This is a genomic window from Ruegeria sp. G12, assembly GCF_056533565.1.
The window spans coordinates 390,762-618,000 of sequence record NZ_JBQFOO010000001.1; the positions used below are offsets into that span (position 1 = coordinate 390,762).

Annotated in this window: 204 protein-coding genes, 1 tRNA gene and 8 pseudogenes (2 of these 213 only partly in view); 114 read left to right on the plus strand and 99 right to left on the minus strand. The window is 57.3% G+C overall.

The genetic code is table 11. The features are described 5' to 3' along the window. Positions 1-311, minus strand: the beginning of a protein-coding gene (locus tag ACR0JN_RS01945; protein WP_480883818.1) for an NUDIX hydrolase. Its footprint begins 391 nt before the window's first position; the window shows 311 of its 702 coding nt (coding positions 1-311); its start codon is at positions 309-311; its stop codon lies off the left edge, out of view. Between the two features lie 8 nt (positions 312-319). Continuing rightward, positions 320-718 carry a DUF983 domain-containing protein gene (locus tag ACR0JN_RS01950; protein ID WP_480883820.1) on the minus strand — a complete coding sequence of 133 codons (399 nt, stop codon included), beginning with the start codon at positions 716-718 and terminating at the stop codon, positions 320-322. Between the two features lie 223 nt (positions 719-941). On the opposite strand from ACR0JN_RS01950, the gene ACR0JN_RS01955 reads away from it, so the two are divergent. The 4 genes from ACR0JN_RS01955 to ACR0JN_RS01970 are packed head-to-tail and all read left to right on the plus strand — an operon-like array spanning position 942 to position 2,837. Beyond that, entirely contained in the window at positions 942-1,409 is a 468-nt protein-coding gene (locus ACR0JN_RS01955; protein WP_480818504.1) for an EF-hand domain-containing protein, read from the plus strand. 6 nt (positions 1,410-1,415) lie between these two features. Then, a complete protein-coding gene (locus tag ACR0JN_RS01960) occupies positions 1,416-2,030 on the plus strand; it encodes an RNA polymerase sigma factor (protein ID WP_480818503.1) in 615 nt (204 codons plus the stop codon). Beyond that, complete coding sequence (locus tag ACR0JN_RS01965; RefSeq protein ID WP_480818502.1) at positions 2,023-2,367, plus strand: hypothetical protein; 345 nt, start codon at positions 2,023-2,025, stop codon at positions 2,365-2,367. The genes ACR0JN_RS01960 and ACR0JN_RS01965 overlap by 8 nt, the downstream gene beginning before the upstream one ends. Beyond that, complete coding sequence (locus tag ACR0JN_RS01970; RefSeq protein ID WP_480883821.1) at positions 2,364-2,837, plus strand: periplasmic heavy metal sensor; 474 nt, start codon at positions 2,364-2,366, stop codon at positions 2,835-2,837. The genes ACR0JN_RS01965 and ACR0JN_RS01970 overlap by 4 nt, the downstream gene beginning before the upstream one ends. 5 nt (positions 2,838-2,842) lie before the next feature. On the opposite strand, the gene ACR0JN_RS01975 is transcribed toward ACR0JN_RS01970, so the two are convergent. Then, positions 2,843-4,243 (minus strand): diguanylate cyclase, encoded by a 1,401-nt coding sequence (locus ACR0JN_RS01975; RefSeq protein WP_480883823.1) that lies wholly within the window; start codon positions 4,241-4,243, stop codon positions 2,843-2,845. A gap of 89 nt (positions 4,244-4,332) precedes the next feature. Here ACR0JN_RS01975 and ACR0JN_RS01980 point away from each other — a divergent pair, with 89 nt between their 5' ends. The 5 genes from ACR0JN_RS01980 to ACR0JN_RS02000 all read left to right on the plus strand — a co-directional run bounded on the left by ACR0JN_RS01980 (position 4,333) and on the right by ACR0JN_RS02000 (position 8,678). Next, on the plus strand, positions 4,333-4,617 hold the full coding sequence (locus ACR0JN_RS01980) for a DUF3572 domain-containing protein (protein ID WP_480883825.1): 285 nt from the start codon (positions 4,333-4,335) through the stop codon (positions 4,615-4,617). 25 nt (positions 4,618-4,642) lie between these two features. Continuing rightward, positions 4,643-5,335 carry an HAD family hydrolase gene (locus ACR0JN_RS01985; RefSeq protein WP_480883827.1) on the plus strand — a complete coding sequence of 231 codons (693 nt, stop codon included), beginning with the start codon at positions 4,643-4,645 and terminating at the stop codon, positions 5,333-5,335. 120 nt (positions 5,336-5,455) lie between these two features. Further along, positions 5,456-7,015, plus strand: a complete 1,560-nt coding sequence (locus ACR0JN_RS01990) for a trimethylamine methyltransferase family protein (protein WP_480818497.1) — start codon at positions 5,456-5,458, stop codon at positions 7,013-7,015. 92 nt (positions 7,016-7,107) lie between these two features. Beyond that, positions 7,108-7,695: a heme NO-binding domain-containing protein gene (locus tag ACR0JN_RS01995; protein WP_480883829.1), complete on the plus strand. Its 588-nt coding sequence runs from the start codon at positions 7,108-7,110 to the stop codon at positions 7,693-7,695. Next, on the plus strand, positions 7,692-8,678 hold the full coding sequence (locus ACR0JN_RS02000; protein ID WP_480883831.1) for a GGDEF domain-containing protein: 987 nt from the start codon (positions 7,692-7,694) through the stop codon (positions 8,676-8,678). Before ACR0JN_RS01995 ends, ACR0JN_RS02000 begins: the two co-directional genes overlap by 4 nt. A 43-nt stretch (positions 8,679-8,721) precedes the next feature. Here the strand turns inward: ACR0JN_RS02000 and ACR0JN_RS02005 are convergent, their stop codons facing one another. The 8 genes from ACR0JN_RS02005 to ACR0JN_RS02040 form a co-directional block, all read right to left on the minus strand. After that, positions 8,722-9,429, minus strand: coding sequence for a CbiX/SirB N-terminal domain-containing protein (locus tag ACR0JN_RS02005; protein WP_480883833.1), 708 nt, complete (start codon positions 9,427-9,429; stop codon positions 8,722-8,724). Positions 9,430-9,491: 62 nt separating this feature from the next. Beyond that, positions 9,492-10,424, minus strand: a complete 933-nt coding sequence (locus ACR0JN_RS02010; protein ID WP_480883835.1) for an AEC family transporter — start codon at positions 10,422-10,424, stop codon at positions 9,492-9,494. Between the two features lie 54 nt (positions 10,425-10,478). Beyond that, on the minus strand, positions 10,479-11,276 hold the full coding sequence (locus ACR0JN_RS02015) for an MBL fold metallo-hydrolase (protein WP_480883837.1): 798 nt from the start codon (positions 11,274-11,276) through the stop codon (positions 10,479-10,481). Beyond that, positions 11,273-12,079, minus strand: a complete 807-nt coding sequence (locus ACR0JN_RS02020) for a TatD family hydrolase (protein WP_480883839.1) — start codon at positions 12,077-12,079, stop codon at positions 11,273-11,275. The genes ACR0JN_RS02015 and ACR0JN_RS02020 overlap by 4 nt, the downstream gene beginning before the upstream one ends. Continuing rightward, complete coding sequence (locus tag ACR0JN_RS02025; RefSeq protein WP_480883841.1) at positions 12,076-13,197, minus strand: DNA polymerase III subunit delta'; 1,122 nt, start codon at positions 13,195-13,197, stop codon at positions 12,076-12,078. Before ACR0JN_RS02025 ends, ACR0JN_RS02020 begins: the two co-directional genes overlap by 4 nt. Before the next feature lie 3 nt (positions 13,198-13,200). After that, positions 13,201-13,827: a dTMP kinase gene (tmk, locus tag ACR0JN_RS02030; RefSeq protein WP_480883843.1), complete on the minus strand. Its 627-nt coding sequence runs from the start codon at positions 13,825-13,827 to the stop codon at positions 13,201-13,203. Further along, positions 13,824-14,984, minus strand: coding sequence for a D-alanyl-D-alanine carboxypeptidase family protein (locus tag ACR0JN_RS02035; RefSeq protein WP_480883845.1), 1,161 nt, complete (start codon positions 14,982-14,984; stop codon positions 13,824-13,826). Before ACR0JN_RS02035 ends, tmk begins: the two co-directional genes overlap by 4 nt. A 16-nt stretch (positions 14,985-15,000) precedes the next feature. After that, complete coding sequence (locus tag ACR0JN_RS02040) at positions 15,001-16,320, minus strand: SPOR domain-containing protein (RefSeq protein WP_480883846.1); 1,320 nt, start codon at positions 16,318-16,320, stop codon at positions 15,001-15,003. Positions 16,321-16,523: 203 nt separating this feature from the next. Between ACR0JN_RS02040 and ACR0JN_RS02045 the strand changes: the two genes are divergently transcribed. Next, positions 16,524-16,613, plus strand: a tRNA-Ser gene (locus ACR0JN_RS02045). A gap of 375 nt (positions 16,614-16,988) precedes the next feature. Here the strand turns inward: ACR0JN_RS02045 and ACR0JN_RS02050 are convergent. Genes ACR0JN_RS02050 through ACR0JN_RS02060 form a run of 3 tightly spaced genes read right to left on the minus strand, consistent with a single transcriptional unit; the run spans position 16,989 to position 19,308 of the window. Further along, positions 16,989-18,668 (minus strand): recombinase family protein, encoded by a 1,680-nt coding sequence (locus tag ACR0JN_RS02050; protein ID WP_480883847.1) that lies wholly within the window; start codon positions 18,666-18,668, stop codon positions 16,989-16,991. Beyond that, positions 18,665-19,081 carry a DUF2924 domain-containing protein gene (locus ACR0JN_RS02055; RefSeq protein WP_480883849.1) on the minus strand — a complete coding sequence of 139 codons (417 nt, stop codon included), beginning with the start codon at positions 19,079-19,081 and terminating at the stop codon, positions 18,665-18,667. Before ACR0JN_RS02055 ends, ACR0JN_RS02050 begins: the two co-directional genes overlap by 4 nt. Further along, a complete protein-coding gene (locus ACR0JN_RS02060) occupies positions 19,078-19,308 on the minus strand; it encodes a DUF3489 domain-containing protein (RefSeq protein WP_480883851.1) in 231 nt (76 codons plus the stop codon). The genes ACR0JN_RS02055 and ACR0JN_RS02060 overlap by 4 nt, the downstream gene beginning before the upstream one ends. Before the next feature lie 281 nt (positions 19,309-19,589). Here ACR0JN_RS02060 and ACR0JN_RS02065 point away from each other — a divergent pair, with 281 nt between their 5' ends. The 4 genes from ACR0JN_RS02065 to terL are packed head-to-tail and all read left to right on the plus strand — an operon-like array spanning position 19,590 to position 23,056. Then, the gene (locus tag ACR0JN_RS02065; RefSeq protein WP_480883853.1) at positions 19,590-21,167 is read left to right on the plus strand and encodes a site-specific DNA-methyltransferase; all 1,578 of its coding nucleotides are present in this window, start codon (positions 19,590-19,592) and stop codon (positions 21,165-21,167) included. After that, positions 21,160-21,591, plus strand: coding sequence for a DUF5681 domain-containing protein (locus tag ACR0JN_RS02070; protein ID WP_480883855.1), 432 nt, complete (start codon positions 21,160-21,162; stop codon positions 21,589-21,591). The genes ACR0JN_RS02065 and ACR0JN_RS02070 overlap by 8 nt, the downstream gene beginning before the upstream one ends. A 7-nt stretch (positions 21,592-21,598) precedes the next feature. Continuing rightward, positions 21,599-22,135: a hypothetical protein gene (locus ACR0JN_RS02075; protein WP_480883856.1), complete on the plus strand. Its 537-nt coding sequence runs from the start codon at positions 21,599-21,601 to the stop codon at positions 22,133-22,135. A gap of 18 nt (positions 22,136-22,153) precedes the next feature. Then, positions 22,154-23,056 (plus strand): phage terminase large subunit, encoded by a 903-nt coding sequence (gene terL, locus ACR0JN_RS02080; protein ID WP_480883858.1) that lies wholly within the window; start codon positions 22,154-22,156, stop codon positions 23,054-23,056. 310 nt (positions 23,057-23,366) lie between these two features. Here terL and ACR0JN_RS02085 read toward each other — a convergent pair whose 3' ends face one another. Further along, positions 23,367-24,020 carry a GntR family transcriptional regulator gene (locus ACR0JN_RS02085; RefSeq protein ID WP_480818802.1) on the minus strand — a complete coding sequence of 218 codons (654 nt, stop codon included), beginning with the start codon at positions 24,018-24,020 and terminating at the stop codon, positions 23,367-23,369. On the opposite strand from ACR0JN_RS02085, the gene ACR0JN_RS02090 reads away from it, so the two are divergent. From ACR0JN_RS02090 to ACR0JN_RS02150, 13 genes and pseudogenes are all read left to right on the plus strand, one after another. Continuing rightward, the gene (locus ACR0JN_RS02090) at positions 24,019-25,320 is read left to right on the plus strand and encodes a Gfo/Idh/MocA family protein (RefSeq protein WP_480883860.1); all 1,302 of its coding nucleotides are present in this window, start codon (positions 24,019-24,021) and stop codon (positions 25,318-25,320) included. The two genes, ACR0JN_RS02085 and ACR0JN_RS02090, sit on opposite strands and share 2 nt — an antisense overlap. 91 nt (positions 25,321-25,411) lie before the next feature. Further along, positions 25,412-26,422: a sialic acid TRAP transporter substrate-binding protein SiaP gene (locus tag ACR0JN_RS02095; protein ID WP_480883862.1), complete on the plus strand. Its 1,011-nt coding sequence runs from the start codon at positions 25,412-25,414 to the stop codon at positions 26,420-26,422. A gap of 30 nt (positions 26,423-26,452) precedes the next feature. After that, positions 26,453-27,028 (plus strand): TRAP transporter small permease, encoded by a 576-nt coding sequence (locus tag ACR0JN_RS02100; RefSeq protein WP_480883863.1) that lies wholly within the window; start codon positions 26,453-26,455, stop codon positions 27,026-27,028. Next, positions 27,025-28,320 carry a TRAP transporter large permease gene (locus ACR0JN_RS02105; protein ID WP_170328647.1) on the plus strand — a complete coding sequence of 432 codons (1,296 nt, stop codon included), beginning with the start codon at positions 27,025-27,027 and terminating at the stop codon, positions 28,318-28,320. The genes ACR0JN_RS02100 and ACR0JN_RS02105 overlap by 4 nt, the downstream gene beginning before the upstream one ends. Continuing rightward, positions 28,320-30,212, plus strand: a complete 1,893-nt coding sequence (locus ACR0JN_RS02110; RefSeq protein WP_480883865.1) for a bifunctional sugar phosphate isomerase/epimerase/4-hydroxyphenylpyruvate dioxygenase family protein — start codon at positions 28,320-28,322, stop codon at positions 30,210-30,212. The genes ACR0JN_RS02105 and ACR0JN_RS02110 overlap by 1 nt, the downstream gene beginning before the upstream one ends. Before the next feature lie 8 nt (positions 30,213-30,220). After that, positions 30,221-31,036 carry a citryl-CoA lyase gene (locus ACR0JN_RS02115; RefSeq protein WP_480884350.1) on the plus strand — a complete coding sequence of 272 codons (816 nt, stop codon included), beginning with the start codon at positions 30,221-30,223 and terminating at the stop codon, positions 31,034-31,036. Beyond that, positions 31,026-32,213, plus strand: coding sequence for a Gfo/Idh/MocA family protein (locus ACR0JN_RS02120; RefSeq protein WP_480883867.1), 1,188 nt, complete (start codon positions 31,026-31,028; stop codon positions 32,211-32,213). Before ACR0JN_RS02115 ends, ACR0JN_RS02120 begins: the two co-directional genes overlap by 11 nt. Further along, a complete protein-coding gene (locus tag ACR0JN_RS02125; RefSeq protein ID WP_480883869.1) occupies positions 32,203-32,877 on the plus strand; it encodes a hypothetical protein in 675 nt (224 codons plus the stop codon). Before ACR0JN_RS02120 ends, ACR0JN_RS02125 begins: the two co-directional genes overlap by 11 nt. Then, positions 32,870-34,060: a Gfo/Idh/MocA family protein gene (locus tag ACR0JN_RS02130; protein ID WP_480883871.1), complete on the plus strand. Its 1,191-nt coding sequence runs from the start codon at positions 32,870-32,872 to the stop codon at positions 34,058-34,060. The genes ACR0JN_RS02125 and ACR0JN_RS02130 overlap by 8 nt, the downstream gene beginning before the upstream one ends. A 154-nt stretch (positions 34,061-34,214) precedes the next feature. Continuing rightward, positions 34,215-35,129 carry a sugar phosphate isomerase/epimerase family protein gene (locus tag ACR0JN_RS02135; protein ID WP_480883872.1) on the plus strand — a complete coding sequence of 305 codons (915 nt, stop codon included), beginning with the start codon at positions 34,215-34,217 and terminating at the stop codon, positions 35,127-35,129. Further along, on the plus strand, positions 35,110-36,519 hold the full coding sequence (locus ACR0JN_RS02140) for an aldehyde dehydrogenase family protein (RefSeq protein ID WP_480883874.1): 1,410 nt from the start codon (positions 35,110-35,112) through the stop codon (positions 36,517-36,519). Before ACR0JN_RS02135 ends, ACR0JN_RS02140 begins: the two co-directional genes overlap by 20 nt. Next, positions 36,519-38,300 carry a thiamine pyrophosphate-binding protein gene (locus ACR0JN_RS02145; protein WP_480883875.1) on the plus strand — a complete coding sequence of 594 codons (1,782 nt, stop codon included), beginning with the start codon at positions 36,519-36,521 and terminating at the stop codon, positions 38,298-38,300. The genes ACR0JN_RS02140 and ACR0JN_RS02145 overlap by 1 nt, the downstream gene beginning before the upstream one ends. 632 nt (positions 38,301-38,932) lie before the next feature. Continuing rightward, positions 38,933-39,148, plus strand: a pseudogene (locus ACR0JN_RS02150) (IS6 family transposase); the annotation flags it as partial. A gap of 60 nt (positions 39,149-39,208) precedes the next feature. Here the strand turns inward: ACR0JN_RS02150 and ACR0JN_RS02155 are convergent. After that, entirely contained in the window at positions 39,209-39,787 is a 579-nt protein-coding gene (locus ACR0JN_RS02155) for a c-type cytochrome (RefSeq protein ID WP_480883877.1), read from the minus strand. After that, a complete protein-coding gene (locus ACR0JN_RS02160; RefSeq protein ID WP_480883879.1) occupies positions 39,784-41,049 on the minus strand; it encodes a PQQ-dependent sugar dehydrogenase in 1,266 nt (421 codons plus the stop codon). The genes ACR0JN_RS02155 and ACR0JN_RS02160 overlap by 4 nt, the downstream gene beginning before the upstream one ends. 286 nt (positions 41,050-41,335) lie before the next feature. On the opposite strand from ACR0JN_RS02160, the pseudogene ACR0JN_RS02165 reads away from it, so the two are divergent. The 3 genes and pseudogenes from ACR0JN_RS02165 to ACR0JN_RS02175 all read left to right on the plus strand — a co-directional run bounded on the left by ACR0JN_RS02165 (position 41,336) and on the right by ACR0JN_RS02175 (position 44,415). Beyond that, positions 41,336-42,043, plus strand: a pseudogene (locus ACR0JN_RS02165) (IS6 family transposase). A 627-nt stretch (positions 42,044-42,670) separates the two neighbouring features. Then, positions 42,671-43,657, plus strand: a complete 987-nt coding sequence (locus tag ACR0JN_RS02170) for a CmcJ/NvfI family oxidoreductase (RefSeq protein ID WP_480883881.1) — start codon at positions 42,671-42,673, stop codon at positions 43,655-43,657. Positions 43,658-43,686: 29 nt separating this feature from the next. Further along, a complete protein-coding gene (locus ACR0JN_RS02175; protein WP_480818770.1) occupies positions 43,687-44,415 on the plus strand; it encodes an SDR family NAD(P)-dependent oxidoreductase in 729 nt (242 codons plus the stop codon). A gap of 151 nt (positions 44,416-44,566) precedes the next feature. On the opposite strand, the gene ACR0JN_RS02180 is transcribed toward ACR0JN_RS02175, so the two are convergent. Then, positions 44,567-45,379, minus strand: a complete 813-nt coding sequence (locus tag ACR0JN_RS02180) for a glutathione binding-like protein (protein ID WP_480883883.1) — start codon at positions 45,377-45,379, stop codon at positions 44,567-44,569. Between the two features lie 356 nt (positions 45,380-45,735). Between ACR0JN_RS02180 and ACR0JN_RS02185 the strand changes: the two genes are divergently transcribed. Next, positions 45,736-46,503: an MEDS domain-containing protein gene (locus ACR0JN_RS02185; RefSeq protein ID WP_480883885.1), complete on the plus strand. Its 768-nt coding sequence runs from the start codon at positions 45,736-45,738 to the stop codon at positions 46,501-46,503. A 335-nt stretch (positions 46,504-46,838) separates the two neighbouring features. Here the strand turns inward: ACR0JN_RS02185 and ACR0JN_RS02190 are convergent. Beyond that, positions 46,839-47,132: pseudogene (locus tag ACR0JN_RS02190) on the minus strand (site-specific integrase); the annotation flags it as partial. 264 nt (positions 47,133-47,396) lie between these two features. Between ACR0JN_RS02190 and ACR0JN_RS02195 the strand changes: the two are divergent. Next, a complete protein-coding gene (locus ACR0JN_RS02195; protein ID WP_480883886.1) occupies positions 47,397-48,098 on the plus strand; it encodes a hypothetical protein in 702 nt (233 codons plus the stop codon). A 79-nt stretch (positions 48,099-48,177) separates the two neighbouring features. On the opposite strand, the gene ACR0JN_RS02200 is transcribed toward ACR0JN_RS02195, so the two are convergent. Both ACR0JN_RS02200 and ACR0JN_RS02205 read right to left on the minus strand, forming a co-directional pair. Then, positions 48,178-49,458 (minus strand): serine hydrolase domain-containing protein, encoded by a 1,281-nt coding sequence (locus ACR0JN_RS02200; protein WP_480883888.1) that lies wholly within the window; start codon positions 49,456-49,458, stop codon positions 48,178-48,180. Between the two features lie 584 nt (positions 49,459-50,042). Then, positions 50,043-50,624: a TetR-like C-terminal domain-containing protein gene (locus tag ACR0JN_RS02205; protein WP_480883890.1), complete on the minus strand. Its 582-nt coding sequence runs from the start codon at positions 50,622-50,624 to the stop codon at positions 50,043-50,045. A 124-nt stretch (positions 50,625-50,748) separates the two neighbouring features. On the opposite strand from ACR0JN_RS02205, the gene ACR0JN_RS02210 reads away from it, so the two are divergent. The 7 genes from ACR0JN_RS02210 to ACR0JN_RS02240 all read left to right on the plus strand — a co-directional run bounded on the left by ACR0JN_RS02210 (position 50,749) and on the right by ACR0JN_RS02240 (position 54,711). After that, entirely contained in the window at positions 50,749-51,339 is a 591-nt protein-coding gene (locus ACR0JN_RS02210; RefSeq protein WP_480883891.1) for a YceI family protein, read from the plus strand. 386 nt (positions 51,340-51,725) lie between these two features. Then, positions 51,726-51,944: a luciferase domain-containing protein gene (locus tag ACR0JN_RS02215; RefSeq protein WP_480884351.1), complete on the plus strand. Its 219-nt coding sequence runs from the start codon at positions 51,726-51,728 to the stop codon at positions 51,942-51,944. A gap of 209 nt (positions 51,945-52,153) precedes the next feature. Beyond that, complete coding sequence (locus ACR0JN_RS02220) at positions 52,154-52,489, plus strand: hypothetical protein (protein WP_480883893.1); 336 nt, start codon at positions 52,154-52,156, stop codon at positions 52,487-52,489. A 190-nt stretch (positions 52,490-52,679) separates the two neighbouring features. After that, positions 52,680-53,015 carry a DUF411 domain-containing protein gene (locus ACR0JN_RS02225; protein ID WP_480883895.1) on the plus strand — a complete coding sequence of 112 codons (336 nt, stop codon included), beginning with the start codon at positions 52,680-52,682 and terminating at the stop codon, positions 53,013-53,015. Positions 53,016-53,035: 20 nt separating this feature from the next. Next, a complete protein-coding gene (locus ACR0JN_RS02230; protein WP_480883897.1) occupies positions 53,036-53,479 on the plus strand; it encodes a c-type cytochrome in 444 nt (147 codons plus the stop codon). A 48-nt stretch (positions 53,480-53,527) separates the two neighbouring features. Next, positions 53,528-53,836: a copper resistance CopC family protein gene (locus ACR0JN_RS02235; RefSeq protein WP_170459277.1), complete on the plus strand. Its 309-nt coding sequence runs from the start codon at positions 53,528-53,530 to the stop codon at positions 53,834-53,836. After that, positions 53,833-54,711 (plus strand): copper resistance D family protein, encoded by an 879-nt coding sequence (locus ACR0JN_RS02240; RefSeq protein ID WP_480883899.1) that lies wholly within the window; start codon positions 53,833-53,835, stop codon positions 54,709-54,711. The genes ACR0JN_RS02235 and ACR0JN_RS02240 overlap by 4 nt, the downstream gene beginning before the upstream one ends. A gap of 145 nt (positions 54,712-54,856) precedes the next feature. On the opposite strand, the gene ACR0JN_RS02245 is transcribed toward ACR0JN_RS02240, so the two are convergent. Next, complete coding sequence (locus tag ACR0JN_RS02245) at positions 54,857-55,714, minus strand: LysR substrate-binding domain-containing protein (RefSeq protein ID WP_480883901.1); 858 nt, start codon at positions 55,712-55,714, stop codon at positions 54,857-54,859. 85 nt (positions 55,715-55,799) lie between these two features. Between ACR0JN_RS02245 and ACR0JN_RS02250 the strand changes: the two genes are divergently transcribed. Both ACR0JN_RS02250 and ACR0JN_RS02255 read left to right on the plus strand, forming a co-directional pair. Then, positions 55,800-56,822, plus strand: coding sequence for a permease (locus tag ACR0JN_RS02250; protein ID WP_480883902.1), 1,023 nt, complete (start codon positions 55,800-55,802; stop codon positions 56,820-56,822). Positions 56,823-57,107: 285 nt separating this feature from the next. After that, entirely contained in the window at positions 57,108-57,557 is a 450-nt protein-coding gene (locus ACR0JN_RS02255) for a MerR family transcriptional regulator (protein ID WP_480883904.1), read from the plus strand. Here ACR0JN_RS02255 and ACR0JN_RS02260 read toward each other — a convergent pair whose 3' ends face one another. Together ACR0JN_RS02260 and ACR0JN_RS02265 are read right to left on the minus strand one after the other, a co-directional pair. Next, entirely contained in the window at positions 57,558-58,235 is a 678-nt protein-coding gene (locus ACR0JN_RS02260) for a class I SAM-dependent methyltransferase (protein ID WP_480883906.1), read from the minus strand. 3 nt (positions 58,236-58,238) lie between these two features. Then, positions 58,239-59,081 (minus strand): 3-methyl-2-oxobutanoate hydroxymethyltransferase, encoded by an 843-nt coding sequence (locus ACR0JN_RS02265; RefSeq protein WP_480883907.1) that lies wholly within the window; start codon positions 59,079-59,081, stop codon positions 58,239-58,241. A gap of 675 nt (positions 59,082-59,756) precedes the next feature. On the opposite strand from ACR0JN_RS02265, the gene ACR0JN_RS02270 reads away from it, so the two are divergent. Both ACR0JN_RS02270 and ACR0JN_RS02275 read left to right on the plus strand, forming a co-directional pair. Next, entirely contained in the window at positions 59,757-60,680 is a 924-nt protein-coding gene (locus ACR0JN_RS02270) for a LysR substrate-binding domain-containing protein (protein WP_480883909.1), read from the plus strand. A gap of 93 nt (positions 60,681-60,773) precedes the next feature. Continuing rightward, complete coding sequence (locus ACR0JN_RS02275) at positions 60,774-61,481, plus strand: IS6 family transposase (RefSeq protein ID WP_480883911.1); 708 nt, start codon at positions 60,774-60,776, stop codon at positions 61,479-61,481. Positions 61,482-61,784: 303 nt separating this feature from the next. On the opposite strand, the gene ACR0JN_RS02280 is transcribed toward ACR0JN_RS02275, so the two are convergent. From ACR0JN_RS02280 to ACR0JN_RS02300, 5 genes are all read right to left on the minus strand, one after another. After that, complete coding sequence (locus ACR0JN_RS02280) at positions 61,785-62,534, minus strand: proteasome-type protease (protein ID WP_480883913.1); 750 nt, start codon at positions 62,532-62,534, stop codon at positions 61,785-61,787. Between the two features lie 11 nt (positions 62,535-62,545). Further along, on the minus strand, positions 62,546-63,343 hold the full coding sequence (locus ACR0JN_RS02285; RefSeq protein ID WP_480883915.1) for a transglutaminase family protein: 798 nt from the start codon (positions 63,341-63,343) through the stop codon (positions 62,546-62,548). Between the two features lie 3 nt (positions 63,344-63,346). Further along, positions 63,347-64,288 carry an alpha-E domain-containing protein gene (locus tag ACR0JN_RS02290; RefSeq protein ID WP_480818986.1) on the minus strand — a complete coding sequence of 314 codons (942 nt, stop codon included), beginning with the start codon at positions 64,286-64,288 and terminating at the stop codon, positions 63,347-63,349. Position 64,289: 1 nt separating this feature from the next. Beyond that, positions 64,290-65,708, minus strand: a complete 1,419-nt coding sequence (locus tag ACR0JN_RS02295; RefSeq protein ID WP_480883917.1) for a circularly permuted type 2 ATP-grasp protein — start codon at positions 65,706-65,708, stop codon at positions 64,290-64,292. A gap of 475 nt (positions 65,709-66,183) precedes the next feature. Then, a complete protein-coding gene (locus ACR0JN_RS02300; RefSeq protein WP_480883919.1) occupies positions 66,184-66,660 on the minus strand; it encodes a cupin domain-containing protein in 477 nt (158 codons plus the stop codon). An 86-nt stretch (positions 66,661-66,746) separates the two neighbouring features. Between ACR0JN_RS02300 and ACR0JN_RS02305 the strand changes: the two genes are divergently transcribed. Together ACR0JN_RS02305 and ACR0JN_RS02310 are read left to right on the plus strand one after the other, a co-directional pair. Next, positions 66,747-67,328 carry a TetR/AcrR family transcriptional regulator gene (locus ACR0JN_RS02305; protein WP_480883921.1) on the plus strand — a complete coding sequence of 194 codons (582 nt, stop codon included), beginning with the start codon at positions 66,747-66,749 and terminating at the stop codon, positions 67,326-67,328. 243 nt (positions 67,329-67,571) lie between these two features. Continuing rightward, entirely contained in the window at positions 67,572-68,393 is an 822-nt protein-coding gene (locus tag ACR0JN_RS02310) for a prephenate dehydrogenase/arogenate dehydrogenase family protein (RefSeq protein ID WP_480883923.1), read from the plus strand. Between the two features lie 300 nt (positions 68,394-68,693). Here the strand turns inward: ACR0JN_RS02310 and ACR0JN_RS02315 are convergent, their stop codons facing one another. The 4 genes from ACR0JN_RS02315 to dctP (ACR0JN_RS02330) form a co-directional block, all read right to left on the minus strand. Then, positions 68,694-70,325: a BCCT family transporter gene (locus tag ACR0JN_RS02315; RefSeq protein WP_480883925.1), complete on the minus strand. Its 1,632-nt coding sequence runs from the start codon at positions 70,323-70,325 to the stop codon at positions 68,694-68,696. 450 nt (positions 70,326-70,775) lie between these two features. Then, on the minus strand, positions 70,776-72,068 hold the full coding sequence (locus tag ACR0JN_RS02320; RefSeq protein ID WP_480883927.1) for a TRAP transporter large permease: 1,293 nt from the start codon (positions 72,066-72,068) through the stop codon (positions 70,776-70,778). Positions 72,069-72,091: 23 nt separating this feature from the next. Beyond that, positions 72,092-72,610, minus strand: a complete 519-nt coding sequence (locus ACR0JN_RS02325; RefSeq protein ID WP_480883928.1) for a TRAP transporter small permease — start codon at positions 72,608-72,610, stop codon at positions 72,092-72,094. 7 nt (positions 72,611-72,617) lie between these two features. Beyond that, positions 72,618-73,628, minus strand: coding sequence for a TRAP transporter substrate-binding protein DctP (gene dctP / locus ACR0JN_RS02330; protein WP_480818978.1), 1,011 nt, complete (start codon positions 73,626-73,628; stop codon positions 72,618-72,620). A 481-nt stretch (positions 73,629-74,109) separates the two neighbouring features. Between dctP (ACR0JN_RS02330) and ACR0JN_RS02335 the strand changes: the two are divergent. Continuing rightward, positions 74,110-74,316: pseudogene (locus ACR0JN_RS02335) on the plus strand (IS6 family transposase); the annotation flags it as partial. A 127-nt stretch (positions 74,317-74,443) separates the two neighbouring features. On the opposite strand, the gene ACR0JN_RS02340 reads toward ACR0JN_RS02335, so the two are convergent. Continuing rightward, positions 74,444-75,073, minus strand: coding sequence for a LuxR C-terminal-related transcriptional regulator (locus ACR0JN_RS02340; RefSeq protein WP_480883930.1), 630 nt, complete (start codon positions 75,071-75,073; stop codon positions 74,444-74,446). A 216-nt stretch (positions 75,074-75,289) separates the two neighbouring features. On the opposite strand from ACR0JN_RS02340, the gene ACR0JN_RS02345 reads away from it, so the two are divergent. From ACR0JN_RS02345 to ACR0JN_RS02370, 6 genes are read left to right on the plus strand one after another with little or no spacing between them, the layout of a single operon-like run. Next, positions 75,290-76,531 carry a pyridoxal-phosphate-dependent aminotransferase family protein gene (locus ACR0JN_RS02345; protein WP_480883931.1) on the plus strand — a complete coding sequence of 414 codons (1,242 nt, stop codon included), beginning with the start codon at positions 75,290-75,292 and terminating at the stop codon, positions 76,529-76,531. A 16-nt stretch (positions 76,532-76,547) separates the two neighbouring features. Beyond that, entirely contained in the window at positions 76,548-77,744 is a 1,197-nt protein-coding gene (locus tag ACR0JN_RS02350; protein WP_480818975.1) for a malate--CoA ligase subunit beta, read from the plus strand. After that, positions 77,744-78,634, plus strand: a complete 891-nt coding sequence (gene sucD, locus ACR0JN_RS02355; RefSeq protein WP_480818974.1) for a succinate--CoA ligase subunit alpha — start codon at positions 77,744-77,746, stop codon at positions 78,632-78,634. The genes ACR0JN_RS02350 and sucD overlap by 1 nt, the downstream gene beginning before the upstream one ends. Then, positions 78,634-79,605, plus strand: a complete 972-nt coding sequence (locus ACR0JN_RS02360; RefSeq protein ID WP_480818973.1) for a 2-hydroxyacid dehydrogenase — start codon at positions 78,634-78,636, stop codon at positions 79,603-79,605. The genes sucD and ACR0JN_RS02360 overlap by 1 nt, the downstream gene beginning before the upstream one ends. Before the next feature lie 27 nt (positions 79,606-79,632). Beyond that, complete coding sequence (locus ACR0JN_RS02365; protein ID WP_480883932.1) at positions 79,633-80,610, plus strand: HpcH/HpaI aldolase/citrate lyase family protein; 978 nt, start codon at positions 79,633-79,635, stop codon at positions 80,608-80,610. 59 nt (positions 80,611-80,669) lie between these two features. Continuing rightward, on the plus strand, positions 80,670-81,377 hold the full coding sequence (locus ACR0JN_RS02370) for an IS6 family transposase (protein WP_480883933.1): 708 nt from the start codon (positions 80,670-80,672) through the stop codon (positions 81,375-81,377). A gap of 95 nt (positions 81,378-81,472) precedes the next feature. Here ACR0JN_RS02370 and ACR0JN_RS02375 read toward each other — a convergent pair whose 3' ends face one another. The 5 genes from ACR0JN_RS02375 to ACR0JN_RS02395 form a co-directional block, all read right to left on the minus strand. After that, positions 81,473-82,105, minus strand: coding sequence for a tyrosine-type recombinase/integrase (locus ACR0JN_RS02375; RefSeq protein ID WP_480883934.1), 633 nt, complete (start codon positions 82,103-82,105; stop codon positions 81,473-81,475). A gap of 315 nt (positions 82,106-82,420) precedes the next feature. Then, the gene (locus ACR0JN_RS02380) at positions 82,421-83,236 is read right to left on the minus strand and encodes an outer membrane protein (RefSeq protein WP_480883935.1); all 816 of its coding nucleotides are present in this window, start codon (positions 83,234-83,236) and stop codon (positions 82,421-82,423) included. Positions 83,237-83,261: 25 nt separating this feature from the next. After that, positions 83,262-83,960 carry a hypothetical protein gene (locus tag ACR0JN_RS02385; RefSeq protein WP_480883936.1) on the minus strand — a complete coding sequence of 233 codons (699 nt, stop codon included), beginning with the start codon at positions 83,958-83,960 and terminating at the stop codon, positions 83,262-83,264. Between the two features lie 114 nt (positions 83,961-84,074). Further along, the gene (locus ACR0JN_RS02390; protein ID WP_480883937.1) at positions 84,075-85,715 is read right to left on the minus strand and encodes a sulfatase-like hydrolase/transferase; all 1,641 of its coding nucleotides are present in this window, start codon (positions 85,713-85,715) and stop codon (positions 84,075-84,077) included. Positions 85,716-85,739: 24 nt separating this feature from the next. Beyond that, positions 85,740-86,114: a hypothetical protein gene (locus tag ACR0JN_RS02395; RefSeq protein WP_480883938.1), complete on the minus strand. Its 375-nt coding sequence runs from the start codon at positions 86,112-86,114 to the stop codon at positions 85,740-85,742. On the opposite strand from ACR0JN_RS02395, the gene ACR0JN_RS02400 reads away from it, so the two are divergent. Then, positions 86,101-87,444, plus strand: a complete 1,344-nt coding sequence (locus ACR0JN_RS02400; protein ID WP_480883939.1) for a tetratricopeptide repeat protein — start codon at positions 86,101-86,103, stop codon at positions 87,442-87,444. The two genes, ACR0JN_RS02395 and ACR0JN_RS02400, sit on opposite strands and share 14 nt — an antisense overlap. On the opposite strand, the pseudogene ACR0JN_RS02405 reads toward ACR0JN_RS02400, so the two are convergent. From ACR0JN_RS02405 to ACR0JN_RS02425, 5 genes and pseudogenes are all read right to left on the minus strand, one after another. Then, a pseudogene (locus ACR0JN_RS02405) lies at positions 87,441-87,710 on the minus strand (integrase core domain-containing protein); the annotation flags it as partial. The gene ACR0JN_RS02400 and the pseudogene ACR0JN_RS02405 overlap by 4 nt on opposite strands. Before the next feature lie 152 nt (positions 87,711-87,862). Further along, a pseudogene (locus ACR0JN_RS02410) lies at positions 87,863-88,177 on the minus strand (arylsulfatase); the annotation flags it as partial. Positions 88,178-88,189: 12 nt separating this feature from the next. After that, positions 88,190-88,831, minus strand: coding sequence for a sulfatase-like hydrolase/transferase (locus tag ACR0JN_RS02415; protein ID WP_480883940.1), 642 nt, complete (start codon positions 88,829-88,831; stop codon positions 88,190-88,192). Between the two features lie 265 nt (positions 88,832-89,096). After that, entirely contained in the window at positions 89,097-90,485 is a 1,389-nt protein-coding gene (locus ACR0JN_RS02420) for an SLC5/6 family protein (protein ID WP_480883941.1), read from the minus strand. A gap of 93 nt (positions 90,486-90,578) precedes the next feature. Next, on the minus strand, positions 90,579-91,496 hold the full coding sequence (locus tag ACR0JN_RS02425) for a DMT family transporter (protein ID WP_480883942.1): 918 nt from the start codon (positions 91,494-91,496) through the stop codon (positions 90,579-90,581). A gap of 378 nt (positions 91,497-91,874) precedes the next feature. Here ACR0JN_RS02425 and ACR0JN_RS02430 point away from each other — a divergent pair, with 378 nt between their 5' ends. Further along, the gene (locus ACR0JN_RS02430; RefSeq protein WP_480883943.1) at positions 91,875-93,092 is read left to right on the plus strand and encodes an MFS transporter; all 1,218 of its coding nucleotides are present in this window, start codon (positions 91,875-91,877) and stop codon (positions 93,090-93,092) included. A 303-nt stretch (positions 93,093-93,395) separates the two neighbouring features. On the opposite strand, the pseudogene ACR0JN_RS02435 reads toward ACR0JN_RS02430, so the two are convergent. From ACR0JN_RS02435 to ACR0JN_RS02465, 7 genes and pseudogenes are all read right to left on the minus strand, one after another. Next, positions 93,396-94,367 (minus strand): annotated as a pseudogene (locus ACR0JN_RS02435) (NADH:flavin oxidoreductase); the annotation flags it as partial. Positions 94,368-94,653: 286 nt separating this feature from the next. Then, positions 94,654-96,024 carry an FAD-dependent oxidoreductase gene (locus tag ACR0JN_RS02440; protein ID WP_480883944.1) on the minus strand — a complete coding sequence of 457 codons (1,371 nt, stop codon included), beginning with the start codon at positions 96,022-96,024 and terminating at the stop codon, positions 94,654-94,656. Continuing rightward, positions 96,005-96,871, minus strand: coding sequence for an isocitrate lyase/PEP mutase family protein (locus ACR0JN_RS02445; RefSeq protein WP_480883945.1), 867 nt, complete (start codon positions 96,869-96,871; stop codon positions 96,005-96,007). The genes ACR0JN_RS02440 and ACR0JN_RS02445 overlap by 20 nt, the downstream gene beginning before the upstream one ends. Beyond that, entirely contained in the window at positions 96,868-97,488 is a 621-nt protein-coding gene (locus tag ACR0JN_RS02450; protein ID WP_480883947.1) for a cysteine hydrolase family protein, read from the minus strand. Before ACR0JN_RS02450 ends, ACR0JN_RS02445 begins: the two co-directional genes overlap by 4 nt. Further along, on the minus strand, positions 97,489-99,549 hold the full coding sequence (locus ACR0JN_RS02455) for a hydantoinase/oxoprolinase family protein (protein ID WP_480883949.1): 2,061 nt from the start codon (positions 99,547-99,549) through the stop codon (positions 97,489-97,491). It lies immediately after the preceding gene. Continuing rightward, on the minus strand, positions 99,546-101,240 hold the full coding sequence (locus ACR0JN_RS02460) for a hydantoinase B/oxoprolinase family protein (RefSeq protein WP_480883950.1): 1,695 nt from the start codon (positions 101,238-101,240) through the stop codon (positions 99,546-99,548). The genes ACR0JN_RS02455 and ACR0JN_RS02460 overlap by 4 nt, the downstream gene beginning before the upstream one ends. Continuing rightward, a complete protein-coding gene (locus ACR0JN_RS02465; protein WP_480883951.1) occupies positions 101,237-101,803 on the minus strand; it encodes a tautomerase family protein in 567 nt (188 codons plus the stop codon). Before ACR0JN_RS02465 ends, ACR0JN_RS02460 begins: the two co-directional genes overlap by 4 nt. Before the next feature lie 146 nt (positions 101,804-101,949). Here ACR0JN_RS02465 and ACR0JN_RS02470 point away from each other — a divergent pair, with 146 nt between their 5' ends. The 9 genes from ACR0JN_RS02470 to ACR0JN_RS02510 all read left to right on the plus strand — a co-directional run bounded on the left by ACR0JN_RS02470 (position 101,950) and on the right by ACR0JN_RS02510 (position 111,307). Next, positions 101,950-102,753 carry a GntR family transcriptional regulator gene (locus ACR0JN_RS02470; RefSeq protein WP_480883952.1) on the plus strand — a complete coding sequence of 268 codons (804 nt, stop codon included), beginning with the start codon at positions 101,950-101,952 and terminating at the stop codon, positions 102,751-102,753. Beyond that, a complete protein-coding gene (leuC, locus tag ACR0JN_RS02475; protein ID WP_480883953.1) occupies positions 102,750-104,156 on the plus strand; it encodes a 3-isopropylmalate dehydratase large subunit in 1,407 nt (468 codons plus the stop codon). The genes ACR0JN_RS02470 and leuC overlap by 4 nt, the downstream gene beginning before the upstream one ends. Then, positions 104,156-104,767 (plus strand): 3-isopropylmalate dehydratase small subunit, encoded by a 612-nt coding sequence (leuD, locus tag ACR0JN_RS02480; protein WP_480883954.1) that lies wholly within the window; start codon positions 104,156-104,158, stop codon positions 104,765-104,767. The genes leuC and leuD overlap by 1 nt, the downstream gene beginning before the upstream one ends. Before the next feature lie 93 nt (positions 104,768-104,860). Then, entirely contained in the window at positions 104,861-105,874 is a 1,014-nt protein-coding gene (dctP, locus tag ACR0JN_RS02485) for a TRAP transporter substrate-binding protein DctP (RefSeq protein ID WP_480883955.1), read from the plus strand. 65 nt (positions 105,875-105,939) lie between these two features. After that, on the plus strand, positions 105,940-106,437 hold the full coding sequence (locus tag ACR0JN_RS02490; RefSeq protein ID WP_480883957.1) for a TRAP transporter small permease: 498 nt from the start codon (positions 105,940-105,942) through the stop codon (positions 106,435-106,437). After that, positions 106,437-107,744 (plus strand): TRAP transporter large permease, encoded by a 1,308-nt coding sequence (locus tag ACR0JN_RS02495; RefSeq protein ID WP_170422451.1) that lies wholly within the window; start codon positions 106,437-106,439, stop codon positions 107,742-107,744. Before ACR0JN_RS02490 ends, ACR0JN_RS02495 begins: the two co-directional genes overlap by 1 nt. 97 nt (positions 107,745-107,841) lie before the next feature. Then, a complete protein-coding gene (locus ACR0JN_RS02500; RefSeq protein ID WP_480883958.1) occupies positions 107,842-108,549 on the plus strand; it encodes an IS6 family transposase in 708 nt (235 codons plus the stop codon). 225 nt (positions 108,550-108,774) lie between these two features. Further along, on the plus strand, positions 108,775-110,040 hold the full coding sequence (locus ACR0JN_RS02505; RefSeq protein WP_480883960.1) for an MFS transporter: 1,266 nt from the start codon (positions 108,775-108,777) through the stop codon (positions 110,038-110,040). Further along, positions 109,997-111,307, plus strand: coding sequence for an ArsB/NhaD family transporter (locus ACR0JN_RS02510; protein ID WP_480883961.1), 1,311 nt, complete (start codon positions 109,997-109,999; stop codon positions 111,305-111,307). The genes ACR0JN_RS02505 and ACR0JN_RS02510 overlap by 44 nt, the downstream gene beginning before the upstream one ends. Positions 111,308-111,371: 64 nt before the next feature. Here ACR0JN_RS02510 and ACR0JN_RS02515 read toward each other — a convergent pair whose 3' ends face one another. Together ACR0JN_RS02515 and ACR0JN_RS02520 are read right to left on the minus strand one after the other, a co-directional pair. After that, positions 111,372-111,929 carry a hypothetical protein gene (locus ACR0JN_RS02515; protein ID WP_480819040.1) on the minus strand — a complete coding sequence of 186 codons (558 nt, stop codon included), beginning with the start codon at positions 111,927-111,929 and terminating at the stop codon, positions 111,372-111,374. A 63-nt stretch (positions 111,930-111,992) separates the two neighbouring features. Next, positions 111,993-112,721, minus strand: a complete 729-nt coding sequence (locus tag ACR0JN_RS02520) for a GDSL-type esterase/lipase family protein (protein ID WP_480883963.1) — start codon at positions 112,719-112,721, stop codon at positions 111,993-111,995. A gap of 278 nt (positions 112,722-112,999) precedes the next feature. Here ACR0JN_RS02520 and ACR0JN_RS02525 point away from each other — a divergent pair, with 278 nt between their 5' ends. The 3 genes from ACR0JN_RS02525 (at position 113,000) to pip (ending at position 116,725) form a co-directional block, all read left to right on the plus strand. Next, positions 113,000-113,773 (plus strand): TIGR01458 family HAD-type hydrolase, encoded by a 774-nt coding sequence (locus ACR0JN_RS02525; protein ID WP_480883964.1) that lies wholly within the window; start codon positions 113,000-113,002, stop codon positions 113,771-113,773. Between the two features lie 250 nt (positions 113,774-114,023). Beyond that, positions 114,024-115,391, plus strand: coding sequence for a dipeptidase (locus tag ACR0JN_RS02530; RefSeq protein ID WP_480883965.1), 1,368 nt, complete (start codon positions 114,024-114,026; stop codon positions 115,389-115,391). 377 nt (positions 115,392-115,768) lie between these two features. Then, positions 115,769-116,725, plus strand: coding sequence for a prolyl aminopeptidase (pip, locus tag ACR0JN_RS02535; RefSeq protein WP_480883966.1), 957 nt, complete (start codon positions 115,769-115,771; stop codon positions 116,723-116,725). Positions 116,726-116,771: 46 nt separating this feature from the next. Here the strand turns inward: pip and ACR0JN_RS02540 are convergent, their stop codons facing one another. Further along, a complete protein-coding gene (locus ACR0JN_RS02540; protein WP_480883968.1) occupies positions 116,772-118,055 on the minus strand; it encodes a hypothetical protein in 1,284 nt (427 codons plus the stop codon). Positions 118,056-118,172: 117 nt separating this feature from the next. On the opposite strand from ACR0JN_RS02540, the gene ACR0JN_RS02545 reads away from it, so the two are divergent. Then, positions 118,173-118,568 carry a hypothetical protein gene (locus ACR0JN_RS02545; protein ID WP_480883970.1) on the plus strand — a complete coding sequence of 132 codons (396 nt, stop codon included), beginning with the start codon at positions 118,173-118,175 and terminating at the stop codon, positions 118,566-118,568. 388 nt (positions 118,569-118,956) lie between these two features. Here the strand turns inward: ACR0JN_RS02545 and ACR0JN_RS02550 are convergent, their stop codons facing one another. Next, the gene (locus ACR0JN_RS02550; RefSeq protein ID WP_480883972.1) at positions 118,957-120,291 is read right to left on the minus strand and encodes a tetratricopeptide repeat protein; all 1,335 of its coding nucleotides are present in this window, start codon (positions 120,289-120,291) and stop codon (positions 118,957-118,959) included. Between the two features lie 99 nt (positions 120,292-120,390). Here ACR0JN_RS02550 and ACR0JN_RS02555 point away from each other — a divergent pair, with 99 nt between their 5' ends. The 4 genes from ACR0JN_RS02555 to ACR0JN_RS02570 all read left to right on the plus strand — a co-directional run bounded on the left by ACR0JN_RS02555 (position 120,391) and on the right by ACR0JN_RS02570 (position 123,886). Further along, entirely contained in the window at positions 120,391-120,624 is a 234-nt protein-coding gene (locus tag ACR0JN_RS02555; RefSeq protein WP_480883974.1) for a hypothetical protein, read from the plus strand. 10 nt (positions 120,625-120,634) lie between these two features. Then, on the plus strand, positions 120,635-122,107 hold the full coding sequence (gene gntH, locus ACR0JN_RS02560) for a guanitoxin biosynthesis MBL fold metallo-hydrolase GntH (RefSeq protein WP_480883976.1): 1,473 nt from the start codon (positions 120,635-120,637) through the stop codon (positions 122,105-122,107). A 4-nt stretch (positions 122,108-122,111) separates the two neighbouring features. Next, positions 122,112-123,092, plus strand: coding sequence for a CobW family GTP-binding protein (locus ACR0JN_RS02565; RefSeq protein ID WP_480817515.1), 981 nt, complete (start codon positions 122,112-122,114; stop codon positions 123,090-123,092). 86 nt (positions 123,093-123,178) lie between these two features. Further along, the gene (locus ACR0JN_RS02570; RefSeq protein ID WP_480884353.1) at positions 123,179-123,886 is read left to right on the plus strand and encodes an IS6 family transposase; all 708 of its coding nucleotides are present in this window, start codon (positions 123,179-123,181) and stop codon (positions 123,884-123,886) included. A gap of 167 nt (positions 123,887-124,053) precedes the next feature. Here the strand turns inward: ACR0JN_RS02570 and ACR0JN_RS02575 are convergent, their stop codons facing one another. The 7 genes from ACR0JN_RS02575 to ACR0JN_RS02605 are packed head-to-tail and all read right to left on the minus strand — an operon-like array spanning position 124,054 to position 133,279. Then, positions 124,054-125,475: an AMP-binding protein gene (locus tag ACR0JN_RS02575; protein ID WP_480883978.1), complete on the minus strand. Its 1,422-nt coding sequence runs from the start codon at positions 125,473-125,475 to the stop codon at positions 124,054-124,056. Beyond that, positions 125,468-126,313 (minus strand): hypothetical protein, encoded by an 846-nt coding sequence (locus ACR0JN_RS02580; RefSeq protein WP_480883979.1) that lies wholly within the window; start codon positions 126,311-126,313, stop codon positions 125,468-125,470. Before ACR0JN_RS02580 ends, ACR0JN_RS02575 begins: the two co-directional genes overlap by 8 nt. Further along, positions 126,310-127,641 (minus strand): hypothetical protein, encoded by a 1,332-nt coding sequence (locus ACR0JN_RS02585; RefSeq protein WP_480883981.1) that lies wholly within the window; start codon positions 127,639-127,641, stop codon positions 126,310-126,312. The genes ACR0JN_RS02580 and ACR0JN_RS02585 overlap by 4 nt, the downstream gene beginning before the upstream one ends. Continuing rightward, a complete protein-coding gene (locus ACR0JN_RS02590) occupies positions 127,638-128,738 on the minus strand; it encodes a BtaA family protein (RefSeq protein ID WP_480883983.1) in 1,101 nt (366 codons plus the stop codon). Before ACR0JN_RS02590 ends, ACR0JN_RS02585 begins: the two co-directional genes overlap by 4 nt. After that, positions 128,731-131,187: a PEP/pyruvate-binding domain-containing protein gene (locus ACR0JN_RS02595; protein ID WP_480883985.1), complete on the minus strand. Its 2,457-nt coding sequence runs from the start codon at positions 131,185-131,187 to the stop codon at positions 128,731-128,733. Before ACR0JN_RS02595 ends, ACR0JN_RS02590 begins: the two co-directional genes overlap by 8 nt. Continuing rightward, positions 131,184-132,095 carry a UbiA family prenyltransferase gene (locus tag ACR0JN_RS02600; RefSeq protein ID WP_480883987.1) on the minus strand — a complete coding sequence of 304 codons (912 nt, stop codon included), beginning with the start codon at positions 132,093-132,095 and terminating at the stop codon, positions 131,184-131,186. Before ACR0JN_RS02600 ends, ACR0JN_RS02595 begins: the two co-directional genes overlap by 4 nt. After that, entirely contained in the window at positions 132,092-133,279 is a 1,188-nt protein-coding gene (locus ACR0JN_RS02605) for a hydroxymethylglutaryl-CoA reductase (RefSeq protein ID WP_480883989.1), read from the minus strand. The genes ACR0JN_RS02600 and ACR0JN_RS02605 overlap by 4 nt, the downstream gene beginning before the upstream one ends. 415 nt (positions 133,280-133,694) lie before the next feature. Between ACR0JN_RS02605 and ACR0JN_RS02610 the strand changes: the two genes are divergently transcribed. The 9 genes from ACR0JN_RS02610 to ACR0JN_RS02650 all read left to right on the plus strand — a co-directional run bounded on the left by ACR0JN_RS02610 (position 133,695) and on the right by ACR0JN_RS02650 (position 141,789). After that, positions 133,695-133,964, plus strand: a complete 270-nt coding sequence (locus tag ACR0JN_RS02610) for a DDE-type integrase/transposase/recombinase (RefSeq protein WP_480883991.1) — start codon at positions 133,695-133,697, stop codon at positions 133,962-133,964. A 266-nt stretch (positions 133,965-134,230) separates the two neighbouring features. Further along, entirely contained in the window at positions 134,231-135,970 is a 1,740-nt protein-coding gene (locus ACR0JN_RS02615; RefSeq protein WP_480883993.1) for an ABC transporter substrate-binding protein, read from the plus strand. 81 nt (positions 135,971-136,051) lie between these two features. Next, entirely contained in the window at positions 136,052-137,101 is a 1,050-nt protein-coding gene (locus ACR0JN_RS02620) for an ABC transporter ATP-binding protein (protein WP_480883995.1), read from the plus strand. Position 137,102: 1 nt separating this feature from the next. Next, positions 137,103-138,179, plus strand: a complete 1,077-nt coding sequence (locus ACR0JN_RS02625; RefSeq protein WP_480883997.1) for an ABC transporter ATP-binding protein — start codon at positions 137,103-137,105, stop codon at positions 138,177-138,179. Continuing rightward, the gene (locus tag ACR0JN_RS02630) at positions 138,176-139,039 is read left to right on the plus strand and encodes a carbohydrate ABC transporter permease (RefSeq protein ID WP_480817504.1); all 864 of its coding nucleotides are present in this window, start codon (positions 138,176-138,178) and stop codon (positions 139,037-139,039) included. Before ACR0JN_RS02625 ends, ACR0JN_RS02630 begins: the two co-directional genes overlap by 4 nt. Further along, positions 139,036-139,833 (plus strand): carbohydrate ABC transporter permease, encoded by a 798-nt coding sequence (locus tag ACR0JN_RS02635; protein ID WP_480607990.1) that lies wholly within the window; start codon positions 139,036-139,038, stop codon positions 139,831-139,833. Before ACR0JN_RS02630 ends, ACR0JN_RS02635 begins: the two co-directional genes overlap by 4 nt. Positions 139,834-139,841: 8 nt before the next feature. After that, positions 139,842-140,243, plus strand: a complete 402-nt coding sequence (locus ACR0JN_RS02640; protein WP_480883998.1) for a DUF2160 domain-containing protein — start codon at positions 139,842-139,844, stop codon at positions 140,241-140,243. A 66-nt stretch (positions 140,244-140,309) separates the two neighbouring features. Further along, on the plus strand, positions 140,310-140,705 hold the full coding sequence (locus tag ACR0JN_RS02645; RefSeq protein WP_480884000.1) for a BlaI/MecI/CopY family transcriptional regulator: 396 nt from the start codon (positions 140,310-140,312) through the stop codon (positions 140,703-140,705). Further along, a complete protein-coding gene (locus tag ACR0JN_RS02650; protein ID WP_480884002.1) occupies positions 140,692-141,789 on the plus strand; it encodes a M56 family metallopeptidase in 1,098 nt (365 codons plus the stop codon). Before ACR0JN_RS02645 ends, ACR0JN_RS02650 begins: the two co-directional genes overlap by 14 nt. A 502-nt stretch (positions 141,790-142,291) precedes the next feature. Here the strand turns inward: ACR0JN_RS02650 and ACR0JN_RS02655 are convergent. Then, entirely contained in the window at positions 142,292-143,134 is an 843-nt protein-coding gene (locus tag ACR0JN_RS02655) for an SDR family NAD(P)-dependent oxidoreductase (protein ID WP_480884003.1), read from the minus strand. Between the two features lie 38 nt (positions 143,135-143,172). Continuing rightward, the gene (locus tag ACR0JN_RS02660) at positions 143,173-143,985 is read right to left on the minus strand and encodes an SDR family oxidoreductase (protein WP_480884004.1); all 813 of its coding nucleotides are present in this window, start codon (positions 143,983-143,985) and stop codon (positions 143,173-143,175) included. A 161-nt stretch (positions 143,986-144,146) separates the two neighbouring features. On the opposite strand from ACR0JN_RS02660, the gene ACR0JN_RS02665 reads away from it, so the two are divergent. After that, the gene (locus ACR0JN_RS02665) at positions 144,147-145,037 is read left to right on the plus strand and encodes an AraC family transcriptional regulator (RefSeq protein WP_480884006.1); all 891 of its coding nucleotides are present in this window, start codon (positions 144,147-144,149) and stop codon (positions 145,035-145,037) included. 263 nt (positions 145,038-145,300) lie between these two features. Beyond that, positions 145,301-145,939, plus strand: coding sequence for a DsbA family protein (locus tag ACR0JN_RS02670; protein ID WP_480884008.1), 639 nt, complete (start codon positions 145,301-145,303; stop codon positions 145,937-145,939). 536 nt (positions 145,940-146,475) lie between these two features. On the opposite strand, the gene ACR0JN_RS02675 is transcribed toward ACR0JN_RS02670, so the two are convergent. Beyond that, a complete protein-coding gene (locus ACR0JN_RS02675) occupies positions 146,476-147,711 on the minus strand; it encodes a metallophosphoesterase family protein (RefSeq protein ID WP_480884009.1) in 1,236 nt (411 codons plus the stop codon). Positions 147,712-147,835: 124 nt separating this feature from the next. Beyond that, positions 147,836-150,472, minus strand: coding sequence for an AsmA family protein (locus ACR0JN_RS02680; protein ID WP_480884011.1), 2,637 nt, complete (start codon positions 150,470-150,472; stop codon positions 147,836-147,838). A 380-nt stretch (positions 150,473-150,852) separates the two neighbouring features. On the opposite strand from ACR0JN_RS02680, the pseudogene ACR0JN_RS02685 reads away from it, so the two are divergent. Further along, positions 150,853-151,011 (plus strand): annotated as a pseudogene (locus ACR0JN_RS02685) (IS6 family transposase); the annotation flags it as partial. Between the two features lie 242 nt (positions 151,012-151,253). Here ACR0JN_RS02685 and ACR0JN_RS02690 read toward each other — a convergent pair. From ACR0JN_RS02690 to ACR0JN_RS02710, 5 genes are all read right to left on the minus strand, one after another. Continuing rightward, entirely contained in the window at positions 151,254-154,094 is a 2,841-nt protein-coding gene (locus ACR0JN_RS02690) for an autotransporter outer membrane beta-barrel domain-containing protein (protein ID WP_480884013.1), read from the minus strand. A 553-nt stretch (positions 154,095-154,647) separates the two neighbouring features. Then, a complete protein-coding gene (locus tag ACR0JN_RS02695; protein ID WP_480884014.1) occupies positions 154,648-155,496 on the minus strand; it encodes an ABC transporter six-transmembrane domain-containing protein in 849 nt (282 codons plus the stop codon). 6 nt (positions 155,497-155,502) lie between these two features. After that, positions 155,503-155,922: a DUF2141 domain-containing protein gene (locus ACR0JN_RS02700; RefSeq protein WP_480884016.1), complete on the minus strand. Its 420-nt coding sequence runs from the start codon at positions 155,920-155,922 to the stop codon at positions 155,503-155,505. Next, positions 155,919-159,047 carry an efflux RND transporter permease subunit gene (locus tag ACR0JN_RS02705; RefSeq protein ID WP_480884018.1) on the minus strand — a complete coding sequence of 1,043 codons (3,129 nt, stop codon included), beginning with the start codon at positions 159,045-159,047 and terminating at the stop codon, positions 155,919-155,921. Before ACR0JN_RS02705 ends, ACR0JN_RS02700 begins: the two co-directional genes overlap by 4 nt. Before the next feature lie 3 nt (positions 159,048-159,050). Further along, positions 159,051-160,199 carry an efflux RND transporter periplasmic adaptor subunit gene (locus tag ACR0JN_RS02710; protein WP_480884020.1) on the minus strand — a complete coding sequence of 383 codons (1,149 nt, stop codon included), beginning with the start codon at positions 160,197-160,199 and terminating at the stop codon, positions 159,051-159,053. Between the two features lie 100 nt (positions 160,200-160,299). On the opposite strand from ACR0JN_RS02710, the gene ACR0JN_RS02715 reads away from it, so the two are divergent. Together ACR0JN_RS02715 and ACR0JN_RS02720 are read left to right on the plus strand one after the other, a co-directional pair. Then, the gene (locus ACR0JN_RS02715; RefSeq protein ID WP_480884022.1) at positions 160,300-160,917 is read left to right on the plus strand and encodes a TetR/AcrR family transcriptional regulator; all 618 of its coding nucleotides are present in this window, start codon (positions 160,300-160,302) and stop codon (positions 160,915-160,917) included. A gap of 384 nt (positions 160,918-161,301) precedes the next feature. Next, entirely contained in the window at positions 161,302-161,544 is a 243-nt protein-coding gene (locus ACR0JN_RS02720; protein ID WP_480884355.1) for a glycine zipper 2TM domain-containing protein, read from the plus strand. A gap of 378 nt (positions 161,545-161,922) precedes the next feature. On the opposite strand, the gene ACR0JN_RS02725 is transcribed toward ACR0JN_RS02720, so the two are convergent. Together ACR0JN_RS02725 and ACR0JN_RS02730 are read right to left on the minus strand one after the other, a co-directional pair. Then, the gene (locus ACR0JN_RS02725) at positions 161,923-162,957 is read right to left on the minus strand and encodes a lipase family protein (RefSeq protein WP_480884024.1); all 1,035 of its coding nucleotides are present in this window, start codon (positions 162,955-162,957) and stop codon (positions 161,923-161,925) included. A gap of 773 nt (positions 162,958-163,730) precedes the next feature. Further along, a complete protein-coding gene (locus tag ACR0JN_RS02730) occupies positions 163,731-165,233 on the minus strand; it encodes an FAD-dependent oxidoreductase (protein ID WP_480884026.1) in 1,503 nt (500 codons plus the stop codon). Positions 165,234-165,452: 219 nt separating this feature from the next. On the opposite strand from ACR0JN_RS02730, the gene ACR0JN_RS02735 reads away from it, so the two are divergent. From ACR0JN_RS02735 to ACR0JN_RS02745, 3 genes are all read left to right on the plus strand, one after another. Continuing rightward, complete coding sequence (locus ACR0JN_RS02735) at positions 165,453-166,181, plus strand: alpha/beta fold hydrolase (protein WP_480884027.1); 729 nt, start codon at positions 165,453-165,455, stop codon at positions 166,179-166,181. Positions 166,182-166,435: 254 nt separating this feature from the next. Next, positions 166,436-167,581: an efflux RND transporter periplasmic adaptor subunit gene (locus ACR0JN_RS02740; protein ID WP_480884029.1), complete on the plus strand. Its 1,146-nt coding sequence runs from the start codon at positions 166,436-166,438 to the stop codon at positions 167,579-167,581. Next, positions 167,582-170,701, plus strand: a complete 3,120-nt coding sequence (locus ACR0JN_RS02745) for an efflux RND transporter permease subunit (protein ID WP_480884031.1) — start codon at positions 167,582-167,584, stop codon at positions 170,699-170,701. A gap of 436 nt (positions 170,702-171,137) precedes the next feature. On the opposite strand, the gene ACR0JN_RS02750 is transcribed toward ACR0JN_RS02745, so the two are convergent. Together ACR0JN_RS02750 and ACR0JN_RS02755 are read right to left on the minus strand one after the other, a co-directional pair. After that, entirely contained in the window at positions 171,138-172,130 is a 993-nt protein-coding gene (locus ACR0JN_RS02750) for an MBL fold metallo-hydrolase (protein ID WP_480884033.1), read from the minus strand. Positions 172,131-172,247: 117 nt separating this feature from the next. After that, on the minus strand, positions 172,248-173,207 hold the full coding sequence (locus ACR0JN_RS02755; RefSeq protein WP_480884035.1) for a LuxR C-terminal-related transcriptional regulator: 960 nt from the start codon (positions 173,205-173,207) through the stop codon (positions 172,248-172,250). A gap of 305 nt (positions 173,208-173,512) precedes the next feature. On the opposite strand from ACR0JN_RS02755, the gene ACR0JN_RS02760 reads away from it, so the two are divergent. Next, a complete protein-coding gene (locus ACR0JN_RS02760) occupies positions 173,513-175,165 on the plus strand; it encodes an adenylate/guanylate cyclase domain-containing protein (RefSeq protein ID WP_480884036.1) in 1,653 nt (550 codons plus the stop codon). A 60-nt stretch (positions 175,166-175,225) separates the two neighbouring features. Here ACR0JN_RS02760 and ACR0JN_RS02765 read toward each other — a convergent pair whose 3' ends face one another. Together ACR0JN_RS02765 and ACR0JN_RS02770 are read right to left on the minus strand one after the other, a co-directional pair. After that, positions 175,226-175,615 (minus strand): ectoine synthase, encoded by a 390-nt coding sequence (locus tag ACR0JN_RS02765; protein WP_480884038.1) that lies wholly within the window; start codon positions 175,613-175,615, stop codon positions 175,226-175,228. 17 nt (positions 175,616-175,632) lie between these two features. Continuing rightward, positions 175,633-176,382: an SDR family oxidoreductase gene (locus tag ACR0JN_RS02770; RefSeq protein WP_480817477.1), complete on the minus strand. Its 750-nt coding sequence runs from the start codon at positions 176,380-176,382 to the stop codon at positions 175,633-175,635. Between the two features lie 118 nt (positions 176,383-176,500). Between ACR0JN_RS02770 and ACR0JN_RS02775 the strand changes: the two genes are divergently transcribed. Continuing rightward, on the plus strand, positions 176,501-177,379 hold the full coding sequence (locus ACR0JN_RS02775) for a LysR substrate-binding domain-containing protein (protein WP_480884040.1): 879 nt from the start codon (positions 176,501-176,503) through the stop codon (positions 177,377-177,379). Positions 177,380-177,674: 295 nt separating this feature from the next. Here ACR0JN_RS02775 and ACR0JN_RS02780 read toward each other — a convergent pair whose 3' ends face one another. Further along, the gene (locus ACR0JN_RS02780) at positions 177,675-178,253 is read right to left on the minus strand and encodes an SH3 domain-containing protein (RefSeq protein ID WP_480884042.1); all 579 of its coding nucleotides are present in this window, start codon (positions 178,251-178,253) and stop codon (positions 177,675-177,677) included. Positions 178,254-178,499: 246 nt separating this feature from the next. On the opposite strand from ACR0JN_RS02780, the gene ACR0JN_RS02785 reads away from it, so the two are divergent. After that, positions 178,500-179,105 carry a DedA family protein gene (locus tag ACR0JN_RS02785; RefSeq protein ID WP_480884044.1) on the plus strand — a complete coding sequence of 202 codons (606 nt, stop codon included), beginning with the start codon at positions 178,500-178,502 and terminating at the stop codon, positions 179,103-179,105. Between the two features lie 203 nt (positions 179,106-179,308). Here ACR0JN_RS02785 and ACR0JN_RS02790 read toward each other — a convergent pair whose 3' ends face one another. The 5 genes from ACR0JN_RS02790 to ACR0JN_RS02810 are packed head-to-tail and all read right to left on the minus strand — an operon-like array spanning position 179,309 to position 184,105. Further along, positions 179,309-180,784 carry an aldehyde dehydrogenase gene (locus ACR0JN_RS02790; protein ID WP_480884046.1) on the minus strand — a complete coding sequence of 492 codons (1,476 nt, stop codon included), beginning with the start codon at positions 180,782-180,784 and terminating at the stop codon, positions 179,309-179,311. A 9-nt stretch (positions 180,785-180,793) separates the two neighbouring features. Next, on the minus strand, positions 180,794-181,828 hold the full coding sequence (locus ACR0JN_RS02795; RefSeq protein ID WP_480884047.1) for an LLM class flavin-dependent oxidoreductase: 1,035 nt from the start codon (positions 181,826-181,828) through the stop codon (positions 180,794-180,796). Positions 181,829-181,831: 3 nt separating this feature from the next. Continuing rightward, positions 181,832-182,749, minus strand: a complete 918-nt coding sequence (locus ACR0JN_RS02800; RefSeq protein WP_480884049.1) for a flavin reductase family protein — start codon at positions 182,747-182,749, stop codon at positions 181,832-181,834. After that, complete coding sequence (locus ACR0JN_RS02805; RefSeq protein ID WP_480884051.1) at positions 182,746-183,534, minus strand: alpha/beta fold hydrolase; 789 nt, start codon at positions 183,532-183,534, stop codon at positions 182,746-182,748. Before ACR0JN_RS02805 ends, ACR0JN_RS02800 begins: the two co-directional genes overlap by 4 nt. Next, positions 183,506-184,105, minus strand: a complete 600-nt coding sequence (locus ACR0JN_RS02810) for an amino acid synthesis family protein (protein ID WP_480884053.1) — start codon at positions 184,103-184,105, stop codon at positions 183,506-183,508. Before ACR0JN_RS02810 ends, ACR0JN_RS02805 begins: the two co-directional genes overlap by 29 nt. Before the next feature lie 107 nt (positions 184,106-184,212). Between ACR0JN_RS02810 and ACR0JN_RS02815 the strand changes: the two genes are divergently transcribed. Beyond that, the gene (locus ACR0JN_RS02815; protein ID WP_480884055.1) at positions 184,213-185,055 is read left to right on the plus strand and encodes a LysR family transcriptional regulator; all 843 of its coding nucleotides are present in this window, start codon (positions 184,213-184,215) and stop codon (positions 185,053-185,055) included. 32 nt (positions 185,056-185,087) lie between these two features. On the opposite strand, the gene ACR0JN_RS02820 is transcribed toward ACR0JN_RS02815, so the two are convergent. Next, entirely contained in the window at positions 185,088-186,272 is a 1,185-nt protein-coding gene (locus ACR0JN_RS02820) for a M24 family metallopeptidase (RefSeq protein ID WP_480884056.1), read from the minus strand. A gap of 169 nt (positions 186,273-186,441) precedes the next feature. Between ACR0JN_RS02820 and ACR0JN_RS02825 the strand changes: the two genes are divergently transcribed. The 7 genes from ACR0JN_RS02825 (at position 186,442) to ACR0JN_RS02855 (ending at position 194,666) form a co-directional block, all read left to right on the plus strand. Next, on the plus strand, positions 186,442-187,587 hold the full coding sequence (locus ACR0JN_RS02825; RefSeq protein ID WP_480884058.1) for a M24 family metallopeptidase: 1,146 nt from the start codon (positions 186,442-186,444) through the stop codon (positions 187,585-187,587). After that, positions 187,584-188,291, plus strand: coding sequence for a maleate cis-trans isomerase family protein (locus ACR0JN_RS02830; RefSeq protein WP_480884060.1), 708 nt, complete (start codon positions 187,584-187,586; stop codon positions 188,289-188,291). The genes ACR0JN_RS02825 and ACR0JN_RS02830 overlap by 4 nt, the downstream gene beginning before the upstream one ends. A gap of 136 nt (positions 188,292-188,427) precedes the next feature. Beyond that, positions 188,428-189,528, plus strand: a complete 1,101-nt coding sequence (locus ACR0JN_RS02835; protein ID WP_480884062.1) for an ABC transporter ATP-binding protein — start codon at positions 188,428-188,430, stop codon at positions 189,526-189,528. Positions 189,529-189,630: 102 nt separating this feature from the next. Then, entirely contained in the window at positions 189,631-190,722 is a 1,092-nt protein-coding gene (locus ACR0JN_RS02840; protein WP_480817463.1) for an extracellular solute-binding protein, read from the plus strand. 70 nt (positions 190,723-190,792) lie between these two features. Beyond that, positions 190,793-192,067, plus strand: a complete 1,275-nt coding sequence (locus tag ACR0JN_RS02845) for an ABC transporter permease (protein WP_480884063.1) — start codon at positions 190,793-190,795, stop codon at positions 192,065-192,067. A gap of 5 nt (positions 192,068-192,072) precedes the next feature. Beyond that, positions 192,073-193,284 carry an ABC transporter permease gene (locus ACR0JN_RS02850; RefSeq protein WP_480884065.1) on the plus strand — a complete coding sequence of 404 codons (1,212 nt, stop codon included), beginning with the start codon at positions 192,073-192,075 and terminating at the stop codon, positions 193,282-193,284. Positions 193,285-193,445: 161 nt separating this feature from the next. Next, the gene (locus ACR0JN_RS02855) at positions 193,446-194,666 is read left to right on the plus strand and encodes an aminopeptidase P family protein (protein WP_480884067.1); all 1,221 of its coding nucleotides are present in this window, start codon (positions 193,446-193,448) and stop codon (positions 194,664-194,666) included. Positions 194,667-194,699: 33 nt separating this feature from the next. Here the strand turns inward: ACR0JN_RS02855 and speB are convergent, their stop codons facing one another. Then, on the minus strand, positions 194,700-195,674 hold the full coding sequence (gene speB / locus ACR0JN_RS02860; protein WP_480884069.1) for an agmatinase: 975 nt from the start codon (positions 195,672-195,674) through the stop codon (positions 194,700-194,702). 82 nt (positions 195,675-195,756) lie between these two features. After that, on the minus strand, positions 195,757-196,233 hold the full coding sequence (locus ACR0JN_RS02865) for an Lrp/AsnC family transcriptional regulator (protein ID WP_480884071.1): 477 nt from the start codon (positions 196,231-196,233) through the stop codon (positions 195,757-195,759). A gap of 83 nt (positions 196,234-196,316) precedes the next feature. Here ACR0JN_RS02865 and ACR0JN_RS02870 point away from each other — a divergent pair, with 83 nt between their 5' ends. After that, on the plus strand, positions 196,317-197,321 hold the full coding sequence (locus tag ACR0JN_RS02870; protein WP_480884073.1) for a pyridoxal-phosphate dependent enzyme: 1,005 nt from the start codon (positions 196,317-196,319) through the stop codon (positions 197,319-197,321). A 53-nt stretch (positions 197,322-197,374) separates the two neighbouring features. Here ACR0JN_RS02870 and ACR0JN_RS02875 read toward each other — a convergent pair whose 3' ends face one another. Continuing rightward, positions 197,375-198,463, minus strand: a complete 1,089-nt coding sequence (locus ACR0JN_RS02875; protein ID WP_480884074.1) for a chymotrypsin family serine protease — start codon at positions 198,461-198,463, stop codon at positions 197,375-197,377. Positions 198,464-198,895: 432 nt separating this feature from the next. Between ACR0JN_RS02875 and ACR0JN_RS02880 the strand changes: the two genes are divergently transcribed. After that, complete coding sequence (locus tag ACR0JN_RS02880; protein ID WP_480817455.1) at positions 198,896-199,258, plus strand: hypothetical protein; 363 nt, start codon at positions 198,896-198,898, stop codon at positions 199,256-199,258. Between the two features lie 128 nt (positions 199,259-199,386). Here ACR0JN_RS02880 and ACR0JN_RS02885 read toward each other — a convergent pair whose 3' ends face one another. The 4 genes from ACR0JN_RS02885 to ACR0JN_RS02900 all read right to left on the minus strand — a co-directional run bounded on the left by ACR0JN_RS02885 (position 199,387) and on the right by ACR0JN_RS02900 (position 206,328). Continuing rightward, positions 199,387-201,123 carry a Mur ligase family protein gene (locus tag ACR0JN_RS02885; protein ID WP_480884076.1) on the minus strand — a complete coding sequence of 579 codons (1,737 nt, stop codon included), beginning with the start codon at positions 201,121-201,123 and terminating at the stop codon, positions 199,387-199,389. A 14-nt stretch (positions 201,124-201,137) separates the two neighbouring features. Next, positions 201,138-203,939, minus strand: a complete 2,802-nt coding sequence (cphA, locus tag ACR0JN_RS02890) for a cyanophycin synthetase (protein ID WP_480884078.1) — start codon at positions 203,937-203,939, stop codon at positions 201,138-201,140. 23 nt (positions 203,940-203,962) lie between these two features. Beyond that, positions 203,963-204,850 (minus strand): cyanophycinase, encoded by an 888-nt coding sequence (locus ACR0JN_RS02895; protein WP_480817452.1) that lies wholly within the window; start codon positions 204,848-204,850, stop codon positions 203,963-203,965. A 446-nt stretch (positions 204,851-205,296) separates the two neighbouring features. Further along, positions 205,297-206,328: an NADP-dependent oxidoreductase gene (locus ACR0JN_RS02900; protein WP_480884080.1), complete on the minus strand. Its 1,032-nt coding sequence runs from the start codon at positions 206,326-206,328 to the stop codon at positions 205,297-205,299. 213 nt (positions 206,329-206,541) lie between these two features. Between ACR0JN_RS02900 and ACR0JN_RS02905 the strand changes: the two genes are divergently transcribed. From ACR0JN_RS02905 to ACR0JN_RS02965, 13 genes are all read left to right on the plus strand, one after another. Then, positions 206,542-208,836, plus strand: a complete 2,295-nt coding sequence (locus ACR0JN_RS02905; protein ID WP_480884082.1) for a bifunctional salicylyl-CoA 5-hydroxylase/oxidoreductase — start codon at positions 206,542-206,544, stop codon at positions 208,834-208,836. Further along, positions 208,833-209,552, plus strand: coding sequence for an SDR family NAD(P)-dependent oxidoreductase (locus tag ACR0JN_RS02910; RefSeq protein WP_480884084.1), 720 nt, complete (start codon positions 208,833-208,835; stop codon positions 209,550-209,552). Before ACR0JN_RS02905 ends, ACR0JN_RS02910 begins: the two co-directional genes overlap by 4 nt. Then, entirely contained in the window at positions 209,549-210,016 is a 468-nt protein-coding gene (locus ACR0JN_RS02915) for a MarR family winged helix-turn-helix transcriptional regulator (RefSeq protein ID WP_480884086.1), read from the plus strand. Before ACR0JN_RS02910 ends, ACR0JN_RS02915 begins: the two co-directional genes overlap by 4 nt. Further along, positions 210,006-210,806, plus strand: coding sequence for an enoyl-CoA hydratase family protein (locus tag ACR0JN_RS02920; RefSeq protein WP_480884088.1), 801 nt, complete (start codon positions 210,006-210,008; stop codon positions 210,804-210,806). The genes ACR0JN_RS02915 and ACR0JN_RS02920 overlap by 11 nt, the downstream gene beginning before the upstream one ends. After that, positions 210,806-211,957: an acyl-CoA dehydrogenase family protein gene (locus tag ACR0JN_RS02925; protein WP_480884089.1), complete on the plus strand. Its 1,152-nt coding sequence runs from the start codon at positions 210,806-210,808 to the stop codon at positions 211,955-211,957. The genes ACR0JN_RS02920 and ACR0JN_RS02925 overlap by 1 nt, the downstream gene beginning before the upstream one ends. Continuing rightward, positions 211,957-213,585 carry an AMP-binding protein gene (locus ACR0JN_RS02930; RefSeq protein ID WP_480884090.1) on the plus strand — a complete coding sequence of 543 codons (1,629 nt, stop codon included), beginning with the start codon at positions 211,957-211,959 and terminating at the stop codon, positions 213,583-213,585. Before ACR0JN_RS02925 ends, ACR0JN_RS02930 begins: the two co-directional genes overlap by 1 nt. A gap of 64 nt (positions 213,586-213,649) precedes the next feature. Beyond that, complete coding sequence (locus tag ACR0JN_RS02935) at positions 213,650-214,780, plus strand: ABC transporter substrate-binding protein (protein ID WP_480884092.1); 1,131 nt, start codon at positions 213,650-213,652, stop codon at positions 214,778-214,780. 45 nt (positions 214,781-214,825) lie between these two features. After that, positions 214,826-215,746 carry a branched-chain amino acid ABC transporter permease gene (locus tag ACR0JN_RS02940; RefSeq protein WP_480884094.1) on the plus strand — a complete coding sequence of 307 codons (921 nt, stop codon included), beginning with the start codon at positions 214,826-214,828 and terminating at the stop codon, positions 215,744-215,746. After that, a complete protein-coding gene (locus tag ACR0JN_RS02945; RefSeq protein ID WP_480884096.1) occupies positions 215,743-216,729 on the plus strand; it encodes a branched-chain amino acid ABC transporter permease in 987 nt (328 codons plus the stop codon). Before ACR0JN_RS02940 ends, ACR0JN_RS02945 begins: the two co-directional genes overlap by 4 nt. Continuing rightward, a complete protein-coding gene (locus ACR0JN_RS02950) occupies positions 216,722-217,471 on the plus strand; it encodes an ABC transporter ATP-binding protein (protein WP_480884098.1) in 750 nt (249 codons plus the stop codon). The genes ACR0JN_RS02945 and ACR0JN_RS02950 overlap by 8 nt, the downstream gene beginning before the upstream one ends. Then, entirely contained in the window at positions 217,468-218,154 is a 687-nt protein-coding gene (locus ACR0JN_RS02955; protein WP_480884100.1) for an ABC transporter ATP-binding protein, read from the plus strand. The genes ACR0JN_RS02950 and ACR0JN_RS02955 overlap by 4 nt, the downstream gene beginning before the upstream one ends. Continuing rightward, the gene (locus tag ACR0JN_RS02960) at positions 218,154-218,561 is read left to right on the plus strand and encodes an acyl-CoA thioesterase (protein WP_480884102.1); all 408 of its coding nucleotides are present in this window, start codon (positions 218,154-218,156) and stop codon (positions 218,559-218,561) included. Before ACR0JN_RS02955 ends, ACR0JN_RS02960 begins: the two co-directional genes overlap by 1 nt. Next, on the plus strand, positions 218,558-218,953 hold the full coding sequence (locus tag ACR0JN_RS02965) for a RidA family protein (protein ID WP_480884104.1): 396 nt from the start codon (positions 218,558-218,560) through the stop codon (positions 218,951-218,953). Before ACR0JN_RS02960 ends, ACR0JN_RS02965 begins: the two co-directional genes overlap by 4 nt. 55 nt (positions 218,954-219,008) lie before the next feature. Here the strand turns inward: ACR0JN_RS02965 and ACR0JN_RS02970 are convergent, their stop codons facing one another. The 8 genes in view from ACR0JN_RS02970 to ACR0JN_RS03005 are tightly spaced (at most 40 nt apart) and all read right to left on the minus strand, a layout consistent with a single transcriptional unit that may run on beyond the window. Further along, positions 219,009-219,644 carry a glutathione S-transferase gene (locus ACR0JN_RS02970; RefSeq protein ID WP_480884106.1) on the minus strand — a complete coding sequence of 212 codons (636 nt, stop codon included), beginning with the start codon at positions 219,642-219,644 and terminating at the stop codon, positions 219,009-219,011. A 40-nt stretch (positions 219,645-219,684) separates the two neighbouring features. Further along, positions 219,685-220,587 carry an FAD:protein FMN transferase gene (locus ACR0JN_RS02975; protein ID WP_480884108.1) on the minus strand — a complete coding sequence of 301 codons (903 nt, stop codon included), beginning with the start codon at positions 220,585-220,587 and terminating at the stop codon, positions 219,685-219,687. Continuing rightward, positions 220,584-221,099 (minus strand): nitrous oxide reductase accessory protein NosL, encoded by a 516-nt coding sequence (locus ACR0JN_RS02980; RefSeq protein ID WP_480884110.1) that lies wholly within the window; start codon positions 221,097-221,099, stop codon positions 220,584-220,586. Before ACR0JN_RS02980 ends, ACR0JN_RS02975 begins: the two co-directional genes overlap by 4 nt. Then, on the minus strand, positions 221,096-221,917 hold the full coding sequence (locus tag ACR0JN_RS02985) for an ABC transporter permease (protein WP_480884112.1): 822 nt from the start codon (positions 221,915-221,917) through the stop codon (positions 221,096-221,098). The genes ACR0JN_RS02980 and ACR0JN_RS02985 overlap by 4 nt, the downstream gene beginning before the upstream one ends. After that, complete coding sequence (locus ACR0JN_RS02990) at positions 221,914-222,807, minus strand: ABC transporter ATP-binding protein (protein ID WP_480884115.1); 894 nt, start codon at positions 222,805-222,807, stop codon at positions 221,914-221,916. The genes ACR0JN_RS02985 and ACR0JN_RS02990 overlap by 4 nt, the downstream gene beginning before the upstream one ends. After that, positions 222,797-224,053 carry a nitrous oxide reductase family maturation protein NosD gene (locus ACR0JN_RS02995; RefSeq protein ID WP_480884117.1) on the minus strand — a complete coding sequence of 419 codons (1,257 nt, stop codon included), beginning with the start codon at positions 224,051-224,053 and terminating at the stop codon, positions 222,797-222,799. The genes ACR0JN_RS02990 and ACR0JN_RS02995 overlap by 11 nt, the downstream gene beginning before the upstream one ends. A 2-nt stretch (positions 224,054-224,055) precedes the next feature. Beyond that, complete coding sequence (gene nosZ / locus ACR0JN_RS03000; protein ID WP_480884119.1) at positions 224,056-225,960, minus strand: TAT-dependent nitrous-oxide reductase; 1,905 nt, start codon at positions 225,958-225,960, stop codon at positions 224,056-224,058. Between the two features lie 14 nt (positions 225,961-225,974). Then, positions 225,975-227,239 carry the 3' portion of a 4Fe-4S binding protein gene (locus ACR0JN_RS03005; RefSeq protein WP_480884357.1) on the minus strand. Its footprint extends 859 nt past the window's final position, so 1,265 of the gene's 2,124 nt are visible here — the last part of the coding sequence; its start codon lies off the right edge, out of view; its stop codon occupies positions 225,975-225,977.

Genomic DNA, 227,239 nt, shown 5'->3' on the forward strand with positions numbered 1-227,239 from the left:
CACGCACCCGGCTGACCCAGGATCAGGCCGGTTTCTTCCCAGAGCTCGCGTATAGCCGCGATGGCAAGGGCTTGTTCCAGATCAGGCGTGGATTGTTCCCCCAACCGTTCGTGACAAAGCGAGGGCAGCGGCGACGCCAGCGGCACGTCAGCGTCCTCGGGGTCAACCGCCCCGCCCGGGAACACAAATTTGTTCGGCATAAAGGCCGCTTGGGCTCCGCGCTGACCCATAAGAATCGACGGATCGGTCAGGCGATCCCGCAGAACGATCACCGTCGCTGCATCGCGGATTGCGGTCTTGTCGGTGGTCATGCCTGCGGTCACGAGGCCTTTTCGAACCCGTGCATGCGCCGGGCCCATTGATAGGCGACAACGGCCCCTTTCAGACGCGGCAGCAGGTACAGTGACAGCGCCACGCAGCCGATAGAAAAGCCGATGGCCATGGTCCAAGGATCAGGGCGCCAGTGCACATATGACACGTGCAGGGCCGGGGCCAGCAAATGCCCCACCAGCAGAATCGTCAGATAGGCCGGGCCATCATCGGCGCGGTGATGAAACAGCTCCTGCCCGCAATTCGAGCAGGCATCGTTGACCTTTAGGTAGCTGTGCAACAGCTTGCCTTCGCCGCATTTCGGGCATTTACACCGAAACCCTTTGACCAGGGCGGGCCAAGTCGGGCGCTCGGTCCCGTCCGTGGTGTCGATCGTCTGATCCGTCATAATATAACTCGTGCGTTCATCTTTGCCGGATATTGCGCCTGTTTTGGCCAATATTAAAGGGGGGTGCGTCGCTTTGCACCGCCCCAAGCAGGAAAATCCGCGTGAATGCCGACGCGGGCGTTTTCGAAAAAAATGTGCGACTGGCGACGGAAACCCGTCGCGGCCGCGTTTGAATGGATATGAGCAGCGGCAATCAGGTCGCGTCAACAAGGGAAAAACCGATATGAAAAGCTCGAAATTCATCACGGCCATTGTTCTTTCGGCGGTCGCAGTTACAGGCACATCCGTTCTGGCCGCAGGCCCGAAAGATCGAGAGCCTGTGTCGTTTCAGGAACTGGACGCCAACAATGACGGTCAGGTGACACAGGAAGAGATGCTGGCGCATCGCAACCAGCGTTACACCCAGGCCGACACCGATGGCGATGGTCAGCTGAGCGTTGAGGAAATGCAGGCGGCAGCCCAGCAAAGGGCAAATGACAAAGTCACCAAGATGTTCGAGAAACACGACGCCAACAGCGACGGATTTCTGAGCGACGATGAGTTGCCCAAACCGCGCCGGGCTGACAAGATGTTTGACCGGATGGATGCGGATAACAGTGGCGGCATCTCAGAGCAGGAATATGCCGATGCGAAGGAAAAGATGGGCCGGCACCATAAAAAGCGTGCCAAGGCGGGCTCTGACAACAACTGATGCGGGATGGAGGATCTGACCTCCCACTTGCAACAGGTTCGGGGTGCGGATTGCGCCGCGAACGGCCTCAGCGACGATGTGTTGCTGGGGCGCTTTGCCGAGGGCGACGCGCAGGCCGCGCGGATTTTGACCGACCGTCTGGGGCCGCGCAGCTACTCGGTCGCGCTGCGCATGCTGGGAAACCGGGCCGAGGCCGAGGATGTGACGCAGGACGCGATGATGCGGCTGTGGCAGATGGCACCCGATTGGGTTTCCGGGCAGGCCAAAGTGTCCACATGGCTCTATCGGGTGACATTGAACCTGTGCGTCGACCGCAAGCGCAAGAAGGTACCCGACAGATTGTCGGACATGCCCGAGCCCGAGGATGGTGCGGCCAGCGTGGTTGAGCAAATGCAGGACACGGCGCGCAAAGATGCGCTGCAGGTGGCGCTTTCGCAACTGCCTGACCGGCAACGGCAGGCGGTGATCCTGCGCCACATCGAGGAATTGCCCAACCCCGAGATTGCCGGGATCATGGGCATTTCGGTAGAAGCGGTTGAAAGCCTGACGGCGCGGGGAAAACGGGCTTTGGCGGCCATACTGGCCGGGCGTAAAGATGAACTGGGGTATGACGATGGCTGATGACAATATGGAACTGGATCAATTGTTTGCCCAGGCCAGGCAGGATCGCCCGGCGCTGCCAGACGATCTGGCCGTGCGTATCCAGACCGATGCCGAAGCGGTTCGGTTGGGGCGTCTCAGACCCGCGCGCCAACCGCGATGGACCCGCATTCTGAACAGTATCGGAGGCTGGCAGGGTATGGGCGGGCTGGTTGCTGCCAGTGCGGCGGGTATCTGGATCGGCTTTTCGGCTCCCGGTTTCCTGCCTGATCCCGCGAGCCTTGTTAGCGCGCAGGACACCTCGTATCTGGTGGCTGACCTCGGGTTCGACACCACCTTTCTGGAGAGCACGGAATGAGCGCTGATCCCAAACCGAAACGGCGTTGGATGCCGATTGTACTGGTCGTTTCCCTAGCCCTGAACCTTTTGATCGTCGGCATGGCGGCGGGAACGGCGCTGCGGCTGAAGGATGGTGATCGTGCCAAGGCCCCGCCGGGGTTTGCCTCGGCCCTTTACCGTGCTTTGCCCAAAGAGGACCGCAAGGCGATGCGTGGGGAATTGTCGGGGCTGCACAAAAAGGGCTCGAAACACCGTAAGCAAGATTTTCAAGCACTCAGTCAGGCCCTGCGCGCGGTGCCGTTCGATCCGGCTGCCGTGGAAATCCTGCTGCAGCAACAGGTGCAATCCATGGCAGATCTGCAGGCGGCGTTGCAAACCCAGTGGCTGACCCGCGTGACCGAGATGAGCGATCAGGAGCGTCAAGCCTATGCGGATCGGCTGGAGGACGTGGTGGATCGCGGCCCGCGCGGCCACAAGAAAAAGGACTGACCGGATCAGGCGGCGTTCTGCCTGATCCAGACCTGATTGCGCCCGGCCTTTTTCGCGGCATACAGCGCTTTGTCGGCGCATTTCAAAAGACGCTCGGTCGGGACCGGTTCACTTTCTGACGACAGGAAGGGAGTAGGGGACATTTTCAAGCCGATACTGATCGTGACAGCAACCGGGATCGGATCGTCAGGCAAGCAGAAAGGCCGCTCGCAGATTCGCGCGCAAACAGCCTCGGCCAGTTTCAGGGCTTTGGTGCGGGATATGTTCGGGACGACGATTACGAATTCTTCCCCTCCGATCCGGGCGACGAAACCTGTTTTGCCAAGAACGTCCTGCATGCGCTGGGCAGCCTGGCTCAGCACCTGATCTCCGCCCGCGTGACCGAAACTGTCATTGATAGCTTTGAAATGATCGAGATCGGCCAGCATGACCGCAAATCCGCGCCCGGTCTTTGCAGACTGGCGCGCGATCTGATCCAGAGCGTGCATTGCATAGCGCCGGTTGTGCAACCCGGTGAGCGGGTCGATCCACGAATCCGCGATCCCCTTTTTCAACGAAGCCCGCATGCGATCCATCCGCGCCTTGCGGGCGATCTGGTTTTCCAGCCTCAGCAGAACCTCGTGCTGGCAGAAGCCGCCCAGACAGACGGCATCTGCACCGCGATCCAAAGCCTCGGCGGCACGCGCGGCGTTGTTGTCCTGTAGCACGCCGATCAGAACCGTGTTTCGCGTGGCGCTGCGCGATCTGAGGTCGGCCAGCGTGCGCAGGCAGGACGGGTTCGAATCCAGTTCGACCACGATCGCATCCGGCACTACTCCGGACAAAACGCCCCGTAGGTCGGATTGAGAGGACCAGGTCAGGTTATGGCCCAATTGACTGCTCAGCGCCCTGAGCCATGCGGCCCCGGTGCGCGCGGTGTTGGTCAGGATGCCCACATGTGCAGGCGTAGGCGGGGCGATCAGGTCGGCGGCGGGTTCGGCAAAACCGATGGATTGCGGGCCGTCCTTGACGTGAAGTTCTTGCGTGTCCGCGCTGGCCCGCAACAGGCTGCGGATGCGCGCCAGCAGCAACGTGTCCTTGAACGGATGAACCAGCACATCGTCCAGCCCGTCGGCCAATGCACGCAGCCTTGCGCCCTTGTCGTTCTGAACCGCGATTGCCACGACCGGCACATCCGCAAGGTCCGGTTCATTCGCGATCATCTTCTTGACCTCTGCCGCTGTTCCATCGGGCAAGGTCTGAGCCGTCAGCACCAGATCGGGCCGTGTACGCCGAAGTAGGGCTGGCAGACCCTTCAGTTTTTCGCCCTGAACCACGTGATACCAGGCCGCCGTCAGCTGAACTTTCAACATGATGCGGTTTGTCGATACCCCGTCGAGGACAAGGATGGTTCCCTGCACGGACATAGTTGCTCACCATTGATTGCATGCGTGAACAAAGTGTTTATGAGTCTGGTTAACAAACCCTTTCCAAGCCTGCTGTCCGGGAAAAATTAATGTTCATCTCCGATGATTCCGCGCAAACGCTGGCCCTGAAAGCGCTGGGCTGGCTGGTGGCAAATGAGGAACTTCTACCTGTTTTTCTGGGCTCGACGGGGGTGGCCGCAAACGAGCTTCGCGACCGGGCGGCTGAACCGGAATTCATGGCCTCGGTGCTGGATTTCCTGATGCTTGACGATTCGTGGGTCATGGCGTTTTGTGACGCCAACGCGGTCGCCTATGACCAGCCTGCGCAGGCGCGGGCGGTTCTGTCGGGCGGCGCGGATGTCCACTGGACCTGATTCTTACTGCCGCAGGAGCCCGCTCATGCCCATCGAAGCGATTTTGTTCGACAAGGACGGTACGCTGTTTGACTTTGCCGACACCTGGGGCACGTTCGGGCGCACCATGCTGCTGCGCCTGTCGGGCAATGACCGGGCGCGCGCGGCCGAGTTGGGGCAGGTCATCGGGTTCGACTTCGAACGCGAGCACTATTCGCCCGACAGCGTCGTGATCGCCGGAACGGTTGAGGAAATCGCCGAGGCTCTGCTTCCGCATCTTAACGGGATGGACCGTGCTGAACTGATCGACCTGATGAACCACGAGGCCGCCGCCGCTCCGCAGGCACCCGCTGTTCCGTTGGGGCCGTTTCTGGAAGGGCTCAAGACATCGGGGATCAGGCTGGGCGTGGCGACGAATGACAGCGAACACCCCGCGCTGCAGCATCTGGAATCGGCGGGGATCAAAGAGCATTTCGATTTTATCGCCGGGTATGACAGCGGCCACGGCTTCAAGCCTGGGCCGGGCCAGTTGCTGGCCTTTGCAACCCATATCGGCGTCGACCCGGCCCGAATTGCCATGGTCGGCGACAGTCTGCACGACTTGCAGGCCGGGCGCGCCGCCGGGATGACTACGATCGGTGTGTTGACCGGCATGGCCAAGGCCGAAGCGCTGGCCCCGATGGCCGACGTTGTGCTTCCCGATATCGGGCATATTCCGGCGTGGTTGGCGAAAAACTGACCCTCCCGGACTGAAAATCGGCGAGTCAGGTTAGAAAACCGACACAACCTGTCGCAGACAGAGCGGCCTGCTGCCCCGCTTCGGGGCTTGCTTGAAATAAAGCAAAAGCAGGAGGTGAGGATGGCCGACACCACAACTCGCAAACGTCGTGGCGGCGGGCGTGCCGGGGCCGCCGCGCGCCGGGGCAGCGCCGTCATTGATCAGATGCCGTGGAATCCGCCGGTCAATATCGACCGTCCTACCGAGCCGCTGGATCAGGCGGGGATCGAGGCGATCCATGATGGTGCGATGCGCATCCTCGAAGAGATCGGCATCGAGTTCTACAATGAAGAAGCCATCGGAATCCTGCGCGAAGCCGGGTGCACCATAAACGGCGACAACGTCCGTATGGGCCGCGATTTCGTGATGGAGATGGTGGCCAAGGCACCCAGCCAGTTCTCCATCACGCCCCGAAACCCGGCCCATAAGATCGAGATCGGCGGTAAAAACCTGCTGTTCGGCAATGTCTCGTCCCCGCCGAATTATTGGGACATGGAGATCGGTACCAAAGTACCCGGCAATCGTGAGATGTGCCGGAACCTGCTGAAGCTGACGCAATACTTCAACTGCATCCACTTCGCAGGCGGCTATCCGGTCGAGCCGGTGGACCTCCATGCCAGTATCCGGCATCTGGACGTGCTCTATGACAAGCTGACCCTGACCGACAAGGTGATGCACGCCTATTCGCTGGGCAAGGAACGCGTCGAAGACGTGATGGAGATGGTCCGCATCGCAGGCGGCCTGAGCCACGAGGAATTCGAGGCAACGCCGCGCATGTACACCAACATCAACTCGACTTCGCCGCTGAAGCATGACCATCCGATGATCGACGGCTGTCTGCGTTTGGCGCGGCGCGGGCAGGCGGTGGTGGTAACGCCGTTCACGCTGGCCGGTGCCATGGCCCCCGTGACGATGGCGGGCGCTGTGGCGCAGTCCTTGGCCGAGGCCTTGTGTGCAATTGCCCTGTTCCAATACGTGCGTCCGGGTACGCCGTGCGTGATCGGGACGTTTACTTCGAACGTGGATATGAAAAGCGGCGCGCCCGCGTTCGGGACACCGGAATACATACGCTCGACTCAGATGACCGGCCAGATGGCGCGGTATTACGGCCTGCCGATGCGATCCTCGGGCGTGTGCGCCGCGAACGTGCCGGATGGGCAGTCGATTTGGGAGACGTCGAACTCGCTTTGGGCAGCGGTGCAGTCGGGGACGAATGTCGTCTACCACGCTGCAGGCTGGCTTGAGGGCGGGCTGATCGCCAGCCCCGAGAAGTTCATCATGGATTGTGAAATCCTGCAGCAAATTCAGCGGTATATGAATCCAGAACTGACAGCGACCGGTCCAGACGAAATCGCGTTGGATGCTATTCGATCGGTCGGCAACGATGGTCATTTTTTTGGCATCCAGCACACGCAGGATCGCTATACCACCGCGTTCTACCAGCCGTTCCTAAGCGATTGGAAGAATTACGAGGGATGGGATGCCGCCGGAGGTATCTGGACGGCAGAGCGCGCCCATCACATGTTCAAAGAGATCATCACCAGCTTCGAGGCCCCGCCGATGGATGCCGCCATCCGCGATGAACTGGCGGACTTCGTGGAACGGCGCAAAGCCGAAGGCGGCGCGCCTACGGATTTCTGACACGCGAAAAACTCCACCTATCCGTGTAGAGCTTGTCTATTTGTTAAGGATTGCCGGGTCAGATTGGGGGCGTAAGCAATCCGGGGTAGCTGATGCATGGTCTGATCAATCGGGCGCTACAATCATTTGTATGCGCAACCTACGGGCGCCCGTGCTGGCAGCGCGTGACCGAGGCTGCAGGTCTGGGCTTTGCCGAGTTTGAAGCCATGCTTGTCTATGAAGATGCCGTGTCGGCCTGGGTTCTGACGGCGCTGAGTGACGATCTGAACCGCCCGCAGGCAGAGATCCTCGAGGATCTTGGCACTTATCTCGTGTCGCACCCGAACACCGAAGGGCTGCGCCGCCTTCTGCGCTTTGGTGGGGTGAGCTATGTGGAGTTTCTGCACTCGCTGGATGATCTGGCGGACCGGGTGAGGTTGGCGGTCTCGGACCTTGCCTTGCCCGCATTGGAGCTGCGGGAGCTGAGCGCTGCGGAATATCAGCTGCACTGTTTTCCCGGTTTGCCGGGCTATTCCAGCGTCATGGTTGGTGTGCTTCGAGCCATGGCGGACGACTATGGCGCGCTGGTGATGCTGTCGCATGACGGGATTGAGGGCGAGGTCGAGGTGATCTCGGTCATGCTTGTCGAAAGTGCCTTTGCCGAGGGGCGTCATTTCGATCTGGGGGCGCGGAACGGATGATTAAATCGGACCAGCTTGCTGGTTTGCTGGAAACGCTCTGCCCGATGTTCGTGTTGGTTGATGAATGCGGCCATATCCAGCAGGTCGGTCCAACCCTGCAGAAACTGCGGCCCGACACCGCGCTGATCGGGCGAAACTTTCTGGATGTGTTTGAACTGATACGTCCGCGTGCGGTGACAACACTCTCCGCGCTCATGTCCATGGCTGGGGCGCGGGTGCACCTGAAGTTCCTTGATGAACCGCGCACTGCCTTGAAAGGGCTGGTCGCGCCGCTGCCTGATGGGGGCGGCGCGGTGATCAACCTGTCCTTCGGGATTTCGATACTGGATGCGGTGCGCGACTACGCGCTGACCAGCGCCGATTTCTCGGGCACTGATCTGGCGATCGAACTGCTTTATCTGGTCGAGGCGAAATCAGCAGCGATGGAGGCATCGCGATCCCTGAACCTGCGCCTGCAGGGCGCGATGCTCGCCGCGGAAGAGCAGGCCTATACCGACACTTTGACGGGGATAAAGAACCGGCGTGCCATGGACCACATGCTGGGGCATCTGATTTCGGCCAATGCGCGTTTTGCGCTGATGAATCTGGATCTGGATTTCTTCAAATCCGTAAACGACCGGTTGGGCCACGCCGCTGGTGATTTCGTTCTGCAGAACGCCGCCCGGATCATGGTCGAGGAAACGCGCGGCGACGATATGGTGGCGCGGGTCGGTGGCGATGAGTTTGTGATTTTCTTCAAGGGTTTGAACGATGAGTCTGTGCTCGCCGCGATTGCGGACCGTATCATCACACGCCTGCAGGAACCGGTTGTCGTTCAGGGTGAGACCTGCCGGATTTCCGCCAGTATCGGAATGGCGCTGTCCACCCAGTTCAAGCAGCCGGATGCTGCCGGGATGCTGAAGGCGGCGGATCAGGCCTTGTATCAGGCCAAGCGAGACGGGCGATCCCGTCATCGTCTGCATTCGACCCTGTCCAGCGCATGACATGCGTTGCGCTGCCACGGGCGAGGCGGAACGGGTGTCGCTATCAGGGGGAGGCGTCTTCGGCAAACGCCTGGCGCAGCGTTTCCGCAATCCGGATTTGGATCGGGGGTAACTCCCCCACGACAGGCATCACTTGCCCTTTGAACTGCGCCCGGTTCAGTTCCTCGGGGACATCGTCCAGAACATGGCCTCCGGCACAGGCAAAGAAGGGCAGGCAGAGGGCGTTCTCTCCTACACCGTTCGCGGCGTCAGCGATCGACGGCGGCTCCTCCACAAACCCCACGCGGATGGATTTGAGCGCAAGCAACTGGCCCAACCGGGTGGCGAATTCAGTGGCCACGGCCGAGGGGTTTCGACTGCGGCCAGACCCGTGCGCTGCGATCACCAGATCGGTCAGGGTTGCATCCCATCTCAGCCCCGCCACTGTGTCACGCACAGCATCCGCAGCCAGTCGCGGCAGTTCCGGGTCGATGCCTAGCGGGTCCAGGATGCGCAGATTGCGGTCCCCGATCCGTTTTGGCAACGCGCTGGTCACAAACCATCCTTTGGCCATGAACAGGGGGTAAACCACGGTGCCTTCAGGCAGTTTGTCCATTTGCGCCTCAAGCGCGCCGGGGGCGGCCAGGGTGGCCGAGTGCACGGAAACCGATCCGGCCAGCGCATCGACCTTGGCCGCGATGGACGCAAGCGCCGCCTCGGCCGGGGCCGGGTCCGACGGCTGGCCATGAGCGACGATAAGTGCATGCGGCATGCGCGGGTCTCCTGTCTGAGTGCGCGAATGATGCGTCGCCGGACACGAAAGTCAAACCGTGATTAACCCAGAAAGGTCAGCCAGAGCCAGACAGTCAGTATCGAAGCAGCGGTCCCGATCAGGACGGATGAGGCGGCAACACGCTTGGCCCGACCATACATGGAGGCGAAGATATAGGCGTTGAACCCCGGCGCCATCGCCGCGTTCAACACGCCCGAGCGGAAGAGGTCCTGCGGTAAGCCAACGGATTTGCCAAACAGCCAGACAAGACTGGGATGCAGCATCAGCGAGATGCCGCAAACATAGGCGATGGTGCGCAGATCGCCTTCGGGTTTGTATTTGACCAGAATGCCCCCAAGCGCAAACAGCGCCCCGGGCAGCGCCGCGCGGGTCACCAGCCCCAGCGCCTCATCCACAACGGCGGGGATGGTCAGACCGGACAGGTTGACCAGAAAACCCAGCCCGATGCCAAGGATCAGCGCGTTCTTGAACATGGCCGACAGGACCGACCGGGCCATGTGTGCGCCGCTGTGGCCCCGGTTGCGGATGATCTCCATCACCGTGATCCCGACGCCGTAGCAAAATGGCGAATGGAAGGCGATAATCGCATAGTTGCCGGTCAGGTTTTCCGGGCCATAGGCGCGTTCCGTGATCGGAAGGCCCAGCAGGACCGAGTTCGAGAACAGGCAGCAGAACCCGATCGCGACGCAATCCTCCCAATCCCGGCCAAAGATGATGCGCGCGCCGAACAGGCCAGCCGTGAAACATAAGGCCGCCGCCGAATAGAAACTGGCCAGCAGGCGCGGGTCGAAACTTGCGCTGAGGTCCAGATGCGCAATCGCCAGAAACAGAAGGCAGGGAATGGCAAAGCCCTGCGTGAACTTCATCAGCCCGTCGACATGCTCTTCCTTAAAATACCCGGACCGGGTCGCCGCATAGCCAGCACCGATCACCAGAAAAACCGGCAGGATAACGTTGATCAGGTTCTGAAGCATACCGCCCCCGCTGGCTGAGCCGTTGACGATATCCGGGGCAAGAGGGGCAGGGCCTTACAGCGCCTGATGGATCACCATGCCGTCATAGGCGGGGGTGATGTCGTCGGGGGTCTCTGCCTCGACCGTGGCATAGTCGAGGTCGATATGCATGTTGGTCAGAATGGCGCGTTGAGGGCGCAGTTTCTCGATCCAGCCCAGAGTTTTTTCCAGATGCGCGTGGGTAGGGTGCGGTGCGCGGCGCAGGGCGTCGATGATGAGGCAATCCAGCCCCTCCATCTCGGGCCAGGCGTCGTCATAAATCTCAGCGACATCAGGCAGATAGACGAGTTTTCCCAAACGGAACCCCAGTGAGTCAATCGAGCCGTGATTGACCTTGAAGGGGTGAAACGGGATCGGGCCGCCGGGGCCATACACTTCGAACGGGCCGTCGATGGATTTAAGGTCAAGGATCGGCGGATAGGGTGAGCCCTCGGGCTGGATGAACGCATATCCGAACCGCCCCAGCAGCGCATTTTGCGTATCGCCGTCGGCCCAGACCGGAACGCGCGTTTTCATGTTGAAGACGATCATGCGCAGGTCGTCGATGCCGTGCACGTGGTCTGCGTGTGAGTGGGTGTAGACGACCCCATCCAACCGCCCGGTGCCCGCATCCAGCAACTGGCTGCGCATATCCGGCGAGGTGTCGATCAGGACCGAAGTTGTGCCCTCGGGCCCGTCCCGTTCCACCAGCATCGAGCAGCGGCGGCGGATGTTCCTTGGGTTATCTGGATCGCATGCGCCCCATTGCCCGCCCAAACGGGGAACGCCGCCGGATGATCCGCAGCCCAGAATGGTGCAGCGCAATTGGGTCATGCAGCGGCCTTGTATTGGGCCGCTTTCGAGAACAGCCGCTCGAAGTTGGATTGCGTTTGGGCGGCGAAGGCGGCGTAGTCCATGCCGAACACCTCGGCCCCTTTGCGGGCGGTATGCGTGGTATAGGCGGGTTCATTGCGTTTGCCACGATAGGGTGGGGGGGCCAGATACGGTGCGTCGGTTTCGACGAGGACGCGGTCTACCGGGGCGTTGGCGAAGATGTCCCGCAGTTCCTGACTTTTGGGGAAAGCCGCGATGCCGGACATGGAAAGGTAGAAACCAAGGTCCAGGGCCGCTTCGGCCAATTCGGCTGAAGACGAAAAGCAATGCATCACGCAGGAATATGGCGCGTTGCGGTATTCCTCGGTTAGGATGCGGGCCATGTCGTCATCGGCGGCGCGAGCGTGGATGATCAGGGGCAGGCCGGTATGCTGAGCCGCTTCGATATGGATGCGCAGGGATTGCTGCTGAATGTCCTTACTTTCGGCGGTGTAGTGGTAATCCAGCCCGCTTTCGCCGATGCCGACGAATTTCGGATGCTGTGACAGGGCAACCAACTCATCCACCGTTGCCAGCGGCTCGTCAGCGGCGCTCATCGGGTGGGTGCCTGCGGCGTAGAAGACCGGGGTGTGGGCTTCGGCGATGGCGCGAACGGTGGGTTCGTTGCGCAGGCGGGTGCAGATCGTGACCATGCGGGTGACGCCCGCGTCGGCGGCGTTGGCGATGATCTGGTCCAGTTGCCCGTCGAAATCGGGGAAATCCAGATGGCAATGGCTGTCGGTGATCTGGGGGGTGTCGCTCATCTGCTCTGACCGGCGGTTTCCTGTATCTTGAACACCGTATCTAGGACCAGAGCGGCAGGGTCAAGGTTCACCGCCTGACCATGGCGCGCGCGGGCTGTGATCGTCGCCGCGACCTCGGCCCAGCGGCGGGCCTGATGGGGTGAAGCGGACAGGCGCGTTAGCGTCTCCGCCTCGTTTGGGGCTGCTTCGGGCGTTGGGGTTGCCCCCGTCACCCCGGTCAGCGCCAGTCGAGACAGGGCCACGTCGATCAGGGTCAGCAAAAGGTCGAACCGTTCCGCCGCGCCGCGCTGGGCAGCGGCTTCGGCCAAGGCCAATGCGCGTTGGCGATCCATGCGGGGAAGGGTGCCCAGAATGGCGATGAGTTCCGCGTAAATTTGCATCCCGCCCAGATTGATCAGGCGCACCGCGTCGCCCACCGATCCGGCAGAGAGGGCGGCCAAGTGGTCCGTCTGATCGGGCAGGTCGGCCCCGGTCTGGCTAAGCGCCGCCTGCATGTCCTCAGCCCCAAGCGGGGACAGGCGCAGGGTGCGGCAACGCGATCGGATCGTCGGCAGCAGCCGTGAGGGCTGGTGCGACACCAGCAACAGAGTGGTGCGCGCAGGGGGTTCTTCCAGCATTTTCAGCAGGGCGTTTGCAGCGCTGACATTCATCTCATCCGCCGCATCCACGATCACCACACGGCGACCGCCATCGGCAGAGGACAGGCCGAAGAACTTGCCCAGCTTGCGGATGTCGTCGACGACGATCTCATTCCGCAATCGGCCCTGATCGTTCACCGAGCGGGTGATCGCGGCCAGCCCCGGTTCCGCGCCCGCCAGAATGCGGTAAGAGACCGGGTGTTCGGGATCAATATCCAGCGTTTCAGGGGGCGAAGGCGCACCGAACAACCCGCTATCATCCGCCGGGGGCGTTGCCAGCAGAAACCGCGCGATCCGCCAGGCTAAGGTCGCCTTGCCAACCCCGCGCGGCCCCGTCAGCAACCAGCCGTGGTGAAGCCGATCCGAGTTGAAAGCGGCTAGAAACGCTTGCTCTGCCGCGTCCTGCCCGAACAAACGAGCGGTTTCTCGCGGGTGAGGTGCGCCGGGGGCCTGATCCGGGGTTGGGGTGTCGTCGCTCATCTTCTATCGCAGGGCTGCCATGACGATATCTGTCACATCCCGGGCGACGCTGTCCATGTCCCGGTTGCCGTCGACTACACGGAACCGGTCCGAAAACTCCTCGGCCAGCGCTAGAAAACCCGCCCGCATGTTCTTTTGCAGGGTAGGGCCAAAATCCTCGAACCGTTCTTCTGTGCCCTGCCGACCCTTGGCGCGGGACAGGCCGGTATCGGGGTCCATGTCGATCAGCAGAGTGATGTCTGGCTCGCGCCCGATCATCAGGCTGTGCAACTGGTCCACCACGCCGCGTAGGTCGCCGCGCGAAAGGCCTTGATACATGCGGGTGCTGTCGGCAAAACGGTCGCAGATCACGACCTTACCGGCGGCTAGCGCGGGTTCGATCGTGCGTTCCAGATGGTCGCGACGGGCGGCGGTGAAAAGCAGTATTTCGGTTTCCGCCGACCAGCGGTCCGGATCGCCTTCCAGTACGAGCTTGCGGATTTCCTCGGCCCCGGCTGAACCGCCCGGTTCGCGGGTCAAGACGACCTCGCGACCGGCCTCACGCAGATGCTGCGCCAGCATCCGCGCCTGAGTGGATTTTCCCGAACCGTCAATGCCTTCGAAGGTCAGAAACAACCCCGGGCTCGTCACATCGACTCCAGTGGTGTGTTGATCACGTCTTTCAGAACGATCCCGCCTACGGTCATCATCCGTACCAGAAAGCCGCCCAGGGCCACATCTTCAGCCGCCACCAGAGGACGGCGGATTTCCGGCAAACCTTCGGGTTTAATCACCAGTTCGGCCAGTTGCTGGCCCTTTGCCACGGGCGCGTTGATGGGGCCTTCGTAGACCACTTCGGCCTCGACGTTCTGCGTGCCCAGAACCGGGAACAGCACGGAAAGGTCGCCCTCGGGGACCAGACCAACAGTGCTTTTCTCACCCATCCAAAGCTTGGCTTCGGCTATCGGGGTTTTCGCGTTGGCAACTGTCCTCTCGACAAAATTTCGAAACGACCAGTTAACCACGGCCTCAGCCTCCTCTGCGCGCTGGCCGGTGCTGTCGAGGCCCGAGAGCACAAAGATCACCCGCCGGTCGCCCTGTTTGGCCGAGCCGACAAGGCCATACCCCGCCTCTTGCGTATGGCCGGTTTTCAGGCCATCCGCGCCGATATCGAGTTTCAGCAGCGGGTTCCTGTTGCGTTTGTTCGAGGGCGCGCGGCCGTCGAATTCAAACTCTTCTTCCGCGAACAACGGATAGTATTCCGGGAAATCGGTGATCAACCGGTCCGCCAGAACGGCCAGATCATGCACCGACATCATGTGGCCTGCGGCTGGCCAGCCGTTGGAATTGGCGAAGTTCGAGTTGTTCATGCCGATCTGCTCGGCGCGCTGGGTCATATAGCGGGCAAATCCGGCCTCGGTTCCATCGGGGCTGAGCGCTTCGGCAATCACCACACAGGCATCGTTGCCCGACAGCACGATGATCCCGCGCAGCAGATCTTCGACCGTCACGCGGTCCTGCGTGTTCAGGAACATGGTCGAGCCGCCATAGCTCATGGCGTGCTGCGACACTGGTAACGTTTCGCTGAGCGTCAGCCGTCCGTCCCGCAGCGCCTCGAACGCCACGTAAAGCGTCATGAGTTTGGACATCGAAGCTGGCGGCAGAGGCTGATCCGCGTCCTTGGACAGCAGCACCGTGCCGGTCGTCTGGTCCATCACATAAGCCGCACGGGCTGAGGTGTCGAACGCGTGCGCAGGCACGGCCAGCAGGGCCAGCGCTAGAACAGAGTTTCGCAATGAGGACAGCATAGGTCGCCTCCTAATTTCAGTTGGACACGGTGAAAGCGTCGGAAAAGCCCAGGTCTTTCACATCGCTCTGAATGGCCCGACGTTCGGCCCGGTTTGTGGCAGGTCCGACCAGAACGCGCCAGACGGTCTTATCCTCGGTCTTCAATTCGCGCACCTCGGCGGCCATTCCGTTTCTGCGCACCTTTTCAGCCGCGCTGTTTGCGTTCACCTCTAAGCCGAAGGTCCCGATCTGCACATAGGGCTTGGACAGCGAAGATGCCGCCGCCGGAGCAGCGGCTGCGGCCACAGGCGTCGGTTCCGATGCCTCAATTGCGGCGGCGGCGCCTTCGATCGGATCAAGCGGCGTTTCGGTGATCTCGTTCGGGTCTTTCTTCTGCCACCATTTGCGTTTCGCCGGTTTCTCGGCTGGCGCTACAACCGGCGCATCGGTCAGGGCAGGGGTTGTCGCCGCGCTGGCCACTTCGGTCGTGGCTTCGGCGGTTTCAACAGTCGCAGCGGTGGCTGCCGCAGCTGCACCAGCGGCTGCGGCAGTGGCGGGCTCTTTCTTTTGCCACCACTTGCGCTTGGCGGGCTTGTCGGCTGTTTCCGTTTCCTGAGCTTCCTGCGTTTCCTCGGCAGAGGTATCAGTGCCGGCACTTGCCGTTTCCGTGGCGTTTTCGGCAGGCTCCGCCGGAGCCTCATCAGACGCCGCGACTGCCGCTCCGGTCGCAACAGCGGCTGCCGCCACTGCAGGTTCCTTCTTCTGCCACCATTTCCGTTTTGCGGGCTGCTCGGTTTCGGTTTCGGCCACTTCGGAGGCCTCATCCGTCACGTCTTCGGCTTCAGTACTTTCGGCCACGACGTCTTCTGCCGGGGGAGGAGTTTCCTCAATAGTCTCCCGACGCAGGGCGACGACCTGAATCTTGGCTGGCGCGCCTGCCAGCATGCCAAGCTGTTCGGCAGCGGCGGATGAGACCTGCAGCGCGGGTCCGGGCAGGTTCCGTTCGCGCCGGAAAAGCGCACCGACTACAGTTTTGTCATTCGCCGCGTTCTTGATCACCACACGTTCAGGCTGATCTACATCGGGATGCGCCACCCAGATACCGCCAAGCGAGGGCCGCCCGTCCCAAAGCCCGGCTTCGGACACCTCAAACACCTCGGGCGCTTCAACATCGCGCTGTGAGGCTTTGGAGACACTGGGCAGCAACTCGGTTTTACTGCTGTCCTCTGCTGCGTCGGGGGCCTCGGTATCGCTTTGTGATAAAAGGGCTTCATCACACCCCGACAACACCGTCAGGGTGACGGCGAGAATAGCCAGTCCTCGCGGGTTTGCGCCTGTCTCAGTCGCTCGCTTCATTCGTGTCATCCCTTGCCTGAAGGGGCTGCGTTTCCCGAGCCCCGCCGCCAGTCGACTGGTTCTGCATGCCAGCCTGATACGGTCTTATTTCGGGATCATAACGCGGCTGCGGGGCCATGGAAAGACTGCCGCGCGGCCTTCGGCAAGATTTCCCGATTTCGACTTGCCTCTGTCCGAACTTGGCCTTAGACCCTGCCTTCGACGGGGAGGTGGCAGAGTGGTCGAATGCGGCGGTCTTGAAAACCGTTGGGCGTGAGAGCGTCCCCAGGGTTCGAATCCCTGTCTCCCCGCCACTCATACCTGTCTCATTTCAGTTGTGTTTTCTGACCCGGAATTGTGCCGCAATTCCCGCGAGTTGGCGCATGCGCTTTCAATCAGAGACGAAGCAGACCGTACACTAAGAGCGCAATTCAGGCCCAAGTCTCAGTGCCGCATTTTGGCGGGGTCGCTTTGGGCGAGATTTCCCTGATACCCGGCAATTTACAGGGAATTTCTGCAAAACAAGTCTGGAACCCGGGATTTCAGATGTCACAACTCTATTTTTTCCAATAGCTTAGGTTGCAAATTCCCTAAACAGTGGAACAGGGAATTTTCTCGCAGGAACAGGGAATTGTGCCGACGGATCAAGGAGCGCGAGCCTTGTATCAGGGACGCAGGACTTGGAGATGTCAGAAGCCGAACAGGCGCTCCTGTTCGGACCAGTCTAGAGGGTGAGTCACGCTGACCAGACGCTTGAGTGTGAGTTCGGGCGGCTGTGTGCCGTCGAGAATCGCGGCCTGAATCTTCGGGGAGAGTAAGGCGAGCTGGGCGCGGGTGCGGATGAAGGCGCCGGGGACGCTTTCGCGGCGTGCAATCTCCATCAGTTGAACTCCGGCTCTTAGATCGCGCGCCCAGCCATGGGCGCGGATCAACATGGACCGGAGATGGGGATCGGGTTGGGGTGCCATGTCTCCAGCGATGACTTTGGCCTCGACGCCGCGGCGGCGCAGATCGAAAGATGCGGTGACGTGGGTGAGATCCGGGTGCAGATGGTCCGCAGCAATGCCGAGTGCGCTTGCCAGAGTTTTGGGGTTCAATTCGAGGTCGATCTGTCCTCGTGCAATTTTGCCTTTGGCCAGAAGAGCAGCGCCGACCTGACCGCCTTGGTGTTGAAGCCGGGTTACTAAATCCGCAACCGAAGTCTGAACTGCCTCCGCTAATCCGGCTTCCGGCTGCGCCAAAACTCGATGCGCGGCGGCGGCGTCTTGCAGATGTCTGACGATGGCATCGATGACCGCGTTTTCCAGCGCCGGGCCTGGCAGTCGCCAGCCGGAGATATCCTTGCCGCCTGAGATCAGTCGATTGGAGACATAATAACGCAACCGTCGACCTTTGCGCGTGGTGTGGGTTGGCGTCAACCGATCACCTGTTTCGTCCTGTAGCAGACCTGTGAGCCAGGACCCGGGGTCAGTGGAGAGTTGGCGCGCGCCGGAGTGGCCGCGTGCCCGCGAGCGGTTGGAGGCCTGTCGCATTTTTTCCTGCACCCGGTCCCAAATGTCCTGATCGATGATCGCCGGATGTTGTCCGTCCCAGATCTTATCCTTGTGGCGGATTTTTCCGAGATAGACCGGGTTGCGCAGCAAGTAATAGATCTGACCGCGTGACAGCGGACAATCCCCTTTTATGCTGCCATCCGCCCGAACAGCCCGTTTTGACCGCAGGTCTTCTGCCGTCGCCCGTTCTTCTACTTTGCGCAGACAACCCAGCTCGTCATAGAGCCCAAAGAGATGCCGGACCGTTCTGGCCTCCTCCTCATTCACCACCAGCGTTCTTGCCTTCGGATCGGGGTGGCGATCATAGCCCATAGGCAGGTTACCACCCATCCAAAGCCCCTTCTTCTTCGACGCCGCGATTTTGTCGCGAATACGCTCGGCGGTGACTTCCCGTTCAAACTGAGCAAAGGACAACAGCACATTCAGGGTCAATCGACCCATGGATGAGGAGGTGTTGAAGGCCTGTGTGACGGACACAAAAGAACAATCCGCCTGTTCCAGCCGTTCGACCAGCTTGGAGAAGTCGGCGAGCGATCGGGTCAGCCGGTCAATCTTGTAGACCACGACCATGTCGATGCGCCCGGCATCAATCTCTTCAAGCAAGCGTTGCAGGGCGGGGCGTTCGAGTGTGCCGCCGGACAGTCCGCCATCATCGTAGCGCTCTGGCAATAGGGTCCAACCTTCGTGTCGCTGGCTGGCGACATAGGCCGCGCAGGCTTCATATTGCGCATCCAGTGAATTGAAGTCCTGGTCCAGTCCATCCTCTGAGGACTTGCGCGTGTAGATGGCGCATCGGATTTTGCGGCGCGGGCTCATTTGGTCGCCTTGCCGGTGAGCCCAAAGAAACGCGGCCCCGACCAGTGCGCGCCGGTAACCTCTCGGGCGATGGCGGAGAGCGAGCGATAGGACCGACCGTTCCAAGTGAAGCCGTCCCCTGTCACGTCGACAACATGGGTCACGCCATTCCACTCGCGCAAAAGGCGCCCGCCGGGTTTTAGGGCAGGGCAGGCAGGCCGGGGTTTCTTCTCAGAACCCTTTCCCAGTGTGGCTTTGACCTGTCGAGACAGCCCGCCATGACGGCGGGATTGCATCTCAAAGGCAATGAAACGGCGAAGGAAGGGTTGGCTGAGCATGGTGGGGACGGGTTGATCAAACAGTTGCTGCCAAAGCTTGACCAGATCTGATCGACCCATGGCAGCCAGATCGGCGACGTCGCTTGTCTTCGTCATGACTCGCCGTCCTTATTTGCTGTGAGGTGATACGTGGAAGATCCATGTGGCTTGTCGGATTCGCGCCGTTCGATTGTGTCGCCTTTTTTTCGCAGACCGCTGATAGCTGCTCGGACCGAATGAGGTTGCCACCCCGTTGCTTTGCAGAGCGCCTCAATGCTGGCGCCACTCGGGCGACGCAACAAAGCTTGCACCTTGTCAATTTTGGTTTGCTTTGGCTTGGACATGAACTGTCTCCTCTGATCTTGGGTCAGCGAGATGCCGAACCCTGGTACCGAGGAGCGCCCGAATGGCTCGGGCGTGGGATCAGTGATGCGTGGTTCACAGCAACAGTCCAGCTCTTTCTGGAGCAATCCCAAGAGGAGTGTGTATTGCAGGGCGTTGCTGCCGTACTACCGATTATTCGTCAACAATCTTAATTGGTTACTTTTGGTTTTAGGAGTTGCAATTGCAGAAACCCGTGCATAAATTCTAGCCAGCCCTGCAAGGGACAAGGTCCCACGGGGAGATGAATACATCTCCCAGGCAGCATTCGGCGCCGCATTCTTTGAAGCGGATAAGACCGAGAGCATTCGAAGGGGCAACGAACCGGATCGATTGGTCCGGAGAGTTGCTAGTCGTGCTCTCTCCGAATTCCCAACACGATCCTTTCTTGTCGACGCTAGCGAGCGTCAAACGAAAGGAGGCGGCTATGTCTGCCAAAAAAACACACAGCGACGCCAAGGCGTCCAACACGCCGATCTGGATGGCGGACAAAGTCGTCCAATCTCAGATCAGCCAGATCAAGCCCTACGCCAACAACAACCGCGTGCACGCGGCCAAGAATATAGACAAGCTCAAAGCATCGGTGGCCAAGTTTGGCTTTGTCACCCCGATCCTGTTGGATGGTTCGGGCACGATCATTGCGGGTCATGGCCGCTATGAAGCCGCCAAGGCCCTGGGGTTGATGTCCGTGCCGACTGTTGTCGCGGATCACTTGTCAGACGCGGAAGTGCGCGCTCTGCGTATTGCGGATAACAAGCTGGCAGAATTGTCCGACTGGAATGAGGCGGCCCTGCAGATCGAATTTGCCGAGCTGATGAATCTCAGCCTTGATGGTGAACTGGACTTTGATCTGGACATCACCGGGTTCGAAACACCGGAGATTGACATCATCATCGACGGCACGGGCGAGGCCTCGGAGACTGAAGCGGAATCTGTTGAGACGCCGAACCCTGCGGCACCCGTAATCACGGAGACGGGTGACCTCTGGGTTCTTGGAGATCATCGCATCTTCTGCGGGGATGCCCTGCAAGCCCAGAGCTACGACACCTTGTTGAAAGGCGAGAGCCCGCAGATGGTGTTCACAGATCCGCCTTATAACGTACCGGTCAATGGGCATGTCCGCAGTGGCACCGGTGGCGATCATCGCGAGTTTGCTATGGCGTCGGGTGAAATGTCTGATAGCGAATTCCGTGGCTTTCTTTCAGAGGTGATCAGTCGTTTGTTTGACTGTCTGCCGGATGGGGGCATCGCAATGATCTGCATGGACTGGCGTCACATTGAAGAACTGATTGCGTCCGGCAAGGCAGGTGGCTTTGATCTCATCAATCTCTGCGTCTGGAACAAGACCAATGGCGGGATGGGCAGCCTTTATCGGTCCAAGCACGAGCTGGTTTGCATCTTCAAGAAGCCCGGTGCACCGCATATCAACAATGTCGAGTTGGGCAAACACGGGCGCAACCGGAGCAATGTTTGGGATTATGCGGGCGTGAACAGCTTTGGGGTAGGGCGCGAAGCGGACCTTGCGGATCATCCCACGGTTAAGCCGACAGCTTTGGTGGCAGATGCCATCACGGATGTGAGTCATCGCGGCGCTGTCGTGCTGGACGCCTTTGGCGGGTCCGGCGCGACCTTGCTGGCATCTGAGAAAACCGGACGCCAGGCGCGCTTGATTGAACTCGATCCGGCCTATGTCGATGTCGCCATTCGCCGTTGGCAGGAGATGACGGGTGAGAGCGCTGTGCACGCGGTGACAGGCCAGACGTTCGATGAGTGTTCTGCTGCCAGCGACACCACCTCGAAGCAGGAGGCGGATCATGTCTGACGATACGAAGGATTACGAGGTCGGCTACGGCAAACCACCTAAAGCAACCCGGTTCAAAAAAGGCCGATCCGGCAATCCGAAAGGACGGCCGAAAGGTGCCAATGGGGTGAATGCCAGCTTGAAACGCGAATTGGAAGCCAAGATCACCGTCCGTGAAGGCAGCCGGGAAGTCCGGATTTCCAAGGCGGAGGCAATTGCCAAGCGGGTCACGGCCAGCGCATTGAAGGGCGACACGAAAATGCTGATGGCGCTGCTGAAGCTGGACACGGATCTGTTCAACGCAAGTGACATGGACGCGCAAGAAAGCGCCCGTGCGGTTGAGCCGGACAGTGTCGACTTTGATATCCTCCGGGATTTCTTTTCCAGCCAACTGGACGGTGACGGTGGTCCGGAAAATGGGGAGGCGGAAGATGACGACACCTGATCCCAAAATGGTTCTGCATGCCGCGCGCGAGGTTTGCCGGGACAATTTCTTTCCCTTCGTGTGGCGCGTGTTTGGCACGCTGCACCAGGGGACTGACCGCGGCTTTGATCCGGCCTGGCATGTGCGTGCTATGTGCCATGAGTTGGACAACGTTCGCATCGGTGAGAACAAGCGGTTGATCATCAACATTCCGCCTCGGTGCCTGAAATCGGTCACCGTGGCCGTTGCCTATGTCGCTTATCTTCTCGGTCATAACCCCAGCGCCAAGATCATTGTTGCCAGCTACGGGCTGGATCTGGCGCGCAAGCATTCCGAAGATTGTCGTCGGATCATGTCTGCGCGCTGGTACCGGGAAATGTTCCCTGAAACTGTCCTGGCTAAAAAGGGCAACACCTCAGAAGAAATCCGCACCACAAAGGGAGGCAGCCGTAAGGCTGTCTCCATCGGCAGTTCTGTGACTGGCCATGGCGCTGATTACATCATCATCGATGACCTGCTGAAAGCTGGAGATGCGGGCTCCGAAGCTGAACTGGTCAAGGCATAGGAGTTCATTGAGGGGACCTTGCTGTCGCGCTTTGACAACCCGTCCGAAGGGCGTGTGGTTATGGTGGCACAACGGTTGCACGAGATGGATCCGCCGGGTTATCTGCTGGACCGCGGTACCTATCGGCACCTGAACCTGCCTGCCATCGCCGAAGAACATGAGGTGGTTCCACTTGGGCGCGGAAGGGTCATGCGCCGCGAACCGGGTGATCTCCTGTGCCCGTCCCGTTTGGATCAGGACACGCTGGATACCAAGCGTCGTGAAATGGGCGCAGCTGTGTTCAATTGCCAGTATCAGCAGAACCCGATTGCGCCGGACGGGTCGCCGCTGCGCTGGGAGTGGTTCGGCACCTATGAGATCGTCGAAGATCGTCGCTGGTTCCAACTGGTTGTTCAAAGCTGGGATACGGGGATGTCTGCGGATCCCCGGTCCGACTTCTCGGTCTGTACGACCTGGGGGTTCCGAGAAAATGCGTGGTGCCTTCTCGACGTCTGGCGTGGGCAGGTGGACTACCCAGACCTGAAAGCCAAAGCGCTGCAGCTTGTCGGTCGCTGGGATCCGGATCGTGTTCTGATCGAAGATGCCGCTTCTGGCAAACCGCTTCTGGACGAGTTGTTTCGTGATGACCGTCGGCGCTATGAACGCATCAGACCTGACAAGGACAAGGAAACCCGGTTCCAGTCCGCGTGCGGTCCGGTCGAAGAGGGCAAGGTGTATCTGCCTGCAGACGCGCCCTGGCTGGCGGCGTTCAAACGGGAACTGCAGTCCTTTCCACGCGGTCGCAATGACGATCAGGTCGACAGCTTTGCCCACTTTCTGAACTGGTCCAAGGGATTGGGGTTCTATCGGGCGCTAGGCCATGATCATCAGATCAACATCGAACGTCGGGAGCGCCGTCACGAGCGGATCAGACGGCGGTAGAACAGAAACCAAAGTTCGAGGCCGGTAGTCGGCCTTGAACCGCCCCGGCGAACCTTGATCAGTGTGCACGAAGGGCGGAAACCGGACCTTCTCTGCATCTGCAAACCCATCCATATATCGATGAGCGAGCAGACATTCGGACTGGCTCACGCTGCCGGTCGGTAATGATCGACGATCAGGACGGAAACGGACTTGGGCAATGTGGCATATCCGCTGCATCAGCCCCTAAGAAGCAGCCATTGAACCGAACTGCAGTGAGAAGTATCGTCAGCCCAGCCTTGAAGGTGAAGCACGCAATCTGCATGCCGCCTTACATAGCCTCCAACGTGTGGGTGAGGCCGTTACGGATGTGATCTTCCAACAGTTTCTTGGCAGTGCCCGCGTCTCTGGCCAGCGCGGCATCGAACATGCCCTTGTGCTCCTTGACCGCCTCTTCGCCGCGATAGGTCAGCACGAGCATCTGATACCGCAGATACTTGTCGTAGATGATCGAGTGCAGAGACAGAAGGTTCTTGGAGTTGCAGGCCGCGATCATCGCTTGGTGAAACTCCCAATCATATCGTTTCCAGGTTTCTTTCTCGGACTCGTCGCCCGTGAGAAGCTGCTGTTCCATCAGGTGCAGTTTGTGGTGTGCGGCAACGAGGTTGCCTTCCCAATCCGTGTCGCCATTCGCAATGGACAATTCCAACGCGTGGCATTCCAACAGGACTCGCAGCTCTGAAATCTCGGTCAGGTCTTCTCGTGAAACCGGCGTGACCAGGAAACCCCGTTGCTCGGGAGCTTCGACAAATCCGTCGCTGGCGAGCCTGTTCAGCGTTTCACGAAGTGTCGAAAGGCTTGCCGAGTAGCGTTCCTTCAAGGCGTCCAGCTTCAGTTTGGAGCCGGGCTGCAGCTCCCCAAAGATGATGTCCCGCTTGATGCGCTGATAGGTGCTTGCACCTATCGTAGACGGCTGTTTCGCCATGCGTTTCACCCGATATTATCAGTTTCCTCGTTCAATTAGCATTTTTCAGAGACATCAGCAATCCAATCTGATGTATGGTAAAAATAAAAATATCATACATTATTGCGGAATCGTGAAAACCCAAATACGGTCGTGGCCAAGTTGGGCAATGCAGCCCGGTCGCAAACATCGGGTTCGGGATTTTCCAGACCCTCCGGAAGGAAGCAAAGTGTCTCAGAACTTTCGCATCGCCATTGTCGGCATTGGCCTTGTTGGACGCCGCCACGCAGACGCTATCCGAGCTTTGCGCCACGTTGATCTTGTTGCGGTAGTTGATACCAGCGTCGAAGGACGTGCGTACGCAGTTGAACACGGGGTCGCATGTTACGAGACCCTCGAGGAAATGTTTGCAAATCAGACGCCGGACGGAACTGTTCTTGCGACCCCGACCACGCTTCATGTTGATCAAGGCTTAACCTGTGTTCGACATGGCTGTCCCGTTCTTGTCGAAAAACCGATCGCCGTGGAAGCCGCCGCTGCACTGGAGCTTGTCCAAGCAGCGGAGAAGGCCAATGTACCACTGATGGTCGGACATCATCGTCGACACAATCCTCTGATCCGGTCGGCTAAGGAAGCCATTGTCGATGGGAAGATTGGAGATGTGCGCGCTGTGCATGCGAATTGCTGGTTCTATAAGCCAGACGAGTATTTTGATGCTGCGCCTTGGAGAAAGAAACCCGGTGCAGGGCCCATCTCGGTCAATCTTGTCCACGATGTGGATCTGCTGCGGTACCTGGCCGGAGAAGTCGTGACCGTTCAGGCTCAGTCGGCTTCATCGCAGCGGGGTTACGACAACGAAGATGTCGCCGGCGCGCTTTTGACGTTTGAAAGTGGGGCGATTGGGACCATAAGTGTATCCGACAGCATCGTTGCTCCATGGAGCTGGGAGATGACGTCTCAGGAATATCCAATCTATCCTTCGACCACCGAGAGTAGTTACATGATCGGTGGTTCTCATGGTTCGTTGTCTGTTCCCGATCTTCGCCTGTGGAGCTACCAGAGAGAGCAAAGGGATTGGTGGACGCCAATCTCATCAACCGCGCTGAAGAAGGGTGCGTCTGACCCTCTGGTCAATCAGCTTAGGCACTTTGTTGATGTAGCTCGGAACGAAGCAGAGCCGATTGTATCTGGATGGGAAGGTTTCAGAACGCTTCAAGTTATTGAAGCTATTCAGAATTCTTGCAGAACTGGCGAGACCGTCAGGATAAGAAACCTTCAGGAAGCACAGCAACAGAGATTACAGGTAATGAAAAATATCTGATATTTTGTAAAACATCTTGCAAAATGTCCAAAATAGGTCAAAACTCTGAATCGCAAAAAAGAAGCATCATGATGTCTCAGGGAGGAGCAAAGTGATTACCAAACTTACCCGCCGGGCTGCTGTATCAGCCCTGGTCGCAACCGGTGTTCTGTTTAGCGCAACAAGTGGTGCGCTGGCAGACGACATAGTCCAACTTCGCCTCGCAACATCAGGATCGGAGACCGACCAGCGTTCGGTCGCCATGGCCGAGGTTTTCGCGCCCATGGTTGCTGATTTCGCAAGCTACGAGCCCAGCTATAATGGAACCATCTTCGCCCAAGGCACCGAGTTGGACGCCATCAGCCGGGGCAACCTGGAGATGTCGATCACTTCGGCGCAGGAACTGGCACAGTTCTTCCCCGAGTTTTCGATCTTTACCGCAGGCTATGTCCACCAGGACGCCGCGCATCAGGTGGCTGTCTTCAACGATCCCTTGATGGATGCCTTCAAGCAAAAGGCCGAAGAAGAACTGGGCGTCAAACTGCTGTCGGTCATGTATCTGGGTCGTCGCCAGGTGAACCTGCGCCAACCCAAGGATGAACTGACCGTCAGCACTCCGGCTGATCTGGAGGGTGTGAACCTGCGGATGCCGGGCACAGATGCGTGGCAGTTCCTTGGCAAAGCGCTGGGTGCCGCGCCGACACCAATGGCGTTCTCCGAGGTCTATACTGCGCTATCGACCGGTGCTGTTGACGGGCAGGACAATCCACTACCGACCGTGGTTGACGCCAAGTTTTACGAAGTGACCAACCAGATCGTGCTGACGTCTCATCTGGTCGACCTGAACTATATCGCCATCGGCAAAGAGGTCTGGGATGGGCTGACACCAGAACAGCAGGCCAAGGTTCAGGAAGCAGCCGACGCAGCCGCTGAATCCGGTCGCCAGAAGCAGCTTCAGAAAGAAGAGGACCTTGTCAGCTTCCTGAAAGAGCAGGGCATGGAGATCTACGAACCCGATCTCGCAGCGTTCCGCGATCAGGTACAGTCTATGTATCTGGACAGCGAGTTCGCGGGCTCATGGCCCGAAGGCGTTCTGGATCAGATCAACGCTCTGGGCAACTGAGCCCAGTAAGACAAGGGAGGGAGAACCATAATGAAAGCCTTTGTGAAGGGGTTCTCCCGACTGACCGAAGCGATTGCCGGCGGGATGCTGGCGGCAATCTTCCTGATCTTCCTTCTGCAAATTCTACTGCGGTACTTCTTCACCCCCGCCGGTTGGACGCTTGAACTGATCGGCATCCTCTGGGTCTGGGTGATCTTCTTCAGCTGCGCTTTCATTGTGCGCGAGCGGGATCATGTGAAATTCGACATTATCTATCTTTCGGTGCCGATGCGTGTGCGTCAGGTTTTTGCGATGCTCGCAGCCGCCGCCATTGTCATTGGGATGCTCTACAGTTTCCTGCCGACGTGGGACTACATCGACTGGATGAAAATCCGCAAGACCGCGACGGTTCGCAATCCGTTTTCGGGCGAGAAGATACCGCTGCGCACCGTGTTTTCAATTTATGCGGTTTTTATGCTGGTCGTGGCTGCGCGGTATGCTTGGCTGTTCTTCGACGTCATGCGCAATGGCCCACCTAAAACCGAGCTGGAACTGGTCGTTGGGTACAACGTGGTTGACGATCATCCCCGTGTCGACGGTGAAGACGACGAGGAAGAAAGCAAATGAGCTTTGAACTTCTTTCCTGCCTGCTCGCGCTCTTTCTTCTGGCAGGCATCGGGACGCCTATCGGCTATTCCATCCTATTGGCCTCATTGGTTTATCTGGGCACGGCCGGATTGGACGTCGCCCTCGCGGGTGAGAAGATCCTGCAAGGCTTTTACAAAAGCACGATCTTGCTTGCCGTGCCTTTGTTCATCGTCGCCGCCAATATCATGAATGCGGGGTCGATCACCGACCGCTTGCTGAACTTCTGCGTCGCTGCCGTCGGGCGTTTCAAGGGCGGCCTCGGGCACGTAAACGTGGTAGCGTCTCTGATCTTTTCAGGTATGTCCGGCTCTGCCGTCGCGGATGCTGCAGGGATCGGCAAGATCATCATTGAGATGATGACCAAGGATGGCCGTTACAGCCGAGGCTACGCAGCCGCAATCACGGCGGCATCGGCGACGATTGGCCCGATCATTCCGCCCTCGATCCCGATGGTCCTTTATGCGCTGGTGTCGAAAGCCTCTATTGGGTCCTTGTTCCTGGCCGGTATTCTGCCGGGACTGATCATGGGCGTCGTCCTCATGGCGATGAACTACTATCTGGCCGGAAAGCGGAACTTTGCGTTGGAAGAACCTGTTCCGCTGCGCGAGTTGCCGGCTAAAACCGCCAACGCATTTCCGGCACTGCTGATGCCCGCAATCCTGCTGTACGGCATATATGGCGGCGTCACCACTCCGACCGAGGCTGCAGCCGTGGCTGCATTCTACGCCCTGCTTCTGGCAGCGTTGTTCTACCGCGCGCTGACCTTCCGTGGCCTTTATCAAGTGTTCGTCGACAGCGCGCGCTCTTCCGCAGCCGTCGGGGTGGTCATTGGTGGCGCGTTCATTCTGAACTTCATCGTCATTCAGGAACAGATCCCGCAGTCGATCTCAGCCTTACTGGAGGGTTCGGATGTCAGCCCGATTGTATTCCTGATCCTGGTTAACCTGCTGATCCTCGCGCTGGGATGCGTATTGGACGCAACAACGATCATTCTGGTGATCGTGCCCCTGTTCATTCCAACCTGCGAAGCGCTTGGGATTGATCTGGTGCATTTCGGAGTGCTGGTCGTCGTGAACTCGATGATCGGTCTGATCACGCCGCCCTACGGCATTCTACTCTTTGTGATCAACGCCGTGACGGACATTCCGCTGCGCGAAATCATCTCGGAAATCTGGGCCTTCCTCGCGGTTCTCATCTTCGCCTTGGTGATCATGATGCTGATGCCGGATCTGGTCCTGTGGTTGCCGCGTATGTTTGGATATCAGGGATAATGTGCCTCTCGGTTTCGACAACGTCGATCCCCGGTGATCTGGCCGAAAAACTGAGTGCTATCGCTGACGCGGGGTTCGGAGGTGTCGAATTACACGAACCGGATTTGACCGCTTTTGACGGGCCGCCATCGCAAGTTCGGAACATTGCATCAGATCTCGGCCTTAAGATTTGCCTGCTGCAACCCTTCCATAACCTTGAAGGCCAAGCCGACGCTGGACGGGAGCGCGCCTTTTATCGTCTGAAGCGTAAACTCGATCTGATGAATGATCTGGGCACGGACCTGCTGCTCATTGGGTCCGCTTTCGAGGTCGATACCTCTGCAACCGAAGAACAGGTCATCGCAGACCTTGGCGAGGCGACCCAGATCGCGAAAGAGATGGGGGTGCGTCTGGCCTATATGGGCTTGCCATGGTCAAATCTTATTCACTCGGATGTACAGGCGTTAGGCGTCGTTGAAGCTGTCGACAGCCCTCATCTGGGGTTGGCCTTGAATTCCTTCTTCTCGCTTGCCGACGGGTCCAAACCCGCCCGCCTTCGGGACATTCCCGGAGAGCGGCTGTTCCATGTGCAACTGTCCGACGCGCCCCGGCTCGAGATGGATATACGTCGGCTCAAACGGCACTTTGGGCTTCTTCCAGGGCTTGGGGCGCTGAACCTTGCGGGCTTCGTGCGGGTGTTGTACCGCGCTGGGTACAAAGGGCCTTGGTCTATCGCGCGCGTCAACGAAGCGGCGCCGCAACCCGGTGGCCGCACACTGGCCCGAGACAGCTATAGGTCGCTGGTGAACCTGTTGGACGAGGTGTCGCGGACCGAGCCGGGAACCGATTTCGGCATCCCGGACTTGCCTGAACGCGTCTATGCGTCTGGCTTTGAGTTTGTCGAATTTACGGCTGATGAGGTAAGCGGCGCGCAGCTGGCCGATATGCTGTCAGCCATGTGTTTTCGAATGGAACGAAAACACGTCAGCAAGTCCGTCGAATTATGGCGGCAGGGCGCGATAAACATCGTTGTGAATACCGAAAAGGAAGGTTTTGCCCATTCGGCGTTCCTGGGTCACGGCCCCTCCGTTTGTGACATGGGGTTGCGTGTCAAAGATGCGGATCAGACCGTTCAACGTGCGACCGCGTTGGGCGCACCGAATTTCTCACAGCCGGTGGGGACAGGGGAATTGGATATCCCTGCCATTCGGGGTGTTGGTGGCAACGTCGTTCATTTCATCGATGAGAAATCCGATCTGCACCGGGTGTGGGATATCGAGTTCGAGCCGGTTGCGAAAACCAAAGCGACCCAGCCTGCCGGTCTGCGCCGCATCGACCATCTGGCCCAGACGATGCGTCACGATGAGATGCAAAGCTGGCTGCTCTATTACATCTCGACTTTTGAGATGGCGAAGTCGCCTATCGTGAACGTCGCCGACCCGTCCGGCGTCGTGCAAAGTCAGGCTATCGAAAGTCCAGAAGGCGAAGTGCGCCTGAACCTGAACGGGGCCGTTGGGCGTCGAACACTGGCGGCGTCATTCCTTGAAGACGGTTTTGGTGCCGGTGTTCAGCACATCGCCTTCCAGTCGGATGATATTTTTGAAACTTCAGCCCAGTTGCTCAAGTCTGGCTTTCCCAGCCTGTCCATCCCGGAGAACTACTACGCTGATCTGCAAGCGATATTCGGATTGGATGACGATTTGGTCGCTCAACTGCACCGGGGTAACATACTCTACGATCGGGCGGCGGGTGCTGAGTATTTTCAGATATACAGCCGTCCCATCTTTAACGGCTTCTTTTTCGAAATTGTTGAACGCCGCATGGGCTATGCCGGTTACGGTGCGCGTAACGCGCCCATTCGCCTTGCTGCACAAAGCAAAACCCAAGCGGTGAAAGAGGTGCAGACGCAATGACCGGACAGATGACAAGCGATGAGCGCGCTGTTCGCCAATGGTGGCGTACCTCCATCATCGACATGAAGCCCGGACAGATCGCTTTTCGTGGCAACGCCATAGAGGGCCTGATCGGGAACGTATCTTTCCCACAGATGATCTGGCTGATGGTGCGGGGTGATCTGCCCAGCGACGCTCAAGCGCGCCTGTTCGAGGCCGCATTGGTCGCAGGCGTGGATCACGGCCCGCAAGCCCCCTCAATCGCGGCTGCGCGTATGGCCGCCACCTGCGGGGTAGGTCTCAATAACGCGATGGCGACTGCGGTGAACATGCTGGGCGACGTGCACGGCGGGGCAGGAGAGCAGTGTGCAGAGCTGTACTATGATATCGCAGTCCGTATGGATGCAGGAGCTTCGCTGAATGACGCTGTTCGGGAGGGCTTGGACAGCTGGCGCGAGACCTACGGCAAGATCGTATCGGGCTTTGGTCACAGGTTTCACAAGCCCGTCGATCCACGCGCGCCACGATTGATGCAACTTGTTCGTGATGCGGCGGCAGAAGGCACAGTTTCTGGCCGGTTTGCCGATATCGGAGAAGAGGTTCAGGCCGAACTCGGTCGTCAAAGAGGCGGTCGGCCAATTGCCATGAATATCGACGGCGCGACGGCTGTGATCTTCTGCGAGCTTGGCTTTCCTGCGCCCTTGTCGCGAGGGCTGTTCTGCCTATCCCGCTCGGTCGGAATACTTGCCCATGCGTGGGAGCAGATGGGTCAGGGCGGTCGGAACAAAGGGCCCATGCCACCGAGTTACTTACCCCTCTACGAAGACAGGAATGATGACAGGTGAGACATCGAAATCCTTCCGGGTCGGCCTTATTGGCTGTGGTCGTATCAGCGATATCTATCTAAAAACGCTATCCAAATTCTCAAACGTCGAGGTCGTGGCTTGCGCAAGCCTTGATCCTTCGGAAAGCCGCGTCAAGGCGGATCAATACGGCATCGCCAAGGCCTGCACGCCAGATGAGGTGTTTGACGATCCAACGATTGACTGTGTTCTGAATCTGACAATTCCGGCGGCCCATGCCGAAATCAGCCTGCGTGGGTTGGAGGCGGGCAAACACGTCTATTCCGAGAAGCCGCTGGTTATGAATCGCACGGATGGTAAGGCGATTCTGCACATGGCCTCTGAAAAGGGGTTACTGGTCGGTTGCGCGCCCGACACATTTCTGGGCGGTCGCTGGCAGACCGTTCGGCGCTTGATCGACGAGGGTGTCATTGGCAAACCGACAGGGGTTTTTGCCCATGTCGGTACCCACGGGACGGAGCGCCACCATCCCAACCCGGATTTCTACTATAAGGCGGGTGGTGGGCCATTGCTGGACCTTGGGCCGTACTACCTGACCGCCATGATCTGCTGCCTTGGTCCCGTTGACCGGGTCGCCGGAATGGCGCGGCGGACATTTGACCAGCGGATGATCGAAAATGGCCCGCGCAACGGAGAGTGGATGGATGTCGAGGTCGACACGCACTCCCTGAGCCTGCTGCAGTTCTCGTCCGGTGCCATCGGGTCAATGACTATGAGTTTCGACGTTTGGGACAGCGAAACGCCTCGGTTCGAGATCTACGGTGAAAACGGCACCATCAGCATCCCAGACCCTGACCCGGTACATGGTGCCAACATCTTTCAGGGGGATGTCTGGCTGAAAACGCGGGAGACCTCGCGCTGGTCTCATCAGCCCCGTCCAGCCGGTCGCGAAGGCTGGCAGGTAGTCGAAAACAAACATGGATTCAATGAAGACAGTCGCGGGCTCGGCCTTTTGGATCTGGCCCTGGCGGCGCAAGATGGACGCCAACCCCGTGCAAGTGGAGCGCTCGCCTACCACGTTTTCGAGGTCATGGACGCGATCGAACGGGCACCAAAATTTGGCGCCTATCAGACGATAGAAAGCCGTTGCACGGCTCCGGAGCCTTTGCCGGTCGATTTCCTTAACGATGAGAGGAAGGAATTGGTTCATGCCGATTGAGACACTCGACTTTGCTCAGCCATTCTTTCGCGTCCAGCACATAACTGACGAGCGCAGAATTTCTATCGAGGGTCGCGCCATCGTCCTTAACCTTGGGGGGCGAAATCTCTCTGTCGAGAATCAGACCATTGCGCCGCTTTCCTCTGTGATCGTGCAAGACTGCACGCTTAGCGGCGTGGAACGTGCAGTCATTGTCCACGATTTCGACGCCCATGCCGATGACAACGAGTTGTTCGCATGGGTGAAAGATGCATGGCAATCTGCTTTTGATGTTCGCCAAGAGGAGCGTCTGCGCGGCGTCAGCCACTATATGTCGCCGAAGGTGTTCGTGGGTAACGTTGGACTGACCATATACCATTCCGGTTCAGTCCCATTGAATGTCGGATTGCACAAGGATCATCCGTTTTGCCCGGTACCGGGGTTTCGCGAAGTGCATACGCAAATCGTAGGCTTTGGCAAAATGCAGCAATGCCGCGAGCGGGATGCCGAGACGCTCTATCTTGAAGAATTCATGGCCCCCGGCACGACGCACAAACCGATGTATGACGCTGAAGGCAACTATCCCTGGCATCAATACGAGACGATCACGCCCGGCATCTTCATGGCGGTTGAAATGCTGCCAGAAGGCGTACGGGTCCCGGAAATGGAGGTTCAGAATGGCTGAGAGACTTTTACCCGAAGACCTGAACTTTGACGGACCTTTCCCCCGGTTGTCTCGCCGTTTGCGGCTGGGCGTTGTTGGCGGAGGACGGATCTCTGTCACGCAGGCAATGGCCGCGCGGATGACCGACCGGTGGGAGGTCGCCGCAGGTGCGCTCAGTTCAGATGCCGCGCGCAGCAAGGCGCGTGGGGCCGAGTGGTTCCTGCCGGCAGACAGGTGCTATGCGTCGTTCGACGAGATGGCGCAGGCCGAGGCGGCGCGCCCGGATGGCGTGGATGCCGTGATGATCACCACCCCGAACCACGTTCATTTCGAAGCTGCCAAAGCGTTTCTTGAGGCGGGCATTGACGTGCTGTGCGACAAGCCCCTGACCAACGAAGTTGCCGAGGCCGAGGGGCTTGAGGAGATCGCCGCGCGGACGGGAAACATCTTTTCTGTCGGATATGCGATGTCATGTTTTCCAGTAGTCCGTCAGGCCAAACAAATCGTGGCGGAAGGCGGCATCGGTAAAATCAACCAAATCCACGTCGAGTTCATGCAAGACTGGATGACGCCCGATGATGTGGCTGATGCGCCCCACGTCAAATGGCGGCTGGACCCAAAGATTTCTGGTCCGACCAGCTGTGTCGGCGATATCGGCACCCATGCCGCGCATCTCGCCAGTTTTGTCTCGGACCTGCCCTTGACCAACCTACGGGCCGAATTCCATGTCTGCGGCGCGCCAAAGCCGTTGGAAGACACCGCATTCATGTTCACCCGCTACCAAAACGAGGTTCCGGGAACCCTGATAGCGACACGCCTTGCCCCCGGAAATCGAGGCGGTTTGCGCCTGCGGATATTCGGGAGCGAAGGAGGCCTCGAGTGGGACCTGGAGAATTCGGAACAGCTGAAGTTCAATCGGTTCGGTGAGCCGGATCGTATCATCAGCCGAGGTCACGGGCATGGTATCGGACCCGGTGCGGAACGACTGATCCGTACCGCGCGCGGCTTCCCCGAAGGGATTATTGAAGCCTGGGCCAATCTCTATACGGAATTTGCCATGGCCGTAGCCGCACGTCGGGATGGCGTTACCGTTCCGAATGATTGGCTTACTTATCCCGGTGTCGGTCAAGGCGCAGACGGTGTCCGATTCATTGATGCCTCTGTGCGCTCTCACCAGTCCGGAGGTGACTGGGTCACTCTCTAAGGCTCCGCCAACACGAATGTAAAACACGCCCGGGCAGTTGCCCGGGCCCTTTCATTTCCTGCTCAGTATTAGAAGTTGATATTTTAAAAAATATCAGATATTTTTTACTACGTGTGATGAATTTGAGATTCGCAGACACGTGGAGCTGTCGTTCATGGTGAAACCCGAAGAGGCTGGCGCAAGCCCCTCTCTCTATTCCTTGGCGCATCTGACGCTGATTGGCTGTACGCCGCCCGAGTTGGTCTATATCGCCGCGCGGGCCGGTTACGATGCCGTCAGCCCCCGGTTCATTCCGATGCATGTGCCCGGTGAATTCACTCAATCCCCGATCGACAAGGCACAGGTGCATGCCACCAAAACTGCTCTCACTACCACCGGCTTGAAAGTTCTTGATGTCGAGCTTGCGCGCATCACCGAAGATGTCGATCCGCGCAGTTTTGAGCCTTCTCTGGAGATCGGCGGGGAGCTCGGCGCTAAGCGCATGATCATGAGCGCATGGACCAACACCCGCGATGATCGTGACTTTCTGATCGACGTCTATTCCGAGACCTGCGAACTGGCGGCACCCTACGGGTTAACGGTGGACCTGGAGTTCCCGAGCTTTTCCCGCCTGCGCACTCTGGATGAGACGCTGGATATTGTCCGCGCCTCTGATCAACCGAATGGCGGTATTCTGGTCGATACGCTTTATCTGCACCTCAGCCGAGTGGATCTCGGGGAGCTTTTGCACGTCCCTTCGGACCTGTTTCACTTCCTGCATATCTCTGACTGCCTGCCCGGCATCGCCGATACGCGCGAGGGTATGATCCAGCTGGCCCGCGATGCGCGTCTCTATCCCGGCGAAGGTTGGATTGATTTCACCGGCATCATCGAACGGATGCCACCCGTCGACTATTCCATCGAACTGCCCAACCAAAGCCGCGTTGCCGAGTTGGGATATGAAGAACACGCGCGTCGCTGTCTCAGCCACGCCAAGCAAACATTCGGCGAGGCGCGGTCACAGCGCCGTATGCCCGATGCAGCAATTCCAAAACACCAAGAGGATTATCATGGGCAAAGAGCTCACTGAAAACGACCGACAACTCGCGGCCGATATGCTGGCACGCGCCCGCGCTGCTATGGCCGAGATCGAGGATTGGGATCAGGACAGGTTGGACCGGCTGTCTCAGGCCATTGCGTGGTATGCGGGGAATGAGAAAACCTTCACGCGTTTGGCCCAGCAGGGCGTGGACGAAAGCGGTATCGGAGATCGCGCAGGGCGTCCTGCGAAGCGATTTAAGATTCACATGGTGCTGCGTGATGTTCTACGCACGCCCTCGACGGGGGTCGTCGAAGTCGACGAAGAAAAGGGGCTCGTAAAATACGCCAAACCTGCTGGTGTGATCGCATCCTTGATTCCCATGACTAACCCTGCGATGACGCCACCGGTAACCGGCGTGTCCGCCGCGAACGCCCGGAATGCGGTCATCTTCAGCCCGCACCCGCGAACCGCCCATACCACCTTTGAGATGGTCGAAGTCATGCGCGCAGCCTGCCGTGCCGCCGGTGCCCCCGAAGACCTATTCCAGTCAATCCGCAAACCATCGATCCCGTTAACACAGCACCTCATGGAGATTTGTGACCTGACTCTGGCAACGGGTGGGAAGCCGATGGTCAAAGCGGCCTACAGTTCTGGGCGCCCGGCCTATGGCGTCGGCGCGGGCAATTCGTCCATCGTCATCGATGAGACAGCCGATCTGGACATCGCGGCGCAGAATACGCGTATTTCAAAGACGTCCGACTTTGGCTCAGGTTGTTCGGCCGATGGCAACATCATCATCCAGCGCTCGGTTTACGACGATATGGTCAAGGCGCTTGAGGCCGAAGGCGGATACCTTTGTTCGGACGAAGAAAAGGCCATGCTCGAAGCGGCCATGTGGGACGAAAAGGACAACCGCACCTTCCCGACCATTGCCTGTCCGCCGCAGCAAACGGCCAAGGTCGCCGGTTTTAGCATCCCCGAAGATCGCAAGTTTCTGATGGTTGAAAATCAGGGGCAAATCGGCCCGCAGCACAAGTTCTCCAAGGAAAAACTGACCACATTGATGGCGCTTTATCACTACGACACGTTCGATGACGCGCTGGAAACGGTCAGCCAGATCTACAACACCGGGGGTAAGGGCCATTCCTGCGGTATTTACAGCCACAATGACGATCACATCGACCGGTTGGCGCGTCTGGCTCCGGTCAGCCGCATGATGGTTCGACAGCCTCAGTCCAAGGCCAACGCGGGTGCGTGGACCAATGGCATGCCCATGACCAGCAGCCTGGGCTGCGGCATCTGGGGCGGCAACATCACCAATGAAAACGTCACCATGAAACACATGATGAACTACACCTGGGTCAGCCGTCCCATCCCCGAGGATCGCCCCTCGGAGCCGGACCTGTTCGGTGAATTCTACGGACAGGAGGTCGCGTGATGGACGGAGCAAAACTGGACGGCAAAACAGTCGCCGAACATATCGTCGACTTTCTCGAACGCCGTGACGTTAAGCATGTGTTTGGGCTTTGTGGCCATACAAACATCGCAGTTCTGGCCGCGTTGGCCGAAAGCCCGATTGATTTCGTCACGGTGCGGCACGAACAAATCGCCAGCCACGCGGCAGACGCCTACGCCCGCGTGACGGGCAAGGCCTCGGTGGTGCTGTCCCATCTCTCCCCGGGACTGACCAATTGCGCCACTGGGGTCGCCAACGCCGCATTGGACTGCATCCCGATGGTGGTGATCGCGGGCGATATTCCTACGCATTACTACGGCAAACATCCACACCAGGAAGTGAACCTGCATGCAGATGCCGCCCAATGGGAGATCTATCGACCCTTCGTAAAACGCGCCTGGCGGGTGGACCGGGCAGACCTGATGGCCGAAATTCTGGAAAAAGCGTTCCATCTCGCCGAGAATGGTCAGCCTGGCCCCGTGTTGGTCAATGTCCCCATGGACATCTTTTCCGAGGTGATCCCCTCGGACAGCTTCGACCGTATCCGCGACAACACGCGCGCGCTCAAGAAACCGTCGATTGACGACGATACAGCGCGAGAGATTGTCGAAGCGTTGGCTAAAGCCGAAAACCCTGTCGCTTATGTCGGAGGTGGAATTCTTCTGGCACAGGCCAGCGAGGAGTTGCGAGAATTTGTTGAACATATGGGCCTTCCAGTCGCGCATTCCCTGATGGGGAAAGGCGCCTTGCGAGACGACCATCCGCTGGTGCTGGGAATGACCGGGTTTTGGGGCACCGAATTGGTCAACCAGTCCTGCTTGAATGCGGACTACGTCTTTGCCGTGGGCACTCGGTTCAAAGAGGCTGATTGTTCAAGTTGGTACCCTGGCTACACGTTCAACATTCCCGGATCGAAGGTCATTCATGTTGACATCGAACCGCAGGAGATCGGTCGGAACTATCCCACCGAGATCGGCGTCGTTGCTGACGCCAAGGCCGCCTTGCGCGTCCTCAACCGGGTCGCCCGCGAGATGTATCCGGACGGCTTCAAGCGGCCCATGCTGGAGCAGAAGATCGCTGGCTTCCGGACGGAATTCAAAGCGCGCAACGCGGAAATGGCGACTTCATCGGCCTTTCCAATGATGCCCGAGCGCATTCTGGCAGATACCCGCAAGGCACTGCCCGAGGATGCTATTATCACCACGGACGTTGGGTGGAACAAGAACGGCGTCGGGCAACAGTTCGACATTTTGACGCCGGGTTCAATCCTGACCCCGGGCGGGTTCGCGACGATGGGTTTTGGCCCTCCAGGCGCGATCGGCGCGAAACTGGCAGCACCTGATCGAGTCGTACTAAGTTTGGTTGGCGATGGAGGATTCGGTCAAAATCCGTCGATGCTGGCAACAGCAGTCGAACTTGATCTGGGCATAATCTGGCTAGTCATGAATAATAACGCTTTCGGAACTATCGCAGGGCTGCAAAAGGCGCATTACGGTCTGACATACGGGACCACATTCCCTGGATCAGCCGCAGTTCCCGCAAACGGACCGGGTTATGCAGACATAGCGCGAGCCTACGGAGCGGAAGGGCACAGACTCAGCGCTGCCGACGAACTGTTGCCCGCACTGGAAGCGGCAATCGCCAGTTGCAAGCCAACCGTGCTCGATGTGCCAATGATCAACAACCCAACACCAACGACCGGACACTGGAACATCTTGGACATATACTCGCCGGACAAAGAGGTATCTCACGTCGCGACTTGACGAAACTGGGCGCGTTCAGACGCGCCCAGTTTATTGTGTCAATGCTCATCCTTGTTCGAGCAAATATCAACAGCTTCGTCGCGGCGTAGTCTTCGTTGTTTTGTGTCTGAACTTTTTTGTTGGTGAGTTACTTTCACCGAAGCACGTGAGATAATTTCAAATTGCGATAACACCGAAGTATGTGAGTTCTTAGCGTTCAAGTTTTCGCTCCCTCAGCGATGGCAGGTTCGACGGGATGAGTCGCAGCATCACCAACAGGCAGCCAAAGGTCCGCTTCTCTAATTGGGCGTTTGGGTCAAGCTCGATTTCCTTCTTTGGTCGGTATCATTGTCGCTCATCCGTGTCACGCTTCTCTTCGCAGTCTGGGTGATACTGGGTGGGGCATCACTGCACGCATGTGTCGGATTGGTTGTGGAGAACCTCACTTAGGCGATTTGGCTGGTTCGACAAAATTCCAATACCAACGGTCGCGCCTCACGTCGCAGGGTCACTTAGCGCGCGATCTGTGAGTTCGAACCAGACCAGATTTTGCGGCTGCGGCGAATGGCGGCAATGCGGGATGCCGGTGCGGCATCCGAGCGGTGCGCTGGATGTCCGCAATGGGCCGCCCGACTTTGCTAGATTTCAATAGCCTCAACAACCGCGTCGAGAACTCGCACCTGCCGTTTCGACGACGGGATCGCGCGATGCAGCGTTTCAGGCGCATGCGAAGTTCACAGAAATTCGCCGCCGTCCATTCTTCCGTCTACAACCACTTAAATCAGGAAAGATCCCTAACCAGCAGAGAATCATTCGAGCGGACACGTACCGCCGCTCTTGCTGAGTGGCGTCAACTTTGTTCCGGATAGGTTCACTGTTTTGGCAGCAAACTAAGACTAGTTCGAAGTCGTCTGACAGCACCCTCCAAATTACTTGGGCGGCTCGATCCCCAATTGTACGTTCGAATACCAGTCTGCGATCTCTCGAATCTCTTCATCCGTCAAAGATGCCGCGATCTCGGACATGATCTCATGCTGCCGATTGCCATTTCGGAACGCTTTGAGCTGCGTATCAATGTAGATATTGACCTCACCTGCAAGGTTTGGCGCATCAAGAAGTTGCGATATTCCGTCTGCCCCATGGCAAGAGACGCAGGCCAAGGGCGCGTCCTCCTCGCTCACACCGTCGGGGAGCGTAGCCACCGCGGAATGCGACGCATACCAAGCCGCGACGTCCGAGATCTGTTGCGCCGAAAGACTTGCTGTCACGATAGACATCATCTCGTGTTCGCGCTGGCCAGTCTTGAAGGCCATCAACTGAGCCTCAAGATACTCCTTCGGCTCACCACCGATATGCGGGGCGATGGGGATTTGCGAATATCCATCAACACCGTGACAAGTACGGCACATATTGGCGACTTTTCGTCCCTCGGCCGGATCATCTGCAAAAGCGGAGGTTCCCAAGGCGAGCATGAGCCCGCCAAGGGTGATTAGTTCTCCAGCCTTCATTCTGAAGGCGCGGGATTATATGCGATTCGCCAGATCGCACCCGCGAAGTCGTCGGATACCAGCATGGAGCCATCGGGCAGGAATTCGATGTCCATCGGACGGCCAAGATACTCGCCAGTATCCTCGTTCAGCCAGCCATCCGCGAAAACCTGCGCTCCGACTGCATCGCCTGTTTCGGGGTCAAGCGCGGTAAACATTACACGTGCACCAACTGGCGTCGTGCGGTTCCACGAGCCGTGCTGCGCCCAAAAGATGCCGCCGTGGTACTCTTCCGGGAAGCTGTCATCGTGATAGAAGCGCATACCAAGGTCAGCTGCGTGCGCGGTCAACTCAAGCTGAGGTTCGACGAATTCCACGCCTTCAGGTCGAGGGTAATCAGCTTCCGAGACGATCTCAACCCGAGAATTGGTCCATGGAAAGCCGAAATGCTGGCCCGCGCTGGTCTGTCGGTTCAGTTCGCCCGGCGGAATGTCATCACCCATGCCGTCGACTTGGTTGTCCGTCCACCAAAGCTCGCCTGTCGCGGGGTTGAAATCCTGGCCTACCGAGTTGCGGACCCCACGTGTATAGACTTCGCGGTCGGATCCATCGGTATTCATCCGAATAATACCGCCAATGCCGATCTCGTCATAGAGCTCAATCTTGTCTTTAGGTTGCACGTTGTGAGGTTGGCCGAGCGAAATATACAGCTTACCATCCGGGCCAATATCGCAAACGCGCGCGGTGTGGTTGAAGCTCTCTTCCTCTGGTGGGATCAGCTCTCCCTGCGGAACCACGATGCCGACGGCTGGATCTGGACCTTCGAAGAAGAATTCGGCCGCCGGAAAAACCAGGACCCGGTTGCGCTCTGCAATGAAAAGGAATCCATCCGGCGAGAAGCAGGGGCCATTTGGAATATCGAGAGCAATCGAGGGAGCAAAATCCTTTACTTCATCCGCGACGCGATCACGGTCGCGATCTACGATAGACCACATCTTGTCTTTGCGTGTTCCAGCAAAAAGAACCGTGCCCTGAGGTGCCATAGCCATTGAACGCGCGTCCGGCACGACAGCATAAAGACTGACCTCAAAACCCTCTGGTACGTTGATATTCGGCACAATCGCTTTCAGCGATTCGGCGCGTTCGCCTTCCTGATCGACGAAGGTGAACGTAGCGTCCGTTTTCTGCATGTTGGCGAGCTTGTCCATGTTGTCTTGGGCGAGCGTCGGCCCTGCAAGCATGGTCCCGAGCATTAGCCCAGAAAGAACTTTCCTGTAAGTCATTTGGTCCTCCCTTTTTCGATAGGGCGCCCGGCCTCTTGCGTGGCAGTGCGGTCCCACGAATACCAATCTACTCTTTACCTTGGGTAAGCTGTCAACTTGTTTAACTAATGCACTAATGAAAGCTGACGACGACGGAACTAAGCTGGCAACTGTATTTGCCATACGAGTTGAGCGTTCCACTTTTGCCGTGATTTGAACAGTGCATTCGCGATTGGGACGAGTGTTCTGGGGTCTTGTCAAAAGAGCTTTGCTTGAGCGGGGCAGGGGTGTTGCGTAGCTTTTTTCCATGACCAGACCTGCCTCTTTCAAGTACTTTAAAACCAGTCCCGAAATCATCCGCCTTACGGTGATGTTATACATTCGCTTCCCGCTTTCGCTTCGGAATGTCGAAGATCTGCTGCACGAGCGAGGCATCGACGTGAGCCACGAAACCGTCCGATATTGGTGGAACAGGTTTGGCCCGGTATTTGCTGCTGAGATAAGGCGGAAGCGTGTTCAGCAATTGAGAGCATACTCCAAATGGAAGTGGCACGTGGACGAGGTTTTTGTGAAGGTGAATGGCAAGCGGTATTATCTTTAGCAGGCCGTTGATCACGAAGGTGAGGTGCTGGAAGCCGTTGTCACCAAACGCCGAAACAAGGCTGCAGCACCGAAATTCCTCAAGAAATTGATGAAGCGGCACGGTTGCGCCGAAGAGATCGTCACAGATTGCTTCGCCTCTTACAAGGCTGCGCTCAGAGAAATGGGCGCGCTTGAAAAACAAAGGACGGGTAGGTGGCTCAACAACCGCGTCGAGAATTCGCACCTTCCTTTCCGACGACGCGAACGCGCGATGCAGCGTTTCAGGCGCATACGAAGTCTACAGAAATTCGCCGCCGCCCATTCCTCCGTCTACAACCACTTCAACCAGGAAAGATCGCTAGCCAGCCGAGACACCTTCAAGCTGACACGCGCCGCCGCTCTTAGCGAGTGGCGTCAAAATTGTTCCGGATAGGTTTGCGGTTTCCGCGGTAACCTGAGACTGGTTCGAATTCGTCTGACAGCACCGTCTGGACGATCCCAAGCAAGGCTGCGGCCCAGCTCACGAATGTGTGCGGTTATGCAATTCCCGAAGCCGATCACATTTTGCCGGCAAAAGACCTAATGGCTTTTCCTGTCCTGGTTGGACAGCTTGCTTTATCCGGGTCCCAAAAAAATGCTAAACTTTGCAGTCGCGGTGAAAGTCGGCAATGCGAGCTGCAACCGTAGCATCTGAGATATAGGTCGAGTGACAGCTTTGGACCGGTATCACTCCGATGACCCAAAACGTTTAAATCAGTTATGGGCAGCCTGTGTGGGCAACCCTCTTAAGCGTAGATCTAATTGGTTTCAGCGATTTTCCCTTGCACTGTCGAAATCTATGCCGGGACACCGAACTCGTCATTAATGTCGGTAGACAAGGAACTCCGCAAGAAGGTATGCCGTTTCTTAGTTTTAATATATTTTGATGTACATTGCTGTATAATTATTCCAGTTTTGCCTTTAAAGAATATCGATCTGATCGAAACACAAGCTTAAAATTCTGGCCAATAAAGCAAACGGCTGTGATGTCTTTAAGGCCGATATTTGAAAGGGAGTGCAAATGAGCCTGATTGCACAAGCTGAGCGGGTTGGAGAGTTCACTTATCTGGATGCCGCAACCCAGACGTCTTTGCTGCGCAACGGCAAAGTGTACACACGGCGCGACAACAGTGGGTCGGATGATCAATGGGTTGGCACCACCTTCGATAGGCGCGAGATACGCGTGAGCGATGCCCGTGCATTTGACGGTGTAGCGCGGCACCGACTAGACCCCAACGGTTTCGAGCTATTGCAGCGGTCTCTGGACAGTGCCGACATCGACTTTCTAGATAATCGGCAGGTGGTGCGACGCTATTACCCGCAGTGCCAGGAGATCATTCGCCAGGCTACCGGTGCCAATGTCGTGGCGGCATTCGATCACAATGTCCGTTCGGTTTCGGGTAATCGAAGCAGGCAGCGGATTGCTGGTGGACAGCAGGTACAGCCGCCGCTGCATATGGTCCACGGAGACTACACCATGACCAGCGCGCCACAGCGGCTGCGGGATTTGACCCGGCCGCCGACCGGTAATGACACCTACAGGTCCGTTTTGGCTGAGGGGATGGTGCTGCTCGACATCGATGCGGTGGAAGCGGCGATCAGCACAGGGCGCTATGCCATCATCAACTTGTGGCGGAACATCGACCACAAACCGGTCATGACCGATCCTTTAGCCCTGTGTGACGCCGCGCTGGTCAGCCCGCAGGATCTGGTGGTGTTTGAAATCCACTATGCGGACCGGGTCGGCGAAAACTACTATGCCAAATACTCGGATCAGCATCAGTGGCTCTTTTACCCCGAGATGACGCGGGATGAGGCGCTGCTGATCAAGCAATGGGACTCTGCCGGTGAACTGTCCCGCTCCAGGGGGGCAAGGGCGGACAGTTCTCAGCCTGATGGTGCCTCGACCTTCAGTTTTCACAGCGCCTTTACCGACCCGTCCGTCGAAGACGACGCCCCGGACCGGTGGAGTATCGAGGTGCGCTGCGCCGTCCTGTACGACGCATAACAGTTGATAAACACGACCTGAGGGATGCTATGCCGCCTGTCTGTGCAATCGTCGGAGCCGGAGAAGGTCTTGGCGCCTCGCTGGCGCGTAAATTCTGCAGCGAAGGGCTGGACATCGCCCTGATCTCGCGCAGTGCAGAGGGCAGCGCGCCGGCAAAGGCCGCCGCTCTGCAGGCGCGACCGGGCGCGCGGGTGCAGTATTACCGCGCTGACGCCACCGACCCCGCGACGGTCGAACAGGCCTTGTCGGACGCCGCCAGTGAACTGGGTCAGATCGACGTGCTGATTTACAACGTGCGGGACACCTTCACCGCCATCGACCCGCTGGACATGAGCTATGACGCGTTGGAAGCGGTTTTACGGCTCGAGGTCGTCGGTGCCTTTGCCGCGGCAAAAGCGGTTCTGCCCGCGATGCGGGACAGAGGCCGGGGCAGCGTGTTTTTCTCAAGCTCGACCGCCGCGTTTCGGGGGTCAGGCAAGATGCCGCTTTATGCGATCGGGAAATTCGGCTTAAGGGCGCTGTCGCAAAGCCTGACCCGCGCCTATGCGAAGGATGGTGTCCATATCGTGCATGTGCGACTGGACTGCGATCTGGATGTTCCGGTGATGCATGACCGCTATGGCGACCGCTACGATCCCGAGACACTGGCGCAGCCGGACGATGTGGCGCTCAGCTATTGGCACACATATTTGCAGCCGCGTTCGGCCTGGAGCAACGAGATTGAACTGCGCCCTTATTCGGAAACCTGGACGTTCTGAGCATCCGCGCTCATCTGTCGGGTTTGGGGCTTCCGGGGTTCCACTTTATCACGCCCACAGGTTTGCCCGCCGCACAGGCATGTCCGAATGGCGGGGCAGAGCGGAATGCCGCCGGGATCTTCGGGGCGGCATTCCAACCCGTGACAGGGGATCAGTCTGCTGATTCAACCTCGGCGATATAATCGTGCTTGTCGCCGGTGTGCACCAGACCGGTGTTGTGACCCCCATGGGCCTCGGTGCCTTTGAGAACCGCGGTACGCCGGGTGAACGTCACCTTCAGTTCACCGCCCAGAACCTGGCGGATCGTCTCATATTGCCATTCGCTGACCTGCTGTGCGGCGGGGCGTTCCGAGATTTTCTCGAACCAGTCACGCGTCTTGGGGTGCTTGGCCCAGACGGTGTCGGGAATAATTCCGCCGGCCTCGTGCGAGACGAATTCGTGGAACGCGGCCAGATCGCCATAGCTGATCTGGTCGCCGCACAGGTATTCGGTGTCCTTCAGCCAGTAGTTTTCCAGCAGGTCCATGGCCTCGTACAACAGGTGCTTCCCTTTGCGTACTTCGGCGGTGAAATCCTTGTCCGCCCCGTAGATCATCGGCGCGAAGATCGTCCAGTGGAACGCGCCCCCGCCCAGACGCAGCGTGTAGGCGTACCACTGCACGAACATGTTGATCCGCGTGCGCGCGTGGAGCGTTCCGCCGAACCAGTGATCGGCACAGTTGTATTTCTCGTTCAGATAGCGTCCGATGGCGACATTTTCCCAGACCCGAAGGTCGCCATCACACAAGATTGGCACCTGACCGGTTGGGTTGTATTCATCCCTGAACTCCTGCCGCTCGTTAATGTTGGTGGTGATGTCCACGACCTCTTCATCATGCGGGATGTCGTTTTCGATCAGGAACTGCAGAGCCGTGCGGCAGGGCTGTGACGCCGGATGGTGCAAAAGTCTGACTTTATCTGTCATCTGGTGTGTCCTCTCTGTTGAAGGTCCGGCTTTGCGGGCCCGGTTCAGCCAGGACATCGGTGCCGGACGTGTTTGCCGAACGAAGATCAGACAACTGGGCTTCCTTCGGAGTTCACTGGTGTTAAACGTTAGCGTTTACCGCGACAATGTGTCAATAAAATCTATTAAAGGACATAAAAGTACAATTAAGTATATCTGAGGTCGTTAGGTCTTGTCCGCCTTGACCCTTCGGATATAGTGGGGCCAATACGGCTGTGACCGTGCAGAAATTGCCTTAGAGTCCAACAGACTGTGGGACGTGCCCGCGCTAACCCGGTCCGGTATCGGAGCCGGGAAACCTGTCAGAAGGAGCGACTGTGAAACCGCAAACCGATCCAGGCTCTGAGCTTCTGAACATCAAGGAAGCCGCCGCCATCCTGAAGGTCAGCGAGGCATCGCTGCGCCGCTGGACCAATTCAGGTCGTTTGGTTTGTCAGCGCATCGGTATCAAGAAAGAGCGCCGTTTTCGCCGCGAGGACCTTATGGCCTTTCTGGACGGTAACGCCATGGCGGATGGCGACACCTCTCAGACTGGTCGCCCGAGCGAGGTTTTGCTGGAAGGTGTGGCCATTGAGTATGGCAACCACATTTGCACGCTTTATGAAAACGATCTGGGGCGGCTGAAGTGGTCGGTTCCGTTTCTCGCCGATGGTCTTCGCAATGGCGACGGATGCTTTCTGATCGCAACGGAAAAAGTGCGTGCTGAAATTCTCGGTCATATCGGTCAGGCCTGGGACGGGTTGCCCAATGCGATTGAAACCGGCCAGCTGATCCAGAGCAGCGGTCTGCCCGATGGGGAAGAGATGTGCCGCTATATAGAACGCAATATTTTTATGTCGACGCGCGCTGGATGGCGAAGCTTTCGGTTGCTGGGCGACATGAGTTGGTGCTTGGACTTGGGAATGAGCCATGCGGATTTGTTTGCCTACGAGCGGCAATTCAATCATGAGGTCGGTCACCGTCACCCGTTGGTCAGTGTTTGCCAATACGACACGCGCGATTTCACCGGACCCGCGGTGTTAAATGCGCTGAAATGCCATGAAGATACATTTAAGTTCCCATTGTCGCGATTTCTAGCGTCGTGAATGTGCGGTTTGGGAGATTAAGCTTGGGACGACATTTCTAGACCAAAAGTCTTGCGAGCTGCCTAGGCTTGGGTTCGTTTCGATGCCTGGTTGGAGACTGAACCACTGTTTGAATTTCTGTGTTGAGATCGGGTGGCAGTCGGCGCTGCTAGTCAGGTTGGAGTGTTCTTGGGTGAGTCAAACGCATTAGCGCGGCGGGAAGGTTGCGAGGCAACTTTGTCCGGGCTCTTCGGACCAGTGTCCGTCTTCCAGCCTCGCTCTTGCAGCGAACGTCTCCTTGACGGGCGTGTCGCAGTATCGGTTGCCGACAGTCAATGAGCGGTACAGGCCGTTGGAATCCCAAAGCGAACAGGTTTCTGCGTCTTGCTTTGCAGGACGGAGGCGCGCTCCCTGATCTGACCTGACGCCATTAGATCGACGACTTTCTTCTTCACCAGGTCACAGCCGCGCAGCTTGCTGTCGATCGCCATATTGAACAGCGCTAGGTTGCGGTGGTTTTCGGCCAATTCAAGTCGAACACGGATCGCCCAGACATGCTTTGGCTTCAGCAGTCGTTTCTGACCCACGATGCGGCCCTTGTTCCATGCGGGGCGAAGTGCGCGAATGGCTGGTAGGTTTGGTGTTCCCATGACTGATCCTCCGATCCGCCATGCCCTCCCAAAACGACCACCCGACGTTGACGAGGCACCATATCACGGGATTGCTGCGCTGCCTCTGAGGTCCGGAAGGAGCCCTAAGTTCAATTTTCTGCACCATGCATCAATGCCGGAAGTGCAAAAGAAAGCTGTCGTTGAGTGTTCTATTCAAACCGCACCTTCTTCACTTTTTGGGTTGTGCTTTTGCTCCCAAGGGGTGTCTCATACAAATTGTAATGTGATCATTGGATCTTAGCCGTGTTCGACGCGTCGACATACCTCGCGATAACATCGATTGCAGTCATCGGCACTGTTCACGTCTTCTGCGTGTCTTTTTACCGGAGATTCCCCGCTCTAGCAGGCTGGCTTTCTGATTTTTCATCTGGGATCGGACTTGGCTATGCTTTCCTTTTCTTGCTGCCAAAAATTGGTGAATTGTCGGCCGATTTGGCTGCAAATGGTAAATGGGAAAACTCGCTGTTCGGTTATTCGCTCCTAGGATTTCTCATTTACTACTTGCTGGAAGCCAGTCGCGACACGGGGGCCGATAACAGGTTGTCGCTTGGCTTGGACACAGTGGCACTTGGAACCTATAACTGCTTGCTTGCCATTACAGTCATGCAAACGACGGGAACATCTCCTGAGCTGTACGCTATCGGAACGTTGGCCTATTCATTGCATTTGTTTGGGGTGAATATTTATCTCTATAAGACCCACCCCGGGCACATGTCTGGGTGGCTACGCGCATACTTTGTCGCGTCGCTTGCAGTCGGCATATTGATCGGTCTCAACGCAGACAAAAGTAGCTTGATCTATTCAATTGCGACTGGGTTGACGGGGGGCGTGATCATTGCCCTGTCTCTTCGGGTTAAACTGCCTAACCGCTCGTCAATGAACACAAAGGCCCTTTTGATTGGCGTGGTGTTTGCTGCATTCGCAGTCGTTGTAACCCGGTACTGATCCGAGGACACTATTGGGTCCACCTTTAGGTTAAGCCGAGCTATTTAGCTGTGCTTTAGAGACTAAGGCGCTTTGAAATTCACTTGCTCAAAGTCTCTGCAATTCCTTTCATCGCAACCATAGAGTCTAGGTACATAGGTGTGTTCTGAACTTCTGGCTGGCTTGATAGCTTCACCATAACCACATTGGCTTCCTGGTTCACATACAATAGCTGCCCATAGACACCGATACCGTAAAACGCACCGTTTTCTCTATCTTTCACCCAAACTTGATTCCGATAGTGGAAGCCTTCAAACACCTCTGCATATGCGCTTTTCTCATAAGCTGCGATCACATCATCATTTGCTTGAATCGTGTCAGCTATCCAATCTGGAGGAATAACCTGAGTGTCGTTAACCTTTCCGTTGTCCAGCATCATTATGCCAAATCGCAATAGGTCACGAGAGCTGGTGAACATCCCACCACTGGTTTGCACAATCCTTTTGGGCCCTAGTTCGCTATATGCAGGGTCCTGAGCACCGATGCCCTGCCACAATTCGGCCAGCACATCCAAATAGCTCTCGCCAGTTGCCGATTCGATAACCATACCCAGCAGTGCAGATAGAACTGAACGGTAACTATAAACTTCACCGTCTTCCACCAAAGTCTCGCGATCACTAAGAGAGATCATGTACTCCTTAACGCCAGATTCTGTATCACAAATTTCAACTTTTTCAGAGAGGTCCTGACCAAACGCACAGAACAGATCACCGGCATCGTCTAAGTAGCCGCTAGAAGCATCTCTCCAATCAACAGCAGCGGTCATATCAAGTAGGTGTCTAACCGTTGTATTTTTGAATGCTGGGCCCTCCAACTCTGGCAGGTATTCGGTGATCAGCTTTTTGGGATCTAGTTCTCCCGCCTCAACTGCCAGCCCTGCGGCCATACCCAACACTGTCTTGGTGATCGAGTGAATGCGGTGAGGCGTGTCAACTCTCATGCCATTGAAGTACTTTTCAGCGACCAATTTGCCATCATGGTAAATCAAAAAGCTATCGGTATGCGTTTGATGCAACCAATCGTTGATGTTCTGTTCTTCATTGTTGCTAGCTGTGAAAACAAAGGTCTCAAGCTCAGTTGGGTATGCCGCTTTTTCCAAAGTACGTACCCAATCTGACGGTGGAACTCGTGCTAATTCGCCAAAAACATTTGTGCCTTCAAATATCCAAGGGCTTCTATCTACAGACTCAACGGTTTCATCCCAGAAATAACCAGCCTCTGCGCTTGCTGGTTGTGTAGAAGCAGTAAATACCGCACCGGAGGCCAAAAGAGCGATAGCAATAGCGGAAGTCACTAACAGCTTGTCTGCATTTTTTCTCAATTTTGGGGATCTCCGTCCGACTAGACAATCTCTAAGCAATCCAGCCACGCTTCCGCTCTGGTGTCTAGCCCCTTGTGTTTGGGCCAGAGGCTGTCAGACGACTGCGAATTAATCTCTGGTAGGACAGCTTAGTAGTCGCAAGCGACGAATGGCAGATGCTGTGCGTTAGACGCCTTGAGCAATACCCGCTTCGTCCGTGAATTGATCCTCGGTCACTGGACGGATTGCGCAGTTGCAGCGAATGGCAGAAAGGACGGGCCGCGCTGCAGCCTGGAGATGATCTCTGGATGTCTCCTTTGGGCCGTCCTCGAAGGATGATTTTAAACCGCAGGTGAGGATGCTGCACGTGCTCTAGTGTCGGCTCAGAGCCCAAAATTGACTGCTGCTGCGCGAAGCTCCAATGACAGCAATGCGCAGAAAGCGGACTTTGCAAACTTTGAAGAACGATCATTGCGAATCTTTGCCGAGACCTTTTGGAGCAACCGCTATTGGGAACTGGCTGGATATGCTTTTGATCTAATTTGCTGCTCTGCCGTAATCTCGCGCCCGCTTCTGGTCGCTTTGATTACAAAGTCAGGCGATAGTCACTGTCCCGAAGTGGATTTCGCGATACTGCAAAGCAGATCAACATGTCGATCCAACCAATCCTCGTCCAGTGCCTCGTGACGTATGAGCTTGCGGAAATAAGGCGCCGCGATTGCTAGTTCTATGAGCTGGTCAATCGAAACGTCGGCTGTGATCTCACCACGGTCTATTGCGGCTGCAAATACTGCTTTAACACTTGTGAATCTGTCTTTCATGAATTCAGTGATCACCAACCGCGCTTCTGCATCGGTGGACGCAGCAGCGACCACCTGAGGCGCGATTTGGCCCCATGGTGTGTCATTTAAGGCTCCCATCAGTACTCCGAGTAACCAGCGCAGATCAGATCGTAGCGGGCCATCGGTTTTGGGCGGTATGTTCGGCGGGGTTGCTATGCGCCTGAATGCTGCATCACGCAGACTGCGCGCATCTGGCCAGTGCCTGTAAAGTGTGCTGCGCGAAATGCCCGTTGCCTTTGAAACCGCGCCATGAGTTACGTGCAGCACGCCCTCATCCCTCAGTATCCTTTGCGCCGCATCAAGTGCGGCCTGTCGTGTGGCGATCAGCCTGGGATCTTCTTTCAATCGCCCCTCCTATAGAACATATTGTTGCATAGCAGAACATTTTGTACTAAAAGTATGGCCGGCTAAAAACTAAAGCTCAATACTCAATTCCGCGAACACGTCTTGTCAAAATGGGAGCGTATCAATGTTCAAAGTGGCAGCAACCCCGCTGGCGGTACTCTTATCGATTGGTGCGACAACCGCGCTGTCCGAGAGTGGCACTTACGAGCTGGATCCTGGACACAGCCAGGTCTTGTTCAGCTACAACCACATCGGGTTCTCAGAAACGTTTGGAATGTTCTCAGGTTTTACCGGCGAGATAGAGTTCAATGAAGATGATCCGTCTGCGTCATCTGTCAAAGTGTCTATGCCTGTAAAATCCATGATCACGGGCTGGGACGCCCGTCTGCAACATTTCATGTCCGATGACTTTTTCAGCGCGAGTGACGATGACGTGGTCACCTTCGCCTCAACCAGCATTGAAGTGACCGGTGACAATACCGCGAATATTTCTGGCGATCTGACCATGAATGGCGTCACCAAACCTGTTGTTCTGGAAACAACGCTTAACAAGTCGGCGCCATACCCGTTTGGCGAAAAGGAGGGCACGCCGACCATGGGGCTAGCAGCCACGGCGACTATCGTGCGGTCTGAATTCGGACTTGGGGCCTTTGCACCAGCGGTGAGCGACGAAATAGAGCTCTTGATCAATATCGAAGCGTTAAAGGCTGAATGATGTGTGCAGGGGAGCTGATACTGCGCCGAGCGCTCATTCTTAACTTTTGACTGGCTGACAACAAAATGATTGTGTTCCTGAGACTACTGGCGGCTGCCGCGACTGCGGTGGCACTGACGTGCCCGCTGGCATTCGCGCAAGAACGCTCCTTGCCGGAGCGCGCCTCACCCCGTCCCGAAACGACAAGCGGCGTACCCCATACTCAGATTGGTGTCGAAATTGATGCCGATTTGGCCCAGCTATTGCTGGAGCGAGTTGCGCAATTCCCAGGGGTCACACTTGGCCCGACACGCATATCGCTTCCTGGCGCAATTGGTTTTCAGCTTGATCCCGACATGTTGTTGTCTCAACCGAACTCTATCGTTGGTGGGTTTGAGTTTGCGCACATGCATCCTGATGGCAGCTTGCACGCTTCGCTAGACCCCGCAATGGCGCGACGGGCAGTTGAGGCGGGTTGGGCCGTAGCGCACCCGTGGGCCAATCAACGTCCTGGGTGGAGCGGCTTTGTCATGATCTATACACCGACGACACCCGAAGAGTTGGATGTCGTCATCGATCTGGTTGAAAGCTCGTACACCTTCATCACCGGCATCACTCTGGGCTAAATGCCCACCTGCTGACCTTTCCGTTGCTGACCAATGCGCAGGTCAGTCAAAATTCAGATTTACCGGAATTTCAGGTGATTCATGTACCACCGCTCTAGACGGGCCGGATCTAGAGATGTGGCGCAACTTCAATGGATGCAACTAGGATCGTTTGCTTCGACACATCCTCGTAACTTGTCAAAACTACATACCCCCAGTAGATATTTGGTATGTTTCGCTTGATCCTGTCGATACTTCTTGTTGTTGCATTCTCTGGCGCATCCGCAGCGTCCGTGAAGCATGGCTTGACCCATGGATCGGATCATTCTGGTCATCATGCTCAAATAGCGGACGACGAGCCGTTGGCTAATGCCGAGAAAGCTGTTGCGGATTGTTGCGACACCACCAGCGGCATGAGTTCAGCATCCTGTTTTGGTGATCTTGTCGCCACGGCGGGGATTTCGCCGATTGCTCCAGTGGCGATCTCAGAGTGTGGTGTGACGCAAGCTGATTCCGATTTTTCGGGCCTCGCAATGGGCGTCCCCACCGGTCCTCCGAAAGCCTGAACGGCAACGGGCGCCCGCCCGCAATCCGTTCAAATTTCACATCAAAGGACCGACAGACATGATCACACGTCGTCACTTCACCACACTGTCTGCAACTGCGCTCATCGCGACCGCTCTTCCCGTCCGAGCAGGCACCCCAATGCATGTGCTAAGCTCACCAGGTTGCGGATGTTGTCACGCATGGGCCGACTTGGCTCGCGCACGTGGCTACGCCGTCACCGTTGAGGAACTGACCGACCCCGAAGCACAGAAGTCAGCGCGGGGTATCCCGCTGAACCTCGCATCCTGTCACACGATAGAAGCCGATAGTTATGTCTTTGAAGGCCATGTGCCGTTTGAAGCACTGGAAGCCGTGTTGAAGGATCGGCCTGACATTACAGGGCTTGCCGTTCCTGGCATGCCAATGGGCTCCCCTGGTATGGGCGACGATCCGTCCGCCCGTTACGACGTCATTGCATTTGGGGGAGAGGCTGGGGCCGGTACAGTATACTACCGTGCGGGCACCGCGCAGCCGTTCGACACCTGATGCTAGGGCGCACAACACTCTTGGTCACCGGTGGGCTTGCGCTCACCGGTTTCGCCGTAGCTTGCGTTCTGGCCCAGCCCTCCGAAGCGGTCGGTCTATTGACACCGGATAACGCCAAACTGGTCGCCGTTGGCCAAGATATTTACGCGGATCAATGTGCTGCCTGCCACGGAGCGCGCCTGGAAGGTCAACCAAACTGGCGCATTCGCGGCGAGGATGGTTTGCTGCCAGCACCGCCGCATGACGCTACAGGGCATACGTGGCACCACGATGATGAAACGCTTTTCACCCTGACTAAATTTGGCCTGGCCGGACTGATGGAAAATGCGCCCCCAACCGGTATGCCGGTCTATGAAGGTGTGCTCAGTGATGACGAGATCATAGCGGTGCTATCATTTATTAAATCAACCTGGCCCAATGACCTTCGTGAGTACCACGACGAGCTGAATGCCCAATCCGAATAGAGGAAAACTCAGGTGATCAAACAAACTCTTATCGGCTTGGTCGTAGCAATGGCTCCAATGCTTGCGGCTGCGCATTCAAAGTCCGAAGCAACGACACCGGCTGACGGTGCAACCGTCACGGACGTGCCGGAGCTTACCATGCGGTTCGATGATCCGATGCGCATCATCTCGGTTACGCTGAGATCCTCCGATGGCGATGTAGAAATTGACCGCGAAACGGGTATGGATCCCGCCAAAGAATTCCGGGCCATACCGTTGGAAGAGCTTGCACCCGGAAGCTACCGCTTCGACTGGCGCGGTATGGCGTCCGACGGTCACCCGATGCAGGGCAGCTTCTCTTTCACGGTCGCTGAGTGATCGGTCTGGCACCTATTGACGGTGTTGTTGTCTTGGCCATTTTGGCGAAGGCACTTGGCTACGGTGCAGCGCTGCTGGCGATGGGTAGCGTCCTGTTCACGGTTCTCTTTGCCAAGCGCGCCGACGCGTCCGTTTTGCGCCTTGCACAGCACCTTGCGGTCGGTGCGGCGCTTCTCGGTCTCGCCGTTCTGGCTTTGCGTTTCGGCATCAGAGCGGCGCGGATATCCGGAATGGGCTTTGAGGGCGCGACGGACCCAATGATGCTTGGTTTTGTTTGGGACAGTCCGCTTGGCACCGGCGCGATTTGGCGAGTGGTGGGTGAACTTGCAATATTGGCAATCCTGCTTCCCCGCGTCGGGCCGTGGATCGCTTTGGCGGGCAGCCTTGCCATAGCGATTTCTTTTGCTCAGGTGGGACACTCGCTCGGAGAGCCCAGGGCGGCTCTCGCAGTCTTTCTGGTTCTTCATCTGCTGGCTGCCGCGTTTTGGGTCGGTGCTCTCCTGCCTTTGCGCAAAGCGGCGCTCACTCCCACTGGGGCAGATCTACTGCACCACTTTGGCAATTTCGCTGCTTACGGAGTTGCCGTCCTGATTGTTGCAGGCGCAGCGCTCGCGTGGCTGCTTTCGGGCTCCGTGACCGCTTTGTTCGGAACGGCCTATGGATTGGTGCTTCTGGTCAAGGTCGTGATCGTTTCTGCCCTTCTTGGCCTCGCGGCGCTGAACAAACTGAGATTTGTTCCGGCTCTCAGGGCTGAGACGCGTGGCGCGGAAATTGCTCTCCGGCGGTCGATTTCAATGGAGATTCTCGCTGTTGTTCTGATCCTGCTTGCAACGGCGACCCTAACCAGTGTGACGACACCTCCCATCAATCTCTGACGGCTTTGGGTACGAAGCAGGAGCTGCAAATCCTTGTTACGAAAGTCTGCTTTGGGCTGCGAGCTGCCAAACATGCAAGCCGCAGTGGGTGGCCGCTTCGAGCCCGACCTGTCCATTCAACAGAGCACAGCAAAGGTCGGCTTTTTCATGGGCTGGCCATAAACGCGGCTCGGATCGCGGCCTTCATAGCGTCTTGAGGCCCTTGTTCTTTCGGCTTGCTGGATGCCATCACTAACTTGGAGGCAGGCGTGTTTCCGAGGCCCAATGCATCGTTCACCACCGATAGACCGCCGTGCAGCGAGGAGCGACCAAGCAGACCCACTGCGACCCCGGCTTCTACTGCTGCAATCACACCAGAGACGCTTTGGCTGGAGTAGACAACGCGATATGGCTTTCCACGGGCTTGCAATGAATTGACCGCCGCGTCGCGCCACCAGCACGCATGATCGAACAAGGCCACCGGAAGTCTTTCTTCGGCCCGAAAGTGCCGGTGCGCCGAAGAAACCCAACATGTCGGGTCTTCAAAAACAACCTCCTCGTGACTGGTCGGGCTTTCGACCTCATAGACCGCAAGGTCCAGCGCCCCCTTATCGAGGGCTTCTGGAAAACTTGTGCTCAAGGCGCAGGTGACATCCAGTTCGACTTTCGGATGTTGACGGGCAAAGGTCGCAATGATCGCCGCAAGTCTGGTGCGCCCGTGATCGTCGGGGATGCCCAAACGCAGTTTGCCGCTAACTGTGTTCTGTGAAATCTCTTGTAGGGCCGCGTCGAGACGTGCCGTCACCTCCTGCGCGACTGGAAATAGCTTTCGTCCCGTGTCGCTCAAGACCACCCCGCGACCATGCCTGTCAAAGACCGGCTGACCCAGGATCGCCTCGAGGCGCTTGATTTGAAGACTTGTCGCAGATTGCGACCGGTGGATACGGGCAGCACCGTCCGTGACGCTTCCGGCATCAGCCACGGCGACGAAGGTTCGCAGAAGATCGCTATCCAGATTTTCCATTCATTTTTCCAATACCGGAAATTGAAACTATGCGTTTCACAGATGCCTTGTGCAGCACTATTTTTCAAGGTCAGAGGAGTATCCCATGTCAGATCAGACAGCTGCCCACCAACCATCTAACCGGAAACCCCTGGTTTGGGGCGTCTCTTTGCTGCTGCTGGCTGGCGTCTGTCTTGTCTGGCCGGAACACGCCGCAAACACAGCAAAGTTTGTCCTATGGGGCCTGATTGTCGTGGCCCCCATCGTCATTCCGGGCATTTTACTTGCAGCCTGGATCATCGCAAGCGGCGCGGATACCCACATCGCTGGTGCCTTCGAGGGCAGGACACTGAGAACGGTTCTGGCGGCCTCGCTCATTGGAGCCATCACGCCCGTATGCGGTGTGACCGTGCTGCCTTTGATGGCCGGATTGCTGGCTGCGGGCGTACCGCTCGCTCCGATCATGGCCTTCTGGCTGTCCTCTCCGATAACGGATCCGGCAATGCTCGCGACAACAGCGGCAACCCTTGGTCTGAGCTTTGCGATTGGCAAGACGCTTGCGGCCTTCGGATTGGGTCTGTTCGGCGGCACGATCACCGGCATGTTCGCCAAGTCACCTTGGGCCATGAATGCGCTTCGGGACAATGGCCTGGCGCGCCAACTAAGTGCTACACGATACGGCGAAGAGCAGCCCTTTGATCCTTGGGTCTGGCGGTCTGAAGCGCGTCGTCGTGCTTTCAGAAAACAGGTCTGGGCAACCACGCGGCTTATCCTGATTTGCCTAATCCCGGCATTTGCCGCGGAGTATGCGTTGAACACGGCCCTTACACCGGGCGTATTGGCAGCATATGTTGGCGAAGACAAATGGTGGGCCATACCCGCCGCTGTCTTCGTCGGTGCCCCGGCCTATATCGACGGTTACGCTGCACTCCCACTGACACGCGGTTTGATCGACAACGGCATGTCCGCAGGGGCAGCGATGGCGTTCCTTGTTTCCGGCGGCGCGGTCAGCATCTGGGGTGCTATGGCCATCGCACCGGTGCTCAAATTGCAACCGTTCTTGCTCTATCTGCTGCTTGCAGTTCTGGGGTCGCTCGGGGCGGGGTATGTCTTTGGGTGGATCGTCTGAGATTCAACGCCAACGGGAAGCAGACTTCAGAGAACCTTAACGCAGTTCCGTCGTGTCTGTTCCTGCGGCATAAGGCGAAAGTCGATCCATACCAGAGCGGCCTTTGATGTATATCGCGGCGAAGGTGTCAGGAGAGCCCATTCGGTTCGATGCTGCACTTTGCGCGAAGGGCTCTATTAGCAGAAACCTGACAATCGAAATGAGCAATTTCATCGAAGTCGCAAAGGCACTGGTTTTCTGACGCCACGTTAGATACACAAGTCCAAGCTTACGAGATGAGTTGCTATGAAGATCGGTGAAATTGTCGAGAAATCTGGTTTGACGGAGCGAATGCTGCGCCATTACGAGAGTCTTGGGATCATTGCACCAACAAAGTCGGCAAAGGGTACGCGACTTTATAGCGATGCCGACTTGTCGGTTGCGCGCTTGATTCATCGGTTGCGATTGCTGGACATCGGTTTGGATAGCCTCTCTGAAATAGCACAAGAGCGCCTGAAACATCAGACCGGTGATGAGTCGGCATCATCTGTTGGGGGGTTGTTGGATAACCTTGCCGAGTTACTTTCTAAGAAAGCGCAACAGGCTTTGGAACTCAGGTCTGAAATTGTCGAAGCATCCAAGACAGTCAGTAAGTGCCAAGGTTGCAAGAACGTCCCGGCTCCAGAGACTTGCCCGGATTGCCCGATGAATGATGTGGTCCATCACAATTCAGTGGCCGCGATGGTCTGGAAGTAGTCAGTAACGAAACACCTGACCGATAATACGCCACTTGCATTCAAATAGTGTGTTTTCGTGCAAGCCCCAGGAGGCGAGGCGTGGTTCTGGAAACTCGATGCTACACTTCGAGGCCGCCTGGACCGCAGACCATGACGCCATTTCGGTCTCAAGACCCTCTGGTGAAAGCCACTTTGTGAGGTGGAAGTGTGGGACCTCAATGCGCAGACCTGGGAACTTGAAACCTTTATATCCGCTGACAACCCACTTTCGCTCCGTCTCCCAAAATGGGGAAATCGCTTCAAAGACGGGCGCATAGGCCTGAGTAACCCGATTTGGCAACTCTGCCTCTGCCCACGAAAAGACTCCAAAAATCCCTCCCGGCCGCAGAACCCTTTTTACCTCTTGAGTGTAATCATGAGTGTCGAAGTGGTGCGCTGCTTGCATAGAAAACACAAGGTCTACACTGCTTGCCGAGAATGGTAACGCCTCTGCATGGCACCTTTGCACGGGACAGTATTGCAGCGATTTTCGTGGTGGCGCGGCATCGGTGGCAATGACCTGGTTGAACATCGGTTGCAGGTAAGCGGAGAGCTCGCCTCGACCGGCTCCGCATTCCACACATAAGTCACGCTTGAACGGTAAAGCAGCGAGCCACCGCATGAACTCTGCGGGGCCTCGCTGCGTGGTATGATCCATATCTTAGCTGATCGTTGCGAGAAACTTTTGATGTTCGCCTTCATGCATCGCATGGCTCAGTTCGGGCTTAGGAAACTGCCCGTTCGACGCGGCGGCGAAGTAGGCGGCGTATGCGCGCTGCATCTCGCCCCAGACATCGCCAAAGACCTCGCGTTTGGGCGGGATGGGAAAGACCGAGCACCCGATGATATCGCTTGATACATGAAAAATCCCGTGCGCATGGGGGCCCGACCCAAGACTGGCTACCGCCACTGGTAAGTTTTCATAGCACCACTTGGTAAGCTCTACAGATGTATGTTCAAAGAGCGCAGCAAAGATACCGGCGTCAATAGATGCTTTCACCAGTTCGACAATCTTTGCAGCTTCTTCGGCGGTTCGTCCTGCGGGCGAGTGGCCGGAATTCATGACAGCGCGTTCCCCCTGAACCCCAAAGTGGCCCACAACCGGTATCCCCGCATCTACGATTGCCCGAATGTGATCTACCGTACCAAGGGACGGTTCGATATGAACCCCATCTGCACCCAGCTTCACAACCTTTGCCGCATTGCGTACTGACTCTTCAATCGAGATACAGGCCGTAGTGTTTGGCATATTGCAGATGATGAACGGGGACGAAGCACCCCTTAGAACGCCTTCAAGCATGTAGAGTTGTTCTTCGAAGTCTACCGTTGCCATGGACGGATGGCCCATAAGCCCCATGGGTCCCGGACTGCCGCAGCAAAGAAGGTCCATGCCCAGTTCCTCTGCCATGATTGCACTTGGAGTGTCATGACACTCCATGCCGACGATACGTTCGCCGTTTTGCACTTTCTCTGCCAGGTGCTTCAGTCGTGTTTTTCTGCGCATTGTATTGGTTCCTCCCACTGCGTCTTTATAGCTGGAGAGAACATTATCTGACATTAATGTTAGATTCGCAATCCTAGTTGAGACGGCAGCTTTGTCCCGCATCTCAGAGATTGCAAAGCCTAGTGATGAAGGTCCGCTTCGGGCTGCGACCGGCCGACAACGCAGACCACATAGAACGGCAATATTGAGCCCGAACTAGTGAATGCTGCAACCAGTTCGAATGTCTGGTTCTTTACGTCATCCAAGAGATGGCATTGGCGCAAAACTTTCTGTTCGTTTGCTTGAAAAGACTTCAAATGAAGGCGGAGGCATGTATGGGGCTAAAGATGATCACGCTGTGAGCGCCCCGGCGCCACACTGCCTTTTCGCTGGAGCTCGCTTCGACGTCGCGCTCAAACCCTATGTCCGCCAGCATGTGCGGGGCGCTCAGGGCAAGATGCTCCAGCTGCTTTTGTAGCCGCGCGTCAGGTGTTTCTACACGTGACATAGGCATAAATTTTTTGCACGCAGCCAAAACATCCGTGACTTTCCTAATCGACGAACCATTCCCGAGCAAACCGGTTAACATATAATTTTCCTCATGCTTTCTAGCTTGACTGATGGATACCGCGAGTGGAGACTTTCAAGCAAACCAAGCTTTTGCATCCAAAGGATTAGAAAAAATGAGTCTTATTCATGACAAGACTACCACCACTTAACGCCCTCAGGGCCTTTGAAGCCGCAGCACGTCACCGCGGTTTTGTGGGTGCAAGCGAAGAGCTCAATGTGACGCGAGGCGCGATCAGTCGGCACGTCAAGCTGTTGGAAGACCATTTGGGCGTTCAGCTCTTTGAGCGGCTGGCTCAGGGCGTCCGGTTGACGCCAGCGGGCACCACGTTTCTGCCCACTATATCGGAAGCTTTTGGCATGATCGGGCGCGCAGCGGAAGAAGTTTCCGCGGATGCCAACGAGTTGCGCATCGTATGCCCGCCGGGGACGTCAATCAGGTGGCTGCTGCCAAAATTGGAAGGCTTCAGAGAAGCTCATCCAGAGTTCAATGTGAGTCTGACAACGGATTTTTATCCAGATGGCGGTTTCGACCCAATCAATGTTGATATAGGTTTCTCTATATCCAACTTGTCGAACCGCTCGCATGATCTTGAGGTGCAGACACTTTTTCCGATCATTCTCACCCCGGCCTGTACGCCGGACTATCGTCGCAATAAGTCGCTGAAATCTCCTGAGGCGCTTGCCGACTGTGAATTGCTGCACGAAACAAGAAGTCACTCCGACTGGAAGACATGGGTCGGTGCTTTCCGGAACGTAGGCGTAGACCCGGCTAAAGGTCAGGATTTTCCCAACATTGACATCGCAACCAAGGCGGCGGTCATGGGTGTTGGAGTTGTGATGGCCGACCTCGTACTGTGTCGCGAAGAATTGCAATCGGGAACGTTGGTTGCCCCGTTTCCGGACATGGTGTGCAAATCGCCTGACGGCGGCGTCTGTCTTCTCGCCGGGCGTCACAAATGGCACTCACCCAAGGTCGCGGCGTTTCGGTCATGGGCCTGGGAGATTGCGGAGGCCGACCGGTCTGCCGCTGAACAATTCTTGCATGGGTAGGTCTTGTCAGAAGAACTTTGGTTGAGCGGGACAGAGGGTCTTGTCAGCGGAACTTTGCTTGAGCGGGGCAGGGTGGTCGCATAGCTTCTGGCAATGACCAAACCCGTCTCGTTCAAATACTTCAAAACCAGCCCTGAGATCATTCGCCTGGCGGTGATGCTTTACATCCGTTTTCCGCTTTCATTGCGGAATGTCGAAGACCTGCTGCACGAGCGTGGCATCGATGTCAGCCACGAGACCGTCCGATATTGGTGGAATAGGTTCGGTCCGATGTTTGCCTCGGAAATTCGCAGAAAACGGGTCCAGCAATTGCGGGCATACTCAAGGGCGAAGTGGCATGTCGACGAAGTCTTCGTAAAGGTAAACGGTCGGCGGCACTACCTGTGGCGCGCCGTTGATCACGAAGGCGAGGTGCTTGAAGCCGTTGTCACCAAACGTCGAAACAAACAGGCAGCACTGAAATTTCTCAAGAAATTGATGCGGCGACACGGTGCTTCGGATGAAGTTGTCACCGATCGCTTCGCGTCATACCGAGCAGCGCTCAGAGATCTCGGTGCGACGGAAAAGCAGAAGACGGGCAGGTGGCTTAACAACCGGGTTGAGAACTCACACCTTCCGTTCCGACGAAGAGAACGCGCGATGCAGCGATTCAGGCGTATGCAAAGTTTACAGAAATTCGCCGCCGTCCACTCCTCCGTCTACAACCACTTTAACCAGGAGCGATCTCTAACCAGCCGAGGCACCTTCAAGCTGACACGCGCCGCTGCTCTCGCCGAGTGGCGCGAACTTGGCGCGGCATGAAGGACAGCTCTACTGGCCTAGTTGAGACTAGTTCGAATTTGTCTGACAGCACCGAGCGAGTGGCGTGGCCCATGTCTCACGATCGACGGATGCTGTGCTGCCTCGGAGATCCGGAGCGAGCCCATTGTTGCACATGCTGCCCAATGTAAGAACGACGGTAATCAAAAGAAAGCGGACTTGGCAGCGTTTTGCAGGCGGCCATTTTCCACCAAGCGAGTTTATTGGCGATTACTGAAATCCCGCCCATCGAAACCGCGCAGCATTTGAATCGCTTGCAAATGTCCGGCACAAATCAACAGACATCTAAATGTCCTGTTCGGCTACGTCAGAATACTCTGGAAGTTTGGACAAAGCAGATTTTAGCGCGTCGCCCCAACCTTCTGAAACAGTTCGGAAGTATTCGTCATCTGCCTCGAACCGCGAGCGTTTACCGGCCTCGAGGCTGTCTTCGTTGTAAAGAAGCAGGTCCAGCGGCGCCCCGACGGACAAATTGGCTTTGATCGTGGAATCGAAGCTAACGAGCAAGAGTTTAACGGCCTCAGGAAAGCTCATCTCGGGATCATAAGCGCGGACCAGGATTGGACGACCGTATTTTGTTTCTCCGATCTGAAAGAACGGGGTTTCATCCCCGGCTTCGATAAAGTTGCCTTCCGGATAGATCAGGAACAGGCGCGATGGTGCGTCTTTGATCTGTCCACCCAAAACCATAGTGGCATGAAAGGCGCTGTCAGCTTGCTGGCCCGATTTCGCGTGTTGTTCAATCACACTGTTCAGCGTTTCCGCCACCAATTGTGCAACCTGAAACATCGTGGGCGCTTCGAGGATGGATGGAGCGCGTTCTTCGGGCACTTTGGTACGTTCTTCAAGCACGCTGATCGTTGCCTGGGTCGTCGCCAGATTTCCGGCCGTCAACAGAGTTATGGAACGCTCCCCCTCGACCGTCCAGTTGAACATCTTGTTGAAGGTCGAGACGTTGTCGATGCCAGCGTTCGTGCGTGTGTCGGACATGAAAACAAGTCCGCGGCTCAGCCGCATGCCCACAGCATAGGTCATTGTCTTCTCCGTTACTGCTGTGCGACCTGCAACTGTACTGTCAGTTGCTCGCCCGCTGTCCCTATTCGGCTTCCTATTACCGGGGCTGCCTGCGTGTAGTCCAGACCGGTTGCGACGCGAACATAGCGATCATCTGGGGAAATCCCGTTGGACACATCAAAACCGACCCAACCGAGCCCTTCCAGATGTACCTCGGCCCAAGCGTGGGTCGCGTCCTGCAATTCGGTTTCATTCATCATCAGATAGCCAGAGACATAGCGGGCGGGCAGTCCGATCTTGCGCGCGCATGTGATGAAGATATGGGCGTGATCCTGACATACACCGCTGCCTGCCTCGATGGCATCTTCCGCGCTCCAATCGGGGTGGGAGCTTCCGATCTCATAGGTGACGCAACCGTGGATTGCGTCGGACAAAGCGTGCATTTGGTCCAACGGTTCACCTTCAGGTAAGGACCGGACCAGTTCGTTGACACCTTTTCCCGGTTTTGTCTGTTCTGTGCTACGTTTGAAAAGCCAAAGCGGCGTTGAGCCTTCATGACGGCCTAAAACACCATGCGTGTCTTTAACTTCGACCACCCCCTCTGAAATCAGCGAGACGCTTTGGGTGTTCACGTCAAAGCTAATCAGCTCCACCGTGTTGCGATGATAGTCCTCATAGCTCAGTTCCTTGCGACCACCAATAACCTCAGTCGCCCAGCTTTCGATGCGCTGGTTGCGAAAAGACTTGGGCGTTTTTCTCAATTGCTGAAGACCGAAAGGAATTGGCGCGTCGAAATCGTATCGGGTTTCATGTCTGATGTGCATTTTCATGGGTTACTCATAGAACCGGTAGTCGATTTCGATCTGGCGGCTTAACTGGCCAAGGTCGCTGAGAAAATCCTCGATGTACTCGTGCAAACCATAGTCGAAAATATCTGATATCTGTCGGCCAAGATACTTATCGGAAAGCCGATTGGATGCTTCGCATGAGGGGCCCGTGAATCCATAATCTTTCTTGAGATAGGAAAGGTTCTCTTGAATTTTCCTGCAACAGAAGTGAAGGCTGCGGGGCATGCGCTGATCCAGGATCAGGAACTGAGCGATATCCGAAGGTGTGGTATTTTGCCCGTGCGTCATCAAGTATCCGCCACCGGCCCCCACCGATCGCAGGATGCTCTCCCACTGGATATTGTCCAGCGACGACCCGACCGAAAACGTAGTGGGAAGCAAAACATAATACTTAACGTCCAGAATACGCCCGGTATTGTCAGCACGTTCGATAAAATTCCCGATGCGCATGAAGTCAAAGATGTCATTGCGCAGCATCGTGCCAAGGGTTGCGCCACGCACAAGGGCCGTCTGCTGACGGATCAGCTCAAGCGTACCCGGCAGGTCTCGCTCATTCACGCGACGTTTCATTGCCGCGTCCACTTTCATCCAGGTGCCATTTACCGCACTCCAGACATCATGGGTCAACGCCGTTCGCACGAGACGCGCGTTATCTCTGGCCTGTTTGATGACCGACTTTATGGATGAGGGGTTTTCACCATCCCTCAGCATCCAGTCCACGGCATTTTCTTTGGTTATCTCTTCATACTTGGCAAGAAACCCGTCCAGAACGCCCGCTGTTTTCAATACCGAAGCCCACTCCTCGACCGAGTTGTGGGTGCGCGTCAAAGCCATTCGTTGACCGGTTTCCAACAGTCTTGCTGTGTTTTCCGCGCGCTCCAGATACCGGGCCATCCAGAACAACCCGCCAGCCGTTTTTCCCAGCATGTCAGTCCTCCAGAACCCAGGTGTCTTTTGTCCCACCGCCCTGGCTGGAATTCACAACCAGCGACCCTTTCTTGAGTGCTACGCGTGTTAATCCTCCCGGAGTGATTTTGATCCCTTCAGGCGAAACCAAAACAAACGGCCTTAGATCAACATGTCTTGGCGCCAGTCCGGATCTTGCAAAAATCGGTACCGTCGACAAAGAAAGCGTCGGTTGGGCAATGTAGCTCGAGGGCCGCGATTTAAGCTTGTCGCGGAACGCTGAAATTTCTTTCTTGCTGGCCGTGGGCCCGATCAGCATCCCATAACCTCCAGAGCCGTGCACTTCTTTCACGACAAGCTCAGACAGATTGTCCAGCACATAGGCCAAAGACTCCGGATCACTGCACCTCCATGTCGGAACGTTTTGGAGAAGTGGCTTCTCGCCGGTATAGAACTCAACAATTTCAGGCATGTAAGAGTAAATCGCCTTGTCGTCAGCTATCCCAGTACCCGGTGCGTTGGCAATCGTGATCCCTCCGGCACGATACACGTCCAAAATACCCGGTACCCCCAATGCACTCTCTGGGTTAAAGTTCAAAGGGTCCAGAAACTCGTCATCGACACGCCGGTAAAGAACATCGATCGGTTTGTACCCTCGCGTTGTACGCATGCAGACGCGACCATCAACAACCCGCAGGTCATGCCCCTCGACCAATTCAACTGCCATCTGGTCTGCCAGAAAAGCGTGCTCGTAGTAGGCGGAGTTGTAGATGCCGGGTGTCAGCACGGCGACGGTTGGCTCTCCTTCAGCGCAGCTGGGAGCACAGGCGGCAAGCGATCGCCTCAGGTTCTTGGGGTAGTCCGATACGTTCCGCACATTTGTAGCACTGAACAACTCTGGAAACATCTTCAACATAGTTTCCCGGTTTTCGAGCATGTAGCTGACGCCTGATGGTGTGCGGGCATTGTCCTCTAGAACATAGAATTCGTCCGGCCCGGTGCGTACCAGATCGATACCAACAATGTGCGTGAAAACCTGACCCGGTGGCGTTACGCCAAGCATCTGTGGTAGGAACGCGTCGTTGTCAGCGATCATCTTGGCGGGAACACGTCCTGCACGTACAATTTCCTGACGGTGGTAAACGTCGTAGAGAAAGGCATTAATTGCTCTAACCCGTTGTTCAATTCCGCGTTCCAGCCGCTGCCATTCTCTCCCGGATATTACCCGTGGAACTATATCAAACGGGATCAACCGTTCTTCCGCCTCTGCTTTGCCGTAAACGTTGAAGGTGATCCCGGTCAGTCTGAAAACTTCTTCAGCTTCGCGCTGTTTGGCTCTCAGCCTTGAAACATCTTCTGCATTGATCCAGCGTCCGATTTCTTCATAAGACCTTCGCAGAGAACCATCAGCACTGAACATTTCGTCAAAATAGTCGCTCATGCAAGAAGTGTGACTGACATGCCCGCAGATTCAAGTGCTTTGGGCTGGACCACCCAAAGCCCTCCGGAAAACGCCTATTTTTCAGGCGAAACAATACGCGGATTTGAAAGGGCTATTCAGTTAAGTACTTAATCGTCGCTGCCAACTGCAAAACAACAATGAGGGATTTTCCCGTCGATTTGGAAGTTCGTTTAAGAGGATTTTAGAGAAATTGAATACTTCATGGCAAGCGCTTCCAAGTAAGTTGGAAAGTGTATACCGAAGCCCAAACCTCATTCTCAGACCAATTGTATTTTGTCCGGTACTCGTGCGTAGCTAACATATATGGCTAACCTCCAAACAGAGGCTTTGTCCCGCAATTGGATTGGGCATGTACGCTTTAGCGCTGGCTGCGAGCATAGCCAGTTAGGTTGTATGGCAGAACCTTCAATCCAAAATTTTCAACTCGCAGGCCGGAGTTATGTAAGCGCGTTCGTTAGTTGTGAGCATCCGCGGGCGCCAAGATCGTCATTCCTACTCGATCTGCTACTGCCATGATCGCCGGAATGTCTGGTGGTCCATCTTCTGGCGCCGGAATATCGGTCGTGCCATCAGGCATTGCTTCCCCAGCTTCCGTAAAGAATGTGTCATGCATCGCGCCGGGGGCGTTTATGCAAAGTAACCGGCCTGGCCGTTCCCCGGTGCATGTAAAGGCGTGGACTGCACCGTCCGGAACTTTGACGAAGTCACCAGCTTTTACGTTGACTGTCTCGCCATTCACAAAGAACTCGAATTCACCGTCGAGTACATAGAAGCTCTCATCTTCGCCAGCATGATGATTGGGCGGTGCGCCGGCACCCGGCGCCGTCTTTATCTCGACGATTGTGCAACGATCTCCCGTCTCACTGGGAAAGGCGTGAAAGGTCAACAAGTTCCCAAGAAGATGATAAATTCGCGGGCGAGGTCCAGCCATTACTACGACTCCCTTTACTTGAAACATACTTCTCTTATGATACACATATCTAATTATGAGACAAGTGTATCACAAAAGGCTTGAAATTGGCACCTCGTACAAATCAAATCAACCGAACGCGAGAAGCACTTCTTTCGGCTGCACGTGACCTGATGTCCGAAGGCAAGGAAGTCACGCTGGCAAAAGTCGCTGAGCGCGCCAAAACCAGCCGTGCGACGGTCTATCGTTACTTTTCTGACCCGAGTGTCTTAGCCTTGGATGCGACGCTTGATCTTGAAGTTACTCCAACGTCAGAACTTCTCGAGGGACTGGATGACGTCAGGAACCGTGTACATGTCGTCGCGCGCTACTACCTGGATTTTTCTCGGGTTCATGAGGCTCACTTCCGGCAGTTTCTGGCCGAATCACTCAAGGCATCGCTTGAAGATGGAACGGTAAAAATGCGCGGCGCCAGAAGAGTGGCGGCTTTTTCTGAAGCACTTGCACCAGTTTACACATTGATTGAGCCGAAGGAAATTGACGACCTGGCGAAGCGGTTGTCCATGACGACGGGCATGGAACAACTTGTTATCCTTGAAGACATTTTGCGAGTGGACGAAGCAACTGGCTACCGACTCCAGGAAGGGTTGGTCGATGCTCTGTTGGACCGATACTTGCCAATAAATTGAGGCCGAATTCAGATGCCGACTGTGTCCAGAAACTGTTGCAAATACACGCCAGTTTAGCGTCTCCTTAGGGCGGAGAATATGCAGCAAAATCGTTGACTCAGCTCTCCGGAGTGCCTTATCGCTTATGTCATGATCAGATTGTTCTTCGCATCGCAGGACTATTTTCCTCAGCTTCGATAGCTGCGGGTAATTCATCATTGGTTTTCCGCTGCCCCTGACAGCGGTCAACATACAATCGACCTTGTGCCGGGCGGCAAATTCAAAGGTCGAAAAATGAACAACAACAGAAGAAGTCAAAACACGTCGCTAGGCATCGTGGGGTTTGGTGCATTCGGACAACTTGCAGCCCTTCATCTTGGCCAGCATTTCGAAATAACGGCCTACGATCCGTCCCTGGAAGTCGCCAAGCTCGCAAAGCAACACGGAGTGCGCCTGTCATCATTGCACTCAGTTTCGCAGGCTGATGTGATCCTCATTGCAGCACCAGTGTCCTCATTTGAGCAGGTTGTCGGCGAGATCGCGGTTGCTTGTAAACCTGGCGCGCTGATTGTCGATGTTGGCTCAGTTAAAGTAATTCCCTCGGAAATCATGCGGCGGCTGCTACCAAACCATGTAGACATTGTAGCGTCTCACCCCTTGTTCGGTCCACAGAGTGCCACGACAGGTATTGAGGGTCTAAAAATTGCGGTCTGCCCCATTCAGGGACGACGACATGCGAGGGTTGCTGCGTTTCTGCGCAAGACTCTGGGTCTGAATGTAATCATGACGACCCCCGAAGATCACGACCGCGAAGCAGCAATTGTCCAGGGGCTCACTCACCTCATAGCCAAAGTACTACAGAGAATGGGACCGCTACCAACGCGCATGACAACGAAGAGCTTTGACTTACTATCTGAGGCGATTTCCATGGTTCAACATGATGCGCCAGAAGTATTCGAAGCGATTGAGAAGACCAATCCTTACTCCGAGACCGTGCGCCGGCAGTTTTTTGAGTTGGCCGCAAGTTTGAGTGTCGAGCTGGAAACGGCACAGAGGACACCGCCCTACAGCGTAAGCAGACACTGATGGCGCGGCATCGAAGGACAACAATGTCCGCCAGACCATTGGCTTGCTAACGATTGTGTTTTCCTTGATCATTCCAATGATCTGCTCGTCGCTAAATCTGCGTTTCATAGCCCATCCTTTGCTTGGACGGATTGCTAACACCTCTATGGCCTGATTTCAGGAGGCTGGGTCAATCCACTTGTCAAGCCAGTTTCCCAACTCAAGTTGATGTTTTCTGGCAAGACCGTCGAGTCCGGTTCTCTGCAATGTAAACGGGTGCCGCAGAATGGAACTTCGGCACCCGTTTTGTTTGTTAGAAGTCTAAGTTTTCAGCTCGTTTTGGGCTCTCTTCAGCCCGATGTACAGGCTGACGCACATGGCCAGAAGAACGATGGTGAACGGGAAGCCCGTCGAAACCGCCATGGCCTGCAAGGCCGTAAGCGCCGCTGAGCCGCCAACCAGCAGCAGCGTCGCCGCCACCACACCTTCGAAGGTGCACCAGAAGATCCGCTGAGCGACCGGCGCGTCGGTCTTGCCACCCGAGGTGATTGTGTCGATCACCAACGAGCCCGAGTCCGACGATGTAACGAAGAATGCCAGAACCAGGATGATACCCAGGATCGACGTAATCGTCGCCAGCGGCAGCGCCTCAAGCATAACGAACAGCTTGAGCTCAAGCGCTGCATCCTGAACCGGTGCGGACGCATCGGTGATTACCTGATGAACCGCAGCGCCGCCAAAAGCGCCCATCCACAGGATGCCGACCAGCATCGGGATAACGATGACGCAGAAGATGAACTCGCGCACAGTCCGGCCACGGGACACGCGGGCAATGAACATGCCGACGAAGGGCGACCAGGAAATCCACCAGGCCCAGTAGAACGCGGTCCAGCCTTCCATGAAGTTGCTGTCTTCGCGACCAAATGGGTTAGAGAGCGGGATCAGTTCCTTGGCGTAGGCGACACCACCAGCAAAGATCGTTTCAAAGATCGTGGCGGTCGGCCCGACGATGATCACGAACAGCAGCAGGATCGCCGCCAGCCCGATATTGATCTCGGATAGCACCTTGACGCCGCCATCCAGACCCCGGATCACCGACACAAGCGCAATCGCGGTAATTACCGCAATCAGGATCACCTTGGCCACGCCGCCGGTGCCCCATCCGAACAGGTAATTGAACCCGGCCAGCGCCTGTTCCGTGCCGAAACCCAGCGAGGTCGCCAGACCAAACAGCGTTGCAAATACGGCGGTGATGTCGATGACATGACCCCACCAACCCCAGACACGTTCGCCCAGCAAAGGGTAGAACGCCGACCGTAGGGTCAGCGGCAAGCCATTGTTGTAGGTGAAAAAAGCCAGCGACAATGCCACAACGGCATAGATGGCCCATGGGTGCAGTGCCCAGTGGAAGATAGTGGCCGCCATGCCCAGATCACGGGCGGCAATGGGATCTCCGGCCGCAGCACCCAGCGGTGCCCAGTCGGTGCGTGCCCCGGCGTCGCCAGCGGTTCCACCCATCGAAGATGCGAAGTGCGACATTGGCTCGGATACACCAAAGAACAGCAGGCCGATGCCCATTCCAGCAGCAAACAGCATCGCGAACCAGCCGGTATAGCTGTAGTCAGGTGTGGCATCCTGACCGCCCAGACGGATTTTGCCTAGCGGCGACAGCATCAGGAAGATCGAGAAGATCAGGAAGATGTTACCCGCGCTTAGAAAGAACCAGGCAAAGTTGGAAGTCAGGAATGGCCGCAACCAGTTGAAAAACCCACCGGCCTGTTCTTGAAATGCAAGTGTCAGCAGAACAAATGCCAGAATAGAGATTCCGGAAATGGCAAAAACCGGATTGTGAATATCAAGCCCGAACGGATTAACGTTGTCCTGACCGACTTCATACTCTGTTTCGATTGGATGAGGTATATCCTCGGTTTGGTCATCCACAATGTCTGACATAAGTAATTCCTTCCCACATTTGTTGGCGGCATATCCATCCCAATTGCCAATAAGCCGTAGGGATCGGAGGTTCTTGCCGTCACAGTGCCGGTATTTTTAGCCGCAATAAGTTCCGCCGCGCCATCCAAGCGGCCAGTAGTCGTCAAAAAGCGACATAATCACGTCGATTTTAGATCACACAGTAGTTAACGGAGGAGCGGGGCCGATCTTTCCCAAAGTGTTTAGGATTCCTCATCCTGCGTCGATGAGTTTTGACTCTGCGCCATTCATCCGGCTTTGGAACCGATGACCGTGCAATACTTCCCATACGGCGATCCAGCCATGATCGTGAAACAGCAATCGGGCCCAAAGGCCTTTCCGGCTCGTAAGACGAATACTTTCGAAGCGCGAAGCCGCCTCTTCATTCAGGCCGAGGCTTTGCTCAGAACCCCAAAAAAATGAATAAACCTATCAAAACAAAAGGTCGGGCAGGAACAGGGCCAGTGCCGGGAACAGCGTCAGGATCAGGATGGCAAACAGATGAATGAGCCAGTAGGGGATCGTTGCGATGGCGACGCGGCCTAGGCTGACCTCGTTGTTCGTCAGGGCTGTCAGCACCGACAGGTTTAGCCCGACTGGCGGCGTGACCTGTCCGATCTCAATTACGATGGTGATAATGACCCCAATCCAGATCGGATCAAAGCCTAGCCCGGTCAGCAAGGGGAACACAACTGGCAAGGTCATGATCATCAGCGACAGGCCATCAAAGAAGCAGCCCAGCACCAGATAGATCAGCACCACGATCAGCAGCACGCTGTAGGTGCCCATGCCGCTTTCGGCCACGACCTCAAGGATCTGTTGCGGCACGCCCAGAATGCTGGTCGATTTCGCCAGAATGGTCGCGCCCAGCACCAGAAACCCGACCGAGGCGAACAGCAAGACGGACTGATATACGGCCTCTACTAGCTTTCTCCAGGTGAGGTCGCCCCAGATAGACGAGATGATCACGGCCAGAACCACGCCAACGCCTGCGGCCTCTGTGGGTGTAGCCAACCCTCCGACGATGCTGCCGATGACCGCAATGATCAGGGCCAGCAGAGGCCAGATCTGTTTGAAGCCCGCCAGAGTTTCCCGCAAGGGGAGCGGGGTCTCATCGCGGGGGGCTATGGCCGGGTTGCAGGCGCTTTTTACAAACAGATAGGCCATGAACATCAGACCCACCAGAAATCCGGGGATGATCCCGGCGGCAAACAGGCGACCGATCGAGGTCTCCGTTAGCGCGCCGTAAATCAGGAAGGACAGGCTGGGCGGGATCAGCAGACCCAGTGTACCGCCACCTGCCAGACTGCCGACGATTGTATCTTTGTCATAGCCGCGTTTGGACATCTCGGGGTAAGCTACCGAGCCCACCGCCGCGGCCGTCGACAGGCTGGAGCCGCTGACCGCGCCAAACAGGGTGCAAACCGCGATGTTGGTGTGCAGCAACCCGCCCGGTAAGCGGCGAAACAGCGGCGAGAAGGCGGAATAGGCCTTTTCGCTGATCCCGCTACGCAGCAGCACTTCGCCCAGAAGGATGAACATCGGAACAGCGCTGAGGGTGAAGGAATTAAAGACACTCCAGATCGCATCCACCGCCAGAGACGTGGCCCCGTTCGAGAAAAGGTGCAGGATCAGAAGCCCGGTCAGGCCAAGCGCGGCCCCAAGCGCCACGCCTGTCCCGGCGGTGGCGACGAGCACGCCTGTCAACGTAAGCCAGAACGACATTCAGGGGCCTCTTTGGTGGGGATTCATTCGATGTCAGCTTCGGCGTCGTCGACCCGGTCCAGAATGCCGACCAGGCGCGCCACAAAGATGGACATGGTTAGTATGAGTGAGAGCGGCATCAGTGCCATCCACGGATAGAGCAAAATCCGGGTGGTCTCGGTCTTGAGGTTGCGTTTGAAGGCAAACTCGAACCAAGGGATGGTCTCGACGATCAGCCATAAGAAGAACACGATGCCGACCAGCAGGGCGGCGATCTGCAAGGCTACATGCGCCTTACCTTTCAGCATGTCCGCCAGCAGCGAGACGCGCACGTGCTTGGCTCGTAGCGTCACCATGGGCAGGCCGAGAAACAACGAGACGCTCAGCAAAAGCCCCACGACTTCTTCGGTAATGTGCAGCGGTGTATTGGCGAATTTTCGCATCAGAACGCTGGTCACGATGAGGCCGACGATGGCAATCATCCCCAACGCCGCCGCAGCAGCGCACGCAAGGGCCAGACGGTCCAGCCCCCGCGCGATCAGGTGTTTCACGATGCGCGTCATCCGAAGATCAGCGGCCCAATGCGGTCAGAACCCGCTGGCGATATTCGGGCGCATTGCCGCCGGCCTCATCCGCCAGTTCTGCCCAGATTTCGGTCACGTTGGACACGAACAGGTCGCGGTCTTCCTGCGAGAAGTCTTCGCCCCAAGTCACGCCCTCTTCGCCCAGCTTGTCGCGTGCGGCCAGTTCGCGCTCAAAATCATCCTCATATTGGTTGGTGCGCTCCCACAAGGCATCTGCCGCGGTGGCAATCGCCGCTTTGGTGGCATCGTCCGTTGCGTCCCATTTGTCGGTTGCCACGCCGATCACATAAGGGCCGGACGCCATCGGGTACAGGAATGACGCGTATTTGGCGACCTCCTGCAACGAAACCGTATGTGCATAAAGCGCCGGGTATAGGGCACAATCCACCACGCCGGTTTTAAGGGCCACATACATTTCTTCCTGCGGGATGATCTGCGCGGCAACACCCAAACGTGTGAACGTTTCAACCTGATCACGCGCCCAGACGCGCAGCTTCTTGGATTTTAGCGCGTCGATGGTGCGAACAGGTTCGTCCCGACAGAAGACCGAAACAGACAGCATCGGGATCGGGACATACCCCACCGAGGTCACGCCCCAGTCGGCAAACTCTTCTTCATAGATTTCACGAACGGTCGGGATTGCTTTCTCGAACTCCTCAATCGAGCCGATTGTGCCCTGAACAACAACCGAACTGAGCGCCGGGGCATCACGCCCCAAGTAGTTCGCCCAGATCAGGCTCATCTCGACCGCGCCCTTTGGCAGGAACCTCAACGTGTCGGTATTGGGCAGGCCTAGCGAGCCACCGCTGTACAGCTTCAATTCACTATCGCCGTCGAGGGCGGCGTTTACGTCTTCGACAAAACGTTCCAGTTCCGCAGATTCAGGGCGGGTTTCTGGCAGGAAATTGTTGAAACGCCACTCTTCAGCACCCGCCGGAGCGACAACCGACAGGAAAGCAGCTGTACCGAAGGCCTTGGCCTGGAAAATTCTCTTCATGTTTCTTCCTCCTGATGGGTTGAACGTTCGTCTCATTGTAGGGCACTTAGATTTTGATGTTTTGTGGCGCGCGAGATGAATTTGACTACTGGTTTAAGGTAGATAATCGATGTCGCAACTCTGCCGATTGCAAGCATAGAAATAGCTGGGACTCTTGCAAGTTATACCTGCGTCGGGATCACAGAGCGCTATTGAATCGGACGAGGGCGGCGGCTCTTTGCTAAAGTATCGGAGTATCATTGGCTGAGATTTTGTTGTTGGGTTTTTCCTTTGACTTCATAATCTTTGAGCGAAGTGGGCTTTAGTGGACCAAAAACTGTTACTAGGAAAATTTTATCTCGCCTCCGCCCGAGCTCAAAGCCGCCTCACTGCTAAACGTGGGTTTTGATTTATTGGCAACTCGCACTACAAAGTTCTGACCATCGGCCTTTGTGTGCGATCGCCAGTACCTGAGTGGAGGTTGGCTCATGACCTCCTTCAAATGTGTGCAGTGTTCTTCTATGTCCGATACGGAGTGTCATACCGGGATAAGGAAACACTCATGCCCGAGCTAGGCGTTTCGGTTGACTACTGCACGCTTAACCGATGGTACACACTTTGTTACGGTGCGATCGCAGAAACAGCGCGCCAGCGAAAAGGACCGTATTACCCATCTTGGAGAATGGAAGAGAACGACATCAAATTGAAAGACGCTTAGGTGTGCCACCACTCGGCGGTAGATAGGCTCGGGTTCAAAGGTCTTGCTTCTGCAGCGGCAACATCGGACGGAATTGAAGTGGCGCATATGACTCGTACAGCTTATTCACACTCTTAATCTATCCGTTGTCCGCCTTTGATGCATAAAAGAACGCAATAGCCTGCGCACGATTTCTGACCGACAGCTTTTCATAGATATTCGAAAGGTGGAACTTCACTGTATTGGTAGAGATTTGCAGCTCTTTCGACAATTCCCTGTTCGACATGCCTTTGGCCAGCGCCTCAAGGATCGCAAGCTCTTTGCGCGACAGGGTTTGCAACGGGTTCTGCTGCATCTTGCGTACGTCGATGAAGGGAAAGACCATCTTGCCTTTCGCCACATCGACACAGGTTTCCAGCAAGCCTTCGACCTCACCCGAGCGCGGCGCGAACCCGGCAGCCCCGGCCTGCATGGCCTGTCGCGGCACATCCCCGGCCTCATCCCCGTAAACCACAAAGCGCGGTGTGTTGGCCTGTTCGCGCAGAACCTCGATCAGCTTGGCCGCGCCCAAAGCGGGCAGTTCCCAGGACACGATCCCGACTTGAACCGGTACTCGCATCACCGTGCCCAGAAACCCCTCGGCGGTGGCCGAGGTCGCCACCAAAGAGAATCGCGGGTCGCGTTCGAAAATCTCGGACATGGCCGACAGCACCAGCGGGTTGTTGTTTGCCAGCATGACATCGATGGGGCGCTGAGATGTGTCGGACATTGTTTTCCTGCCTGTTTTCACCCTAAACCACCCATATGGGTAGGATCAACTATGGTATACATCTGTATATTTACCCATATGGGTAGTAATTTACCCATCTAAATAGATATCCCAAAGCAGTAGTAAGTTACGTTGTGCAGCGGTGCAAGTTTCGGTTTTCCTCTTCGTCAATGCGACCGACAGGGTGTCAGGCCCTCGACCGCTCTGGAGGAACACATGACTTTTCAAATCTACCCCACACTCGAAATCCCCGAGACACTGGCCGCAGGCCCCGGTCCGGGTAACACCGACGCCCGCGTTCTGCAGGCCTTTGCCAGCGCGGGCGTTGCCGATCACATGCAGGGCGACGTGCTGCGCGGCATGATCGAATGCAAGTATATGCTGCGTGAGATTTGGGGTACGGCCAACACCTATACTTTCGCGGTTGCCGGTACAGGTTGGAGTGGGCTGGATACCATGTTCTCGGCCGTTATGCCCGGTGATAGGGTTGTGGCTTTTACCAACGGCACCTTCTCGGGCATCGACGCGCTGACCCTGCGGATCAAGGCGGCGACGCCCGCTGAACACGCCGTAAGCCCGCTGGACCCGCAGGCCTGCAGCGTGACTGTGATCGAAGTCCCCCATGGCCAGCCGGTTACTGGCGAGATGGTTGATGAGGTTCTGGCTCAGCACAAACCGAAATGGGCTTTCATGGCACACTGGGAAACCGGCTCGGGCCGTGTGAACGACATTCAGGGTTTTTCGGATGCGTGCAAACGCCACGGCGCGATGGGTCTGATCGATGCTGTGTCGTCGCTGGGTGTCGCGGATTTCCGTATCGATGACTATCCGGGCGTCGCCGGTTGGGCTTCGTGCCCGCAGAAGGGCCTGTGCTGCCTGCCGCTGACCTACGCGCCGGTCAGCTTCACCGACGCCTATATCGACGCGCTGAAAACTTCGGGCGCTTATACCTACGTCCACAATCCGATTTTCGAGGCCCGCCACTGGGGTATCGTTGACGGACAGGACGTGGAAAAGGGCACCTATCACCGCACCCATTCGGGCTATGCCGTCGCCGCTTTCCATGAATCTCTGCGCCTGACCCTGCAGGAAGGGCTGGCCAAGCGCGCGCATTCCTATCGCACGCATGAGGATGTTCTGCGCGATGCCGTCACCGCGATGGGCTGCCAGGTCACCTCGGACATGCCCAGCCTTGTGGTGCTGAACCTGCCCGCAGAACTGGAAGGGCGCGAGATGGAGCTGGTGCAGAACTGCCGCGCCCGTGGCTTTGGCATCTGGCCAACGCTGAGCGCCCCGGTTCAGGTCCGCATCGGCATTCTGAACCAGCTGAACCACCAGTCGATCAGCCGTATCGTCAGGCTGTTTGCCGAGGCAATCCGCGAAATGGGTGGCGCCGTTGATTTCGAAGCCATCGAAGCGCTGCTGGAAAGCCGCTACGGCACATCTATCGCTGCATAAACGGGAGGGAATGCAGATGGATATCCACGAATATCAGGCAAAAGAGCTTCTGTCGAAGTTCGGTGTCGAGGTCCCTTCGGGTGCCTTGGCCTACAGCCCGGAACAGGCGGCATATCGCGCGCGCGAACTGGGTGGCGACAAGTGGATCGTCAAGGCGCAGGTCCATGCTGGTGGGCGTGGCAAGGCCGGGGGCGTGAAGTTGTGCAATTCAGAAAATGAAATCCACCACGCTTGTGATGAGATGTTCGGTCGCAAGCTGGTGACGCACCAGACCGGTCCCGAGGGCAAGGGCATCTACCGCGTTTATGTGGAATCTGCCGTGCCCATTGATCGCGAGATTTATCTGGGCCTTGTGCTGGACCGTTCCAGCCAGCGGGTGATGATCGTGGCCTCATCGGAAGGCGGGATGGAGATCGAAGAGATTTCCGCAGAACGCCCTGACAGCATCGTGCGCTCGATCGTTGAACCCGCCGTAGGTCTACAGGAATTTCAGGCGCGCGAGATCGCATTCAATCTGGGGCTCGAGCCGCGCCTGATCCAGCATATGGTGCGCACATTGCAGGGCTGCTATGCTGCCTTCAGCGAGTTGGACGCGACTATGGTCGAGATCAACCCGCTGGTCATCACTGGCGACGACCGGGTTCTGGCGCTGGACGCAAAGATGAGCTTTGACGACAACGCTTTGTTCCGTCACCCGCAGATCTCGGAATTGCGCGACAAAAGCCAAGAAGACCCGCGTGAAAGCCGCGCAGCAGACCGCGGTCTGTCTTATGTCGGGCTGGACGGCAATATCGGCTGCATCGTGAACGGGGCCGGTCTGGCCATGGCCACGATGGACACGATCAAACTGGCCGGTGGCGAGCCGGCGAACTTTCTGGATATTGGCGGCGGGGCCTCGCCCGAGCGGGTGGCCAAGGCCTTCCGTCTTGTGCTGTCCGATGACAACGTTCAGGCGGTTCTAGTCAACATCTTCGCGGGCATCAACCGCTGTGACTGGGTGGCCGAGGGCGTCGTGCAGGCGCTGCGCGAGCTTGACATCGACCTGCCGGTCATTGTGCGCCTGGCGGGCACCAATGTCGAGGAAGGTCAGAAAATCTTGGCCAAATCGGGCCTGCCGATCATCCGCGCGACTACCCTGATGGAAGCCGCCGAACGCGCCGTAGGCGCATGGCGCAACGATCTGTCCCAAAACACCAAGATGAGGGCCGTGTAATGAGCATTCTTCTGGACCGCGACACCCGCGTTATCGTTCAGGGCATCACCGGACGTATGGCGCGCCTGCACACCAAGGATATGGTGCAATACGGTACCAATGTCGTCGGTGGCGTTGTCCCTGGCAAAGGCCGAGAAACCGTTGAGGGCGTTCCGGTCTTCGACACCGTTAAGCAGGCGGTCGAGGCCACCGGTGCCGAAGCCAGCCTTGTTTTCGTGCCCCCTCCGTTTGCGGCGGATTCGATCATGGAGGCCGCAGACGCGGGCATCCGCTATTGCGTCTGCATCACGGACGGTATCCCCGCGCAGGACATGATCCGCGTCAAGCGCTACATGTACCGCTACCCCAAGGACAAGCGCATGGTCCTGACCGGTCCGAACTGTGCCGGAACCATTAGCCCCGGCAAGGCGTTGCTGGGGATTATGCCGGGCCATATCTATCTGCCAGGCAATGTAGGCATCATCGGTCGTTCAGGTACGCTAGGTTATGAGGCCGCTGCGCAGCTGAAAGAGCGTGGCATCGGCGTTTCGACCAGTGTCGGCATCGGTGGCGACCCGATCAACGGCTCGTCCTTCCGCGATATCCTTGAGCGGTTCGAACAGGACGAAGACACCGAGGTGATTGCGATGATCGGTGAAATCGGCGGCCCTCAGGAAGCCGAAGCTGCGGAATACATCCGCGATCACGTCACCAAGCCCGTTGTGGCCTACGTCGCGGGTCTGACCGCGCCAAAGGGCCGGACAATGGGCCATGCCGGTGCGATCATCTCGGCCTTTGGCGAAAGTGCCAGCGAGAAGGTGGAAATTTTGTCGGCAGCGGGTGTGACCGTGGCCGAAAACCCGGCGGTGATCGGCGAAACCATCGCCCGCGTCATGGGAAAGGCTGCGTAATGGTCAAACCTTCGGTCTTTGTCACCCGTCGCTGGCCTGCCGCCGTCGAGGCGCAACTGGTCGAAAACTATAACACCGTGCTGAATACCGGGGACATTCCGATGTCCCCGGGAGAGATCCGCGAGGCATTGAAAAAATATGATGCGGTCCTGCCGACAGTGACCGACACGCTCAGCGCCGAGGCGCTGGACGTCCCCGCCGCGCAAACCAAAATCCTTGCCAATTACGGCGTTGGCTACAGTCATATCTGTGAGCCGTCTGCCCGTTATCTGGGCATGACCGTCACCAATACGCCGGATGTTCTGTCCGAATGCACCGCCGATCTGGCCATGACGCTGCTGCTGATGGCCGCCCGCCGCGCGGGCGAAGGTGAGCGCGAGTTGCGTGCAGGTGGCTGGACCGGCTGGCGTCCGACCCATCTGGTGGGCACCAAGGTCAGCGGCAAGACGCTGGGCATCATCGGTTTTGGCCGCATCGGTCAGGAAATGGCCCGCCGTGCTCATCACGGGTTCGGCATGAAAATCGTGGTCCAGAACCGCAGCGCCGTATCGCCCGACGTGCTGAAGCAATTCAACGCCACGCAGGTCGAGACGGTGGACGCGCTGCTGCCGCAATGCGATTTCGTCTCGCTGCACTGCCCCGGTGGGGCCGCGAACCGGCACCTGATCAACGGGCGCAGGCTGGACCTGATGAAACCCGAAGCGTTCCTGATCAACACCGCACGCGGTGAGGTGGTGGATGAGCACGCTCTGGTACAGTCGCTGATGTTCGACACGATCGGTGGGGCCGCACTGGATGTTTTTGATGGTGAGCCGCGCATCAGCCCCGACCTGTTGCAATGCGACAATCTGGTGATGCTGCCGCATCTTGGCAGCGCCACAAAGGAATCGCGCGAGGCCATGGGCTTTCGCGTGCTGGACAATCTGGGCGACTTTTTCGCAGGCCGCCCACCCCGTGACCGCGTGATCTGACGCACCCCTCTTCAAAGGACCAAACCCATGAGCTTTTATGCCATCGAACAAGCCCCCGCGCGCCTGAACCGTAGTGAACTCGCCGTACCCGGCAGCCAGCCTGGCATGTTTGAAAAGGCCGCGAAATCGGATGTGGACGTGATCTTTCTCGATCTCGAAGACGCGGTTGCGCCGGACGAAAAAGAGCAGGCCCGCAAGAACATCATTCAGGCCCTGAACGATATCGACTGGGGCAGCAAGACCATGTCGGTGCGCATCAACGGGCTGGACACGCATTACATGTATCGCGACGTGGTGGATGTTGTGGAACAGGCCGGAGAGCGTCTTGACCTGATCATGATCCCCAAGGTCGGCACCGCTGCGGATGTCTATGCCGTCGACATGATGGTCACTCAAATCGAAGACGCGATGGGCTACAAGAAGCGCATCGGGTTCGAGCACATCATCGAAACCGCCTTGGGCATGCAAAACGTTAGCGAGATCGCAGCTGCCTCGAAACGCAACGAGAGCCTGCATTTCGGCGTAGCGGACTATGCCGCTTCGACCCGTGCGCGTACCACGATCATTGGCGGTGTGAACTCCGATTACTCGGTGCTGACTGACCCCGATGGCGACGCGGCCCGCGCGACCCACTGGGGTGATATGTGGCACTATGCGCTGGCCCGTATGGTTGTCGCCGCGCGTGCCAACGGCCTTCGCCCAATTGACGGGCCGTTTGGCGACTTTCAGGACTCCGAAGGATACAAGGCTGCCGCCAAACGTGCCGCTGTTCTGGGCTGCGAAGGAAAATGGGCCATTCACCCCAGCCAGATCGTGCTGGCCAATGAGGTCATGTCGCCCAGCGACGCTGAAGTCACTAAGGCGCAGCGTATCCTTGTTGCCATGGCCGAGGCCGAAACCGCAGGCAAAGGCGCGGTATCTCTGGATGGCCGCCTGATCGATTATGCCTCGATCCGGCAGGCTGAAGTGATGGTTGAAAAGGCGCGCCAGATCGCAGCGGCCTGATCGGTCTTGTCAGAAGAATTTGGCTTGAGGCGGTCAGGGCGGTTGCGTAGCTTTTGCCCATGACCAAATCTGCCTCCTTTAAGTACTTCAAAACCAGTCCCGAGATCATCCGCCTTGCGGTGATGCTGTACATCCGTTTCCCTCTCTCGCTTCGGAATGTCGAAGATCTGTTGCATGAGCGAGGCATCGACGTAAGCCACGAAACCGTCCGATATTGGTGGAACAGGTTTGGCCCAATGTTTGCTGCTGAGATCAGACGGAAGCGCGTTCAGCAACTGCGGGCCTTCTCCAAATGGAAGTGGCACGTTGACGAGGTTTTCGTGAAGGTGCGTGGCAAGCGGCATTATCTTTGGCGGGCTGTTGATCACGAAGGGGAGGTGCTGGAAGCTGTTGTCACAAAACGTCGAAACAAAGCTGCAGCTCTGAAATTCCTCAAGAAATTAATGAAGCGACACGGTAAGGCGAAAAACGTCGTCACGGATCGCTTCGCATCGTATCGGGCCGCTCTCAGAGAGCTTGGCGCAACCAAAAAACAAAGGACGGGCAGGTGGCTCAACAACCGCGTTGAGAATTCGCACCTTCCTTTCCGACGACGCGAACGCGCGATGCAGCGTTTCAGGCGCATGCGAAGTTTACAGAAATTCGCCTCCGTCCATTCCTGCGTCTACAATCACTTCAACCAGGAAAGATCGCTCGCCACCAGAGACACCTTCGAGCTGACGCGCATCGCCGCTCTTGCCGAGTGGCGTCAGCTTTGTTCCGGATAAGTTCGCGGTTTCCGTGGCAAACTGAGACTGGTTCGAATTCGTCTGACAGCACCATAGGTCCGCTAAGGGCCGCCAGTGAAAGCGACCCAACTGCACTAGATTTCAATGGCTTCGGCGATAGCTAGGGCGTCTTCAAGTTCGACACCCAGATATCTGACTGTGCTGTCCATCTTCGTATGCCCAAGAAGCAACTGCACGGCGCGCAGGTTGCCAGTCTTCTTGTAGATCTGGGTTACTTTGGTACGCCGCATCGAATGCGTTCCGTATGCGCTTGCCTCAAGGCCAATGGATGTGACCCAATCACGGACGATCCGCGCATACTGGCGTGTTGAAATGTGCAGGCGCTCATGGAAACGGCCAGGCCAAAGATACTCCGAGCCTACCATGAGTTCGTCCTCCATCCACTTTTCGACTGAAGCACGCGTGCCCTCGGAAATCTCGAAGCGGACTGGTTTCTGAGTTTTGCTTTGCAGGACGGATGCGCGCTCTTTGATCTGTCCCGATGCCATTACGTCGACGACTTTCATCCTTACAAGATCACAGCCACGAAGTTTGCTGTCGATTGCCATATTGAACAGCGCGAGATCGCGATGGTTCTCGGCCAGTTCAAGTCGAACTCGGATTGCCCAGACGTGCTTTGGCTTCAGCGGTCGTTTCTGGCCAACGATGCGTCCTTTGTTCCAAGCTGGGCGAAGCGCGCGAATGGCCGGTAAGTTTGGTGATTCCATGACTGATCCTCCGATCCGCCATTCCCTCCCAAAGCGACAACCCGACGTTGACAAGGTACCATATCAAAGGATTTCTGCGCTGACTCCGAGGTCTGCATCGAGCCCAGAATGACCGATGTTGCACTCTGTGCGAATGGCGGGTTTCCGTCTCAGTTGTTGGCGAAGTTGTTTGTGAGTCAGGGTGCCTCCCAACTTGCTGATTGCCTTACCGACGGGCACGATCGCACCAGAGTTGGGTCTGTCTCGGTTTAGTTGTCCAAGCATCACATTCAAATCGAAATGCCTTTTTGGGCAGTTCGATTTCGTGTCTTCCAACTAGAAGAAGTACTTTAGGCCAAAGTACGGGCCATGCTGATCGACGTCGTAAGCAAAGTCGCCGGAATTCAATGTGTCGCTGTAGTCGACGCTGAAATAGCGATAACCAAATGTAAGTGCCGTTTTCTCCCAAGGTTGGTAGTCAAATCCTACATTCGCACCGATCTGCAAGTCGTTTCCGCCAGCTCCAAACCCGCCAAGTTCCAGAGAAGCAATCCCAGTCCATTTGGGGCTCAGCCGCCACATTCCGCGCACGCCAAGGACAGGTTCTATCCAATCCTGATCACCGCCTAATACAGGTGGATTTCCCAGACCTGGAGTGGTTATGTCGATTTCCTGACGGATGGAATTGTATCTGAGGCCGCCTTGGATATCGACTGCGTAACGCAAGTTTTTCGCACCATATACAGCATCTGCGACCCGATAAGCCGCCAGAAGACCAAACCATTCTTGACGAACATCGACGTTAATCCCGGCACCCAGAGGGCCGGGCAAAGTTGTATCTTGTTCTATCCCGACGTAATTGGCATCGAGAATTATGCCAAAATCCCCTCGCCATGCTTCATATCGACCTGCCGCCGCGAAATCGAGCACATCCAGTACGTCACCAAGGTCCAGATCCAGGTCGGCGGATTGTCCGGCCACGGTGGATGTGCCTGTGGTTCGCAAGGGTGTGAACAGATAGAACGCAACACCATGACGCCAGCCGGTTTCGTCCTGATCCGGCGTGGGCAGCGATTGAGCAGATGCAATCAAAGGCAGCGTTAGAAGGCTTGTCGCAAGCGCCATGGCGCTGAGAGATGAGGGGTGGGGCATGGCGGTTTCCTTTAGTTAAAAAGACCTAGTAGTTGAATCTGAGGCCGATCCCGGCTCCTTGGTCATAGGGCCGATCAGCACCAATCCCGATCAGCACATCTGCGTAGAGGGCGATACCGGGGCTGAGATTTTTGCCGATCTGAAGCTCGGCAGTCGCGGGCCAGGCATCGTTTTCCCAATCATAGGGCGCTTTGATATCCGCTTTGGCCCAATACCCCTCGCCAAACGGTTGAAGCGCAATCAGGCGCATAGCGGTTTGGCTGACATCGGTCGGGCCATTGTAGGACGCGAAATGTTGAACCAGAGGGATCAACGTCAGCCCGGTGTTAGTGTTTGCAAAGGCGAAACCGCCGAACGGGGCGATCTGATCGGACCCGGTACCGACGCCTTCATCGGGGTCGCCTAAGTCCAGGATCCATTCCAGCCCGAGCGCGGATTTGACGGTCCAAGTGCTATTCAAAGGCTTCTGCGACGGAAAATAGATCAGTTTGAAGCTGGTTTTTTCAAACCCGTTGAACCGCTGGCCAGTCGCGTTTGTCGAATTGTAGTGGAGTTCGTACTTTAGCTTCAGATCAGGGCGCAACATATATGCGCCATCGATGAACGCATCCTGACGGTCTACCCCGCCTTCTAGATCAAAGTACTGGTAGCGAATGTCCGTATTGTTGACCGCAGCCAAGGGGTTTGACGCGTTTTCCTCTGCTCCGGCAGCGAACCCCGCCATCAGCAACACGGACGTCAGGATTGATTGGATAGTGAAGTGGCGGGCCATCGTGTACCTGAAAAGACTTCGTGCGATTGATGAGACGGTGGCTTTGCCACCACCGTCCCAGATTTGTTATTGCCAGCTGGAAAAGACTTCTCTGGTCAGTTCGCTTTCCGGGCGGAGGTTTTCGATCCCTTCATACGGAACACCCTTTCCAAGTGGCAGATGCGGGTGTTTGGCAATGGTTTTCTGGTGGCGCTTGACCATGTCCTGGAAGGACGCTCCGGACCACAGCGAATACCCGACAAGGGGATGTTCTTCACGTGGATCGCGGTAGACATTGAACACTGGAGCCGCCGCGCCGGGCTGGCCGGGCGCAGGCAGGTGCATTTTGAACTCCTGCTTGACTACAGAGCGCAAGACCGGCCCTTCGTACACATAAACGTAGTCACGGCGCGAATTGCCTTCGCCTTCGAGCAGCAGTGCTGTCTGGTCAATCCCGTCGATCACCCGGTCGCGCGGAATACGGTCAGTCGCGCCTGCGATCCGTGCAAAGGTGGTGAACAGATCTGAGACATGCACGATATCGCCTGCCGCGCTTCCTGGCTCGATTACTCCGGGCCACCGGACAAAGGCATCCGTACGCACGCCGCCTTCCAGGTGCTGGGTCTTGCCGCCGCGATAAATCAGCTGGTTCAGGCCAGATGTCCCCTCGTAGTGATACATCAAGCCATTGTCAGCCATGATCATGACGACGGTGCTGTCTGCCTTGCCGGTCTCATCAAGCTTGGCCAGAACCTCACCAATCCAGCCGTCCAGAACCTGCAATTTGTCGGCATGGAACCCCCCGTTGCGGGAAACGGCCTCATCGGGGTAGGCAAAGTTCAGCGGATAAAGCGGCCAGTATTGCATGAAGAACGGGGCGTCCTGCGAGGCCAGCTGCTCCAGCTGTTCCAATGCCTGACGCTGATAGCGTAGGTTCATTTCTTCGTATTTCGCCTGTGTCCATTCCTCGCCCGGCGCTATGTCGACTTCGCGCGCAAGGCCGCCCGCTTCCCCTTCAACACCCGTTACCAGGCCATAGGGTTTGAACCGCTCATCCAACTGAAATTGGTTGGATTGGCCCGACGCATGGTATCCAAGCATGTTGTTGGCAACCATCGCATCCCGTGTCATGAGACTAAGCTGAACCTGCTGATGCAAGGGAAAGGCGGCCCAATCAAACCCCTGATTATGAGGGTAGGATTGTTCAATATCGCCCTGATGCCATTTGCCGACATGTGCAGTGTTGTACCCTTCTTCCTTCAGGATTTCGGCAATCGTGACCTCCTCAGACGCAAGACCTTCGCCAACCAGCGCAACCTTGACCTCTTCGACACCCGCGCGCACGGGATGACGACCGGTGAGCATCGCTGTTCGTGTCGGTGTGCAGGACGGCTCAGTGTACATTCTCATCAAAGACAAGCCTTCCGTGGCAAAGTCGTTGATGTTGGGCGTATCGAAACCTGTGACGTAGTTCATCGTGCGGTTGCCCATCTGACCGAAGCTCACGTCGTCGATCAGGATATAGAGGATATTGGGTGGCTTGCCGCCATTGGCATCACGGATCTCTGTAAGCTTCGCTTCGATTTCCGTATCCTGAGCGTCCCATTGCTCGCCAAACTGCGCGCGGAGAAACTCGAATTCTCCATCATGAATGATAGGCGCGTCCTGAGCATAGCTCGCGCCTGCCATCAGCACCATGGCCGAGGCGGTTTTCAAAATTGATTTCATTGGTATCCCTTCCCCATCTTTGAACTACATCTCTCCTGCGCGTCGCAACGAATGGGCGATTTCATCCCGAAGACCATCAAGGGTTTCGCGAACGTCGCAGGCAAACTGGTATGATTGGCTTCCCGGAGCAGAGTTCATGGTGAGATACTCGTCGCTGAGAAGCTGATAGTCCCGGCAGATCTCATCGAATACCGTGTCCGCCCGTCGTAGGTCCGCAATCGCGGCTTGATGCTCAGGAAACAGGGTATCAAGACTGTAGCCTTCCAAATTCGACAGCTCGTTCGATGGATCAACAGATTCCCCGAATTGTTCATCGAATTCACTTCTCACAAAAGGTTTACCCGGGCATAATACGGTATAATCATCGACGTAACTTGCGGAAAATATGGAATTATCCAAAAGCAGATCACCCCATTTGAATGAGGGCAGCGATCCCGCCGCCAACGATGTGCGGGCTGCCCTTCAGCGGCTTGTCAAGTCTTCGACTTTCGCGGGGTCACAGCGATTGCAGGACTTTCTTGTCTATGTGGTTGAGGAAACGCTCAACGGCAGGGCCGATGACATCCGCGCCAAAACCATCGCCATGGATGTCTACGGCGGAACTTTGTCCGAGATGGAACGTCGTGAAAACGTGGTGCGGGTGGACGCTGGTCGTCTACGTCGCAAGCTGGGTGAATACTATGCCAAAGATGGGCGCGACGAAGGCACTGTTTTCAATCTGCCAAAGGGAGGTTATGCGCCGGAGATATCATTCAGGTCGCCTGAGCAGCCTGAACCAAAAACCAAGCCGGGCGTCTGGCCTCGCCCGGTCATTGGGATTGCAGGAGTTTTCGTTCTCCTCTGCGGCGCTGCGGCCATCACATTGATATCGATAAAGCGTGAAACTCCGGCCAGCTTGTCGGTTGATGGCCTAAGCCTAGATGAGCGCAACGCCATATTTGATGCATCCCCCATGCGACTTCAGGCCGTGAACCTGGCCCACTCGGGCCGCGACTTGATCTTTCCAGCCCTGGAGCCCTCGCGCCTGGACGCAGCTTTGACCATATTCAAGGGTGCAATCGAAAACGACGACAGCTATTTCGGAGGTCATGCAGGGGCCGCGCAGGTTGCAGCGATGATAGCGCTGGTGACACCGGACGCTGACCCGTCCGGGGACATGCTGCGCTACGCGGACGCAGAGGCCAGCAGGGCGATTGAATTGGCACCCGAAACGGGGTGGAGCCAATCTGCAAAAGCCTGGGTTGAATTTGTGAAAGGAAATTGGCCACAAGCTATCGAACTTGCGAACAGGGCACAGCGTTTGGCACCAAACGACGTCCATGTGTTGGAGTTCGTGTCGCTAATCCTGCTCTATTCGTGTTCGTTTGAACAAGTTGTGGCGATCAGCGAAGAGGCACTATCAAAAATAGATCTGGATCGAGGTTATGTGTTTCAGAACGCGATGGGCGCTGCGAAATTCCATCTGAAGGATTTCGAAGGCGCTATATCCGCCTTTGAGAAGGTGACCGAAAAAGGCGGCCCCGTCGGCCCTGTGTCCCTTGCTTATCTGATGGCAGCTCATCAAATGCTGGGCAACGAAATTGCGGCACAGGCCCTCGTGGGTAAGCTCTCGCGCGATTGGCCCGAGAGTCGCGTAGATCTGCTATTTCAAAGATTGTTCGTAGAACCGGAATATGGGGAAGACCTCGGAGAAGCTATGGAACAAGCCGGTTGGCAACCAAAGGGTTAGGTGTTCAGTCCCGGCATCTGGTGGATGGGACTTAGGATGAATCGATCTGGTTCTGATGTCCAGATTTTGCAGATGTATTCGTAGGGCGTGAGACCAGAGAGCGTCTTGAGGCGACGAGCGAAGTTGTACGCATCACGGAAGTCGACCAGATGTGTGCGAAGCTGATCGTGGCTTTCATAGTGGTATCGTTTGACGGTTGCGTCCTTGATCGTGCGGTTCATGCGCTCAACCTGGCCATTGGTCCACGGATGGTTTGGCTTGGTTAACGGCGAATAAGACTGAAGAGCCCACTTTGCCCGATGCTGCGGTGGGCCAAAATAACAATATGGTGCATAAGCGGATCTTCGTCAGCAGGTGATTCCCGCAAGCACTTGTAAGAATCGGTAGGCAAGGATTGGTGCCTCCCGTGAGTTGATTTCTATTGTGCCACCCCGCCTTCGGTCGAAATCTGTTCTTCAACATAGCTTTGGTTGGTTACGTCCGAACCCCGTGGAGGATAGTTTTTGAACGTAGACAGGTGGTTTTGGACGATCTTGGCAGCAGGACCAAATGCCCACATCTTGTTGCCCATCCACCGTGTATACATACCCGACTCTTCGGCCGCTTTTTCGTAGGGATCGCGACGTAGATTGAACAGGAGGGGGACGTTCAGTTCCTCCTTGGGGCCAGCCCACCCTTCGGTTTGGATCGTGAAATGTGCTTTCCAGTCCCCATGGCGGATAGCTTGCAGGTCGGGGCCTTCGTATTAGATGATCTCATCCCGGTTGCTCTCGCCCTCGCCAGTCAGGAAAGGCAGTTGGTTGTACCCATCCAAATGCACCTGATAGCCCTCGTAACCCTCCAGCAATGATCCGGTCAGATCCTCGAGTCCTCCGGCGGCAACAAGGGTGGGCATCCAGTCAAGACCGGCAAAAATACCGTTACTCACGGTTCCGGCCGGGACTTTTCCGGGCCAGCGAATGATGGCGGGGACACGGAAGCCACCTTCCCAGGTTGTGCCTTTCTCGCCATGGAACGGGGTTGTTCCACCATCGGGCCAGGTCATGGTTTCGGGGCCGTTGTCAGATGTAAAGACGACAATCGTGTTGTCCGAGACGCCCAGTTCGTCAAGCCGGGCCATGACTTTGCCCACGTTGTCGTCCAGTTCTTTCATCACGACATCCTGCAAACCGCGCCCTTCGCCCAGCATGGCTTCGTATTCCGGGCTCAGATGGGTCCAGACATGCGCCCGCGCCGGTGCCATCCAGACAAAGAAAGGCATATCGCCATCGACTGCGCGGTCGATGAAGTCCAGCGTGTGGGCTGTTACCTCGTCGTCCAGCGTCTTTTGCCGCTCAGGCGGGGCTGGGCCATCGTCGATGACGGGGGGCAAGATGACGGGGGGCAAAGGGAGACCTGTAACTGAAACATTTCTGGCTCAAACGTCGGTCGTTTTCTTAGGCTCGGTAGAATTGCCGAAGTTCCGCTTAGGTGCCGAGAGCAGCTTTTTGAATGCTATTGACCAACGGCAGCAAAGTCCCGCGAGTTTCGCTTTGGAAATTGCGCGGTCTCGCGAACGCAGCGAATGTCCGAAATGCGGGCTGCGACTGCAGCAATTGAGGTGCAAAGCGAGTGACCGGTTTGGGCCGTGTTCAAGCCCTCGCGCGGGTCAGCTATTCGCCCGCAACCCTGCCGGCTGCGCGCTGCGACCCGATCCAGACGGCGGCGCATCCCGCGACCAGCACGCAGACACAAATCTGCAAAAGCTGCTCGTATTTGTGCCCATCGAAGAGGATCTGCGCCACAAAGGCCTGCCCCCGGAACAGGTAAGCCATCGCGCCAAGCATGGCGACCGCAAAGCTGACAAGATACGCCCAGAGCGCCACCTGTCGACCACCAACAAGCCCGGCCAGCAGGATCGGTGTCAAGAACATCGAGGCGGTGCCCGAGACCGCGACGGCATCGAACAGTGTCTGGTTGCCCCAGAGCGTCAGCGCCGCACCCGCGACTGCGAACATGGCCATGGCAATGCGCCCGCCGGTTAGGCTGCGGGGGGCCAGGCGTAGTTCCTCGACCACCAACCGGGCAGCCGAAGATAGAGCGGAATCTAGTGTCGAGAGCGCCGATACCAGCAGCGAAACCAACAGCGCCACAAAGACCCAGCCCGGCAGGGATTGCGCCCAGGTGCCGATCAACTCGTCCTCATAAGCCGCACCATCCAGCGCTGCCTGAATGCCAAAGAATCCAAAGGCCACAATGCAAAGCGAGGAAATCCAAAATGCGCGCAAGAAGCTTTTTCGGGTTGTGTCGCGGTCCGCGAGGAACCCGCGATCCATCATGACCGGGTCATGCACGGGATAGGAAAACACCTGCAGGAAGGCGACGACCAGCAACACCCAGCCATTATGCGGCCCGGACGTGCCCTTGGCGGTCAGAACCGCACCCAGATCAAAACCAGGGCTGAGCACCAGTGCAACAAAGGCAACCGCAAAGACCACAAGAAAAACTGCCATCTGCAGAACATCCGTCCGCAACGCCGCGCGCAGCCCGCCCCAGGCGGCATATGCCAGCGCCAACAAGCCCACCACAAGGATCGAATACGTGCCGATATTGGCGCTGCCAGGCGAGACTGCGCTAAAGATCAGACCAACTACGATCAGATTGGCAAAGACCTCAGACAAGAGCCTGAGGACTATCACGAGGTTGTAGCAGCCCGTTCCCATGGCCCCGAAACTGTCCCGCAGCCAGTCCTGAACCGACCGCGCACCACGCGCGCGCAACCGTTGCACCACAAAGCCGCCGGTCAGGAATGAGCCGTAATAGGCGGCATAGGCCAGCACCCCTGCAATGCCATAGAAATAGCCCAGAATGGCAGAATTCATAAGCGATCGGGCAAAAATCCAAGTTGTGACCTGGCTCAGCACCAACGTCCACAAGCCCGGCGCGGCTCCTTCGGTGTTTGTCCCACCAAAGAAGCCCGAAACCGAGGCACGTCGGGGCGAGACCCAGAGACTTGCCAGAATGACGGCACCGAATAGGACAATAATAGCTGAAACTTGCATGGACTCTCCTGCTGCTGTCTTGTGGCGCAGCCAGCAGGCAGGTGCGACAACGACCATTCAATTGAACGTGAAATTGCTTGTGAAGGTTCGGTTCTAAGGAGCAGTGACAGGCGGAGGCTCTCGTCGCTTTGCCGACAGCGCGTTTCCGGCGATGGCAGCTAGCAGAACAGTACCGCCGATCAACGTGTACAGGCTCGCAGTTTCCCCAAGAAACAGCCAGACCCAGAGCGGGCCGAGTAGGACTTCGGCCAGAGATAGCAATGCGAGCTCTGCTGCCGGGAGGCTACGGGAGCCCAGCGTATATAGGATCAAACCTGCGCCAACTTGGAACACACCCATGCCCATCGCGATGCCGCCGTCATTGGGGCTCAATACGATGGAGAGCCCAAGGCTAAGGCATATCGCCAAAGTAATGACGATCGCGAATAGGCCCGACAGGAAGACTGCGGGTAGCATTTCCCCTGTGCGGCCCCAACGCAGGGACACGGTGAAGACCGCGAAGCCGAGGGCCGACCCGAGCGCGGCAAGGCTGCCCTTCAGAGCCACACTGCCGGATTTGTCGGCAAACATGATCCCAATTCCTACGATCGCCACCGCGCTCGCCACCCACGTTACGATGCGAACAGGCTCCTGCAAAACGACCCATCCGAGTGCGGCAGCCATGAAAGGCGCTGTCGCAAATAGAAGCATGGCATTCGCAACCGAAGTATTCTGGATCGCGTAGATCCCACCGGAATAGGCTGCAACCAATGAAAGTCCCGCTGTTATGACCGGGGTGCCGATGAGGCGGATTTGAACAAAGGGGCTTTCGCCGGACCGCACCCTGATGAACACATACAAGAACAGCGACATGCTAATCGACCGGTAGAGCAGTATCTGCCAGACTGTTGCGTCTTCGATCAGGCGAATTCCAAGACCGACTGTTGACCACAGAACCCCTGCCGCAAAGACGAAGAGCACGCCGTACTTGTGGGCATTTGTGTCGAAAGATGATGGCGCTAAGGGTGTCATGTTGGTCTGATCAATGACGTAACTCCGCTAATGTTAACGACTTGGTGAGAGCTTCGACCAGTCATTTGCGACATTCACGCGGTTTGCCCAATTCGGCGATGGACATCGCGGCTGCCGCGTGAATTACGAATTGCTGCAACGGTGACGCCGCGCCGCCGCATCTGGTTACATCGGCAAAGTCCGGAAAGGGCCGTCTCCATCTGAAACAGTTGGACCTATTGATCGAATGCTGCGTTTGCCTCTCTGGCGGCTGTGAGCCCTTGGTTCCGGATACTGCACGGAACACGAATGACAGCTATCAGGTTTAATTTGCATAACAAACTTGCGCTCGTATCTTCCCTGGGCAAGAGTTCTTCCCGCATGTCTGGAGTCCCAACAGTGGCCGCATATTTGCTCGCCAGAAACCGTAACTTTCGCCTGCTTTTTAGCGCAGGAACACTGACCAACTTGGGCGACGGGCTGGTTATTCTTGCGCTGCCTTGGCTCGCGACATTGATGACGCAAAACCCGATAACCATTGCTGCTGTCGCGGCTGCAGGGCGGCTACCGTGGTTGCTGTTTTCAATTCCGGCCGGAGTCATTGTTGATAATGCGGATCATCGCAAGCTCATAGCGCGTACCGACTTGTTGCGGGCGGCCATCATTCTGGCAATCATGATGTTGGCAATGAACCAACAAGCGCAAGGGACTGTCTGGGTGCTTGCAGGTCTTGCCTTCTTGCTGGGATCGGCAGAGGTCTTACGGGACAATGCCGCCCAAACCATGCTCCCATCCATCGTGGACTCACAAGACCTCGAAAGTGCGAACGGTCAACTTTGGAGCAGTGAGCAACTCACCGGTCAGTTTATTGGCCCTCCGTTGGCGGGATTCTTGATTGCCGCTGGAATTGCTATTCCTTTTGGCATTGACGCTGCGCTGCTCGTATTGGCGGCAGGCCTCGTCTGGATGATTTCGCTCAGACCCAAACCAAGGGTCAGCGCTAGCTTTCGTACAGCACTGATCGAAGGGATCACGTACATGCGACGTGATCCGCTATTGCTTCGACTGGCGATTGTCTTGGGAATTGCCAATTTCATTGCGACCGCAACAATCACGGTTCAGGTTCTCTTTGCGCAGGAAGTCTTGGCGCTTTCGTCGTTCCAATACGGCTGGGTGCTGTCTGTAGAAGCCGCTGGCGCGATAACTGGTAGTTTACTTGCAGCTAGATTTATCTCATTGCTTGGAGCTCAGGCCTGCTTGTATCTATCAATTGCAGCCTGGAGTCTTGGCTATGCGGTGGTTGGATTAAGCCAATCAGTTGTCACGATGAGCATTGCGTTGTTCTTTGTTTTGGCAGGCGCGATGCTCTGGAATGTGATTACCGTGTCTTGGAGACAACGGCGTATCCCATCTGAATTGCTTGGCCGGGTCAACAGCATCTACCGTTTTTTCGGTTGGGGTTCCATGCCTTTAGGGGCTTTGGCTGGCGGGGTCGCTGTATCTGTTCTGGAAATTGAGCTTGGCCGTGAACTCGCCTTGCGTTCAACATTCCTACTGGCGGGGCTCAGTTGTGCTTTTTTGCTGGCTTACGCATTGCTAAAACTGCGCCTGGACTAAAGGCACAGCAGACCTAATTAGCGTAACGGGCTATGGCCGTTTCGTCCGCGATGTGTCAGTTGGCGAATCTGAAGGCTTTGCGCTTGCAGCGAACGGCGGCTCTGACGCGCCGCAACGCGGCGTCGCATTTTACGGTTGGAGGTCGGCTTTGCGCCGTCTGCGCGATCAGGTGACTGCGGGGCAGGGGCCTGTGCTGCAACGGCATCGAGGTTCGGAATGCGCCCAAATTGCCAAATGCTGCGGGATGCACGAATGTCTGCATCAGATGACCTCGGCACAAAGCGCTACAGAACAGGTTGTAAGCTAGTCGACGAAATCCCCAAAGCTGCGCATATAATTGACGAATGCTGAGCCGAGCCCCTGATCTGTTAGGAATTCTTCGCTCACAGGTCTTGCTGGTAGGGTGTAGTCGGGTGTTTCAAGGATCTTCCGTGGGAAGTCATGCGCCAGGATTGCCGCCTTTCCAATGTCCACGTAGTCGGCGCCCATATTGAGCGCGCATTCCGCCGCGGCCCGGTCGAGAATGTTACCCGCGACACCCAGTTTGCAGTACCCCCGATCCAATTCAGTGAACCATTTCATCAGCGGCTTCTGTGCAAAGGCCTCTTCTTCCGGTGTTTTAAAAACATCCCACAATGACATATCGAGCCAGTCGATAAGCCCGCTCGTCATAACCTCCTGCGCAAATTCCAGGATTTCCGCCAGACGCAGACCGAAACGCTCGGGTGACAGGCGCAGGCCAAGTTGGAATTCCGGCTGTGATTCTGCTCTGATCCTTTCCAAGACTTCACGAATAAAGCGTGTTCTATTTGGAAACGAACCGCCCCATTCGTCAGTCCTTTTATTGATTTTTGGCGACAAGAATTGAGCTGGCAGGAAGCCATGCGCCGCATGAACCTCGACACCATCGAAACCAGCTTTCTCTGATCGCTTTGCTGCATCGACGAAATGCTTAATTGTCGTCCGAACTGCATCGCTGTTCAAAGGTTCCATAGCGTTTTCACTATCGGCAACAACGCCCACACGATCCCGCAATGATCGAGGGCCAGAATGCGCGATCTGCGCACAGGCCACCGCTCCGTGGGCTTTGATGCCCTCCGACAAGCGAGAGAGCCCGTGGAGATGTATATCATCCCTTGCGCCGAGTTGGCCTGGGTAACCACGACCGCGTTCTTCTGTTGCAATCGCGCAGGTTTTCAACTGGCCGAAGCCGCCTTTGGCTCGCGTTGTAAGCCAACGAAATTCATCGTCAGACAGGGTGCCATCATCATGGCTCTGTGTGTTGGTTTACGGTGCAAGTACAAGGCGGGGTCTTGTCAGATTAAATTGATCTGATACCGTTTCAGTTGCCTGTTCTTTTGTTTCGCGCCGCTCTGCAAAGTCTTTTTCTTTACAGATTAGTTTCTTGCGTGCTCTCGATCGAAGAGAGTGCCAAGAAGGACGGCAGAATGTGATTCCTCTGACATTACCCTTCCGAACACCATCAAATCGCCTTCGAAAGTGTAGCTCCCAGGCAGAACGACAACACCGGTTCCGATAGTTAGAGTGCACAAATTTGACGTCACGCACTCAACCCAGCTATACGGCCCAACACAACGGCACTCAGCAAGCCATTTCCGGAAAGATACCCGCTGTCCCCTTTGCCCGACACACCAACAGCGGCGCCGCCGCCTGCATAGAGGTTGGTGAAAGCAGTACCGTCCTCCTTGAGGACGCGCCCAAAGGAGTCGACGCGCAAACCGCCTTGGGTATGAAACAGGGCCCCTGTGACGCGGACGCCCATGTAGGACGGCGCCAAAGGTGGCGGGTTGAACGACCTGCCGAATTGATCCGTGCCGCCGATGGGGATTTCTCGTATTGTTTGCTCCAAAGCCAATGATGGTAGGCCTAGTGCCTTCGATAGGTGTTCGATTGTATCGGCGGATCGGATCGCACCTGTCTCTTCCGCGCGCTTGAAATCCTCGAACTGGCGCGCAACGGCAGCAATGCGGCCGTCAAAGATGGCGAAGGCTTCTCCGTCGGGCTGCGCCAGCACCGCGCGGGCGGCCTCAGAATAGCCTTGTGACTCGTCCCAGAAACGATGACCGTCGCGGTTCACCTGTATGCCGCCTTCGGTAATCACCGCCCAGGTTATCAGGATTGCATTTGGGTGCGCGACATTACCATGGCCTTGGTATGCCCCCAGGTTTTGCAGCCCGGCACCCAGCCCCTCTGCCCACAGGACAGCCTCGCCTCGGTTACCGCTATGCCCGAACCACAATGCATCTTCGATTTGCGGCATATGCTCGGAAACGAGGGCGGGGTTGCCACCAAAACCGTTGCAGGCAAGGATAAGCCGGTCGCAAGCAATGGTTTCGACTGTTGCGTCCGGGCCTGTTACGGCAACACCTGAAATCTGGTCCTGATCCCGATACAGCGTTGTCGCGCGGCGATTGCAGATGATGTCCAAACCTTCTCGCTCGCAGGCGCTGCGAAGCGCGTCGATCAACTCTTGTCCCGAGCGCGTCGGCAGCCCGTGCATCCGACGGCGCGAATGACCGGGGTAGTCGAAATCCGTGACAACCGAGAAGGGCAGGGCGTGGCGTTCAGACAACCAGTCGATGACTTCCGCGGCATTGCTAGTCAACAAATCGACCAGAGCTTGATCGTTCTCGCCGTGGGCCTTCGACTGAATGTCGCTGGCAAAGAGAACTGCATCGTCCATGATCCCCGCGGTCCGTTGATTTTTTGTGCCAGCAGCGGGGATCAACCCCGCGGATAACGCGGTTGAACCGCTCGGAACAGGGTCGGCTTCGATCACCAGCACGTCCTGTCCCGCCTCCGAAGCCGACAGGGCCGCGACCAAACCGCAAGCCCCTGCGCCGATGATCAGGGTACCGGTCTTAAGATCGAACCGATCAGGTGCAACACTCTCAACCTTGGGCGTCATCATAGCGGGCCCCGGCATCGAGCATCTCGGCGGTTCCGATGACTTCGTTCAGACCGCCGAAATCGAACATGTTCTGTGCGAAGGGCTTGTTAGAGCCATTCTCTGCCAGGCTCTGATAGTAGACCTGAGCGGTTTTGGCCAAAGCCCGGACAATCCCGCCGGGGAAAATGACGATGGAATAACCCTGTGTCTCCAGATCGTCAGCGCCAAGGATCGGGGTCGCGCCGCCTTCGACCATATTCGCCAACAGGGGAACGCGCGGGGCAAACCGGTCAGCGATGGACGTCAGCTGTTCGCGACTTTGAGGTGCTTCGAGGAAAAGTACGTCCGCACCAGCCTCAAGATAAGTTTCAGCGCGCTCGACAGCTGCGTTGAACCCTTCAACGGCGATGGCGTCCGTGCGGGCAATAATCAGCGTGTCACTTCTGGCACGCGCGTCGGCCATCGCTGCTATCTTTCCAGCCATTTCCTGCGTCGCGATAAGGGATTTGTCCGACAGATGACCGCAGCGCTTAGGAAAGGTCTGATCTTCAACTTGCAGTGCGGATGCACCAGCACGCTCATATAGCCGCATGGTACGCTGAGCGTTCAATGCGTTTCCAAAGCCGGTATCGGCGTCGATAACTACGGGTAACGAGACCCGATCGGCAATCAGCGTCATCGTGTCCGCCATCTCGGACGCCGTGGATAGCCCGATGTCGGGACGGCCAAGTCGGGTGTAGGCGACAGCCGCGCCGCTCAGATACAGCGCCTCGAAGCCAGCTTTTTCAGCCAGCGAAGCCGTTAGGCCGTCATACACGCCCGGTGCGACGAGAATTTCTTTACTTTCTAGTCGGGATTTAAGGCTCATTTGGCTCCCTCCAGCCAGGTCAACATTTGATCGCAATTTCGCTGATGCGTGACAGTGCCCAGTGACACGAGTGTTGCGTCATGAACCTCTTGCCGAAAGGCGGCACATCCGTCTGTCAGCATAACGGTGACGATATCCCGCAAATGCGCATCGCGCAGAGTTGAGGCAACGCCACCATTCGTCACGATGCCCCCAACGACAAGGTTCTCGATACCCAAAGCGCGCATCAGATATTCCAGCCGAGTCTGATAGAAGGCCGAGTAGGCAACCTTTTCGATGACGAAATCGCAGGGCTGCAACGTATCGACCAAACTGTGACCAAACCCGCCCGGCGCAAAGTCGCCCATGGTCAGGAACGGGCGCAATTTCTTCAGGTGTGGCGCAATCAATGGCTCGCCGTTGCGGTCGGGTACAAGTGTGAACTGCGCCGAAAAATAGCGTCCGCCCGCGGCTTGCAACATTCGCGCCAAAGGCGCGATGCGTTCGGGAAGAGCCGCGATTTCTTGCGCCGACTGGCCAGCCCGGCCATAGGCTCCCTCAGGATGAATAAAGTCGTTCTGAAGATCGATAGTCAGCAGCGCCGTCTTGCGCGGGTCCCAGGTTTCTGGTTCGCTCATTCAGTCCTCCTCCCGTGGTTCGATAATCGTGTTGCCAAAGGAGTCCACGCGCCCTTGAAAATCCGGTTCGATCAGGACGGTCGTGTCCGATTGCGTCAGAATGGCTGGACCTTTGACAAACGTGCCAACCGGAAGCGACAAGCGATCATAGATGGTTGTGTCATGCCAAGCATCTCCGAAGTGAACTTTCCGTGTCGACGAGGGCGTAGCACTGCCTTCTGTTGTGGGCGCAAGGGAAGAAAGATCGAATTTCGGTCGCTTGCCCGTTACAGAGCTACGTAGATTCAATATGCGCTGCACGCCGTTTTTCAGCAGTCTTCCATAGGTGGCTTGATAGGCCGTATCGAAGGCCTCTTCGATGTCGGCTTTGCTTGGTGGTGTAACCTTGCCATCTGTCATCGTAACAGTCAGCGGCACCGGCACGGTATGCGTTTGACCCACATAGGCCATGTCCAGCTCGAATGAGATCTCACGCTTGTCGAATGTGGTCCGCGATGCGTCAAGAAGCGCCATACCTTGGTCCGCGTGCTCTTGCATGAATGTGCCTAAAGCAGCCTTGTCCAACTGCGTGACCAGAGTGTTGATCGTCTGTACAAAATCTTGCCGCATGTCGGCGATCACACAGCCTAGTGCCGAGGTGACACCGGGAAAACGCGGAACGATTGCGCGGGCGATCCCCACTTCAGCCAGCATTGCCCCTGCGTGCAAAGCTCCGCCACCGCCGAACGGCATAAAGGCAAATCGTTTGGGGTCGAAGCCGCGCTCGATACTTACAAGACGGATGGCTCCGGCCATACGGGAATTGGCGACGCGCAGGATAGCCTCGGCGGCCTCAAGCCTGGACAAACCTAGCGGTTCGCCGACGTGGATATCGATCGCTTTACCAGCGGCCTCCACATCCAGCCTTTCCAGTTTGCCTCCGATTGGGTTGTCCGGATCGATGCGACCCAACACGACATTGGCATCCGTAACCGTGGGGCGATCATTTCCCGAACCGTAGGCAACAGGACCGGGATTTGATCCTGCGCTTTCAGGGCCGATATTTAAGAATCCACCCTTATCGACCCAGGCGATTGACCCTCCGCCTGCTCCGATGGTTGTTATTTCGATCATTGGACTGCGCACAACCATCCCAAAATCGATGGAGGTCTGGGCCGACAACATCGTCTGCCCCTGTGATATCAGCGAAACATCAAAACTGGTGCCGCCCATATCCCCCGTGATCACATTGTCGAAGCCAGCAGATTGCGCAATGTAACCTGCAGCAATCACACCCGCCGCCGGACCAGACAGTGCCGTACGCACCGGAAGGCGGGACGCGGTGTTGACCCCCATTACCCCGCCATTGGACTGCACGATCATGAACTCGCCATCAAAACCGCCGGATTGCAGAGCGTTTTCCAGGCGGGTCAGATAGCCTGAGACTTCGGGTTGCAGATAGGCATTAAGCGCCGTAGTCGAGAACCGTTCGAATTCACGGATTTCCGGTAGAATTTCTGACGAGGCTGATACATGCGGGTTCGGCCAAATCTCGCGTACGGCGGCGACAGCGGCAGCTTCGTTTTCAGGGTTGGCATAGGCATTGGCGAACAGGATTGCGATGGCTTCGCATCCTTGCTCTCGCAAGTGCTCGGCTGCTTTGCGCACGGCAATCAGATCGACAGGTGTGCGAATGGTACCATCCGCCAGTGTACGTTCCGGCACCTCCAGACGGTCGCGGCGATCCACAACGGGTTCGAAATCCCCGCGCAATCCCCAGGTGCGCGGTCGGTCCCTTCGGCGCATCTCCAATACGTCCCGCAGACCTGCAGTACAGATCACTCCTGTCTTGGCCCCTTTGCGTTCCAGCAGAGCATTTGTGCCCGCCGTGGTGCCGTGTACCACTACTGAGATCTCGGACGGATCATCGACCTCGCGCCTGATCCCGTCCAGGAATCCACCTGATTGATCCGGGCGTGTGGTTGGAACCTTGGCGACGGTTGCGCTCCCGTCTGCTTCGTTCAGAACAAAAACATCCGTGAACGTGCCCCCCACATCCACGCCGATCATACGTCCGGTCATGGCGCAACCTCCCGCCATGTGGTGCCGTAGACCTGATCCGCCTGTTCGGCACTCACAAGACCCCGAGCCACATCTTTGGCGATCGCCGCAGGAGAGCGGTGGCCCGCAGCGCCATAGCCGCCACCGCCGGGTGTTTCAAGGCGAACCGCTTGTCCTTGTTTCAATTCGATCCCTCTCATTTTTGAAACCAGTGGCGGTACCTTCCACCCATCGGCTTGTTCATACGTGAAAACATTCATGGCCCCGTCGCCACCGTCAGCGATACCCTTCGGTGCGAATTTGCCGCGTTCGCCGAACAGAAACGCCTGAGCGCCGTTTTCCTCAAGAACTTCAATTTCATAGATAGCTCCAAGCCCCCCGCGATGCGCACCTTTACCTGCGCTGTCGGGTCGCAGCGCCCACTGGCGGAACATGACCGGATAGGCGGCTTCAAGAATTTCCATCGGCGGGATCGTCGCTGTCGAGATCGGAGCGTTACCGTGGTTCAGCCCGTCGCTCTCGACCGAGCCGCCGTGCCCCCCACCATAAAAGCTGAACATCACCCATGGCTGTCCGTTTGAGCGTTTTCCGGCGATAGAAAGCGCATTGATTGTCCCATAAGCGTTGGCGACAACCCGATCCGGTGCGGCGTTGGCGAAGGCAGAGAATACAACATCGATCATTCGCAGAATGGTTTCTGTGTATCCACCTGTCGGGGCAGGGAACTCGGCCGCCAATAGACTGTCTTCGGGCACGATGACTTCGATGGGACGCATCACGCCGGCGTTGGCAGGCAGCGCCGGAAAAACGTGTTTAACAGCCACATAGGCGGTTGCAACGGTCGTGGGCAGGGCGATGTTCACAGGCCCGGCGCATCGCGGAGACGAACCCGTGAAATCAAGCACCATTTGATCGCCTTTGATCTCAAGCGCCAGTTTGATGCGAAGCGGATCATCTGTGATACCGTCATTGTCCAGAAAATCTTCGGCCTCCCACCGACCGTCCGGCAAGTCCTGCAACTCAGATCGCATAAGCACCTCGGCCCGATCGCTGAGCGCCTCAAGAGCGGCTGAGACTGTTTCAGCATCATATTCGTCCAGTAACTCGTCCATCCTACGGACCCCAAGATCCAGAGCACCCAGTTGCCCGTTCAAATCCCCCATTGCCGATTGAGGTAGGCGGGTATTGCGCAGCAAAATGTCGATAATGTCCTGGTTTACCTCACCTTTACGCGCCAGTTTTACCGGCGGCAGAACAAAGGCTTCCTGGAAAACTTCGGTCGCAGCGGGGTTGTAGTTTCCCGGCACCGCACCGCCTACGTCATGCCAGTGCCCAACCGACGCGAGATAGCAGAACAACTTGCCATCACGGAAATAGGGACGCACCAAACGCATATCAGACAAATGTGTTCCGCCGATATGTGCATCGTTGAAGATATAGATGTCGCCGTCTTCCAGATCCCCGTCAGCCGCGGCCTTTTCAATCACCGCTTTCACGGCAAAAGACATCACACCCACGAAGATCGGCAGCCCGGACTTACCCTGAACAAGAGTGTCGCCCGTTGTTGCAGAATACAGACCATGGCTGGCGTCATGCGCCTCAGCAATGATCGGATTAAAGGCCGCTCGAAATAGGGTTGCGTCCATTTCGTCGGCGATCTGTTCCATGCGGCCTGCAAGAACAGAAAGGGTAATTGGGTCAATCTCGCTCATGCCTGCGCCCTTGTTTCTGCAATGTCATTCCAGACATCCTGACGTGTGATCAAATCGTTCTGAATCTCGAACCGGTCAATGAAGCGAATGCCTTCGAAAGCTGAACCATCGGTCCATTCACCGGACAACGTTCCCCGGCAGTAAACGATCGCAGCGTCGCCATCGCTTTGCATTGCGTCGAACCCCTCGTAGGTTTTCGCGATACGGCGATACCGGTTTGCCGCCCAACTCCTGAGGTCCTCAAGATCTTGCACGGGCGCGGTTCCGGGAAACTGCATAACAAAGTCAGGGCCGAGCCTTTTGCGCGCGCTTTCAAACGCGCGGTCACCCATTTCAGACAAAAAGGCCCGCACGATGTGTTCAGGGTCCTGTTTGGCCCGAGCAGGCAGTCTGGTCTTGCCACCGCGATAGTAGTTCTGGTCAGAAATGTCATGGATCATGACGGTCACAAGCTCAGGCGCAGCGGGCACCACGAATCGCACAGCATTGGTCAGCGCGACGCCAAGCCTTTGTTTTTCTTGTGCGCTATAGCCCTCGATCACATGCAATTCGACGATCGGCATGCAAAAGTTCCTCCAGTTATTGTACTATCTGTAATACAGGTTAATAGATAATGATAAGACTAATTCTAGAGCGACAATGATACTAAAGCTTGATTTTCCAAGTTCCGGTTTTACGATTGAAAGCGCTGTGAAAGGGGAATCATCGGGTGAACAAGATCAACGCGGCCAATCTTCCGGACGGGACCAAGGCGCAACGCGTCTACCTGCATCTGCACGATCAGATCACCGAAGGACAGCTTTCTGTAGGGGAAACCTTGCCCGGTGAGCAGCGGCTGGCCGAGAAGTTTAGCGTCTCACGCGTGACCATAAGGCGGGCGTTGGACGCCCTTTCGCAAAATGGCCTGATTGAACGTCAAGCCGGTAGTGGCACCCGAGTATCCGGCCAATCCACCCTCGGCGCACCTGCGGCGATGGATTTCAACACGCTTATGCCGCAACTGGTCGAAATGGGACAAAGCACCACAGCGCGGCTATTGTCGTTTTCCTACGGCAAAGCCCCCGAGGTGGTGGCAAAGACCATGGGGCTTCCGAGCGACCATCAAGTGCAGATCGCAACGCGGGTGCGCCTGACTGACGATGTTCCATTTTCACATCTGACGACCTATGTGCCCGCTTTGATTGCGGAGAACTACTCGGAAAGCGACCTCGCTACGACACCGCTGTTCAAACTTCTGGAACGCAGCGGCGTGCAGATTGAGCAGGCGCATCAGACCGTTTCCGCAACGTTGGCGGGGCCTGACGTGGCCAAGGCACTAGGCGTTGCTGTCGGCTCAGCCCTGCTGTCGCTTAAGCGCATCGTTCGGGATGTCGAAGGAAATGGGGTCGAGTATCTTTCGGGCCTCTATCGTTCTGACATGTTTCGGCTCGAGATGCCTTTAGCGCGCGTGGGGACCGGTTCAGCCAGGCATTGGGAGCCCGCGATCGGACGTAGCGAGGAACCCGGGAAATGAGCAAACCGCGCACCATGCTCGACAAGCTCTGGGCCACGCACGAGGTTCTGAGGCGCGAGGATGGTGTGTCGCTGCTTTGGGTTGACCGCCACTTGGTGCATGAAGGGTCGCATCATGCCTTTGCCAAGCTGAAAGAGCGCGGCTTATCCGTGGCTGAACCTGCCCTCACGTTTGCGGTGGCAGATCATTACGTGCCCACAAGAAACCGAGACCGGATTGTCGATCCAAAGATCGCCCGGATGATCGAAACCTTGCAAAACAACGCGTCGGACCACAACATCAGACTTTTCGATCTCAGCGACCCGTCGCAGGGCATCGTTCACGTAATCGGGCCCGAGTTGGGTCTGACATTGCCCGGGCTGCTTATCAATTGCGGGGACAGCCACACGTCCACTCACGGGGCATTTGGCGCATTGGCTTTCGGGATCGGGGCAACAGAGGTTGCGCATGTTTTGGCGACGCAGACGGTCTGGCAGCGAAAACCCAAGGCCATGCGAATAAGCGTCGAAGGTCGTTTGGGGTTTGGCGTCACTGCCAAGGACATCTCCCTGAACTGGATCGCGCAATTGGGCAGCGGCGGTGCGCAGGGCCACGCGATTGAGTATGCAGGACAGACAATTCGGGATCTGTCGATGGAGGGGCGCATGACACTGTGCAACCTCTCAATCGAAGGCGGGGCGCGGTTTGGCATGGTTGCGCCGGATGAGGTAACGTTTGCCTATCTTGAAGGACGCGAATACGCGCCTTCGGGCGCGGATATGCAAAGAGCGCAACAGGCGTGGCGCGGCCTGATCACGGACGAGGGGGCCGTTTTCGAACGCGAGGTTAAGCTGAGCGCAGCTGACATCGCACCAACCGTGACGTGGGGCACCAGCCCGGAACAAGCCCTGCCCATAACAGCCAACATCCCTAGTCCAGACGCCACTGATCCAGCAAAGTCAAATTCAGCACAAGAAGCTTTGGAGTACATGGCGTTGAGGCCGGGGCAGCCTTTGGACGGTATCAAGGTGGATCAGGTGTTTATCGGCTCCTGCACGAATGGGCGGATTGAAGATCTTCGCGAGGCTGCTTTGGTGTTGTCTGGGCGCCAGGCGCGTGTGCCGGGGCTTGTCGCGCCCGGTTCAGCGCGGGTTAAGGCGCAGGCCGAAGCCGAAGGGTTGGACAGGATATTCCAAGATGCCGGGTTGGAGTGGGCCGCGTCAGGTTGCTCTATGTGCGTTGGCATGAATGGCGACGTTGTGGCCGAGGGCAAGCGCTGCGCATCTTCAACCAACCGCAATTTCCGCGGACGTCAGGGACGGGGCGCGCGAACGCATCTGATGTCCCCGGCGATGGCCGCCGCAGCGGCCGTAACGGGCACAATTACGGATGTAAGGCCGCTTTTGCAGGGCAGGGCGGCGTGATGGCGGGGTGGAGCACTCAACAGGGGCAGGCCCTGGCACTGGCGTTCGATAACATCGACACGGATCAGTTGATCCCGGCGCGTTTCATGTCAGTCCCGCGCAGTGAGGGGTACGGCCGCTATTTGCTTCACGACATGCGGCGGGACGAAAATGAACAGCTGTCAGCGGATTTCCCGCTGAACCGCCACGAGGGGATCAGCATTCTGGTTGCCGGACATAACTTTGGCAGCGGCTCGTCGCGCGAGGCAGCAGTTTATGCGCTGGTCGACGCAGGCATTCGCGCGGTCATCGCACCCAGTTTCGGCGACATCTTCGCAAACAACGCCATCAACAACGGCCTGTTGCCTGCTCGTGTCGGCGCTGAGAAGGTGTTGCAACTACAGCAGGCCCTGAAAGATGCCCCATGCCTTGCGTCGATTGATCTGACCGAGAACCGTCTGACCCTCGGGGACATAACCGCGACCTTTGAGCTGGACGAAGGATGGCGTGTGAAGCTGATCAACGGCTGGGACGACATCGACCTGACCCAGCAACATACGCAGACGATCAGTGCTCATCGGGATAACCGCAACAAGGCCGCCCCGTGGGCCTGGCCGAACAAACCGGATTAGGACACGTCGCGCAAAGACGACGCAATACGGGTCAAGAGACCTGAAATTAGGGGAAACCAGGAAAATACCCCTGAAACACGTGGAGGAATAACTATGAAGATGAACGCATTGGCTGGCCTTTTGGCAGGGGCCGTGATCGTCGCCGGAACGGCCAAAGCCGAAGAAACGATCTCGGCGGTTCACGCCTTTCCCGAAACGCTGATCTATACCCAAAGCTTTCTGGACTTTGTCGACAAGGTAAACGAAGCGGGCAAAGGGGTCATTCAGATCGACGTGCGCGGCGGGCCGGAAGCCATTGGCATGTTCCAACAGCCCGATGCGGTGCGCGACGGGATCGTTGACATGGTTTACACGCCGGGCTCGTTCTATGGTGGCGCTCTGCCCGAGAAAGATGCGATGGTCGCGTCGAACCTGACCGCGATCGAAACCCGCGAAAATGGCGGAACGGAACTGATCGACCAGATTCATCAGGACAAAATGGGCCTGAAATACCTCGGCTGGTTCGACAGCGGCGTCTGCTACAACCTTTGGACCCGTAACGAACCCAGTTTCGATGCTGACGGCAATCTGGAAGTCGAAGGTTTGAAGCTGCGCGGCAACAACGTCTACAATGCTTTCTTCACCAATTACCTTGGTGCGCAAGTCATCGACCTGCCCACGGGCGAGGTCTACTCGGCCCTGCAGCGTGGCGTCGTTGATGCGACAGGCTGGACTCAGATCGGCTTGATCGACCTGAAGTGGAACGAGTTCCTGAACTACCGCATCGAACCATGCTTCTTCTCGACTGATCTCGGCGTCATCGTGAACCTCGACCGCTGGAACTCGCTGTCTGAAGAGGCGCGTACGATCCTGCAAGACGTTGCGATCCAACACGAAAAGGACAGTGTTGAAGCCCTGCGCAGCAAACGCGATGAAGACTTTGCGGCCCTGGACGCTGCAGGCATGACAATTGTCACGCTGGAAGGTGAGGCAAAGGCAAACTACCTTGCCGCGGCCCGCGAAAAGACATGGGAGCGTATGAAGGGCCTGATGGCCGAGCAGCCCGGCGGCACCGACAACTATGATCGCCTGATCGAGCTGTTCTACGATCTCGACTCTGCGAACTAAGACCACTGACAGGCCCGTCCCAGACGTACGGGCCTTTCACTACTAGGGGCAGAGCAGGCGAGATGATGAAAAGGATTTATGACGCGGTGCTGTTTGGCATGGCCATTATCGCTGGTCTATTGCTGGTTTGGCTAATGCTATCTGTCATCACGTCAGTTCTGATGCGAAATGCCGGGCTGCAACCCTTTGCTTGGCTGTTTACTTCTGCAGAATACGGGCTGTTGTACATGACCATGCTGGGCGCGCCTTGGCTGGTACGGGAAAAGGGCCACGTCCACATCGAACTGGTGACGGCCTCGCTGCCTACTGGTTTGCGCCGGATTGTCAGCCGTGCGGTGGCAGCCGCCTGCGTGCTGGTCTGCCTGATCCTCGCGTGGCAGGGGGCTGATCTAGTCCAGACGAATATCGAGCGCGGGGACTACGACACCCGAGCTTACTATTTCCCCCGATGGATGCTGACTATCGCCTTTCCACTATCGTTTGGAATGATGGCGATCGAATTTTCGCGCTTTGTCTTCGGGCCTGAGCTGATGCACAGCGGAGAAGCAGGGATACACGAATAGTGGAGTGGTACGAAGCGCTTGCCCTGCTGCTTGGGTCGATAGTGTTCCTGATGGCCATCGGAATGCCCGTGGCACTGGCTTTTCTTGCAGCCAACATTCTGGGCGCATGGGTCTTTATGGGGGGGGAGCGCGGCGTCACGCAGCTCCTCAACAACGGGCTGGGTGCATTGACTAAATACGCGTTGATGCCAATCCCGCTGTTCTTGTTGATGGGTGAGATATTCTTTCACACCGGGTTGGGTGGGCGCATGTTCAGCGCGATAGACAAACTGCTTGGCCGACTGCCGGGACGGCTGAGCTATGTGACGGTTCTTGGCGGCACCGCGTTTTCAACGTTGTCTGGGTCGTCGATGGGCTCAACCGCGCTTTTGGGGTCGCTCATGGTCCCCGAAATGAACCGCCGCGGATATAAATCATACATGAGCATTGGACCAATTTTGGGAACCGGTGGCTTGGCGATCATCATCCCGCCCTCGGCGCTTGCCGTTCTACTGGCCACGCTGGCACAGATAGACGTCGCAGCATTGCTGATAGCCGGAGTCATTCCCGGCCTGATACTCGCCTTATTCTACATTGGCACAATCTGGCTCCAGACTCGGCTGGATCCCGAGGCGGCTCCTGCCTACGACGTCGAGCCTATGTCGTTGGCGTACCGCCTGAAATTGCTCATGACTGAGGTCGTGCCGATGGTTGGTGTTATGGTCGTGATTATCGTCTTGATGATCCGTGGCTTTGTCACCCCATCCGAGGCAGCAGCGTTTGGCGCGTTAGGCGTATTGATCCTGGCTGCGATTTTTCGTTGCCTTTCGTGGGAGGCGATCAAAAAGTCGGTCATCGGTGCTCTCAAGGTCACGCTGATGGCCTATTTGATCGTCTTCGGCTCGGCCACGTTCAGCCAGCTTTTGGCATTTTCTGGAGCATCGCGAGGACTGGTGAACTGGGCCATCGCGTTTGAACTTGCTCCATTGGCCATGCTGACAGTGATGTTCGCTGTCTTGTTGTTACTTGGCATGTTCATGGAGCAGATTTCGATCATGTTGCTGACCGTGCCAATCTTCTTTCCACTGGCGCAGACACTCGGGTTTGATCCGATCTGGTTCGGTCTGATCATGTTGCTCTCACTCGAGATCAGCTTCACTACACCACCATTTGGGTTGCTGCTGTTTGTGATGAAAGGTGTCGCACCGCCTGGCACAACGATGCGCGAAATCTACACGTCCGCCTTCCCCTTCATATTCTGCTCGATCCTGTTGGTCGTACTACTGATCGTGTTCCCAAATTTGGCACTGTTCCTGCCATCCTTGTAAGACTGTTCTTTTGTGGAAAGTGGATGAATGCCCTTGCGAAGGTCTTGTCAGAAGAACTTTGGTTGAGCGGGACAGAGTGGTTGCATAGCATTTAGCAATGACCAAACCAGCCTCCTTCAAATACTTCAAAACCAGCTCTGAGATCATCCTCCTTGCGGTGATGTTGTACATCCGATTTCCGCTCTCGCTTCGGAATGTTGAAGACCTACTTCATGAACGCGGGATCGATGTCAGCCATGAAACTGTCCGATATTGGTGGAATAGGTTCGGGCCGGTGTTTGCCGCTGAGATCCGACGAAAGCGTGTTCAGCAGCTGCGCGCATTCTCGAATTGGAAGTGGCACGTGGACGAGGTTTTTGTGAAGGTGAATGGCAAACGCCACTATCTATGGCGTGCGGTCGATCACGAAGGTGAAGTGCAGGAAGCGGTTGTTACCAAGCGCCGAAACAAACAGGCAGCACTGAAATTCCTCAAGAAGTTAATGAAGCGACACGGTTGCGCCGAAGAGATCGTCACAGATCGCTTCGCTTCCTACAAGGCTGCGCTCAGAGAAATGAGCGCGCACGAAAAACAACAGACGGGCAGGTGGCTCAACAACCGCGTTGAGAATTCGCATCTTCCGTTTCGACGACGCGAACGCGCGATGCAGCGTTTCAGACGCATGCGAAGTCTACAGAAATTCGCCTCCGTCCATTCCTCCGTCTACAACCACTTCAACCAGGAAAGACCGCTAGCCAGCCGAGACACCTTCAAGCTGACACGCGCCGCCGCTCTAAGCGAGTGGCGTCAACTTTGTTCCGGATAGGTTCGCGGATTTGGCGGTAACCTGAGACTGGTTCGAATTCGTCTGACAGCACCCCCACGAATGACTGGTTAGCGCCGGCTCCTATCGGAGCAAACTGGCTTTCACCCTTAATGGGCTACAAGTTCCATGCAGGAAACGCGCCTGGGTTGAAAAAAAACTTCCAATCAACCAAAGTGAACTTATCTGCTGTGCTGACATGGAGGCGCTTGTTTTGTGCAAGGCGATTTGACTGACACGCCGGTGGATACGGTACCGCATGCGCGGTTGAACCGACCTTTGTTGGGTATGAATTTCTTTGCCGGAGATGTGACCGCAGGGTTCGGCCCCTACTTGGCGATCTACCTTTTGGCCCAACTTCACTGGTCGCCCCAGAACATCGGTTTCGCACTTGCCCTCGGATCAATTGTAACGGTGCTGGCACAGACACCGGCCGGAGCATTGATTGATTGGATACGCGCCAAGCGGGCTTTGATGGTTGTTTGTGTCGCAGCTGTGGGTTTGGCGGCTTTGACCCTTGTTGTATCTAACGAGGCGATTGCGATCTATGGCGCGCAGGCGACAATAGGTGTCGCGCTGGCTTTTCTCGGTCCGCTGATTGCAGCCATGACGCTGGGCGTTGTTGGGCGACAGGCGTTTACCCGCCAAACCAGTGCGAACCAAGCATGGAACCACGCAGGGAACGTGGTGGCGGCGGGGATTGCTGCGGGTTTAGCATTGGCAGGCTATGTAAATGGGGTGTTTATCCTGATAACCGTGATGTGTGTGGGCATGATTTTTTGCACCATGCTGATCAGACCCAACGATATTGACCACGAAACTGCCCGTGGTGGCGTTGCAGAGGACAGATCGGGCGCCGAAAAGCCTAGCGGCTTTGCTACGATCTTCAGTGACAGGCGTCTTCTGATTTTTGGCGTTTCGATCGTCCTGTTTCACTGTGCAAATGCCAGTATGCTACCTTTGGTGAGCCAGAAGGTCGCCAGCGGAGGCGATACCAAGGCCGGGATTGCGTTCACCTCGGCTTGCATCATCTCGGCACAGTTCATTATGGTCGGAATGGCGGTTCTCTGTGGCCGGACCGCAGATCATTGGGGGCGCAAGCCACTGTTTTTGGTTGCTTTCTCAATTCTTCCGATCCGCGCCTTTCTCTATACTCTGACAGACAATAGCGTGGCGCTTGTCGCCATTCAGTCGTTGGACGGCGTAGCAAACGGAATCTTTGCCGTTCTGTTTTTGCTCATCGTTTCGGATGTGATTAAAGGAACCGGGCGGTTCAATATCGCACAAGGGGCGTTGGCCACCCTCGTCGGAGTTGGAGCTTCAGTCAGCAATCTGGCGGCGGAAGAGATCGTGCAGATAAGCAGTTACGATATGGCGTTTTACTTTCTTGCAGCCGTCTCGCTGCTGGGGGCATTGATTTTCGCCACTCTGATGCCGGAAACGGCTCCGCATGCAAGCCGCAATCAGAACAAGCCTGACGCCGCGCAATCTTAACCGGAGTAGCACATTGTCCTTCAGTCTTGGGGTCTCAATTGCCGTTTTCACTCTGATTGCCATCCGCGAATGGCTGCCTGCGTCTATCAAAATATGGCATGTCATGACGGCAGGAGCATTCGCTCTGCTGATCACGGGCGCAATATCTCCGAAATCCGCTGTTAAGGCGATAGACTGGAATGTCATGCTTTACCTGTTTTCCGTCTTCTCCATTGGGCGCTCCCTGTACGAAAACGGTATATCGCACCGGATCGCGGGCTGGATGGTAGGCTGGCGAACGCCCGGCGTCTCACTCGTGGCGTTCATGCTTCTGTTCGCGCTGATCGCCGCAGTCCTGACCAATGACGCGGCTGCAATTATCGGCACACCCATTGCGCTGATGTTGGCGCGTCAAACCGGAGCTGACCAGCGAACCTTTCTGATCGCGCTTTGCGTTACCGTCACGATCGGCAGCATGGCCACGCCTATTGGGAACCCGCAGAACTTGTTGATTGCGGCCAGCGGCCAAGTTCCGGCCCCCATGATTACGTTTGTTCACTGGCTCATTGTTCCCACGTTGATCTGTTTGGGAGGCAGTGCATTTTGGCTTTCCAAGCGAATGTTGGTTTCGACTCCAAGCGTGGAAAAGGCGGATGTAGTAGAGGAAAATGGCGGGGTTAAATGGCCAGTGCTTCTGGCCATTATTGTCCTTGTCGTTCTTGTAACCGTTGAGAGTGTTCTGGCAGCCACCGGATCAGACTTCGGGTATCCACTGGGGGTCGCAGCAGCCATCGCCTGTTTGCCAGTCTACTTGTTTGATAGTGCCCGGCTGAAAACCTTTGTCCGCCTCGACTGGCCTACGTTGGTATTCTTTGTATCCATGTTCATTGTAACGGGTGCGCTGCTGAATTCGGGATCGTTGCAGACTATTCTGGGCGAAGAGCGCGAGCATATGAGTGAACCGCTGGTGACAGCCGGTATCAGCTTTTTTGGCAGCCAGATTTTTTCAAACGTGCCACTGGTCGATATGTACCTGAAGCTGATGCCTTCTTTCGATGTGCCAAATCTGATGATGCTTGCCGGTATCTCGACCCTGGCTGGGAACGTCTTCATCATCAGCGCGGCTAGCAATGTCATCGTCTTGCAAATGGCGGATCGCATGGGGGCGCAGGAAGTGACGTTCACCCAGTTCATGAAGGATGTCATGCCCATCGGGCTAGTTTCGACCGGGATTACGGTTGGTTGGATTTTGCTTCTTGAGGCTCACTTGTCCGGCAAGGCGTTTTGATGAACAAACTGATTTGCACCGGCTCGGAGCCGCAGCTACGGGTCCGGCAGTTTTTTGAACTGTACTAGCCGGTTCCCTGATCTTTTAATCGCGAGACAAGCATCACGGCACGATAAGTTTCACCGTCTGGTTCGGCGGTTGCATAAAGGTGTGAATCGAGTGCGTTGTCAGAAATCGAAAAACGCCTTATTCCAGTTGGAAAGAATCCGTTCAATGCAAACGCCCGAGCTGCGGCTGCATTGACCTCGCCCGATGGCATAACTCGGACAACAGCGGCGAGTTTGTCTGTGTCCCAAGGCAGACTCATTGCGCGGGCAATAATATGACGTGCCAATCCCTGGCCCTTTAGTGTTGAGAACAAGCCGTTCAATTTGCGGATTCGAAGGCCATCCCAACTCTCGGGTTTCGTATAAAGGCCACCAAGCACTTTGCCATTCTCAAATACCACGACAAGGTTGTTTCCCGGTGCGGTAAGCATATCCTTCGATATGTTGTTCAAATTTGCAGGTGTACGATTGATCTGTTCTTTTAGCTCAAAAATATAAGCATCAATTACCTCATCCGGCGCAGCGTCAGCCGGGTATACTCTGATGCTCGGTGGCATTTTTCCAGAAATGCTCATTCAGTTTAGCAGTCCTTTTCTAAACGCACCTCGCAGCGTTCGCTCATTGCTGTTCGAAGACGGCTATTTCCTCGATCCACCTAGCATGTCGCGGATGATTTCAGCGAGCGCAATAGCGACCGGTTGCAACGAATTTGGGTCGAAGTGTACGCCATCAATGGTGCCGGGACCGACCACTTCATTGATATCAAAGCACCGCGCGCCAAACGTGGCGGCGACCGGGGGATATGTGTCGCGAAGCCGTTTCAGCGCGGCCGGGCATTGAACGGGATCGAACAACGGTGCCAGCCAAGTTCTGCTCACGTCACCCATCGCAGGAGGCACCAAAACCAGCGTTGCAGGTGCCCGGCCATCGGTTCCAACATTCGATTTCGACACGATTTCCAGAAGGCGGCCGAGACCACGGGCGATTTCATCGCCATTTACATTGAAGCGAGTCTTCACGTCATTTGATCCCAGAAGGATTATAACAAGATCGAGTGGCATGTGCGTCTTGAGCGCTATTGGCAATTGGGCGAGACCGCTCGTTTCGCCGATCATGGGATCGTCGAAGACTGTGGTTCTGCCATTCAACCCGTCTTCGATCACGTAGTAGGCTGTACCGAGTTCCGCCTGCAGCCGCCTCGTCCATCGTTCAGTGAATCCGTACCGGACAAAGTCAGCACCGCCGCGCGGATCAAACCCCCAGGTCAAGGAATCTCCGAAGCATAGCACTGACCTCGGGTCGTCAGCCTGCTGACTCTGTATTTCCTCGGTCACAATAGCTCGCTTTTCATTGCTCAAGGCCAGCATACTCGTGCTGGAAAGGACCTCAAGCCTTGAGCCGCGACACTGGCTAGCGAGGCGGCGAACGGCAAGGTCCTTCAGGGCAAGCTGTCACTTAGCGGCAGCTTCTACGCACACAACGAAGGTTCGGTTCGGCGGCTCGTACCGTGGCAAGGGTCGCCAAGGCTGTACGGCAGCTTCAAGGTATGGGTACCATCCAAGCTGAGGCAGTTTACAAACGAGCTTTTTCCGCTTGGGTCTCCTGCTTGATCACAGCGGAAGACCTGCACTAGCATTGAGGTGTCATGGCTAATGGTCTTCTCCTTGATATATCGGGTGTTCTTTACAACGGAACGCAAGTGATCTCGGGCGCCAAGGAAGCGGTGGATCGATGTAGAACGCAAGAGATCCCAATCCGTTTTCTCACAAACACCACTCGCAGACCCAAGCGGCTAATTGTCGAAAGGCTGAATCAATTCGGCTTTGCAGTCGACACGAACGAAGTCATCACTCCTTCTCAGGCTGCTTGTGACTGGTTGAATCAAAACGGGTATTCTCCTCACCTTTTGGTACATCCAGACCTGATAGAGGATTTTAAAGGGGTGGTTCAGGGAAAGCCTGCCGCTGTAGTTTTGGGTGATGCGGCGCAGTCTTTTAACTACGAGAACCTAAATGCAGCGTTTCGCGCTCTTGACCAAGGTGCCCCTTTCTTAGCGTTGGCAGCGAACCGGGTTTTTTGCGATTCCGACGGCGCGCTCAGTCTTGATGCCGGAGCGTTTGTGCATGGCCTTGAATACGCGGCCCAAGTCGAGGCTCAAGTCTTGGGGAAACCATCGGCCACGTTTTTTCGGGCGGCTGTAAACAGTATGGGATTACCACTCGCGGAAGTCATCATGATAGGGGATGACGCCGAAAACGACGTCGCCGGAGCGCTAAAAGCGGGTGTCGGCAAAGCCATCCTGGTCCGCACCGGGAAGTACCGCCCTGGCGAGGAAAAGCGATACGATCTGGTACCTTCTTTCGTGGCAGATGACATATCCGAAGCAGTTGGCTGGGTGATGAAGCTCCATGCCCGATGATGGGTAGGATCTGACACCCTCTGAGTGTCGCGTTGTGGGTGTTCAGTTGGCCTCTGGTTTTACGCTCGTGGCGAACGGCAGGTTGGGCTGGCCGCGTCGCAGTATTTGTTGGCGAAGTTCAATGTCCGGTTTGGGCCGCTAGTACTGGTAAGTCCTTTTCGGGTCGTTACGCTTACCAAGTTGTCTTCTGCCGACTTGCGGGCCACGTGTAGTATCGTAAGTTAAGCGCCAGCATCAGAGAGGGCATGGAATGAGCTGGACGGAATATCTCGATACACACCAATCGCGCTTTGTCGAAGAGCTGTGTGACTTCATTCGTATACCGTCGGTTTCAGCCAAACCCGAAAACGCAGGCGATGTTCGAAAAGCCGGGCAGTGGGTCGTTGATCGGCTGGTTGCGGCGGGAATGGAAAACGTTCAGATGATGGAGACAGCAGGCCATCCGGTGGTCTGTGCCGATTGGCTGCATGCTGGACCCGATGCACCCACAATCCTGATCTATGGCCATTTTGACGTACAACCGGCCGAACCTTTTGATCTCTGGTCTTCGCCTCCGTTCCAGCCGACGATCCGCGGGGATCGGATTTACGGGCGTGGGGCGACAGACGATAAAGGTGCCATGCTAATCCCAATCCTTGCCGCCGAGGCTTTGCTGGCGGAGACTGGGAAGTTGCCTGTAAATGTCCGGTTTTTCTTTGAAGGCCAGGAAGAGATCGGGTCCCCCGACCTTCCACCTTTTATCGAGGCAAATCTCGACCGGCTTCAGGCTGATATGATCTTTTCCGCCGATGGCAGCCAGTGGGATACCGAGACGCCACAACTGGTTCTGGGTCTGAAAGGGCTCACCTCGTTTGAGATCTCGGTTCGAGGCGCGAAATCTGATCTGCATTCCGGTATGCATGGCGGCGGTGTCGCAAACCCCGCGATGGCGCTGGCCCAGTTGCTGGCCAGCATGAAATCGACCGATGGTCTGATCACGGTGGATGGCTTCTACGACGATGTCGTAGAGCTGACCGATGAAGATCGCGCGGCAATTGCGCGGGTGCCCTGGGACGAGGCGGCCTATCTGGCCCAGACCGGAGCGCCAGCAACCTTGGGCGAGCCGGGATATTCCACACGTGAAAACCTGTGGGCACGTCCAACGCTTGAGGTGAACGGGCTGACCAGCGGTTGGCAAGGGGAAGGTACAAAGACCGTTTTGCCCGCGTTGGCCTCGGCCAAGATAACTTGCCGACTGGTCGCAAACCAAAATCCCAAAAAAGTCTTTGACCTGATCTCAGCCCATGTCGAAGCTCACTGCCCGCCTGGTGTGACGGCTCAGGTATCTCGCAATCCTGGTCGCGCGGACCCTTTCCTAGTACCGGTCGGACACAACGCAACCGCAATCGCGGGACAGGTCCTCGAAGAGGTTTATGGCAAACCCGCGTACAAAACCCGGGTTGGAGGCTCGATCCCTGTGATGTCGACCTTACTTGACGAGCTAGGTTTGCATGCCGTTATGTTTGCGTTTGGGCATGAAGATGAAAACCAACATGCCCCGGACGAGTTCTTCCGTCTGCCAACCTTCCGGCGCGGCCAAACAGCCTATGCTCGGTTGATGGAACGTTTGGGTGAATAGGCTTCTGCAGCCTCGGTTCACCCATTTTCACAAGCTTCCGGCATCACGGCATGGGTGCGGTCAATGACATACCACACCTCTGGAAGAAATCGGTCTTCATGATGCGTGACCAGCCACTGATCATGTTCCAGATCATCTATCGGAGGTGAGACTGGTTTGAGACACCGGCAGCGTGTTTCCGAATATGAGCTGTTTAAGCTTATGCTCTATGACTGTCAGAAACTGATGAAACCCTGCGGCACGATCCGAAATTACTCGGAGTTTGTGGGCTCCAACTCAAAGATGATTGTTGGACCTATTCTGTCGCACAGAGTCGAAACCGAGCGGTTGCACGCATTGATCTATCTACGCTTTACAAAGCGGGATATGAGAACGTTATGGCTCTTTATCATCCTTCGCCGCCTCTGCTTTCCGGGTTTTTGCCCGAAGAAGATGGCCACTCTGTGTTTTGGCAGACGTTCGGTAACGAAAATGCGCCAGCTATCGTGTTGCTGCACGGAGGGCCCGGGGGCGGCACGCGACCGCAAATGGTCCAGTTGTTCGATCCGGAACTTTGGCACATTGTCACAATTGACCAAAGGGGGGCAGGGCGATCGACACCGCACGCGGGCGACAGCGTGGACGCCCTCAATGCGAATACTACAAAACACTTGATCCACGATCTAGAGCGCCTGCGCACCCGTTTGGGGCTGGCGAATTGGTGCATCTATGGTGCTTCATGGGGTACCACATTGGCGGTGGCTTATGCACTTGAGCATCTGGAGCGGGTAAACGGTCTGATCCTCGCTGCGGTGGCAATGACATCGCGAGAAGATCTCGACTTTCTTTATTTTGGCGCTCGTCGCTTTTTGCCAGAAGCACATGAAGAGTTCCACGCGTTGGTACCAGACGCCCGCAACGGAATTGAAATTGCGGCAGGCTACAACGATCTTCTCGTGGGTGAAGATGCAGGTTTGCGATCCGCTGCTGCGTTTGCGTGGTGCAAATGGGAAGCCGCCGTAGTAAGCTTGGACCCGCGGGTAGAACGCAATCCATCGTATGAAGACGCACGCTTTCGGCTCGGTTTTGCAAGGATCGTCACACATTACTTTCAGAATCTTGCCTGGCTTGACGTGCCGCTGTTGGAACAGGCCCACAAACTTGCCGAACTGAAGATACAACTTATACACAGTCGGCTCGACCTCTCGGCTCCGTTTTGGACACCTTGGCGTCTGCATAAGGCCCTGCCCCGATCGGAACTTGTCGTTGTTGCGGGTGGATTGCACGGAACGCTCTATGGCCCCCTTGCCGACGCCATCATCGCCGCAGCGAACAAAATGCAGCAGTCGCAATAGCTCGCCATCAGGGCAATGACAGATTTCCACTTTCGTCCCGGACGCATTAAAATGAGGGTGTTTTTTCTGTCTTCTCAGTCAGCGACAGGGCTAGATAGACAGAAATAGCGTTAAGTACGGCCAACACGGTTAATGGGATAAGAACGCTTTGGATTTGCGCCACCAGGCCAAGCACCGCGGCGAAAATGATCCCGCCGATACCAGCCGCCGCGTCCGAGAGCGCGACCATATAGGGGCGATTGCTGTCAGACGACATCGAAAGCAGGTACAAGTACCGGCCTTCAGTTTCTCCTCCGATCCCAAAGGACAGAAAAAAGATCGTTGCGGCATAAACCCAAGGATTGCTTGCCAGACCGAACAGGTCAAACCCGATCGCCATAAGCGCGGAAAGGCACGCAATTAATGACGCACCGGCGATTGTGTATCGGATCGACTTGCGCACAACCCGCCGCCACAATACGGCACCAAGCGCGCGTCCAGCGCTTGTTGCCGTTACAAAGATGGTCAGTATGTGCGGAGTAGAAAGATGAAATGTCGCCGCATGAATAGTGTAGAATGGCGTGGCCAGTTCGACTGACAAAAAGAACAATCGCGCGACAAGGAAGCGGCGGAACCACGCATATTGCAGCGCCAGGGACCAACCACGCAAAACCTGATTGAAAAAAGACTCTTTTTCCTCTGGAACCTCTGGATCGCTAACCTCGTCCGGAGTTTTTGTAAGCACAAGTCGGAACATGCAAAAGCACGAAACCAAAAGTGCCAGCACACCCAACCAAAGCAAAACGCGATGACGCTCGAACGGAGTTTCTCCAACCATCAGCGCCCGTGTGGCCCACACAAGGGCGATTGCAATAATACAACTGAAGGCCAGTTGCGTGAAGACGATCTGCCCGCGCTCTTCTTCTTCGAGTTCCGCCCCATAGATGTGGTTGCTGCCCAAAGCCCAGATTCCGTAGCAGCTGCCCACGATCAAGGACACCAACACAAACAGCACCATGACGACCCCATCGGAAAGGGCTGCACCCGACAGGGCCAAGATGGCCAGGACTAAAGCAATGACGAGATTGGGAAGTATCATCGCTTTTTTGGAGCGATCCCCCACGCGCACATAAGGCGACATCATGGCTTCAGCGACAATCCGGGCACCTTTGACACATGGAAGTAGCAGCCCGGCGAGAAATTGCGGTGCCCCCAGCGCAAGATATAGAAACGGAAGCACAATGCTCGGGCTGGCAAGAATGTCGGACAAGGAATCAGCGATGCCACCCCAAAGCAGGTATGCGCGGTTCTTTTTTTGCGTCGAACCCGATTTCTTGCCTTCAGCACTCATTTCGTTGAACTTTTTGCCATAGACTGAGCCTCGATCTGCTGGCGTGCAGTGTCGTTGTTGATATCATCATAATCGTAGTTTTTGCGAACTTACCCGATGGAAGGAGTATCAACTAACATGAGTGTTGCAGACCTGTTTGACACCGCTATTGCTCGCCTCGAAGCGCAAGACAAAAAAGCGTTCAACCCGGAGTTCGGTGTTGGCGCATACCGGCATAAGGGCACAAGCTGCTTGTTTGGCGGCATGATCGAAGATGAGTTTTACGAATCCACAATGGATGCGCATAAAGATGAGTTGGGCAATGTCGTCGCCCGATCGCCTGTGCACAAGGCACCGGTGCTGGAAGCGATCCGGACTTCGACCGGTTTGAATCTATTGGATCGCCTGACGGTCGAAGACCTACAAGCCATTCACGATATACACGAAGTGGAGTGGCAACCCGGGCAGTCTTTCAAGGCCCTTCTGCCACGCAAGATTTCAGCCAAGATATGGCGCACGGCCGCCACCAATTAGTTTCATTGTATCCTGTTCGACGTGAATTTAGTTGATTACAAATTTTGTACGCGCAGCGAACGGCAGGTTTGATGAGTCGCGCGGCAGCGGTTTGACTAATCAGTGAAGGGCCGGTTTGTGCCGAAAGCAGCCATTGGCGCAGTCGCGGCGGAATGGCGCTCTGCCCGCATTTCGTAAGTTTAGGCAGCCTTTGATTTTGCGCATGCAGCGAACGGCAGGTTCAACGGGCCGCACCGGAGCAGGGAGACCATGGGGTGAAGGTCCGCAAGAGGCTGACATCGGCCAATCAGGGCGCGAGGACTAGGGTTTGTTTTGCAAGGTAACCTCCATAGCTAGTTAAAAGGTTCGCTTCTAGTCCCAAAGCGGTACCGTTTTTATCAGCTGTTTGTCAAAATTTGCTGAGTGTTTCCAGTATCAAGTTCCGCGTTGTGCTGTCGTTTTGGAAAATCCTGTAGGCGAGAAACTCCGATGGAAACTCCGGCCACGTTTTGCGCATTTCGACAACGAGCTGTTGCGCTTCTTCTGAATTTCCCATCTGATCGTGCGCAACGGCTTGGAACAAAAGCGAAGGGGCGCTGACCGGCGCTCCGGCAGCTGGTGCGCCTTGAAAGGCCTCGACGACATTTTCGTGGTTCCCGAGCATAAGTTGCGACACGCCCCAGATGTTTCTTGCACCAAACCGGCCGGATCCTGATCTGGGTCTCTCCGGATTGCTGACCTCGGCCGCAAGTTCTGGGGCGTTTGCCATTATGGCAGTGATACCTGCAAGGTCGAGAATATGGCCATTCTTCGGCGCCAGTTCGACTGACATTCTCGCGTACTTCAGTGCCTCGTTTGGCTGGTCTTTGACAGCCAGAACCCAAGCATTTGCGCCGTTTGCCCATGCATCAGTAGGGGACAATTCAAGCGCTTTTGCAGACATCTTGGAGGCTTGGCTGAACAGATCATCCCTTTGCACTTCATCTGGCGACAGCACAGCCAGAATCGCCAGGACCTGCGCTGACCCGGCATAGACGTCAGACAATGCCGGGTCGAGTTCCATCGCATGCTGGAACATTCCCAGTGCAATTTGCTGACGTTTTACATCAAAGACTGGGAAAAACATGCCGCGGGCCTGATCCGCAAGGTTAACCGCTTGAAGCCTGGTCAAAGATTGCTCACCAAGTGCCGCACGCTCAGCTTGTTCGATGGATTGAGTCGTTGGCAAAACCGTCCTGTCTTCCGGGCTCATCCAGATGCCAAGCCCAGCGACAACTGCAAGGAAACCCAGTCCAGCTGAGATCAGTTGCAAAGAACGCCTCTGTCTACCGGACCCATCGCTGCTCCAAACACCTGATGCGCGGTCTTCAAGGGCAGGTTGGTGCGAAAATCGCGGTTTGTACCCGCCGGGATCAATGAAAATGCGAACACCTGTGCCGTCCCAGTGATCTTCGTAGAACTCACGTAGCAAACGCCGCAGTCGCCTGGCTTCTACGCGCACAAGGTTTTGCCCACCAGTGCCATCGATGCGCCGCCCATAGACCTCGACTGCGATGGCCTTTCCGCGAATCTGAGCGCTTCGACCCGCGATAGCCTCCTCGACTACGTATGTAAGAAATTGCTGGAGACGGGGCGAAGCTTGAAACTCACCGCTCGATACAACTCGTTTGAGGGCTTCCCTAACAAGTTCAGGTGACGGTTGCCCAACGTGTTGATCTATTGGTATTTCCTTTGCTTTTGTCAACGCAAACTCACCCCCAACTCACGGTGACTCACTTGGCCTTTTCCGTCAACCGCACTCATCTTGATTTGAGAATAGATAGTGGGAACCGGGATTTATCCAGTGACGGCAGACCTGAGCGACGAGATTCCAGAGCTTTCAGATGCGCTTTCAGGGCGTATCAAACTGGATGCCTCACTCAGCGAGGTCATCGAAGACCTGAAGAAAGTGTCTGAGCTGTTGGATGACGGATCCGTCACAGCCTCAGAGCGCGCGGAATGGACCCACATCAGATCTGAACTCGTGAACGAGCTTCGCCGGATGGTGAGGCGTAGTCCCCGCAGCATTTCCAATTGAGGGTATGGCCATGGCAAACGAAGACAACAGCAAAGATCGAAAGAACGAACAGATTCAGAAGTCTGATGAGATCGAAAACCCGTCCCGGCGACACGTTATGCAGGGGTTGGCAGCAGGAGCGGTTGCAACGGGGGCGGTAAGTTACGGTTCAGGCGAAGCGCAGGCGCACCAGGGCGATGGACCGCTGGGCGAAAGTCTCAAGAACCCATACGGCGGCAGGCCTGCGGGCGGCATCACGCTGCCGGAGTATTTTCGGCCCACAAAATACATGACAGGTTCGAACGCGAACTACTTCCCGCTTTCCGAGGAACTTGGGCCCGATGAAATGCGGATTTCATTTTGTGGTTCCACCCCGTTTCCTCCTCGTGAAGATCAGGCGGGCACCTGCATTATGGTCGAGTTGGGCAACGGAAAACGATTCTTCTTTGATTTCGGGTCAGGCTGCGTCCGCAATATCATCGGAATGCAGGTCCCCGGTCAGTTGATCAACGATATCTTCATTACCCACCTGCACGTCGATCACTATGCCGACATCCCTTACATCTACCCGTTCCGGGCCTGGTCCGGAGGATACACACCGCTGCGCATTCACGGCCCGTCTGGTCGGACGCCCGAGCTTGGAACGGCGGGAATGGTCAAAGGGATGCAACAGATGCTCAAATGGCATCTTGAAGCTTTCGATGTGTTTCCAATCGGGGACGGCTATGAGATCGAAGTCAACGAATTCGATTTCCGTCAGGAAGGCGGCATCGTTTATGACGAAGATGGTGTGACTGTTCGGTCCTGGCCGCGTAGCCACGCCAAGGACGGTGCTGTCGGGTATAGGCTGGATTGGAATGGCCTGAGCTTTGTTTGGACCGGCGATGGTCGCCCCGACGAACTGAGCCTTGAATACGGAAAAGGCGTCGATGTGTTTGTGACCGAAATGTCCGGACAGGATATTGGTCAACTCATGACCTACAAATACGGCCTGCCACAAGAGCTGTTCAACTACACAATCGATACGCACCATACTTCTCACTACGCTGTTGGTAAGATGATGGCAGAGGCGCGCCCGCGGCTGGCAATGGTGACCCACTACACGCAAGACGAGGATATCGATGCCGAGATGCTGGCGGGTATTCGCGCCCATTACGACGGGTTGTTCGCCTGGGGATTGGATGTCGCCGTCGTCAACGTCACCAAGGATACAATCTGGTATCGCAAGGCGACACTACCCGGAAAATCCGGTTCCGTCGCACCGTTCCGCGAATTGGGCAAGATGGAAGCCGAGGGCCGGATTACGTTGCCGGATGAAATCAAGCCGCCAGCACCGCGGTCATCACGCGCAGAACAGCAAGACCAGAAATACCGCGACATGGAGATTGATCCCAAGGAATACTACCCCGTTGATGTATTCCGGGCTCCCGATCCCGAATGGCCCAGCGATTTCGTCATTAAAGTTGATGACGTCATCCCGAACCGCAAGAAGAAGTCGGAGTGATAGCATGATCGAATTCGGTTCTAAGTCCGCGATCCCTGTCACGATCCTTACCGGCTTTCTTGGGGCCGGTAAGACAACGCTTTTGAACCGCATCCTGACGGGGAATCACGGATTGCGGGTGGCAGTTCTGGTCAACGATTTTGGATCCATCAATGTCGATGCTGATCTTGTAGTCGGCCTTGAAGATGATGTGATGAGTCTGGCGAATGGTTGTGTTTGCTGCTCGATCCGCGATGACCTGATCGAAACGGTCGAAGCCGTTCTCGCCCGGCCTGAGAAACCACAATACATCGTCCTTGAAGCTAGTGGCGTGTCAGACCCGTCGTCAATCGCGATGACTTTCACGGATCACAAGTTCCGGGACATGATCCGCCTGGACAGCCTTATGTGTCTGGTCGATGCGGAACAATTGTTTGCCGCGCCGGAACAAATGGAACTGAAGCTTCGGCAGATCGCGTTTTCCGACATGGTTATTCTGAACAAGGTTGACCTTGTCGACAAGGAAACGGTTCGGAAAGTGCACGATTGGCTTGGCAGTCGCTTTCGTCGGTATCGTTTGGTTGAAGCGGTCAAGGCGGACGTCCCGTTGGACATCCTACTTTCGGTTGGTCGCTTTGCCGCCGAGCAACTGGAAACAGAAATACCAGATCTTCATGAACATGGGCCTGGCTGTGGTTGCCATCACTCTGATCATTCGGACAGCTTTTCAACGACTATGATGAAAGCTGAACGACCGATAAGCCTGTCTTCTCTTCGCACTGCAATCAGGAAGCTTCCGGGAAACGTCTATCGTCTCAAGGGTTTTGTCTTCAGCAAGGACGATCCAGATCATCGCATTCTTGTACAGGTCGTCGGAAAACGCATGGACATCGCGAGAGATGGAGCCTGGGGCGACCGAAAACCTGAAACTAGGCTCGTAGCGATTGGTGCGCCAGGAGCCCTTTCGGAACATGCGCTTTCCGGTGCTTTGTTTGAAACAGCATAGCAATTGGATTGCGTTTCTAATCTCGGAGCGGCCTGGTCAGAAGAACTTTGCTTGAGCGGGGCAGGGCGGTTGCGCAGTTTTTGCCCATAACCAGACCTGCCTCCTTTAAGTACTTCAAAACCAGTCCCGAGATCATCCGCCTTGCGGTGATGCTGTACATCCGTTTCCCTCTCTCGCTTCGGAATGTCGAAGATCTGTTGCATGAGCGAGGCATCGACGTAAGCCACGAAACCGTCCGATATTGGTGGAACAGGTTTGGCCCAATGTTTGCTACTGAGATCAGACGGAAGCGCGTTCAGCAACTGCGGGCCTTCTCCAAATGGAAGTGGCACGTTGACGAGGTTTTCGTGAAGGTGCGTGGCAAGCGGCATTATCTTTGGCGGGCTGTTGATCACGAAGGGGAGGTGCTGGAAACTGTTGTCACAAAACGTCGAAACAAAGCTGCAGCTCTGAAATTCCTCAAGAAATTAATGAAGCGACACGGTAAGGCGGAAAACGTCGTCACGGATCGCTTCGCATCGTATCGGGCCGCTCTCAGAGAGCTTGGCGCAACCAAAAAACAAAGGACGGGCAGGTGGCTCAACAACCGCGTTGAGAATTCGCACCTTCCTTTCCGACGACGCGAACGCGCGATGCAGCGTTTCAGGCGCATGCGAAGTTTACAGAAATTCGCTTCCGTCCATTTCTCTGTCTACAATCACTTCAACCAGGAAAGATCCCTCACCAGTCGAGGCATCTTCAAAATGACAGGCACCGCCGCTCTTGCTGAGTGGCGTCAACTTTGTTCCGGTTAGGTTCACGGTTTCCGCGGCAAACTGAGACCGGTTCGAATTCGTCTGACAGCACCTGATGGTATACACTTAGTTGAGGTACTCGATGCTATTCTCAGTCCTCTTTCTACCGCTCGTAGCGATGGGCTCGCTTAGCTTGGGCAGCACGGCGGCTTTTGAGCCGTATTGCGTTAAGTCTCTAAGATACGTTTAAGTTTCGCGCGATCGACTTTGGAGTCATGACGCTTGTCCATAGGAATACTATTTACCGAAATCACATTTGGAACGCCAAAACCAAGCGCAGATTTACACCAATCCTCATGGTGATCCGGGGATCCTTGGACGCAAAGTGTGGGGCCTGCTTTCGAATTGACAAACGCGCAGTGATCTACGCCTGGCCATTGCCGTGCTGCGACTTCGATAGCAAAGGGGAAGAGCAGGCCTGAAGCGACTTCAATTTCGGACCCGACCCGCCCCCACAGCCATAAACGTCCGTTCTCATCCAACGTACCAGCGTCACCAGTCCGGTGCCATACCACTGCACCTTCCTTGATTTTGTTTTTCTTTGAGTGAGTTGGATCCAAATACCCTTCATTGACATGTGCGCCGGCGACTTGAATCTCGTTGTCACGAATGCGGAGAATGATGCCGGGCACTGGATAACCCACGAGAAGACCCCTTCCGGCATCCATGTCGCGGTGATCCTCCACCGAGATTTCCTTGGCATTGAGATGGGCAATCGGTTCAGCTTCGGTCGATCCGTAGACGCATATGACGGAAAGCTGGTGCTGGCTACACAAAGCTTCGACAAGGTTTGGGAACACCGGACCGCCGCCCGTGAAGACCGTGTGCAGCGGCCCGGTGTCGTCGGATCGAACCAGTCTTTCACATAGCGATGGCGGGATCAGGGCCCGAGTGATCTGTTGCGTCTGCAGCCAACTTTCCAACCGCGCGGGCGACAGACGGTTCAGCTTGCTGAGTCTCCAATTCGGTAAAACACTTGTGCGCCCGGCCGCCAGATTGATCAGGGTGAACACCGGAAAGGCCACCAGATCGCGCTCGGTCTTACCACTGTCGAGGAGGGGCGCGATGGCATTGTGTTGTGCCATCAGAAACGCGTGCGAGCGTGGGATGGCTTTGGGCTGACCGGTCGTGCCGGAGGTAAAGGAGATAAGGGCGATATCATCCGGTTGCACCTTGTGTACCGTTGGGGTGCTGTGGCCTTCGCCGGGCGTCAGTAGGGGGAGGGTCCAAAGGCTGGGAAGCAGAAACTTCAGTAACGAATATGCGCCGGCCGCACAGAAAGCTTTTGGTTTTGTGGTCCGGGCGGCGTGGCGCAGACCAGGCAGTCCCATAGCCGGTTCCGGCAAGACAACGGTGGCGCCAAGGGACCACAGGGCGGCCAGACTGGCATAGAGGTCCGCGTTGACAGGCATGGCCATCAGCACTCGATCCCCCGGCTTGATACCCTTGTCCTGCCATCGACCGGCCAAGTGCTGAACGCGCGACTGAAGGCCTTGAAAGCTGATCTGGCGCCCCTTGCCGTCCACGATGGCTGTTCGGTTCGGAACCCGCTCAACCGCAGCGGCGAAATGGGACAGCAGATCAGCCATTCAGCTTCTGCCCAAGCAGGCTATAGCGCCGGAAGATCTTCGCGCCTTCGGCGGCGCTGCGGTCGGCAGAAGTGTTGTCATCATGGATCAGTGCGTGGATGGCGGTTTCGTATCCCATGCTGAATGCCGACTTGTGAAACCTGTAGGCCAAATGCCGCCCCACACCAGGTTCGAGACTGGCATAGGTCTTCAGGATGGCAGAATTCGGATTGGGGCCTTCGGCATAGTTGGGAATGCCGAACAGAAACCCCGTCAGTGTCCCGTCGCGGCGGCGCGCAAACAGGATCAGGTCGCGCTTCATCATCGGCACAAACGGCATATACATGGCCAGAAAATCTGACTCAGAAATCGGCTTGTAGAATGCGTTGTTTGAGAATGCCCGGGTCGAAAGTTCGAAGACCTGACGGAACAGAGCCTCGGGGTCTGTTCCGTCCCATTCTTCCACCACGAACCCGTCGGTTTCCGGGGGTGCCGACCCGTCGGCGGCCTGCAGCGGCACCCGGGCCGAGAAGTACCGGCTGATCTCCGCAAACCCTGCCGACCGGAACACCTCGGGCTCATGCGGTTTGTTGCTGGGCTCCATCAGGAACGGAGCGGACCCGTCGCTGTCCGAGACGAACCGGTAGCTGTGCCAGGTATCGCCCGACATTGGACCAATGATGCGATCGAGGCCCGCGTCTTGCACCCTCTCTATCCCTTTGCGCAGGATTTCAGCGCCGGCTTCGGGCGTTTTGCATGAAAAATCGCCGAAGGTTGCGGCAGGGACGCTCTCCCATTTTGGGCCGTTCAGATAGACGGTCATTTTTGCATCCGTTGTTTTGATAGCCTCTTTGGTCATGAAACAACCCCGGAAATGACCCCTGCACCAAGCGATCCGGCAACGGTCCAGGCGTAGTAAATCAAGGGCGGGCCAAGGGCCAACAGCGTCAGCCTGAACACTCTGTCTTTTTCGAACCAGAGTGGCCGGGCCAGCGGCACTGTGACTGTACAAAACAATGAGACCAGGGCCAGAGCCGTCAGCGGCTCGGCCCAGTTTGACTGTTCAGAATTCTGGGAAACTGCCCAATTCCGAATGAGAAACAGAACAGCCGCAGCAAGCGGTATCGCGATAGGGTTGGAACGCAGCGCAACTGCAATATGCCCCATGGCCAGCCCCATCGTACTTAATCCAAAGAAGGAAATTGCGTCCCATCCCGTCGCATGTCCTATGGCAAGCCACCCAAACCCCAAAAGCCCCAAGGCGGCGATGATGTCCAGATCGGGGTACTTACTGTCACAGGTAGAAGCGGTGCGCGCCCATCCGTGTGCGGCAAGGACGATGATCGGCAGTATCGTGTTCTGCAATTTTGCCGCAGCCAGCAGTAGAAAAACTGCAACGACATACACTCGTGTCGCATGTTTGGTCAGGCCCAGCTTGGTTCCCACCACGCCGAAACTGGCAAGGGCGGCGAAGAACATTGCGGCCAACAAAGCGAGTTCTGCCAAAGAGCTGTAATAATGGCCGTTCAGGAATATCAACAGACCGAGCGGCAGGAACAGGTTGTCAAACCCCCGCCAACTTTGCGCCTCAACCAATGTGCCAAAGGCCGCCACCATAAGGCATAACATCATGATGTTGGACGGTGGGAGGCTCGACATGAACAAGAAGCAGATGATCGCAACCAACAGCGTTACGACAAAAAACACGACTGAGCCTTCCAAGCTCTTGTCGCCGTCTTCCACCACGTAGCGTTTGGTTCCATAGGTGGTCCCGGCCAGCGCCGCGGCGGCATCCGCAAGTGTCAGAACGGCGATTGGCAGGATGTAGAACAGTGTGTTTTCTCCAGCCAGCAGGAAGCACAGCCCAACCGACAGAGCGAGCAAAAAGTCACCGTAGGACGTACGCTCCACCCCATGCAGGGTGGCGCCCAGACCCGAAGAGAAACGGGGGAGGCGGAGCACCAGCATCACCAGGATCGTGGCTGCAATCAGCATGTAAACCGGCCAGCGATCGGGAAAGAGCCAAGGTAAAAGCAAAGCAAAGAGGCCGGTGCTGACATGCATAAGTTTACGCGGTACTTCGGCACTCAACCCCGCCATTTTCGCCAGATGGCGTATGACCATCATTACTCCGATCAAAGCCAGCACGGACCCCGCCGCCAGCAGGATCTGCCCAATAACAGTCATGGCTGCACCTTTTCGACAACGAAATCCGAATAGAAAAACGCCATGTCGCGGGCTTTCTGCTGCGTTTCGATGTCGGTCAGGGTTTTTACCTGATCACTGTATTCTGGCGGAACCCGCCGGGGTGCCATCATGTTCCAATAGACCAATCGGGCGTTTGGCTCGGCGGCGCTCAGGATAGAGCCGTAAACCTGCGGGAAGGTCTTGGGCGACATGTATTCAAAGATGTCGGACAGGTTGAAACCGCTGGCTTTCTCACCGGTCGATACAAAGGCCTCCAGCGACCCAAGGCGGACGTCCAGACGATCCAACCGGGAACGGATCGTCTCATAGTGCTCGGGTCGCCAGGCCATCGGCAGTGCGTCGCCGTGATTGCCTTTGAGAATCCAGTGCAAATAGGGGTTTTGCGAGGGATCAGTGGTGACCCCCGCATGATGGATACGGCGGGCGACATGTTGGGCGGGGCTGCCCTCGACATGGTCGAAGAACGCACTGTCCCGACCCATGCGTCCCATGACGAAACGCGAGAAGAAGAGGTTTAGCAAAAGCCGCCATCGCACCGTGTTGAACCGCGTGTCAAAAAAGGTCTGGCGCTCTGTCGGCGAGCGGGGGGTGAACACTGCGTCAATGGCCCGGCGAGAATGGACGAGCGGCAACAGCCAGGTTCGAAAGATGCGAAAATAACGCTCGAACTTGCCGACACCGCCGATGCCGTATCTTTCAACCTCCGAGGTCAGCGCCTTCCAGAAGGCGCGCGTTTCGACATCGGTGGCCTCCAAAACCCGGTTCAGCAGGGCATCCCGTCGCGTACTTGCGCGCGAACCTGTGAGTTCGATGAATTCGGAATGGGTCAGAACCTGATAGGCCGCGACCCGAAGCTTGAGGCAGGCGATCTGAGCTGGTGACAGGTCCAGAACTACGATGCGCGCAGGATCGAGCGTCAGCATCGCCAGCGCATTGTCCCCGGCCGAGCAGATGGACACCAATGTCTTGCCCGCACACTCACCCAAGGCTGAGGTGAGGACATCTGCGTCCTCCCACAGTTGGGCATAGCGGATATGGTCGAAATCCGCTTTTGCCTCGATCTCGCTGCTACTCATCGCATCGCTCCACCGCGCCGCTGGCGCCGTCGACACGGATCATCTCGCCATCTTCGATCCAGTGCGTGGCACCTTTCAGGCCAACCACGCAAGGAATACCCAATTCGCGCGCGACGATGGCCGAATGTGACAACAGCGATCCCCGTTCAACAACGATGGCGGATGCGTTCGAGAATACGGCGATCCAGCCCGGGTCGGTGTGTCGCGCCACCAGAATGTCACCGGGGTTCAGCGCCTCGGTGCGTGGGTCGCGGATCACTCGCGCGCGCGCCTTGATCTGTCCTGCGGAACAACCTGTGCCGTGTTTCACACGTGCAGTGTCTACCTCTGTTTCCACGTCTTCGGACCAGACCGGCGCGATGGCGGGGCCACGGATTTCGATACGTTCCGGCGGGTCGGGGCGTCGAGAGGAGGCGTCATCCTCGTGTTTGCGCTGCGCCGCGATGCCTTTCAGGTCAGGTGACAGGCGGTAGCCTTCGACCGCTCCGAGAACTTCATGTGTTGTTAGGAAGAATATGTCCTTAGGTGAGGAAAGCAGATCACGGGCGGCGAATTCCCGGCCGATGCCAAAAAACACTCGACGCGCATAGCCGAAGATACGTGTGCGTTCAAAGCGCAGGTTTTCCCGGTCGCGCACTCGCGCCTTGGTCCAGCCCAAAATCCATTTGGCCAAATGCCGTTTGAGAGGGTTTGACGGAAACAACGCCTTCCAGTCCGGCTCAGCGCCTTCCCGACGCGCGGACGGGGGACGTTCGGCGCTGGCTGCAATCGCCAGCAGAAGGCTAGTCGGGTCGTCGCGCAGTGGAACACTTTCCAGTTTGAGTTCCTCAGTACACCGGTCGCCGAACTTCTCAAGATAGGCTTCAACCTCTTCTTCGATCTGGGGGTGTCCGGACAAAACTGACAGATGCGCACTGGCCTTTAGCGGCTCGGCAAGACCTGCCTGCCGGACCAGCTCTCCCATCCGGGCAATGCGTTGCGCGGGTTCCGCTGAAACGATATCGCCTTGCCCGATCATGAGGTCATTGTGCAGGGTCAACCCGTCCTCGCCCAGCCACTTCTGCAGCAGGTTGCGCGAGCCACCAAATGCAATCATGCACAGGAAATCGTTGATCAGCGGGGCATCCCACCGATCCAGCAGGGTGCTTTCAATGCGACGATACTCTGCGGCCAGTTCGGTCGCATTCGAGGCATCCACATCCAGCCCCGTCTGCAAAATATCATTCAGCCTGCGGTAGAAGCCGCGCCGGGTCTGCGGCAAAAGGATGGCCTGCCAGATCAGGCCGCCCGCAACCTTGGCCAATTTCGCGTATTCCACGACCTTGCGCCAGCCGATGGTTGGGGGCGGAGCAAGAGCGTCCGTGACCTCACGCGGCATCGGTTCAGAAACGCCCATCATCGTTTCCATGTAGTCGCGGTTTAGCGAAAACCCGGGCAATAGCGCCAGCGCGCGATACCAGTTGATCAGATTGTAATAGGCGCGCCCGTCCACCCGCCCGAGCAAATTGTCAAACACAGTTGGGTTCTTGGCAACTGTGTGCCGGGACACGCCCAACAGCCTGACGAAAGCGCGATACACCTGAGAATACACATGCAGGGCAAAGGAATAGGTCAGCGGGCTGACGATACCCGGATAGCTTTCGACGATATTGGAATTGTCGAAAATGGTCAGCGTCTGATCTTCGAGCGGCGCAGAACGCAGGGTTGTGGTGATCGGGCGAGCTTGCAGAATATGAAGCCCCTGCGCATCAATGGCCCATTCGATGTCCTGAGGAGGGCCGAACAGCGTTTCGGCCTTTCGGGCAAGGGCTGCGATGGATTGCGCCTCAGGCACGGTCAAATGTGCGGGGGTGTCTGGTGCGCTTTCCGGTGCGCCATCCGCACCGATGACCCAGTCTTCTCCGTCCGCTTCACCTGACACAAGCTGTTCTGCAAGCCCATCAATGGCCGAGATCACGACCACATCGCGCCGACCACTGACCGGATCGGCGGAAAAGGCGACACCGGCCGCCTTTGCATCGACCATGCGCTGTACGATGATAGCAGGGGCCTCGGCCTTGCCGCCGGATTTGACCGCGCGGTAGGTTTCGGCCGTTGTCGAGAAACCGGATTGCCAAACCTGCTTGGCCGCCGCGATCACATTTTTGCCCGAAACGTTCAGAACCGACTCGAACTGTCCCGCATGGCTGTGGTCCAGGCCATCTTCGGACCGGCCAGAGCTGCGCACTGCGTATAGCCCGGGCCCGAGTGTTTCAAGCGCGGCGGTTACGGCCGATTTCAGACCCTTTTGCGCGATGGGTCCTGATTGCCCCATGCCAAACGCATCGTTGGTGATGACAAAGAACAAGGGCGGGGAAAATCCGTTCTGCGCCATATGCGACAGGGCCGCTGCTTTCCCTCCGACAACCGAGACATCAGTGGCATCCGTTTGGGCAATGATGAAACTCATGCAACGGCTCCGATCACGAAGGGTAGAAAACCAGCCGTAGCATAGCAGAAGAACACCCATAGGCCGGATACCGTGTCCATCCTGTTTTGGGTTTTTGCGGTGGGTGTCTGAGTGTAGCCGAGGGCGGCAATTCCGCAGGGCACCAGCACCAGCGCGCCGACAAGGGCGCTTGGCCAGCCAACTCCGGTGGCGCTGCCCGTGCCGACAAGAAGTGCGTAGGACAGTAGGACGCAGCCGACCCAGATTCGTCCCGCCAGACGCGGACCCCATAGCGTGGAATAGGTGTCGACCCCGACAATCTCGTTTTCGGGTGCCCACAGTTTGCGCCCGATCTCAAGGACGCAGCCATTCACGAAGGACAACGCCAGAAACAGCCACAGCGAGGGTGCCGCCCCGCCTGCCGGAAACCATTCAAGACCGGTCAGCAAAAGGTCAATCAATGGCATGATGGCCATGTGACTGAGCAGATACAGGACCGGCCGGGCCTTCAGCCAGGCCGGGACACCGAATTCAACCGTCATTGCCGCGAGCCATATCCAGACCGCCCCCAACAGCCACAAAACGGGAGGGTGCCAGAACCAGGCCGCCGCGAGTGCAAGCGGGATGGTTAGCAACCCCAGGCTCAAGACTTCGCCTGATGAGACCAATCCGCGTGGGATCGGCCTGTCCGGCCGGTACCGCCGGTCATCCTCGGCGTCTTTGAACTCATCGCAGACCCGCATCTGGAAGAACAACGCCATGGCGAGCACAAAACCGGCGGCAAAGGCGGGCCACTCGGGCAGAGGGCGGTCGGCCAGACGAGCGGACACGCAGATGCTGGCCGAGGAAAACATCAGCAGCAGAGGGACGGTTTTCTTCAGCGGAAATCGCTCGGACTGGTAAACCCAGAATCGGTTCTGAATATTCATCTGTGGCGGGCCAGGCTTTCATGGGCGCGGGTGAAATGGCCCGCAGCGATCGCGGCGACGATGGAGATTTCGCCGCACAGGCATGTGGCTGCGGCCACCTCAGCCAAAGCCGTGCCACATCCGTTGCCCCTGAGGCCAATTATGTTCAGCGCCGCTGACTGGCTGGGTAAACCGGTTCCGCCACCGACCGAGCCGACAAGGATGTTGGGAAGCGTTACCGAGCAGAACAGATCGTTGCCCCTTGGTTCCATGCGCGTGACGCCCATTGCGCTTTCGGCAACGCAGGCCGCGTCCTGTCCGGTTGCAATATAGAACGCCGCCAGCCCGTTGGCATAGTGCGCCTGCGCGCCGAATTGGCCCGACAAATGCGCCCCCAGATTGGCGACACGGCCATAGTCCAGCATCGCCTCAACCGTGGTTCCCAGCGTCTTCTCGACAATCTCAGTTGGAAGCGTGACCGAAGCGCTGACCTTGCGCCCGCGCCCCGTCATCAAACCCAAAGCCGAGGCCTTTTTGTCGCCCGAGAAATTACCTTCGACATACCAGTTTTCAATCGCGACAGGGCAGCTATCCGCGACGGCGTGGCACAAGGCGTCGGTGGCGATCGTCACCATGTTCTGACCCGCCGCATCACCCGTGGTATAGCGGCAAATCAGAAACACGACGTTGGTATCGATAAACGGCTCCAGAGAAACAAGCTTGCCATGATGGGTTGTCGCTTCGGCTGCTGATTGGAGCATATCGACATTTGTCACCACCCAGTCCACAAATTGCCCGGCCTTCAGCAGGCTCTCGAATACAAACGCCGGGGTTCGCAGCACACCTTCGTAAAGAACGGCGGTGCTGACACCGCCCGACCGGGTGGCGGCGTAAGCGCCTCGGGCATAAGACGCGACCAGCGCCGCCTCGGTCGTGGCGAGTGGGACACGGAAATCGCCATTTGCATTCATCCCGTTCAGGCGCAGGGGGCCAATAACCCCGACAGGCAGCTTAACCGTCCCGATGAAATTCTCGATATTGGCCCCGTAGATTTCAGCGTCTTCAATGGTCGCCGGATCTGCAATCTGGGCTTGATCCTCTGCGCTGGCCGTAGGTTTCAACTTACCCCAAAAGCGTTCAACCATCTCTTTGGTCGGCTTGCGAGAGGGGCGCAATGTCGAAAACTCGGCGTCGCTGGGCGCCATCTGCTGAGGTATCTGATCGGCGTCAAATCGCGTTTTTATGCGTTGCAGCATTTCCCGAACGTGAAACGGAATGACCAATAGCGCGCTCCAATAGACTTTCTGTACAGAGATGTTGCAGCTAAAAACCGATGCGTGGGCAAGTTATCAGTCGTATGACCGAAATCCAGCCAAATGTTCATTGATCCAGTGTTTGATCCCAAGGGGTCTCGCATTTGTCGCAGTTGAAATCACCGGTATACTTGGCAATGATATTTTGGGAACGGAAAGCGTCGCCAAAAGGAATGTAACCCTTCCGAATCAAAGTACTGAACGATCAAACTTGGGGCGCTTTTCAGCCACGAGTCTAGAATCGAATACTGCTGGTATAACGTGTTCCTGATTAGGCCCATATCTACGGCACAAAGATATTCGTCGAATGTTGGAAAACCTAGAAATTGGTGCCGTCAAAAAACAGAAAACCGGCAGGTGGCTCAACAACCGCGTCGAGAATTCGCACCTGCCGTTTCGACGACGCGAACGCGCGGTGCAGCGTTTTAGGCGCATGCGAAGTTTGCAGAAATTCGCCTCCGTCCATACCTCTGTCAACAATCACTTCAACCAGGAAAGATCGCTAGCCAGCCGAGGCATCTTCAAACTGACACGCACCGCCGCTCTCGCTGAGTGGCGTCAACTTTGTTCCGGTTAGGTTAACGGTTTCCGCGGCAAACTGAGACTGGTTCAGAATTCGTCTGACAGCACCTTCTTGCGGTGGTTTCGACATATGCGGGCAATTGCTGATCGGAAAATGCTTCAATTGCTAACAACTTCAGCTTCAAAAAAGTAAATTTTATCAGATGTTTAAAAAGGAACCTCTCTATTACTAAAATTTTAGTTTGACAGCGGCGCGAAAAATCGCTGATGCTAATCGTCATCCGGTCTGCACCGGATCACATAATCTTTGGGAGGAGACAGATGCGCAGACATCTACTATCCGCAGTGGCGGCAGCTGCCGTTATTGCGGGCCATGGTTCTGCTTGGGCCGACGAAGCCGCAGCACAACGTTGGATCGACGACGAGTTCCAGCCATCGACACTGACGAAGGATGAACAGCTGTCCGAGATGAAGTGGTTCATCGAGGCCGCTCAACCTTACTCGGGCATGGAAATCAACGTCCTGTCCGAGGGCATTCCGACGCACTCCTACGAATCCGAGGTTCTGACCAAGGCGTTCGAGGAAATCACCGGAATAAAAGTCAACCACCAGATCCTCGGCGAGGGCGAAGTGGTTCAGGCCGTTCAGACCCAGCTACAGACTGGCCGGAACCTGTATGACGGTTATGTCAATGACAGCGATCTGATCGGCACGCATTCGCGCCTGCAACTGGCCTATCCGTTGACCGACATGATGGAAGGCGACTGGGCGGCGACGACTTCGCCGACGCTGGATCTGGATGACTTCATGGGCATTCAGTTCACCACCGGACCCGACGGCAAGCTGTATCAGTTGCCCGACCAGCAGTTCGCGAACCTCTATTGGTTCCGCAAGGACTGGTTCGATGATGAGGACAACAAAGCCGCATTCAAAGAGAAATACGGCTATGACCTTGGCGTTCCGGTCAACTGGTCGGCCTATGAAGACATCGCTGAGTTCTTCACCAACGATGTGAAAGAAGTCGATGGTGTGACGATCTACGGCCATATGGACTACGGCAAGCGTGCGCCTGACCTGGGCTGGCGTATGACCGATGCGTGGCTGTCGATGGCCGGTGCCGGTGACGTAGGTGAGCCGAACGGTGTTCCGGTCGACGAATGGGGCATCCGCATGGAAGCGGGCACCTGTAACCCGGTTGGGGCGTCCGTCTCGCGCGGGGGTGCTGCAAACGGCCCGGCTGCGGTCTATGCGATCCGCAAGTGGGATGAATGGCTGCGGGCTTATGCGCCTCCGGGTGCGGCGTCCTATGACTTCTACCAGTCGCTGCCAGCGCTCAGCCAGGGCAACGTGGCCCAGCAGATCTTCTGGTACACCGCCTTTACTGCTGACATGGTGAAGCCGAAATCCGAAGGCAACAACACCGTGGATGACGAAGGCACGCCGCTGTGGCGGATGGCGCCCAGCCCGCATGGCCCCTACTGGGAAGAAGGCCAGAAGGTTGGCTATCAGGACGTGGGGTCGTGGACCTTCCTGAAATCGACCCCTGCGGATCGTGCTCAGGCGGCTTGGCTCTATGCTCAGTTCGTGACGTCCAAGACTGTTGACGTGAAGAAGTCCCATGTGGGTCTGACCTTCATCCGCGACAGCTCGGTCAACCACGAGTCGTTCACCGAACGCGCACCCAAGCTGGGTGGTCTGGTCGAGTTCTACCGCTCGCCTGACCGCGTGGCATGGTCGCCAACCGGCATTAACGTGCCTGACTATCCGAAGCTGGCCCAAATCTGGTGGCAGCAGATCGGTGACGTGAACTCGGGCGCGTTCACACCGCAAGAGGCGATGGACCGTCTGGCAGAAGAGATGGACATCACCATGGCCCGGATGCAGGCCGCGGACGAGGCCGCCAACGTCTATGGCGGCTGTGGCCCGCGCCTGAATGAGCCGCAGGATGCCGCCTTCTGGCTGGAAAAACCGGGCTCGCCCAAGGCCAAGCTGGAGAACGAAAAGCCGCAAGGCCAGACCGTCAACTATGACGAACTGGTCAAGCGCTGGCAGTCTCAGTAAGCCCTAGCAACCGGGGGTGCCGTGCGCGGCATCCCCACCCTACGACCAGTGCGCGGCACTGAAGGACCGGAATCCACGGACATGATCGAACTTCAAGATGCCACCAAACGGGTTGGCAATGTCATCCATATCAAGCCCACCAACCTGACGCTGCAGACCGGCCATTTCAACGTGCTGCTGGGCGCAACGGGATCGGGCAAGACCTCTCTGATCAAGATGATGGCCGGGCTGGACCCGATCGCCTCGGGCAAGGTCTTCATGGATGGGCAGGACGTCACGCGACTGAACACGCAGAAACGGCAGATCAGTCTGGTGCACCAGTTCTTCGTGAACTACCCGCATATGAGTGTTTTCGACAACATCGCCTCGCCCCTGCGCGTGGCAGGCATGGCGCAGTCCGAGATCGAAGGCCGCGTTGAAGAGGCTGCCGACCTGCTGCAATTGCGCCCGATGCTAAACCGCCGCCCGCATGAGCTGTCGGGTGGGCAACAGCAACGCACTGCACTGGCCCGAGCGATTGCCAAGGAAAGCCGTGCGGTGTTTCTGGATGAACCGCTGGCGAACCTCGATTACAAGCTGCGCGAGGAATTGCGCGAACAGCTGCCCGATCTGTTCGCCGGGCGCGGTGCGGTCGTGGTCTACGCCACCTCGGAACCCGAAGAGGCGCTGCTGCTGGGCGGTTACACCGCGTTGATGGACGATGGCCAGGTCACGCAGTTCGGCCCCACCGCAGACATCTATCGTAACCCGGAAAACATCGCTGCCGCCCGGGTGTTCTCGGACCCGCCGATCAATGTGGCACGCATCACGGTATCCGGCGCGCAGGCGCAGCTTGCGGGCGGCGGCGGCTGGGCCGTCTCGAACATGGCTGACGGAGATTACATGGTCGCCGTGCGCCCCCACCGGGTGACACCGTTCCGCACATCCGATGCTGACGTGGAACTGACCGGGCGGGTGATCGTGACCGAGCTGTCGGGCTCAGATTCCAGCGCCCATTTCCGGCACGGGGCGGATGATTGGGTGTCTCTGGCCGCTGGCGTGCATCCCTATCAGGTGGGCGAGGATCACAGTTTCTTCATGAACCCGGCGCATTGCCGGTATTTCGGCCAAGATGGCCAAAGGGTGGCCTGACATGGCACAGATCAAGCTTTCAAACCTGCGACACAGCTATTTCCCCACGCCGAAAGGTCCGCAGGATTACGCCTTGAAAGAAGTGGACGTGACGTGGCGCGACGGCGGTGCTTATGCGCTGCTGGGGCCTTCGGGCTGCGGCAAGTCCACGTTGTTGAACATCATTTCAGGCCTGCTGACTCCATCCGAAGGACAGATTCTGTTCGACGGTCAGGACGTGACCGCTCTGCCACCTGATCAACGCAATATCGCTCAGGTATTTCAGTTCCCGGTGATCTACGACACGATGACCGTGGGCGAAAACCTGGCGTTTCCGCTGAAGAACCGGGGCGTTGACCCGGCAACGATCAAGCGCCGCGTCGATGAGATCGCCGAGATGCTGGACGTTACGGATATGCTGAACACCCGCGCCAGCGGCCTCAGCCCGGATAACAAACAGAAGATCTCGATGGGGCGCGGTCTGGTTCGTGATGACGTGAACGCGGTGATGTTCGACGAACCGCTGACCGTGATCGATCCGCATCTGAAATGGAAACTGCGGTCCAAGCTGAAAGAGCTGCATCAGCGCGTTAAAGCCACGATGATCTACGTGACCCATGACCAGACCGAGGCGTTGACCTTCGCCGATGAGGTTGTGGTGATGCAGGAAGGTGAGGTCGTTCAGATCGGCACACCGGTTGAACTTTTTGAACGCCCTCAGCACACATTTGTCGGCCACTTCATCGGCTCGCCCGGCATGAACGTTCTGCCCTGCGAGGCCAAAGGCGACCGCGCCCTGTTCGAAGGCCACGAGGTCATGCTGGAAGGCCCGACCCACGGCGACGGGGGTCGCACCGATCTGGGCATCCGACCCGAATATGTGGGCTTTGGCGACACCGGCATCCCGGCGCATGTGACCAAAGTGTCGGACATTGGCCGCCACTTTGTGGTCAGCGCCATGGTTGGCAACACCGCCCTGAAGGCCGTTACCGAACACCGCGTGCCCGAACCCGGATCACAAGTCTTCCTGCAATTCAAACAAGAACAATCCCGCGTCTATCGTGACGGCTGGATCGCAACCGAGGAGCGGGCGCAATGAGAACCGAAAACCAAAAAGCCTGGTTCTTTGTGCTGCCCGTGCTGGCACTAGTTGCCTTCAACGCGCTTGTGCCGATGATGACGGTGGTCAACTACTCGGTGCAGGAAACCTTTGGCAACAACCAGTTCTTCTGGGAAGGGTTGGGCTGGTTCGAACAAATCCTGCGCTCGGACCGGTTCCAAGCAGCCCTCGGTAGGCAGTTCCTGTTTACCTTCCTGATCCTGCTGATCGAGGTGCCGCTGGGCATCATCGTTGCCCTGTCCATGCCCCGCAAAGGCTTCTGGGTGCCGGTCTGTCTGGTGCTGATGGCCCTGCCGATGCTGATCCCTTGGAACGTGGTCGGCTCGATGTGGAACATCTTCACCCTGCCGAAAATCGGCCTGATGGGATATTTCCTGAATGACGTTCTGGGCATCAACTACGACATGACCCAACAGCCGCTGTCGGCGTGGATCACCATCGTCGTGATGGATGTCTGGCACTGGACGTCGTTGGTTGTGCTGCTGTGCTATGCGGGCCTCGTATCGATCCCGGATGCCTACTACCAAGCGGCCAAGATCGACGGAGCCAGCCCTTGGTCGGTATTCCGTTACATCCAGTTGCCCAAGATGAAGACCGTCCTGACCATCGCCGTTCTGCTGCGGTTCATGGACAGTTTCAACATCTATACCGAGCCCTTCGTTCTGACCGGCGGCGGTCCCGGCAATTCGACCACCCTGCTGTCGATCGATCTTGTGAAGATCGCGCTGGGACAGTTCGACCTTGGCCCTGCAGCCGCGATGAGCCTGATCTATTTCGCCATCACGCTGCTTGTGTCGTGGGTCTTCTACACTCTGATGACAAAGGATGACGCGCAATGAAGAAGCGATCCCTCATCCCGATCCTCTATATCGCGTTCCTGATGCTGCCGATCTACTGGCTGGTGGCGATGTCCTTCAAGACCACGAACGAGATCCTGTCGGGCTTTTCCCTGTTCCCCCAGACCTTCACGCTGGAGAATTATATCACCATCTTCACGGACCCGACGTGGTATTGGGGCTATATCAATTCGATTACCTACGTGACACTGAACACGGTGCTGTCGGTCTGTGTGGCGCTGCCCGCGGCCTATGCGTTCTCGCGCTATCGGTTTCTGGGCGACAAACAGTTGTTCTTCTGGCTGTTGACCAACCGGATGGCTCCGGCTGCGGTGTTTGCCCTTCCCTTCTTCCAGCTCTATTCCTCGATTGGCCTGTTCGACACGCATCTGGCAGTGGCGCTGGCGCATACCTTGTTCAATGTGCCGCTGGCAGTGTGGATTCTGGAAGGTTTCATGCGCGGTATCCCAAAGGAACTGGACGAAACTGCCTATGTCGACGGCTATTCCTTCCCGCGCTTCTTCGTGACGATCTTCCTGCCCAACATCAAAGCGGGCGTGGGCGTGGCGGCCTTCTTTTGCTTCATGTTCTCGTGGGTCGAAATGCTGTTGGCCAAGACGCTCACTGCGGTTGAGGCCAAACCCATCGCCGCCGTGATGACCCGCACTGCATCCAGCGCGGGGTATGAGCTGGGCCTTCTGGCAGCCGCCGGAACCCTGACCATCATCCCCGGTGCCATCGTCATCTGGTTTGTCCGCAACTACATCGCGCGCGGTTTCGCGATGGGACGTGTGTGAGGTTCGATATGCGTAAACTTTTTCTCACTCTTACCTTGTTGCCGTCGATGGCTTCTGCCCAACAGGCCGGATGGGGCAGTGTCGGCCAACAAGAGGAAAAGGGGTTCTCGTGGACTGCCCCTCTGTGGCCCGATTTCTGGATGGCGTGGACCCCGGCAACGCTGGCGGTATTCGTGGGTATCTTCTCGGCCATCGCTCTGATCGGCGTGCTGGAAGGGTTCAAGTTCCGCGACGGCCTTGAACGGCGCGGTGTGCTTGGCCTGACCACCACGCTGGGGGATCGGTTGTTCATCACTCTGCTGGGATCGGCCTATATCTTCCTGGCCTGGCTCGGGCTGGTGGGCCAGCCGGTCTGGACACCTCTTTTCCTTTCCATCGGCTGGGGCGTCTTCGTCTTCTGGAAAGTTTAAGCTTTGCGAAACAGCGAAAGGATGCTTGTCTGTCAGGCATACTAAAAAATGACGACACCAAGATCGATGCGAAAGAAAAAGACGACAAACCTTCTGACCGAAGTGGAACTGGAGTTCATGAACGAGCTTTGGGCGCTTGGTCAGGGTTCGGTCCGGGATGTCCTTGATCGCCTGCCGCCTGAACGCAATCTGGCGTACACATCAGGCGCGACCATTCTGCGTATCCTTGACGAAAAAGGGTTCGTTGAAAGTAAAAAGAATGGCAAGTCGCTGATCTACAGACCGCTGCTGGAAAAGGACAGGTACCAGTCGCGTTCATTGCAAAATCTCTCCCGGACCTTGTTCGACGACACTCCCGCGACACTGGTCGCAAGGCTGGTCGACGATGCGGGGCTGACGGAAAATGATCTGGAGGAAATTCGAGCACTGGTAGAGAGGAGACTGCAAAATGACAGCGGTTAAACCGGTTCTCGACGCGTTTCTCGAGTTCAATGTTGTGCTTGGATTGGCAGCGCTCATCTGGCTGGCGGCCCGTGCGACCTTGGCGCGTACTTCGTTGCGCCATAGCTTTGTCGCTCAGCTTCGTTCCCTGAAAGCACTGTGCATCTGTGTTATTGTGAGCCCGGTTCTGGCCATGAGTGTCTCGGCTGTTGTCGGTCTGATATGGCCGGGGCGCGTTGTCGCGCTTGGGGATATTGCGGTAGCGGCCTATCTGCGCGGCGACATTGCCATGCCGGCTGCGCAGTTCGAAGCTCTTCTGAATACACGCGGACGCTGGTTGGATCACGTTCTTTCCGGAACCTATGTGGTTGTAACTTGTGTGTTGGTGGCGATTGCGATGGTGTCGGCGGTCCTGGCAATTCGGGTCGTGCGCAACGCTCTGGCAATTCGTAAGTCAGTAAAGACCAGCTTTCTGTGGCGGCAGTCCGCCAAGGTGGACATTCGTTTGTCGGACCGTATTACAGTGCCATTCGCAGTGCGGGGCCTGCGCCGTCGTCATGTGGTGCTGCCAAGCCATTTGCTGAATACGCCGCGTGACCTGCGCTTTGCATTGGCGCATGAATTCCAGCATATCCGCGCGCTGGACGTGGAGTGGGAACTGGGTTTCGAGCTTCTGCGCCCGCTACTCTTCTGGAACCCGGCTTATCTGGCAATGAAGCATCAGTTTGATCGGCTTCGCGAATTGGCCTGCGATCAATCTGTCGTCTCGCGCAAAGGGATTGATACAACGGACTATACGGCCTGTTTGCTGGACTACTGCACGCGCTCGGTTAAGCTGCAAAGCCCGCGCATTCTTCACGTCGCTTTGGTGAACGGACCAAAAGCAAAGCATGCCTTGCGCCAGCGCGTGATTGCCCTGACCGAAGGACCAGCGGCAACCGCACAATTGCCTGCTGTTTTCCTTGGACTGACCCTGTCTCTGGCAACCGTGCTTGCCGTCGGTTCGGCGTCCGTGCGTCAGACCCAGGATTGGAGCCACGATCGCCTGATGCTTTCCACCGTTGTAAATCTGGAACGGCTGGAAGCGCGCAATCAGGGGAATTGATAGGCTGCAGTGAGTGTTAGCCTTAGGTTAGAGAAGTGGGCTGACGTTTTATGCAAGCGCGTTTGATCACAGATTCAGCGCTGAGAAGCTGCTGGTCGTCGTAGACGCCATATGGACTACTGCCAAAAACGTCGTCAGCAGCTGTCACGCGACTGTCTCTGTGCTCGAATTTGATTGCTCGAGGATTGTGCGATCGTGGACCAAACCCATTTCTACCGGCTGCAACGCAACATCGCCACATACACATGAAGGTCCGCCTGGAGCCGTCCTCGGAATACGATCTAAGGACACAGATTTAGCTGCTGCTTTTGCACCGATTGTGCTAGACAGCCCAAAGTATTTGATACTGCGCTTCGTACGAAGGTCCGATTGTTAAGGTTCGGGCACAGCACCCGGTTTCGTCCGATCAGTTTCAAATGAGCCCTGTTGGATGCACAACAGTCTTTCTCCCTCCATCCATCAGCACGCTCGGTGCTTTTTGACGATCTCTTGTTTGCTTCGACTATTCCAAGGCCTCGTGCGACGCGAAGGCATCGGCATAGTCGGGATGCCATCGTGAAAGAGCCGGGCGATTATTGATAATATCGCCCACGGCCCATTCAATCCGTTTGCGGTCGCGCTCTTCGGAGACATCATTGTCCGGGCAAAGTATATAGAAATCCCCGTCCGACATGCGCTTCAGCAGATAGTCAACTGCCTCTTCGCTTGTCCAAGCGGCTGCGGGTTTTTCCGGCATGAACTTTTCAATCATACCCGTATAGGTAAATCCCGGCACGAACAGATGGGCGGTAATATCCGTTTCGGCCTGTCGCAAATCATGCGCCAGCATTTCTGTCATGACCTTCACGGCGGCTTTGCTAGTGTTATAGGCGGGGTTTCCGGGCGGTGTGGTGATGCCCTGTTTTGACCCGGTGTTGATCACCGCAGCCGGGCGCTCTGCTTTGATCATACGCGGCAGGAAAGCGTGTACGCCGTTCATGACGCCAAACAGATTGACCTCTAACAGTTTTCGCCAGTTTTCCGCGTTTTCCCAACTGCCGGACGGCACCGCGATACCGGCGTTGTTCATCAGGACAGCCACCTCGCCGAGAGCAAAGACTTGATCCGCCAAGGCATTCACAGCTTTGGCGTCAGTAACATCCGTCGGAACCGGCTGAACAATTGCGGACGCCCCGGCCTGATCGCGCAAGTCCGCCTCGGCCCTGTCCAAGGCCTCACCAGCCAGATCGACCAGTACAACCCCCAGACCGTCTTGAATAAATCGTTGGGCCGCGGCCTTGCCGACACCGTTTGCGGCCCCGGTTACAACGGCCAGACCACCTTTATCGATTGCTTTGCGGTACATCGATCATCCTCGTTTTCTATGAAGGGCTAAGCCGCCCCTCAGGGTGCCATTTTTTGCTTGAGGCCACCGATGAACGTCTCGTCATCCTGTTGTTTGCGCGCGTTCAGCAGTTCTTCAGCATCAGGACCTGCGCGAAAACGCAGGCGGTTGCCGGTCTCGTTCGCCGCATCCCAAATGACCTGAGCGACCGTTTCGGGTTCAGAAGGGGTCGCCGCCAGCTTGCCAAACAGGCGCTCCATGGCTTCGGCCGTTGGCGCGTAATCCGGCAGGTTCTCATCCATCGCGAAATCGAAAGAGCTGCCGCCAAAGTTGGTCCGTATCATGCCCGGTTGGACAATACGGACGCGAATACCAAGGGGTTCCAATTCGTAGTGCAACGCCTCAGAAAGCCCCTCTACCGCGAACTTGGTGCCATGATAGAGCGTGCCAAGTGGAAAGGTGATCTGTCCTCCGATGGACGAGATATTGATGACCGTGCCCGACCGGTTCTGACGGAAATGAGGCAGAACCGCTTTGGTCACCTCCATCAACCCAAGCACGTTGGTGTCAAACTGACGCCGGATGCGATCCATCGAAAAGGCCTCTAGCGCGCCATAAGCGCCGTAGCCCGCATTGTTCAGCAGCACATCAATTTGCCCGAACCGTTCGATGCCAGCGCCCACGGCTGTTGCAATTGAACCCGCATCCGTCACATCCAGTTGGGTCAGATGCACATTGTCCAAAGCCCCAAGATCCGCGCTGCCCGCGGGGTTGCGCATGGTGGCAATGACATTCCAACCATTCGCTTGAAAATGTCGGGCCGTTGCCGCGCCAATGCCGGATGAGGCCCCTGTGATCAGAATGGTTTTCATGTTATTGCTCCGCAAGTTTATAAACACACAATATCCATCTAAAGGCGATGTATCTTTCAATATTTTCCGCTTTTCTTGCTTAATCCTCCAGAAATGAGAATTTTCAGTAATAGCGTTCGTTGCTTCCGTGCTAGCTATGAGGGCGACGACAGGAGGCAGTCATGGAACCTCAGACACTATTGGACCATGTTCTGGCGCTGCTTGACCAAGCAGGCATCGCGCAAGGTGCGCTGACACATAAGGAAAGCGGGGCGGTTTTTCTGACCCACCCGTCGACTACCCAACACGACGCAAATGTCTACCGTCCGCTGTTATGCGCGGTCCTGCAAGGTGCCAAAGAGGTCGGGACCAGTACCAGAACACTCACCGTGCGGGCCGGGCAGTCGCTGATCGTCAGCAATGCGCTGCCGGTTGTCTCAAGGATTACCGAGGCCACCCCCGAACGCCCCTATGTCGCGCTCGTGCTCCCCCTTGATCTGGATATCTTGCGCGCCCTTGCCGCGTCCCTGCCGCAGTCATCCACCCATCGCTCGTCGGATCCATTTTCGATCTGCCTCGCCGACACCGATGATGACATGAAAAGCGCCCTGTTGCGGTATTTTCAGCAGTGTGACGCCGCAGAAACGCGCCACATGCTGGCGCCGATCACCGCGCGGGAAATCCATGCCCGCCTGCTGATCGGACAACATGGCGGCACGCTGCAAAAACTGGTGTGGCACGAAAACACGGCCAGCCGGATTTTCGCGGCAACGCACGAAATCCGGTCCGATCTGGCTAACCCTCTTGTCGTCGGAGAGCTTGCCGGACGCGTGGGTATGAGCAGTTCGGCCTTTTTTGAACAGTTCAAGGCCGTCACGGGAACCTCGCCGCTGCAATACCAGAAAGACCTGCGCTTGCTTCAGGCCCGGAATGAGCTTCAGTCCACCGGCTCGAAGATCTCAGAGATTGCTTATGGGGTCGGCTATGAAAGCCCGGCTCAGTTCTCAAGAGAATATGCCCGCAAATTCGGACGTTCCCCGAGGCAGGACCGCGTTTCCGGGTCTGTCCAATAGGGCTGCACGGATAAAGCTCAAACGAGATAGTCCTGTCACGAGCCAAGGGTTTCGACGCAATCAATTTTCTAGAAGCGACCGTTTGTGCAACAGCGGAAGTGGTTCTTTGTCCGCATTGCGTGACTTCAGTCAGCCGATGGTTTCGCGCTCGCCGCGAACGGCAGCTTCGGAGGGCGTGTCTCAGAATCGGTTGCCGATGGTCATTGATCGGTATGGGCTGTGGCGCTCTAGAAATCTCGCAGAAGAGCCCTCATGATAGAAAGATGTCTGTCATTGAATACATCTACTCGGCACACTCTGCCTTCGCGTATCTGGGCTCTAGGAAATTGAGTGACATTTGCTCTAGGCATCACGTCACCCTGATCCATAAACCTGTTTTGTTGTCCCCTGTAGTTGAAGCACAAGGAAGTCTTCCATTTGCGGCGCGAACACAGGCACATGTAGACTATTTTTTTGGCCGTGAGATCGAGCGGTGGGCAGAGTACCGAGGTGTTCCGGTGGTAAAATTTCGACCGACCTATCATGATGCAGACTACAGCCTGGCTTCTGGCATGATCCTCGCTCTTGGGGATAGGGGCCCGGAAGCAGACAGCATGGCGCATAGTCTACTTGAAGCACATTGGCGCGACGATGCCGACCTGTCATCCCGCCCGACGCTTGAAGGGATAGCAACAAACCTGGGGCATGATGCGGAAAGCTTGCTGGAACTGGCCGCGTCCGGTTCGATTCAAAATAAGCTGCATGCAAATTCGGCCTGGGCAAGAGAGCAAAACGTTTTTGGATCACCAACATATCTTGTCGATGGTGATCCGTTTTATGGACAGGATCACCTTGAACTGGTCGAACGCGCGCTTTCGCAGCCATTCGCGCCATCAACGTGGACCAATCCGGCGGTGGATTGAGAGAACCCAGCTAATGTCCCAACTGCGGACTGCAGTGTACTATTGCCCGTTTAAAGTTCAGCTTTGGACCGGGACTTTTTTCTCGGATTTCTTCTTGACCTGGAGCTACTCAAGGCCGGTATCTGCCGGTCTGTGGGAGGTTTTTCGTCATGCGCATCTCTGAAGCCGCCGCCCGGTCTGGGCTCAAAGTTGATACTATCCGATACTAAGAGGCCGAAGGGTTCGTCCCAAACGTAGTGCGCGGTTCAGACGGGCAACGGCGGTTTCTACAGAGAATGTCGGCTGGCTGACACTGCTCTTCTAGCTTCGCGAACGGGCGGAGAAATGCGAGTTGTTAACTTTGTCCCTAGGAGCATACACACTTTCTTTAGCGATCACAAAGGCTTGTTGTGGTGAGTTTTGGACATGGTGCTATCGGAGCTGGACGTGTCGCAGTTTGACGTGGTGGGAACCGCGCTGACCACAATGATACAAGTCGAAGTACCGAAGCATCCAAAGTAGATTACGAGGGCTTTTGAGCCTTACTCAGTATTTTTTCACTCGCAGGAAAGGGTGCGCTCAACAAGACGGCATCGATTTCGGGTTTTTCCTTCCGCATCTACTGCGTCCATCGACCAGCTGCCATTTGTTTCCAGTGTCAACATCAAGAAGCCGAAATCGCTATTGTTTACGACGGTGCTTGCCAGGCTACCAGCAACTTCAACGTTGGTAGCAAGATCGGTGGGCATGGGATCAAGCTGGGTTCCTCCATTGCCGCTTATCCCCTGGACTGGCCCGTCCAGTAAATCGATCGCCTGAAAGGCGTGAATGTGGCCTGACAAAACAAGGTTGACTGTTTCCGGAATGATCCCGCTGAACGCCGCTCGCTGCGTGTCGTCACCATCAATCAGCTCTCCGAACGCGTGCATGTTTACCCAAAGCGGACGGTGCGTGAGAAACCAAGCGTCGCCGCTAATTGTTTCAAACAGGTCTTGGGCCATTCCTCGGTAAACGTTTGTCAACTTGGGGCTGCTATGCGGTGCCGGTCCGGCGGAGGAGTCGAATGAAATCAGATCAAGACCATCTACGGAAGCTATCCACGGCAAGGTTACAGCGGGACAACTCGAGGGAACGGGCCCGGATTCGAAATACCGGAACCACCCATTGTCGCCGCGTCCACAGTTCTCGTGATTGCCCCTCAGGAAAAGAAAGGGGACGCGCCGGAACAGACTGTCCGCCGGGTCCAGCCAGTCTGCCGACCAGGATTTGAAGGTGTCGCCAAAAGGAGACCCGCCGCATTTTTCTGCGTCCGGGCATTCCGATGCCCGATAAACGTAGTCACCAACATGGATAACCAGATCTGGCGATCTCGACGCGATCTCCTCGAGGATGGAATTCAACGGCCAGGCGGCTGGATCATTGCAATTCTGTACTCTGTTGCCGCGAATTCGGCACCCGGTATCCCCGATAGCGGCAATCCGCTGCACGCCTGGATTGAGCGTTGGAAGTGGGTTTCCTTCAAGCATTATCTTCTGAGCCAGTTTTGGCCCGTGGTAGTCGCAAACCAAATGGGGAAACTGGTCCTGTGGCATCGCTCGCTTTTTCATCGCAACAGCCTGATCATCGATTTGCAACAAGGGGCAGTCAGGCGATGCAGTAATTGCTCTTACAATGATCTGATTATCCGATCCGAGTTGGACCCAATGATGCAGCACGTCTGCTTTGGAAGACAAAACCGTGAAACACAGCCAAACCCATGCCGCAAAAGCGAGTGAAGCGGTTCTCGTCAACATACCGGCCCCTCTTTGTGAAAATGCTGCAAGCTTAGGGGCGGGGCTCTGTAAGTCCAGCGAATATCAAACTCTGCAGACGTAAGCGCTACAAAAGAAACTCAATTCATGATATCGGAGATGGCACCTATTGTCTGAGCTGGTTGATATCCGGAACGCAGGATTTTCGGTGTTCGGGGAACTTTGTGGCTCCATCCGCGCGCCTTTGAAAGATGTTGTGATGAAGAAGCTTAATTCTCGGATGCGTCAGCGTCCCGACGACTTCGAATGGCCATGCGCTCCGCGACAAAGGCTTGCCAAGTTTTCGGGCCTCAGCCTGAATTGAAATCGTGTCCTTTATCCAATCCAGATCGCCATGGGCGACAAGCTGTACCTTTTGGGTCTCTGCAACAAACGAGCTGAATGAAACGTCGCCGGCATTGATTTTGATCGGCGCGGCGAGGCACGTGATCTTGCTGTACCCTTTTCTTAACTCTTCGGAAATCAACCATGGAAAGATGCCAAGACCGGACAGTTCGAGAAGACTGGTTGATATTCCGCCATCTGACATCACGATAGATGCCGAACCTTTCATCGAGTTAATATAGGCATCTGCCGAGCGCCTGTTGCCGGTAATTTCAAAATTCCCATGCAACCGCCCGACAGCCGAATATTTGGTATCGAACTCTTTGAACAGCGTCGCCAGATTCCATTCCTTTATCGTACCTTGAAGTGAAAGCAACTGCGGGCTCTTCACCATGTCCATTTTTGCGGTGGCAGAGAAATGACCGCCATCATAGGCGACCTCGACGGGCCCAAGCTGGGCAAGGCCGTTCTTTGCTTTCAGGTGGCTGGATAAACTGGTTATCGCCTCTTCGCCCTCGATTTTCTTGATGTCAATGGACACATCGATGTCCTGATCGAGCAGGAAATCTTCCGCCTCAATGAGGTCGGTAGGTTTCCCTTTCGACCCGCTGCGGTTTGCGCCCCGGGTGCCGGGTTGGCGAAAGCTTGTCGCGACGCGCGATACAATGGCGACAGCGTTTTTGATGTCCTGCAATGCGATGCTTTGGCTGGAAATCTTGCCTTGCGTTATGGCGCGGGCGCCAGCCGTGGATGTCTTTAGGTTGGCGCTCAACTCCGAGCTGCCGGATACCAGTGCAAGTGCACTTGAGAAGTCGTCTTGTTTTCCGTTCGAGGACAGGCTGACCGTTAACGGTCCGGTATTGACCGCTTTCTGGCCGATGGCCACCAGGAATTGCGCGCTGTCTTTGATGTCCAGATTGAAATCGAAGGACAGGTTTTCAAAGTCATTGACGTTCCCGAGTTTAGCCCGGGTGCTCAGCTCCCAAATCTCGGTATCAACCGTGTGCGCATCGAACTGGTTGAGACTGAGGAACCCTTGAAGATCGTCTACAGAAAAGCTGCCTTCGACGCCGCCAAGCGACTTTGCGCTAGGGTCTCGAAAAAACAAGGAAGACGGGATCGACATCGTGCCGTCAAAGTTGATCTCTTTCAGGCGCAACAGGTCTTTGATGTCGCCTTTGGCCGTAAAGTAGGGCTGATCCTGCGGTCCTGCCTGCAGCGCGATGTTTTCCAGCGTGAGGTTCCCATTATCAGCACGAAACAGGCGGCCAAAACGAACCGGACCGATCTGCTTCAACTCGTTGTCAAACGCATTTGTTGTGAGGGTCAGATTCTGAAATTCCAGCGCATTTTCCGCACCGACGATATGGGTCGAAAGGTTGGTGAGCTTCAAATCCTTTAGATCGGTAGCCGTTTCAGGTGGATCCCCTTGCGGATAGAAGCGCCCGTCAATTGCCAGATCGATACCTTCAAAACCGATCAGATCTTCGACCGAGCCTTCCGCTGTCAGCAATTGGCCGTTTGAAAGGTTCAAAGCCGTGCTGAAATCCGTGATTTTTAACTTTGGGTTTTGGTTTTGTATGTCGGCCGCTAAAGCTGCCTGACCTTCAATTTCGCGATCGAGTCGGAGAAGGTCCAATAGATCGCCGATCTCGCCGGTATCCAAAGTCAGTCTGCCTTCGAAGCCGCCACCATTTTCCGCTGAGATCGGGTTGCCGTTGAAATCAAGTTTCATCGCCCCGAAATTCGCATTTGTTGTGAAGGGTTGCCCTCGTGGATAGTCGCCTTTGATCTGAAAGCTCTGCCCGTTTACAGTTCCATGGCTTGTCACCGTTGCGCCTGCATCATCACCCAGTTGATCCAAGTGCAGGTCCGTCAGTCTGAAATCGAACTTGAAGCCCGTTGTTTCGTTATCGACGATCAGCGCGACCGACGAGAATGCAGCTGTTTTGTCGCTAAGGAACTCCAGAATACCATCCGTTTCGTTCTGTATTCCTAACGCTGTCGTACTGACTTCAGGCCGATCGCTCGCGACCCAGCTTTTATTCCCATCCGTGTCGGTCAGCATTTGAACTTTCAGGCCATCGATAACCAGGTTGTCGATATCAATCTGACCGGACATCAACGCGGGCAGGTTCAATTCCAACTCCAGGACGTTTAAGGTCGCCAGATTCACATTTTCAATGGCCTCGCTGGGCACTTCTACGTCGGTTGCGCGAACGTGGCTTGTTACGCCCAGAATGATGCTGACATCACCTTCAATATACACCGTCTGGCCGATTTGTTCTGAGAGCATCTTTTCCAAAATCGGGGTTCTAAACCCAGAGAAAATAGGCAACGCCAAAACGGACCAAAACAGCACGACAACAAGAACGGCGAGTAACGCTGCACGTCCTGTTTTTCGCAAGATCACCCTCATAGCATCCCACCACATTTGGCGCACATCGCCTGCGTCCTTGAAAACGTCTGCACCGAGAGGGTACCGAACTGCGTTGTGTGAAGAAACAAAATTGAGCTTTGTTAGAAATCGTCGCAATTGAATGGCTGAACGTTTCGTGGCCGGACTGGGCAAAGAATGGGGGGGACGGGACCAAGGTAGTCGATCAAGCTGGATTACAATCCGGCCGAGGTGATTGACGGCTCGGCACGTCAGGTCGTTTGCCCAGAGGAAACCACCAAGGACGAGCCTGTCGAGCCCCGGCACTCTGAGGGCAAGCAGCTCAGATCGCTTGGTCTTTGACAGGTCTTGTCAGAAGAGCTTGGGTTAAGGTGGGCAGGGGGCTTTCGTAGTCTCGATCCCTGAATATCCGGTCGCCAACCGAAGACTTCAATACCAGTCCCGAGTTCATCCGTTCGACTGTGGTACCGTACGTTCAGTTCCCTCTATCTCTGCGAAACGTGGATGACCTTTTGCACGAGCGAGGCATCGAAATGAGCCAGGAAACTGTCCGCTATTACTAGAATTGTTTCGGCCCGATGTTCGCGTCGGAAGTTCGCCGTCGTCCATTCCTGCGTCTATAACCACTTCGACCAGGAAAGATCGCTCGCTTGCTGCGGCATCGTCAAGCCGAAGCGCGCCGCCGCTCTTGCCGAGCGGCGTCAACTTTAGTCCGGATCGGTTCGCGATTTCCGCCGCAAACTTAGACTGGTTCGAATTCGTCTGACGGCACCGCGCTGTCAACGATCCTTCGGCCGTGCCATTAAAACCTGAATTCAAGTCCAACCCGGCCAGACAACTGATAGGAACCAGACGCTTCAAAAACCGCTTCTGTTCCAGCGCTGACGATCACCCCGTTTTGCGTCTGGTATTCTCCGGACACGTTTACGAAGCCACCCAAGGTATTGTTGTCGCCACCGGTGTTGAAACTGATGTTCTGGCCAAGCAAAACCCCATCAATGCTGTCGCCACCAAAATTCGTCCGCGCGTCGAGCCCAGCTTGCACACGGTAGTTCAAAATCGACCCGTCACCAGTGATCTTCTGTTTCGGCGCAGCGATCTTCAGGCGGGCCACGCCCACGTGAACCGCGCGGCTATCGATGGTTTGCGGCGAGGTTGTTCCGGTCTCGGTATAGCTGTCCAGAAACAGGCCTGCGTATTGCACACCAAAACTTCCTTCGATCGCATGCCCGGCTATTTGCGCTGGCTTTGTGACTGACACGGCAGGGGATACAAACCAGCCATCGAAATTTGCCGAGATGGTCTCGGTACCCCCGGCGACGGTGTTGTTGGCCGCCTGCCTTTCCTGATCGAAGTCGGAGTAACCAAGCGTAAACGACATATCGACAATTGAACGGCCCCAATGGGCAGAAGCATAAGACCCCAGAAAGAAGCTTTTGCTGTCTACAGATTGCGATACGTCATCGGCATTAACGCCGCCGCGCGAGCCGCCGAGAAAGAAACCCGCTTCCAATCCGGCGATATTGACCGGGTCGATACCTGCGATAAGCCCCCCGACCCATTGCGTGTTCTCGGCAACCTGACCATCCGCGTCCTGATCACGGTATGAACCGAACGTGTCCAGCCAAACAGATTGCCCGTCTTGGGGTTCGACAAAGTTGAAGACCGGGCGCGTGCGTGTGGCCGTAGGCTCGCCGGACGATCTGAGGCTTTGAAACCTGCTGTCCAGAACCGAGGAAATCCCGCCGACCAGATCGGCAAGCTGTTCGTCTTGCGTGGACAGCGCCGTTGTGTTGAACACAGAAAGCCGGTTGCCGGACAGAACAAACGGGGCACCATTGGTCACGATTTGGTTCGGGGCACCATTGAAGGTATAGTTTATCTCACCAAGATCGCCGAGTGACAGTGTCTGCGTTCCGCTGCCCTGAAAGGCAATCTGCCCCTCGATCACCGATCCCCTGCGAAGTTCCAGATAGGCATTTGCACCAAGAAATTCGATACCATCGCCAGCGTTGCCGGACCCAACTGAACCCGAATTCACGACGCGAACATTGTCGCCGGACGTGCCGATCAGATCAATCTGACCTGCGTTATCGATTGACGTGTTGCTGCCCGCGCCAACAAATGATCCTGCGCGCCCGGTGTTGGCAAAGCGCGCGCCTGTCCCATCCGACCGGACCAGCCCCGATACTGTCCCTGCGTTGGTGATTGTGGAACCTGAACCATCTGCCACCAGCGCGGCAACCTGGCCGGAATTGGCGATGCTGGCGTTGTTTGCCGTCATCTCAATTGCGCCACCCACAGTACCAGAGTTGGTGACGGAAACACTATCCGCCTCAACAAAGATGTCATCTGCAATTGTGCCTGAGTTCTGAACGCTGGCCCCCATTGCCCGAGCCTCGACAAGGATGTCGTTGGCGCTGCCGGAATTGACAATCCGCGACCCCACCCCCCGGATTTCAATCTGGTCGGTGACGTCGCCGGAGTTGATAACCAGCGCGTTGTCGCTAAAGCTGCGAAGGTTTGCGCCGATCAGGCCCTGATTGGTTATGACTGCGTCATTTCCAGCCGCAAGGATGCTGCCGCCTATGGTGTTGAGATTCGTGATGTCCGAGCCGGTCGCGAAGGTCAGAACATTCAGGTTGATGACACCTGTGTTCACGATGTCGGAGTTCGCCGAACCTGTGCTGACAGTCTGGGCAACAGTGCCCGAATTCACGACGCCTGCGTTTTGGCCGCTGGTCGTAATGAAGCTGTTTACAACGCCCGCATTCGTGATCAACGAGTTGTCCCCGAAGGTGACGATGCTGTTTACGGTACCTTCGTTCTCGATTGACGAAGCGTCGCCCTGGCTGTTCAACTGCGTGGCTGTGCCCGAGTTGAAGATGCTGGAGTTGTCTCCCTGCACCGTGATGAAACTGCCAACGGATTGAGTATTTGTCACGTGCGAGTTGGCACCGGACGCGGTGACGCTGCCGCCGATATTCCCAAAGTTATTCAGAACAAAGTCGCTGCGGCTCTGGGAAACAAACCCACCTATTGTGCCGGTGTTTTCGATCACGGTCCCGATGTTGTCCAGATCAATATCGCCGGTGATCGTGTCAGAGTTTTCGATCCGCAGGTTTTGCCCCACGGGGATCGAGATGATCTCGGACAGCGTACCGGAATTAGTGATCGTGATGTTATCGCCGCCGACAACGGTGAAGCCAGCCGTTCCCTGATTGATAAACCGCGCGTTCGTGCCCGTGATGTTGATGACATTAAAGGAATTGCTGGCGAGGTTGCCGGTGTTCGTCAGAACGCCATCCCGAGATCCGAGCCGTACATTGCCCGAAATGCCCGAGTTGTTGATTGTGCTGCCATCCCCGTTGATCGCTATTTCGTTTACGGTTCCGGAATTGGTGATGTCCGAGCCCGCGCCAATGGTGCTCAGGTCGGGAAATCGAAACGGGAATGTGCTGCTCGTATTCACGATGTCCGAGTCGTCGCCTATCGTGGCGATGAAAAACCCACCGCCCCCGTTATTGGTCACACCGGAATTGTTCCCAAAGCTAACAACGCCACCTGTCACGTCCCCCTCGATCAGAATAGTCGAACCGTCGCCGGTGGATTCAACACGTCCAAGAGTTGTTCCGCTGGGCACCACACAAGGGACCGTATTAACCGGATCACCTGGGGCGCGATGGTCCAGACAAACACTCTGCGCATCTGCTTGGGTCGGCTGTATTAGGCTAGCCAGACCAAAAACTGCCGGAAAACTGATGCCAAAACCTTGCCTGCTCTTGATCGCCATATACGTGTCACCCGCGCAAAATATTGAAAGACTAGTTGGGGAGATTGCGCCTTCTCTGACAGTCGTCAAATTAACATTTTAATCATCAGCTTTCTGCCGCACATGGGTTTTCAAGTGTTGTATTTCCGCCGCGTTCTTCCTGAACAGTGACCAGGACTGCAACGCCAATTGCAGTCAATGGAGTGACCAGAGGTCTTTGCAAATCTTGGGTGCAAAGACGGATCGAAGGTTTTTTCACGGTTGTCATCAGATTGCGTCAACAGTGACCAAAGACAGCTTGCGACGAATGGTGGCTCAGAAGGGCTACACTGCAGCATCCGAAAAGGCATAGAGGGTTCGCTCTGGGTCGTCAGTGCCTGATTTCATAACCCGCGCCACACAATTTATGGCTTGCAAAATCTGATCAACCGCCCTGCAAACGGGCCGTGATTTCGGACAGCCGTGACCAGGATTGGAACGTGACCGGCAAAGCAAGCGCAGCTTCGGCAAACTCCCACGAATAGCTGACAATCGAAAAGAGCATTCCAGGTGTTGCATCCAGGTTTTGCGTCGCGAACCAAAGGTTGAACAGGATCAGACCGATCAGAAGGATGAAAATCGTGCCATAAAGGAGCGCTTCGGTATCCGAGAGCTTCACTTCATATTTGCGCAGTCTTTTCAGATGTACCAGAACGGGGCGTTCTTTGCGGTTTCCCAGAAGACTGACCTGATGCTCCATTTGCTGGTTCAGTGCCCGGTTCCAGTGCCAAAATGTCGAGTGAAACAAGACGTAGATGGATACCATTCCGATCAAAACCCCGCAGGCTGAAAGAGCCAGAATTGGCGAGAAGTAGAACAGCAAAACCGCCGAAACAACGAACTGTACAACCCCGGCAATCGCGTTGGGTAACACCTCTTCCAGAAAGTCGGCCAGTTCGCGCCCCATTCCGATCCGGGCGTTCAGCGATGAAACAGGCAGGTTCGAAAACCGCGAAGCTAACGCCTTGCCCAATTCAACTCGGATCGTTCCGTACACACGTGTATCGTAAATCCGGCGGATCACGCTGATCAGTGTTAGAATGATCATGATGGCACCTAAGTGCAGAAAGGGCTGAAACTCACCCCTAAGCAATCCATCTATAGCGAAGCCGATGAAAAGCGGGATCAACACGGTCAGTGCCGTTTCCGCCAGGATCACAAACCAAGTGAGTCCCACCCGCCAGCGAAACACGCTCAAAAGCGCGCCGATTGTCAGTTTTCGATCTGTCAGCATGGCGCACTACTGATCATAGTGAATGCGAACGCGGACATCGCCCGGCCAGACCGAGGCGGCCTTGAAATCGGGCTCATCCTCTGGGTTTGGGGCACCTGTCGAACCCAAGCCCTCCAACAGTTTCGTCGCAGTCATGTTCAGGTCTTCGTCCTTGTTTTCATCGTGAAACAGCAGCACAGCGTAGGGGCCAGCTTTCAGATCGGCGAACTCATGGCTGACACTGCCTTTGCGCGACGGAATCTGGGCATAGTCGATGGCACCCCAGACATCCAGGCTGTCAAAGGCGCGGGCGTCATCAAACACGAGGATCACGATGTTTCCTTTGGCGTTGCGGATGCCGTCGATGGTGACATTCAAACCATCTGCAGCGGCAGGTGTCGCCAGCGCCATCAGGGTGAATGCGGGAGCCAGGAGGGTCCGTGTCATGTCTTTGTCCTTTCTTCAGAAAGCCGCACAAGGGATGGCTTGAAAACGCCGAGAACATCTTCGGTGATGGCGATCAGCACCGGCACCAGCAGCAGCATCAAGGCGGTACCGAAGAGTTCGCCAAATGCCAGAGAGATTGCCGCAGGGATCAGATACTGCGCCTGCTCAGAGGTTTCGGTCAGCAAAGGAAGCAGACCAATCACGGTCGTTGCAGTGGTCAGAAAGATCGCCTTGAAACGTCCGACGCCTGCGCTTTTCAGCGCCAGATTTACGGGCTTACCTTCCTCTCGCGCCTGATTGTAACGGGTGATCATGACCAGACTGTCGTTCACGATCACACCGGTCAAAGCCAGCATGCCGAAGAACGAAAACAGCGACAGCGAGACATCCATGATAAGGTGCCCGACGGCGGCCGCGATAAAGCCAAAGGGGACAATGGCCAGAATGACAAAGGGTTGCCAATAGCTTTTCAGCGGCACGGCCATCAGCACATAGATCAGAACTGCCGCAAGCAGCAGCGCACGTTTCAGGCCATCGCTGATATCGGCCATCTCTTCCAGTTCGCCAGCAGGCAGGACTGTTACGCTGGGATATTTAGCTCGCAGTTTCGGGACCAGTTGCTCGAACACCGCCTGACCAACCTCTTCGGGGGCGACACGATCACGGTCGATGGACGCGGCCACGATATTCATGCGCTTTCCGTCACGACGATCGATGGTGCCAGAAGTGTAGGTGCCTTCGATTTCAGCCACCGTCTCAAGCGGCACCCAGGCGCCGGACGCGCTGCGCAACTGAGTCTGCATCAGATCGGCCAACGTATCTCGGTTTTCCCGCGCGTTCTGCACGACCACGCGGACTTCGGATCCATCGCGTCTGACCTTGGTCACCTCGGCCCCGCCAAACCCATAGCCAATTTGTCTGGCCAAGGCCTCGGCGTTGAATCCAAGGTGCCGCGCGTCCGGGCGCAGGCGGAGTTTCAGTTCGGGCTGGCCGCCCGCCAGGCCGTCCCGCACATTCGCCACGCCTTCGATGTTCGACAGGAAGTCTTTCATCTCGGCGCTGGCTTGTTGCAGCAAGTCTTCATCTTTTGATGTCAACCGGATGCGAAACCCACCGGCGAGTGTTTCCGACCCGGTAAACTCCAGCTCGGTTGCACCTTCCACCGCGCCAACCCGGTCGCGCCATTCACGGACCACAGTGAGGATCGGAACATCCGGTCTCTCGGCCACCGGGATCATCTCGGCGTATATTTGCGCGCTTCCTGCGCTGTTGATGATGGCGAACACCGTCTGAACGGGCGGCGTGGCCATACCCGCGTCCGCGGCAAGGTCGGCGTTCAGGCCGTTCAATACGGCTTCGATCCGGTTCACGTTCGAGCGGGTCAGAGGGAAGGGCGCGCGGGCGTCCATCTCCAGATTCATCGTGATGATCTGACCGGGCACCTCGGGAAAGAACACTGTCCTGACCTTACCCTTGTACATCAGGCCAAGCCCCAGCGTTGCAGCGGCAATGAACAGGATCAGCACGGTGTATCGCTGCCGTACGGCCGCAACGAGCAGAGGCTGGTAGATGCGGTCCCGAACCCAGTCCAATCCGCCCTGCGCAGCATCCTGTACCCGGCCCCACAGGCGGGTCAGCAGATACCGACGCTCTTGCCCCATAGAAACCTGTGCCAGATGGGCGGGCAGGATGAATTTGCTTTCGATCAGCGAGAAGATCAGTGTCAGGATCACGATGCCTGCAAACCCTGCCAGCACCTTGCCCAGCGGATTGTCTATCAACAGCATTGGGAAGAAAGCCGCGATTGTGGTCAGCACGCCAAAGACGGTCGCAACCGCCACGCGATGCACGCCGCGCTCGGTGTCCTTGATTGGATTCTTGCCCTTGCGACGCTCCTCGAAAACGCTCTCGCCGACCACTACGGCGTCATCAACCAGAATGCCCAAAGCGATGATCAGGCCAAACGTGGTGACATCGTTCAGCGAATAGTCCACCCATTTCGAGCCCGAGACCGCAATCGCCCCCATGACCGAAACCGGAATACCCATAGCGACCCAGAAGGCCAACCTAACGTTCAAGAACACCGACAGCATCAGGGTGACAAGGACCAACCCCTGCACCCCGTTCGACCGCAACAGCGCCAGGCGGTCCGAGATGTAACCAGCACTGTCGCCCCAGACCTCGACCTGAACCTGCGAAGGCAGTTGGCGGCTGAACTCATCCACTGTGCTGCGCACCACATCACTGATCTCAAGCAGGTTTTCTTTCTGCCCGACCAGAACCTCCATCCCTACGGTTGATTTGCCGTTCAGCCGGAACAGGTACTCGCCTTCGTGAAACCCGTCCTCGATTTTGGCAATATCGCCCAAAGGCACAAAAGACCCGTCTTTGCGTTCAATGACAGGCAGGGCAGCGTATTCCGGCACGTATTTCGCCCTGTCATCGGCTCGCAGATAAATCGTGCCGCCCTCGGTCCGAAGACGGCCTGCCTGAAAGACCAGTGAATTCCTTTCGATGGCGCGAGTTACATCCGAAACGGTTAGGCCATAGTGGCGCAACAGCGCCGGGTCGATTTCGATGCGCAATTCCCGAGGGATCAGCCCCCAGATTTGCAGCCGGGACAGTTCCGGTTGTGCCAGTAGCTCTTCTTTAAGGCGTTGCGCCAGGCTCTGCAAAGTGGCCGGGTCTGTTTCGCCGTAGAGGTTCAGATACAATGCAGGGAAATCGAACCCCGACGCTTCGATTACAGGGCGTCGCGCGGTTTCGGGCAGATCGGTCAACCCGTCGATCCGAATACGGACCCGGTCCAGAACGGCCTGCAGTTTCTGGCCACCTGCGCGACGCACAGTCACCACACTCAGATCATTCTGGGATTGGGAGGTCACACTACGCACGCCTTCCAGCCCTTCAAGCGCCTGTTCAACTTTCTGGGTCACCAATTCGTCGACCTGTTCGGCCGTGGCGTCCGGAAACTCGATCGCAATTGTGACGCTTTCTGGCGGAATACGCGGGAAGCCTTCGATCCGAATGTTCAGCAGCGTCTGCACGCCTAGGAAAAGGATTAGCGCCATCATCAGATTGGCAGCGACCGGATTGCGGATATACCAGGATGTCAGCGTGTGCATGGCTCATCCCCCATCCGACTGCGGCGTCACCCGCTGACCCGGCAGAAACGAAGCCAGAGGTGTCCTGGCCACGCGCCACGGGCCATTCCCATCGGGGGCCATGACTGTGACTGTACCTTCGCTGCGGAACAGGATGTTCGGGCTGAGCCTCTGCAGATGGTCCTTATTATCAACAAGCCATATGTACCCTGCACGGGTCAGGGCGCTTTCCGGTAGGGTCACGGTGTCTGTGATCCGGCGTCCGGGAATGTGAACCTGCACGAAATCTCCGGCGAGAATGCCGTCATCGGGATGTGTGACGTCCAAAAAGACCCGCACCTGTCGCGTGTCTTGATCCAGGAAACCGCCTCCACGGCGGACTTGGGCCTGCCCCAAGGCTTCGCCCGAGCGCTGCGTCAGATCAGCCGTAACGCCAGAGATCGGATGATCCAGAAGCGCCCAATCCGCTTGACTGAATTCCGCAACCAGTTCGAATTGCCGGTCGTCCGAAAGATGTATCAGAGCATCGCCTGGGTTAACCGTCTGACCGAGGCTGGCAAAACGATGGGTCACAAAGCCTGAAAACGGGGCAACAACTTCAGCATTCTTCAGCTCATTTTGCGCCGCATTCAGGCGTGCCTGCGCCGCCGCGACGGTTTTTTCAGCGATGCGCAATTGCGGCAGGTTCACAGCCAGTTCGTTCGGCGGTTCTGTTTCATCCCGGTCGAACTGGCGTTGCGCAACGGTTACGTTGTTCTGCGCGCGCAACAATGCCAGTTTCGCTTGCTCAAGCGCCATCTCGGCTTCCGCAACGGTGCTCTGATAAGGCGCGTTTTCGACTGAAAACAATGGGTCACCCCGTTCCACCTGCGCCCCGGCCAAAGCGGCGGGGTGTACTGCGGTGATACGCCCGGACACAGCAGATCGCAGCTCGGCATCCCACCGAGGCCGAACTTCGGCAAACGCCGTAACCTGCGCTTGCACGGTTTCCGGTGCAACGCGGACGAAAGATACAGTCGGCGGAGGCGGTTCGGTGTTCGTAGTCTGAACATCAATTGTATCTTCGGTGTCGAACAACAGCATGACGACCGCGACCAACAGCGCCACTGATACACCAATCCAAAGCCACCGTCGGGCGAGCCTTTGCCTGGTTTCCAAAGTTTTGTCTGTCACAGTCTTGTTTTTCCTATGCCGCCGAATCCATCGCACCTTGTAGAGTGCGGTAGAATTTCATATACTATGAACGATCGTTCGTTCAATATGAAATGTGAAAATGACCAAAGACAGCCAAAAGCCAGGTTCAATCCGGGAAAAGGCAACGGCCAAGCGGCGTAACCAGATTTTGGAGGCCGCAGTTATGTGTTTCCTTGAGCGCGGCTATCATCAGACAGGTGTCCGCGACATCGCAACCCGGGCGGGCGTCAGCCTTGGAAACCTCTACAACCATTTTCGTGGCAAACATGATGTGCTTGTGGAAATCGCAATGCTCGAACGCCGCGAGATGGAGCCGTTTCTGAAAATCCTAAACTCCAAAGCGCCCGCGCCCAAGGTGTTGAAAAAGTTCATCAGGGCCTACGCCAAATACCTGGCTGCGCCTGAAAACGTTATTCTCACATTGGAGATTTCGAGCGAAGCCGTTCGCCAGCCGGACATCGCGCAGTTGTTTGTCGAGAACCGCTCTAGCTTGACCGATGCGCTGGAAACCGTTGTGAGGCGAGGGATAACAGGCGGTGACTTGCGCGCTGTTCCTGATCCTCTTCAAGCGTCACAACTGGTGATAGAGGTTCTGGAGGGCAGTGCTTATCGCAGTGTGCTGTCAGAAACACCAATGACTAGGATCATCGGGTGCGTTGAGGATTTTATCCTGAGTTCTCTTCTGGTGCGTCAGTAATACTTGCATTGCGTATTGGCTTGAAACTCATGACAGTCAGCTAGGGAAGTGTCGCACTGCGGCATTCGCGCGGACGGCAAAGCTCCGTTTTGGGATGGTTCGGCAAAGGCCACGCCGTAACCTATGCCAAATTTCTGTCTGTTGAGGAACTCCTCCACGGCATCTGTCGCGGCCTTCACAGCCTCAGATTAGTAGCAGAAATCGACACGGGAGAACTGTTCAAATGCCAGTTTCTCGTGTTCGCATACCAACTTCTCGGCAAATTGGGTTGAGCTAGGGGCAATAGGTTAACATTTCTTAACTTGGAGGCTGAAGCCTTGTACGAAAACCTCTCACGAACCACCTAACAGGGTAACACATTTGCCAAATTGAGAGGCGATCATGATGAAAAAGATAGTGTTGACCAGCATTCTTGGTGGTTCGTTGCTGTTGGCTGCATGCGGAGCGCCAACAACGCCGACGCAGGCTCAGGTACAGCATGATGCTCGGTGTGCAGCGGGTGTTCTGGGTGGGGCTGCCCTAGGAGGAGTTGTCGGGAACCGCTTCGGTGGCGGTACGGGCAAGACCCTGTCCACGGCGGCTGGCGCTGGACTTGGGATGTATGCAGGTCAAGCAGTCTGTCACTGACGACTTGTAGTCGAAGGCTTCACTCGCGTTCCGAAAGTTCTTCAGGATTAGAACGTCGCAACTGCAGCGAATGTCTCTTTTCGCGAGTTGCAGTGCTGCATCTAATTCGAGCACTCAAAGTCGGTTTCGGGCCGTCTGCCAAGGCGGCCTGGAACCACTGGATTTCAGTTGGCGCGTCCTCAAGCTCCACGCCGCGATGCCGAACTGTGCTCCCAATGACGGGGCGGCCTAGAACGGAGTTCGTTCCCAACGGAAAACCCACGCGGGTTGAGGTCGCAATTCTGCGTGGAACATCTGTAAATCCGTGGCGTACAAACCGGTGCCCTGTGGCCAGACGGTCCAAGTGGCCATACCTCTTGCTCTCTTCATTCGGGTTGCTCAGACAATTGACGCGCCTTTTTGTGCCGCTGTTTGCACCATACGAAGATAGCTGGAGACACTTGAATGTGCCGACGCGACCGCTTCGTAGTCCTTAGCCTCTAGCGCGGTCGCAACTGCTGCCAGTGATGTGCGGACAGCTTCGATCCCGTAAGAGACAGATCCTTGCTCGTCAGTAACGACGATGGCGCTGCCGACAGCGGAATAGCCTTTGCCTGTAAGGTCACTCGCAAGCCGTGCGATCAGGTCCCAGCCGACACGTTCCAGAACCCCTGAAGGTTTAAGTGCCTCCCAAATATCCGCGCGATCCCAGCGTGGCAGGTAAGGAACGGCATCCCGGATCACTTGGATCCTGTGCGTCACCTGGCTGAGCCCGCACGCATCGTAGGCCCGCGCGAACCCGGTGTTGCCAGCAACAGGCGGCGCGAAAGCGTAAACCACAATCGGAAGATCGGGCCATTTCGCTCGGACGAGCGAGGCGACCAGAAAGGTCATCGCTCCGCCTTTGCTGTGCCCTGTAATCACCAGTCCGCCCGAAAGCGAGGGGACGCGGGGCGCAAGTTCTCTTTCGATCCACGGCCACAAACGCATGGTGGCGGTTGCAAATCCGGTTTCGGCGTCATCGGCCCCTTGACCCCCAAAAGACCAGGGTTCGGGTTTGGCTTCGGCATCCTGGAGCCAATCTCTGATCCACCCGATAACGTCGTTTCGCTTCAGATTGGGTGATAACGTGCCGCGCAGGGCGAGCACCGCGCGACCGCCCGCAAGAGCTCCGATCAGAGCGGCGTCAATATCGTCAGCGCCGCAGGCTTCAAAGGCGGGCGTGTAGGTCTTGCTCGGTGCACTAAAACCGGCTGCATCCTGAAAAACGGGCATCACATCATATACGAAGGCCCGGTCGCCATCGCCGCATGTCTCACTGCGCAGGATTGGAGCCTGTGTACCCGGAGCGGTGGTCGCCCGGCGGATTTGGTACGCGCAAACACAGGCGTTCATCGCGGCCAAAGCGTCGGGCCAGGACAGCGGCTGATTCATGACGGCCTCACAGGTTTACCGCAAAGACTGTGCCACAGTTCTCGAGCGCCAACTTCGGCTGAAAAAATTCTGTCTACGCGGAGAGGAACGTGAGGTCGTGGCATCGGTCAGCCTCAATTATGTTGGCGCAAAGCGGGGCAAAGTGGGCCCAGTTTCGCTCGGAATATAGCGTTGGAGCCGACATCGTCCCGAATTTATTCGCAGAACTCAATACTGCGGTTTCTAAGCTGCTGGGAGAAGGTCGCACCGCCCTAGGTCGCTTCCAAACCTTCGCAGCTATATTGGGTGCACGCGCCGTCCCAAGTCTGCAAATGGTGACGAAATTAATGTCTGATAAATGCCTCTAAGGTGCCGATTGGCTTCGTTGTTCTTAGTATCGCAAATTGGTAATTTCGGCACGCCAGGCAAGCTCTGGTCATGAGCCGACGCACGCGCGACCACTGGGACGGGTCAAAGAAAAAGTGACATCAAAAAATAGCTTGTGGGACCTGTCGGGACCCTAGCAAGCTGTATACCCATCGGACTGCTTTTTTCTTGGCTCTGACCTGTTTCCGGTCATTCGCGCGACTGCAGCAAAGGCTCACATTAGGCCGCGCGTCTACATCGCGGGCAATATTAGTTGCGCAATGGCCGGGAATGACAGCTTAAAAAGGCTTCACTGCATCATCCGAAGAGACATCAAGGGTCCGAAATGCGTCGGCGCTATCTACCGCTGAGAATACCCTACAAAGGCCTGCAAAAGTGTATCCGGATTTTTCCAAGTGAGCACCGCGTTATGATCTTTGCCGAACGGGACCGGCTTCGATACCAAATCGATCTGCAACGCGATCTAACGCGTCGCGACAATGCGCTATGTCCTTTGCTGCGCTTGCTTTCATTCGCAGTAAACCTGCCATGCGGCGGGGCAGAGGGTACCAGCGGTCCAGATCAAGCCCGCAACGATCCAGGAGCATAAGCGGCAGGGTTTGCACCGCAATCACTTGGTTCATATAGGCCTGTGCCGCGGATGCCCCGACCCAGGCATTGCGGTTCTCTCGAAACAGCGCTTCTAGATCAAGAGCATAGAACCCCTGTCCACGCAGTTGGTTTCGATAAAGCAGATGCGTTACGAAGAACCCCGAGACGCTTGTAAGGAAGTGAAAAGCGTTGCGTGGGTTGATCGACAAAATGCAATCGTTTGGCGATACCAGTGGCCTCTCATTAGCAAATGTCCGAGCGCGGAAAAAGCTGCCGGTGCAATTCACAAAAATACTGCCTTCCTGAACCGCAACACTCTTGCCGCCGCGCAAACTCATTTCGGGGCCGGTCGGTGTATCCACGACATCCGTCAGATAATCATAGTGAATTGCCTCCACGCCGTTTTGGATCCTTTCGTGCTCATCTTCCGACTGAAGTCCGTAAAGAAACACGCCGTTTTTTGTGTGCGGATCAGTCGAATGCTCAGCGCGCAGGTGGGCGAGCGTATGATCTTCGTTTTCTCCGTCGAATTGAAGCGCAACGTCGCGAAACAGGCGTGACACCAATTCACCGGAGGTCCACCGCTTAAGGCCGGTCGGGATATACTTTGTCCGGTTGATGAAGTTGGTTCCCCGACCATTGATCAGGGTGACGCTTCGTTCGGGATTTTCGGCAAGTGCCGCCAGGATCGTATCCATTCCGGTCTTGCCGCCGCCGATCACGTAAACCTGCGCCTTGGGGTGATCTGCCAGTGTTTTGCGCAAGTCCTGCGGAATGATCGAAACAATGTTCTGACTGGAAAGCGACAAGGGCTCCGCCAAAGCGTAGTTCAGGCCCGGCGCATGTATCGCCCTTTTCGTACGTACGGTCTTTTTACCCGCTTCCGCGCCTGTTGGGTGGTAGTCTATCTCTGCGAGCGGCCCCTGGTCTGTCGTTACCTCTTCACAACGGCTTACGGTTTGGCCGAACTCTGTGGTCAGCGAAACGCGTTCACGAACCGCGTTCAGGGCACCGACCAGGTGATCCCGCACCTCGTCCCGTGCAGCCAGATAATGACGCGGCTTGCGCCAGTTCCATTTCAGATTCCCCACCGTGAACATCGGATGCGGTTGATGCAAGCGCACGTAGTCATAGGCGGTGTTCCACATGCCACCCGCCGTATCCTTTTCGTCAAGTAACAGAACCCGCGCTGTCTTGGGAAGATACTCGCACGCAGCGTTGAGAGCGTTCAAACCTGCAATTCCGGCACCGACGACCACAAGGTCGTAGTCCGGGTTCGATGCAGAAATTTTGGTATCAACGCGATCCTTATCAAGCATATGTGCCCCCCAACACTTCCCCTACGTCATCTTGCCGGAACAGATCTGACATGTCTTGGGAAATTTTGCCCATGCGATCAGGGATAACCCAAATTACAAACAGATTGGCGCAGGCCGAGGTGGCGATAGCTGCAATGTCGGGCAAGCTCGAAACGCAGATGCTTGCAATAACGCATTCTCGCGTGTTCACTTTCTCAGCCGTTTCAAAGGAATGATGTTATGAAGCTATTTATCCATGGAGTGCCGGATACGGGTTACATGTGGGGCCCTCTGATCAAGGCCCTCGGGTTAGCCGAGGAAGAATTCCTCGCGCCCACGCTGCCCGGCTTCGATGGAGCGACACCAAGCGGGTTTGCCGCAACCAAAGAGGCATACCTTGCTTGGGTGAGCCAGACATTGGTAGAGGTCGCAGCTTCACATGGACCGGTCGATATCGTGGGCCACGACTGGGGAGCACCCCTCAGTGCCATGGCAGCGCAACAGAACCCAGAGGCGGTCAGGACCTGGACCGTCGTGAACGCGGTGCCGGAACCCAGCTACGAGTGGCATTCCCTGGCTCGGAAATGGCAGACGCCGATTTTGGGTGAGCTCATGATGGCACTTGGCAGCACGAAGAAATTCCATCAGCAACTAGTTGCTGCGGGCATGCCCGAAACCATAGCTGATCACGAAGCCCCACGTATCGACAACCACATGAAACGCGCCATTCTTAAGCTCTATCGCTCGGCCAAAAACACCGCAGAGTGGTCAGCGGATTTTTCCGGCATCGCTGATCGAGGATTGGTCATGTGGGGCGCTGATGACCCATTTGTACCGATCAAGTTTGCAAAGACGTTCTGCGATCGCTGGAGCATCTCTTTGGCCGATGAAAAGGGCGTGGGGCATTGGGGTATTTGCGAACGTCCGGATGCTTTTGCGGCACACTTAAAACATCATTGGAACCGTTAGTTCGCTTTCAAGCATCGTTCACGGGCTGGAACTAGTAGGCGCCTGCGCTGGGCCGATCAGTACGACATTGGCCAAAGTTGCTGCGCTTCCGGTCGAATTCGAGGTCGGGAAATGGCGGTCCAAATGCCGAGCGTCACCCGTCAGTTATTTCCGCGGAAAACTATGATCGCAGGCACCCAGGAAACTGTTGTTGGTGAGAATATCGGCAAACTAAGCTATAAGTTATTCAGGTCATTGGATTTGGGGAGGGTTGAGTGCGCAAAAGGCAGGGGAAAACGGACGAAAAGAGGGGTGCCCGCCATCTTCTTGTATTGGGCCTGCTGGTCCTGACTGCCGGTTGTTATGATAAAGAGGCGGAGGCCACAAATGCCGCCGCACCGAAGGTTGTCGTCGCCCAGGCAACGACGGAAGAGGTGCCGCTTTTTCTAAAGTTGACCGGGCGCACCGAGTCTCCCAACACAGTGTCCATTCGGTCGCGTGTCGATGGTCACATTGAAACACGCCCCTTCAAAGAGGGCACGGATATCGTCAAAGGCGATACCCTCTTCGTAATAGATAAACGCCCTTACGCAACTGAACTCAGACGCCTCAAGGGCGAGCGAGACAAAAACCAGGCCGGTTTCGATTTTGCAAGCAGAGAGGAGGCGCGTTATTCCGCACTAGCGAGTGATGGGACGGTCGCGCAGGAACAGTTGGACAGGTCAACTACCGACGCGGCCCAAGCCAAAGGGGATCTCGACAGTAGTCAGGGCGCGTTGGACTCGGCGCAGGTCAATCTTGACTACGCAACCGTATCCGCCCCGATCAACGGGCGGATCGGGCGGGTTTATCAAGATATCGGTAGTGTCGTTTCGGCAAACGACACCGTTCTGACCGAACTGGTCCAGATGGATCCGCTGTTTGTCTATGTCAGCCCCAGCGAAACGCAGTTTCTAGAACTGGAAAAATACAGATCGGCAAACCCAAATCTGAAGGTTGAGGTGGCGTTGATTGATGGCAGCGTACACCCGCACGCAGGTGCGCTTGACTTTTCGGCACCGGGTCTTGACCCAACGACAGGTACGATCGCCGTGCGTGCCGTGTTTCCGAACCCGGAAAAAACGCTCCGCCCCGGTCAATATGCCAGCGTAAACATCCAGCTTACCAAGCAGTCAGGCCAGATCACCGTACCCTCTGAGGCTGTTGCACAGGATCAAGCCGGTTTCTTTGTTTTCGTCGTGGGTACAGATGACAAGGCCGAAATGCGCAGGGTTACCGTTGGCCGCAACTATGAAGGTCGCCGCATCGTCGAGACTGGGCTTAAGGACGGAGAAGCGGTGATCGTGCAGGGGCAACAACGCGTCCGATCGGGCATGGCTGTGGATGTCAAAAAGCCATTCGCAGACAAGGCTGATGGCTGAATGCTGAGCCGGTTCTTCATCTTCAGGCCCGTCTTCGCTTCGGTTATCGCGCTAGTGATTGTGATCGCCGGGCTAATTTCGATCCCGCTGCTGCCCGTTGGCGAGTTCCCCGAAGTCGTGCCCCCGACAGTTGTCGTCAGCGCAACCTATACCGGCGGCAGCGCCGAGGTCGTTGAAGAGGCAGTGACCATTCCCCTTGAGGAACAGATCAACGGTGTCGAGGGCATGGTTTATATGGCCTCGACCAGCTCTAACGACGGAACCTCGAACATAACGGTTACGTTCGAGGAAGGGTACGACCTGAGTATCGCAGCCGTAGACACGCAAAACAGGGTGTCCACGGCGATGGCGCAACTTCCGGACGAGGTCGTGGCCTCCGGCGTGACTGTTACAAAAGAGTCGGTTGACCTGATCATGGGGGTCAACCTCATCTCGCCAACCGGCCAGTTCGACGAATTGTTCATCTCAAACTACGCGGATATTCACATAACGGATCGCCTGAAACGTATCCCGGGTGTTGGTACGGTGATGGTTTGGGGGGAGCGGGTCTATGCCATGCGAATCTGGCTTGATCCCGAAAAGATGGCGAGCCTTGGCCTGACCACGTCCGATGTGTATGACGCGATCACAGAACAAAACCAGCAAGTTGCGGCTGGTGCGTTGGGTGCGCCACCCGTCGGTAACAACCAGAAATTCCAACTGACACTGACAGCGCAGGGCCGGCTGCAAAGCAAAGAAGAGTTCGAAGACATCGTTCTGGGCGTAGGCGAGGATAGTGCCGTCATCAGGCTCAAGGATGTGGCGCGTGTGGAATTGGGCGCAGAGGACTATTCCTTCAGTTCAACGCTCGATAGCAGCCCGACGGTGGGCCTTGGCATCATGCAGCTACCCGGTGCCAACGCCTTGCAACTGGCATCGCAGGTTCGCGAAACCATGGCCGAGCTGTCTCAGGATTTCCCTGAGGGTCTTGAATATACGGTTATCTACGACACCACGAATTTCGATCGTGAAGCCATTCGGGATGTGCTTTTGACACTTGGACAAGCCATCCTGCTTGTTGTTTTTGTCATCGTCATCTTCCTGCCAAACCTGCGAGCGGCGCTTATTCCGGTGATCACAATCCCGGTTTGTCTGATCGGCACTTTCGCGTTGATGCTGGCGCTGGGCTTTTCCATCAATCTGCTGACGTTGTTCGGCCTCGTGCTGGCCGTCGGTCTGGTTGTTGATGACGCTATCGTCGTGGTCGAGAACGTATCGCGGCACATCGAAAACGGCGAAAAGGACGCACAGGTAGCGGCCCGTCGCGCAATGGACGAGGTTACCAGCCCGATTGTCGCCACCTCATTGGTTTTGATGGCGGTTTTCATTCCTGTTGCCTTGATGCCCGGGCTGACAGGGAAGCTGTACCAGCAATTCGCCCTGACAATTGCATCCGCTGTTGCGATTTCGGCCATCAATGCCCTGACACTCAGCCCGGCCCTATGTGGGTTGCTGCTGGGTGGCGCACGACCAAAGGCAAAGATCATCCAGAAGTTCGATGTCGGATTTGCCTGGTTCACACGGCGTTATGAGGCGGTGGTTGGCTGGTTCATAAGGGTCTGGCAGCCAGTGGCGCTGGGTTTCGCTGCTTTGTTGGCGGGCACTGTCTATATGTTCACCGTCGTCCCCGCCGGATTTATCCCGAACGAAGATCAGGGCTATTTCATCATCAGTCTGGAAACGCCGGAAGGCACCGCGCTGGGCCAGACCCAAAAGGTCGTCGATGAGGCTTTTGAAATTCTGCATGATCTGCCCGGTGTCAAAGGCGTAATTACCTTCACCGGCTTCAGCATTTTGACAAACACATCCGCCCCCAACCAAGGCAACCTGTTCGCAGTTCTCGAATCCTGGGACCAACGGAAGGGTGCGGGTGAGGGCGTGACTGATATCATGGCCAAGGCGCAGGCGCAATTCGACGAAATTCCAGGCGGCGTACTTGCCACATTCAACCCACCCCCAATCTTTGGCCTCTCGCCCACCGGCGGGTTCCAGTTCGAACTGCAGGACACGACCGGTGGCTCGCTTCAGGAACTCGAGCAGGTGACAAGGGACATGGTCGCGGCCGGAAATGCCCGACCTGAGCTGTCTGGCCTCTACAGCCCGTTTTCCGCAAGCACACCGCAGCTACATATCGAGCTTGACCGAACCAAGGCCCTGACCGAAGGGATTTCAATTGGCGACGTTTTCGATGCGTTGCAGACGTTTTTGGGCGGCGTTTACGTCAATGATTTCAACGTCTACGGCAGAGTTTATAAAGTCTATCTGCAAGCCGACGTAGATGCCCGGCAAGCGGAAGAAGATATTGGTCGGCTGTACGTCCGCAACGACGCAGGCAGTATGGTTCCGCTCAGCTCTTTGGTTAAGGTTCAACCGCAGATCGGGGCGCGTAGCATCAATCACTACAACCTTTTCCGCTCGACCAGCATCAACGGTGCCGCCGGAGAGGGGCATAGTTCTAGCCAAGCGATCGCCGCCATGGACAGCTTGGCGAAACAGACGCTGCCCCGAGGGTACACCTATGAGTGGACGGGCAACGCCTATCAGGAAATCAAAGCCGGGAACGTCGCTCCGATCCTCTTTTCGCTGGCAGTCATCTTCGCCTTTCTGTTTCTGGCCGCCCAGTATGAAAGTTTCGTTATGCCCCTGATGGTATTGCTGGCGGTTCCGCTTGCGATATTCGGGGCTCTGGTCGCGCAGTGGCTGCGCGGCTACGACAACAACATCTATTGCCAGATCGGATTGGTCATGCTGATCGGTCTCGCAAGCAAAGGAGCCATCCTGATTGTCGAGTTCGCCCGACGCCGACGTCAGGAGGGTCTTACGATCGAGGACTCGGCGATGGAAGCCGCGCGTATCCGAATAAGGCCACTATTGATGACGGCCTTCGCTTTCATTCTTGGCGTCATACCGCTGGTGATTGCCAGCGGTGCCGGATCTGCGGCTCGCAGGTCCCTTGGGACGGCTGTCTTTGGCGGGATGATTGTCGCGACGGTCCTGAGCCTGGTGCTTGTACCGGTTTTGTATGTCGTCATTGAACGACTGCGAGAGCGTTTGACAAAAAGGCACGCGACCTCGGGGTGAATGGTTCGCGCGGATCCAATTCAATGGTCTTCTGGGCATAGCTGACACGCTGGAGAATGCTCAGACTCGTACCGAGGAATCTCAAAACTTTGAGGGAGAAACTGGCGCTTCGGAAACGTTGAATCCGACAAACCGGTTCGTTGAACTCAATCGAAAAGAACCCAATTCACCAGATGTCCTGCGGTCACTGATTTGTCGTTTTCCAGCATGGTTTCTGGCACTGTTTGACACAAGTTGAAGCCTGATGAGCGTGGGTAAAGTTGTGCCACTCCAGCCAGGGATTGATACTTTGCTGAGGTAGAACTTGACCGGTAGTGACCTTTGTCTCACGCTCACCGCGACACAAATCAAACGACGAACGAGCGGCCATTTTTGTTTCCCATGGCCGCTCGTTTCATTTCCGTCCGAACAAGGCAGCAGCCTTACGGTTATGCCATCACGAGGTTTGTGCGTGGTTCCCGAAATACATGAATTCTTTGTCCATTCCAGCGACCTCGCCCGCGTTGAGCGAGAGACTGGGACCGTCCAGCATCTTGTAGCTGGCTTGCGACTTAACCCACTCATCCGCGTCCTGAAGCGTCGTCAGAGTGTAGCTGGTTGTTTCGCTCAGATAGTGCGTTGGGATGATCACTTTAGGGTTCAGACGCGAAACGATGTCATCGCCTTGGCCGTAGCTCAGGATATGTTGCGAGCCATCGACCGGCAGGGTCAGAATGTCGATCTCGCCAATGGCATCCCAGAATTCCTGCGGCGGGTTGTGCCGGTTGTCGCCCCAGATCAGGGTTCGCAGGCCACCGGCCTCGATCACATAGACCACCATGTCCATATGGCTGACATTGTTGGGCGGGCAGGCCTCGACACCGAATTCGGCCAGGGCATTCGTCCAATTGTACCATCCCGGAGCCTTGCAGGCGTGTTTGTCGGCAAACCCGGTGATCTTGATGTCGGCGAATTCGAAATTGCCGACCATCCGGTCCAAAACCATAGTCGAGACAGGCCGGTGAATGGCGTCGTGATCGAAATGCGTATGGGTGGACATACAGATGTCGACCGGAGTTTCCGGGAATTCATTCTTGAACCACAAACCCCAAGCCCCGGACGGATCATCGCGCCACGGATCGAACAGGACCGTTGCCCCGCCCGGTGAAGAAAACTTCAAGGCACAATGGCCGTAGAAATCAATGCCCAGATCGCCTTCGACTGCGGTGCCGGTGGTCTTTTGCAGTTCGATGACGCCGTTGTTGTTGCCCGGCTGCGTCCAGTCGGTCGATTGCGCCTGTGCCGAAGTTGTGGACAAAAGCGAGGCAGCCCCGCCTACGCCCGCTGCTCCGGCCGCGATGAAGAAGGATCGGCGCGATAGGCCTTGTGTCAACTCGTCTTTCTGACCATTGATCAATGTTGGCTTGAGGTTAAGATCTTCTCTTTCCATTTTGTGTTTCCCCGTTGAAGTTGGGCTCTGCTTCCGGCCCGGGAAAAGCCTAACAGCACGTCGACTGTAAGCTGACATGGGAAAAGAAAGGGGAAAACATGGGGAAAAAACCCATGTTTACTGAATGGAAAGCAGCTTGCTGCGCAGGTTCTGGCCGGACTTTCTCAGTCCAAGCTTTTTCCGAATGTTGTTCCGGTGGAACTCAATTGTGCTTGGCTCGCGGGCCAAAGTGGCCGCGATATCCTTGGTGGTGTGCCCGCGCATGACCATCAGTGCGATCTCTTGCTCGGCGGGCGTCAGGTCTTCGATGACATCAGCCAGACGATCTGACACCGAGGATGTAACCGATCTTAGGTTGTCTTCCAGAAGGTCCAAGTACAGCATTGCGCGCGGGTTTCCGGTCAGACGGCCACGCAACTTTGCAACGACCGGTGCCACAAGGCCTTTTATCTTGCGAGCGACCTGTCTTTCGTATTCGTCCTTCGATTGCTCCACGTTCTCGAGAAGAACGCGCAAGGCAATATTTGCCTCTTCCAACTCGGCGGTGCGTTCATCTACCCGGTTTTCAAGCTGGTCCAGACTGTCCTGAAGCTGACGCTCAAGCCGCGCGCGGGTGTCTGCCTCGACCAGCAGTTTCAGGTCGGCCTCGATGACTCGTGCAAATTCCCTCAACCCCTCCAGAAACAACATCGCCTTGGGATTGCGCCGCGTGTCTAGAACGCAGATCGTACCGAACACAGTTTTGTCGGGCCAATAAAGCGGATAGCCGGCATAGAAACTCATGCCATGTTCCATGTCGTCATTGTCTGCCCACTCGGGATCGTTGGTGGCATCTTCCACCAGCAATTCGCCATGTTTCAAAACGCCGTGGCAATACAGTTTTTCATGCAGCTTGAACCGCAATCCGACCTTGTAGGGGCTGTCCTTCGTGTCGTTTGCAACGAACACAGAATGGTGCGGGGAATGCGTTCGCATGACCAGACTTGCAGGCACATCCGCCAAGTTGGCGATCAGATTTACAATTCGCTGCCAACTTTGAACCGTTTCCTTGGGTATCTCGGGCGTTTGTCGATCCATCTTGCCTTCCAGCCTTCTGACACTCTGTGAGCGAATTAATCTGTTCGATCGTTTGGCCAAGGGACCTCAATCTATCCCTGGCCGACGGCAAGCCGATGTATTCCCTGTTTTGCAGAACGGCTACTTGCGAACATCTTACCCGTTTCAAGACCAGTGTGTCATCGACCGGTGTTGAGGCAAAGTTGTAATACCAATCCGCCTGAGCCGACATTGGTTGAGTTGCAGGCGAGTTGGGCGAAGCCCTGCAATCGCATCGTTCGCTTTCAAAAGATGACAAAACTTGAGCGCTGACATACTCTTACCTCATGAGACCCCGCCTTGCCGTGATCTTGATGGCCGACATGGTCGGCTACACATCCGCGATGGAGGCGGATCAGTCGGGCGCAATCGAGTTGGTCCGTGAACTTCGGGATAGCCACCTGGAACCCGAGGCCGTGCGACGCGGCGGCGAGATACTCAAGCGGATGGGCGATGGGTGGATCATAGCTTTTCCATCGGTGTCAGCGGCTATCGAAACCGCCCAGTCCGTGCAACTGGCATTGGTCAGTCATGAGAAAATAAGACTGCGGATGGCTGCGCATCTGGGCGAAATCGTTCAGGATGAGACCGACATTTATGGTGCAGGCATCAACATCACTGCGCGCCTGCAGACCGAGGCACCACCGGGCGGTGTGATGATCTCGGAAGACCTCAAGCGGCAGTTGGACGAACGGCTTGCCGAGGGGTTCAGCGATGCCGGGACCTTCGATCTGAAGAACCTCGCAAATCCGGTGAACGGGTTTCAGTGGCGACCCAAAGCGACGCGCGACATTGCGCATACCGATTTGCCCTCGATTGCAGTGGAGCCGGTTACAAGCGCCCCGGAAACACAAGAGACGCTTGAGGTCTGCGCCGATTTGCAAGAGCAACTGGTTCACAGGCTTTCGCGCCGCACCGGCGTGCGCGTGATCGCAACGGATGCGACATTCGAGACCGAGGCGACCTATAGCCTGAAGTGCAGGTTGCGATGCAGAAACCGTGAGGCACGGATATCTTCAACCCTGACCCGCCTTGGCGACGGGCAGGTGACTTGGTCACGCTTTTTGAACGGAGATGCGCAGGACCTGTTTGAACTGACCGACCGGGCCGCTGAACAGCTTTCAGACGCATTGCGCTTACAGATCAACGCCTTTGACGGCGACCGGTTGAGCGACATTCCGGACGATCAACTTAGCCCCAGCGAGCTGAGATCCCGCGCGGCCATGCTGTTCTATCGTGCCACCGTCGAGGATTATCACAATGCCGGTAAACTGCTCGAGCGGGCGCTGCGCCTTGATCCCGAGAACGGGTCCGGGCTTGCCATGTGGTGCGAGGCCAAACTGTACCCGTTAGAGGCCTGTTATCGCGAGGCTGGTCCGGACCTGCGCATGCGGATCATCGAGGCAGCGAATAAGGCTGTACAGGCCGCGCCACGCTCGGACTATTGCTGGTACACGCGGGCGCAGGTGCGCGCGCGCCTCGCGGGTGATCTGCATGGTGCACGGAAGGACATTGAGCGGGTTATTCGGCTGAACCCGAGCTACGTTCTGGGTATGGAGGCCAGCGGTTACACCGAACTTATTGCGGGCAACTGGGAGGCTGCCCAGAAGAGTTTAGCTGACGCTGTCGATCGCTCCGCCGAAGATCCCTTTCTGCCCTATCGGCTTTATCCGCTGGCGATTGCCCACATGATGGCAGGCGATCAGCAACGAGCGATTGAGGCCATCTCGGACGCGACGGAAATGCGCCCGCACTCCCGGCATTTGTGGTTGGTGACGGCGTGGATTCTCAGAAATTCGGGGCGACAGGCCGATGCCGAAACAGCTGCGGAGCGGGCCGAAACGCTGCCAGAGAAGGCAGATATCCTCGCCCAAAACTTACATCTGCCTGACCCGGTCAGAGAGGCCATAGATCTGCCCGTCGGACCAATCCCGGCATAGCCCATCGGAACTACCCTGCGCCGAAGCATAAAGCGGGGGCTGGAAAGGCCCCCAGCGATTTCAGGTTTCAGCCGGCGCATAACTCCCGTCTTCGCGGTGCACCTCGCGCCCACTTAGCGGTGGGGTGAAGACGCAGACAAGCCGCAAGTCAGCGTCTGTAGCCCGGACCACGTGCCGGTCATGCCGATCCAGTGCATAGAGGGTGAACGGTTCAAGGGGATACCAGGTTTCGTGGTCAAACGCCCTGACCTGACCCTTTCCCTCGATGCAATAACACGCCTCTAGATGATGGGTGTATTCAAGCTCAAGCTCTGCCCCCTTTTTGATGATCGTATCCGTCAGAGAAAACCCCATTCCATCAGAGGCCAGCAGCAACCTTCTGCTGCTCCAACCCGGGCCGGAAACGTCCCGATCTGTTTCAAGGATGTCTCTCAGTGCCGTAACGATCATGTTTCACCGCCTATTTGTTAACGTACCGCGCGATTCATACCACCATCGGACAGAATACTCTGCCCGTTGATATATCGGGCTGCGTCGCTGGCGAGAAACACGCAGGCTTGCCCAATTTCTTCGAACGTTGCGGGCCGCTGGGCGGGGATTTCCCGACGGGCGCGTTCGGAAAGGTTCACGTTTTCGCAGAACCCAGGGAGCAGGTTGTTCATGCGGATGTTGTGTCGCGCGTAACGGTCCCCGTAAAGCTTTGAGAAACTGTGCAATGCGCCGCGCAACATGCTCATAGGATAGGGCGCACGTGGTTCGACCGCGTTCATGGACGAGATGTTTACGAAAGCGCCGCCGCCTTGTTCGATCAGAATAGGGGTGACGATGCGGGCGATTTTGACGACGTTCAGCACGTACATGTCCAGACTTTCGTGCCACAATTCGTCGCTGAGTTCCAAAAGCGGCCCATCAAAGTCGGGATCAAATCCCACCGTCTTGATGGCCTCCGGCACCGTTCCGCCGTGGCCCATGTTGCTGACGATTGCATCTATTCGGCCATACTTGCTCATGGTGTCGTCGATCATTGCTTGCAGATCGTCCACATCCAGCACCGAGCCTCGGCGACCAATCCCTCCAAGCTCCTCAGCCAGTTCTACAGACCGGTTGGACGGAGACATCAGCGAGACTTTGTATCCAGCCTTTGCCATTTCGATGGCGCAGCCCCGACCGATCCCTTGTCCTGTGCCTGTCATCAGAGCGACTTTGACCTCGGGCATGGTGTTTCCTTTCGTTGAGCGCATAGCGTGTGAGGTTTTTTGAGCTGAAATCAGTGTAATTGCGCAGGTACAAACGCACCTATCGAGTTTTTGAGGCTTTGCTGTTAGATTTCCTCACATGGCAGAAAACCTCAGGCACCTTCGTGCCCTTCAAGCCTTTGACGAAACCGCGACCCAGTCTAGCCTGACCAAGGCAGCGGATGTTCTGAACGTCACCCACGGGGCGATCAGTCGGCAGATCAAGCTGCTGGAACTGCACCTCGGCGTGACGCTGTTTCACCGTCGCCCCAATGGCGTTGAGCTGACCAAGGCCGGGGAACGCCTGCATCAATCGACACGCGGGGCGTTTTCTGCCCTGCAACTGGGCGTCATGGAGGTGAAGCGGTTACATCACCGCCAGTCGATTACGGTGTCTCTGTCCACATCGTTGGCGCTCAAATGGCTGGTCCCGTTGCTCAGTTCGTTTCAGCAGGAACATCCGGGTATCGCATTGCTGCTGGACACCAATGATGCCTTCGCGGATTTCGATACGTCCGAGGTAGATGTCGCCCTGCGGTTTGGGGAACCCGGTTGGGATGGGCTGTATCATGAGCAAATACGAAAAGAGGAACTGGTTGTCGTTGCTGCGCCGTCTCTTGTGCAGAAAACGCAGTTGCCAATGCGTGCCTGCGATGTGGCCGACCTGCCATTGCTGCAAGATACCTTCAACGTCGGTTGGGAAAGCTGGGCCGCGCAAGTTGGGCTTGGAACAGATCGGATCAGTGCGCAGAGCATCAAATACGTGGACAGCGCGGTTCTGTTGGAGGCGGCGATAGACGGCCAAGGCGTGGCGTTGGCCAGGCATCTCTTGGCAGAGAGGGATTTGGAGCTCGGTCGGCTGATCCGCCTGGATGAAACCAGCGTTCCCTTGGACCGAGCGCTCTACTTTGTCTGCCGCCCCGGCGATCAGGAGCGGGTCACGGTGAGAATTTTCAAGAAATGGCTCATGTCGATTTGAGTTGTGCTTTCAAATCGGAACCCTTCGAAAGCGGTTGATGGGGCATGAAACTCCGAAGCCGGCTTAGGCGCAGAGCGTGCGAATTCACCCCCAACAGCATGAGGAAGATCACCGGCTTTGGGTTGTTTTCATTGCTTAGGAAAACTGAATCTACCTAGGTTTCGATGGGCGCAATCGACTGGTACGTCTGCCTCAAAAACGGCGCGTGCTTGTGGTTGAGCGCGCGCTTGCATTTCTCATATTGACCGAGATCAGCGATACAGTCGGTGAATTGTCCGGAACCCGAGGCCTCGCATCAATGGTGGTGATGGCCGTGTCCGCCGTGATGGTGCGGATGCCCGTGGCCGTTTCCATGCGGATGCTGGTTGGGGGCGGGTTGATACAGCCGATTGGGATAATACGGGCCATAGTGACATGCCGGGTCCTGAGGCGCGTGATAGCAGTACGGTCCCGGAACGGGATGGTAAGGGTGGTACGGATGGTAATACTGGTTCCAGTAGGCGAACCACGGATAGGCTTGGTAATGGTTTTCCCAATAGGCCTGACTGAATTCCACAATCGCAATTCCCAGAGCGGCGGCAACAACTGGGTTCATGACTTTTTTTGTGCCGTCGCTTTCGGTCAGAATGTAATTGGATGAAATCCAGCCTCTGGCGCTATTCCACCCCGTGTCGCACCAGCTATAGCCTGTCTGGCAGCCATAAATCTCGATCGTCGCATCTTGCGGCAACGTCGCGACAACAGGGTAATTCGTGCCAGGTCCGGCGCGCATGTGGACTGATGTGGTTGTGAAACCCTGTGTCTGGGACAGGGCGGCGGTTGCCAGTAGCGGCACAAATAGAGCGATCTTAATGGTGAGCAGCAATTGTTTCATCGGATTCCCTGTTTGAATTTGGGTTTTGCAGAAACTACAGCGTTCATCGCGATTTCAGTCAAGGTTCTCGTGTCCCCGTTCATGCTAGCTTTCAATCAGACCCGGTTGTGCCGCTTGACGGACCTCTCAAAGCCTTTTTACTTTGCCGGATGCTCGGGCTTGTGAACGGCACGCAAAGCTTGGCGTATCAGGTTCAAGTTTTTCACCTAGAACTTGCAATCGATTTCGTTAGGGTCTGACTTCAAGATGCACAACCTCGCAGAACATTTTGCAAGTCTTGTTGAAAACTACGGGCTCATTGCCTTGTTCCCTACGATTTTCTTTGAGACGTTTGGATTGCCCTTTCCGGGCGAAAGCGCCTTGGTTGCAACATCGGCGCTTGCGGCAAAAGGGTCTTTGAATATCGTCGCGGTCGCAGTGGTTGCAACTGTTGCGGCCATTGCCGGGGATAACGTTGCCTACTTAATTGGGCGCAGATATGGCCGAGCGGCCATACTGACCTACGGGGCGCGTTTCGGTATCACAGAGGCAAAGTATGAAACCGCAGAACGCGTGATAGAGAAATACGGGGCCTATGTTGTGGCTTGCGCGCGTTTCTTCGTGTTGCTGCGGCAACTCAATGGGTTGGTTGCTGGATCCGCAGACATGCCATGGGCAAAGTTTTTCATTGCAAACGTGGTGGGCTCGGCTGTTTGGGTCATTTTCTGGACTACACTCGCATATCAGTTCGGGCAGCACCTTTCTCTGCTACACAACGTTCTGCATCACATTTCGCTGGTCGGAGCCGTTTTGATACCCGTGCTCTTAGTACTGATATTTGTATTTGGCCGCGGCGCGATGAAAAGGGCCTGATCCCTTGGCGCAAAAACAACCCGCATTTGACAAAGTACAGCATAGTTGGGCTTTGCGATTGCCCTAGGGACAGCAGTGAATCCATTGTGCTGGTTGCTACTTTTTAGCTCGCGCCAACATTGCCCAACGGTGCGGACTTGGCGTTTGAACATGACACCTCTACCGGCCCGTCTGAAACCGGTTCGAAGTAATCCGACGCCCCCTCAGCGGATCACAAACGGGTTCGACATCGGCTGATCTGACGTGTTCAGCCAGACTGTTTTGGTTCGCGTATAATCGTGAATGGCCTCGACACCGGCTTCTCTGCCGTAACCGGATTGATTGTAGCCACCGAAAGGTGCAATCGGTGATACAGCGCGGTATGTGTTGATCCAGCAAATTCCCGATTTCAAACGAGATGAAACGCGATGGGCGCGGGCGACGTTTTCGGTGAAAATGCCGGATCCAAGCCCGAACGGTGTGTCGTTGGCCAATGCGATGGCTTCCTCTTCCGTCTCGAAAGGCAGCAGCGACATGACGGGGCCGAACATCTCGACCTTCAGCGTCTCGGTTTCGGGGCTTGTGCATTCCACCAGCGTCGGGGCCATGTAGTTGCCCGCCCGATCCAGCGGTGCCCCGCCAAAACGGATGCGCGCGCCTTGGTCTGCGGCCTTGGCCAAGGTTGCCTGAATTCTGGCAACCTGAGCTTGGGTGCAGAGTGGGCCGACATGTGTGGAAGGCTCCAAAGGGTCTCCGACGATGGCACCCTGCATCTTTTCTTCGACCTTGGCGGTGAGGGCTTCCAGAACCGGGCGGTGTATCAGCCCCCGAGAACCGGCCACGCAGCTTTGGCCCGTGGCACCGAAGTTTCCCGCAATCAGGCCGTTGGCCGCGCCATCAAGATTGGCATCGTCAAAAACGATGATCGGAGATTTGCCACCCAACTCCAACGTGGTCACCGCGAAGTTCTCAGCCGAGTTGCGCACCACATGGCGCGCTGTCTCGGGCCCGCCGGTAAAGGCGATCCGGTCCACGTCCGGGTGCCGGGTGAGGGGGATGGCACAGTTTTCCGCATCTCCAGTGATGACCGACACAACACCCGGCGGAAATCCGGCTTCATCGATCAGGCACGCGAACTCCAGCAACGGTGCAGGCGCAATTTCGGATGCCTTCAGTACGACCGAACAACCGGCGGCAAGCGCCGGTCCAAGCTTGGTTGCGGTCAGGAACATCTGGGCGTTCCAGGGCACGATTGCGACCACCACACCGATGGGTTCGCGCCGGGTAAAGACGTGCATATCCGGCTTGTCGATTGGCAGCACTGCGCCTTCGATCTTGTCCGCAAGCCCCGCGTAATAGCGGTAGTAGTCACCGACATAGGCCGTCTGGGCTGCGGTTTCGGCCAGTAGCTTTCCGCTATCCGTCGTTTCTAGCTCGCCAAGACGTCTGGCGTTTTGCTCGATCAGTTCCGCAAGACGGAACAACAGCTTACCGCGTGCAGTTTGCGTCATGTCGCGCCATTCCGGGTCATTCAGTGACCGACGCGCAGCCGAGATGGCACGGTCCACGTCCTCGGGCGCGGCGCAGGCGAAACTGGACCAGTCCTGACCCGTCGCAGGGTTTTGCGAGTTCATCACCTGCCCGCGTGCCCCCTCGGTCCATGTGCCATCAATGTAGAGTTGAAAGTGTGGTTTCTGCATCGCCGTACCTCACTGAAACTTTGGCATTACATCGTCGATGAAACGGGCCAGCGAGGCGCGCTTGCGTTCGAAACTCATGCCGCTGTCGATCCAGAACGAGTACTCATCATAGCCCAGATCTTCGTACCGTTTCAGCCGGTCCGTCACCCCATCTGCGGTGCCGATTGTCAGATCGCGCGCCAGGTTTTCAGGTGCCATCATCGCGTTTGCCGCCATCTCTTCAGCGGTCAGTTCCTGGATCAGACCCTGCTGGACGGGGCGCTTGTTTTGGAACCAGGCCCCGAAGTAATTGTAGAACCGCGACAATTCCTGCGCGGCCCGTTCCAGATCCGTATCGTCGCTGCCAACATAGGTATGGTGCAGCAGCATGATCTTGGGGCGGGGGCCGTCATAGCTGGTGCAGGCATCTTTAAAGCGGCCCATCAGCGTTTCGATCTCGTCCATACCCTGCCAGAGCGGCGTCACCTGAATGTTAAAGCCATTGTGCACGCCGAACTCATGGCTGTTCGGGTCCCGCGCCGCAATCCAGATGGGCGGTCCACCGGGCTGCGCGGGCTTGGGGGCCGAGGTCGTCGCGGGGAATTGGAAGAATTCACCCTCATGCGCGCAGTCACCGTTCCACAGCTTGGGCAGTAACGGTGTGATCTCTCGCATGCGCTGCCCGGCCTCCCACGCATCCAGACCGGGCATGAGCCGTTCATATTCATAGGAATAGGCCCCGCGCGCGATGCCCAACTCGATCCGGCCACCAGTCATAAGGTCCGCCGCAGCCGCTTCGCCGGCCAGTTTGATCGGGTGCCAGAACGGTGCGACGATTGTGCCGGTGCCGAGTCGCACATTCTTGGTGTGATGCGCAATATCCACCAGTGACATCAGCGGGTTGGGTGCGATGGTGAAATCCATACCATGATGCTCACCGGTCCAGACAGCACGCATGCCCGCCTCATCCGCCATCTTGCACAGCTCAATGAACTCTTCATACAGCTTTTCATGGGGTTGGTCGGGGCTTAGTCGTTCCATGTGAGCAAAAAGGGAAAACTCCATCATTCAGGTCCTTTCCGAAAGGCTATGCATGTCGCCCTGTTGCGCGTCGCCCAAGTAAAGCGAAAAGTCGCGGGTTTGGCTTTCCAGCGCAAAACGGGACATCATGGTGGCAATTGGTGGGGTCGCAAAGTTGAGAGACGCCAGGTCCTTAATCGCGACGGCCATGAACTTGCTGTCACGCGGAAAATCCAATGCAGAGGCAAGAATATAGACATGGTGCGTCGCGGCATCGTCATAGACGGAATAAGCAACGCCCAAACGCACGTTGATCCCGCGATCTGTCAGGTCTTGCCGCAGGCCGTCCCGCAATTGACGCCGGTCAGACAGAGTGACTTGGGGCGGCCTGAAACCGTTATCTGTTTTTTCTAGCAACACACGCCCTGCATGTTCGATGATTGCACCGCAAACGACCTGTCGCCCCGTCGGTTCAAGCGCGCCGCGTTCCAGACCCAGACTGAAATACCTGCCGTTCGCATAGCCAAGCGCAGGGTTTTCGGTATGTGAATACGCCTCGACCTGTCCGATCAGAACGCAATGGTCTCCGGCCTCGACCACTTGACGAGTTCGACAGGTAAACGTGGCGACTGCGTCGTTGATCAGCGGAACGCCTTGTGCATCGAGGCGATGGTCGGCTTTGGCAAATCTGTCGCCTTTGTAACCCGCGAATGTGTTGGATACGTCTTCCTGCCCCTCGGCCAGTATATTCACGGCAAAGTGGCTGCAGGATGCGAAATGGTCGTACGAAGATAGATTCTTGCCCGGACAGACCAACAGCAGCGGCGGGTCGAGCGAAACTGAAGTAAAGGAATTCGCCGTGAAGCCAAGCGGCGTGCCCGCCGCATCACGGGTTGTCACAACCGTTACGCCGGTCATGAAACTGCCGAAAGCACGACGAAGTTCGCGCGGGTCGAGTTTGGTCATGGGTGCACCTCACTCAGAAAGTTGGAAATGGCGGCGTTGACCTGCGTTGCATGGGTCATCGGCATCATGTGGGCCGCCCCTTCGACGATCTGCGCGCGCCCCTTCAACGCCGCGCCCGCCATCGCATGCGACATGTCGGGGGTGGAGTTCGGCTCATGGCTGCCGGTCATGAAAATCGCCGGGCAGGTGAGCTTTTGCAGGTCGTTTGGTTGGGGGAACTGGCTATGGGCAAAGACCGTGTACGCCTGCTTGTAGGCGGCTGGGTTCATGGCTGTCAGCCAATTGCGACACGCTTCCTGTTCAGGAGACTCCGCATCGCCAAACCATCTTTGCAAAGTGCTACTTGGATTGACTTGTGCCCGGCCATCGAGTTCTGCAGCGCGGCTCTGAACCGCCTGCGTCGCCTCGGCACTCCGCTCGAAAATGGCGTTCAAGGCTACGACGCCACCTACTTGCGTTGGAGCTTTGGTGGCCAGATCAAGCGCGATCATCGCGCCCATCGAATGGCCAACCACAAGCACCGGCCCGCTGAGGCTGTTCAGCACATTCAGTGCGGCATCGGTGTATTCTGACAAACCGGCATCGCTACCGATCATGGGACTGCCCCCGTGACCAGGCATATCCGGGGCGGTCAGACGGGCGACTGACGCCAGCTCGTCCAACTGTGCGCCCCAAGCCTCGGCCCTTAATCCGACGCCATGCAACAGAAGAATATCCGGGCCGGACCCGGTTTGAATTGCGACGAGCCCGCCGATCTCAGACCGCGGCCGGGTTGTCCACGTCATGGCCCAAATCCTTGAGATCCTGATAGCGGTCACCGATGCGGTGATGCGGTCTGCTCGACGTTGCCGCCCCCAGAACAACCATGATTTCGTCGTCGCGCGGCGCGTCCGGGATCGAGAATTGAATGGTTAGATAGTGCGAGCGCCGTCCGGCATCGTTCTTGTCCATCAATGGCACCGTGATCGGCGCATTTGCCGGACCACGCGTATTGGTAAACGCCAGATAGGATTTTGCACCGACCGCCTGCCGGTAATGGTTGCCGAACCGCAAAGTGTGGATCAGGCCCGAGGCATGCTCGACCTCGCCATTCAGCCCGACAACAGCGGCTTTGCCATAGGCCTCAATGGCGTCGCCGCTTCCGGCCAGCGCGATCATGCGGTCCGTCATCATCTTGCCAAGGATGGGACCATAAGCCTGAATTTCGGGTTTGAGGTCCTCGACATATCGCCCGGCCCAGGGGTTGGTGAGCACTGCGGCCACGGCAAACATCCGCCACGGGGGGGCCGCAGGGCGGAAGCCTTCGACAAGAACCTCCTCATCGTAGGTCACAATCTTACGTATGTCCGGCTGCATCACACCCTCTCCTGTCGCGCGGATTGACGTTAGAAACGGGTGGGGTTTTTGACAAACGATTGAATTATGTGCTTTGCCAGTAAAAAGACTAATGGCTGGCTTGATCAATGGCGAAATCACTTCCACCTCTGACCTGGTTCCGATCTTTCGAGGCGGCAGCTCGGACCTTGAGCTTTACGGCGGCTGCCGAGGAAATTGGCCTGACACAATCGGCGGTCAGCCAGCAGGTGAAATCACTTGAGATGCGTCTGGGCACCTCTCTTTTTGTCCGGCGTCCCCGAAGCCTGGCCCTGACCGATGCCGGGCGAAAACTACTGCCCGAGGTTGGCAGCGCGCTCGAAGCACTGGCCGCTGCCGCCGGAAGGGTCGATGCCAGCGCTCGCGGAGATACTTTGACCGTGGCGACCTCTGTCAGTATTGCCCAATGGGTTATCGCCCCAAACCTGTCCGAGTTCACTGCGCGCCACCCCGAGATCAGCGTGCGGTTGTTGAGTGCGATCTGGCCCGACGATTTTCATGCATCCCAAGCTGATGTTCAGGTCAGGTTCGGGTCGCAGAAGCAAGTGGGGCAGGGGGCAGAACGCCTGACGCCGGACCGGCTGATCGCTTTCAAATCGCCAACGCTTGTGGGCGACCTGTCTAACCTACCTCTGATCGAGGCCGTCGGCACATCCACCGGGTGGAACACATGGTTTGAGACGCAGGGTTTGCAGCGTCAGCCGACCGTTTTTGTTGATACATTCGGTATGGCGCTGCAGTTGGCGGTGCATGGCGGCGGTGTCGCCCTGGTCAGTGAGCTGCTGGCGAAACACGCGATTGCAACGGGTTTGGTCGAACGCGCACATGGCCACTCGGTCGAAAGCAACGAAGGGTATTATTTATCCTCGAACGCTTCCAATCCCGCTGCCGCGCTGTTTCATAGCTGGTTGCTGGAGCAGGTTGGTGATTGACCAGTCCTGTGCAAAACCTGACCGTCCGCGCTTTACGGTTTCACGAACAATTTGCGGGGCCGCTTGCACAAACACTCTGCCGGTCCGTCGTCCCCGATCAGGATCGACTCGGTGATCGCAAGGCCCCAGTCGTCCATCCATAGCCCGGGCATGAAGTGAAATGTCATGCCAGCTTCCAGGATCGTTTCATCCTCGGCCCGCAGCGAAATCGTGCGTTCGCCCCAATCCGGCGGATAGCTGAGGCCGATGGGATAGCCGCAACGCGCACCGCGCTCGATGCCCGCGCGTTCCAGTGGGGCCGCAAGCGCTGCGGCAATGTCTTTCGCGCGATTGCCGGGTTTAGCAGCGGCCAGACCGGCTTCCAGCCCTTCGACCAGGGCGGCCTCGGCCTGTTTGAGTTGGTCCGGGGGTTGGCCCAGAAACACCGACCGGGTGAACGGCGCATGATAGCGGCGATAGCAGCCCGACAACTCGAAGAAGGTGCATTCGCCACGCTTGAAGACGTCCCCGTTCCAGGTCAGGTGGGGCGCGGCGGCGTCTGGTCCCGATGGCACAAGGGGCACGATGGCTGCGTAGTCCCCCCAATCCTCTCCGACGCCGGTGATCGCATCGTGGTAAATCTGAGCGACCATCTCGTTTTTGCGCAGTCCGGGTTCAACGCGGTCAAGCACGCCGTCTACCACAAACTCGGAAATACGGGCGGCTTTGCGCATCAGTGCAATCTCTTCGTCGGATTTCACGGCCCGTTGCCAGTTTACCAAAGCGGTTGCATCAATCAGCGTTGCGTTGGGCAACTCTTCCACCAATGTCTGATGGGCCTTGGCCGAATAGTAGTAATTGTCCAGTTCTACTCCAATCCGACTGTTCCCATGCCCACAGTCGGATATCACCCTCGCCAGATCCTGCATCGGATGCCGCGTGGTCGACTGAACGAAGTGGTCTGCATAGCCCAAGACCCGCTCGTCACTCATCCATACTGTGCGGAGCGCGCCGTTTGTGTCCTGCTGCCGTCCCCACCAGATCGGGTCTGCGTCCAGAAAGATCAGAGCGCCCTGATGGACGTAGAATGACCAGCCCTCGTAGCCGGTGAGCCATCCGATGTTCGAGGGGTCTTCGACAAACAGGCAGTCTAGTCCTTTGGCAGCCATCGCGTCGCGGGTTTTGGCAAGGCGGCGGTCATATTCTGCCGGGCTGAAGGCTGGGTCGGAATGGGTCATTGGCCTCTCCGGTAATACAACAGAGTTTGGTTGACAGAACTCTACCGATCGGCTCACGTCAACGAGCCATATTTCGGGGGGGGTGCATGAAGTCTGTCAGCAATCCAAGCCGGTCACGGCAAGCGTTGTGTACGCACGTTCCACCGCGCACCGACCCAAAGGCCGTGGGATGAGCGGGTTCGAGCCAGCCGAGTTCGCAGCGCGCACCACACGCGCGCAGGAGTTGATGGTTGCCGCAGGCCTGTCGGCGCTGCTGCTGACCACGGAAACCGATGTTCGGTACTTTACCGGATACCTGACCCGGTTCTGGGAAAGCCCGACCCGCCCCTGGTTTCTGATCGTGCCTGCGACGGATAAACCGGTGGCCGTGATCCCCTCAATCGGGGCCGCGCTTATGGGGCAAACCTGGATTGATGACATCCGAACATGGAGCTCGCCCGATCTGCAGGACGACGGTGTCTCGTTACTGGTTGATGCATTGGCGGAATTGACGCCCGCGTCGGGCCGCATCGGAATGCCGGACGGTCACGAAACACATGCGCGCATGCCGATGGCGGATATCGAGCGCCTGCGAAACAGCCTCGGCCCGCGCCGAATCGTCGGAGATCACGGCATTCTGCGCCAACTGCGTATGGTCAAGTCCGGGGCCGAGATCAGCAAAATCGAAACAGCGTGCAGCATTGCCGGACGCGCCTTCGCCCGCGTGCCCAGGATCGCCCGGGCCGGTGTGCCGCTGGACGAAATCTTTCGCCGGTTCCAGATCCTATGTCTGGAAGAAGGTGCCGATTGGGTGCCCTATTTGGCAGGCGGGGCAGAGCAGGGGGGGTACGCGGATGTGATTTCGCCTGCCTCCGCGTCGCCGCTAGAGGAGGGCGACGTGCTGATGCTGGACACGGGGCTGGTCTGGGACGGGTATTTCAGCGATTTCGATCGCAACTGGTCCATTGGCCCGGCGCGGCCAGAGGTGAAATCTGCTCACGCTCAGCTGATCGAAGCGTCGGATGCAGCGTTCGAAATCGCCCGGCCGGGTGCGACTGCTGCGGACCTTTTTCATGCGATGAATGCGGTGCTGACCAGAGACTCCGAAGGCACAGATGCCGGGCGGCTGGGCCACGGGTTGGGCATGTCGCTGACCGAGTGGCCGTCGCTGATTCCGACCGACCACACCGCCCTAGAACCCGGTATGGTGCTGACGCTGGAGCCGGGTATTGCCGTTGGCGGCAAGATTCTTGTTCACGAGGAAAACATCGTTGTGACCGACGGTGCCCCTCGCTTTATCAGCCCGCGTATCGGGCCGGAGATGATCGAGCTATGACCAACGTTCCCTACACGCTGGACGATGACCCTGGGATCTCACCGCTGGGACTGATCGTTCTGCAGGTCGACGAAACGATCGAACCCGAGTTCAGCGCATATTTCGCAGACAGTGAATGCCCGCTTCATATCACGCGGATACCCAGCGGGATTGAGGTGACGACGGAAAGCCTGGCCGAAATGGAAAAGGCTCTGCCCGCAGCGGCGGGATTGCTGCCAAGTGCACGACCGTATCGCGTGGTGGGGTATGGCTGCACTTCGGCCAGTTCAGTCATTGGGTCAGAGCGTGTGGCCGAGCTTGTGAAACAGGCGTGCAAAACAGACGAAGTTACAAACCCTTTACGCGCCGCCACGGCCTGCGCCGCAGACCTTGGCGTGTCCAAATTCGCGCTGCTTTCCCCGTACATCGAAGAGGTCAACGCCCCCCTGCGCAACGCCTTTCTGGAAAACGGGATAACGATGGATGTATTCGGAACATTCGGGCAGGCCGAAGAAGCAAAGGTCGCGCGAATTTCCGTCCAGTCTGTGATCGAAGCCGCGACAAAACTGGGCTCGGACCCGTCGGTCGAAGCCGTTTTTCTGAGCTGCACCAACCTTCGAACTCTCAAGGCGATCCCTGAGATTCGTGAAAGGATCGGCAAGCCTGTTCTGTCGAGTAATCAAAGCCTTGCATGGCACATGCGCCGTCTCAACTGTGCTGACTAAATAGTAAATATGACGTGAAAATGTGCAAATGCATCATCTGATGTTGCCAAGTGCCCACCGCATGGTTTTTACTGCGGCCTACTGATCAATGAAATCCGAAGCTCTCGGATAATCATTTGACGCAACAGGGGGTCTTGTGACCGACACAAATAACGACGCCGCGTTTGTTGAATTTCAACGCGTTCAAAAGTCTTATGATGGCGAGAATCTCGTCGTCAAAGACCTCAACCTGGCAATGCCGAAGGGCGAGTTCCTGACCATGCTCGGGCCGTCCGGATCGGGCAAGACAACCTGCCTGATGATGCTTGCCGGATTCGAAACTGCCACCCATGGCGAGATTCTTCTGGATGGCAAACCGATCAACAACATCCCGCCGCACAAACGCGGGATCGGGATGGTGTTCCAGAACTACGCGCTTTTCCCGCATATGACGGTGGCCGAAAACCTGTCGTTCCCGCTAGAGGTCCGCAAGTTGGGCAAGTCTGAGCGAGATCAAAAGGTTCAGCGGGCTCTGGACATGGTGCAGATGGGCCAATTCGGGGGGCGGCGTCCTGCGCAGCTCTCGGGCGGTCAGCAGCAGCGGATCGCACTGGCCCGCGCGCTGGTGTTCGAACCCGAACTTGTGCTGATGGACGAACCGCTGGGCGCGCTCGACAAGCAACTTCGCGAACATATGCAGTTCGAGATCACTCGCCTTGCGCATGAGTTGGGTATCACTACCGTCTACGTGACCCATGACCAGACCGAGGCGCTGACGATGTCCGACCGCGTCGCCGTGTTTGACGATGGCCGCATTCAGCAGCTGGCCCCACCGGATCAACTGTATGAAGAGCCTGAGAACAGCTTTGTCGCGCAGTTCATCGGTGAAAACAACACGTTGGAAGGCGTTGTTAAATCGATCGATGGCGATACCTGCCTTGTGCAACTGGATGATGGCTCGGAAATCGACGCGGTGCCTATCAATGTGCACAATCCGGGCGACCGCACCAAGGTTTCGATCCGGCCCGAGCGGGTGGAGTTTAACAAAGATCGTCTGCACGCCGATGCGCATACGCTGAAGGCAACGGTCAAGGAGTTCATCTACATGGGCGATGTATTCCGCTTCCGCATGTCGGTCGCGGGCAATGACGAGTTCATCGTCAAGACGCGTAACGCCCCCGATGCCATCCGTCTGCAAGCCGGGCAAGAGATCGAGATCGGCTGGCTGGCACAGGATTGTCGTGCGCTTGACGCATAGACCAAACCGCGCGGCACAAGCGCGGTTTCACTGAGGGACCGGCTGGCGAAAACCCGTGCGCCAGCTGACCACACAACAAACGGGACATACTGGGAGTAACACATGAAACCAACCAAAACTCTGCTGACAGCGGCGGCTCTGGCCACAGCCGCCGGGGGCGTATCTGCCGAAGAGATGACCATCGTCTCGTGGGGCGGTGCCTATTCCAAATCGCAGCTCAAGGCCTATCACGAGCCCTATTCGGAGAAGACAGGCGTCACCATCCTGAACGATGACAGTTCGAACGAGGCCGTCGCCAAGCTGCGCGCGATGAACGAAGCGGGCAACATCACCTGGGACGTGGTGGATGTTGTGGCCTCGGACGCGATTCGCCTGTGCGACGAAGGCCTGGCGATGGAAATCGACTTTGACAGCCAACTGGCCCCGGCCCCTGATGGCACGCCCGCATCGGAAGATTTCGGTGACCTGCTGGTCAGCGACTGCTTCATTCCGCAGATCGTCTATTCGACCACCTTCGGCTATCGCACCGATCTGGTCGGTGACACCCCGCCGACCGATATCTGCGCCGTGTTTGATCTGGAAGCCTATCCGGGCAAGCGCTCGCTGGAAAAACGCCCGATCAACAACATGGAATGGGCGCTGCTGTGTGACGGTGTGGCCAAGGACGACGTGTATGACGTTCTGGCAACCTCGGAAGGGCAGGAGCAGGCTCTGGCCAAGCTGGACACCATCAAGGACAGCGTCGTCTGGTGGTCGGCCGGTGCCGACACGCCGCAATTGCTGGCCGATGGCGAAGTTGTCATGGGCTCGACCTATAACGGCCGTCTGTTCAGCGTGATCGAAGAGCAGAAGCAGCCCGTTGCCATGCTGTGGGACGCGCAGGTGTTCGACCTTGACGGCTGGATCATTCCCGCCGGTCTGAGCGAAGAGCGCCAGCAGCGCGCACTGGATTACATCATGTTCGCGACCGATACGCAGCGTCTGGCGGATCAGGCCAAGTACATCTCGTACGGTCCGGCCCGCGCCTCGTCGGCTCCGCTGGTTGGCAAGCATGCCGATCTGGGTATCGACATGGCACCGCACATGCCGACCGATCCGGAAAACGCCAAGAACACGTTCCTGTATAACTACGAGTTCTGGGCCGACTACCGCGACGACATCGACGCCAAATTCCAGGCGTGGCTGGCGCAATAAGCGTCTGATTTCGTGATACAGTCGGGGGCGGTGCGCCGCCCCCGGACCAAAGAAAACCCAAGGGGCACCAATGACTGACGCAAGCCAAAACGCAGGAACCATGCTGGCCGCGGATGGAACGCCGCTCAAGCAATCGCTGGCACGTTCGTTGCGGCGGCAAAAGCTGCGCGCGCTGATGCTGGTGGCCCCTTTGCTGCTGTTCGTGCTGTTCTCGTTCATCGTACCGATTGCGGCGATGCTGTTCCGATCAGTGGAAAACAGCATTGTGCAGGAGACGCTGCCCCTGACGGTCGAAGCCTTACAAAGTTGGGATGAGACCAGCGGTGAACTGCCCGATGAGGCGGTCTATGACGCCTTTGTCCGCGACATGGTCGTGGCCGTCGACAACAAAACGCATACCCGGCTGGGCTCGCGTCTGAACTATGAAGAAACCGGCATGTCCTCGATGTTTCGCCGCTCGGGCCGGAAAATGGGCAAGCTGGACCCCGAAACAGATGGGCCGTTCAAGGACCAAGTGATCGAGATTCACGAGGGCTGGGGCGATCCCAACACGTGGGCGGTGATGAAGACCCATTCACCCGCCGTTACCAACGGATACTTCCTGAACGCGGTCGATATGCGCCGTACGCCCGAAGGGGCGCAGTCGCAACCCGAAGACAAGCAGATCCTGATCAAGCTGTTCGGGCGCACGCTGTTCATGTCGCTGGTCATCACCGTGTCGTGCATTCTACTGGCTTATCCGGTCAGTTACCTGCTGGCGACGTTGCCAATGCGGGTGTCGAACCTGCTGATGATATTGGTGCTGTTACCGTTCTGGACCTCACTTCTGGTGCGAACGTCTGCATGGAAGGTGATGTTGCAGCAGCAGGGCGTGATCAATGAAACGCTCGTGTGGCTGGGGCTGGTGGCAGATGACGCGCGATTGGTGATCATCAACAACCAGTTCGGCACGATCATCGCCATGACGCATATCCTGCTGCCATTCATGATCCTGCCGATGTATTCCGTGATGCAGACCATCCCCGAATCCTACACCCGCGCCGCGAAATCCATGGGCGCGACCAACTGGACGACTTTCTGGCGCATCTACTTCCCGCAATCCATTCCGGGCATCGGCGCAGGCTCGATCCTTGTGTTCATTCTGGCGATCGGCTACTACATCACGCCCGAGATCGTGGGCGGCACCAAGGGTGTCTTTATCTCGAACCGGATCGCGTACCACATCTCGTCGTCGCTGAACTGGGGGCTGGCCGCGGCGCTGGGGACGATCCTGCTGGGCGTCGTGCTGCTGCTCTACTGGGTCTACGACAAGATCGTGGGCATTGATAACGTGAAGCTGGGATAATCGACATGGCCGCACTGACACCGATATCCCGCAAGCCCCTGTCCATGGTCCTGCCCAGTGTCGCACTGGCAGGGGCCTTTGCCGGCGTCTTCGTCGGCGCGGGCAATGGTTCGGTCTTCCTCGGGCTTCTGGGCGGAGCTGTCCTGATTGCAGGGCTGGCCTGGGTCTACATCAACGTCGTCAAAAACGAAAAACTGGCGCGCTGGGTCAACATCATCGGTTTCGGCCTTGTTGGGTTTTTGATGGCTGGCCCGATGGGCGGCGTTTTGGGGCTGCTGGGCGGCTGGTTCTTCATCTGGTTCACCTACTGGCTGTACGAGGGGCGCTACCGGCGCAAACTGCTGCCCTATCTGACCCCGAAACAGGTGTTCTATCACTACCTGTTCCGCGTGATCTGCGGCGCGATCTTCGTCTTCCTGATCACCCCGATCCTTGTGGTGCTGCCACTGTCGTTCAATGCACAGGATTTCTTCACCTTCACGCCAGAAATGCTGCGACTGGACCCCGAGGGGTACTCGCTGAAGCACTACCGCGACTTCTTCACCAACAATGAATGGCAGCGCAGCTTCAAGAACTCGCTGATCATCGCGCCGATCGCGACGGTTATTTCGGTGACATTGGGCACTCTGGCCGCGATTGGGCTTAGCCAGTCCCACGTTCCGGGGCGACGGGCGATCATGGGTATCCTGATCTCTCCGATGATCGTGCCGCTGATCATCTCAGCTACCGGCATGTTCTTTTTCTACAGCGATATCGGTCGGTTCCTTGAAGGAACTCTGGGGATGAACAAGAACTTTGTGGGCTACCTGAAAGTCATTCTGGCCCACGCGGTTTTGGGTATTCCCTTCGTGATCATCACCGTCACCGCAACGCTCGTGGGCTTCGACCGGTCTCTGACCCGCGCTGCGGCGAATATGGGGGCGGGCCCGGTTCGTACATTCTTCAAAATTCAGATGCCGCTAATCCTGCCGGGTGTGATCTCGGGCGGTTTGTTTGCCTTCATCACCTCATTCGATGAGGTTGTCGTGGTCCTGTTTGTGGGCTCCGCCAGCCAGAAGACCTTGCCCTGGCAGATGTTCACCGGCCTGCGCGAACAGATCAGCCCGACCATTCTGGCGGTGGCGACGATCCTTGTGGTTCTGTCGATTGCCCTGCTGACCACGGTTGAACTGCTGCGGCGTCGCTCAGAGCGATTGCGGGGGCTTTCGCCCGCTTGACGGACGATCTGCGCTGATCTAACGATTTACCCGTTCATCCCAGCCGCGATGGCGTCGCGGAACGCTTGGGATGATCGGCTCTCGGACCCCGAGACCGCCTGTCCTGAACGCCGGGACATGTGGCCGGGCTTTGCACACCCGGCAGAGATGAGAGACCAGATATGACAGACCTTTCAAAACGCCCCGAATTCTTCACCTGCCACAATGGCGACAAGGCCCCGCTGTCGTTCAGCAAGGCCGAGTATGATCGCCGTCTTGGCAAACTGCGCGCCATCATGGCGGCGCGGGATATCCCGGTGGTACTGCTGACGTCGATGCAGAACATCGCCTACTACTCGGGGTTTTTGTATTGCTCCTTCGGACGGCCCTATGGCTGCGTCGTGACGCAGGACGCCTGCACCACAGTCTCGGCCAATATCGACGCGGGCCAGCCCTGGCGACGCTCGGTCGAGGACAACGTGATCTATACCGACTGGAAGCGCGACAACTACTGGCGCGCCGTGGCCAGCCTGATCGGGGGAGCGAAGCGGATCGGTGTCGAAAGTGACCACATGACTCTGGCCGCCCGCGACACCGCGCTTGCGATGCTGGGCCAGCCCGAACTGATCGACATCGCGCCTGACACCATGGCCGCGCGTATGGTGAAGTCCGCCGAAGAGATCGAACTGATCAAAGGCGGCGCGCGCACTGCTGACGTGGGCGGAGCGGCCATTCACGCCACCATCCGCGAAGGTGCCACCGAGATTGAGATCGCCATGGCTGGCCGCGACGCGATGGAGGCGGAAATCGCCCGCGCCTATCCCGAGGCTGAGTACCGCGACACATGGGTTTGGTTCCAGTCGGGACTCAACACCGATGGGGCGCACAACCCGGTCACCAAACGCGCGCTGCAAAAGGGCGATATCCTGTCGCTGAACACCTTCCCGATGATCTCGGGCTACTACACCGCGCTGGAACGGACCCTGTTTCTGGGCGAGCCGGATGCCGACAGCCTGCGCATCTGGAACGCCAACGTGGCCGCGCATGAACTGGGGCTGAGCCTGATCAAGCCCGGTGCCACTTGTTCCGGCATCACCGCCGAGATCAACCGCTTCTTTGCCGAAGAGGGCCTGCTGCAATATCGCTCGTTCGGCTACGGCCACTCCTTTGGCGTGCTCAGCCACTACTATGGGCGCGAGGCCGGGCTGGAGTTGCGCGAAGACATCGACACGGTATTGGAGCCGGGCATGGTCGTCTCAATCGAGCCGATGCTGTGGATTCCTGAGGATCAACCCGGTGCTGGCGGCTACCGCGAGCATGATATTCTGGTGGTCAAAGAAGACGGTGCCGAGAATATCACCGGTTTCCCATACGGGCCGGGTCACAACATCATCGGGGCCTGACAGAGGAGGGTGGAGCTATGGCTCCACCCCATCTCATACCCTCCGCGCGCGTTCGTGAAATATGAAGCCAAGGAAGTTCAGCAGAAGCTGCGCAGCCAGAATCTGCGTGCTCTCGGTCGGGTCATAGGCGGGGGCAACTTCGACTAGGTCGATGCCAACCACGTTGCCCCTTTTGGCGAGGCCCTGAAGGATTTCCAGAACGTCGTAATACAGAAACCCCCCGTGGCTGGGGGTCCCGGTTCCGGCCGCGATTGAGGGGCAAAAGGCGTCGATATCGATGGTCACGTAATAGCGTGCGCCTTCGGGAATACGGTCCAGAACGGCCTCAGATCCCAGTTTCCGAACCTGACGCACGGACAGGATGTCAGACCCGCGCGCACGGGCGTCTTCGTAGCCTTCTTTGGCGGTGGATGACACGTTCCGAATGCCCAGCTGGGTCATGCCCGACACATAATCCTTTTCGATTGCGCGGCGCATCGGATTGCCGTGACCGTTTGTGACCCCATGACGCTCATCCACGAAATCCAGATGCGCATCAATTTGAACCACATGGATCGGGCCGTTTTGCGCACAGTCGTCTTCGAATGCCGAGATGCAGGGAATATTGATCGAATGGTCGCCACCGATCACAAGCGGCAACGCCCCGGCACTCAGAATCTTGCGGACCCCAAAGGCGATATTCTCGTGGCTTGCCTCGGTCTTAGTGTGGATGATATCGGCATCCCCCAGGTCGACGATCCGAACCGAGCTATCCAGATAGGTCGCGTCATCTTCATGGTCATATGCACCGGCATGACCAAAGCTGAACAGGGTCGACGCCTCGCGCACCGCCCGAGGGCCAAACCGCGCCCCGGCGCGCCATTGCGTGCCGAAGTCGAAAGGCGCGCCCAGCACGCATACGTCCGCGTCAATGTCATCCCAGTTCTCGACATATGGGGATTTTCCGAATGTCGAGATTCCGACGAAAGGCAGATTAAGCCGACCAGACGCATACCCATGATCCTGCAATTTTCAATCCTTTCGATGGCAGTGTCACTTCGTGTGTATGTGAACATGAGAACGCGCTGTATTGGAACCAAATTCGGATTGATCAACCGGGTCCGTCGCTCTCAACTGGCACACCCAACCCGACTTTCTTTCGCCCCATTACAACCGATGTCCGAAAACGACGGACGTTTGAATTGTCGAAGAACAGCCGCTTGGTAAGTTCCTGAAAGTCGTCCATATCCCTTGCAGTGCAGACCAGACAGAAATCGGCGTCCCCAGTGATATAATAGCACTGCTGGACCATGGGCTCAGACTGCACCTGACGTGCGAACGCGTCGATCTGATCCTGACGTTCGCGTTCCAATTCGACCATGACGATGAAACTCATCGCGATGCCCAGCTTTTTGGGGTCAACGATAGCGACTTCGGAAAGAATGGCCCCCGAGGCTCTGAGCGCCTTGAGCCGCCGTTGGACAGATGCAACGGACAGACCTGTTTCAGACGCGAGCGCCTCAAGACCCATCTTTGCGTCGGTTTGCATCAGTTGCAGCAGGTTGCGGTCGAACTGATCGAGTTTCATATTCTGTCCATTGTGAGAAATTTTCCCGAAAAATCAGCAAAACTGATCATAATATATCACACATTGTGCGTACAACTCTTTATATGGAAAACTTTACGATACTCGACGTTGCGCAGCCGCTGGCTCTGCTAACCGCATGCCCGGCCTATAAGCCAAGTCCCCTGGAAACCCGTAGCTTCCGAGGGCGATCAATTTTGATCAAAAACGAAACCAACCGGATGGGCCTCGGCGCGTTCAAAGCGCTAGGTGGCGTTTACGCTGTCGCCAAGCTGATCGAAACGCGCGTTGGTCGCCCGTTAGAGCCCGGCGCTTTTCTTGAGGAACCCATCAAGGACATTGCACGCGCTATGACCTTTGTCTGTGCCAGCGCGGGCAATCACGGCATGGCCGTCGCCGCAGGCGCTCGGCTCTTTGGCGCAAAGGCGCGTATCCATCTGGCCGAAACCGTGCCAGAGGACTTCGCCATCCGTCTGCGGGACAAAGGCGCCGAGGTTGTTCGATCCGGCGACGATTATGAGGCGAGCGTTACGGCAGCCATTGCCGATGCCGAGGCGACCGGTGCCATTCACCTCGCCGACGGATCGTGGCCCGGATACACCGAACCACCCCGGCTGGTGATGGAAGGGTACACCGTCATTGCCGAAGAAATGCGCAACGCGTTGGAGGCTGAGGGAACGTGGCCAAGCGATGTGTATTTGCAGGCCGGCGTCGGCGGACTGGCAGCGGGGGTTGCTTACATGATCCGGTCCAACTGGCCGGTTCAGCCTAAGATCACAGTTGTCGAACCGGACGCTGCCCCGTGCCTCAAGGAAAGTGCCCGCGCTGGAGAGATCGTTACGGTCGATGGTCCGGTGTCGAACATGGGGCGTCTGGATTGCAAAACACCATCGATGCTGGCTTTGAACATATTGAAAAACTGCGCCGATGATTGGGTGACGATCAGTGATCAGCAGGCCTTGGAAGCGGTCACGCAGGCACGCGAGCTGGGATTTTCCACGACACCATCCGGCGCGGCTGGGCTGGCAACCTGTTTGAGGGATGAGGCGGATTTGCCATTGGTCATCCTGTCAGAAGGAAGTGTCGCTTGAACGGAGGCCCCCGACATTGATCTGAGGGCCTCCGTCCTGTTCCAAACAGGAAATCAGCGGGTCGTTACCAACTCGACCCCAAGCGTGTTTTGGACGTCCAACAGATGGTTGTGGATCGTGATAACGGGTGAACCTGCAAACAGCAGCCCGAGCCCGTTCAGGTCAAAATCCATCAGCAAGCTGCCAGAGTCGCCGCCAGCCGTCATTGCGGTCGTCAGGATCTGGTGGCGGAAGGTTGCAACACCTGCCGCGCCGAACCCGACCTGGACCGTTGCGTTAGTGGCCAGTACCACCCCGGCGGTCACTTCGGTCGTGCGGCCAACTTTCAGGACGTTCATAAGCGGGAACGCCTGACCAACCCCGGTCGGGGCCGCAGCGCCAAGGATCGACGCGGTGACATTGCGGCTGTCGGTCGGGCGGGCCACCGCAGCGTCGACCAAATTGTACCCGCTTGCGCCGAACACAATCTCTTCGGTACGCTCGAAAGTCGCTACCATGTCCGAGGGGAACAGGCCACCATCCACCGGGCCAGGCTGCAGAATCTTGTCACCCGGACGGGCCAGATTGACATCCGCCAGCACGTGGTTGTTGGACAGGATCAGATAGTCGCTCTCGCAATCCTGACGATACCCGTCACAATCGCACTCTTTCTCGACCTTGCAACAGCACCGCCGCACATCCCGAACCAGAGCACCGAACGTACCGGCCGTGATATTGTAGTGCCCAATGCTGTAACCGGGCAAAGCGGGCCGGACCTTTGCGTTAAACGCAAGTGCCTCAATCTCGCCGACTTCGACGACATCGGTGGGCACGCCATCAATTCTCGAAGGGACCTTTGACGCCTTGTCGAGATTTGCCGACTTCTGCTTGGCTGTGACATAGACGGTCAGGCTGCTTTGATCCCCCGGAGTTCCGCCCTTGACCTTTTTCGAGGCGGCGACACCGACCACGTTGTCCATGGCCAAAAGCTCGGCCTCGTGCTTGTCCTGCACTTCCGCGATACGTGCAATATCGCCCATCGCAGCCAGACGTTGTTCATCAGGGGCACCTTGTTGCTGTTTCGCAAAAGCAGTCCACGAATCTGCAGATTTCTGACCGGTTTTCTGTTGGGCACTTGTCCATTTCGAAAGATTTTTGGGCATAATTTACTCCTAAAAATGAAGTTCTTGTCAGAAAATACACGCTCCGTCCCGACCCGAAATAAGGTCACGGATAGTTAGTCATTGACTGAGTGGAGCGAGATTCAATCATACCATAGACAACTATAATGCGAAACAGCCGCCACCCTGTTTTGGCGGCAATCCGCCTTAATGGGGGGCCGTGCCATGCCATGCTCTGGTTGTTTTCTGAAGCGGAGAACTTATATTTGATAGCCAAAGTAGAGTATAGTCAGATCGATTGGTGGGTGCGGGAACAGGGCCGGACCAGAGGTCGGCAAATACTCGACTGGCTTGGGAAAGCATGACAAGATGATTGCCCAGATTTTGATTGTTGCCATGAGCAACGCATTTACCGTTTCACCGGCAGATCGCAGCGCAAACGGTTTTCACCCGAGTTCCGTATTGGAGGGTCCAATGACAAAGACACCGGGACCAAATTGGTCAACAGATCAGATCGCCGCCGGACGTCAATTCGCGGACGGATGGCGGAAGTTTGCTGCGGCAACGGAAGCAGAGCAATCGCTGGCCGGGGACCGAGCAAAAGTTGCAGATGTTCTGGCCCGGCACGAGGCCGAGTTGATGCGCTACCCGCATGTGGTGGCTGTGGCGGACGGCGTCTGTCGCGATGACGATGGCTCTGCCTGTATCGTTGTATATGTCCAAAACAAGGTCTCGCAGGAAGAGTTGAGCGAAGACCAGCGGTTTCCGGACGAGATCGAAGGCGTTCGGGTGGACGTGGTCGAGGTTGGGCAAATCGATGCCCTTCCCTTGGAGTGATCAGCGGGTCGTTCTATCTACACATCTAACAGCTGCCTGAGCCGCAATTCCACAGTTTCACCAGAGAATTTCGGACGCACCATGCGCTGCTGGCTGTAGCTTCATTCGCCTGATGTCCGGCATTGCCTTTAGCTGTCAAGCATCTCAAGCACGGCGTCTCGCTCGGACAACACCAACAGCAAGGCAAGATCACCTGGTTCAAGCCGCTCTAATATCATCGAGACGGCCTGCGGGGGTGACGACGCTCTGAGCACCTGTTGCGGGTTATATCCGTGTTCTGAGGCTGACTTTTCAATCAGATCGGGGATTTCTCCCAAGTCGCGACCTCTCAGATAACCTTCCAGTTCGGCCGCGACGATGATGTCGGGGTGGAAGTTCAACGCGGTTGCCGTGACGTCGCGGATGTCCTGATCGGACCGGTCCCCGGCATGGCTGAGCATGATGAACCGCCGTTTTGCAGGCAGGCCGGACAGGGCGTCGCACACCGCCGCGATCGAATGCGGGTTGTGGGCAAAATCGACAAAGACCCGCGCGCCGTTATAGCTGAACTCATTGCAGCGGCCCGGATTGTCCTTGGCGTCGGGTTTGAACCCGGACAGGCCGTCGCGAACCGCCTGTTTGGGCAAATCCAACGCCAGTGCGAGGCACAGGGCTGCCAGCGCGTTCTGGGTGTTGTATTTAGCGGCTCCGCCCATGGTTAGGGGAACGTCGGCGACGGAGAGGATCACTTGCTCGACCGTGCCGTCGAAGAAGATGATATCCCCTTGCCGCACATAGGCACAGCAATTGCCCCCATCGCGCGCTTGCCGGATCAGATCGCTTTGCGCGTCCAGCGAGAACCACCAGATGTTTGCCTGAGTGCGTTCCGCTTCGGCCCGGACAAAGGCGTCATCGGCGTTCAGGGCCAGGACGCCACCTTTCGCCAGTGTGCGGTGGACGGCGAATTTTGCCTCGGCCAGTTCCGGGACTGTGTTGACGCCGTATTGCCCCAGATGGTCATTCGCCACATTTGTCACCGCCGCTGCCGTGGCCGCGCGGGTGGGCAGGCCGCGGCGAAGGATGCCGCCGCGGGCGACTTCGAGGCAGGCGATTTCAAGCCGTTTGTCGCGCAGCAGCATCCGACCGCCACCGGGGCCCGAGTAATCGCCCCGGTCCAGAATGTCATCGCCCACCCGCACAAACTCGGTCGAGGTCAGCCCTGCTACCTTGCCCGAGGCGCGGGCGATTGCCTCAAGTAACCGGGTCGTCGTGGTTTTGCCATTGGTGCCGGTGATAAAGGCGACCGGGATATTGTGGAGGCTGGACCAGCTCACATCATCCGGGGCGGGCAGGGCATCGACCGGCCAGACCTGACTGCCAGTGCCGTGCCCGATTGAAATCTCGTCATCATCGCAGAGGATGTCCACGCCATGCGCCTCGGCGGCTGCGATCAGGGTGATCAGGGCGGGATTGGCCTCTTTGACCATGACGCCATGCACATCCGCCACCATCTGATCGAAATCACCGGGGGTGGCCCCCAACAACTCGGCAGCGCAGAAATGCCAGGCGGTCTGGGCTGCGAAAATCGCGGAATAAAGCTGATCCATCGGGGCCGAGATCGCCAGATTGACGCCGCCGGTGAAGGTGCGGTGGGTCACGCTTTGTTCTTGCCAGCCCAGCGCATCCAGCACCCGGCGGGCATGGACCTGCCAAAGTGCTGTAACCTGCGCTGCGTCGATGTCGGTGAAAAACACATCCATCACCGCGCCGGGCCTGTCCCAGAGCAGGCCGGGCCCGGTAAGGCGTCTGGCATCGTCCACACGGATATGATCGGCGGTCGCGCTTTCGATGGTCAGCGCGGTTTCAAGCTCTTCGATCCGGTCCATTCCGGTGCCTCCGCCTAGTCCGCGTCTTCGCTGATGTCACGGGCCAGACGCACGCCACGCTCGTCCCGGATCAGATTCTGATCGCTTTCGAACATATCTTCGAAGGACGTCTCGACAGGGATAGCTGCGGGTGTCGCCTCGGCCTTAGGGGCGTCGCCTTCCGAGTTGAAGTAGACGATCTGTTTCCAGCACCGCGCGGTGTCGTCGCCGAAAATCACCAGCAGATCGCCCGGCACGGCCATGTTCAGCACGGCGTTCACGGCCTCGACCTCATCGGGAATGATCGAGATTGCGTCTTCCGGCGTGCCGTTGTCGATCAGCGCCTGTCGCAGCATTTGCGGGACCTCGTCATGCCCGCGTCCGCGACGGCGGTCATCGGCCTTGCAGATGAAATGGTCGAAATGCCCGGCCAGCGCGGCCCCGGCATCGGCGATATCCTCGTCCCGCCGGTCGCCGGGCATTGAGGCGACGCACAACCTGCGACCCGCAACTTCCATCTGATCGGCCAGCGATGACAGCGCCTTGAGCGCTGCGGGGTTGTGGCCATAGTCCAGGATCACCTTGAAGGGATGTTCGTCATAGACATTCATCCGCCCCGGTGCCTGGAAATAGCTGGTGTCAAAGGTCCGCAGCCCGTGGCGGATATTGTCCAGATCCACCCCGAAGCTATAGGCCATCGCGGCGGCAAACATGGCGTTCTGAACGTTGAAGATCGCCTTGCCTTCAAGCGCGGCAGGGATCAGATGCGACCACAGCACCGGGATATGCAAGCCGTGATCGTAGATCGTGAGCATGTCGCCATTCATGCCCTGTTCCAGCACGATGGCCTTACCGCCAGCCTTGATGTGCTCTTTCACCAGGCTGTGGCCGGGGTTCGTCGTGACATAGAAAATCTGGTCGGCACCGGCGTAATCGGCCATTTTCAGACAGTTGATATCATCGGCGTTCAGCACTGCCGTATCCGTGGCGCTTTCGACGACGACGCGTTTGACCACGGCCAGTTCCTCGACCGTGTTGATGCCGCCAAGGCCCAGATGGTCCGCCGAAACGTTCAGACAGGCCGCCACGTTCGAGCGCTGATAGCCCAGACCCGAGCGCACCAGCCCGCCGCGCGCGGTTTCCATAACCGCGAAATCGACCATCGGGTCGCGCAGCACGATCTGGGCCGATTTGGGCCCGGTCATATCGCCCTTGACGCTCAGCTTGCCGTCCACATAGACGCCATCGGTCGAGGTCATGCCAACGGTCTTGCCGCTGGTCTTCATGATATGGCCCAGCATTCGCGAAGTTGTGGTCTTGCCGTTTGTCCCGGTGATCGCAGCTATCGGGATGCGGGTTTCCTCATTTGCGGGGAACAGCATGTCGATCACTTTGCCCGCCACGTCGCGCGGCTCGCCTTCGGACGGGGCCACATGCATCCGGAAGCCGGGGGCTGCGTTCACCTCGACAATCGCGCCGCCGATATCCTTGTAGGATTTGGTGATGTCATCGATCAGGAAGTCGACACCGCCCACATCCAGCCCAACGGCCATGATGGCGCGCTCGGCCATGTCGCGGTTGTCGGGGTGGACCACATCCGTCAGGTCGATGGCGGTGCCGCCGGTCGACAGGTTCGCCGTTGAGCGCAGATAAAAAATCTCTCCGTCCGGCAGTACCGTCTGGTCGGTCACGCCTGCACCTTCCATCAGACGCTTGGCCTGGTTGTCGATCTCGAGCATGGTCAGCACTTTTTCGTGCCCGATCCCCCGGCGGGGGTCTTCGTTCACGATGGCGACCAGTTCGGCAATTGTATGTTCGCCGTCGCCGACCACATGGCCCGGTACCCGCTTGGCCACGGCGACCAGCTTGTTGTCCACGACCAGCATGCGGTGATCGAAACCGGTGATAAAGCTTTCCACCAGAATGGCCCGGCTGCGGGAATGTTCCTTGGCTTCGGCGAAACCGGCCTCGACCTCGGAGGCCGAGTTCAGATTGATCGAAACGCCGCGCCCGTGATTGGCATTGAGCGGCTTGACCACGACGGGAAACCCGATGCGTCCGGCTGCCTGCACCGCTTCACGCTCGGTATAGACCATACGCTGTTGCGGAACCGGCAGGCCCAGATCGTTCAGCAGGTTGTGGGTATCTTCCTTGTCACACGAGATTTCGACCGAGATGTGCTTGGTCTCGGACGTAATTGTCGCCTGAATGCGCTTTTGAAACTTGCCATGCCCGAACTGCACCAGCGAGCCCGAGTTCAGCCGAATCCACGGAATGTCGCGTTCCTGCGCCGCCTTGACCAGCGACCCGGTCGAGGGGCCGAATTCCTTGCGCTGCGCCCGCAGGACAAAGCTGCGCAGCTCGTGATCCCAGTTGAATTCCGGGTCGAACTCATAATCCACCTGATCCTTCAGTGATTGCGGCAGCAGATGCATCAGTAGCCGCAGCGCCAGCTTGCCCGCGGCCAGACCAACATCGCGCTGGCGGTATTCATAAACCATGTTGTACTGGCCGGGCTCACCGGTGCCGCGCGTCCGGCCAAAGGTGACATCGGAACCCGCCACGTTCTGCACCTCGATGGCGCAATGTTCCAGCACGTGACCCAGCCAGGTGCCCTCATCCTCGCGCAGGCGGCGGATGAACCCGCCGGGTTCGCGGTAGGAACAGCCGTGCTCTGCCAGTCCGGGAAGGGCTTCGACCAGCGCGTCTATGAACTCGGGACCAATTTTTGCCGATGGCCACTCTTCCAGTATGTCCAGATCAATGACGTGGCGAATGACAGGAAAACTTGCCCAGACATTCGGGCCGACAAAGACATTGGTCGAGAGTATTTTCATGAGGCTCCCCGTTGGTTAGCTTGTTATTCCCCTCCGCCGGGGGCCTCGTCGCCGGATAAATTCGGCAACGTGCAGAACGCCATATGCTCATCCGGCGGAAAAGCCTGGCGAGCCGCCAGATCATAACGGCACCCTTCGCCCAGAACGTCAAGCCGAAGTCCCAGCAGGCTGAGGGCTTCGCCACGTCGCGCGTCCCACATCGACGAGTGGGTCAGGTTGCTGGCATCGACAACTGTGACGCTGCCACTGCCGACAACTTCGAAGACGTTGTCGGGCCCGATAAAGGCGGCGGTGTCTTCGTCAATGCCCAGACCGATCAGAAAAGGGTTGAAAGACGATGCAGTTAGCAGGCGGCCCAGCCGGTTGCGCTGGGTGAAATGCTGGTCGATGATGACCGCGTTGGTCAGCCCCATGCCCGGGGCCAATGTGATGTTGCCTTCTGCAGGCGCGGCGTTGCTGCTGCCGCCGGCCACCATATGTTCCGACATGATCGACGCCCCGGCCGAGGTTCCTGCAACCGGGATACCCGCCGCGTTCCGGCGGCGGATTTTTTGTGCAACCAGCGTACCGCCCAGAATCGCCGACAGGCGCAGCTGATTCCCGCCGGTCATGAAAATCCCGGTGGCGCGATCCAACACTTCGGCATAGTCGGGGTTGTCGCAATCCGCCCGCCGCGAAATGGGTAGGAACTCGACCTTGCCCGCGCCGAGTTCCGAGAAGATGCGGTTATAGTCCGGCCCGGTTTCCTCGAGCATCGAGGCCGTCGGGATGACGACGATATCGGCATCCGCGCCACCAGAGAGTTCGACGAATTTGCGGTGGATCTGCATTTCCTTGACGCGGTCTTCACCGCCGCCAATCGGGATGATGAACCCGCGCGGGGTCTCTGCATCAACGGGTGCAGGGCACATATCTTAACTACCTTCCGGTGCTGAAGCGGGCAGCCACCGGGACCGCGCGGACGCTTATACCTGTTCGTACACACCGCGCCGGGCAATCTGGCCTTCGCGGACATGCCATTCCCCCCGGGAGTACCACATGCCGCACCGCAGAGTTTTCGTCAAGAACCACCGGACCCGCAGGCGTGGCCACTTTCAGGCAATCTTTGCGGTGCGGTTCAAGCGGATCGGTACCTGCGAAGGCCGGTTTGAGGGCCCCGTCGCGTATCGGATCAATGAAGGTCCTTCGAGAAACGCGGTAAATCCTCGTCTTTGCATCAAAAACACCCCGGCAACTCATGTTGATCATGCCGCCGGAATGTTAATGTTCCTTTGGCAAAGATCAGACACGCCCGACAGCGGCAAATGCCATTGGCTCCTCTCCGACCAATCCGAATGTGTTCGAACACTCGGTTTGGTTAGCCAACTTTCACCACCATTTTCCCAAAGTTGCCTCCCGCCAGCAGTTGATTGAAGGCGTCCGGGGCATTCTCTAACCCTTCAACCACATGCTCTTTGTAGTGTATTGCCCCATCCGCCAACCAGGCCGTCATGTCGCGGACAAACTCTTGATACACGTCGGCACCGAAATTGTCGTAGATAATGAAACCCTGCATTTTGACCTTCATCCGCAAGAGCGTGCCCATGATTGCGGGGCCCATATCCGGGCCGTCCGGCAGACCGGGCAGGTTGTACCAGGACACAATCCCGCAGACAGGGACGCGTGCCAACGGGTTCAAAAGCGGCAGCACCGCGTATAGCACCTTGCCCCCGACGTTTTCGAAATAGACGTCAATGCCGTGCGGGCAGGCCGTGCGCAATTGGGCCGCCAGGTCATCGGACCGGTGGTCCAGACAGGCATCAAACCCAAGGTTTTCGACAACATGCGCGCATTTCTCTGCCCCGCCAGCGATGCCGACCACGCGGCACCCTTTGAGCTTTGCGATCTGACCAACTGTTGAACCAACCGGGCCCGCCGCGGCCGCCACGACGACCGTTTCACCGGCTTTGGGCTCTCCGATCTTCAGAAGTCCGGCATAGGCCGTGTATCCTGGCATGCCGAGAACACCCAGCGACCACGAGGGGTTGTCCGGGGATTTGCCCAGATTGACGACCTGGGTTCCGTCTGAAACCGCATAATCCTGCCATCCGCTTGTGTTGAGCACATAGTCCCCGGCCTCGTAGCCTTCGATGTTTGATGTAACCACCTGTCCCACGGCCTGAGCCGTCATGACGCCGCCAATCGGAACAGGTTCGGCATAGGACTTGCCGTCATTCATACGCCCCCGCATGTAGGGGTCCAGCGACAGATACACCGTGCGCACCAGCATCTCTTCTGGGCCGGGTTGGGGGATTTCCGTAGTCTCAAGGCGCAGGGTATTCTCGTCCGGCTGTCCTTTGGGACGTTCGGCCAGAACGATGCGGCGATTGGCGGTGGATGTCTGGGGCATTGTGACCTCGTGCAAAGCGGATTTCCTGCAGCAGAAACCGTATGGGGCCCGAGTGCAACCAAAACAGTTGGGGCAAGCGCTGCGTGAAAAGCGGTTGCGGGGCGTCAAGTTTCTTTAGGGTTCATAAATTTCAAGCTTAAAATATTTTTACTTGAAAGGACTCATTTCCCGATCTAGCCTTTTCGGTAATCAGCCTTGGAGGAGAAGCATTTCATGCGCATTGCGTGTTTGGGCGGTGGTCCGGCGGGTCTCTATTTCGGGATATCCATGAAGCTGCGCGACCCGTCGTCCGAGGTTGTGGTGATCGAACGCAACCGGGCTGATGATACCTTTGGCTGGGGCGTGGTTCTGTCGGATGAAACGCTGGACAATCTGGCCGCGAACGACCGCATCAGCGCTGAGGCTATCCGCAAACATTTCGCTTATTGGGATGACGTGGCGCTGGTGCACCAGGGCCAGCGGACGGTCTCCAGCGGCCATGGCTTTTGCGGTATCGGGCGCAAGCAACTGTTGTTGATCCTGCAGGGCCGTGCCCGAGAGTTGGGCGTTGAAATGCGGTTTGAGACTGAGGTGGAAAGCGCCTCGGCCTATATGGATGAATTCGACGTGGTGGTGGCAGCGGACGGGCTGAACTCAAAAACGCGGTCGGATTTTGCCGAGGTTTTTAAGCCCGATATCGACGAGCGGCTGTGCCAGTTCGTCTGGCTCGGCACGCATCAGAAATTTGACGACGCGTTCACGTTTATCTTCGAACACACAGAAAAGGGATGGGTCTGGGCGCACGCCTATCAATTCGACGACGACACCGCGACCTTCATCGTCGAATGCACGCAAGAGACCTTTGACGCCTATGGGTTTGGCGAGATGAGTCAGGCGGAGTCGATCAAGGTCTGCGAAGAGATTTTCCGCGATCATCTGGGGGGCCATTCGCTGATGTCCAATGCCAACCATATCCGGGGCTCCGCCTGGCTGCGGTTTCCACGGGTGCTCTGCGAAAAGTGGAGCTACAAGAATGTTGTCCTGATGGGCGACGCGGCGGCGACGGCGCATTTCTCGATTGGTTCGGGCAGTAAACTGGCGATGGAAAGTGCGATTGCGCTGGCCGATTACATCGTCAGCGAAGACACGCTGGAAGCCGCGTTCGCCCGCTATGAAGACGAACGGCGGCTCGAGGTTCTGAGGTTGCAATCGGCAGCGCGGAACTCTCTGGAATGGTTCGAAAATGTGGAACGGTATCTGCATCTGGACCCGGTTCAGCTGAACTATTCGATGCTGACCCGCTCGCAGCGGATCAGCCATGAAAACCTGCGCGAACGCGATGCCGCGTGGTTGAAACGGGCCGAGGCTTGGTTCCTGCAACAGGCTGGCGTCGGGGCCAATGCGCCCGTCCGAGCCCCGATGTTCGCGCCGCTTCGCTTGCGGGAGATGAGCCTGAAGAACCGCGTCGTCGTCTCACCCATGGCGCAGTACAAGGCAGTCGATGGCTGCCCGACCGACTGGCATCTGATCCACTATGGCGAGCGCGCCAAGGGCGGGGCCGGGCTGGTCTATACCGAGATGACCTGTGCCGCCGCCGACGGGCGGATCACCCCCGGCTGTCCGGGCCTGTATGCGCCCGAACATGAGGCCGCATGGAGGCGGCTGACGGATTTTGTCCATGTCGAGACCGAGGCGAAAATCTGCTGCCAGATCGGCCACGCCGGGCGCAAGGGCTCGACCCGTTTGGGGTGGGAGGGCATGGACCAGCCGTTGGAGACGGGCAACTGGCCGATCATTTCAGCCTCAGACATCCCGTGGTCTGATGCCAGCGCCGTGCCCAAGGCGATGGACCGCGCCGATATGGATCGAGTCACGGCTGAATTCGTCGCCGCCGCCGAAATGGCGGATCGCGCGGGCTTTGACATGATCGAACTGCACGCGGCGCATGGGTATCTGATCTCGTCCTTCATCTCGCCCCTGTCGAACACGCGCGACGACGCTTATGGCGGGGCGCTGGAAAACCGGATGCGCTATCCGCTTGAGGTTTTCAGCGCAATGCGCGCGGTCTGGCCCGAGGGCAAGCCCATGGCTGTACGGATCTCGGCCAGCGATTGGGCGGGGGATCATGGGGTGACGCCGGAGGAGGCGGTCGAGATTTCCAGGATGTTGGCCGCTGCCGGGGCCGATATCGTCGATGTGTCCGCGGGCCAGACCTCGACCGAGGCCGAGCCTGTTTACGGGCGCATGTTCCAGACTCCGTTCTCGGACCGGATCCGCAACGAGGCTGGGATCAGGACGATGGCGGTTGGCAATATCTATGAACCCGACCATGTGAACTCGATCCTGATGGCTGGACGGGCCGATCTCGTCTGTCTGGCGCGCCCGCATCTGAACGATCCCTATTGGACACTGCACGCCGCAACCGCCATCGGCGACCGGCAGGAAGTGTGGCCGAAACCCTATGAAGCAGGGCGCGATCAGGCGTGGCGACTTGCCGACCGGGAAGCGGAAATGGAGTTGAAGGCATGAGGCGGGTTCTGGTTACAGGCGGCGGTACAGGTATCGGTCGGGCGATCGCCCGCGCCTTTGCCGAAGAAGGTGATGATGTCATCATCTGCGGGCGCCGGTTGGAGCCGTTGAGGGATGCCGCAGATGGCTTTGAAATGACGCTGAAACAGGTTGACGTGACAGACGAGGATTCCGTCATGGACCTTTTTGAAACCCCGTTTGACGTTGTGATCGCCAATGCAGGGATCGCGCGTACGGGGAAGGTGAAAGACCTGTCGCTAACCGATTGGAATAACACGCTGAACACCACGCTGACCGGCGTTTTCCTGACCTTCCGTGCCGCGCTTCGGGGGATGGGACCGGGCGGGCGGCTGATTGCCATCGCCTCGACCGCGTCCTTGCAGGGCGGCGCGACGCTGGCGGCTTATTCCGCCGCCAAGCACGGGGTGCTGGGGCTGGTGCGCTCGACCGCTAAGGAAGTCGCCAAAAGTGGGATCACCTGCAACGCCATTTGTCCGGGCTTCGTCGACACCGAAATGGCCACAGATGCAGCGCGCCGTGTCGCCGAGAAATTCAATGTGGACGAAGCGACAGCGATGCAGAAGATCACGGCCGCCAACCCCATGCACCGCCTGATCACCCCCGAAGAGGTCGCGGCGACGGCGGTCTTTCTGGCCTCGAAAGGGGCGGCGTCGATCAACGGGCATGGCCTCAGCGTGTCCGGGGGCGAGGTATGAGCCAGAGCTTGGCGAAAATCCCGCTTGAACCGGCCTCGAAGGAACGCCTGCGACTCTGGCTAAGGCTTCTGAAAACAACCCGCGCCATCGAAGGGCAGTTGCGTGAAAACCTGCGCGATGAGTTCAAAACCACGCTGCCCCGTTTCGATGTGATGGCGGCGCTGTCGCGGTATGAGGACGGCCTGAAGATGAGTCAGATTTCCGGCGCGCTGCGTGTGTCCAATGGAAACGTAACCGGGATCGTGGATCGGCTGGTCGAAGACGGCCATCTGGAGCGTGTGGCCGTCCCGGGCGACCGGCGCGCGCATCGGGTTCGGATGACACCGCAGGGGCGCGGGGAATTCGCCCGTCAGGCCTCGGCTCATGAGGCGTGGATTGCCGACCTGCTGGGCCAATTCTCGGCTGAAGAAGCCCGGGCCTTGGCCGCTGAATTCAACATGCCGGAGGACGTCGATGCGCAGTGACACGAAGCACTTCCAGTGCCGGATCGAAAACCGAATCGCCACCGTGGCGCTGAACCGGCCCGAGCGGAAAAACCCGTTGACGTTTGAAAGCTATGCGGAACTGCGCGACTGGTTCCGTGATTTGATCTATGCGGATGACGTGGATGCTGTGATCTTTGCCTCAAATGGCGGCAATTTCTCGTCTGGCGGGGATGTGCATGACATCATCGGGCCGCTGACGCGCATGAATATGAAAGGGCTTTTGGCCTTTACGCGAATGACCGGTGATCTGGTCAAGGCGATGGTCAATTGCGGCAAGCCGGTCATTGCGGCGATTGACGGGGTCTGCGTCGGCGCGGGGGCGATCATCGCCATGGCCTCGGACCTGCGCATCGCGACTCCCGAGGCCAAGTGCGCCTTTCTGTTCACCCGGGTCGGTCTGGCGGGCTGTGACATGGGCGCCTGTGCCATTCTGCCCCGGATCATCGGGCAGGGTCGGGCGGCAGAGCTGCTGTATACCGGCCGGTCGATGACCGCAGATGAGGGCGCGGCCTGGGGCTTTTACAACCGGATCGTCGCTGCGGACGAGTTGGATGGCGCCACGCACGAACTGGCCGAGCGGATCGCGGCGGGGCCCAACTTTGCGCATATGATGACCAAGACAATGCTGGCGCAGGAATGGTCGATGTCGATTGAACAAGCCATCGAAGCCGAGGCACAGGCGCAAGCCATCTGCATGCAGACCGGCGATTTCGAACGCGCCTACACCGCTTTCGTGGCAAAAGAAAAACCAGTGTTCGAGGGCGAGTGATGGCGGATCAGAGCTTCCTTGACTGGCCTTTCTTTGAACCCCGCCACCGCGACTGGGCAGTACGAGTGGAAGAGGTCGCCGCAGGTCTGAACGTGGATCACGCCAACACCGATGCGGCATGCCGCAAGCTGGTGGCCACCTTGGGTGAGGCCGGTTTGCTGCGCGTCACAGGCGACGAGAACGGTCAGTTGGACGTGCGTACCCTCTGTCTGGCGCGCGAGACCCTGGCGCGCCATGACGGGCTGGCGGATTTCGCCTTTGCCATGCAGGGGCTGGGAACCGGGGCGATTTCTCTGTTCGGCTCGGACGCGCAAAAGGCACAGTGGCTGCCCAAAACGCGGGCGGGGCAGGCGATCTCGGCCTTTGCCCTGACCGAGCCGCAATCGGGATCGGACGTGGCCAATTCCACGATGACCGCCACGCTGGACGGCGACAGTTATGTTCTGAATGGCGAGAAGACGTGGATATCGAACGGCGGTATTGCCGATCTATACACGCTGTTCGCCAGAACCGGAGAGGCCCCCGGAGCCAAGGGGTTGTCAGCCTTCATCGTCACGCCCGACCTGCCGGGGTTCGAGGTGGTCGAGCGGTTGGACACCATCGCGCCACATCCCCTCGCGCGGCTTAGGTTCACGGATTGCCGGGTGCCTGCGGATGCGATGATCGGCGCGCCGGGGCAGGGGTTCCGGATTGCCATGTCAGTGCTGGACGTCTTCCGCTCGACCGTGGCCGCTGCGGCCTTGGGCTTTGCCCGCCGCGCGCTGGATGAGGCGCTGCAGCGGGTCACCACTCGTCAGGTCCAGGGCGCGCCTCTGTTCGATCTGCAAATGGTGCAGGGCCACATCGCCGATATGGCGCTGGATGTGGACGCAAGCGCCCTGCTGATCTACCGCGCGGCCTGGGCCAAGGACAGCGGCGCGCCCCGGATTACCCGCGAAGCCGCCATGGCCAAGCTGTATGCCACGGATCAGGCCCAGCAGGTGATCGATAAGGCGGTTCAGCTGTTCGGCGGCGAGGGCGTGCGCTCGGGCAATTCCGTCGAGAAGCTCTATCGGGAAATCCGCGCGCTGCGCATCTATGAGGGCGCGTCCGATGTGCAAAAGGTGATCATCGCGCGTGCGGCTCAGGCGGCACATATGGGAGGTTCGTGATGCTTGGTCCTTCGGCCCATACCGACACATTCGCACGAGACAACCTGCCGCCGCAGGATCAATGGCCAGACTTCCTGCTGGACGGGTTCGACTATCCCGATCAGTTGAATGTCGGCTACGAACTCACTGATGCAATGGTCGAAAAAGGCTTTGGGGACAACACCGCGCTGATCGGCAATGGCCGCCTGCGCACCTATAAGGAACTGACGGACTGGACCAACCGTCTGGCTCATGCGCTGGTCGAGGATCTGGGTGTCGAACCCGGCAACCGCGTGCTGATCCGGTCGGCCAATAACCCGGCCATGGTCGCCTGTTGGCTGGCCGCCACCAAGGTGGGTGCGGTGGTGGTGAATACGATGCCGATGTTACGGGCGTCGGAGCTAACCAAATATGTCGACAAAGCCGAGATTCAGTTCGCGCTCTGCGATACGCGGCTGATGGATGAGATGTCGGCCTGCGCCAAGGGCAGTCAATTCCTAAAGACGGTGGTGGGTTTTGACGGCACCTCGAACCACGACGCCGAACTGGACCGGCTGGCGCTGGAAAAGCCGGTGAAGTTCGACTGCGTCGCCACCGGGCGCGATGACGTTGCGTTGCTGGGGTTCACATCGGGGTCCACCGGAGAGCCCAAGGCGACGATGCATTTCCACCGGGACATTCTGATCATCGCCGACGGCTATGCGCGCGAGGTTCTGGGTGTGACGCAAGAGGATGTCTTTGTCGGTTCGCCGCCGCTGGCCTTTACCTTCGGTCTGGGCGGGCTGGCGGTCTTTCCGCTGCGCTTCGGGGCGACGGCAACCTTGCTGGAACAGGCCTCGCCCCCCGGTATGATCGAGATCATCGAGAAATACAAAGCCACCGTCTGCTTTACCGCGCCGACCGCCTATCGTGTCATGCTGAATGCGATGGATGAGGGCGCGGACCTGTCGAGCCTGCGCGCTGCTGTGTCCGCCGGTGAGACTTTGCCCAAGCCTATCTATGACGACTGGATGGCCAAGACCGGCAAGCCGATGCTCGACGGGATCGGCGCAACTGAACTGCTGCATATCTTCATCAGCAACCGCTTTGACGACCACCAGCCTGCTTGCACCGGCAAGCCTGTCTCGGGGTATCAGGCCAAAGTGCTGCGTCCCGACGGGTCCGAGGCCGAGATTGGTGAGGTCGGCCGTTTGGCCGTGCGGGGCCCGACCGGCTGCCGCTATCTGAACGATGATCGGCAGGCGGGCTATGTTGCGGAGGGCTGGAACATCACCGGTGACAGCTTCTCGAAAGACGCGGATGGCTATTTCCACTTCGCCGCCCGCAATGACGACATGATCGTTTCGGCGGGCTACAACATCGCGGGCCCCGAGGTCGAGGCCGCGCTTCTGTCGCATCCCGCCGTCGCAGAATGCGCGGTCATCGGCGTGCCGGACAAGGAGCGGGGCCATATCGTGCAGGCGCATGTGGTTCTGGCCGAAGGCACCGAACCGTCAGATGCCACGGTCGAAGCGCTACAAGAGCACGTCAAAACCGCCATCGCGCCCTACAAGTACCCGCGCAGCGTTGTTTTCTGCGACGACCTGCCGAAAACGCAGACCGGCAAGGTGCAACGGTTCAGGCTTAAGGCAGAAGCGGTTGCAAGCTGATGAAACCTAAGCATAATCGCCGGGATTGGGGCGTGAAGCTGATAACCAACAAGGGGAGACTGAAATGAAGAAACTACTTATGGCCGCCGCCGCAACGGCGCTGTGCACCTCATCGGCACTGGCCGAGGTTAAGGTCGGGATGATCACAACGCTGTCTGGCGGCGGGGCGGGGCTGGGTATTGATGTGCGCGACGGCTTCATGCTGGCCATTGCGCAGTCGGGCCGCGACGATATCGACGTCGTGATTGAGGACGATCAGCGCAAACCCGACATTGCCGTGCAACTGTCGGATAAAATGATCCAGTCCGAGCGCGTGGATGTGATGACTGGCATCATCTGGTCGAACCTTGCAATGGCCGTTGTGCCTGCAGCCGTGAACCAGAACGTGTTCTATCTGTCGCCGAACGCTGGACCGTCGCCTCTGGCGGGCAAAAACTGTCATCAGAACTATTTCAACGTGGCCTGGCAAAACGACAACCTGCACGAGGCCGCAGGGGCTTACGCCAACGGAGCTGGATACAAGAACAGCTTTATCCTGGCCCCGAACTACCCGGCGGGCACGGACGCGCTGACCGGCTACAAGCGCTTCTTCGAAGGGGATCTGGCGGGTGAGGTTTATACCCAGCTTGGTCAAACGGATTACGCCGCCGAACTGGCCCAGATCCGGGCCAGCGATGCGGACAGCGTGTTCTTCTTCCTGCCGGGGGGCATGGGGATTTCCTTCCTCAAGCAATATGCTGACAGCGGCATTGATCTGCCCGTGGTCGGCCCGGCCTTCAGCTTCGATCAGGGTATTCTGCAGGCGGTTGGCGATGCGGCACTGGGGGTGGTGAACACCTCGCAATGGAACAAGGATATCGACAACCCGACCAACGCGGCCTTTGTCGAAAGCTTCCAGGCGGAGTACGGTCGTCTGCCGTCGCTTTATGCAAGTCAGGGCTTTGACACGGCGAACCTGCTGCTGTCGGCACTTGAAAAAGCCGATCCGTCTGATGCGGATGCATTCCGCGAGGCTCTGCGCGCCGCCGAGTTTGACAGCACACGCGGCGATTTCTCGTTCGGGACGAACCACCACCCGGTACAGACGATCTATGCGCGCGAGGTGATCAAGGACGGTGACGTCTTCACCAACAAGATCATCGGCACTGCGCTGGAAAACCATTCGGACGCCTATGCGGCTGACTGCAAGATGTAAGTCCCTTGCGCGCCCGGCCTCGGGCGCGCACCGTCCGGAGATTTCATGTCCTCAATCCTGATTATCGAACAGGTCCTGAACGGCTTGCAGTTCGGCGTCATGTTGTTTTTGATGGCCGCCGGTCTGACGCTGATCTTCGGCGTTATGGGGCTGATCAACCTGGCCCATGGCTCGCTCTACATGGTCGGTGCCTTCGCGGCTGCGGCGGTGGCGGGCGCGACGGGGTCGTTTTTCCTGGGCCTCGTGGCGGCGTTGGCGGCGGCGGCGCTGGCCGGGGCGGTGATCGAGATGGCGGTGATCCGGCGGCTCTACAAGGCACCGCATCTGGATCAGGTGTTGGCAACCTTCGCGCTGATCCTGATCTTTTCGGAAGGAACGCGCTGGGTCTTCGGCTCATTCCCGCTGTTTCTGGACATCCCCGACGCGCTTTCGGGGCCCGTCACACTGCCCGGCGGGATCGAATACCCGCTTTACCGTCTGACCCTGATCGCCATCGGCCTTGCGGTTGCCATCGGCCTTTGGGCGCTGATTGAACGCACACGTCTGGGCGTGCAAATCCGCGCCGGTGAAAACGACCGTGAGATGATTGCGGCGCTGGGGGTCGATATCTCGAAACTCTACACCCTGGTCTTTGCCCTTGGCGCGGCCTTGGCGGGTCTGGCCGGGGCGCTGGTGGGGGCCATCCAATCGGTGCAGGTCGGTATGGGCGAGCCCGTCTTGATCCTCGCTTTCGTGGTGATCGTCATCGGCGGCATCGGCTCGATCCGGGGGGCCTTTATCGGCGCGCTTCTTGTCGGGTTGACCGACACGTTGGGCGGGGTTTTCCTGCCCGAACTGTTCAAGCTGTTCATGGAGACGGGGGCGGCGCAGAAAAGCGGTGCTGCGATTGCTTCGATGGGCATCTACGTGCTGATGGGGCTGGTGCTGTTCTTCCGCCCCACCGGTCTGTTCGGAGCGCGTGCATGAGGGTCAATGAACGCCTGCTGAACGCGCTGGTGATCGGCGGTCTTCTGGCGCTGCCCCTGTTCGCGCTGGTCATGGATGAGCCCTTTACCATTACGCTGGTCACCCGCGCGGTGATCCTTGCACTGGCCGCCGTGGGGCTGAACATCATCCTCGGCATCGGCGGTATGGTCAGCTTTGGCCATGCGGTGTTCTTCGGCCTCGGCGGCTATGCGATGGGCATTCTGGCCTATCACGCGCAGACCTATACCACGCTCGATCTGGGACTGTTTTCCACCGGCGGCACCAATTCCATGCCTGTGATCTGGCTTGTGGCCATGCTGGTCTCGGCCATCATCGCCTTTTTCATCGGGCTGCTGACGCTGCAGACCACAGGTGTGTATTTCATCATGATCACGCTCGCCTTCGGGCAGATGTTCTTTTACTTCGCGATCTCCTGGGCCGAATACGGGGGTGAGGACGGGGTCTCGATCTACGTGCGCAACGGGTTTCCGGGGCTGAACACATTGGTCCCGATCCAGTTCTTCGGCATTTGCTTTGTGATCCTGTGTGCAGTCCTGTACCTGAACGCGCGGCTGCAGGCTTCGCCCTTCGGTCTGGCGCTGAACGCCGCCCGGCAATCCTCGATCCGGGTTGAGACAGTGGGGATGAACCCGGTGCGTCTAAGGCTGCTTGCTTTTGTGATCTCCGGCGCAATCACCGGACTTGCGGGCGCACTGTTCGCCGATCTCAACCGCTTTGTCTCACCTTCCATGTTCGGCTGGCAGTTGTCGGGCGAGTTGATCGTTCTGATCATCATAGGCGGGGTTGGTCGCCTGATGGGGCCGGTTGTCGGGGCCTGCGTCTTTGTGGCGCTGGAACACTTTCTGGGCGGCTTGACCGAATACTGGCATGTGTTTCTGGGCATCATCCTGCTGTGCATCGTGTTGTTCGGACGGGGCGGATTGATCGGTCTGTTGACCGGCAAGGAGGGCGCTCATGTCTGATCCGGTCCTCGCCACCCAAAACCTGAGGAAAAGTTTTGGGGCCCTGAAAGCCACGGATGACGTCTCGATCGACCTGAAAGTCGGAGAGATACACGCCATCATCGGCCCCAATGGCGCTGGAAAGTCGACCCTGATCCAGCAAATTTGCGGCGGGCTAACGCCGGATTCCGGGCGGGTGTTTCTGCAGGGGCGTGACGTGTCTGCCCTCAGCACGCAGGCGCGGGCGCGGGCCGGGATGGGGCGCACGTTCCAAATCTCGGCTCTGTGCATGGAGGATACCGTTTTGGAAAACGCGGTTCTGGGCGCAATCGGGGCCAGCGGGGCCGCTTGGCGGTTCTGGCGTGGTGCGTTGGAGACCCGCGCCCTGACCGAACGCGCCGAGGCTGCGCTGGAACGTGTCGGTCTCAGCGACGACCGCAACACCCGCTGCGCCAACCTCAGCCACGGGCAGCGCCGCCAGCTAGAGGTTGCCGTCGCCCTGACACTGTCCCCCCGCGTGTTCGTCATGGACGAGCCGATGGCCGGACTTGGGGCAGGGGGATCGAAACGGCTGACCGGCTTTCTGGATGGCCTGCGGGCCGAGGCTCCGATCCTTCTGGTCGAACATGACATGGACGCGGTCTTTGCACTGGCCGACCGGATCAGCGTTCTGGTCTATGGCAAGGTCATCGCCACCGGTACGGCGGACGAAATCCGTACCAGCGCCGAGGTGCGCGAAGCTTATCTGGGGGAAGAAGCATGAGCTTCCTGACCCTCGACGCCCTCACCGCTAGCTACGGCGTCAGCCAGGCGCTCTTTGGCGTTGATCTGACCATGGACGAGGGCGAGGTGACAGCCCTGATGGGGCGCAACGGCATGGGCAAAACAACAACGGTCAAGGCCATATGCCGCATGATCCGGTCCGAGGGCGAACTAAGGTTTGACGGCCACGATCTGCACGCGCTGCCCAGCCACAAGGTGGCTCGGCTTGGCGTTGGGCTTGTGCCCGAAGGCCGTCGGTGTTTTGCCGATCTGACGGTGCGCGAAAACCTGATCGCCGCCGCGCGGCCCGGCGCGTGGACGTTGCAAACCGTGGCCGACCTATTCCCCCGCCTCGGCGAACGCTCGGACCAGCGCGCGGCGTCCTTGTCGGGCGGTGAGCAGCAGATGCTGGCCATCGGTCGCGCCCTGATGACCAACCCGCGTCTGCTGATCCTGGATGAAGCGACCGAGGGGTTGGCCCCGATCATCCGGCAGGAAATCTGGGCCGCGCTGCGCCGCCTCAAGTCGGAAACCAGCGTCGCGATCCTGCTGATCGACAAATCGTTGAAAGAACTCGCCGCCGTTTCAGACAAGGCGGTGATCTTGGAACGTGGTAAAACCGTCTGGGCGGGCGCGATGACGGACCTGACCCCCGACATTTCGGAACGGTATGTGGGGGTGTGATGGCGTTTACCTTTCCGCAAAAAGTGTTGTTCAAACATTGCGACCCGGCCGGGATCGTCTTTTTCCCACGGTATTTCGAGATGATGAACGATTGTGTCGAGGCGTTCTTTGATGAGGCGTTGGGCCTTCCGTTCGAAACCCTCCACAAAACCGGCGGCGTGCCCACCGGACAGATCCAAACGCGGTTCTCCGCCCCCAGCCGTCATGGCGACCATCTGGTACTGGCGCTAGTTATCACCCGGATCGGTGCCCGGTCTGCCGATTACCGCATGACCGCCCACGCCGGGGACGAGCAGCGCTTTACCACCACCGCGACGCTGGTTCACACCGGGCCTGGCGGCCGCTCGGCCCCTTGGCCGGACGATATTCGCAAAAAGTTAGATGTATTCAGGGACGAAACCTCATGACCCACACAGTGATCCACCCTCAGGGCTGGTTGCCAGCCAAAGGTTATGCCAATGGCATGCTGACCAAGGACGGCACGCTGCATATTGGCGGTCAGATCGGCTGGGACGCGAACAAACGCTTTGTCGAGGGCGGCTTTGTCCCCCAGATGAAACAGGCGCTGGCCAATATCGCCGCCATTGTCGAGGAAGCAGGCGGTCAGGTCAGCGACGTGACGCGCCTGACATGGTTTGTTGTCGACAAACAGGAGTATCTGGCCAAACAGGCTGAGGTCGGTGCCGCCTATCGCGAGGTTTTCGGTCGCCATTTCCCGGCCATGTCAATGATCGTCGTTACCGGATTGGTCGAGGATGAGGCATTGGTCGAAATCGAAGCGACCGCACATTTGTCCTAAGCCGCGTCGCGGCCATTTTGGGATAACCTGCGGAGCCGCCTTCGCAGCGCTCAATTCACCCGCCGAACCAGATCGGTTCGTCAGTCTCGGACCACGGTTTGTATTTGTGCATGATCTGTCCAAAGTCTTCACTGTCCAGAAAACAGTCGAGCCACAGGATCAGGTTCGGCCATGGCTGATCGTCAAACCAGCCCCGGTCGATATAGGCAAACTGGCGGACAAACGGCAGCAGCGCCAGATCGGCAAGGGTCGGGCGGTTTCCGAAAAGCCAGGGCTGGTTGCTCAGCCTTTGGTCGAGGTCGATCAGATAGCGGGCCGCCTTGTTCCGCTCGGCTTCGTGGTTCAGTTCCGGATATCGGGTGGCGTATTTTGTATGATCCAGCGCTGCTTTAAACGGGCCATCATTCTTTTCGATCAGGCGCCACGCGTCCTGCGGCATGTCCAACAGCCGGTGCGGATCGTTTCGTTCCAGCGCCCAGACCATGATGTCCAGGCTCTCGTCAAGAACCCGATCCATCAGACGCAGGGCGGGCACTGTCGCTGTGGCCGAGGTGTCCAGAAACGCCTGCGGCTTGTCCCTCAGCAGGATTTCCCGCAACTCAACCGTCACGCCCGCGCTTAGAATGCCAAGGCGCGCCCTCATGGCGTAGGGGCAGCGGCGGAATGTCCATAGGATGGGATGCTGCGTCATGCGGCAATCTATCCGGGAATTCCCGGTCGGGGTCAAATTGTTACCGGCTTTGCATCTCCAGCTTAGCCGTCGGGAACGACTTGAGTATGGTTGGCGCTTGCGCAGCGGAAGCCGCGCAGAGGGCCGTCGACAGACCGTCCGCAAGGGCTGCCTCGGGTGCGGAAACGGACACTGTGGCGCGCGTTACCGCCTGACCGGTGGGGTTCAGGATGTGCCCTTGGCCATCCGCCAACAGGGTGCCGTTGGTGGCAGAGGTCGCAACTGCGCGGTCCCGCAATGCGATTTCCCGGATCACCATTCCCTCGTCGGACAGACCAACCTGCCAGGGCCGCCCATCCTTGCGGTGGCCCATGGCGACGATTTCCCCCATATCCACCATGACATCGCGCAGGCCAAAAGATCGCAGCAAGGCCGCAATGCGATCGGTGATTGCGCCCTGCGCGATGCCGTTCAGGGTCAGGGCCGAGATACCGGGCACCGGCAGGCGCACATCGCTGGCGTCAAACCGGACGCGGTGCCAACCGACGGTCTTGCGCGCGGCGGTCAGTTCTCGGGCGTCTGCCTGCAGCGCCAGCGCCTGCCACACCGGTTGGACAGTCGGGTCAAATGCCCCGTCCGAGGCCGCGTTCAGCGCCGAACACAGGCTCAGGACATTCAGCAATTCCGGGGCTGGTGCGGGCAGGGATCCATCCCGGTTCAACTGGCTGAGCTGTGATTGCGGGCGATAAAGGCTGAAGATGTTTTCGAGGCGGCTCAGTTCGGCTTCGATTGATGCAATGAACGGCGCGGCATGCGCATCCTCCAACCCCACCAATTGCAGGCTGGCCTTTGCCCCAAGCGCTGTTCCGCGCCAATGGGCAACGGGGGCAGCGGATGCGAGTGTTGGAACCGCAGCGCAGGCCGCTGAGATGGTCAAGAAACGGCGGCGGGACAGGGGTGTCATGCGGGGGTCTCCAGCTTCAGGTCCAGATCGACGGGGCCCAGGACCTCGGTATTGGGGATGTCCGACAGGGGCAGGGGTGTGCCGCCGTAGGTGTTGATGAAGGTCTCGGCGGCGGTCGGGTCGGCAAAGGGGACAACCTCACGCGCGCCCATGCCGCCTGCAACGTTGGAGCCCACCACGAAAGTCGCGCCATCCGCCGCAATCCAATTGGAAATACCCGGTTGTCGCCAACTGGGAGCCGCGCCCATATCGCTGACATAGACGGCGGTGATATCCGCGTCGCGTTCGGGGCTTTTGAGATAGGCCACCATGTCGCGCACCTGTGCGAAAAACAGCGGCGCGGGGTAGCCTTCCAGATGGATCTGCCCCTTGGGCCCGCCATGTTCTGCGATGTTCATCTGGCAGAAAAAGCTCAGCGCGTCGGGGGTCAGGTCCACCGGGTCGGGGGCCTCGGCGACCTCTTCCTTGCAGGCCGCCAGCGCGATCAGGGCAATCAGGCACAGGTGTTTCATGGCTCAACCCTCCGGAACGCGGCGCGGGCAAGGGCAAAACCCAGCACCGGCCAGATCAAAAGCGATACGGGCGCGGCCCAGACTGGCAGCGCCTGCGTGGCTCCGGTCATGCCGGACGCCATGGCGACGCCCTCGGTAGCGGCGATGTTCCACAGACGGAATGCGTCGGCCGGGTTGGCTACCATCACCCATGGAAAGACGGATTGGGTGAAGGTGCCGCCCTTGTCCATGACGACAGCCCCCAACAGGCCCAGATCATAGAGGACGACAAAAACCAGCCAGAGCCCGGCCGACAGACCCGCCGCCGCCGTGGCCCCCTTAGCCAAAGCGGACAGCAGGTATCCCAGCGCCAGAAACACAGCGCCCAGCAGGATGGATGTGAGGATCAGGCGCGCCAAGGCCATCAGGCTTTCCGGCCCTGCGCCCCCGAAGAACGCGGCCACCGCGCCTGCGGTGCCAAAGCCGACGGTCATGGCGAAGGCCAGCGCGGCCAGATGAGCGGTGAACTTGCCCAACAGGATTTCTCCGCGCCCCGCAGGGTAGGACAGCAGCAGCGACAAGCTGCCTCGGTCCACGTCGCCCGCGATGGCATCAAAAGAAATCATCAGCGCCAGCAAGGGCGCAAGGTAGACCGACAGCGTGGTCATCGACGCGACCGAGACGGTCAGCATATCGACCCCCAGCGTGCCGGTTGGTGCGCTGCCCGCAAAGGTCAGCGCCAAGGCAAACAGCACCATGATCAGCGTCGCGACAAGCAACCAGCGGTTGCGGCGCAGGATCAGCATTTCGGTGCGGGTGATGGCTAGGAAGCGGGTCATAGCCTCTCCTCCTGTGCATAGTGGCGATAAAGGTCTTCCAGCTTTGGCGGGGTCATTTCCACATCCGCCACCGCGTCGCCCAACCCGGCGATGCGGCGCAGGGCCTCCATCTTGTCTTCCGGCGAACACAGCAGCTCCACCGACGCGCCGTTGATGCGGTTGCCACCCAGTTCGGCGGCCAGAGCATCCGCGTTGGCACTGGCGCGCACCTTCAGGCGGATCGGCAGACCGGCCAGCGCCGACAGGTTGGTCAGCGTGTCATCAGCCACCATCCGACCCTTGCGCATGATGGCGATGCGGTCGGTGCGGGCCTCAACTTCGGTCAGCGCGTGAGACGCAATCAATACGGCGGTGCCTTGTGCAGCCAGCTCATCAATGATGGCGTACAAATCCTGCCGCGAGATCGGGTCCAAGCCCGATGTGGGTTCATCCAGCAACGCCACTTTCGGCTGGCCAAGCAGAACCTGCGCCAGACCCAGACGTTGCCGCATCCCCTTGGAATAGGCTCCGATCCGGCGGTCGAGCGCATCGCTCAGGCCAACCCGTTCCAACAGCCCGGGTACATCCGCCTTCGCGCCTGAAAGCTGCGCAAACAGGGTCAGTTGCTCGCGGCCCGTCAGCGCCGGGTGGAATGACACCGCTTCGGGCAGATAGGCCGTCTCGCGCCGCGCCTGCGCGCTGCCGGGGGTGGCGTCTCCGATGCGAATGGCTCCGCCATGGATCGGAGTCAGGCCAAGGATGGATTTGATCAGCGTCGACTTGCCCGCGCCGTTATGGCCCAGCAGCGCCACGCGCTGACCGGGGGCAAGAGACAGGGTGATATCGTCAAGAACGCGGGTCTTGCCTCGGTCCTTGCAGACTTGGTTAATCGTCAGGGCCTTATCCGTCATGAGGCACCTTTTTCATAGCTGGGGGTTCAGGGGCTTGCATCAAGGGGTTGCTGTCCATCACACCGCCCGGCAGCAGCGCCGGGAAGGCCGATTGCGACCAGCGCACCAGCTGCACGGCAGGCGAGCCGAGCAGCAGTTTGGCTGCGGGTTGGGTCCACAGCACATGGTCCATTGAATCGTTGGGGCGATAGGGGGCATCGGCCACGCCGTTGCCGTCCACATCATAGGCGGCGAAATCGGACCAGTAATTGCCGCGCCCGTCTTCTGACCACTCGACCCATTTGGTCGAGACATATTTCACCTGCGTCCGGTTGCCGACAAAGGCATTGCCGACGATCCGGTTGCGTTCACTGCCGGCGGTAAAGTGGATGCCGATGCCGCAGCCTTGGAACCAGTTATCGGTGAATTCGTTCTTGTTCGAATTATACAGGAAGGTGCATTTTTCCTTGGCACCTTTGACCACATTGCCGGTGATGACGCTCTTGTTGGCATAGTTCAGCATCACGCCATGTTCACGGTCATCGATCGAGACATTGTCGGTGACTTTGACATTCGAGGTGAACATCACCGCATAGCCCAGATCGTTGCCGATCGAGACGTTGTTACTGACCTCGGAGTTGTCGGCATACATATAATGCACGGCAAAGCGCAGATCGCGGAACAGGTTGCCGGTGAACAAATTCTTCTTCGAAGAATTCACGAAAATTCCATCGCGGCCAAACTGAATGTCATTGTCGGCGACAACGGCACCCGGTGCGTTCCAGACATAGACCCCATTGCCGCGCGCGTTCATGTGGCGGTCCTGCCGCCCTTCGATCCGGTTGCGGCGCACGATGCTGTCCTTGGCCCCGTGGATGTCGATGCCATAGAGATTGCCCAGCAACACATTGTCCTCGACCACCGGCGCGTGGGCCGTTTTGGTCAGCTGGATGCCGCTGTCGATCCCGTCATGGTCCGAGCCAGAGCCGATCACCGTTAGCCCGCGCAAGGTCACGCCGGGGCCGGTCACGGTGATGACGCTGCCCTCACCTTGTCCGTCAATGGTGGCCTGTCCCAGCCCGTCGATTGTGACGGGCCGGTCCAGAACAAGCGTCTCGGTGTAAGCACCGGGGCTCAGGCGGAGGGTGTCCCCATCCGCCGCCTGCGCCAGTATCTCGTTGATGGCCCCCGCCCGGTTGGGCACATCCCAGTCCGCCGCCCAAAGGGGCGAGCCGAGCAGGAGCGGTATGAGCAGGGACCAACGCATCGTTACGCGCTCCGCGGCTCAACGAACATCCGGCCGCGCATTTCCATGTGCAGCGCGTGGCAGAACCACTGGCAATAGAACCAGTGCACGCCCGGACGGTCGGCAATGAACGTGACCGAGGCGGTGGCCTGCGGTGCAACCTCCATCGCGACGCCGAAGTTCGACAGGCAGAAGCCGTGGGTCACGTCGTCGACGTCATCCAGGTTGGTGACATAGACTGTGACTTCATCGCCTTGCTTGACAGTGAACTTCTCCATGCTGAACACAGGCGCCACGGAAGTCATGTAGACCCGCACCTTGTTGCCATCCCGGATCGGCTCATCCGCGCCATAGTCCAGATCGACGCCATCGGCCTCGGCCTGTTTGCGCGCATCTTCCCACATCGGGTCGTTGCGATCCCAGACATTGACCGGGTTCACCTTGGACCGGTGCACAAGGATCGAATCGTGCGGCTCGGCAAAGGTCGGCCCGTCATGGACCACCTTCATCTTGTCGCCCGAGATGTCGATCAACTGCTCATTCTCAGGCTTCAGCGGACCCACATTCAAGAAGCGGTCTTTCGAGAACTTGTTCATCGAAATCAGCCACTTGCCATCGGCTTCAGCAGTCTCACCCATCGAGGTCGAGTTGTGACCCGGCTGATACTGCACATCCACCTTGTCGAGGATCGGATCAACATCCGCACCACCAAAGGCTTCGATCGCTTTGGCGATGTCCCATTTCACCACCTGACTGTCCAGGAACAGCGTGGTATAGGCATTGCCCTTGCCGTCAAACGCGGTGTGAAGCGGGCCAAGGCCCAGCTGCGGTTCGGCAACGATGGCCGAGCGCGGATCGGCACCTTCAAACACCGCATCCAACTTCTCGACATCGATCACCGAAACCGTCGGCGACAGCTTGCCGTTGATCATGATGTGTTTCTTGTCGGGCGCGGCGTTCACACCGTGTGGCGAGTTCGGGATCGGGATATAGCGGGTCAGGTTGCCGCCGGCCTCTTTGCGCCCGTCCACGACCTTGACGCCGTTCAGTTCCTGATAGTTGCCTGCGGCAATCGCGTCTTCGATGCCTTTGAGGTTGAACACGACCACATGGTCCAGCTCATTCTCGGTCATCTCGGCCAGGTTCATGCCCATTTCCGAGTTGTATGAGGTCGAGAACGCATATTTGCCCTGATAGTCGCAATCGGTGTTATCCAGATTGCCCGACACCATCACCTGCCACGCGATCTCCATCGTGTCGCCGTCGATGGCGGTGAAGATGTTCACGTATTTGGACGGATCGTCGAGGATCTGGCCGTCATTGACCAGCGGGGCCTCATGCTCACCATTGGCAAAGACATAGCCGGTGCGCGGGTATTTCTGCGGACGCAGACCGTGGATGTCATGCGCGTTCGGGATCTCGATGATCTTGTCGCATTTCATCACATCGCAGCGCACACGGGCCACGCGGGTGTTGGCCTTGTCGTTCATGAACAGATAGCGGCCGTCATAGGTGCCATCGGTGAACGACATATGCGGGTGGTGCAGGTCGCCATTGTCATAGGTGACCTTGCCGTTTGCGGCCAGAAACTCCTTGGTTTCGGGCAGCAGGCCTTCGGTCAGAACCTTCAGCGATTCATTGGTCTGACCCCAGCCGGTGGCCGAGCAGCGGTTGAACACCGGCACCCGCATCAGCTCGCGCATCGAGGGCACACCCAGAATGCGCAGCTCACCGGTCTGACCCGAGGACCAGAAGCCGTAATATTCGTCCAGCTCACCCGGCTCAAGATGCGCATTCGCGGCGGCACTCGCCTCGCGCGCGGTCATCAGGGTCGAGCCCAGCCCGGTCCCGGCAATCACGGCACCGGTTGCGGTTGCGCCCAGCATCCCGCGGCGTGTGATGTTCAGTTTCTTGTCATGTTCCGACATGATCGTCCCTCCTTTTAGGAAACGGTTTGCGGTTTGGCGTTCGGATGGTTCGCCGGTGGTTGTCCGAGTGGGGTCTTCATCTGGACCGACCCTGTCTTGGCCCGCCGTTTCAGCTGGCGGATAACGACGGGACATTTGTCCTCGGACTGATAGAGCACCTGACAATGCAGGCAGGTGACGCACTCGTTCGGATTGATCTCACCCGTGGGGTGGATCGCCTGAACGGGGCATTCATTGGCGCAGGTCTGACAGGGGGTGCCGCAATCCTTGTAGCGGCGCAGCCAGTCGAACATGCGAATACGGGCCGGGATCGCCAGCGCTCCGCCCAAGGGGCAGAGATAGCGGCAGTAGAACCGTTCCACGAACAGCCCGATCCCCAGCAGGGCCAGCGCAAAGACCACAAATGGCCAGTCGCGCATGAATTTCAGGATGATCGCGGTCTTGAACGGCTCGACCTCGGCATAGGTCTCGGCCAGCGGGATCGAGACAAAGCTGATCCCGAACAGCACCAGAAAGATCATGTATTTCGCAGGCCAGAGGCGTTCGTTCAGGCCCCAAGGCAAGGTCCATTGCGGCACCTTGAAGGCCCGCGCGATCTTGTTGGTCAGTTCCTGCAACGCGCCGAACGGGCACAGCCAGCCGCAATAGGCCCCACGCCCCCAGAACAGCAGCGCGGCAGCCACGGCGAACCACTGGATGAACACCAACGGGTCCAGCAGGAAGGCATCCCATGAAAAGCCTGTGCGCAGGCTGCCCGCCAGCGCCATCAGGTTCACCACACTCAACTGCGCATTGGCATACCAGCCGATGAAGAACAGCGTCATGGTCAGATATCCGATGCGGAACCAGTAGAAGACCCGCGCATTCATGGTGGCGTGGAACTGGAAGAAGAAGGTCGCCGTCAGCACCAGCAGCATGACACCCAGCACACCGATCTCGACCGTGCGGTCCTTCCAGATGCGTTTCCAAAGCGCGGCCTTGGCCGCCGCCTCGCCGGTGGCGTCATCGACAACCACAGGGGCCGCGACGGGCAGCAGGTAGTGTTCCGGCAGTTTGTAGCCCAGATCGAAGGTCAGGAATGTTTTCTCAACCGCGCCTACGGCCCGCTGGGCCAGCAGTTGCAGGCGGAAGGGTTCGGCGGGGTCGAACTCGGCCTCGGCGGGGATTTTGAAGATGTCCAGTTCGGTGAAGCTGGGCGCATCGGGGGCTGCAACCTCGCCCAGACGGCGCTGCTGCTTGTCGAAGAACCGCACCGAATTGTCGCCTTGGATCATCTGAA

What these genes read in the sequence shown, in the direction of transcription:
- ACR0JN_RS02215 (WP_480884351.1), top strand. Translation starts at nt 51,726, where the DNA reads ATGCATCCTGATGGCAGCTTGCACGCTTCGCTAGACCCCGCAATGGCG.
- ACR0JN_RS02325 (WP_480883928.1), bottom strand. Translation starts at nt 72,610, where the DNA reads ATGACGCGCATCGTGAAACACCTGATCGCGCGGGGGCTGGACCGTCTG.
- ACR0JN_RS02130 (WP_480883871.1), top strand. Translation starts at nt 32,870, where the DNA reads ATGGCTGAGAGACTTTTACCCGAAGACCTGAACTTTGACGGACCTTTC.
- ACR0JN_RS02655 (WP_480884003.1), bottom strand. Translation starts at nt 143,134, where the DNA reads ATGTACCGCAAAGCAATCGATAAAGGTGGTCTGGCCGTTGTAACCGGG.
- ACR0JN_RS01960 (WP_480818503.1), top strand. Translation starts at nt 1,416, where the DNA reads ATGGAGGATCTGACCTCCCACTTGCAACAGGTTCGGGGTGCGGATTGC.
- dctP (WP_480883955.1), top strand. Translation starts at nt 104,861, where the DNA reads ATGAAGATGAACGCATTGGCTGGCCTTTTGGCAGGGGCCGTGATCGTC.
- ACR0JN_RS02545 (WP_480883970.1), top strand. Translation starts at nt 118,173, where the DNA reads ATGAGTGTTGCAGACCTGTTTGACACCGCTATTGCTCGCCTCGAAGCG.
- ACR0JN_RS02915 (WP_480884086.1), top strand. Translation starts at nt 209,549, where the DNA reads ATGAGCCAGAGCTTGGCGAAAATCCCGCTTGAACCGGCCTCGAAGGAA.
- ACR0JN_RS02210 (WP_480883891.1), top strand. Translation starts at nt 50,749, where the DNA reads ATGTTCAAAGTGGCAGCAACCCCGCTGGCGGTACTCTTATCGATTGGT.
- dctP (WP_480818978.1), bottom strand. Translation starts at nt 73,628, where the DNA reads ATGAAGAGAATTTTCCAGGCCAAGGCCTTCGGTACAGCTGCTTTCCTG.
- ACR0JN_RS02090 (WP_480883860.1), top strand. Translation starts at nt 24,019, where the DNA reads ATGCGTTTCACCCGATATTATCAGTTTCCTCGTTCAATTAGCATTTTT.
- leuC (WP_480883953.1), top strand. Translation starts at nt 102,750, where the DNA reads ATGAGCAAACCGCGCACCATGCTCGACAAGCTCTGGGCCACGCACGAG.
- ACR0JN_RS02950 (WP_480884098.1), top strand. Translation starts at nt 216,722, where the DNA reads ATGTCTGATCCGGTCCTCGCCACCCAAAACCTGAGGAAAAGTTTTGGG.
- ACR0JN_RS02065 (WP_480883853.1), top strand. Translation starts at nt 19,590, where the DNA reads ATGAATACATCTCCCAGGCAGCATTCGGCGCCGCATTCTTTGAAGCGG.
- ACR0JN_RS02885 (WP_480884076.1), bottom strand. Translation starts at nt 201,123, where the DNA reads ATGGACCGGATCGAAGAGCTTGAAACCGCGCTGACCATCGAAAGCGCG.
- ACR0JN_RS02785 (WP_480884044.1), top strand. Translation starts at nt 178,500, where the DNA reads ATGCACAACCTCGCAGAACATTTTGCAAGTCTTGTTGAAAACTACGGG.
- ACR0JN_RS02295 (WP_480883917.1), bottom strand. Translation starts at nt 65,708, where the DNA reads ATGAGCGACTATTTTGACGAAATGTTCAGTGCTGATGGTTCTCTGCGA.
- ACR0JN_RS02650 (WP_480884002.1), top strand. Translation starts at nt 140,692, where the DNA reads ATGACAGCGGTTAAACCGGTTCTCGACGCGTTTCTCGAGTTCAATGTT.
- ACR0JN_RS02390 (WP_480883937.1), bottom strand. Translation starts at nt 85,715, where the DNA reads ATGAAATCAATTTTGAAAACCGCCTCGGCCATGGTGCTGATGGCAGGC.
- ACR0JN_RS02615 (WP_480883993.1), top strand. Translation starts at nt 134,231, where the DNA reads ATGCGCAGACATCTACTATCCGCAGTGGCGGCAGCTGCCGTTATTGCG.
- ACR0JN_RS02985 (WP_480884112.1), bottom strand. Translation starts at nt 221,917, where the DNA reads ATGACCCGCTTCCTAGCCATCACCCGCACCGAAATGCTGATCCTGCGC.
- ACR0JN_RS02515 (WP_480819040.1), bottom strand. Translation starts at nt 111,929, where the DNA reads ATGAGCATTTCTGGAAAAATGCCACCGAGCATCAGAGTATACCCGGCT.
- ACR0JN_RS02385 (WP_480883936.1), bottom strand. Translation starts at nt 83,960, where the DNA reads ATGGCGGGGTTCGCTGCCGGAGCAGAGGAAAACGCGTCAAACCCCTTG.
- ACR0JN_RS02250 (WP_480883902.1), top strand. Translation starts at nt 55,800, where the DNA reads ATGTCAGATCAGACAGCTGCCCACCAACCATCTAACCGGAAACCCCTG.
- ACR0JN_RS02735 (WP_480884027.1), top strand. Translation starts at nt 165,453, where the DNA reads ATGAAGCTATTTATCCATGGAGTGCCGGATACGGGTTACATGTGGGGC.
- ACR0JN_RS02285 (WP_480883915.1), bottom strand. Translation starts at nt 63,343, where the DNA reads ATGAAAATGCACATCAGACATGAAACCCGATACGATTTCGACGCGCCA.
- ACR0JN_RS02945 (WP_480884096.1), top strand. Translation starts at nt 215,743, where the DNA reads ATGAGGGTCAATGAACGCCTGCTGAACGCGCTGGTGATCGGCGGTCTT.
- ACR0JN_RS01995 (WP_480883829.1), top strand. Translation starts at nt 7,108, where the DNA reads ATGCATGGTCTGATCAATCGGGCGCTACAATCATTTGTATGCGCAACC.
- ACR0JN_RS02700 (WP_480884016.1), bottom strand. Translation starts at nt 155,922, where the DNA reads ATGACACGGACCCTCCTGGCTCCCGCATTCACCCTGATGGCGCTGGCG.
- ACR0JN_RS02500 (WP_480883958.1), top strand. Translation starts at nt 107,842, where the DNA reads ATGACCAAACCAGCCTCCTTCAAATACTTCAAAACCAGCTCTGAGATC.
- ACR0JN_RS02340 (WP_480883930.1), bottom strand. Translation starts at nt 75,073, where the DNA reads ATGTCCGACACATCTCAGCGCCCCATCGATGTCATGCTGGCAAACAAC.
- ACR0JN_RS02720 (WP_480884355.1), top strand. Translation starts at nt 161,302, where the DNA reads ATGAAAAAGATAGTGTTGACCAGCATTCTTGGTGGTTCGTTGCTGTTG.
- ACR0JN_RS02965 (WP_480884104.1), top strand. Translation starts at nt 218,558, where the DNA reads ATGACCCACACAGTGATCCACCCTCAGGGCTGGTTGCCAGCCAAAGGT.
- ACR0JN_RS02010 (WP_480883835.1), bottom strand. Translation starts at nt 10,424, where the DNA reads ATGCTTCAGAACCTGATCAACGTTATCCTGCCGGTTTTTCTGGTGATC.
- ACR0JN_RS02360 (WP_480818973.1), top strand. Translation starts at nt 78,634, where the DNA reads ATGGTCAAACCTTCGGTCTTTGTCACCCGTCGCTGGCCTGCCGCCGTC.
- ACR0JN_RS02280 (WP_480883913.1), bottom strand. Translation starts at nt 62,534, where the DNA reads ATGACCTATGCTGTGGGCATGCGGCTGAGCCGCGGACTTGTTTTCATG.
- ACR0JN_RS02955 (WP_480884100.1), top strand. Translation starts at nt 217,468, where the DNA reads ATGAGCTTCCTGACCCTCGACGCCCTCACCGCTAGCTACGGCGTCAGC.
- ACR0JN_RS02935 (WP_480884092.1), top strand. Translation starts at nt 213,650, where the DNA reads ATGAAGAAACTACTTATGGCCGCCGCCGCAACGGCGCTGTGCACCTCA.
- ACR0JN_RS02220 (WP_480883893.1), top strand. Translation starts at nt 52,154, where the DNA reads ATGTTTCGCTTGATCCTGTCGATACTTCTTGTTGTTGCATTCTCTGGC.
- ACR0JN_RS02040 (WP_480883846.1), bottom strand. Translation starts at nt 16,320, where the DNA reads ATGAAGCGAGCGACTGAGACAGGCGCAAACCCGCGAGGACTGGCTATT.
- ACR0JN_RS02015 (WP_480883837.1), bottom strand. Translation starts at nt 11,276, where the DNA reads ATGACCCAATTGCGCTGCACCATTCTGGGCTGCGGATCATCCGGCGGC.
- ACR0JN_RS02830 (WP_480884060.1), top strand. Translation starts at nt 187,584, where the DNA reads ATGACCAACGTTCCCTACACGCTGGACGATGACCCTGGGATCTCACCG.
- ACR0JN_RS02880 (WP_480817455.1), top strand. Translation starts at nt 198,896, where the DNA reads ATGACAAAGACACCGGGACCAAATTGGTCAACAGATCAGATCGCCGCC.
- ACR0JN_RS01975 (WP_480883823.1), bottom strand. Translation starts at nt 4,243, where the DNA reads ATGTCCGTGCAGGGAACCATCCTTGTCCTCGACGGGGTATCGACAAAC.
- nosZ (WP_480884119.1), bottom strand. Translation starts at nt 225,960, where the DNA reads ATGTCGGAACATGACAAGAAACTGAACATCACACGCCGCGGGATGCTG.
- ACR0JN_RS02770 (WP_480817477.1), bottom strand. Translation starts at nt 176,382, where the DNA reads ATGCCCGAGGTCAAAGTCGCTCTGATGACAGGCACAGGACAAGGGATC.
- ACR0JN_RS02140 (WP_480883874.1), top strand. Translation starts at nt 35,110, where the DNA reads ATGGGCAAAGAGCTCACTGAAAACGACCGACAACTCGCGGCCGATATG.
- ACR0JN_RS01970 (WP_480883821.1), top strand. Translation starts at nt 2,364, where the DNA reads ATGAGCGCTGATCCCAAACCGAAACGGCGTTGGATGCCGATTGTACTG.
- sucD (WP_480818974.1), top strand. Translation starts at nt 77,744, where the DNA reads ATGAGCATTCTTCTGGACCGCGACACCCGCGTTATCGTTCAGGGCATC.
- ACR0JN_RS02370 (WP_480883933.1), top strand. Translation starts at nt 80,670, where the DNA reads ATGACCAAATCTGCCTCCTTTAAGTACTTCAAAACCAGTCCCGAGATC.
- ACR0JN_RS02070 (WP_480883855.1), top strand. Translation starts at nt 21,160, where the DNA reads ATGTCTGACGATACGAAGGATTACGAGGTCGGCTACGGCAAACCACCT.
- ACR0JN_RS01950 (WP_480883820.1), bottom strand. Translation starts at nt 718, where the DNA reads ATGACGGATCAGACGATCGACACCACGGACGGGACCGAGCGCCCGACT.
- ACR0JN_RS02580 (WP_480883979.1), bottom strand. Translation starts at nt 126,313, where the DNA reads ATGACCAAAGAGGCTATCAAAACAACGGATGCAAAAATGACCGTCTAT.
- ACR0JN_RS02715 (WP_480884022.1), top strand. Translation starts at nt 160,300, where the DNA reads ATGACCAAAGACAGCCAAAAGCCAGGTTCAATCCGGGAAAAGGCAACG.
- ACR0JN_RS02315 (WP_480883925.1), bottom strand. Translation starts at nt 70,325, where the DNA reads ATGTCAGACATTGTGGATGACCAAACCGAGGATATACCTCATCCAATC.
- ACR0JN_RS02930 (WP_480884090.1), top strand. Translation starts at nt 211,957, where the DNA reads ATGCTTGGTCCTTCGGCCCATACCGACACATTCGCACGAGACAACCTG.
- ACR0JN_RS02420 (WP_480883941.1), bottom strand. Translation starts at nt 90,485, where the DNA reads ATGCAAGTTTCAGCTATTATTGTCCTATTCGGTGCCGTCATTCTGGCA.
- ACR0JN_RS02970 (WP_480884106.1), bottom strand. Translation starts at nt 219,644, where the DNA reads ATGACGCAGCATCCCATCCTATGGACATTCCGCCGCTGCCCCTACGCC.
- ACR0JN_RS02400 (WP_480883939.1), top strand. Translation starts at nt 86,101, where the DNA reads ATGGAATTATCCAAAAGCAGATCACCCCATTTGAATGAGGGCAGCGAT.
- ACR0JN_RS02840 (WP_480817463.1), top strand. Translation starts at nt 189,631, where the DNA reads ATGAAACCAACCAAAACTCTGCTGACAGCGGCGGCTCTGGCCACAGCC.
- ACR0JN_RS02925 (WP_480884089.1), top strand. Translation starts at nt 210,806, where the DNA reads ATGGCGGATCAGAGCTTCCTTGACTGGCCTTTCTTTGAACCCCGCCAC.
- ACR0JN_RS02775 (WP_480884040.1), top strand. Translation starts at nt 176,501, where the DNA reads ATGGCAGAAAACCTCAGGCACCTTCGTGCCCTTCAAGCCTTTGACGAA.
- ACR0JN_RS01955 (WP_480818504.1), top strand. Translation starts at nt 942, where the DNA reads ATGAAAAGCTCGAAATTCATCACGGCCATTGTTCTTTCGGCGGTCGCA.
- ACR0JN_RS02870 (WP_480884073.1), top strand. Translation starts at nt 196,317, where the DNA reads ATGGAAAACTTTACGATACTCGACGTTGCGCAGCCGCTGGCTCTGCTA.
- ACR0JN_RS02605 (WP_480883989.1), bottom strand. Translation starts at nt 133,279, where the DNA reads ATGGCGCCCAGCGACGCCGAGTTTTCGACATTGCGCCCCTCTCGCAAG.
- ACR0JN_RS02940 (WP_480884094.1), top strand. Translation starts at nt 214,826, where the DNA reads ATGTCCTCAATCCTGATTATCGAACAGGTCCTGAACGGCTTGCAGTTC.
- ACR0JN_RS02000 (WP_480883831.1), top strand. Translation starts at nt 7,692, where the DNA reads ATGATTAAATCGGACCAGCTTGCTGGTTTGCTGGAAACGCTCTGCCCG.
- ACR0JN_RS02865 (WP_480884071.1), bottom strand. Translation starts at nt 196,233, where the DNA reads ATGAAACTCGATCAGTTCGACCGCAACCTGCTGCAACTGATGCAAACC.
- ACR0JN_RS02750 (WP_480884033.1), bottom strand. Translation starts at nt 172,130, where the DNA reads ATGGAAAGAGAAGATCTTAACCTCAAGCCAACATTGATCAATGGTCAG.
- ACR0JN_RS02375 (WP_480883934.1), bottom strand. Translation starts at nt 82,105, where the DNA reads ATGGAATCACCAAACTTACCGGCCATTCGCGCGCTTCGCCCAGCTTGG.
- ACR0JN_RS02170 (WP_480883881.1), top strand. Translation starts at nt 42,671, where the DNA reads ATGAGCCTGATTGCACAAGCTGAGCGGGTTGGAGAGTTCACTTATCTG.
- ACR0JN_RS02300 (WP_480883919.1), bottom strand. Translation starts at nt 66,660, where the DNA reads ATGGCTGGACCTCGCCCGCGAATTTATCATCTTCTTGGGAACTTGTTG.
- ACR0JN_RS02135 (WP_480883872.1), top strand. Translation starts at nt 34,215, where the DNA reads ATGGTGAAACCCGAAGAGGCTGGCGCAAGCCCCTCTCTCTATTCCTTG.
- ACR0JN_RS02075 (WP_480883856.1), top strand. Translation starts at nt 21,599, where the DNA reads ATGGTTCTGCATGCCGCGCGCGAGGTTTGCCGGGACAATTTCTTTCCC.
- ACR0JN_RS02510 (WP_480883961.1), top strand. Translation starts at nt 109,997, where the DNA reads ATGCAAGCCGCAATCAGAACAAGCCTGACGCCGCGCAATCTTAACCGG.
- ACR0JN_RS02260 (WP_480883906.1), bottom strand. Translation starts at nt 58,235, where the DNA reads ATGGATCATACCACGCAGCGAGGCCCCGCAGAGTTCATGCGGTGGCTC.
- ACR0JN_RS02875 (WP_480884074.1), bottom strand. Translation starts at nt 198,463, where the DNA reads ATGCCCAAAAATCTTTCGAAATGGACAAGTGCCCAACAGAAAACCGGT.
- ACR0JN_RS02975 (WP_480884108.1), bottom strand. Translation starts at nt 220,587, where the DNA reads ATGACACCCCTGTCCCGCCGCCGTTTCTTGACCATCTCAGCGGCCTGC.
- ACR0JN_RS02380 (WP_480883935.1), bottom strand. Translation starts at nt 83,236, where the DNA reads ATGCCCCACCCCTCATCTCTCAGCGCCATGGCGCTTGCGACAAGCCTT.
- ACR0JN_RS02245 (WP_480883901.1), bottom strand. Translation starts at nt 55,714, where the DNA reads ATGGAAAATCTGGATAGCGATCTTCTGCGAACCTTCGTCGCCGTGGCT.
- ACR0JN_RS02035 (WP_480883845.1), bottom strand. Translation starts at nt 14,984, where the DNA reads ATGCTGTCCTCATTGCGAAACTCTGTTCTAGCGCTGGCCCTGCTGGCC.
- ACR0JN_RS02125 (WP_480883869.1), top strand. Translation starts at nt 32,203, where the DNA reads ATGCCGATTGAGACACTCGACTTTGCTCAGCCATTCTTTCGCGTCCAG.
- ACR0JN_RS02155 (WP_480883877.1), bottom strand. Translation starts at nt 39,787, where the DNA reads ATGAAGGCTGGAGAACTAATCACCCTTGGCGGGCTCATGCTCGCCTTG.
- ACR0JN_RS02625 (WP_480883997.1), top strand. Translation starts at nt 137,103, where the DNA reads ATGGCACAGATCAAGCTTTCAAACCTGCGACACAGCTATTTCCCCACG.
- ACR0JN_RS02460 (WP_480883950.1), bottom strand. Translation starts at nt 101,240, where the DNA reads ATGAGCGAGATTGACCCAATTACCCTTTCTGTTCTTGCAGGCCGCATG.
- ACR0JN_RS02585 (WP_480883981.1), bottom strand. Translation starts at nt 127,641, where the DNA reads ATGACTGTTATTGGGCAGATCCTGCTGGCGGCGGGGTCCGTGCTGGCT.
- ACR0JN_RS01965 (WP_480818502.1), top strand. Translation starts at nt 2,023, where the DNA reads ATGGCTGATGACAATATGGAACTGGATCAATTGTTTGCCCAGGCCAGG.
- ACR0JN_RS02630 (WP_480817504.1), top strand. Translation starts at nt 138,176, where the DNA reads ATGAGAACCGAAAACCAAAAAGCCTGGTTCTTTGTGCTGCCCGTGCTG.
- ACR0JN_RS02805 (WP_480884051.1), bottom strand. Translation starts at nt 183,534, where the DNA reads ATGACGTGGACAACCCGGCCGCGGTCTGAGATCGGCGGGCTCGTCGCA.
- ACR0JN_RS02255 (WP_480883904.1), top strand. Translation starts at nt 57,108, where the DNA reads ATGAAGATCGGTGAAATTGTCGAGAAATCTGGTTTGACGGAGCGAATG.
- ACR0JN_RS02595 (WP_480883985.1), bottom strand. Translation starts at nt 131,187, where the DNA reads ATGAGTTTCATCATTGCCCAAACGGATGCCACTGATGTCTCGGTTGTC.
- ACR0JN_RS02235 (WP_170459277.1), top strand. Translation starts at nt 53,528, where the DNA reads ATGGCTCCAATGCTTGCGGCTGCGCATTCAAAGTCCGAAGCAACGACA.
- ACR0JN_RS02765 (WP_480884038.1), bottom strand. Translation starts at nt 175,615, where the DNA reads ATGATCGTTACGGCACTGAGAGACATCCTTGAAACAGATCGGGACGTT.
- ACR0JN_RS02050 (WP_480883847.1), bottom strand. Translation starts at nt 18,668, where the DNA reads ATGAGCCCGCGCCGCAAAATCCGATGCGCCATCTACACGCGCAAGTCC.
- ACR0JN_RS02745 (WP_480884031.1), top strand. Translation starts at nt 167,582, where the DNA reads ATGCTGAGCCGGTTCTTCATCTTCAGGCCCGTCTTCGCTTCGGTTATC.
- ACR0JN_RS02540 (WP_480883968.1), bottom strand. Translation starts at nt 118,055, where the DNA reads ATGAGTGCTGAAGGCAAGAAATCGGGTTCGACGCAAAAAAAGAACCGC.
- ACR0JN_RS02815 (WP_480884055.1), top strand. Translation starts at nt 184,213, where the DNA reads ATGGCGAAATCACTTCCACCTCTGACCTGGTTCCGATCTTTCGAGGCG.
- ACR0JN_RS02465 (WP_480883951.1), bottom strand. Translation starts at nt 101,803, where the DNA reads ATGCCGATCGTCGAATTGCATGTGATCGAGGGCTATAGCGCACAAGAA.
- ACR0JN_RS02005 (WP_480883833.1), bottom strand. Translation starts at nt 9,429, where the DNA reads ATGCCGCATGCACTTATCGTCGCTCATGGCCAGCCGTCGGACCCGGCC.
- ACR0JN_RS02620 (WP_480883995.1), top strand. Translation starts at nt 136,052, where the DNA reads ATGATCGAACTTCAAGATGCCACCAAACGGGTTGGCAATGTCATCCAT.
- ACR0JN_RS02345 (WP_480883931.1), top strand. Translation starts at nt 75,290, where the DNA reads ATGACTTTTCAAATCTACCCCACACTCGAAATCCCCGAGACACTGGCC.
- ACR0JN_RS02020 (WP_480883839.1), bottom strand. Translation starts at nt 12,079, where the DNA reads ATGAGCGACACCCCCCAGATCACCGACAGCCATTGCCATCTGGATTTC.
- ACR0JN_RS02600 (WP_480883987.1), bottom strand. Translation starts at nt 132,095, where the DNA reads ATGAATATTCAGAACCGATTCTGGGTTTACCAGTCCGAGCGATTTCCG.
- ACR0JN_RS02730 (WP_480884026.1), bottom strand. Translation starts at nt 165,233, where the DNA reads ATGCTTGATAAGGATCGCGTTGATACCAAAATTTCTGCATCGAACCCG.
- ACR0JN_RS02800 (WP_480884049.1), bottom strand. Translation starts at nt 182,749, where the DNA reads ATGACCAAACTCGACCCGCGCGAACTTCGTCGTGCTTTCGGCAGTTTC.
- ACR0JN_RS02160 (WP_480883879.1), bottom strand. Translation starts at nt 41,049, where the DNA reads ATGACTTACAGGAAAGTTCTTTCTGGGCTAATGCTCGGGACCATGCTT.
- ACR0JN_RS02635 (WP_480607990.1), top strand. Translation starts at nt 139,036, where the DNA reads ATGAAGAAGCGATCCCTCATCCCGATCCTCTATATCGCGTTCCTGATG.
- ACR0JN_RS02275 (WP_480883911.1), top strand. Translation starts at nt 60,774, where the DNA reads ATGACCAAACCCGTCTCGTTCAAATACTTCAAAACCAGCCCTGAGATC.
- ACR0JN_RS02565 (WP_480817515.1), top strand. Translation starts at nt 122,112, where the DNA reads ATGATCGAATTCGGTTCTAAGTCCGCGATCCCTGTCACGATCCTTACC.
- ACR0JN_RS02455 (WP_480883949.1), bottom strand. Translation starts at nt 99,549, where the DNA reads ATGACCGGACGTATGATCGGCGTGGATGTGGGGGGCACGTTCACGGAT.
- ACR0JN_RS02670 (WP_480884008.1), top strand. Translation starts at nt 145,301, where the DNA reads ATGTCTGTCATTGAATACATCTACTCGGCACACTCTGCCTTCGCGTAT.
- ACR0JN_RS02705 (WP_480884018.1), bottom strand. Translation starts at nt 159,047, where the DNA reads ATGCACACGCTGACATCCTGGTATATCCGCAATCCGGTCGCTGCCAAT.
- ACR0JN_RS02725 (WP_480884024.1), bottom strand. Translation starts at nt 162,957, where the DNA reads ATGAATCAGCCGCTGTCCTGGCCCGACGCTTTGGCCGCGATGAACGCC.
- ACR0JN_RS02640 (WP_480883998.1), top strand. Translation starts at nt 139,842, where the DNA reads ATGCGTAAACTTTTTCTCACTCTTACCTTGTTGCCGTCGATGGCTTCT.
- gntH (WP_480883976.1), top strand. Translation starts at nt 120,635, where the DNA reads ATGGCAAACGAAGACAACAGCAAAGATCGAAAGAACGAACAGATTCAG.
- ACR0JN_RS01990 (WP_480818497.1), top strand. Translation starts at nt 5,456, where the DNA reads ATGGCCGACACCACAACTCGCAAACGTCGTGGCGGCGGGCGTGCCGGG.
- ACR0JN_RS02100 (WP_480883863.1), top strand. Translation starts at nt 26,453, where the DNA reads ATGAAAGCCTTTGTGAAGGGGTTCTCCCGACTGACCGAAGCGATTGCC.
- ACR0JN_RS02175 (WP_480818770.1), top strand. Translation starts at nt 43,687, where the DNA reads ATGCCGCCTGTCTGTGCAATCGTCGGAGCCGGAGAAGGTCTTGGCGCC.
- ACR0JN_RS02270 (WP_480883909.1), top strand. Translation starts at nt 59,757, where the DNA reads ATGACAAGACTACCACCACTTAACGCCCTCAGGGCCTTTGAAGCCGCA.
- ACR0JN_RS02760 (WP_480884036.1), top strand. Translation starts at nt 173,513, where the DNA reads ATGAGACCCCGCCTTGCCGTGATCTTGATGGCCGACATGGTCGGCTAC.
- ACR0JN_RS02825 (WP_480884058.1), top strand. Translation starts at nt 186,442, where the DNA reads ATGAGCGGGTTCGAGCCAGCCGAGTTCGCAGCGCGCACCACACGCGCG.
- ACR0JN_RS02590 (WP_480883983.1), bottom strand. Translation starts at nt 128,738, where the DNA reads ATGAGTAGCAGCGAGATCGAGGCAAAAGCGGATTTCGACCATATCCGC.
- ACR0JN_RS02120 (WP_480883867.1), top strand. Translation starts at nt 31,026, where the DNA reads ATGACAGGTGAGACATCGAAATCCTTCCGGGTCGGCCTTATTGGCTGT.
- ACR0JN_RS02320 (WP_480883927.1), bottom strand. Translation starts at nt 72,068, where the DNA reads ATGTCGTTCTGGCTTACGTTGACAGGCGTGCTCGTCGCCACCGCCGGG.
- ACR0JN_RS02960 (WP_480884102.1), top strand. Translation starts at nt 218,154, where the DNA reads ATGGCGTTTACCTTTCCGCAAAAAGTGTTGTTCAAACATTGCGACCCG.
- ACR0JN_RS02695 (WP_480884014.1), bottom strand. Translation starts at nt 155,496, where the DNA reads ATGCTGACAGATCGAAAACTGACAATCGGCGCGCTTTTGAGCGTGTTT.
- ACR0JN_RS02180 (WP_480883883.1), bottom strand. Translation starts at nt 45,379, where the DNA reads ATGACAGATAAAGTCAGACTTTTGCACCATCCGGCGTCACAGCCCTGC.
- ACR0JN_RS02440 (WP_480883944.1), bottom strand. Translation starts at nt 96,024, where the DNA reads ATGATGACGCCCAAGGTTGAGAGTGTTGCACCTGATCGGTTCGATCTT.
- ACR0JN_RS02810 (WP_480884053.1), bottom strand. Translation starts at nt 184,105, where the DNA reads ATGCAGCCGGACATACGTAAGATTGTGACCTACGATGAGGAGGTTCTT.
- ACR0JN_RS02445 (WP_480883945.1), bottom strand. Translation starts at nt 96,871, where the DNA reads ATGAGCCTTAAATCCCGACTAGAAAGTAAAGAAATTCTCGTCGCACCG.
- cphA (WP_480884078.1), bottom strand. Translation starts at nt 203,939, where the DNA reads ATGAAAATACTCTCGACCAATGTCTTTGTCGGCCCGAATGTCTGGGCA.
- ACR0JN_RS02995 (WP_480884117.1), bottom strand. Translation starts at nt 224,053, where the DNA reads ATGCGTTGGTCCCTGCTCATACCGCTCCTGCTCGGCTCGCCCCTTTGG.
- ACR0JN_RS02115 (WP_480884350.1), top strand. Translation starts at nt 30,221, where the DNA reads ATGACAAGCGATGAGCGCGCTGTTCGCCAATGGTGGCGTACCTCCATC.
- ACR0JN_RS02780 (WP_480884042.1), bottom strand. Translation starts at nt 178,253, where the DNA reads ATGAAACAATTGCTGCTCACCATTAAGATCGCTCTATTTGTGCCGCTA.
- ACR0JN_RS02530 (WP_480883965.1), top strand. Translation starts at nt 114,024, where the DNA reads ATGAGCTGGACGGAATATCTCGATACACACCAATCGCGCTTTGTCGAA.
- ACR0JN_RS02990 (WP_480884115.1), bottom strand. Translation starts at nt 222,807, where the DNA reads ATGACGGATAAGGCCCTGACGATTAACCAAGTCTGCAAGGACCGAGGC.
- ACR0JN_RS02610 (WP_480883991.1), top strand. Translation starts at nt 133,695, where the DNA reads ATGTTGGAAAACCTAGAAATTGGTGCCGTCAAAAAACAGAAAACCGGC.
- ACR0JN_RS02425 (WP_480883942.1), bottom strand. Translation starts at nt 91,496, where the DNA reads ATGACACCCTTAGCGCCATCATCTTTCGACACAAATGCCCACAAGTAC.
- ACR0JN_RS02520 (WP_480883963.1), bottom strand. Translation starts at nt 112,721, where the DNA reads ATGCTGGCCTTGAGCAATGAAAAGCGAGCTATTGTGACCGAGGAAATA.
- ACR0JN_RS02905 (WP_480884082.1), top strand. Translation starts at nt 206,542, where the DNA reads ATGCGCATTGCGTGTTTGGGCGGTGGTCCGGCGGGTCTCTATTTCGGG.
- ACR0JN_RS02900 (WP_480884080.1), bottom strand. Translation starts at nt 206,328, where the DNA reads ATGCCCCAGACATCCACCGCCAATCGCCGCATCGTTCTGGCCGAACGT.
- ACR0JN_RS02055 (WP_480883849.1), bottom strand. Translation starts at nt 19,081, where the DNA reads ATGACGAAGACAAGCGACGTCGCCGATCTGGCTGCCATGGGTCGATCA.
- ACR0JN_RS02350 (WP_480818975.1), top strand. Translation starts at nt 76,548, where the DNA reads ATGGATATCCACGAATATCAGGCAAAAGAGCTTCTGTCGAAGTTCGGT.
- ACR0JN_RS02575 (WP_480883978.1), bottom strand. Translation starts at nt 125,475, where the DNA reads ATGGCTGATCTGCTGTCCCATTTCGCCGCTGCGGTTGAGCGGGTTCCG.
- ACR0JN_RS02845 (WP_480884063.1), top strand. Translation starts at nt 190,793, where the DNA reads ATGACTGACGCAAGCCAAAACGCAGGAACCATGCTGGCCGCGGATGGA.
- pip (WP_480883966.1), top strand. Translation starts at nt 115,769, where the DNA reads ATGGCTCTTTATCATCCTTCGCCGCCTCTGCTTTCCGGGTTTTTGCCC.
- ACR0JN_RS02145 (WP_480883875.1), top strand. Translation starts at nt 36,519, where the DNA reads ATGGACGGAGCAAAACTGGACGGCAAAACAGTCGCCGAACATATCGTC.
- ACR0JN_RS02105 (WP_170328647.1), top strand. Translation starts at nt 27,025, where the DNA reads ATGAGCTTTGAACTTCTTTCCTGCCTGCTCGCGCTCTTTCTTCTGGCA.
- ACR0JN_RS02980 (WP_480884110.1), bottom strand. Translation starts at nt 221,099, where the DNA reads ATGAAACACCTGTGCCTGATTGCCCTGATCGCGCTGGCGGCCTGCAAG.
- ACR0JN_RS02645 (WP_480884000.1), top strand. Translation starts at nt 140,310, where the DNA reads ATGCGAAAGAAAAAGACGACAAACCTTCTGACCGAAGTGGAACTGGAG.
- ACR0JN_RS01980 (WP_480883825.1), top strand. Translation starts at nt 4,333, where the DNA reads ATGTTCATCTCCGATGATTCCGCGCAAACGCTGGCCCTGAAAGCGCTG.
- ACR0JN_RS02490 (WP_480883957.1), top strand. Translation starts at nt 105,940, where the DNA reads ATGAAAAGGATTTATGACGCGGTGCTGTTTGGCATGGCCATTATCGCT.
- ACR0JN_RS02895 (WP_480817452.1), bottom strand. Translation starts at nt 204,850, where the DNA reads ATGTGCCCTGCACCCGTTGATGCAGAGACCCCGCGCGGGTTCATCATC.
- ACR0JN_RS02085 (WP_480818802.1), bottom strand. Translation starts at nt 24,020, where the DNA reads ATGGCGAAACAGCCGTCTACGATAGGTGCAAGCACCTATCAGCGCATC.
- ACR0JN_RS02920 (WP_480884088.1), top strand. Translation starts at nt 210,006, where the DNA reads ATGCGCAGTGACACGAAGCACTTCCAGTGCCGGATCGAAAACCGAATC.
- ACR0JN_RS02450 (WP_480883947.1), bottom strand. Translation starts at nt 97,488, where the DNA reads ATGAGCGAACCAGAAACCTGGGACCCGCGCAAGACGGCGCTGCTGACT.
- ACR0JN_RS02110 (WP_480883865.1), top strand. Translation starts at nt 28,320, where the DNA reads ATGTGCCTCTCGGTTTCGACAACGTCGATCCCCGGTGATCTGGCCGAA.
- leuD (WP_480883954.1), top strand. Translation starts at nt 104,156, where the DNA reads ATGGCGGGGTGGAGCACTCAACAGGGGCAGGCCCTGGCACTGGCGTTC.
- ACR0JN_RS02675 (WP_480884009.1), bottom strand. Translation starts at nt 147,711, where the DNA reads ATGTTGACGAGAACCGCTTCACTCGCTTTTGCGGCATGGGTTTGGCTG.
- ACR0JN_RS02855 (WP_480884067.1), top strand. Translation starts at nt 193,446, where the DNA reads ATGACAGACCTTTCAAAACGCCCCGAATTCTTCACCTGCCACAATGGC.
- ACR0JN_RS02265 (WP_480883907.1), bottom strand. Translation starts at nt 59,081, where the DNA reads ATGCGCAGAAAAACACGACTGAAGCACCTGGCAGAGAAAGTGCAAAAC.
- ACR0JN_RS02910 (WP_480884084.1), top strand. Translation starts at nt 208,833, where the DNA reads ATGAGGCGGGTTCTGGTTACAGGCGGCGGTACAGGTATCGGTCGGGCG.
- ACR0JN_RS02290 (WP_480818986.1), bottom strand. Translation starts at nt 64,288, where the DNA reads ATGCTGGGAAAAACGGCTGGCGGGTTGTTCTGGATGGCCCGGTATCTG.
- ACR0JN_RS02755 (WP_480884035.1), bottom strand. Translation starts at nt 173,207, where the DNA reads ATGGATCGACAAACGCCCGAGATACCCAAGGAAACGGTTCAAAGTTGG.
- ACR0JN_RS02665 (WP_480884006.1), top strand. Translation starts at nt 144,147, where the DNA reads ATGGAACCTCAGACACTATTGGACCATGTTCTGGCGCTGCTTGACCAA.
- ACR0JN_RS02790 (WP_480884046.1), bottom strand. Translation starts at nt 180,784, where the DNA reads ATGCAGAAACCACACTTTCAACTCTACATTGATGGCACATGGACCGAG.
- ACR0JN_RS02025 (WP_480883841.1), bottom strand. Translation starts at nt 13,197, where the DNA reads ATGAGCGACGACACCCCAACCCCGGATCAGGCCCCCGGCGCACCTCAC.
- ACR0JN_RS02850 (WP_480884065.1), top strand. Translation starts at nt 192,073, where the DNA reads ATGGCCGCACTGACACCGATATCCCGCAAGCCCCTGTCCATGGTCCTG.
- ACR0JN_RS02820 (WP_480884056.1), bottom strand. Translation starts at nt 186,272, where the DNA reads ATGACCCATTCCGACCCAGCCTTCAGCCCGGCAGAATATGACCGCCGC.
- ACR0JN_RS02795 (WP_480884047.1), bottom strand. Translation starts at nt 181,828, where the DNA reads ATGGAGTTTTCCCTTTTTGCTCACATGGAACGACTAAGCCCCGACCAA.
- ACR0JN_RS02365 (WP_480883932.1), top strand. Translation starts at nt 79,633, where the DNA reads ATGAGCTTTTATGCCATCGAACAAGCCCCCGCGCGCCTGAACCGTAGT.
- ACR0JN_RS02060 (WP_480883851.1), bottom strand. Translation starts at nt 19,308, where the DNA reads ATGTCCAAGCCAAAGCAAACCAAAATTGACAAGGTGCAAGCTTTGTTG.
- ACR0JN_RS02680 (WP_480884011.1), bottom strand. Translation starts at nt 150,472, where the DNA reads ATGAGGGTGATCTTGCGAAAAACAGGACGTGCAGCGTTACTCGCCGTT.
- ACR0JN_RS02660 (WP_480884004.1), bottom strand. Translation starts at nt 143,985, where the DNA reads ATGAAAACCATTCTGATCACAGGGGCCTCATCCGGCATTGGCGCGGCA.
- ACR0JN_RS02525 (WP_480883964.1), top strand. Translation starts at nt 113,000, where the DNA reads ATGGCTAATGGTCTTCTCCTTGATATATCGGGTGTTCTTTACAACGGA.
- ACR0JN_RS01985 (WP_480883827.1), top strand. Translation starts at nt 4,643, where the DNA reads ATGCCCATCGAAGCGATTTTGTTCGACAAGGACGGTACGCTGTTTGAC.